This is a genomic window from Gimesia sp., from assembly GCF_040219335.1.
In the GTDB taxonomy this organism is placed as follows: Bacteria; Planctomycetota; Planctomycetia; order Planctomycetales; family Planctomycetaceae; genus Gimesia.
In genome coordinates, this window is record NZ_JAVJSQ010000019.1 from 173015 (window position 1) to 403700 (window position 230686).

The 230686-nt window shown below is 52.2% G+C and carries 176 protein-coding genes and 6 tRNA genes (2 of these 182 cut by a window edge); 95 read left to right on the forward strand and 87 right to left on the reverse strand.

All coding sequences use genetic code 11. From position 1 onward, the window contains the following. Positions 1-409: the start of a polysaccharide pyruvyl transferase family protein gene (locus tag RID21_RS15825; RefSeq protein ID WP_350190455.1), read on the reverse strand. Its footprint begins 929 nt before the window's first position; the window shows 409 of its 1338 coding nt (coding positions 1-409); its start codon is at positions 407-409; its stop codon lies beyond the left edge, outside the window. Between the two features lie 177 nt (positions 410-586). Between RID21_RS15825 and folB the strand changes: the two genes are divergently transcribed. After that, the gene (gene folB, locus RID21_RS15830) at positions 587-955 is read left to right on the forward strand and encodes a dihydroneopterin aldolase (protein WP_350190457.1); all 369 of its coding nucleotides are present in this window, start codon (positions 587-589) and stop codon (positions 953-955) included. Then, entirely contained in the window at positions 952-1464 is a 513-nt protein-coding gene (folK, locus tag RID21_RS15835; protein WP_350190459.1) for a 2-amino-4-hydroxy-6-hydroxymethyldihydropteridine diphosphokinase, read from the forward strand. Before folB ends, folK begins: the two co-directional genes overlap by 4 nt. Here folK and RID21_RS15840 read toward each other — a convergent pair. After that, entirely contained in the window at positions 1461-1703 is a 243-nt protein-coding gene (locus RID21_RS15840) for a hypothetical protein (RefSeq protein WP_228030439.1), read from the reverse strand. The two genes, folK and RID21_RS15840, sit on opposite strands and share 4 nt — an antisense overlap. Before the next feature lie 462 nt (positions 1704-2165). On the opposite strand from RID21_RS15840, the gene RID21_RS15845 reads away from it, so the two are divergent. From RID21_RS15845 to RID21_RS15925, 17 genes are all read left to right on the forward strand, one after another. Continuing rightward, positions 2166-2693, forward strand: a complete 528-nt coding sequence (locus tag RID21_RS15845) for a TadE/TadG family type IV pilus assembly protein (RefSeq protein WP_350190461.1) — start codon at positions 2166-2168, stop codon at positions 2691-2693. A gap of 55 nt (positions 2694-2748) precedes the next feature. Next, positions 2749-3321 (forward strand): TadE/TadG family type IV pilus assembly protein, encoded by a 573-nt coding sequence (locus RID21_RS15850; RefSeq protein ID WP_350190463.1) that lies wholly within the window; start codon positions 2749-2751, stop codon positions 3319-3321. Positions 3322-3393: 72 nt separating this feature from the next. Further along, entirely contained in the window at positions 3394-5190 is a 1797-nt protein-coding gene (locus RID21_RS15855) for a pilus assembly protein TadG-related protein (protein ID WP_350190465.1), read from the forward strand. A 449-nt stretch (positions 5191-5639) separates the two neighbouring features. Beyond that, positions 5640-10805 (forward strand): DUF1549 domain-containing protein, encoded by a 5166-nt coding sequence (locus RID21_RS15860; protein ID WP_350190467.1) that lies wholly within the window; start codon positions 5640-5642, stop codon positions 10803-10805. 86 nt (positions 10806-10891) lie between these two features. Next, complete coding sequence (locus RID21_RS15865) at positions 10892-12364, forward strand: DUF1501 domain-containing protein (protein ID WP_350190469.1); 1473 nt, start codon at positions 10892-10894, stop codon at positions 12362-12364. 400 nt (positions 12365-12764) lie between these two features. Then, entirely contained in the window at positions 12765-14924 is a 2160-nt protein-coding gene (locus RID21_RS15870) for an outer membrane protein assembly factor BamB family protein (protein WP_350190471.1), read from the forward strand. 16 nt (positions 14925-14940) lie between these two features. After that, positions 14941-15798, forward strand: a complete 858-nt coding sequence (locus tag RID21_RS15875) for an SIMPL domain-containing protein (RefSeq protein WP_350190473.1) — start codon at positions 14941-14943, stop codon at positions 15796-15798. 23 nt (positions 15799-15821) lie between these two features. Beyond that, positions 15822-16865, forward strand: coding sequence for a prenyltransferase/squalene oxidase repeat-containing protein (locus tag RID21_RS15880; RefSeq protein WP_350190475.1), 1044 nt, complete (start codon positions 15822-15824; stop codon positions 16863-16865). Between the two features lie 59 nt (positions 16866-16924). Then, positions 16925-17968, forward strand: coding sequence for an AAA family ATPase (locus RID21_RS15885; RefSeq protein ID WP_350190954.1), 1044 nt, complete (start codon positions 16925-16927; stop codon positions 17966-17968). Further along, a complete protein-coding gene (locus RID21_RS15890) occupies positions 17946-18944 on the forward strand; it encodes a DUF58 domain-containing protein (RefSeq protein WP_350190477.1) in 999 nt (332 codons plus the stop codon). The genes RID21_RS15885 and RID21_RS15890 overlap by 23 nt, the downstream gene beginning before the upstream one ends. A gap of 9 nt (positions 18945-18953) precedes the next feature. Further along, complete coding sequence (locus RID21_RS15895; protein WP_350190479.1) at positions 18954-21095, forward strand: BatA domain-containing protein; 2142 nt, start codon at positions 18954-18956, stop codon at positions 21093-21095. 10 nt (positions 21096-21105) lie between these two features. Then, positions 21106-23526: a vWA domain-containing protein gene (locus RID21_RS15900; protein WP_350190481.1), complete on the forward strand. Its 2421-nt coding sequence runs from the start codon at positions 21106-21108 to the stop codon at positions 23524-23526. 32 nt (positions 23527-23558) lie between these two features. After that, positions 23559-25724: a mitotic spindle assembly checkpoint protein MAD1 gene (locus RID21_RS15905; protein WP_350190483.1), complete on the forward strand. Its 2166-nt coding sequence runs from the start codon at positions 23559-23561 to the stop codon at positions 25722-25724. Between the two features lie 52 nt (positions 25725-25776). Beyond that, on the forward strand, positions 25777-27237 hold the full coding sequence (locus tag RID21_RS15910; RefSeq protein WP_350190485.1) for a hypothetical protein: 1461 nt from the start codon (positions 25777-25779) through the stop codon (positions 27235-27237). Further along, the gene (locus tag RID21_RS15915; RefSeq protein WP_350190488.1) at positions 27237-27887 is read left to right on the forward strand and encodes a hypothetical protein; all 651 of its coding nucleotides are present in this window, start codon (positions 27237-27239) and stop codon (positions 27885-27887) included. Before RID21_RS15910 ends, RID21_RS15915 begins: the two co-directional genes overlap by 1 nt. Positions 27888-27891: 4 nt before the next feature. After that, the gene (locus tag RID21_RS15920; RefSeq protein WP_350190491.1) at positions 27892-29706 is read left to right on the forward strand and encodes an NPCBM/NEW2 domain-containing protein; all 1815 of its coding nucleotides are present in this window, start codon (positions 27892-27894) and stop codon (positions 29704-29706) included. 124 nt (positions 29707-29830) lie between these two features. Then, positions 29831-31168, forward strand: a complete 1338-nt coding sequence (locus tag RID21_RS15925) for a hypothetical protein (RefSeq protein ID WP_350190493.1) — start codon at positions 29831-29833, stop codon at positions 31166-31168. Positions 31169-31198: 30 nt separating this feature from the next. Here the strand turns inward: RID21_RS15925 and RID21_RS15930 are convergent, their stop codons facing one another. The 5 genes from RID21_RS15930 to RID21_RS15950 form a co-directional block, all read right to left on the reverse strand. Further along, positions 31199-32200, reverse strand: a complete 1002-nt coding sequence (locus RID21_RS15930; RefSeq protein ID WP_350190495.1) for a site-2 protease family protein — start codon at positions 32198-32200, stop codon at positions 31199-31201. Between the two features lie 156 nt (positions 32201-32356). Further along, entirely contained in the window at positions 32357-32986 is a 630-nt protein-coding gene (gene pgsA / locus RID21_RS15935; RefSeq protein ID WP_350190497.1) for a CDP-diacylglycerol--glycerol-3-phosphate 3-phosphatidyltransferase, read from the reverse strand. Positions 32987-33116: 130 nt separating this feature from the next. Then, positions 33117-34493: a PQQ-binding-like beta-propeller repeat protein gene (locus RID21_RS15940; RefSeq protein WP_350190499.1), complete on the reverse strand. Its 1377-nt coding sequence runs from the start codon at positions 34491-34493 to the stop codon at positions 33117-33119. A 108-nt stretch (positions 34494-34601) separates the two neighbouring features. Further along, entirely contained in the window at positions 34602-36614 is a 2013-nt protein-coding gene (gene asnB / locus RID21_RS15945; protein WP_350190501.1) for an asparagine synthase (glutamine-hydrolyzing), read from the reverse strand. Between the two features lie 55 nt (positions 36615-36669). Next, on the reverse strand, positions 36670-37785 hold the full coding sequence (locus RID21_RS15950) for a glycosyltransferase (protein ID WP_350190503.1): 1116 nt from the start codon (positions 37783-37785) through the stop codon (positions 36670-36672). Between the two features lie 140 nt (positions 37786-37925). Between RID21_RS15950 and RID21_RS15955 the strand changes: the two genes are divergently transcribed. The 3 genes from RID21_RS15955 (at position 37926) to RID21_RS15965 (ending at position 40404) form a co-directional block, all read left to right on the forward strand. Next, positions 37926-38465 carry a macro domain-containing protein gene (locus tag RID21_RS15955; RefSeq protein ID WP_350190505.1) on the forward strand — a complete coding sequence of 180 codons (540 nt, stop codon included), beginning with the start codon at positions 37926-37928 and terminating at the stop codon, positions 38463-38465. 5 nt (positions 38466-38470) lie between these two features. Next, positions 38471-39343, forward strand: coding sequence for an alpha/beta hydrolase (locus RID21_RS15960; RefSeq protein ID WP_350190507.1), 873 nt, complete (start codon positions 38471-38473; stop codon positions 39341-39343). Between the two features lie 101 nt (positions 39344-39444). Beyond that, complete coding sequence (locus RID21_RS15965) at positions 39445-40404, forward strand: YdjY domain-containing protein (protein WP_350190509.1); 960 nt, start codon at positions 39445-39447, stop codon at positions 40402-40404. 7 nt (positions 40405-40411) lie between these two features. Here RID21_RS15965 and RID21_RS15970 read toward each other — a convergent pair whose 3' ends face one another. After that, positions 40412-41227: a sugar phosphate isomerase/epimerase family protein gene (locus tag RID21_RS15970; RefSeq protein ID WP_350190511.1), complete on the reverse strand. Its 816-nt coding sequence runs from the start codon at positions 41225-41227 to the stop codon at positions 40412-40414. Positions 41228-42018: 791 nt separating this feature from the next. Here RID21_RS15970 and RID21_RS15975 point away from each other — a divergent pair. Beyond that, entirely contained in the window at positions 42019-43005 is a 987-nt protein-coding gene (locus tag RID21_RS15975) for a DUF1571 domain-containing protein (protein WP_350190513.1), read from the forward strand. Positions 43006-43059: 54 nt separating this feature from the next. Here the strand turns inward: RID21_RS15975 and hemQ are convergent, their stop codons facing one another. Both hemQ and RID21_RS15985 read right to left on the reverse strand, forming a co-directional pair. Next, positions 43060-43902 (reverse strand): hydrogen peroxide-dependent heme synthase, encoded by an 843-nt coding sequence (gene hemQ, locus RID21_RS15980; protein ID WP_232106831.1) that lies wholly within the window; start codon positions 43900-43902, stop codon positions 43060-43062. 167 nt (positions 43903-44069) lie between these two features. Further along, positions 44070-46172, reverse strand: a complete 2103-nt coding sequence (locus tag RID21_RS15985; protein ID WP_350190515.1) for an alpha/beta hydrolase family protein — start codon at positions 46170-46172, stop codon at positions 44070-44072. Between the two features lie 309 nt (positions 46173-46481). Here RID21_RS15985 and RID21_RS15990 point away from each other — a divergent pair, with 309 nt between their 5' ends. Further along, positions 46482-48347 carry an AAA family ATPase gene (locus RID21_RS15990; RefSeq protein ID WP_350190517.1) on the forward strand — a complete coding sequence of 622 codons (1866 nt, stop codon included), beginning with the start codon at positions 46482-46484 and terminating at the stop codon, positions 48345-48347. A 53-nt stretch (positions 48348-48400) separates the two neighbouring features. Here RID21_RS15990 and RID21_RS15995 read toward each other — a convergent pair whose 3' ends face one another. Then, positions 48401-51238 carry a DEAD/DEAH box helicase gene (locus RID21_RS15995; protein WP_350190519.1) on the reverse strand — a complete coding sequence of 946 codons (2838 nt, stop codon included), beginning with the start codon at positions 51236-51238 and terminating at the stop codon, positions 48401-48403. After that, positions 51238-52236 carry a UDP-glucose 4-epimerase GalE gene (gene galE, locus RID21_RS16000; protein ID WP_350190521.1) on the reverse strand — a complete coding sequence of 333 codons (999 nt, stop codon included), beginning with the start codon at positions 52234-52236 and terminating at the stop codon, positions 51238-51240. Before galE ends, RID21_RS15995 begins: the two co-directional genes overlap by 1 nt. A gap of 155 nt (positions 52237-52391) precedes the next feature. Between galE and RID21_RS16005 the strand changes: the two genes are divergently transcribed. Both RID21_RS16005 and queF read left to right on the forward strand, forming a co-directional pair. After that, positions 52392-53855 (forward strand): acyltransferase family protein, encoded by a 1464-nt coding sequence (locus RID21_RS16005; protein ID WP_350190523.1) that lies wholly within the window; start codon positions 52392-52394, stop codon positions 53853-53855. 115 nt (positions 53856-53970) lie between these two features. Then, positions 53971-54345: a preQ(1) synthase gene (gene queF, locus RID21_RS16010; RefSeq protein WP_145040981.1), complete on the forward strand. Its 375-nt coding sequence runs from the start codon at positions 53971-53973 to the stop codon at positions 54343-54345. 3 nt (positions 54346-54348) lie between these two features. On the opposite strand, the gene RID21_RS16015 is transcribed toward queF, so the two are convergent. Then, on the reverse strand, positions 54349-55212 hold the full coding sequence (locus RID21_RS16015) for a GntR family transcriptional regulator (RefSeq protein WP_350190525.1): 864 nt from the start codon (positions 55210-55212) through the stop codon (positions 54349-54351). Between the two features lie 152 nt (positions 55213-55364). Between RID21_RS16015 and RID21_RS16020 the strand changes: the two genes are divergently transcribed. The 6 genes from RID21_RS16020 (at position 55365) to ybiA (ending at position 58314) form a co-directional block, all read left to right on the forward strand. Then, positions 55365-55610 carry a hypothetical protein gene (locus RID21_RS16020; protein WP_350190527.1) on the forward strand — a complete coding sequence of 82 codons (246 nt, stop codon included), beginning with the start codon at positions 55365-55367 and terminating at the stop codon, positions 55608-55610. 236 nt (positions 55611-55846) lie between these two features. Then, positions 55847-56350 carry a hypothetical protein gene (locus RID21_RS16025; RefSeq protein WP_350190529.1) on the forward strand — a complete coding sequence of 168 codons (504 nt, stop codon included), beginning with the start codon at positions 55847-55849 and terminating at the stop codon, positions 56348-56350. Positions 56351-56411: 61 nt separating this feature from the next. Continuing rightward, positions 56412-56846, forward strand: a complete 435-nt coding sequence (locus tag RID21_RS16030) for a hypothetical protein (RefSeq protein WP_350190531.1) — start codon at positions 56412-56414, stop codon at positions 56844-56846. A 70-nt stretch (positions 56847-56916) separates the two neighbouring features. Further along, positions 56917-57471, forward strand: a complete 555-nt coding sequence (locus RID21_RS16035; protein ID WP_350190533.1) for a hypothetical protein — start codon at positions 56917-56919, stop codon at positions 57469-57471. A 79-nt stretch (positions 57472-57550) separates the two neighbouring features. After that, complete coding sequence (locus tag RID21_RS16040) at positions 57551-57841, forward strand: hypothetical protein (RefSeq protein WP_350190535.1); 291 nt, start codon at positions 57551-57553, stop codon at positions 57839-57841. Between the two features lie 17 nt (positions 57842-57858). Beyond that, entirely contained in the window at positions 57859-58314 is a 456-nt protein-coding gene (ybiA, locus tag RID21_RS16045; protein ID WP_350190537.1) for a riboflavin biosynthesis intermediates N-glycosidase, read from the forward strand. Between the two features lie 20 nt (positions 58315-58334). Here the strand turns inward: ybiA and RID21_RS16050 are convergent, their stop codons facing one another. From RID21_RS16050 to RID21_RS16060, 3 genes are all read right to left on the reverse strand, one after another. Next, positions 58335-59783 (reverse strand): DUF1501 domain-containing protein, encoded by a 1449-nt coding sequence (locus RID21_RS16050; protein WP_350190539.1) that lies wholly within the window; start codon positions 59781-59783, stop codon positions 58335-58337. 16 nt (positions 59784-59799) lie between these two features. Then, positions 59800-62940, reverse strand: a complete 3141-nt coding sequence (locus RID21_RS16055) for a DUF1553 domain-containing protein (RefSeq protein WP_350190541.1) — start codon at positions 62938-62940, stop codon at positions 59800-59802. A gap of 105 nt (positions 62941-63045) precedes the next feature. Beyond that, entirely contained in the window at positions 63046-63504 is a 459-nt protein-coding gene (locus RID21_RS16060; protein WP_350190543.1) for a hypothetical protein, read from the reverse strand. 334 nt (positions 63505-63838) lie between these two features. Here RID21_RS16060 and RID21_RS16065 point away from each other — a divergent pair, with 334 nt between their 5' ends. The 4 genes from RID21_RS16065 (at position 63839) to RID21_RS16080 (ending at position 66641) form a co-directional block, all read left to right on the forward strand. After that, positions 63839-64417: a hypothetical protein gene (locus tag RID21_RS16065; RefSeq protein WP_350190545.1), complete on the forward strand. Its 579-nt coding sequence runs from the start codon at positions 63839-63841 to the stop codon at positions 64415-64417. A 66-nt stretch (positions 64418-64483) separates the two neighbouring features. Next, complete coding sequence (locus tag RID21_RS16070; RefSeq protein ID WP_350190547.1) at positions 64484-64978, forward strand: hypothetical protein; 495 nt, start codon at positions 64484-64486, stop codon at positions 64976-64978. Between the two features lie 83 nt (positions 64979-65061). Next, positions 65062-65787 carry a hypothetical protein gene (locus RID21_RS16075; protein ID WP_350190549.1) on the forward strand — a complete coding sequence of 242 codons (726 nt, stop codon included), beginning with the start codon at positions 65062-65064 and terminating at the stop codon, positions 65785-65787. Beyond that, a complete protein-coding gene (locus tag RID21_RS16080) occupies positions 65784-66641 on the forward strand; it encodes an SGNH/GDSL hydrolase family protein (RefSeq protein ID WP_350190551.1) in 858 nt (285 codons plus the stop codon). Before RID21_RS16075 ends, RID21_RS16080 begins: the two co-directional genes overlap by 4 nt. Positions 66642-66653: 12 nt before the next feature. Here the strand turns inward: RID21_RS16080 and RID21_RS16085 are convergent, their stop codons facing one another. Continuing rightward, on the reverse strand, positions 66654-67784 hold the full coding sequence (locus RID21_RS16085; RefSeq protein WP_350190553.1) for a zinc-dependent alcohol dehydrogenase family protein: 1131 nt from the start codon (positions 67782-67784) through the stop codon (positions 66654-66656). Between the two features lie 29 nt (positions 67785-67813). Continuing rightward, positions 67814-68791: a hypothetical protein gene (locus tag RID21_RS16090; protein ID WP_350190555.1), complete on the reverse strand. Its 978-nt coding sequence runs from the start codon at positions 68789-68791 to the stop codon at positions 67814-67816. 220 nt (positions 68792-69011) lie between these two features. Here RID21_RS16090 and RID21_RS16095 point away from each other — a divergent pair, with 220 nt between their 5' ends. Beyond that, entirely contained in the window at positions 69012-70736 is a 1725-nt protein-coding gene (locus RID21_RS16095; RefSeq protein WP_350190557.1) for an MFS transporter, read from the forward strand. Between the two features lie 38 nt (positions 70737-70774). Here the strand turns inward: RID21_RS16095 and RID21_RS16100 are convergent, their stop codons facing one another. Beyond that, the gene (locus RID21_RS16100; protein WP_350190559.1) at positions 70775-71980 is read right to left on the reverse strand and encodes a sialidase family protein; all 1206 of its coding nucleotides are present in this window, start codon (positions 71978-71980) and stop codon (positions 70775-70777) included. Between the two features lie 394 nt (positions 71981-72374). On the opposite strand from RID21_RS16100, the gene RID21_RS16105 reads away from it, so the two are divergent. The 9 genes from RID21_RS16105 (at position 72375) to RID21_RS16145 (ending at position 79413) form a co-directional block, all read left to right on the forward strand. Continuing rightward, positions 72375-75605, forward strand: a complete 3231-nt coding sequence (locus RID21_RS16105) for a DUF1553 domain-containing protein (RefSeq protein ID WP_350190561.1) — start codon at positions 72375-72377, stop codon at positions 75603-75605. A gap of 56 nt (positions 75606-75661) precedes the next feature. Further along, positions 75662-77053: a DUF1501 domain-containing protein gene (locus RID21_RS16110; protein WP_350190563.1), complete on the forward strand. Its 1392-nt coding sequence runs from the start codon at positions 75662-75664 to the stop codon at positions 77051-77053. A 162-nt stretch (positions 77054-77215) separates the two neighbouring features. Then, positions 77216-77911 carry a GntR family transcriptional regulator gene (locus RID21_RS16115; protein WP_350190565.1) on the forward strand — a complete coding sequence of 232 codons (696 nt, stop codon included), beginning with the start codon at positions 77216-77218 and terminating at the stop codon, positions 77909-77911. Between the two features lie 344 nt (positions 77912-78255). After that, positions 78256-78327 (forward strand) — tRNA-Phe (locus tag RID21_RS16120). A gap of 20 nt (positions 78328-78347) precedes the next feature. Then, positions 78348-78420 (forward strand) — tRNA-Glu (locus RID21_RS16125). 20 nt (positions 78421-78440) lie between these two features. Beyond that, positions 78441-78525: transfer RNA gene (locus tag RID21_RS16130), tRNA-Ser, on the forward strand. Positions 78526-78599: 74 nt separating this feature from the next. After that, positions 78600-78684 (forward strand) — tRNA-Ser (locus RID21_RS16135). Between the two features lie 22 nt (positions 78685-78706). Next, positions 78707-78779, forward strand: a tRNA-His gene (locus tag RID21_RS16140). 34 nt (positions 78780-78813) lie between these two features. Beyond that, entirely contained in the window at positions 78814-79413 is a 600-nt protein-coding gene (locus RID21_RS16145) for an HNH endonuclease (RefSeq protein WP_350190567.1), read from the forward strand. 47 nt (positions 79414-79460) lie between these two features. Here RID21_RS16145 and RID21_RS16150 read toward each other — a convergent pair whose 3' ends face one another. The 4 genes from RID21_RS16150 to RID21_RS16165 all read right to left on the reverse strand — a co-directional run bounded on the left by RID21_RS16150 (position 79461) and on the right by RID21_RS16165 (position 85780). After that, entirely contained in the window at positions 79461-82295 is a 2835-nt protein-coding gene (locus RID21_RS16150) for a hypothetical protein (RefSeq protein ID WP_350190569.1), read from the reverse strand. A 272-nt stretch (positions 82296-82567) separates the two neighbouring features. Continuing rightward, a complete protein-coding gene (locus RID21_RS16155; protein WP_145041039.1) occupies positions 82568-83497 on the reverse strand; it encodes a DNA integrity scanning protein DisA nucleotide-binding domain protein in 930 nt (309 codons plus the stop codon). A 360-nt stretch (positions 83498-83857) separates the two neighbouring features. Next, entirely contained in the window at positions 83858-84799 is a 942-nt protein-coding gene (locus tag RID21_RS16160) for a DUF6263 family protein (protein WP_350190571.1), read from the reverse strand. A gap of 120 nt (positions 84800-84919) precedes the next feature. Further along, positions 84920-85780: an NAD(+)/NADH kinase gene (locus RID21_RS16165; RefSeq protein ID WP_145184982.1), complete on the reverse strand. Its 861-nt coding sequence runs from the start codon at positions 85778-85780 to the stop codon at positions 84920-84922. A gap of 208 nt (positions 85781-85988) precedes the next feature. Between RID21_RS16165 and RID21_RS16170 the strand changes: the two genes are divergently transcribed. Both RID21_RS16170 and RID21_RS16175 read left to right on the forward strand, forming a co-directional pair. After that, the gene (locus RID21_RS16170) at positions 85989-86642 is read left to right on the forward strand and encodes a hypothetical protein (RefSeq protein WP_350190573.1); all 654 of its coding nucleotides are present in this window, start codon (positions 85989-85991) and stop codon (positions 86640-86642) included. Between the two features lie 26 nt (positions 86643-86668). Continuing rightward, positions 86669-87511 (forward strand): sugar phosphate isomerase/epimerase family protein, encoded by an 843-nt coding sequence (locus tag RID21_RS16175; RefSeq protein ID WP_350190575.1) that lies wholly within the window; start codon positions 86669-86671, stop codon positions 87509-87511. A 900-nt stretch (positions 87512-88411) separates the two neighbouring features. Here the strand turns inward: RID21_RS16175 and RID21_RS16180 are convergent. From RID21_RS16180 to RID21_RS16200, 5 genes are all read right to left on the reverse strand, one after another. After that, the gene (locus RID21_RS16180) at positions 88412-92113 is read right to left on the reverse strand and encodes an AlbA family DNA-binding domain-containing protein (protein ID WP_350190577.1); all 3702 of its coding nucleotides are present in this window, start codon (positions 92111-92113) and stop codon (positions 88412-88414) included. Positions 92114-92336: 223 nt separating this feature from the next. After that, positions 92337-93413: a sulfite exporter TauE/SafE family protein gene (locus tag RID21_RS16185; RefSeq protein ID WP_350190579.1), complete on the reverse strand. Its 1077-nt coding sequence runs from the start codon at positions 93411-93413 to the stop codon at positions 92337-92339. Between the two features lie 55 nt (positions 93414-93468). Continuing rightward, positions 93469-93969, reverse strand: a complete 501-nt coding sequence (locus RID21_RS16190; RefSeq protein WP_350190581.1) for a MarR family winged helix-turn-helix transcriptional regulator — start codon at positions 93967-93969, stop codon at positions 93469-93471. 153 nt (positions 93970-94122) lie between these two features. Next, positions 94123-94779 carry a potassium channel family protein gene (locus RID21_RS16195; RefSeq protein WP_145185001.1) on the reverse strand — a complete coding sequence of 219 codons (657 nt, stop codon included), beginning with the start codon at positions 94777-94779 and terminating at the stop codon, positions 94123-94125. 47 nt (positions 94780-94826) lie between these two features. Next, positions 94827-96200 carry a TrkH family potassium uptake protein gene (locus RID21_RS16200; RefSeq protein ID WP_350190583.1) on the reverse strand — a complete coding sequence of 458 codons (1374 nt, stop codon included), beginning with the start codon at positions 96198-96200 and terminating at the stop codon, positions 94827-94829. 364 nt (positions 96201-96564) lie between these two features. On the opposite strand from RID21_RS16200, the gene RID21_RS16205 reads away from it, so the two are divergent. From RID21_RS16205 to RID21_RS16220, 4 genes are all read left to right on the forward strand, one after another. After that, complete coding sequence (locus RID21_RS16205; RefSeq protein WP_350190585.1) at positions 96565-97533, forward strand: calcium/sodium antiporter; 969 nt, start codon at positions 96565-96567, stop codon at positions 97531-97533. 86 nt (positions 97534-97619) lie between these two features. Next, positions 97620-98057 carry a hypothetical protein gene (locus RID21_RS16210; RefSeq protein WP_350190587.1) on the forward strand — a complete coding sequence of 146 codons (438 nt, stop codon included), beginning with the start codon at positions 97620-97622 and terminating at the stop codon, positions 98055-98057. An 87-nt stretch (positions 98058-98144) separates the two neighbouring features. Beyond that, on the forward strand, positions 98145-98981 hold the full coding sequence (gene lpxA / locus RID21_RS16215; protein ID WP_350190589.1) for an acyl-ACP--UDP-N-acetylglucosamine O-acyltransferase: 837 nt from the start codon (positions 98145-98147) through the stop codon (positions 98979-98981). Between the two features lie 285 nt (positions 98982-99266). After that, positions 99267-100379, forward strand: coding sequence for a C45 family autoproteolytic acyltransferase/hydrolase (locus tag RID21_RS16220; protein ID WP_350190591.1), 1113 nt, complete (start codon positions 99267-99269; stop codon positions 100377-100379). On the opposite strand, the gene RID21_RS16225 is transcribed toward RID21_RS16220, so the two are convergent. Next, entirely contained in the window at positions 100372-100758 is a 387-nt protein-coding gene (locus RID21_RS16225) for a potassium channel family protein (RefSeq protein WP_145185014.1), read from the reverse strand. The genes RID21_RS16220 and RID21_RS16225 overlap by 8 nt on opposite strands. 287 nt (positions 100759-101045) lie before the next feature. Between RID21_RS16225 and RID21_RS16230 the strand changes: the two genes are divergently transcribed. Continuing rightward, entirely contained in the window at positions 101046-102146 is a 1101-nt protein-coding gene (locus tag RID21_RS16230) for an alpha/beta hydrolase (protein WP_350190593.1), read from the forward strand. An 86-nt stretch (positions 102147-102232) separates the two neighbouring features. Here RID21_RS16230 and RID21_RS16235 read toward each other — a convergent pair whose 3' ends face one another. Next, entirely contained in the window at positions 102233-103252 is a 1020-nt protein-coding gene (locus RID21_RS16235) for a hypothetical protein (protein ID WP_350190595.1), read from the reverse strand. Positions 103253-103509: 257 nt separating this feature from the next. Between RID21_RS16235 and RID21_RS16240 the strand changes: the two genes are divergently transcribed. Continuing rightward, positions 103510-103914, forward strand: coding sequence for a MerR family DNA-binding protein (locus RID21_RS16240; protein WP_145440030.1), 405 nt, complete (start codon positions 103510-103512; stop codon positions 103912-103914). Between the two features lie 31 nt (positions 103915-103945). Continuing rightward, positions 103946-104731, forward strand: a complete 786-nt coding sequence (locus tag RID21_RS16245) for a heavy-metal-associated domain-containing protein (protein ID WP_350190597.1) — start codon at positions 103946-103948, stop codon at positions 104729-104731. Positions 104732-104815: 84 nt separating this feature from the next. Here RID21_RS16245 and RID21_RS16250 read toward each other — a convergent pair whose 3' ends face one another. The 6 genes from RID21_RS16250 to RID21_RS16275 form a co-directional block, all read right to left on the reverse strand. After that, positions 104816-105886, reverse strand: a complete 1071-nt coding sequence (locus tag RID21_RS16250) for a glycosylasparaginase (protein WP_350190599.1) — start codon at positions 105884-105886, stop codon at positions 104816-104818. An 88-nt stretch (positions 105887-105974) separates the two neighbouring features. Further along, a complete protein-coding gene (locus RID21_RS16255) occupies positions 105975-106517 on the reverse strand; it encodes an SMI1/KNR4 family protein (protein ID WP_145185029.1) in 543 nt (180 codons plus the stop codon). 34 nt (positions 106518-106551) lie between these two features. Further along, entirely contained in the window at positions 106552-107085 is a 534-nt protein-coding gene (locus RID21_RS16260; protein WP_145185032.1) for an SMI1/KNR4 family protein, read from the reverse strand. A gap of 89 nt (positions 107086-107174) precedes the next feature. Beyond that, a complete protein-coding gene (gene glmM, locus RID21_RS16265; protein WP_350190601.1) occupies positions 107175-108524 on the reverse strand; it encodes a phosphoglucosamine mutase in 1350 nt (449 codons plus the stop codon). Positions 108525-108662: 138 nt separating this feature from the next. After that, on the reverse strand, positions 108663-109340 hold the full coding sequence (locus tag RID21_RS16270) for a lysophospholipid acyltransferase family protein (protein WP_145041081.1): 678 nt from the start codon (positions 109338-109340) through the stop codon (positions 108663-108665). Positions 109341-109352: 12 nt separating this feature from the next. Next, positions 109353-110429, reverse strand: a complete 1077-nt coding sequence (locus RID21_RS16275) for a sialidase family protein (protein ID WP_502892620.1) — start codon at positions 110427-110429, stop codon at positions 109353-109355. Positions 110430-110837: 408 nt separating this feature from the next. Between RID21_RS16275 and RID21_RS16280 the strand changes: the two genes are divergently transcribed. Next, positions 110838-112139: an O-acetylhomoserine aminocarboxypropyltransferase/cysteine synthase family protein gene (locus RID21_RS16280; protein ID WP_350190603.1), complete on the forward strand. Its 1302-nt coding sequence runs from the start codon at positions 110838-110840 to the stop codon at positions 112137-112139. A 195-nt stretch (positions 112140-112334) separates the two neighbouring features. After that, positions 112335-112407, forward strand: a tRNA-Lys gene (locus RID21_RS16285). Between the two features lie 16 nt (positions 112408-112423). Here the strand turns inward: RID21_RS16285 and RID21_RS16290 are convergent. Both RID21_RS16290 and RID21_RS16295 read right to left on the reverse strand, forming a co-directional pair. After that, on the reverse strand, positions 112424-112846 hold the full coding sequence (locus RID21_RS16290) for a site-specific integrase (RefSeq protein WP_350190605.1): 423 nt from the start codon (positions 112844-112846) through the stop codon (positions 112424-112426). A 121-nt stretch (positions 112847-112967) separates the two neighbouring features. Further along, positions 112968-113168 carry a hypothetical protein gene (locus RID21_RS16295; protein ID WP_350190607.1) on the reverse strand — a complete coding sequence of 67 codons (201 nt, stop codon included), beginning with the start codon at positions 113166-113168 and terminating at the stop codon, positions 112968-112970. 120 nt (positions 113169-113288) lie between these two features. Between RID21_RS16295 and RID21_RS16300 the strand changes: the two genes are divergently transcribed. The 10 genes from RID21_RS16300 to RID21_RS16345 all read left to right on the forward strand — a co-directional run bounded on the left by RID21_RS16300 (position 113289) and on the right by RID21_RS16345 (position 130103). Beyond that, positions 113289-113528 (forward strand): hypothetical protein, encoded by a 240-nt coding sequence (locus RID21_RS16300; protein WP_350190609.1) that lies wholly within the window; start codon positions 113289-113291, stop codon positions 113526-113528. A 216-nt stretch (positions 113529-113744) separates the two neighbouring features. Beyond that, the gene (locus tag RID21_RS16305) at positions 113745-113942 is read left to right on the forward strand and encodes a cold-shock protein (protein WP_350190611.1); all 198 of its coding nucleotides are present in this window, start codon (positions 113745-113747) and stop codon (positions 113940-113942) included. Positions 113943-114178: 236 nt separating this feature from the next. After that, positions 114179-114823: a polyamine aminopropyltransferase gene (locus RID21_RS16310; RefSeq protein WP_350190613.1), complete on the forward strand. Its 645-nt coding sequence runs from the start codon at positions 114179-114181 to the stop codon at positions 114821-114823. An 85-nt stretch (positions 114824-114908) separates the two neighbouring features. Further along, the gene (locus tag RID21_RS16315; protein WP_350190615.1) at positions 114909-115553 is read left to right on the forward strand and encodes a class I SAM-dependent methyltransferase; all 645 of its coding nucleotides are present in this window, start codon (positions 114909-114911) and stop codon (positions 115551-115553) included. Between the two features lie 383 nt (positions 115554-115936). Next, the gene (locus RID21_RS16320; RefSeq protein WP_350190617.1) at positions 115937-116317 is read left to right on the forward strand and encodes a hypothetical protein; all 381 of its coding nucleotides are present in this window, start codon (positions 115937-115939) and stop codon (positions 116315-116317) included. Positions 116318-116823: 506 nt separating this feature from the next. Beyond that, on the forward strand, positions 116824-117693 hold the full coding sequence (locus RID21_RS16325) for a CBS domain-containing protein (RefSeq protein WP_350190619.1): 870 nt from the start codon (positions 116824-116826) through the stop codon (positions 117691-117693). A 343-nt stretch (positions 117694-118036) separates the two neighbouring features. Next, positions 118037-118453 carry a Na-translocating system protein MpsC family protein gene (locus RID21_RS16330; protein ID WP_350190621.1) on the forward strand — a complete coding sequence of 139 codons (417 nt, stop codon included), beginning with the start codon at positions 118037-118039 and terminating at the stop codon, positions 118451-118453. Further along, positions 118450-119493, forward strand: coding sequence for a flotillin-like protein FloA (gene floA, locus RID21_RS16335; RefSeq protein ID WP_350190623.1), 1044 nt, complete (start codon positions 118450-118452; stop codon positions 119491-119493). The genes RID21_RS16330 and floA overlap by 4 nt, the downstream gene beginning before the upstream one ends. 366 nt (positions 119494-119859) lie before the next feature. Continuing rightward, the gene (locus tag RID21_RS16340; protein ID WP_350190625.1) at positions 119860-121092 is read left to right on the forward strand and encodes a putative sensor domain DACNV-containing protein; all 1233 of its coding nucleotides are present in this window, start codon (positions 119860-119862) and stop codon (positions 121090-121092) included. 215 nt (positions 121093-121307) lie between these two features. Then, positions 121308-130103, forward strand: coding sequence for a glycoside hydrolase family 94 protein (locus tag RID21_RS16345; protein WP_350190627.1), 8796 nt, complete (start codon positions 121308-121310; stop codon positions 130101-130103). A gap of 57 nt (positions 130104-130160) precedes the next feature. On the opposite strand, the gene RID21_RS16350 is transcribed toward RID21_RS16345, so the two are convergent. Then, positions 130161-130472, reverse strand: a complete 312-nt coding sequence (locus RID21_RS16350; RefSeq protein WP_350190629.1) for an ApeA N-terminal domain 1-containing protein — start codon at positions 130470-130472, stop codon at positions 130161-130163. An 89-nt stretch (positions 130473-130561) separates the two neighbouring features. Beyond that, entirely contained in the window at positions 130562-131506 is a 945-nt protein-coding gene (locus RID21_RS16355; protein ID WP_350190631.1) for a restriction endonuclease, read from the reverse strand. Between the two features lie 318 nt (positions 131507-131824). On the opposite strand from RID21_RS16355, the gene RID21_RS16360 reads away from it, so the two are divergent. The 4 genes from RID21_RS16360 to RID21_RS16375 all read left to right on the forward strand — a co-directional run bounded on the left by RID21_RS16360 (position 131825) and on the right by RID21_RS16375 (position 135817). After that, a complete protein-coding gene (locus RID21_RS16360) occupies positions 131825-132331 on the forward strand; it encodes a hypothetical protein (RefSeq protein ID WP_350190633.1) in 507 nt (168 codons plus the stop codon). 117 nt (positions 132332-132448) lie between these two features. Further along, positions 132449-133012 (forward strand): hypothetical protein, encoded by a 564-nt coding sequence (locus tag RID21_RS16365; protein WP_350190635.1) that lies wholly within the window; start codon positions 132449-132451, stop codon positions 133010-133012. A 232-nt stretch (positions 133013-133244) separates the two neighbouring features. Beyond that, the gene (locus tag RID21_RS16370; protein WP_350190637.1) at positions 133245-135488 is read left to right on the forward strand and encodes a bifunctional SulP family inorganic anion transporter/carbonic anhydrase; all 2244 of its coding nucleotides are present in this window, start codon (positions 133245-133247) and stop codon (positions 135486-135488) included. A gap of 104 nt (positions 135489-135592) precedes the next feature. After that, entirely contained in the window at positions 135593-135817 is a 225-nt protein-coding gene (locus RID21_RS16375) for a DUF2905 domain-containing protein (protein WP_350190639.1), read from the forward strand. On the opposite strand, the gene ccoS is transcribed toward RID21_RS16375, so the two are convergent. The 8 genes from ccoS to ccoN are packed head-to-tail and all read right to left on the reverse strand — an operon-like array spanning position 135770 to position 144352. Then, on the reverse strand, positions 135770-135997 hold the full coding sequence (gene ccoS / locus RID21_RS16380) for a cbb3-type cytochrome oxidase assembly protein CcoS (protein WP_350190641.1): 228 nt from the start codon (positions 135995-135997) through the stop codon (positions 135770-135772). The two genes, RID21_RS16375 and ccoS, sit on opposite strands and share 48 nt — an antisense overlap. Beyond that, positions 135994-138498 carry a heavy metal translocating P-type ATPase gene (locus tag RID21_RS16385; RefSeq protein ID WP_350190643.1) on the reverse strand — a complete coding sequence of 835 codons (2505 nt, stop codon included), beginning with the start codon at positions 138496-138498 and terminating at the stop codon, positions 135994-135996. The genes ccoS and RID21_RS16385 overlap by 4 nt, the downstream gene beginning before the upstream one ends. Then, positions 138485-139279, reverse strand: coding sequence for a sulfite exporter TauE/SafE family protein (locus tag RID21_RS16390; RefSeq protein WP_350190645.1), 795 nt, complete (start codon positions 139277-139279; stop codon positions 138485-138487). The genes RID21_RS16385 and RID21_RS16390 overlap by 14 nt, the downstream gene beginning before the upstream one ends. Before the next feature lie 19 nt (positions 139280-139298). Then, positions 139299-139901 (reverse strand): FixH family protein, encoded by a 603-nt coding sequence (locus RID21_RS16395; RefSeq protein ID WP_350190647.1) that lies wholly within the window; start codon positions 139899-139901, stop codon positions 139299-139301. After that, positions 139880-141256 carry a cytochrome c oxidase accessory protein CcoG gene (gene ccoG / locus RID21_RS16400; RefSeq protein ID WP_350190649.1) on the reverse strand — a complete coding sequence of 459 codons (1377 nt, stop codon included), beginning with the start codon at positions 141254-141256 and terminating at the stop codon, positions 139880-139882. Before ccoG ends, RID21_RS16395 begins: the two co-directional genes overlap by 22 nt. A 34-nt stretch (positions 141257-141290) precedes the next feature. Beyond that, the gene (locus RID21_RS16405; protein WP_350190651.1) at positions 141291-141950 is read right to left on the reverse strand and encodes a cbb3-type cytochrome c oxidase N-terminal domain-containing protein; all 660 of its coding nucleotides are present in this window, start codon (positions 141948-141950) and stop codon (positions 141291-141293) included. Between the two features lie 18 nt (positions 141951-141968). Next, positions 141969-142127 (reverse strand): hypothetical protein, encoded by a 159-nt coding sequence (locus tag RID21_RS16410; RefSeq protein ID WP_187781973.1) that lies wholly within the window; start codon positions 142125-142127, stop codon positions 141969-141971. A gap of 5 nt (positions 142128-142132) precedes the next feature. Continuing rightward, the gene (ccoN, locus tag RID21_RS16415) at positions 142133-144352 is read right to left on the reverse strand and encodes a cytochrome-c oxidase, cbb3-type subunit I (protein ID WP_502892621.1); all 2220 of its coding nucleotides are present in this window, start codon (positions 144350-144352) and stop codon (positions 142133-142135) included. A 491-nt stretch (positions 144353-144843) separates the two neighbouring features. Here ccoN and RID21_RS16420 point away from each other — a divergent pair, with 491 nt between their 5' ends. After that, a complete protein-coding gene (locus tag RID21_RS16420; RefSeq protein WP_350190655.1) occupies positions 144844-145968 on the forward strand; it encodes a hypothetical protein in 1125 nt (374 codons plus the stop codon). Between the two features lie 159 nt (positions 145969-146127). Here RID21_RS16420 and RID21_RS16425 read toward each other — a convergent pair whose 3' ends face one another. The 15 genes from RID21_RS16425 to nadA form a co-directional block, all read right to left on the reverse strand. Further along, complete coding sequence (locus RID21_RS16425) at positions 146128-147567, reverse strand: DUF1501 domain-containing protein (RefSeq protein ID WP_350190657.1); 1440 nt, start codon at positions 147565-147567, stop codon at positions 146128-146130. Between the two features lie 18 nt (positions 147568-147585). Then, positions 147586-150396 (reverse strand): DUF1553 domain-containing protein, encoded by a 2811-nt coding sequence (locus RID21_RS16430; protein WP_350190659.1) that lies wholly within the window; start codon positions 150394-150396, stop codon positions 147586-147588. Positions 150397-150705: 309 nt separating this feature from the next. Then, positions 150706-151218, reverse strand: coding sequence for a hypothetical protein (locus RID21_RS16435; RefSeq protein WP_350190661.1), 513 nt, complete (start codon positions 151216-151218; stop codon positions 150706-150708). A gap of 77 nt (positions 151219-151295) precedes the next feature. Continuing rightward, a complete protein-coding gene (locus RID21_RS16440; protein ID WP_145185112.1) occupies positions 151296-152594 on the reverse strand; it encodes a DUF1501 domain-containing protein in 1299 nt (432 codons plus the stop codon). A gap of 93 nt (positions 152595-152687) precedes the next feature. Continuing rightward, positions 152688-155450 (reverse strand): DUF1549 domain-containing protein, encoded by a 2763-nt coding sequence (locus tag RID21_RS16445; protein ID WP_350190663.1) that lies wholly within the window; start codon positions 155448-155450, stop codon positions 152688-152690. Positions 155451-155501: 51 nt separating this feature from the next. Next, positions 155502-156182, reverse strand: coding sequence for a hypothetical protein (locus tag RID21_RS16450; protein WP_350190665.1), 681 nt, complete (start codon positions 156180-156182; stop codon positions 155502-155504). 2 nt (positions 156183-156184) lie between these two features. Beyond that, positions 156185-156757, reverse strand: coding sequence for a hypothetical protein (locus tag RID21_RS16455; protein WP_350190667.1), 573 nt, complete (start codon positions 156755-156757; stop codon positions 156185-156187). 36 nt (positions 156758-156793) lie between these two features. Next, on the reverse strand, positions 156794-157327 hold the full coding sequence (locus tag RID21_RS16460; protein WP_350190669.1) for an RNA polymerase sigma factor: 534 nt from the start codon (positions 157325-157327) through the stop codon (positions 156794-156796). A gap of 321 nt (positions 157328-157648) precedes the next feature. Then, complete coding sequence (locus RID21_RS16465) at positions 157649-158686, reverse strand: hypothetical protein (RefSeq protein ID WP_350190671.1); 1038 nt, start codon at positions 158684-158686, stop codon at positions 157649-157651. A gap of 299 nt (positions 158687-158985) precedes the next feature. Further along, positions 158986-161193, reverse strand: coding sequence for a molybdopterin oxidoreductase family protein (locus RID21_RS16470; protein WP_350190673.1), 2208 nt, complete (start codon positions 161191-161193; stop codon positions 158986-158988). A 27-nt stretch (positions 161194-161220) separates the two neighbouring features. Next, a complete protein-coding gene (locus RID21_RS16475; protein ID WP_350190675.1) occupies positions 161221-162966 on the reverse strand; it encodes a DmsC/YnfH family molybdoenzyme membrane anchor subunit in 1746 nt (581 codons plus the stop codon). Between the two features lie 3 nt (positions 162967-162969). After that, entirely contained in the window at positions 162970-163740 is a 771-nt protein-coding gene (locus RID21_RS16480; RefSeq protein ID WP_350190677.1) for a ferredoxin reductase, read from the reverse strand. Positions 163741-163755: 15 nt separating this feature from the next. Continuing rightward, the gene (nirB, locus tag RID21_RS16485; protein ID WP_350190679.1) at positions 163756-166719 is read right to left on the reverse strand and encodes a nitrite reductase large subunit NirB; all 2964 of its coding nucleotides are present in this window, start codon (positions 166717-166719) and stop codon (positions 163756-163758) included. Positions 166720-166783: 64 nt separating this feature from the next. Beyond that, on the reverse strand, positions 166784-168163 hold the full coding sequence (locus tag RID21_RS16490; protein WP_350190681.1) for an MFS transporter: 1380 nt from the start codon (positions 168161-168163) through the stop codon (positions 166784-166786). 565 nt (positions 168164-168728) lie between these two features. Next, on the reverse strand, positions 168729-169718 hold the full coding sequence (gene nadA, locus RID21_RS16495; protein ID WP_350190683.1) for a quinolinate synthase NadA: 990 nt from the start codon (positions 169716-169718) through the stop codon (positions 168729-168731). A 205-nt stretch (positions 169719-169923) separates the two neighbouring features. On the opposite strand from nadA, the gene RID21_RS16500 reads away from it, so the two are divergent. Both RID21_RS16500 and RID21_RS16505 read left to right on the forward strand, forming a co-directional pair. Continuing rightward, positions 169924-170748, forward strand: a complete 825-nt coding sequence (locus tag RID21_RS16500) for a PIG-L deacetylase family protein (RefSeq protein WP_350190685.1) — start codon at positions 169924-169926, stop codon at positions 170746-170748. Between the two features lie 33 nt (positions 170749-170781). Continuing rightward, on the forward strand, positions 170782-172134 hold the full coding sequence (locus RID21_RS16505) for a c-type cytochrome (protein ID WP_350190687.1): 1353 nt from the start codon (positions 170782-170784) through the stop codon (positions 172132-172134). On the opposite strand, the gene RID21_RS16510 is transcribed toward RID21_RS16505, so the two are convergent. Further along, positions 172121-173425, reverse strand: coding sequence for a CPBP family intramembrane glutamic endopeptidase (locus RID21_RS16510; RefSeq protein ID WP_350190689.1), 1305 nt, complete (start codon positions 173423-173425; stop codon positions 172121-172123). The genes RID21_RS16505 and RID21_RS16510 overlap by 14 nt on opposite strands. Positions 173426-173735: 310 nt before the next feature. On the opposite strand from RID21_RS16510, the gene RID21_RS16515 reads away from it, so the two are divergent. The 3 genes from RID21_RS16515 to rpmA all read left to right on the forward strand — a co-directional run bounded on the left by RID21_RS16515 (position 173736) and on the right by rpmA (position 176925). Further along, positions 173736-175247: a serine/threonine protein kinase gene (locus RID21_RS16515; RefSeq protein ID WP_350190691.1), complete on the forward strand. Its 1512-nt coding sequence runs from the start codon at positions 173736-173738 to the stop codon at positions 175245-175247. A 423-nt stretch (positions 175248-175670) separates the two neighbouring features. Beyond that, positions 175671-176516 carry a hypothetical protein gene (locus tag RID21_RS16520; protein WP_145185149.1) on the forward strand — a complete coding sequence of 282 codons (846 nt, stop codon included), beginning with the start codon at positions 175671-175673 and terminating at the stop codon, positions 176514-176516. A gap of 157 nt (positions 176517-176673) precedes the next feature. Further along, positions 176674-176925: a 50S ribosomal protein L27 gene (gene rpmA / locus RID21_RS16525; RefSeq protein ID WP_145041157.1), complete on the forward strand. Its 252-nt coding sequence runs from the start codon at positions 176674-176676 to the stop codon at positions 176923-176925. Between the two features lie 77 nt (positions 176926-177002). Here the strand turns inward: rpmA and RID21_RS16530 are convergent, their stop codons facing one another. After that, positions 177003-178223, reverse strand: coding sequence for a S1C family serine protease (locus tag RID21_RS16530; protein ID WP_350190693.1), 1221 nt, complete (start codon positions 178221-178223; stop codon positions 177003-177005). A gap of 345 nt (positions 178224-178568) precedes the next feature. Here RID21_RS16530 and RID21_RS16535 point away from each other — a divergent pair, with 345 nt between their 5' ends. Continuing rightward, complete coding sequence (locus RID21_RS16535) at positions 178569-179981, forward strand: 6-phosphofructokinase (RefSeq protein WP_145185153.1); 1413 nt, start codon at positions 178569-178571, stop codon at positions 179979-179981. On the opposite strand, the gene RID21_RS16540 is transcribed toward RID21_RS16535, so the two are convergent. Continuing rightward, a complete protein-coding gene (locus RID21_RS16540; protein WP_350190695.1) occupies positions 179978-181906 on the reverse strand; it encodes a hypothetical protein in 1929 nt (642 codons plus the stop codon). The genes RID21_RS16535 and RID21_RS16540 overlap by 4 nt on opposite strands. A 391-nt stretch (positions 181907-182297) precedes the next feature. On the opposite strand from RID21_RS16540, the gene RID21_RS16545 reads away from it, so the two are divergent. Continuing rightward, positions 182298-186008, forward strand: a complete 3711-nt coding sequence (locus tag RID21_RS16545; RefSeq protein WP_350190697.1) for a family 10 glycosylhydrolase — start codon at positions 182298-182300, stop codon at positions 186006-186008. A 174-nt stretch (positions 186009-186182) separates the two neighbouring features. Beyond that, entirely contained in the window at positions 186183-187913 is a 1731-nt protein-coding gene (locus tag RID21_RS16550; protein ID WP_350190699.1) for an alpha-keto acid decarboxylase family protein, read from the forward strand. 147 nt (positions 187914-188060) lie between these two features. On the opposite strand, the gene RID21_RS16555 is transcribed toward RID21_RS16550, so the two are convergent. The 4 genes from RID21_RS16555 to RID21_RS16570 form a co-directional block, all read right to left on the reverse strand. After that, positions 188061-188237 carry a hypothetical protein gene (locus tag RID21_RS16555; RefSeq protein ID WP_228030422.1) on the reverse strand — a complete coding sequence of 59 codons (177 nt, stop codon included), beginning with the start codon at positions 188235-188237 and terminating at the stop codon, positions 188061-188063. Between the two features lie 876 nt (positions 188238-189113). Further along, the gene (locus RID21_RS16560; RefSeq protein WP_350190701.1) at positions 189114-190418 is read right to left on the reverse strand and encodes a GspE/PulE family protein; all 1305 of its coding nucleotides are present in this window, start codon (positions 190416-190418) and stop codon (positions 189114-189116) included. A 104-nt stretch (positions 190419-190522) separates the two neighbouring features. Then, positions 190523-191410: a 4-hydroxy-tetrahydrodipicolinate synthase gene (gene dapA / locus RID21_RS16565; protein WP_350190703.1), complete on the reverse strand. Its 888-nt coding sequence runs from the start codon at positions 191408-191410 to the stop codon at positions 190523-190525. 78 nt (positions 191411-191488) lie between these two features. Beyond that, the gene (locus RID21_RS16570; RefSeq protein WP_350190705.1) at positions 191489-192409 is read right to left on the reverse strand and encodes an NAD(P)-dependent oxidoreductase; all 921 of its coding nucleotides are present in this window, start codon (positions 192407-192409) and stop codon (positions 191489-191491) included. A gap of 346 nt (positions 192410-192755) precedes the next feature. On the opposite strand from RID21_RS16570, the gene RID21_RS16575 reads away from it, so the two are divergent. From RID21_RS16575 to RID21_RS16585, 3 genes are read left to right on the forward strand one after another with little or no spacing between them, the layout of a single operon-like run. Further along, positions 192756-193217, forward strand: coding sequence for a phospholipase A2 family protein (locus RID21_RS16575; RefSeq protein ID WP_350190966.1), 462 nt, complete (start codon positions 192756-192758; stop codon positions 193215-193217). 59 nt (positions 193218-193276) lie between these two features. After that, positions 193277-194218, forward strand: a complete 942-nt coding sequence (locus RID21_RS16580) for an aminotransferase class IV (protein ID WP_350190707.1) — start codon at positions 193277-193279, stop codon at positions 194216-194218. Positions 194219-194264: 46 nt separating this feature from the next. After that, positions 194265-194945 (forward strand): class I SAM-dependent methyltransferase, encoded by a 681-nt coding sequence (locus tag RID21_RS16585; protein ID WP_350190709.1) that lies wholly within the window; start codon positions 194265-194267, stop codon positions 194943-194945. 8 nt (positions 194946-194953) lie between these two features. Here RID21_RS16585 and RID21_RS16590 read toward each other — a convergent pair whose 3' ends face one another. The 4 genes from RID21_RS16590 to RID21_RS16605 form a co-directional block, all read right to left on the reverse strand. Then, positions 194954-196048 (reverse strand): EF-hand domain-containing protein, encoded by a 1095-nt coding sequence (locus tag RID21_RS16590; RefSeq protein ID WP_350190711.1) that lies wholly within the window; start codon positions 196046-196048, stop codon positions 194954-194956. 179 nt (positions 196049-196227) lie between these two features. After that, a complete protein-coding gene (locus RID21_RS16595) occupies positions 196228-197979 on the reverse strand; it encodes a hypothetical protein (protein ID WP_350190713.1) in 1752 nt (583 codons plus the stop codon). A 234-nt stretch (positions 197980-198213) separates the two neighbouring features. Then, complete coding sequence (locus tag RID21_RS16600) at positions 198214-199176, reverse strand: S1C family serine protease (protein WP_149340415.1); 963 nt, start codon at positions 199174-199176, stop codon at positions 198214-198216. 74 nt (positions 199177-199250) lie between these two features. After that, positions 199251-200360, reverse strand: coding sequence for a hypothetical protein (locus tag RID21_RS16605; RefSeq protein WP_350190715.1), 1110 nt, complete (start codon positions 200358-200360; stop codon positions 199251-199253). A gap of 565 nt (positions 200361-200925) precedes the next feature. On the opposite strand from RID21_RS16605, the gene RID21_RS16610 reads away from it, so the two are divergent. Further along, the gene (locus RID21_RS16610; protein ID WP_350190717.1) at positions 200926-201399 is read left to right on the forward strand and encodes a hypothetical protein; all 474 of its coding nucleotides are present in this window, start codon (positions 200926-200928) and stop codon (positions 201397-201399) included. Positions 201400-201537: 138 nt separating this feature from the next. Here RID21_RS16610 and RID21_RS16615 read toward each other — a convergent pair whose 3' ends face one another. Then, positions 201538-203505 carry a sodium:solute symporter family protein gene (locus RID21_RS16615; RefSeq protein ID WP_350190719.1) on the reverse strand — a complete coding sequence of 656 codons (1968 nt, stop codon included), beginning with the start codon at positions 203503-203505 and terminating at the stop codon, positions 201538-201540. Between the two features lie 169 nt (positions 203506-203674). On the opposite strand from RID21_RS16615, the gene murD reads away from it, so the two are divergent. Next, entirely contained in the window at positions 203675-205096 is a 1422-nt protein-coding gene (gene murD / locus RID21_RS16620; protein WP_350190721.1) for a UDP-N-acetylmuramoyl-L-alanine--D-glutamate ligase, read from the forward strand. Here the strand turns inward: murD and epmB are convergent. Next, complete coding sequence (epmB, locus tag RID21_RS16625; RefSeq protein ID WP_350190723.1) at positions 205093-206100, reverse strand: EF-P beta-lysylation protein EpmB; 1008 nt, start codon at positions 206098-206100, stop codon at positions 205093-205095. The two genes, murD and epmB, sit on opposite strands and share 4 nt — an antisense overlap. A 240-nt stretch (positions 206101-206340) precedes the next feature. Between epmB and efp the strand changes: the two genes are divergently transcribed. From efp to miaB, 3 genes are all read left to right on the forward strand, one after another. After that, entirely contained in the window at positions 206341-206913 is a 573-nt protein-coding gene (efp, locus tag RID21_RS16630; RefSeq protein WP_350190725.1) for an elongation factor P, read from the forward strand. 262 nt (positions 206914-207175) lie between these two features. Next, a complete protein-coding gene (locus tag RID21_RS16635; protein ID WP_145041213.1) occupies positions 207176-207391 on the forward strand; it encodes a hypothetical protein in 216 nt (71 codons plus the stop codon). Positions 207392-207483: 92 nt separating this feature from the next. Further along, positions 207484-209022 carry a tRNA (N6-isopentenyl adenosine(37)-C2)-methylthiotransferase MiaB gene (gene miaB, locus RID21_RS16640; RefSeq protein ID WP_350190727.1) on the forward strand — a complete coding sequence of 513 codons (1539 nt, stop codon included), beginning with the start codon at positions 207484-207486 and terminating at the stop codon, positions 209020-209022. Between the two features lie 6 nt (positions 209023-209028). Here the strand turns inward: miaB and RID21_RS16645 are convergent, their stop codons facing one another. Further along, a complete protein-coding gene (locus tag RID21_RS16645; RefSeq protein ID WP_350190729.1) occupies positions 209029-209928 on the reverse strand; it encodes a TIGR01777 family oxidoreductase in 900 nt (299 codons plus the stop codon). Positions 209929-210034: 106 nt separating this feature from the next. Here RID21_RS16645 and RID21_RS16650 point away from each other — a divergent pair, with 106 nt between their 5' ends. Next, positions 210035-210727: a phospholipase D-like domain-containing protein gene (locus RID21_RS16650; protein WP_350190731.1), complete on the forward strand. Its 693-nt coding sequence runs from the start codon at positions 210035-210037 to the stop codon at positions 210725-210727. Between the two features lie 49 nt (positions 210728-210776). Continuing rightward, positions 210777-212147 (forward strand): sulfatase family protein, encoded by a 1371-nt coding sequence (locus RID21_RS16655; RefSeq protein WP_350190733.1) that lies wholly within the window; start codon positions 210777-210779, stop codon positions 212145-212147. Between the two features lie 11 nt (positions 212148-212158). Here the strand turns inward: RID21_RS16655 and RID21_RS16660 are convergent, their stop codons facing one another. Then, entirely contained in the window at positions 212159-212680 is a 522-nt protein-coding gene (locus tag RID21_RS16660; RefSeq protein WP_350190735.1) for a leucine-rich repeat domain-containing protein, read from the reverse strand. Positions 212681-212856: 176 nt separating this feature from the next. Here RID21_RS16660 and RID21_RS16665 point away from each other — a divergent pair, with 176 nt between their 5' ends. The 3 genes from RID21_RS16665 to RID21_RS16675 all read left to right on the forward strand — a co-directional run bounded on the left by RID21_RS16665 (position 212857) and on the right by RID21_RS16675 (position 217334). Further along, positions 212857-213390 (forward strand): peptide chain release factor family protein, encoded by a 534-nt coding sequence (locus RID21_RS16665; protein ID WP_350190737.1) that lies wholly within the window; start codon positions 212857-212859, stop codon positions 213388-213390. Between the two features lie 154 nt (positions 213391-213544). Then, positions 213545-214957 carry a DUF58 domain-containing protein gene (locus RID21_RS16670; protein ID WP_350190739.1) on the forward strand — a complete coding sequence of 471 codons (1413 nt, stop codon included), beginning with the start codon at positions 213545-213547 and terminating at the stop codon, positions 214955-214957. Positions 214958-215015: 58 nt separating this feature from the next. Then, entirely contained in the window at positions 215016-217334 is a 2319-nt protein-coding gene (locus tag RID21_RS16675; protein ID WP_350190741.1) for a transglutaminase TgpA family protein, read from the forward strand. A gap of 25 nt (positions 217335-217359) precedes the next feature. Here RID21_RS16675 and RID21_RS16680 read toward each other — a convergent pair whose 3' ends face one another. From RID21_RS16680 to RID21_RS16700, 5 genes are all read right to left on the reverse strand, one after another. Beyond that, entirely contained in the window at positions 217360-218469 is a 1110-nt protein-coding gene (locus RID21_RS16680) for an ABC transporter permease (RefSeq protein ID WP_145041226.1), read from the reverse strand. A 65-nt stretch (positions 218470-218534) separates the two neighbouring features. After that, positions 218535-219521 carry an ABC transporter permease gene (locus RID21_RS16685; RefSeq protein ID WP_350190743.1) on the reverse strand — a complete coding sequence of 329 codons (987 nt, stop codon included), beginning with the start codon at positions 219519-219521 and terminating at the stop codon, positions 218535-218537. A gap of 111 nt (positions 219522-219632) precedes the next feature. Next, positions 219633-221543, reverse strand: coding sequence for a peptide-binding protein (locus RID21_RS16690; protein WP_350190745.1), 1911 nt, complete (start codon positions 221541-221543; stop codon positions 219633-219635). 246 nt (positions 221544-221789) lie between these two features. After that, positions 221790-222200 carry a CAP domain-containing protein gene (locus RID21_RS16695; RefSeq protein WP_197997150.1) on the reverse strand — a complete coding sequence of 137 codons (411 nt, stop codon included), beginning with the start codon at positions 222198-222200 and terminating at the stop codon, positions 221790-221792. 208 nt (positions 222201-222408) lie between these two features. Next, positions 222409-224271, reverse strand: coding sequence for an ABC transporter ATP-binding protein (locus tag RID21_RS16700; RefSeq protein ID WP_350190747.1), 1863 nt, complete (start codon positions 224269-224271; stop codon positions 222409-222411). A 174-nt stretch (positions 224272-224445) separates the two neighbouring features. On the opposite strand from RID21_RS16700, the gene RID21_RS16705 reads away from it, so the two are divergent. After that, entirely contained in the window at positions 224446-225393 is a 948-nt protein-coding gene (locus RID21_RS16705) for a glycosylase (protein WP_350190749.1), read from the forward strand. A gap of 16 nt (positions 225394-225409) precedes the next feature. Continuing rightward, on the forward strand, positions 225410-228007 hold the full coding sequence (locus RID21_RS16710) for a DNA internalization-related competence protein ComEC/Rec2 (protein ID WP_350190751.1): 2598 nt from the start codon (positions 225410-225412) through the stop codon (positions 228005-228007). A gap of 16 nt (positions 228008-228023) precedes the next feature. Here the strand turns inward: RID21_RS16710 and RID21_RS16715 are convergent, their stop codons facing one another. The 4 genes from RID21_RS16715 to RID21_RS16730 form a co-directional block, all read right to left on the reverse strand. Next, positions 228024-228974, reverse strand: a complete 951-nt coding sequence (locus RID21_RS16715) for a tetratricopeptide repeat protein (protein WP_350190753.1) — start codon at positions 228972-228974, stop codon at positions 228024-228026. A 112-nt stretch (positions 228975-229086) separates the two neighbouring features. Further along, positions 229087-229314: a winged helix-turn-helix domain-containing protein gene (locus tag RID21_RS16720; protein WP_350190755.1), complete on the reverse strand. Its 228-nt coding sequence runs from the start codon at positions 229312-229314 to the stop codon at positions 229087-229089. Positions 229315-229498: 184 nt separating this feature from the next. Then, positions 229499-229957: a hypothetical protein gene (locus RID21_RS16725; protein WP_350190757.1), complete on the reverse strand. Its 459-nt coding sequence runs from the start codon at positions 229955-229957 to the stop codon at positions 229499-229501. Between the two features lie 150 nt (positions 229958-230107). Beyond that, positions 230108-230686, reverse strand: the 3' portion of a protein-coding gene (locus RID21_RS16730) for an excinuclease ABC subunit UvrA (protein WP_350190759.1). The gene runs 1950 nt beyond the window's last position; 579 of the gene's 2529 nt are visible here — the last part of the coding sequence; its start codon lies beyond the right edge, outside the window — the gene reads right to left on this strand; it ends in the stop codon at positions 230108-230110.

Genomic DNA, 230686 nt, shown 5'->3' on the forward strand with positions numbered 1-230686 from the left:
CATGCAGGAAGAAATCGGCCTGTTCAAAAGCCTCTTCCAATTCGGGAGAATCCAGTTTCCCATCACGGCTGAGGCGACCTTTGACGATCTTTAGATGAGGAAATCGCTTTTGCAGCATTGGTTCGACACCCCGGTCAACACTGTTGGGCCAGAGGATGATCCGAAAATCGGGCGCATAAACTTCGAGCAGTTTCAGAATGCCGGGAGAATGTCCAATATCGCCGATATTAACGGTCTGCCATCCGGATCGGAGCAGCAGTGTTGGGGCATTTTCTGCGGGTTTGCTGTCTGCTGCGCAGGTTGAAGGCAGGGAAATTCCCAGCTGAGAAGCTCCTGCCAGAGCCAGGGAATGTGTCAGAGTCTGTTTGAGCCAGTTACGTCTAGTGTAATTATCGGGAGTCGGTTGCATCAGTTCTCTGTAATCTGTTGAAGGTGTGTCGATTTGTTAATGAGAATCAGGGATTCCCGCGGGAAGGAACTGTTTCCTACCTGTCCAATCCCGTTCTGCGTGACTATAGTAAACTGTAAATGCATTGTAGCTGAGATTTAATTGATGTCTGCCCCATTTTAAACATCGCTAAAAATTATGCCCGACCAGATTCATATTGCCGATCTGTTATTACGAACCATCATTGGTATTAACGAGGAAGAACGCGAAAAAAAACAGGATGTTCTCATTAACATCACGATGGGCGTTGATCTGAAAGCAGCTGGTCAGTCGGATCAGATTGAGGATGCTGTCAATTATCGCACGATTACCAAGGAGATCATTGACCTGGTAGAGCATTCCCAGTTCCAACTGGTCGAGGCGATGGCACATGAGGTGGCACGAATCTGTCTGGAAGATGATCGCGTTGCATGCGCAGAGGTCCGGATTGAAAAACCGGGAGCTCTGCGTTTTGCCCGCTCTGTGGGAGTCAGTGTGGTACGCAGACGCGAGGATTATCAGCAGTGAGCCGGCTCAATCGGGCTTTTCTGGCACTGGGCAGTAATATTGAGCCGGAATGGAATCTGCCTCAGGCAGTCCAATTGCTGGCTGATTATGGGAGCGTTACAGGAAAATCTTCAGTCTGGCAAAGTGCCCCGGTGGGGGACCCAGACCAGCCAGATTTTCTCAACGCTGCAGTTCTGCTGGAGACAGAACATGATGCTGATACAATCTGCGAAAGGGTTGTTCCTGAAATTGAAAACAGGTTGAATCGGGTACGCGATCCTCTGAATAAAAATGGTCCGCGTACCATTGATATTGATCTTGTTCTCTTTAATAGAGATTCCCTGCTGATCGCACATCGGATCATCCCGGACCCCGAGATCGGATCGCGAGTCTTTCTGGCAGTACCTCTGGCGGAGATTGCCCCGGATTACGAAGTACCGGGACTCAACACCACGTTGTCCGAAATCGCAGGCGACTTAAATCGGGTCCCTCAAAATCAGCTGCTGCTCCGGGATGAGATCCAGCTCTAAGCGTCTGCCAGGGTCAGGTCATCCCCGGGGAGACAGGCCATCGTATACAGCAACTGCTGGGCTTCACATTGGGTCTTGTAGGCTTCAGGAATTTTCTTTTCCGTGGCTTCATCCCACTCCAGAATGTAGGTTCGTTCGGAAACTTTCTTACCACGAACTTCGACGACCATTCCGGTCCAGCCTGCGCAACTGATTTCTGGAAACTCAGGCAGACAGACTCCCTCTTTAACCTGAATCATTGAGCCTGCTTTGATAGCTGACGACGCCTTTTTACCCATAATTTATTTCTACCAAAACATTTTTGAGATATTTTTTTCAGGAAACCTGTCGGCACGACTGGCAACAGTGTATCGCTAAAGCAGCATGAATTTCAATTGAAGTCGATCCAGAACCGTCTCGTTGAATCGAGAATTTAACAAAAAAGGGGAATTCCAGCTGAATAACGTCTTTTTTAAGCAACAGAATCCAAAACCACAAAGATCATTTCTGATGTGAATGTTGCCATTTCACAACACGGCTTAGCACGCAGATAAATGGAAAAAACAGGAAAAATATCTGCTTTCCTGTTAACCGTGACCTATGTTTGTAGTGGACCAATCCCTCCCCTCCTCTGGTCTATTCTCCAGGCTTTGTCCAGTCTGTCAGAATCCGAAATTCTGATTTGGGAGACACACTTTATTTCACAGTTAATGAGGCAAGCGATGTTGAAGCGGCACTGCCGTTGGGCATTGAATCAAAAATCGAAGCAAGCGCGTTCCGGAACCACACTCGTGGAACTGGCGTTCGTGGCGCCTGTTTTTCTGGTGTTCGTCTACGCGATCTTCGAGTTTGGCTACGCCTATATGATTTCGAATATCATTCAGGAAGCAACCCAGGAAGGGGCTAAGCTGGGGCGCTGCGAAGATGTCACCACGGCTCAGGTCGAAACACGCGTACGAGATCTGCTTGACACCGTGTTTGACTCAAATCTGGCCACAATTATGGTCAAGAATGCCAGCCAGTTCGACACTCCAGGCGCGGATGTAGAACAGATCAATTTTTCCGAGTTACCTGATCTAGAATTGGCAAATGCGGAGAAAGCACAGCTGTTTATCGTACGAGTGGAAGTGCCTTACAAGGATGTGCGATTGCTCAATTCATTTTTCGTGGACCCGGTAAAAGCAGCTGAGGCAGCTGATAAAGAGAAAAACCTGGTCCTGTCCGGACACAGTGTCAGGCGACATGAGTGATCATCCGGGAAAACATGTCAGCCTGTAGTAAGTCACGGCAGGGGGAAGAGACTTCATGAGAATCAACTATATCCGAACAAACAAAACAAACCGACTGGATTCCGACCGCAGAGGTGTAGCTGCGGTCGAATTTGCCGTTATTGCGCCTGTGTTCCTGGCTCTGGTGCTGGGAATGGTGGCCGTCCGGCGCGCTGTACACACCACGACTGTCATGGAAGCCGCCCTGTCCCAGGCAGGACGTCTGGCATCCATGGATGCTGATCTGGATTTACCCTCGGGTACTTCATTGAACGATAAAATTATCCTGGATGTGCGTAACTTTCTGCGTGCTTCCGGTATCGAAAATGATGAGAGTAATCTGACGATCACTATTACCCGCGCTGATGACGCAGATGGCAATGCTCTGGATCCCATGCCTAATCCTCCCAGTTCTGGAGACACTTTCGATTTGAGTGATCCAGATAACCGCAATCGCCTGTTCCGGATTGGGATTGAGATTCCGGAAGGTGCTATGAATTCTAAACTGACTGAAATAATGAATCTGGAGGGTTCCATGGCGAAACCTATGACGGGGGATGCAGTATGGGATCTGATTTTAAATAACGGCACGACAAAGATTGTCAACTAGTGACAAAACGCATTTGTGATCAGCAGCATTTTGAGAAAACAACTTTATTTTCGGGGAGTCAGAGGGGGTAAAATGAAAATGTTTCAACGAGCCAGAAAAGCGAACGTGAATCTACCCGGCGACCAAAGTCGTCGTGGTGCGTTCATGGTGATGGCGGTACCATTCCTCGTTGCGACCATGGGCTTCATGGCGTTCGGGATTGATATCGCAGTGATTACCATGACCAAAACGAAAATGCGCAATGCAGTGGAGGCAGCTGCCCTGGCTGCGGCGCAACAGATTACCGATGCCGTCCAGACAACGGCAGACGGCATCACAGAAGGTGGTGATGTATCGAGCAGCGTGCAGGACGCGAACTCGATTGCTGTCGAAGCAGCCAAAGCGATGGCCGAGAAAGTCGCCGGGCTGAATGGCGTGTATGTGGATCCGGAGACCGATGTCAAATTCGGTAAACGGTATCAGGACGCCTCTGGTACTTTCCATATGATCTGGGGGGAAACTGCCAAACCATATAACGTGGTGAAAGTCATTGCCCGTCGTGACAATTCAGAAGAAGGAAAGCCAGACTCGCAGCTGCAACTGTTCTTCGCTGGAATTATGGGAGAAAAGACGGCCTCAGTCACCACATCTGCGATCGCCTTCATCGAGGCACGTGATATCGTACTCGTGCTCGACTACTCCGGTTCAATGAGCTACGACAGTGAGTTTGATGCCATGTCCTCTTATCGTCTGGGAAAATCGGCAGTGGAAGACAACCTGGATGATATCTGGAATACACTGGTTGATTCTGGCGCGACTTATTCGAATTCGGATAAACTCAAATTTCCTCCTGAAGGCTACGGAAAAATCGATTCCGCAGTGGGTGAGTATATCAGTTCCAACGACGAAGATTACATCTTCCGGAGATTGGATCTGGATGAAGTCGACTCGAGTGGAAATTTGAAATACCCCTTCCCTCAGGAAGGTAAAAATTATTACGGGAGTCTTAACGGTCAGCCTACAGGCTATACAAACAAAAACTTATGGAAGGGTTACATTCGCTGGGTCCGGACGAATGGTACCGTCAGTAATTATGGCTACCGCAAGAAGTATGGTTATCGCACACTGATGGGCTATCTCATCAGTCAGCGTAAGAAAAATGATCAGTCCGAAGATCTGTGGCGGGCTCCGATCTATCCGTTCCATGCGATGAAAAACGGGGTGACACTGTTTACCCAGTTCCTGGGCGGCCTGGAGTTTGGTGACCACATCGGGCTGGTGACCTATGATGATTCGTCCCGAGTCGAATCGGTCCTGAATGACGATGGCGTTTCGGAAACGGTCAACCTGGGTGATGAACTCATTACTAACAACTACACAGATATTAATGCGATTCAGAGACACAAGCAGGCTTCGCACTATGCTCCCTACACCGGTATGGGTTACGGGATTCGTGATGCCAGAGAATTGCTGAGTTCTCACGGTCGTGCTGGTGCACGTCCGACGATCCTGGTGATGACCGATGGTAACGCGAATCGTTCACCTTCAAACTGGTCTCTCCCGGGAAGCTGGGACTGGGACGATGTGACAGATTTCGATGGCGATGGACAGGCTGATTATCAGACCGGCGATCGTCATAAGCAATATGCTCTCTGGCAGGCTGTGGAAGCGGCCAACCTGGGGTATACCGTGCATACCATGACCGTTGGGGCAGGTGCAGACCGAGACCTGATGCGGGCCATTGCCAAGGCCTGCAACGGGATCAGTATCGATGCTCCCGGTGGTGCGACGATCGAAGAGATGCGATCACAGCTGTTAATCGCCTTTGGTAAGATTGCAGCTAATGTTCCGCCAGCGAAATTGCTGGCAGATCCGGAAAGTGATTTCTAAGTCTCAACTATTGTCGAATCATGCCTGCTTGGGTTGATTTCTACCTGAGTGAGAAAGAGGTGGTCGAAAGTCGGCCACCTCTTTTCTCGTTTTGATGGGTTGTGAAGCCGCGATATTAAAAAGTAATCACTTGCTGGATTTAGCTTCGTTTTATTGAGTGACAGGAAGTGTAGAAATCTCCAGAAATTTATTGAAAAAGCAGAAATTCTTATCGACGAAGAATTAGGATCTATTCATAATGGAATATGTATATCATTGCATGCGAGATTTAAGTTTCCGGTAGTTTTCTGTCGGCTTAACTTATCCTTCCACTACTCTCACCCTGATTGATAACACGCTCTATTTCAGAGAGCCCTTTCAAAACCATTCAGGGGCAATGAGAAGAGATTTGCCTCTTTTCACCACCAGAGTTATTTTAACTTAGGTTTGATAAAAGGGGGTTCTGGTTCATGTCCTTCGACAAGTTCCGCGCTTATTCTTTTTCCGGCTTTGCGCTCTGCTCGGTTTTCTTTACGACACTCATCAATGCGGCTCCTTCTCATGCGGACCAAAAGGTCAGCTTTTACCAGCAGGTCCGACCCATTTTGCAGGCTCACTGTGCCGGCTGTCACCATCCGCGAAATCCGGAAGGTGATTATGTTGTCACTGAATTCGTCGACCTGCTGAAGGGGGGCGAAAGTGAATCGGCTGCCATCGTTCCCGGCAAGCCGGATGAAAGTTACCTGGTAAAATTGATTACACCTGAGGATAACGAAGCCGAAATGCCCAAGGCGAAAACGCCTCTGGCTCAGGAACAGATCACTCTGATCCGTACCTGGATCCAGCAGGGAGCCTTGAATGACTCGCCTGCGAAAGTGGAATATCGCTTCAATAAAGACAATCCGCCGTCCTATTCAGCACCGTCTGTTATTACTTCGCTGGACTATTCTCCCGATGGAAAACTCCTGGCCGTCGCCGGCTTTCATGAGGTCCTTTTGCACAAATCGGAAGGAGACCAGATTGTCGGTCGTCTGATTGGTAAATCACAGCGGATCGAATCGGTCACCTTCTCGCCTGATGGGAAATTCCTGGCTGTCACGGGGGGGACTCCTGCAGAACGGGGCGAAATTCAAATCTGGGACGTGGCGCAGCAGTCGCTCGTCAAGTCGATTCCCCTCACCTACGATACCATTTATGGTGCCAGCTGGTCTCCCGATGGAAAGCTGCTGGCCTTTGGTTGCAGCGATAACACTCTTCGTGCGGTTGAGGTCGCTACCGGTAAAGAAATTCTCTACCAGGGAGCGCACTACGACTGGGTGCTGGATACCGTATTTTCCAAAGATGGAAGTCATGTGATCTCTGTCAGCCGGGACCGCACTACCAAACTGACCGAAGTCAAAACTCAGCGGTTCATCGACAATATTACATCAATTACTCCCAAAGCACTTACGGGTGGGTTAGCAGCCATCGACCGCCATCCCACACAGGATACCGTGCTGGTGGGCGGTGCAGACGGAGTTCCCAAGCTGTATCAGGTCTTCCGTCAGTCCAAACGCGTGATTGGCGATGATGCGAATCTCGTGCGTACCTTCCCTGCCCTCAAAGGCAGGATCTTTGGTGTCGACATTCATCCCAACGGCAAACAACTGGTCGCTGTCAGCAGTCTGAATCATACCGGGGAATTGAAAGTCTTTTCATTCGATATTGCTGAGAAAATTCCCGATAATCTGGTTGCAATCTTAAATAAACGCGTCGCTTCGCGTAGTGCTGCCGAAAAGAAGCAGATTGAAGAGAGCCGCACCCAGAATGTGAAACTGGTCAGTGAAGCCCAGGTCCCTGAATCAGGACTTTACACCGTCTGCTATCATCCTCAGGGGGCCGTGATTGCGACCGCCGGACAGGATGGCCAGGTACGATTGTATGATTCCGCAACTGGAAAACTGAAAAAGTCTTTTGTACCGGTTCCTTTAAAGCAGACGCAGCCTCAAATCGCCGCGAAACCTGAATCAGGCAAGCCAAAAAATCAAGAGACGCAACAGAACGAGCTTGTTGTTGTAGACCTCAATCAGGCGCAGCTGCCGGAGGAAACATTCTCCGGGGCCGATCCAATTGTAAAACTGGAAGTACAGCCTGCTCAGGCCACCATCACTCAGAAATTTGATACAATTCAGTTTCTCGTAACCGGTCATCTGAAATCCGGGGCCAAAGCGGACTTGACTCGACTGGTAACTGTCAGTCAGAAAGGGAAGCCCATTCTGCACATTTCTGAAACCGGACTGGTGCGTGCGCTGCAGCCCGGAACTGTTGAAGTGAATTTCAGTCTGCAGGGTAAGCAGGTCACTTCAAAAATTCACGTGCCCCCCTTCCCCGCCGATTACAGTCCGGATTACTGGCGGGATGTGGCACCTGCGTTTACGAAAATGGGGTGTAACTCCGGGCTCTGTCACGGAGCCAACAAAGGGAAAGACGGCTTCAAACTCTCTCTACGTGGAACTGATGATCTGTTTGACCTGCGTGCCTTCACGGACGACCTGAAATCGCGTCGTGTCAATCTGGCCGCCCCAGAGCAAAGTCTGATTCTGTTGAAAGCGATTGCTGAAGTGCCTCACAAGGGGGGGCAGCTGGCCTTACCCGGGGACGCGCATTACCAGATTGTTTCTTCCTGGATTAATAAGGGGACGCCCCTGAACCGGGAAGCCGCCCGGGTAGAACAAATCAAAGTCGTGCCAGAGAATCCAGTTGTTCCCCGCGCCGGACTGCTACAGCAATTCCGTGTCCTGGCCACCTATTCCAATGGAGAAGAACGGGATGTCACCAGTGATGCCTTCATTGACAGCAGTAACATCGAAGTTGCCAAAATGCATCATGGCGGAATTGCTGAAGTACTGCGTCGAGGTGAAGCGCCACTGCTGGCCCGTTACGAAGGGAAATATGCAGCCACGACTGTTACCGTCATGGGCGATCGCTCTGAATTTGCCTGGAAGCAGCAACCTGTTTATAACTACATTGACAAACTCGTTGATCAAAAACTGAAAAAGACAAAAACCCTGCCCTCTCAATTGTGTACTGATGCAGAATTTATCCGGCGGGTTTACATCGATCTGACTGGTCTGCCTCCCACGATTGAGGATGTGAAAACTTTCCTGGCAGACAAACGCGATTCCCGTCTCAAACGCAATGAACTGATTGATCGTCTGCTCGGTTCCCCGGAATTTGTAGAACACTGGACTAACAAGTGGGCCGATCTGCTGCAGGTTAACCGAAAATATCTGGGGGTTGAAGGGGCAAAAAATTTCCGTGACTGGATTGAAAAATCAGTCTCCGAAAATATGCCCTACGATAAGTTTGCTTACGAAATTCTGTCAGCCAGTGGTTCCAATAAAGCGAATCCCGCTGCATCCTATTTTAAAATCCATCGGACACCTGAAGACACGATGGAAAATACGACTCACCTGTTCCTGGCAATCCGCTTCAATTGCAACAAATGTCATGACCACCCCTTCGAACGCTGGACCCAGGACCAGTATTACGAAACTTCGGCATTCTTCGCTCAATTTGGTTTGAAAGCCGCTCCGGAAAGTAAGGGACGGAATATTGGTGGTACCGCTGTTGAAAGTGGTAAGCCCCTGTTTGAAGTCGTGTACGACAAAAACGAAGGGGAAATGATTCACGAACGAACCGGCTTGAAAACGCCGCCGAAATTTCCCTACCCTGCTGAGTTCAAAGCTGATCCCAAAGCGGATCTTTCGCGCCGTGAAAAACTGGCCCGCTGGATCACCTCGCGAGATAACCAGTACTTCGCCAAAGCATACGCCAACCGGGTCTGGGGATATCTGACCGGAACCGGGCTGATCGAACCCATTGATGACATTCGTGCCGGAAATCCAGCTTCCAATCCAGACCTGCTGGACAAGCTGACCGAGGATTTCCTGTCTCATGATTTTGACGTCCGGCATCTGATGCGGGTGATCTGTCAGTCGCGAACCTACCAGCTGTCCATTGAATCCAATGAATGGAACGAAGACGACAAGATTAATTATTCGCATGCCAAAGCACGTCGCTTGCCAGCAGAGGTGCTTTACGATGCTCTCTGCCGGGTGACGGGCTCTGAATCGAATATCCCCGGTGTTCCTGCGGGGACCCGGGCAGCAGAACTTCCCGATGTGGGATTCAAACTGAAGAGCGACTTCCTGGCCAAGTTCGGTCGTGCTCAGCGAGAAAGTCCCTGTGAGTGCGAACGGTCTTCAAGCGTTGAACTGGGGCCGGTGATGGCTCTGATCAGTGGCCCCACTGTAGGCAACGCGATCAGCGATCCCAATAATGCCTTGAGTAAGCTGGTCCAGCAGGAAAGTAACGACTCTTCTTTAGTCGACTCGATCTTTCTGCGGGTATTGAATCGTCCGGCGACTGCAGAGGAAAAACAGGCTGGTGTCAAACTGATTCAACAACAGATTCAGAATGAACACCAGTCATTGAAGCAGCGTCTGGCAGAATATGAAAAGAGCCTGCCCCCCGAGATTGTTCGGCAGGAAAATCAACGGGTTCAGAATATCAAAGATGCACAAGAGAAAATTGCTTCGTTCCAGCAGGCCATCGCCCCCCGCGAAGCCTGGTTGAACAAAGAGCAACAGGCCAGGACAGCACGGTTGCAACAGGAGTTAACGGAGTATCAGAAATCCTTACAATCTCGGATCGCTGCCTGGGAAAAAGAAGAAACCAAAGGCTCCAATTGGGTCGTCATCAAGCCAGATTCCATATCAGCTACCAACGAAGCGACTCTGGAACTACAGCCGGATCAATCGATCCTGGCTAAAGGCAAAAATGGAAAAGGCGATTATCAGATTGTCGCTCAGACAAATCTGAAAGCGCTCTCTGCGGTACGCCTGGAAGTACTCACTGATGATTCCCTGCCCCAAAAGGGACCGGGACGTTCAGGAGACGGAAATTTCGTACTCAATGAGTTCGAAGTTTATGCGGCTCCAAAATCGAAACCGGATCAGAAACAGAAACTGAAGCTGTTCAACGCCCAGGCTGATTTCAGCCAGAATACGTATTTGATTGCGACCGCCATTGATGGTCAGATCAAGCCATCGGGCGAAGGCTGGGCTGTCTCACCGCAGATTGGGAAGCCTCATAAAGCCAGTTTCGACATTCAGTCTCCGCTACCGTCTGATGATCAGGGAGTCATTTTGACCTTTGTTATGAAGCAGCAGTTTAACAGTAATACGCATTCTATCGGTCGGTTCCGGCTCTCTATCACAAACGGGAAAGGACCAACCACGCTCGATCAGCATCCCCAGGATATCCGTAACATTCTGGCGAAACAGGCTGATAAGCGCAACGCTGCAGAGAAAAAGAAACTGCTTGACTATTACAGTAAATCAGACAGCAGGCTGCAGTCGATGATCAAAGCAGTTGCAGACAGTAAACAGCCGCGGCCAACCGATCCCAAACTCGTCGAATTACAGCAGCATCTAACAAAGGTGCAGAATGTACGCCCCGTCGATCGCAAACTGACCCGCCTGCGTGATGATGTCCAGTTGAGTGCAGAGCAGGTCAAACAGAATCGACTGGTAGCCGCCCAGGACCTCACATGGGCGTTAATCAATAGTCCTGCCTTCCTGTTTAACCACTAAGATTCATCAGGACAGCAGCACAGAATACATGCGGATGGATACAATATTGAAACAGTTTCTCTAACAAAAACTGAGGAGACACAGAAATGCTGATCATTCCAGGTCAATCAGGCAAGGAGCCGTGCGAGTCTCGAAGTCAAATCTCCCGTCGTGATCTGCTGCGAGTCGGCGGTTCCAGTATGATGGGTATGGGACTGGGAACCATGCTCCAGTTACAGGAAGCTGCGGCCAACAGCAATGAAGGCGGTGGCGGCCCCGGCTGGGCGAAAGCCAAAAGTGTTATTCTGATCTTCCTGCAAGGCGGTCCCAGTCATCTGGACCTGTGGGATCCCAAGGAAAACGTTCCCGATAATGTGCGGAGTGTCTTCCAGCCGATCTCTACCAAGCTGCCTGGTGTGCAGTTTACTGAACTCTTGCCGAATCTGGCACAGCAGAACGACAAGTTCACCATGATTCGCTCCATGAGTTATACACCCAAAGGGCTGTTCAATCATACTGCCGCCATCTATCAGATGCTGACCGGCTACACCACAGATAAAGTCAGTCCTTCCGGGCAGTTGGAGCCACCAAGTCCTAAAGACTTCCCGAACTTCGGGTCGAATATTATTCGTCTCCAGCCACCACAGGTCCCCATGCTGCCGTTTGTCATGCTCCCACGACCGTTGCAGGAGAGTAACGTGGTCGGGAAAGCCGGGACAGCCGGTTTCCTGGGACGTGCCTACGATCCGTACTATCTCTATCCACCCGGAGACGATATGGATATGAATAAGATGGATCGGATCAGCGTTGATGATCTAAAGTTGCGTCCGGATGTCTACACTTCCCGGTTGCAGCGTCGTGCCAGCCTGCGGGATACCATCAACCAGGGTATGCCTCAGTTGAACAAGGCTGTCGAAGATTACAAGCTGGATAAGTACTATTCACGGGCCTTGGATCTGGTGATTTCCGGCCGGGCCCGCGATGCCTTTGCCCTTGATCAGGAGTCAGATGCAGTCCGCGACAAGTATGGACGGAACACCTTTGGTCAGAGCCTCCTGCTGGCCCGTCGTCTGGTTGAAGCCGGGACTCGCGTGGTGGAAGTCGTCTGGCCAAAAGTCGCGAATTCGAACAACCATTCCTGGGACGTGCATACCGGATTAACGAATCGATTGAAGAATCAGTCTGCTCCCATGTTTGACCAGGGGCTCGCCAGTCTGATTTCTGACCTGTACGATCGGGGCACGCTGGACGAAACACTGATTGTGGCAGTGGGTGAATTTGGCCGCAGTCCTCAACGTGGGGTCAGTACTTCAGGAAACTCAAACAGCGACGACGGTCGAGATCACTGGCCTTACTGCTACACATCTCTGCTGGCAGGGGCCGGGATGAAACGGGGATATGTTCACGGCGAATCCGATAAGACTGGGTCCAGTCCGCGCAAAGATCCCGTTCATCCACGGGAACTGCTGGCAACGATCTATCATTCGTTCGGAATCAATCCCGAAACCATCGTCTATAATCACCTGAATCAGCCACGCGAACTGGTGAAAGCACAAGCCGTTACCAAACTGATGGGATAAGCGGCTACCATATTTATATTTCGAATCAGGCCCGTCTCTGTATTATCAGAGGCGGGCCTGTTTTCGTAGATGCAGCGAAAATCCACGAGATCTCTCTGCTGCTGACCCGAAATAGAATTCGACTGCAGACCAGGTCACTATCTGAGAAAGATTTTAAAAAGAGAAAAACGGGACAAATTATGCTTGAATTCATGAACCCAATGTGGTGTACAATGATTTAACAACGTCAGGGCTGACTTGGACAGAGTTGCAGGTTTATGAAAAGCCGTGAAATTGATTCATAAACCGGGAACTCATTCCACCCCACATCGATCCTATTTGATGTTCTGACAGATCGCGCCAAATAAAAACTGATTGACTAACCAGACCGTCAGGCCCATTCTCATCTGCAGGATGGATTATGTTGGATAAAGGTGCGCCCATTATCTGTTTACAGTTCAGAAATGATCGATTCACGCTCATCATCGGCTGGCTGATACTGCCATCTCTGCTGCTGATTCCCAGAGAGCTTCCCGGGCAAGTCGCTGTCGAAGTTGACATGGCAGCAGCTGCAGTGCAGACCCCCGAGACGTCGCCTCACAAGATTCCGGGTTTCAGTATTTCCGTCGATGAAAAGAAACTGAATCTGCTGGATGACTTTGAACGTTATGTGCGCCATCAGATGTGGGAAAAAGCACTAACGACGATCAAGGATCTGTCTGCTTCTCAGTCCAGTTCCGCCCTGCTCCCCACGCATGATGGTTTTCTGATCGATGCGAATCAGCGGATCTTTCGAGCCCTGACTTCACTACCACCCGCAGGACGAGAAGCATATCGACTTTTCTATGATGGCAAGGCACGTAAGGAGTTTGCTGAGCTCTCGGAAAAACATCCGCTGCATTCCGCTGATGCCGAAAAGCGGGCAACCGAGATTTATTACCAGTATTTTCTGACCTCCATTGGCGATGAAGTCGCTGACCTGCTGGGAAATCAGGCTTTTGAACGGGGCGATTTTCTTCAGGCGGCCGAATACTGGCGCTCGATTCTGGAGCATCATCCCGATACCAGCCTGCCGGAACTGGATTTGAATGTGAAGCATGCGCTGGCATTGATCCGGGGGGCACAAATCAAACGGGCTGCTGCAGCGATTGAGGTGATCGCGCAACAGTTTCCTGGCCAGAAAGTGACTCTGGGAGGCAATGCCCTTGATCCGGTTCCCTATCTGAAATCTTTACTGCCCGAGCAGAACGTATCTTCTGTTGCTTCTTCGAATTCCAATGAACGAAAGCTGGTCTCTCAGTCATTCCAGTTACCCGATTCTGATTCTCAACCACACTGGCAGTTACATTATCTGGATCAGAGTGTGGAACAGGCGCTGCAGAATTCTCAATCAGATTATTACGGCCGCAGCAAATCGTATGCAACCTACGTGCCTCCCATTGCCGTTGATCAGCAGCATGCCTATGTAAATTATTATGGTGTCTGTTTTGGTCTCGATTTGAAGTCCGGGAAGCTGCTCTGGAGGAACGCGAAATTCAAGGATCTGGGAAATCATTTCAACAACTATAGTTTTCATCAGTCCAGCCATCTCAATCAGTATCATATTGCTGTGAGTGGAGATTATGTCCTGGCCACGCTGATCCCTCAGAAGGAAATGAACCGCTACCGTGCCTGTTATCGGCTGGTTGCCTATCAGAAAAAGACGGGTAAACAACTCTGGCAAACCAGTGTGAATAACGAAAGCTATATCTGTGAGCCTCTGGTAGTTGCAGAGCAGATTTATACGATCTCGCACCAGCAGAACAGTAAACAACTCAATTTGAGTTGCCTGTCGTTGAAGACGGGAAAGAAGGAGTGGGGGATTCCCCTGGGATCTGTCGTGGCAGGCAGTTCTACAAACGGGATGGAAGATATGCCCTCTCCCGTACTCAAGCTGAATGGAGAGTCACTTCTGGTACTCACTAATAATGGGGCTCTGTTTGATGTTTCCTTGCCTGGAAGATCGATCAACTGGGTATTCCGGTATCCCTATCCCGTCAATCAGTCGACCTCCAACAATTACTATGCTGCTGCCAATGAGGAAGTACAACTGCATTCCAGAGGGCAGATGTACTGCGACAATAATTTGCTCTATTTCAAAGAAGAAGGCGCCAGCGAAGTCTATGCGCTGGATCTGGCTACCAAAAAAGTGGTCTGGAAACGTCCCATCAAAGTGGCTGCTCAACTGGTGGGAATTGATCATCAAAATGTCTACCTGCTCTCCAGGGAACTGGAGGCCTTGAGTCGTGAAACAAGCCGATTAAACTGGGCTGTTTCTCTGCCCATCGCGGCGGGAGGCTTGAGTGCCGTCATCGATCCGCAGCACGCCTGGATATTTACCAGTCGGGGTATCTTCGAAATTTCGAAATCAAACGGGGATATTCTTGATATTTATCGCGGGCACGATCTGAGTTCGTTGGGGGGGGCGATCAGTCTGAAACAGGGATTAATGCTTTGTATTTCCAATCAGGCTGTGACCGCATACCCCTCCACTCCCGCTGGAAAACAGAAGTCAAAAGAAACACCAACATCAGAACCTTAATCAGATGGAATGTAATATGTGTGGTAAGTTACTCCTGTCACAAAGTCGAAGCTTGTTTTTACTGGCGCTGGCTCTGCCCTGCTTTGCTCAACTGTCACCGGTCGCTGCTGAAGGTGAAACCGGGATTACCGTTGTAGGGACTGGCATTGTTGAACAGAAACCAACGGTCGTCGAAATGACCGGACTGGTCATCGGTCAGGGCCAACTGGCGGGAGATGCTGTTACCAAGTATCACGGAAATCGACGCCGGGCCGAAGATGCATTTAAAAATCTGAAGATACCAGGACTGGTCATTCAGGGGGATGGGATGTCACTCTACTCGTCCTTAAATGCCAGTCAGATGCAGGCCATGATGCGGGGCATGGCTGTGAATAATACGCAGTCTCAGGAGTTATCGGTCTCAGAAACACTCAAGTTACGTCTGACGGGAGTTGATAAGCTGAGCTCCGAAGAACTGCTGGAAATGATCGTTCGGATTGTTGATGCCGGCAAAGATGCGGGAGTGGTGATTGGTAATGATACGACTCCCATGGTGCCGGGAACATATAACGCTTCTAAAGCACGCAATACGATGGTCGCCTTTAAAATTCAAAACGTGGAAGACTTGAAAAACAAAGCGTATGCGAAGGCCCTGGAAGATGCACGTGCTCAGGCGGAGGCACTCGCAAAGCTGGCGGGGGGCAAACTCGGGAAAGTTGTGGCCATCAATACTGTGGATCCAAACCAAAAGAGCAGCGACAGTTCCAGTCAGATGCTGGCACAGTATCTGGCTGTCCTGGGAATGAGAGTCGGTCAGTCTGAAGAGCAGTCCTCCGCACTGTTGAAAGAGATCCCTGTTTCTGCCGTCGTTCGCGTTACTTATGCTCTCGAATGAATCCTCAATTATACGAGCGTCAAATGAGTATTTCTGTAATCATGAGAATTGTTGCCGGTGGGCTGTTTCTGCTGTGCAGCTTTGCACAGATTCAGGCGCAGGAAATTCTACCCCGGCATGTCACTTCTGCAACCGTCAAGTCAATTCAGCGGGGCCTCGATTATCTGGCGAAGCAGCAGACAACCAGCGGTAGTTTTCAAACAACCCAGGATGGCAGTACCTATCCCGTCTCAATGACTTCGCTGGCGGGAATCGCCTTTCTGGCCAATGGAAATACGCCGACCCGAGGGCCCTATGCCGATCAGGTGCGGAAAGCGACCGAGTACGTATTGAGTCAGGCTCAGCAGAACGGTCTGATCGCAGCCGGTGCAGAAAATGGACGCCCGATGTATGGACATGGATTCTCATTGCTGTTTCTTTCCAGCGTATACGGTATGGAGACAGACGCAAAAGTCCGCGCCCGGATTGCCAAAGTGGTCAAAGATGGTATCCAGTTAACCTCTTCCGGACAGAGCCCTTTAGGAGGCTGGATTTATACCCCGGGCGGAGGAGATGAAGGCAGCGTCACCGTCACCCAGATGCAGGGACTCCGGGCTGCGCACAATGCCGGCTTTACCGTACCCAAGGGAACGATTCAGAATGCTGTCCGCTATCTGGAACTCTGTCAGACACCTGAGGGGGGGATTCGCTACTCATATCATTCCGGCAATGATACCCGCCTGCCGATATCTGCTGCCGCAATTACCTGCCTCTATTCCGCCGGGGAATATGAATCACCGCTGGCTGAAGAATGTATGGAGTATGTTTACGGACAGTTCAAAAACCGAAAAAGTGGATTTCAGTCGGGACATTATTTTTATTTGAACCTGTATGCCTCGCAGGCGTTTTACCAGGCAGGCGATGATTATTGGGATGCCTACTTCCCGGGGCAGCGCGACAGTCTCATCAAATCACAGGCATCCAACGGGAGCTGGAACGGCGATGGAGTCGGTCCCATTTTTGGAACCAGCGTCGCCTTAATCGTTTTACAACTGCCTTATAAGTTTTTGCCAATATATCAACGTTAATCGACATGTATTGTGACCAGCAGACAGGCTGGTAGAACAGGGAGTGAATCTTGTCTGAAATGAAAACAGCACCAGATATGGCAGCTTTGGAGAAGCTCAAAGCCGCCCAGGAACGGATTCGCGAACAGATTCGCAAGGTCGTAGTTGGTCAGGATGATGTCGTCGAGCAGTTGCTGGTCAGTATTCTTGCGGGGGGGCATTGTATTCTGGAAGGAGTCCCGGGCCTGGCGAAGACGTTGCTGGTCTCTACGCTGGCTAAAAGTCTGTCACTGGACTTTGGTCGGATCCAGTTCACTCCCGACCTGATGCCCGCCGATATTACCGGGACCGATGTGATTTACGAAGATCGACAGACTGGAACGCGAGAGTTCCGGTTTATTGAAGGACCGATTTTTACCAATCTGTTGCTGGCAGATGAAATCAACCGGACACCTCCCAAAACACAGGCGGCTCTACTTCAGGGGATGCAGGAAAAGAACATTTCCGCAGGGACGAAACATTACAAACTCCCCCGCCCGTTTTTTGTGCTTGCGACCCAGAACCCGATTGAACAGGAAGGGACCTACCCCCTTCCCGAGGCGCAGCTGGACCGGTTTCTGATGAAGATCATTGTCCAGTATCCCACGCGCGATGAAGAAAGACAGATTTACAAAACAGTAACTGGAGAAGAACAGTCGGAGCCGGAAGCCACCTTAACGGGAGAAGAAGTGCTGGAGCTTCAGCATCTGGTACGCCGGGTTCCCATCAGTGATTTTCTTGTAGATTACACCATGGACCTGATCCGGGCGACACGCCGCGACTGCGAAGATGCTCCGGAGTTCATTAATCGTTGGGTGCTCTGGGGGGCGGGGCCACGTGGTGGGCAGTCTCTGATTCTGGCAGCCAAGGCCCGGGCTGCTCTGTATGGTCGCCCTGAAGTCTCTGTGGAAGATCTCCAGGCGGTTGCTAAGGCCGTTTTGCGCCACCGGATTGTTCTGTCTTACAACGCCGAGTCGGAGGGCCAGACACCGGATTCCGTAATTGAAAAACTGATCGCGGAAACTCCATTATATCAGAGCACTGCCGGAAAGGATGGTCAGTTTGAACACATACTTAAATCCTGAGATCGCAGGCAGTCTGGCCGGGATTGGGTTCAAGGCCCGCCAACCGGTTGAGGGTTCGATAGCTGGCCTGCACCGCAGTCCCCTGCACGGTCTGTCTCCGGAATTTGCCGACTATCGCAGCTACACGCCCGGTGATGATTTGAAGAACCTGGACTGGAAAGCGTATGCCCGTTCGGACCGGTTTTATATTAAACGTTTTGAAGAAGAGTCGAATTTACGTGCCGTCTTTATTGTCGATTCTTCGGCCTCGATGAAGTACGGCGGTCCTGACTTTTCCAAGTATGATTGTGCAGCAACAATCGCCGTCTCGCTGTCGTCTGTTTTATTGAAACAACGTGATGCGGTTGGCCTGGCGATACTCAATGATCGTATTCAGGAAGATCTGCGGACCGGGAGTACTGCCTCCCATCTGGCCAAATTCATGGAAGTGCTGCAGCAGACCGAACTCCAGGGAGAAACCGATATTGGCCCGGCTGTCGCCCAGGTTGCGGATCAGATTCACCGTCGAGGCATCGTTGTTGTTCTGTCTGATCTGCTGACACCGCTGGATCGATTTTACGAGTCGCTGGGCAAGCTGCAATACGCAGGACATGAGGTGATTGTGATGCACGTACTGCACCGTGATGAGGTAGAGCTTCCATTCAAAGATTCTGTGATCTTCAAAGACATCGAGGGCGAAGAAGAGATCTTTGCCGAACCATGGGCCTTTCATAAGGCGTATCAGGCAGCCATGGAAGAGTTTATTCAGGAGACACGCCAACGCTGTCAGTTCTGTGGCATCGACTATCTGCAGATATTTACTGACGCCAATCTGAGCAGGGTTTTGAGCAGCTATTTACACAATCGGCAGTTTGCAGGAGCGAAAACACATCGGGGACGAATGGCGTCGCTCGGTGGATCTGCCGGTTCAGACAATCACACATCAGACTCCCCTGCTCCCGATTCCAGAGCAGGCCAAACATCAGAAAGCGAGTAACCAGTCTCAATGCAGTTTCTGGCTCCCCTACTTTTGACGGGAACGGTTCTGGCAACCGCACCGATCATTATTCACCTGCTAAACCGCAGACGGTTTATCCGCGTGGACTGGGCGCCCATGGAATATCTGAAGTTAACTCTGAAGACAAATCGTCGGCGGTTACGGCTGGAACAGTGGCTTTTGCTTGCGATTCGAACGCTGGCGGTTCTGGCTCTGTTTCTGGCGGTGGCACGCCCCATCAGTTCGGGTACAAATCTGGCGGGGTTCCTGACGGTGGAAGGTCGGGCAAGCCGCGTGATCGTACTGGATGATTCTCTGAGTATGTCTTATCAGACCGGCGAACAGTCTGCTTTCAGCCGGGCACAAAATGCAGTTCGGCAGGTTTTGAACCAGTTGGGACCGCAGGATTCGGTATCGGTGGTACTGGCTTCTCAACCGGAGCAACCACTCGTGCGGATGGCACATCTGACAGAGAAAGAGCGGGACCAGTTGATTGCGCGCATCAATGAGATTAATTCCAGCCAGATGGCCAGTCACTGGATTTCTACCTTAGAGGAAGTAGATCGCCAACTGAAAGAAGCCACATTCCCGATTAAAGAGGTGATTATTGTTACCGATCTCTGGTCGGCCGGTTGGACTTCTGAAGTGCGCGATCTTTGTGACCGTTGGTCGGGCGAACAAGTAACGTTGCGATTTATCGATATCGGAAATGAGCCGACGGGGAACCGTGTACTACGTTCGCTTGATCAGGACAGCCGGATTGCACTGGTCGATCAGGAAGTTAAATTGACTGCCGTCATCGAGAATTCCAGTACAGAACCGCTTAAGTCAGGTCAGGCATTGTTAGACGTGGACGGAAATGTTACTCCAGTGACCCTGCCTGAAATTCCAGCAGAAAAAACGGTGACCGTTCCCGTGAGTGTGCGATTTGATGAACCGGGTCAGCATGTCGTAACTCTATCCATTCCTGCAGATTCCTTGATGGAAGACAACGTTCGCAGCAAACTGATCAATGTTCGTCAGATGGTCGATGTCGTTCTCGTTGATGGCGAACCGGGGCTGAATCCCTTCGAGAGTGAAACTGATTTTCTGGCGCTGGCTCTGTCAGCCGGAAATTCAAACTGGCAGGTGACACAAACGGAAAGTTCAACCTGGAAATCACAGTTATTGACAGCCCCGGATCTGATCGTCCTGGCCAATGTGGATCAGCTGTCAAAGGAGCGCGTCGCCGAACTGGAAGAACTGGTCTCGCTGGGAACCGGTTTAATGATATTTGCCGGCGATCAGTGTGACTTGCAACTCTATAACGAACGACTGTTTAAAGGGGGAAATGGACTCCTTCCGGCAAAAATCAATCAGATTCGGGATTTGCAGGCGCAAGGGCTGGTTATCGAACCAATCGCTGATTCTCCGATTGAGTTACTGAAGAACCTGACTCCGGAACTGTTGAGTCGGGTGCGTCCCCATCGATTTGCGGATGTTGTTCTGGAGCAAGGTGAAGGACAGCGTCAGGTTAACGTGTTGGCACGCTGGAATGATCCCCAGCAGTCTCCTGCAGTATTAGAAAAGCGTTTTGGTGAAGGTCGCGTCCTGTTCTGGACCATTTCAGCAGATAAAAGCTGGAGCGACTGGCCAGCAGAGGCGAGTTTTGTTCTGGCCATGCGGGTAGCGGCACAGGAAATCGCGGCAGAAATTCAACGGGGCGAGAATCTGGTTGCCGGTGAACCGATCCACCTGGAACTGGAGACGATTACCGCGCCTCAGTCTGGTGAACTGGTCTGGCTGGATCGTGACTTGAAACCCCTGGAGGTCCGTTTCGGTATGGAAGGTGAATCGAAGACGATTCTCAGCTCAGATCCGATTCGTTATTCAGGCGTCGTAGAAGCAACGTGGCAAGGCACACAATCTGGCGGGCAGACTCAGAAATTTGCCATCAATGCGAATGTGGAAGATTCATTGCAGGAAAGGCTGAATGAGCAGGAATTGCAGCAGTATCTGGGGCGCATGCCTTTAAAGCTGATTCGTTATCAGGGAAAAGAAATGGACTTATCGACAGCCGGAACTGAATTATGGCGATATCTGGCAGTCGTATTACTGGGTTGTCTGATTTCCGAGAGTATGCTGGCGGCCTGGATTGGTCGTCGTCGCTAAAGAAAGAGTTGTGAACTTGAACCGATTTCTGGAAAAACTGTTTGGTATTCAATCCTCGACCTGGGCCGAAGGTGGTCAGTGGTCCACGCAGTGGGTTGGCTTGCCGTCAGGAGATCGGATGCTCTTTCTGATTCTGGGAGTCGTCGTACTGATAGCTGGCGGCTGGTGGTTGTATCAACGGGATGCAAGGCAGATACCCCTGCTCCGCCGCTGTCTGTTGTACTCAATCCGAATTGCTTTGGTCCTGCTGGTGATTGCCATGCTGCTCGAACCTATTCTGGTATTGAGCAAAGAGGAAAAAATTCCTTCGCATCTGCTGGTCCTGTTGGATACTTCGCAGTCCATGTCGCTGAAGGATTCCTGGCAGGATGAAGAACGGGCCATGGAAGTGGCGCGTAGTCTGGGGATGTCGTCAGACGTGGATGCCCTCCGCAGAATGAACCGCCTGCAACTCGCGCAGAAATTAGTGACACCTTCATTCCTGAAAGACCTGTCTGCTGACGGAAAACGCACGGTCCACCTGCATGGGTTCAGTGATAAGTTCAATCCAGAGGCATTATCAGACTCTGAGGAATGGCACGCCGGTGGAAATGCGACTGCTATCGCCAGTTCTCTTCGCCAGGCACTGCTTTCCTATTCCGGGATGCCACTCTCGGGGGTTTTACTGATCAGCGATGGACAATCGACGGCTGGAGAACCGCCGGAGGAAGTCTTGCAGATGCTGTCTGATGAAGGAATCCCTCTGGTCGCGGTTGGAATGGGGACGACTGATGGACCGCGGAATGTTGCGATTACGGAACTCGAAGTCAGCCCGGTGGTGTTTGTGCAGGATGCGAACCAGCTGACGGTACATATTGAATCACGGGGAATGCAGGCTCAATCCGCGACCCTGCTGATTGAACAGCGACGCAATGGTGGGCCCTGGCAGGAATTCATTCGCGAGGATGTCGTGCTTAACCTCGAGGGTCAGTTACAACCGCGGACGTATCAGTTCACAGAAACAAAAACCGGTAAGGTCGAATTTCGAGCAAATATTATCGATGCGGGGCCGGAAATCTCGCAGGATGATAATCTGGCCTCCACCGAAGTACGCGTGATTCGACAGCGGTTGAATGTCCTGTTTATTGCAGGATCGACTTTTCCCGAAGTTCAGTTTCTGAGAAATACGTTTTTACGGGATCGACAGATTAATCTTTCGACCTGGCTCATGGCGGCTGATAAAACCTATGAACATCCGGGCGATCTGCCAATTCGTCGTCTGCCGGTCACTCAGGAAGAGCTCAACGATTATGACTGTGTGATATTATACGATCCTGATCCCAACGGCTGGCCTGTTAATTTCCCGGAGTTGCTTACGAATTTTGTGACCAAAGCAGGAGGTGGACTGGTCTATATTGCTGGTGAAATGCAGACCGCGAATATGTTCGATCATCAGTCTGATCCTACCCTGGACTGGTTAAACTTATTGCCTGTTATTCGAGAGCCGGGACTCTTTCGCTCTCAAGTTCAGATTCGGTTGAGTGCTCGCTCACCCTGGAAGCTGGATGTGACTACTCAGGGAGTCCAGGATCCCATTTTTAACTTTGCCAGTGATCGTCAGGCAAATGAGCAGCTTCTGAAAAATTTACCCGGCATGTTCTGGCACTTTCCGGTGACCAAAGCGAAACCGGGGGCGACGGTGCTCGCGGTTCATGCGGACCCCCGCATGCGAAATGAATATGGTCAGGAGGTTCTGATCGCCTCGCAACGCGTGGGACCCGGTTGGTCGATTTTTATTGGTTTTGACAGCACCTATCGCTGGCGGTATCTGAATGAGCAGTTGTTTGACGGATTCTGGGCACGAGTCGTGGATCGGGCCGGCAGGAGCAAACAACTGGGAGGAAATTACCCTTTCCGGCTTTCGACACCGCAGGCACAGTACCAGCCCGGAGAACAGGCTAAGGTGGTCGCCCGTTTTCTGGATGAGAGCCAGATCGAGCCTGGTTTACAGCGTTTATACGGTGAAGTAGAGCGTGGTGATGAACAGCCGATTCCACTGACGTTGACAGAAGGAAATCAAAGAGGTGAATTCTCTACGAACTTTCCGGTGCCGTCACCTGGGACGTATTTTGTCCGTGTCTGGATGGGAGATGAAGCAGCCGGGGCGAGCGTGAAGGCGGCTACCATGCCGATTAAAGTCGAATTTCCAAATCAGGAACTGCAAAATCCGACTCTGAACGAAGCATATCTGGAGACCATGTCGAGTTCGACGGGAGGTCGGGTCTATCAGTTGTCAGAAATGAACGACATTGTAAACGCCTTCAAAATTAAAGAGGTCTCTCGATTTCTGGAAGAACGTCAGGAAATCTGGGATGCACCAATTTTCTATTTCTTAATCTTTGGTTTACTGGTTACAGAATGGATTTTGCGAAAGTGGTGCCGTCTGATTTAAAGATGGTATAGCATTACAGGAGTCAGCGGTAGATGTCCAAACTAAAGTCGCATGAATATGCCGAGCTGCAAAACACGATTTCCAGAAAGCTGGATCGTGTAGGACGTGCGCTGCGCCGGCATATTCTGCTGGAAGCGGCGACACGAATCGGCTTGGCTATGCTGTCTCTGGCTGCTTTTTCACTTCTATTTGACTGGTGGCTGGAATTGAGTCTGGCAACCCGTGTCGGATGCATGCTGGCGGGATTTGCGATCATCGGTTATCTGTTGTGGCGGTATATCTACATTCCGTTCCAGGTCTCTCTTTCGCCTATTGAAGTGGCTAATCTGATCGACCGTGCGCGGCGGGTCAATGATCAGCAGGCACTGGCGCCTCAGGTGGCTAGCCTGTTACAGTTGCCTGGCCATCAGCATGAAGCAGATCAGTCTAATGAGATGATCGCGCAGGCGGTACAGGAAAATTATCAGCGTCTCAGCAATTTTCCTTACGAGAAAACAATCAACCAGAAGCACACCCAGGCCTGTCTGCTGGGACTTTTCGCAGCTATTCTGATTCCGGTCTGTTTTCTGATGATTCTGCCAGCAACGGCACAATTATGGGGAGCGCGCTGGTTACTCGGTTCCAGTCAGCCCTGGCCTCGTGATACCCGATTAATTGTCGTTGGTCTGCAAGAAGGACAGTGGGTGCTTCCACGGGGGGAAGCGGCGACCTTACAGATTCAGGTGGAGGATGCAGACAAGCCGACGGAGAGTGTCTGGCTTTCTCTGAAGGATGCAAATGGTGAGAGTGAAACAATTACCATGAATCGCTTTCAGGCAGGAGATTTTCGCTATGAACTGCCCCCTGTTCAACTTCCGCTTCAGGCACAGGCCTGGGGAGGTGATGGCCAGACAGAACTTTTTGAAATCGTTCCCATCGATCGACCCCGGATTACCGATTTATCGATTCGTGCATCGCATCCCCGTCTTTCGGAACCTTTTGTATCTCATTTTTCGGCTTCGGAAGGAAATGTCCGATTACTGCCTCAGTCAAAAGTGACATTAGAGCTGACCACGAATGTGAAGGTCCGCAAGATTGACGTTGATTCTGAGGAGATCTCGTTACAATGGAACAGTACGGATGGAAAGCATTTCCAGACAGAATGGACACATGAGAAACCCGTTAATTTCAGGCTGACGTTACATTCTGCTGAGCACGAAATCAGTTCCCATCCTCGTCCGGTATCCATTGGTGTACAACCAGATCGCAGCCCGCGGCTTAGTTTTCGTTATTCAGGGCTGCGGCAGAGAATTACTCCACAGGCAACGATCCCCTTTTCGATCTTAGCTCGCGATGATTTTGGCATACGCCAGGTGGGGATGACATCAGAAGTTCCTTTGACCGGGATTGCAACTTCAGAAAAATCAGCAATTGAACCCGAGGAAGTAGCGGATTTATCGACTCCGAAAAATATGAATCATGAGCAGAATTATCCTGTTTATGGACCGGAGGATCCTGCGAGAGAGACCGTTGTCGAGCATGAACAACGGGTTTCCATTGCCGAGATGAAACTGAATCCGGGAGCGGTGATTACATTTCAAAGTTTTGCAGAAGACAACTGTTTCACAGGGCGTCAGAAAACCAACTCACGACAGTTAGTGTTTCGAGTGGTCAAGCCTGAGGAACTGTTCCGCGAAATTCTGTTGCGACAGCAGCAATTAAGGGCACGGCTCCGAAAGTCACGCGATCAGGCAGAGCAGTTACGTGATAAATTGAAACTAGCCCGGAATTCGGAAGAAGCAGCGGCCTGGATTCGAGAGCATCAGTTGATCCGCCGGGAAGTCGGACAGGTCAGTCATGCTTTAAACAGTTCTGTGGAAGAGATGAAACTGAACCAGCTGGGAGGTGCGGAGACCTGGCAGTTAATCGAGCAGACGGTGCTCAAACCGTTGCAAGGTCTACACGATCGTGAGATGGAACAGCAACGACAATCTCTGGAGTCACTTCGGAGCCAGTCCCCTGAACCACTTTCACAACTGACCGATCAGCAGGATCAGATTGTAAAGACGATGGACCAGATCTTGAACAATATGGCCCAATGGGACAGTTTCATCGACGTAGTCAATCAATTAAACGCCGTAATTAAACTGGAACAGGTCGTCAAAGATAAAACAGAAGAACTCAAAAAGAAGCAGACTGATTCCATTTTTGATAAGTAAAGGGTGTGACGATCGCGTCACTCTGAATCCCCCTGTGATGGAGGTGTGGGACATGCGAAACAGAGACAAGGCAAGAAAATACGGGATGATCTGGTTGGTCGTACTGACCGTTCAGCTGGGAGCGATTCAGGCGAAAGACAAGTCAGAGACCGTGTCCAATACTGCGGTCAGTTCAAGTGAGAAAGTAACGCCTCGGAAACGGATTCAGTTCGAGCAGGACAAAGCCAAGGCGCACATGCAGGAGTTAGAGGAGCGAATGTTTCGACTCTCCCGACTGATTCAGGAGTCGCAGCCCGAGGACGCCGCCAGACTACTGCTGGGATTACGTAAAGCTCGCGAACAGTTGATTCTGGATCGGATGGGAGAAGCTTCCCGAATGCTGGATGACCTGAAGTTGAATCAAGCCAGCCAGGAGCAGAAGGAAATTCTGGTACTGCTGGAAGAACTGAAAAAACTGCTGCTGACAGCAGATATCGGGCTGGAGCTGAAACTGGAACAGTTGCGTAAATTGATTGATTCTCGAGAAACCTTGAACAAACTCATCAAAAAAGAGGAGCTTCAGCTTTCTCACACACTGGAGCAGCAGAAAAAACAAAAGACCGATTCTGAGAAATTCAAGGCCCTGGAAACCAGTGAACGTCGCAATCAGAAGTCTGCTGAAAATCTGCAGCAACAACTGCGTGAATACGGAGCTGCATCGAAAGGAATCTGTAATTCACTATCGGGAGCCGGTAAATGCATGGGAGGCGCCTGTAAAAAACTGGGAGAGTCTAAACCTAAGCCGGCTTCACAAGACCAGAAAAAAGCAATAGAGCAGTTGAGCCGTGCGGATCAGGAAACACAGAAACTGGAAGAACAACTGCGAAAAGAAGTCGAGTCACTTGTTCGTCAACGTGTAATGGATCAGTTGCAGGATATGATTGTGCAACAGAAACAGATCCGCGAAGTTACGACCAAGCTGCAGGACCGGGTGTCGCAGAAGCAGAAACAGGCACTGGCGGCAGTCAGGAGACTGTCGAATTCCGAAGAGAAGATTATCACTCTCTGTTCAGAGTCAATAGAGCTCTGCGAATTGACCCGTTTCAGCCTGGTTCTGCCTGTTGCGCTGGGCGCGATTCGCGAACAGATGGAATTCGTCAGCGAAGGGCTGGAACAGGGACAGGCCGATCAGGAGATCATCACAGATCAGCAGCAGATCGAGAAAGATCTCCAGGCACTGCTCGATGCGATGCAGGAAGCTTCGCGGCCGGCCAGTAAGAATGGCAGTGGTCAATGTAAGGGGTGCCAGGGGAATCGGAATAAACTGCTGGCGGAAGTCAAAATGCTCCGTTGGATGCAGCAGTTCGTGCACATTCGGACAGAAAGCCTGGATCGACAGATTGCAGATAAAAAGATCACTGGAGATTCGCTGAAAGACCGTATCGAACTGCTGACGGTGCGACAGAAAGAGATCGACACGGTTACCGGTCGCTTACACAGTATGACCTGTCCTCATTGTCTGGGAGGTGAATGATGGCACTCACGCAAATCTGCTTAAAACATTGCTATGTATATCTGTCGGTGACAGTCTGTTGCATGTCGCTCTGGTTGGAGACGGCCCAGGCTGTCGACATTGATCCCCCAGTGAAAACAGAGAAAGCAGTCGAGGCTGCTAAACCAGTCCCTGTCCCGGGAAAAATTGCACCAGGCACTCTTCCTGGTCAGCAGGATGTGATGTCCCTGATGCGCGATGATGCCTGGTTGAAAGATCCGTTTAAGAATATCCAGACCGATGTCAAATCGGTGATTAATGATTTCGATCAAGGCCAGACGGAAAAACCAGCCAGGACAACTCAGCCGCGAATTATTTCCCGTTTGGACACCTTGATTGAGATGCTTGAGAAATCCTGCAAGAAAGGGGGCGGTGGCGCAGGTGCGAATCCATCACGCCCGGCAAATGCTTCGACACTGGGAAAAGGTCCCGGCGGACAGGGAGACCTCAGAGCGCCCGACAAAAAAGGACGCAACTGGGCCGACCTGACGCCCAAACAGCGCGAGAAAATTCTGCAGTCACGAACGGAGGGCTTTCCTCCCGGCTATGAAGACATACTGGCAGATTACTTTCGCCGACTGGCGCGGAACAAGGATCTGAAGAAAAATGAGACGACTGATAAACAAGAGTAAAATCATGAATCGAATGCTGGTTTCAACCGGATGGAGTCTTATCTGGCTGTCTGCGCTGTTGTTCAGCCTGGAGGAGCATGTTCTGGCTGATGAGGTAATGCTTTACGACGGGAAAAAAATCAGCGGTCAGATTCGGAGTATCACCGCTGACTCATTGACTGTAGACGTTGGGAAACAGCAGCAGAGGGTGAACCTGTTTGATGTAACATCATACAAATTTGTCGAGCCTGCCCTGCCACAAAACGTCAGTCAGTTATTAATTGATGGTGAGAAACCCAGCTATACCAGTGGGCCACGCACCGCAAAAATCAAGCTGCGAAAAGGGTATCACCGATTTACTCTGCCCTATTATCATACGCTGGGGGTGGCGAAGCTGGAGATCAAAATGTCGGGGCCTGGGATCAAAAATACAGAAGTACCCCGCGAGATGCTTTCCCGGGTCACGGATCAGGTAAGGAAAATAGCCACGCGTGAGTATCAGGTCGATCAGGCTGGTTTCCGTTTGCCAGTAGAAGTCAAACAGCCGGAACGGTATGTTGCCTACCGACTGATGGAATGGACTGATCCGGCGGCAGTAAAATCGATTCTGGATCTGCGTTACCTGTCTGTGAAAAAATATGGTGCCAGTCCGCGCCTGGCACTGTTAACCAAACGCAGTGCGATTCATTTTGGAATTATTTATGAGGGACTCATCAAGATTCCGCAGGATGGCGAATATACATTTTCGATTGATACAGACAAAAACAGTAAGGCACAGTTTTATCTCGGAGCGTTTCCTCGTGAACTGTATCGCAAATCGCTGGGTAAAAAAGAATCCAGCTGGAAACTGGCCTTTGATCAGGACGGAAAGCTGACGGGTAAACTAAAACAGTGGGATGCTAACGGAGTTGTCATGACCCTGCCACTCGCATCTCAGGATGTTGATGTTAAATTGCAGCCTGATGTGATTCAGGAAGTCTGGCATCAGGCAGAAGGAATCAGTCAACCAGGAAGTTCTGAACGAAAAGGCGAATCGAAGACTGAAGATACCGCTTACATTCGAACCAGTGATGGGAAAGTTCACCGGGTGTCAGGCGAAGTTGTGAGTATGGATAGTCAGAGCCTGCGGTTCCTCTACCAGGGAGAGGAACGTGAAGTCAAACAGGATCGCGTTGTAGGGCTCGTGCTGCACAAAAAACGAACTGAGAAAAAAAACAGCCTTAAGCTAATCAGTCTGATTCGACTGGTCGGTGGTTCTCAACTGCCGGGGGTGGTCTCATCTACCGATCCCTCTCAGCTGACGATTGACCTGCCTGGCGGGGCTAAACTGTCTGTATCCAACGAAGATCTGGAATCTGTAAAAACGATCAATGCCCGCTCTGTCTCATTGACGGAAATCATTCCTGAGACTGTAACAGAGGTGCCATTTTTCAATCAGGTCTTTCCTTATCAAATAAACCGTTCATTTAACGGAAAAGAGCTGCAGATCGGCAAGCAGTTATTTTCAAAAGGCTTGTGTGTACATGCGAAAACGATCCTGGTTTATCGTCTCGATCGCCAGTTCGAGAAATTCACTGTGACCCCGGGACTGCAGCATGCGACCGGCGATTCCGGCAACGTCGCTGTGACTGTATTGGCAGATGGGAAAACCCTGTTTGAGAACCAGGAATTTACCAGTCAGACGCAGCAGGGACCGCTCAACTTAGACGTCAGCGGTTGTCAACAACTGACTCTGACAGTTGATTTTGGCCAACAGCAGAATGTGGGAGACCGATTCGTCTGGGGAGCACCTCAGTTGATCCGGGCGTCTCCCCAGGGCCTGGCTGTCAGTAAGAAATAGATCAGATTTGGATGAAGTAATGGCAGATATCATCATGAATACACAGGATAAATGTATTTCTAAGAGCAGAGCACTGGAGTTTCAGTCTCGCTCTCTTAGTAAACTGTTTTGTGCTGGTTTGCTCATGGCAGTTCTCTTCGAGCCGATACTGGGAACTCACTGTCTGGCAGAAGGTGATCTAACTCAAGGTGGCTCGAAGCTGATTGTCCGTGATGTGGGAGTTTACCTGGTCTCTGCCCACGGAAAAAAAATGAATGATTCTGGTTTGTTCCGATCTACACTGCCGGGCTTCATGCAGTCGCGGCGGTTGAGTGCTGAGAAAGAGGAAAGCGATAAACCGACTCCTCTGGGGTTGATAACATTTGCTGGACCAGAAGTTAAAGATATCGATGTTCTGGTGGAATTCCCCTCAGGGCGATTCCTTTCTCACTGGCCCACGGCGCGGATCCAGTCCCGACGAATTTACTGGCGCTCCTGCCAACTCACGAAATCAGGTTCGACAAGCTTTCAGATCCCGGGTTCTCACTGGCTGAGCCCCCTGCAGCAGGCTGATCGCCTGTTTGTAAATGCGAACAACAAAAGTGAACGCTTCATTCTATATGATGTTGAGGTCAATCATACGCCCCAGGTATCCATGACCCACTCAGCAGACGGGTTTCAGATTCAGGGCCGGGAGCCCGGGGGGCTACAGCATCTGACGGTCATTCAACCGACAGACAATCCAAAGCAATGGAAACTGGCAGCCATTGATCAGGTTCCTGGATTGTCAAAACAGAAGTCGAAACCGCAGTCCGGGACAGGTGATAAAACGAAAGTATCTGAGAACGATCCTCTCTCTGATAAAAAACTCAAAGCCAAGGCGGCAGCAGAAGAAGCAGCGAAGTTGAAAGTTCTGGGGAATCAACTTCGGAACGTAGGTGCGCTACCACAGTTGTTATCTGGTAAAGCTGCTGATTCAAAGAAGCCTGCAACACCCGCGAAGACGGAAGCTAAAGTGGTTCCCGTCAAAGTACCCTATGTAGAAAAGCAGCCGGTTTCGCGTGAACAGATCCTGAGTTTCTGGGGAGACTATCTGAGTAATCGGGGGCTGGGAAAACCTGAGATTGAGTATGTGCAGCGCATTCTGAATGAATATGGTTTTCGAGAAGATCAGGCAACGGTCATTTATTGCATGGATGAAGGAGTTCTCGACAAAAGTGTCCCGCTGGAACTGACCCCCCATCCTGATGTGCTACGTCGGATTGCACTGGTGATTCTGGTTGACGTGGATCCTGCATTGCAGAAGCACATTGATCTGTTAATCGCGCAGCTTGGTGATCCGGTCTGGGCGAAGCGGGAAGAGGCTCAGCAGGAACTGGCGGAATATGGTCGGGCAGCCCAAAAACAGTTGCAGCAGGCCACGAAAAATAAAGATCTGGAGATCGTCTTTCGATCAGAACAACTGTTGGAGAAAATCAAATAATCTGCTGCTTCAGATCTCGCTACCTGGCGATTAATGAATCGTGATCGGGGTCAGAGTAAAGCCGATGATGAAAAACGCGAGAGTTGCCCAGCCGATAAATGTTCGCATGGGGCCCAGCTCAACGGTATCGTCGGCAGTAGGAGGATGTGTGACTCCGAAGAAGATGAGCAGCAGAATCAGCAGCGAATAGGAAAATTCATTGGAATACGCCATATATCCAATCGCACCGAGCAGAACCAACTGAGCGACAACATTGGCTCGTTTGCCGATCAGGGTATACAGGATGTGTCCTCCATCCAACTGTCCAATGGGGATCAGGTTCAGGGCAGTGATGAAGATTCCAACCCAGCCTGCAAACAGCATTGAGTTCATGGCGATTTCCTGGTTTTCAGCCAGGGGGCCGTGTACCAGTGTAATCATCCATTTCAGAATCAGTGGTTCGCCGAAACTGACGACTCCAGAGCCGGGAAGGATCGTTTCCACGGTTGAATTGAGCAGCCCCCAGTAAACGAAGGGAATTGCAAACACCAGCCCTGCCAGAGGACCGGAGACCGCGATATCGAACATTTGCTTGCGATCGGCAACTCCACCACGCTGCAGAATGACTGCTCCCATGGTACCAAAGGGGCTCATCGGCATGGGGATAAAAATCGGACGGGTCGCCGGGATGTGGTAACGTCGCGACTGGAGATAGTGTCCCATTTCATGCGAGAGCAGGATCAACATCACCGGGCCGGCATATGAAAAGCCGTTGCTGAAAAACGTTGCCCAGCCCATGGCCTGGATTTTCGAGTACAACAACTGGAACTGCCCGGGAGTCGGAATAAAAGGGCTATGTGTGCCGCCGACGATCAGCGTGCTCAGACAGGTCAGAATGAAGAGAACCAACGGGACCTTGCTCCGCGTGGGAGCAGATGGCCTGCTGTAGACAGGTTGCCGGGGTGAATAACCCTTGACCTCGGTCTGATAGTCACCGGGCTTAACCTCAATGATCTGGTCAGAAGGAGGCCGCGGCTGGTTTACGTCATTCATACATCTATTCAAATACAAGAGCTGATAAAATTAGTAGTTCAATCCATTTTATACCGCTGACAGCATTAAGATGAGCTGTGATTTTGCTGAATTCTCGAATTTGTTATTCGAATCGACTGATAGAATATTGCGAAGATATGTCTGGAATATCTCAGATTACAGTGGGTTACGTTTCAGCATCCGGGAGGCACGAAGCACGTAATCAATGCCACTGTACAGTGTAATCAGAGCCGTTGCCCAGATAGTAACATCGCGAAACATCAGGAAACCGGGGGTATTAAACGGGGCTTCAGGGCTCAATGAGAGCAGGCTGACCACAACGGCGACACACTGTACGCCCATTTTAATTTTCCCACTCCAGCTGGCAGAAAAATCGCGTCCTCTTTTTTCGAGGAAGCCACGGAGGCTGGTGATAAACATTTCTCGACCGATGATGATCAGGACGAACCAGGCATTGATTCCGGAAGCAGAACCCCTTTCCAGGAGGAAGATAAAAGCACCACAGATGATGAATTTATCCACAAAGGGGTCCATGATCCGGCCCAGCGTTGTGACCTGATTGTATTTTCGAGCGAAATAACCGTCCAGAAAATCTGTAGCTGCTGCCACGATGAACAGGCAGGCAGAGGTTTTCCACCAGCCTTCGAGATAGATTATCACGAACAGGATCAGTGAGAGTACCAGTCGACTGACGGTGATCAGGTTGGGCAGGTTCCAGATTTCAGGCCCCAGCAGCTCCGTACCTGGCCCGGTATTCTCGGATTGAGGTTCCGAAGTCGAATTCATATTGGCTTCAGGATCTTTGAATGAACAATGTGTCAATTATCAGCGCACAACAGCACAGAGCAGTCCCCGGGACTGCTCACAGGCATTCTATCGACTGGACTGGGAAGTTTACAGTGCAGCTCTGTGGCTTTTATGGGGATTCGTCAATCGATTCCAGGACGGGCAGTTCGTAGGCAATAATCTGGGTATTGCTGCGTACAAAAATCCGATTTTCCGCATAAGCGGGATGGGCCCAGGTCTCTCCAATCAGGTTGGTCCGGGCCAGTTCCCTGTAACCGGAAGGATCCAGCTCAGCCAGGATCAGATCTCCGTCAGAGTTGAGGATCAGGGCGCGGGGCTGTTGTTGCTTGAGCCAGATCAGGGTTGCCTGCGGATTTCGAGTATCACCGGGTGTCATCTGGTTTTTGTCGTCCCAGATTTTTTTCCCCGTGGCGAATTCAAAACAGGTCAGACCAAATCTTTTATCGAGTAGATAAGCATAGCCGTCCCGGTAAAGCGGTTGTGACATCAGACCTCTCAGTGTGCGTCGGTCCTCCCATTTCAGCTCTGCTTCTTCTGGCTGAGTGCCCAGCTGGATCGCTTTCGATCCCTCCCAGTAACCTGCCACAAAAACCAGTCCCTCATGCGCAATTGGATTGGCGATCGCGACACCGTAAGTGATTTTGTAAGGGACCGACCAGAAATGTTTCCCTGACTGTGGATCGACACTGTGAATGTGATTGGGAGACCAGATGATCAATTGTGACCGGCCCTTATGTTTGATCAACAAAGGTGTCGCATAGCCGGCAGTATCGGAGAGTGATCGCCACCGTTGGACGCCTGTCTTACGGTCCAGGGCGACGACCGCGGTCCCCTGCTCTTTGCCTCCGGGTAGCAGAATGACCATGTCTCCCAGTACATAAGGAGCAGCGGCATACCCCCACTGTGGTACTTTCCCCCCAAAGTCTTCAACGAGGTGCTTCTTCCAGATCACCTTCCCGGTTTTCGCAGACAGACAGTAAACATCGCCCATCGTTCCCAGCGTGTAGACCAGATCATCCACGATCGTGGGGGCCGCGCGAGGGCCATTGCCATAATCGAGGTCACGGTAATCGCAGGGATAGGTATGCGCCCAGATCTGTTGACCCGTCTGGGCGTCAAAGCAGAGCACTCGTTCAATCTTCTGCCGCGCGACTCGATGGCTGTGGATACCAGCTGCTTTTTGCTGATCTTCAGACGAGGCTACAGGCCGATCCATGACATAGAGTTTTCGATCCGCTACAGAAATGCCCCCGTAGCCTCCTCCCAGGTCGTGGGACCAGAGTTTTTTCAACCCCGATTCCGGCCAGGCTGTTTTGAGTGGCGGACCATTCCAGGTGCCATCACCGTGCGGTCCTCGCCACTGGGGCCATTCGTCCCAGCTCGCTCGTGGGTTTGCTCGGGGTGAATTGGGAGTTTCTGCGAAAGCAGATTCCAGGGAGATCAGGCAGTACAGCATGAACAGTGAGTTTAAAGCGAAAACACGCATGGTCGTCTCGTTTTTGGCGGGAATCAGTTAAGGCAGGTTGAAAGATCAACTGTTCTTAATATTTTCTCTGATTCGCAGATAAAGCTCAAGGGGCCGAGACGAAAACGGTCAGACCAGTGCAGCTTCTGGAAAGTGATCGGGAATGCTTGCCGGATCTATAAAGGTTCGAAACCACATTTCCAGAACCAGCAGCGACCAGAGTCGGGCGCTCTGATCCCATTGCTGATTCTGGTGTTCGTTGATCAGCTGTTCCACAGCCTTCCGGTCAAAGATCTGTCGGTCAATAGCCCGCTGGTCGAGCAGGACATCGTAGAGTAATGGTTTCAACTCATGACGGAACCAGTGATTGAGGGGCACACCGAATCCCATTTTTTTACGTGTCTGGATCGATTCGGGGAGAAGATCAGCAAAGGTGTCGACGAGAATCTGTTTGCCACGGCCTTTGTGCATTTTGAGATTCAGGGGCATGACTGCAGCCAGCTCAGCGACATGATGATCCAGGAACGGGCTGCGGCATTCCAGACTGTGGGCCATGCTGGCAATGTCAACCTTTGTCAGAATGTCACAGGGGAGATACGACAGCACATCGGTTGCAGTCGTGCGGGTCACAAAGTCACGGTCGGGACAGAGTTGATAAGCGTCTAGCAGGAACTGGTCGGCATCGAAGTTCTGGATCTGCTCTCTAAATTCCGGCGTGTACATCTCCAGTCGGCGTTCTGTATCAAAGATGCCGACCCATTTGAGGTAGCGACGTTCCGGTGGAACCGCGAGCCCCGCCAGGAACCGCTTGACGCGGCGGCGAAATGATTTCTGTTCCACAGATGCGGGCAGTTTCTGCCAGATGGAAGCGGTCATCATTTTTTTGACGAACCCCGGCAGTCGATCAAACCACTGTGAAAGTGCGACCGCTCTATAGCGGTCGTAGCCTGCAAACAGTTCGTCTCCCCCGTCTCCGGAGAGAGAAACGGTGACTTCTTGCCTGGTGACTTGTGAAAGGTACATCGTCGGGATAGCACTACTGTCGGCGAAAGGTTCATCGTAGTGCCAGGCCAGACGGGGCAGCATTTCGAGGGCCTCGGGGGCGACCACATACTCGTGATGTTCGGTACCCAGCTTGGCAGCTGCCTCGCGGGCATAGCTCGTCTCGTCAAACTGTTTCACCGGAAAGCCGATCGAAAAGGTATGAACCGGTCGTTCGGACATGCCCTGCATCAGTCCTGCGATGATCGTCGAATCGATTCCTCCGGAGAGAAATGCTCCCAGAGGGACATCACTCCGCATGCGGATTCGAACGGATTCCGTCAATGTCTGGCGAAGTGCCTTTGACCATTCCTGAGGTGTCTGAAACTTCAGGTCTGATTGTAATTCAGGATGCTGATAAGGGGGCGTCCAGTACCGCTCAACGGTGAGTTGTCCGTGTTCGTAGATTGCGCGGTGCGCCGGGGGCAACTTCTGGTAGCCTTTCAGAATTGACCAGGGGTGTGGCACATATTGATAGGCGAGAAACAGATCGATGGCGTGGGGATCAACTTCCCGGCTGGCACCAGGTAGCTGCAGGAGCGATTTGAGCTCACTGGCAAAGCTCAATCGTCCTGGTTCTTCCCGATAAAACAGGGGCTTCTGTCCCATGCGGTCGCGTGCCAGAAAGAGGCGCTGGCGACGTTCATCCCAGATGGCAAACGCAAACATCCCCCTCAGATGTTCCACGCAGGCCGCCCCCTGCTCTTCATAGAGGTGGACAATGACTTCTGTGTCGGATTCGGTTTTGAACTGGTGCCCCTGTCTGACCAGTTCTGTTCTGAGCTCCTGGTAGTTATAGATTTCGCCGTTAAAGACGATCCAGACAGTGCCGTCTTCGTTACAGAGTGGCTGGTGCCCGGTTCCCAGGTCGATGATCGACAGGCGGCGGTGTCCCAGGGCGGCACCGGTTTCAGAGCTTGGAGTGAAGTTGGTCAGCTGGTTTTCATCAGCGAACAGAAATGACCTGGGTTCCAAGTCTGAATGATAGCCTCCCGCATCATCGGGGCCCCGGTGAGAGATGACACTGGTCATGCTGCGGAGCACCAGTGGGGAGATGTTCTTGTCCCGTGTGGTCCACGAGGTTCCGGTGATTCCGCACATGATCTGAATTCTAAAAGCTGGGGGACGGGAGACGTGCTCTGGTCAGCAACTTCGATTACTGGAGGACTTCACGATAGAGTCTGGCATAGCCTTCTACCATTTTATCGACACTGAATTCCTCTTGCATCCTTTTTCGAGCGGCGTTTCCTAAATCTTTCGCGAGTTGCGGGTCAGCCAGGATGCGTTCTGCAAATTGTGCGAAACCCGTACTGTCACCCACTGAAGTCAGAAAGCCGGTCTCGCCATGCACGACCAGTTCCCTGTTGGGGGGAATATCACTGGCGACGACGGGAATGCCGTAGGACATGGCCTCCATAATGCTGTTCGACTGTCCTTCAAAGTCGCTGGCCAGTTGAAAGACTTCGAAGAGTGGAAAAAGCTGGTCGACATCGGTGCGGTGGCCCAGGAACCGTACGTTGGGAGTGACCGTATATTTGTGAGCCAACTGCTCCAGCTTCGCTCGTTCGGGGCCATCACCAATTAACAGCAGAACGATATCCTCATTCATCTGGCGAATCAGCTGTAGTGCCCAGAGCAGATCTTCGACACGTTTCTGGCGGGCCAGACGTCCCACGAAGGCAATCAGGCGCGCATTAGGGGGAATATCATGTTCCTGGTAAAGCTGTGAACGAACTGCTTCATTGACCGTCTTATCCGGCAGAACAATGCCGTTAGGAACGACTCGCAGTAGTGAATCTGGTACACCTTTATCCCTGTAAAAGTCGACAACACCCTGAGAGTTACCAACCAGCAGCGAAGTTTGCGGTAACAGACGCCGATCGACATTATGCTGCCAGTTACTCTTCCAGGAATCCACACAACGCTCGGAGACGATGACCTTGGTTTTTTTTTGTGAAGACGAGAGGCGTTTAACAGCCATTCTGCCATAGGAGTTGGCTGCAAATAGCCAGGTATGCAGAATGTCCGGTTGTTGCTGTTGTAGAGTTTTCTTTAACGCTCGGTATGCCAGCGGGTCGAATTTGAATCGTTTCTTGAGGATCGTCACCGGAATATCATGCTGCTGGAGTACCTCCGCATAAGGGCCTCCCCGGGTCAGCGCAATGACCTGCACATCAAACTCTTCACGGGGTAAAGACGTCGCCAGCAGAGTAAGCTGCTTTTCGGCACCGGACTGATCAAGAGTCGGAATGAGAAGGCTGACTTTTATCACGATGAAAGGGTTCGCATTCGTTGCTGAGAATTGTTTCCGGGTTCGCGCTTTGAAAGACGCCTATCGTATTTTATACTGCAGACGGTGATCAATATCTGATCTGTACCCTGCAGGTTGTCCGTATCATAGAATGAAAGACGATGATCGTACAGTTTGGATCTGCCCGGATTGAGCTGGTTCTGGGAGATATTACGACACAGCGCGTGGATGCGATCGTCAATGCCGCAAATGCGATGCTGGCGGGGGGCGGAGGCGTAGATGGAGCAATCCATGATGCCGCTGGTCCGGAAGTAATGAATGAGCTGAAGCGTCGTTACCCGGATGGATGCCCGACGGGGAGTGCCGTTGAGACGTCCGCTGGAAACCTGCGGGCAAAATACATTTTTCATGCGGTAGGCCCCATCTGGCGGGGAGGTGGAAATCAGGAGAAGGATCTGCTGGAGTCCGCTTATCAGACCTGTCTTTCACTGGGAGAAAAACTGCGGTGTCAGAGCCTGGCGTTTCCTTCGATCAGTACCGGAGTTTATGGCTATCCCGTTGATCTAGCGGCAGAAACGGCGCTACGGACGGTAGCAACGCGTCTGGAAGCGACCAGTCAGCTGGAGCTGGTGAAATTTGTTCTCTTTGATCAGGGGACGTTTGGTGGGTATGCCCGGGTTCTGGAAACAATGCTTGTCTGAGCCTTATGGTAGAACCCTTCATTCAGGAATTTGTTGCCTCTGATAATTACCGGCTGCAGGGGCGTGTCTGGAACCCCGAGGCGGAGGACATCAAAGGGGTTTTAGTCGTACTCCACGGAATTCAGAGTCATTCAGGCTGGTATGAAGCATCCTGTCGACAGCTCTGTGAGAGTGGATTTCAGATCTATTTTTTTGATCGCCGTGGATCGGGGCTGAATCGAGAACAGCGTGGCGATACTCCTCACTGGAAGCGACTGCTCCAGGACACAGTACAAATCCTGTCAGAGGTTCGTTTCCAGCAGTTCTCGTCAGGGAAAGCTGCGCCTGTGATTTTGCAGGCGATGAGCTGGGGAGCAAAACTGGCGGCGGTCGTGGCGACTCGTCGACCTGATCTGATAGACGGACTGGCTTTACTTTATCCGGGGGTTAAAGCACTCGTCCGGCCGAATCCCTTCCAGAAGTTTCAGCTGAATCTGGCTGACAAGATGGGAGTAAGGCAGAAGCCGGTCGCGATTCCGCTTAGTGATCCGGCATTGTTTACGGGAGACGCCGGGTGGCAGAATTTTATTCGTCATGATCCTCTGGCACTGCATGAGGTCACCGTTTCGTTTTTACTGGCTAACCGGGAACTGGATCGACTGGCGGACCAGGCCGCGGAGCAGATTGAATGTCCGGTGTTCTGTCAACTGTCGGGACAGGATCAGATCATCGATAACAAGGCTACGGAAGTCTGGTTGGACCGTGTCGGATCGGTGGAGAAGCGATGCATTTCCTATCCTGCTGCACGTCATACTCTCGAATTTGAGCCGCAGCGCGAGCAGATTGTGGCAGATTACGCTGACTGGCTGGCAGAAATCTGTTCTTCTGGTGAGATCTGAGAATTCCCCTCGAATCGGGGCAGACTTTTGACAATGAGTATCTAAAATAACAGTAGATTTCCGACGGGCCAGTTTATGTCTTCACTTTGTGGAATGATTTAATGAAGTATTCGTTTAAAAAACTCTCCCCTATGTTATTGGTGCTGCCGATTCTCATTGGGAATATTTCTTCACGCGCCGCGGAACCGGTTCAGAAAACAGTGACTGATTCCAAGGCTACCGAACCCGTGAAACAGGATTCAAAGGATTCTGAGGAGAAACTGGTTCCCCTCAACCCCCAGAAGACGGTGTTGCTGGATCTGGAACACAAGAAATTATTCTTGAAAACGCACGTCTGTCTGGTCGAAGGCGTATTGGAGATGCTCTGCTGTAAGAAACAGACCAAAGAACACGAGTCTATTTTATCGATTGATTCTCCTGCAAAAGCGATACACGCCGGCCTGTTGGCGATTGGTGCAAAAGCGGGAACCCCGGTTCAGTTCACGCCCAAGTTTACACCTCCCACGGGACAGAAACTAAATCTGATTCTGGAATGGAAAGACAAAGAGGGTAAAACGCATCGCGAAGAGGCACAGAAGTGGGTACGTACTTCGACTTCCCGTTACTTCACGGCAAAGCTGGATCAATTACCTCCCGGTGTGGTCATCGACAGAAAAACCGAACTACGGTACGACGACAAATACAAAGAATTGATCTGGTTTGGTGAGATGACCAAAGAAGAACGGGACCAGTTCCTGGCGAAATCAGATAACAAGACATATCAGGCAGCGATCAAAGATTTCTATGAAAAGACGCGTCCCCGTCTGATGGAAGCAGACTGGGTTTTCGCAGGCAGCGGTTTCTCCGTCGATGAGATGACTGGTGAAAAATACTATCACGCCGAGAGTGGTGACTTGATCTGTGTCGCTAATTTTCCGACGGCCACCATTGATGTCAGTATTGAAAGCTCTGCCTCTGGTGAAGGAAATTTGTTGTTTGAGGCGAATAAGGCCAAGATCCCACCGCGGGGAACTCCTGTGACAATTGAAATTTCGATTGCCCAGGGAGAAAAAGCCCGCTGAGGATAAATCAGCTGATTAGAGCAAAGGCTTTCTTCATCGCCTTGGCAGTAGTGGCAACCGCCTGATCGTCCGGCATTTCGCGGAGTGCTGCGTTGAACGGTTCTGCCCTCACCGGGCCATCGTAGCGAATTTCGTTCAGCGAATTGAGGAATGTGGCCAGATCGATCACGCCGGTCGCCATGGGCAGTTCGCGTTTCTGGTCAATCTGCTCATCGATTTCGAGTCCTTTCGGTGCGTCGTTCAGGTCAACGGCAACGATCTGGTCATTGGTCAGCGCCAGGATATCATCCTGCGTTTCATGTGCCGTGTACCAGTGCCAGCTGTCCAGAATCAGTCCTACCCCTTTGACGTCGATCGCGGCAATCAGTTCCTGCGTTTCGGGCAGGGAGTGGATGAACGGGTATTTTTTACTGGACCAGAGGGTTTTCGGGCCAACATATTCCAGTCCGAATCGGAGACCATGGTCTGCCAGAATCTGTGTGACCGCTTTCAGACGTTTGGCGTGACGTTTGAAGTTGGCGTTATAGGTCAGTTCTGCATGAGTAGGCATCAGCCAGGTGCCTGTGCGGGTGACACCAGCCCGTTGAAGTGAGGTGGCGTAGGCGGGTAGTGTCTGCAGCCCTTGCTGGAATTTCGCCTCATCGTTGCGAAAATCGACGGGCATTCCCGCGGCACTGAAAACCAGTTTTTTGCTCTTCAGTTCTAAATTTAATTCATCAAGTTGAGTGTCGGTGAGTTTTCCCAGATAACCGGCATCGGGGACGACGGCTTCAAATCCATATTTGTGGGCATAATCAATGGCCTGTCTCTGATCTGCTTTCACTCCAATCCGCCCGCATGAGAGGTCCAGTTTCATTAAACGGGGTTGTGATTTTGAACTAAGTGCACTTGAAGCAATTTGAGAAAAAGCCCCCGTGAACAGAGTGGCAGTAGCTGTCTGGATGAATGAGCGCCGGGAAAATTGCATCTTGTTGCCCCTTTCGAAGACAAAGACAGGGAATCCCTGTGGAGTGTTTTGTGATCTATATGAATATAACTCATTCTAAATGAGCGTCTTAGAAAAATAAAATGTGTTTGATGTTTTTTGGTGCTCTGACGGAATTGCCATCTCTCAGTGGAATTTGATTTAACCTGTTAATCTGGGGGCTTCTGGTTGAAGGTGTCAGTTTGATCTGATCTGAACCCTGAGGCCTGTCAGAACATGCAGGATTCAATACAAGGGGCGAGTTTTGTTAATAATGCCCCGGGAAGGATGTCGATTTTTCTTTTATAACCACCCCCGAAATGATCAATGTCCACCCACAACAGTGAGGTTGTGGCAGATTCAGAGACTATCAGGATCGGGAATACGCAGATTGCGTAATGTTCTCCGGTTTTGAAACAGGGCCGTTTTGTCGATGAACGCTCCGATTTCAAATTGATGAGAGCACATACTTTTATGGGAACAAACATCCGTCAGACGCACAAAGGGAATACCGTGTGCTGGCTAGATCACATCACCACGACGGGCAAGCCCGAGCGACGTCTTTTCACGGATGAGTGGATCCCGGATCAAGGATTCAGTTCAGACAAGACGGTGCCTTGCAGTTTCTTAATGAAAAGGAACGGTACCGCATGATGCGCATGCTTAAACACAGGTCCAAACAACAACTCCCGAACATGCTGGCTTCCGCCATTCTGTCTGCTGCGATTGGTGTGTTGTATTTCAGTTACGATCCATCTCCGGCTGACGCCGATCCCAACGATATGGCTGTGGTCGCTGCCCGACCGGTTCCCGTTCCGGTGATTGCTTATAAACCAACGGAATTTTCTGAATCCAATCAGGAAATTAAACAGGATGGTCAGGCACAGACTCAGCAGCAGCCCGGTACGTTAACCGGACGGATGGCTCTACTGATGAATCAGTTGTTGCTGGAAAAAGGCTGCCGTCTGTTGGATTCCGTATCAGATTACACAACCACTTTCTCAAAGCAGGAATACGTGGGCGGTGCCCTCACCGAGAACCAGGTTATTAACCTGAAATGTCGCCACAAACCCTTCAGCGTTTATATGAAGTGGGTTGTGGGAGACAAAGGCCAGGAACTGCTTTACGTTGATGGTGAAAATGATCAGAAAATGCTGGTCAAGATGGGCGGTCTGAAAGGTCGTCTGATGCCTACGCTGAAACTGGATCCCCACGGATCACTGGCTATGCAGGAATCACGTTATCCTATCACCAAAGCCGGTATCCGAGCATTGGCGGAAGAAATCATTGGCTTTCGTAAGAAAGACCTCGCAGAGAATCTGAATACCGAATGTGTGATGCTCAGTAACCAGAAATTTGATGGTAAAGATTGCTACTGCTTTATCGCTCACTTTGCGAATGCAAAAGAATCACCGACCTATCGGAAGTCCGTGATTTATATTGATCAGGAATCCTGTCTGCCTGTATTCGTTCGCGGATTTGGCTGGCCACGGGAAGAAATAGCTTCTGCCTCTCCCGAAGAATTGGATGAACAGACTCTGATTGAGTCCTATTCATTTACTGATATCAATCTGAAATCAGAGCTGGCTACAGCTGATTTCAGCGAATCCAACTCTGATTATCGTTTCCGCCGCTAAGCGGAACCGTTTCGAATAGATATGTCGAGTATAATCGCCTGTCTTGAGCTCTTGTCAGAGCTTGAGATGGGCGATTGCTTCTTCCGGGGGCATGATATAGCTGAGATAGAAGGGCCCGAACTCTGCATACTTGGCAGAGGCCTTGTCGAACCGCATCGTGTATACGATTTCTTTAATCGGTTCTGGTGCCCTGCCCCACAGCGTGACACCCCATTCCCAGTCGTCAAAGCCGGTTGACGCTGTAATCACCTGGACGACCCGCCCCGCGAACTTCATGCCGCTCAGACCGTGTTCTGCCATCATGTGATAACGGCTGCTGAAGGGCTCCATGTACCAGTTCGCACCGGGAACCCGTGATTTATTCATCGGGTAGAAAGTGCAGACGGGGAAGTCAGGAAATTCGGGGTACACCCGCTGTTGATTCATCGCTGGCAGACGTCCTTCGTAAGCCTTGAGCTTCGCCTGGAATGCCGGGCTGTCAGGATCAGTTCCCTCCTGCTTGAGTTTGTCCGCATACTGTTCCAGTGTGGGAACGTATTCGGAGATCTCCGTGAGCGACACAAAAGAATAGGTGGGAATGAGCGCGGGACCCACCCCACAGGATCGAATGGCATGTTTAATGCCATCGATCTTGATCGGATCCGGATCCATGATCAATACCTGCAGATCAGCTTTATGGCCGGTAACGACAGACGTTTGAATCCGTACAGGAGCGTCTTCCTGATCGGGGTCCAGGATGGCTGCCAGTTCCCGACGACCGCTGTCGCGAGTGGACTGATCAAGCTGATTAAGGATTCCCTGATCGACACGGTAATAAAGATGCAGGCAGTGCCAGCCTTCCGTCATGTTTGCTGTCGGATCAGGAAGTGGAGCAGATGTATGGGGAGGACGATTCACGTCGAAAAACCTTTAAGCTTGGAAACTCTATTTCTGTCTCATTATTGTAGCCTACCAGAAACGTACTTTTTTCGTCTCAGGCAGAGTAAGTTGATTATAACGGCGCGCACGCTCTGAGCAAACGCTGAGCGCGTCTGGTGATTGCCTGTATCCAGAAATCGCGACTTTTATTTTTCGATTCGCAGCTGTTTTTCCTGCCAGCCCATCTGTTTGCCAACCTGAATTGCATATTTCCAGTCCTGTGGATCAACCTGTTTGAGTATGACCGGCGTGCGACTGGCGGCCATGCTCAGAGCCTGTGGCAGGTCCAGGAATCGTAGAATGTTCAGGAGTGCAGGTCCCTGCTGATGCGATGCCGGCATACCGGAGAGTTCCAGCTGACTGATTCCTTGTTCAAACAGTGACGCATACAGACTGAGGGCGGCAGCTTCTCCGCTGGCCTTCAATGTCAGATTTGCCTTTTTGAATTCCGGCTGTGCCTTCAGTTGCTGAATCGTCTGGCGGATATCCCAGATCTGCATCCCTTCGAGTGACTGCCCCAGCAGATAGAAGCGGCGGCGGATCTGAACCTGTTTACGCGGATCCTGATTCCACTGATCCAGTCCCACACCTCGTGGAGTGAAGTAAACCAGGGCCGTCTGATCCTGCTGCACACGCTGCTGCATCTCTTTATAGAGTGAGGAAGCTTTCTCGGGTGACTGCTTTGCGTCCTCTTTTGTAGAAAAGAGGGGAGCGAGTGCAGACTGGAATTGTTCCCACTCTGCCTGATTTAAGACATTCAGAGTGACTTCAGAGACGGTTTTCGAATGGTCCGGCAGAACGATGAACAGTTTCAGGGGGACATGTTTCTGACTCTCAAACGAAATTGTTTTCAGAGTAAGACCATCTCGATGGCTGGTTTCTACCTTGACGTTCGAATCGACCTTATCAGGCCAGGCGCGGAAGGTTTTTTTGAGCAGCAGGTTTTTCCATTTTTCCGTCATCTGGTGCCATTCCGCCGAGTCCTGCGGGACCTCTGGTTTGGCTGTGGCGACGAACGATTCCTGGATTTTTGCATTTTTCTGATCTGCGGGCAGTTTCTTGAAGACACGTAATTCTTCAGGACTGTGAAACTTCGTGGCAGCCATCTCAATCAAGGAGTCATCCCCTTTCAGATAATGGTTGAACCAGCGAAACGCATGAATTCGCAGTTCCTGGGTATCCTTATGAGGTCCTTCTGTGATCTGCAGCCCGAGATGCTCCGGGACACCGTACAGTTCATAAATCTTCATGGTAGAGTTATAGACGTCAACCACGCCATCCAGGGGGAAGATACTGTCTTTGTCGGTGTTGGAAATCAACAGGGGCCGGGGAGCCACCAGGGCGGCGACCTGGGCGTAGTCCCACTGGTAAGTATTGACCATGAACATGCAGTCGCAGTGTCCTTCGACTGCCCCGTCAATGACATAATTCTTTAGATTCGTAATGCCTGCTACCGGAACAGCTGCTTTGATGCGCTCGTCCAGGGCTGCGATCCACCAGCTGTAAGCGCCCCCACCGGAACGTCCAGTGACCCCGAGCTTATCTCCATCAACTTCGGGACGCGATTGCAGGTAGTCCAGAGCGCGAATACAGTTCCAGGCTTCTACTCCAGCGGGCGTGTATCCCCGGGAGAGCCACCACCACATGCCTTCCCTGTAGGTACCATGGTGCAGCCCTTCGATTTCACCCAGTTGCAGAGTGTCAATCGTCAGGCAGGCATAACCATTGCGGGCAAACCACTCGCCATGATGCTGGTAATGCACTTTGTTTCCGTAACTGATGCCATTCTTTTTGACGCCCCCGTGCCCACATACATACAGAATCGCGGGAACCTTACCTTCCTGTTTGAGAGGTCGATAGAGATTGCCGGTAACGTACAACCCGGGACGCGACTGAAACGTGATGTTTTCAACGATGAATCCGTCGCTCTCGATCTTACCTGTGATTTCTGGTTTCAGATCTGTTTTGGGGGGAAGCGGCGAAAGTCCCAGCATTTCGAACAGCTGCTCTCGATATTGCTTTCGCTTCTGTTCCCAGGTCTTGAGGTCTTTAATGTCAGCCAGACTGCGATCAGCGAGACGCACTGCATGAAGCTTGAAGTAGTCGCTCAGGTTTTGATCTGCCTGGGAGGGACCGAGCACTTTACGGCGGTCCTGTACTTTGTCTGCTGCCAGTATCATGGTGGATTGCAGGAAGAGTCCGGCCAGGGTCAAAACGAGAAAAGTTCTTCGGAAGGATGTGTGAGCCATGGTTAATCCTGTCGATGGTTGAGGGCGGGATTGGAGGGAGTCAGGGTTCGTTAATAATGCTTATTATTGTATCAGCGTTCAGACGCTTTGTCAGTGTTGGGCGTCTGATTCTCTGTTATCACAGATATTTCAGGTTTTGTCTGAATAAAAGCAGGTCAGCAGCACTCTTTCATACAGAAACCTCCATGGGGCTGCGAACCCCTGATGGGGCTTGCTGGTCTTCCTGTTAGAGATTCTTCGGCAAACTGGTTTCCGGGCTGAAGAATGCGTTGTTGACCTTTCTGGAAATCAGACTGATGGAATACTCTGATGTCAAAACAGACAAACAATCTGCAAACAGTGCTGAATAAATGGCTCGAGCGTGATCTGACGAAAGAAGCAGACACGGGGAAACTCTCTCCGGTGTTTCTGATGGATGAGCTGGTTTGCGATGTGACCGATATCATCAATGCAGACCGCTTCCCTATTTTGTATGGCGGGAGTGGTGTTGGAAAATCTTCGGTCATCCACAAGCTGGTAGCACTTTCAGCAGTTGGACAGGGGCCGGAAGCATTGCAGGGAACGCGGATTCTCAAACTCTCGTTTCGACGAGCCCTGGCCAGTCTCAAAAAAGAAGATCAGCTGCGCGGTGAATTTCAGAAACTGCTCGATCTGTTACTGGAAACAGATGAGAATATCGTTCCGTTTTTCTCTGACATGGAGATCCTGAACGACTATTATCTGCAGCCGTTATTACAGTCCTACGCTTATCAGACTCAGCGTCCCCTGTTGGCCGAAGGAGATCGGACCAGCGTGGAAGCGATGTTTGAAAACTATCCGGATCTGGAGAGCCACTTTGTCGCTCTGAAAGTTGATGAGCCGGACTTGTCAACGGCCCGACAGATTGTACGTCACTGGTCCGAATATCAACAGCAGACGGATCGGGTTCGGATTACGGAGACCGCGCAGGAAGAAGCATTGCTGTTATCGCACCGTTTTCTCTCCCGATTGAATATGCCTCGGAAGGTGCTGGATCTGTTGAACCAGGTCAAGGTAGTGCGGAAAAAGGCCCGAAAAGTCAATGGACGGGATGTCATTGATCGGTTTCACCAGATACACAAGGTTCCGTTGTCCCTGATTGATCCCGCAATCAAGCTCGAACTGCAACAGGTACGAGCACACTTTGCTGAGTCTGTCCTGGGGCAGGATCAGGCTGTGGATGCGGTTGTGCGGATGATCGGTACGATTAAGGCGGGTTTGAGTGATATACGTCGTCCACTGGGAGCGTTCCTGTTCGCGGGACCGACGGGAGTGGGTAAAACGCATATCGCACAGAAACTGTCTGAATATCTGCTGGGACGGCCGGACAGCATGGTTCGGTTGAATATGGCAGATTTCCAGACGGAAGTATCTGCCTTGACTTTGTTCGGTGATCCGGAGGCGTATGCGTTATCCAAACGCCAGGGACTACTGACCCAGCGTCTGCAGGGGCAGTCATTCACGGTGCTGTTACTGGATGAATTTGAGAAGTGTGCGCCGCCTGTCCTGGACCGCTTTATGCAGTTAATCGATGAAGGCTGTTTCATTAATGGAACGGGCGAGACGGTTTCCTGCCGTTCGACTGTGATTATTGCCACCACGAACGCGGGAGCTGAGCTTTATCGTAAGAGTCTGATCGGTTTTGCAGACGGAGTGTCATCTCAATCAGAGATGGAACAGGCTATGCAGCGGCGGCTGATGGAACATTTCCGTTTCGAATTTTTGAATCGTTTTGACGAAATCGTGTATTTCCACGCGTTGAATGCGGGTCATATACGGGCAATTGCCGCTTGCGAGCTGGGTCTGTTACAGGATCGCATTGGTTTGAAGCGGCACCGGATTTCCATTCAGCCGGATCGGTCAATTCTGGACTGGCTGGCATTGAAAGGGTACGACCCTTACTTCGGTGCCCGTTTTTTAAGACGGACGATTGAGCGTTATGTCACCCCCGTGATTGCGGATGTGATTAACTCTCAATCATTGGAAAAAGGGACTACACTCGAACTCTCATTCGAGGGACAGCAGGTCGTGGTCCGTTTTGCCCAGAAACAGTCTGATGATTCGAACCGGGAGCAGACTGCCACGTTTGCGGGAAAACCCGTGGCTGAAAAGTCTTTGCCTGGTCGCAAGAAGGAACGATCGACTACAGCGGTCTGAATCGAAGGACGCCGGTAGGCCATACTCAAGTGTGGCCTACCGGTTTATTCCTATCAGACGAATAGTTCTTTACGATGGATTTTCGCATGAGGTGACAGTCCACTGCGCTGCGCGTGTTCGAGCAGCTCTGCTCCTTTACCTCGATAAGCGAAGCAGGCCTCGCCCGGACTGACATACTGATTCCAGTGCTTCTCAAATACAGAGACGAGCTGTTTGTTGCGGGCCAGTTCGGAAGGGACCGCATGTACCATCGCCAGTTGTTCCTGACGTTTGCGAAAGTATCGCCCCAGCAGATCAGGCAGCAGACTGGAAATCCAGGTGTCCTCAATCTCGTGCACCACACGGGGGATTACATATCGTGCTCCCTGAAGTGGACCGAATACTTGTTGTACGGCTTCGAGAAAGCGATCGCAGTCGTCTTCGGGGGACTGGTCCAGAAACACACGAATGTAGTTTCCGGAACGTTCCCCGACCTGCATTCGGGAGTTACTGGAGATCAGGTTCGTTTCCTGCAACGCTGCCAGTACTGCCTGGCTGACAGCTTTCGTTAGTGAATGGGACGACCAGGGCTGACGAATTCCGCTGAAAGGGGGGAAGCCACTACTTCCCCCTACTCGGCTACCGTTATTCAATTCAATCGTTTTGAGCGGTAGCCCCTGATAGGGTTCTCCGATTCTCCACAAGGCACGTGAGTCGTCTCGTTTGGAAGCACGTGTCAACATGTCACTATTTAGTAGCTGCACCGAACCTTCGAGACCTTCCGGCTTGATTTCGGTAAAAGCAGCATGGACATGACCGACGCCTTTTTCGATCAGGCCGTCATCGGTAACGCCGAACAGGCGTTTGTGCTTTTTGATAAAGCGTTCGTAGTCGTCGAGTCCTTTGGTGAATTCCGGCGCAATACAGACAATGTCCCAGTTGTTCGCAACTTTAGTGGGCATGTCCGGATCCAGGCGAAAAGAACGGCCTCGAAGCTGGTTGACCGTCATTGATGTCGTCACAGTTGTCAGATCTACCAAAACATTGATTTTATTCGCGTCCCAACCTTCCCCCAACAGCCCCCGGGTTCCCACCAGGCAGCAGGTGAGTCCCTGTTGAAAGAGGTCCGTAATCATCTCTACATACACCCGAGGAGACCACTGTGCACCGCTGCCATTGAGGACATGGAATCCATCGTAAGGCTGCAGGCTGAGCGTGACCTCAATCTTTCGGTCAGCCAGCCATTGTTCAGCCGTCGTCTGCAGGAGCTCTCCGATATCATCATCAACCAGCACGCTGGAACCGGTGAGCAGCACGGGATTTAATTTATCGGTTTCCGGGTCTCTGACCAGTTCTTTGAAAGCAGCAATGGCGCCTCCCGCTTCTTCATCGAGCAGATGCTCCACTTCCGCTGAGGTGGCTGAAGTCTTTTCAAAGTCAGCTATCACCACGGCGCGTATCGTGGCTCCCAGATTCTGCATCTCGGCTCGGAGGACAGGGATCAGTGCCTGGATTTTGCTCCGTGAATACGCAATCACACGTCCTACCGGGGACGCACAGGGCTGTGAACCGGTTTCCGTGATTTGCAGCCCCAACAGCCGCAACTGATCGACGGTTTGTGTTGCCAGCTGTTGATCTTCTGGCGCGGGGGAACGCCGTAGGCGATGACGGATGTAGCGATCCAGGACAGGCCCCCAGTAATTCAGTCGGGGGATCTCTTCATCGATGTTGGTGATGTCCAGCGGTGGTACGTGTGACGGAAGTTCCAGTCCGCGTTGTTGCAGAAACAGACGGGCCGCGTCTGCCAGTGAAGGATCGCGGCGTTCAAAGGTCGTCCAGTCATCCACTTTGCCGGAAGGCAGTTCCAGATTCTGCAGGAGAGATAATAGCCATTCTGGGAGTGGCTCAACCCGCTCCTGTGGCACGAGAGACGTGTCAGTGGGTTCGTCGCCATCAGAGATCAGAGGAGTCGCTTCTTTCTCGCTGCACAGGGTTTCCATGATCTGCTGCAACTGGTCATCGGTATTTGCGATATAAGTCAGTTCTTCCGTCGCAGGACGCACAAAATAAGCCAGGTCCTGATATGGAGACAAATAGCCGTCCTTGACCACCGCGGGAATCGGAACTTCGTAATCAATCGGTCCGAAAAAGCTGTGATAGCGATCAATGTCCTCCTGAAGTTTCCCTTTTTCGTCAGGAGGCGTGGCGGTCAGGCCGATGATGACAGGTTGTTCCAGAAAGTCGTGTGCATCCGCGAGTACGCGCCCCCAATGCCCCATCAGGTGGTGACATTCGTCGAAGATTATCATGCCGACTCCCCTGCTCTTGAGCTGTGTGAGCGTTTCCTGAGAAGATGCATGCAGTAGATCGAGTGCATTCCCGCTCGAGACCAGTTGGTCACGTACCGTTTTACGGTAGGTACGGAACCGCTTCTCGTAATAATCGGGATTGTGCTGTTTGAGATCCGCAATCCAAGTGAACGCTTCCAGAGGATCCTGGGCCTGTTCTCGGGCGATCAGTAATTCGATCCAGTATTCCAACGCTGCTTCTTCAACTTTGGAGTCTCCCTGTCGTGGGAGCGTCACTGACTGGTAGGTCAGTGAAGTCAAAAGTGCATTCTGTTCCGAGTCTGTCGTGACAAGCTGTCGGGTATCGACGGGCGAATGAAACAGATCGGTGCATGCTGCCCACTGGGATTGAATCGCCGAATTGGGAGACAGAACGAGGGCGGGACGTCTGACGTGCTGCGCCCAGAGATAAAGTCCGAGTACCGTTTTGCCGGAGCCGGGAGGTGCGACGATGTGCAGTCGTTTTTTGCCGGAGTTCAACTGCTGTTCAATTACCGAAATCGCCTCAGCCTGCGATGGCCTGAGTGTGCCACGAAAACGGACTTCCGGGAAATCAATCGTCACTATGGATGATCCGTCTGATAACCGGCGGGATGAGTCCGGAACCAGTCCCAGGCTGTCTGAATGATCTCTTCCAGACTCCTGTATTTCGGAGACCAGCCCAGTTCACTCGAAATCCGTTCGTGAGAAGCGGAGAGCATGGGGGGATCACCGGGGCGTCGTGGCTGAATATCAACGGGAATGGGACAGCCTGTCACTTTTTCTGATGTGCTGATCACTTCCTGAACCGAGAAGCCCTGACCCAGACCAACGTTATAAAAACGGCTGGATTTCGTGGTCAATGCATTCAGGGCAAGCAGGTGGGCAGAGCAGATATCTTCCACGTGAATATAGTCGCGAATGCAGGTTCCATCTGGAGTCGGATAATCGTTCCCCAGCACTGTGATATGAGATTGCTGTCCCAGGGCTGTACGCAGACAGTTGGGGACCAGGTGTGTTTCCGGATTGTGATCTTCCCCCACCGCACCATCTTTCGAGCAGCCTGCCACGTTGAAGTATCGCAAGCCGATAAAACCGAAGTTGGGGTAACTGCTGGCGCAGTCTTTCAGGATCTGTTCGACAAACAGTTTGGACCAGCCATAAGGGTTGATGGGGCGTTGAGGGCTATCTTCTGTTATCGGAAGTTGATCCGGGATGCCGTAGGTCGCACAGGATGAACTGAAAACCAGCTGGCTCACACGGGCCTGACGCATGGCTCGTAACAGCGAAAGCGTACCCGCTGTATTGTTGGTATAATAGGGTAACGGATCCGTAACCGATTCCCCAACATAAGCCAGGGCTGCGAAATGAATGACCTTTTCAATCCGCTGGGATTTCATGATTTCTGTGAGTGGCTCGGTCTCCAGCAGATCCAACTGAAAGAAAGAGGCTTCAGCAGGGACTGCTGCACGATGTCCCCGTGATAGATTGTCTATCACGCAGACTTTTTTGCCGGACTGAATTAACTGCCGGACACAATGCGAGCCAATATAGCCGGCACCGCCGGTCACCAGGATGGTCATGAAACTCTGCTTAAAATAAGGAAAGATCGACTTTGTTTGATGTTTTACACTGCCAGCCACACACGGTACGATAAAAGTAGTCTTTCAGCGACTGGCAGAACCAGTTGATTGACTGTAGTCATACCTTAGCTTTTCTTTCTTCATCGGTAAATCAGATGACACAAAATACTCCGAATTCAGAGTCACACGAACCGGAAACCATACCTCTGCAGAAAACTCCGGAAACTGAGTCTGTCACACCACCGGCGATTCCTCCTGAAACCGCTGAAAAAGAACAGCAGGAACAGAAGCAGGGAAAAACACCTCCGGTCAGTCAGCGTCTGACGTCTCTGGATGCGTACCGTGGATTTGTCATGCTGGCGATGGCCTCAGGAGGACTGTACATCGCCAACGCGGTGCGGAACTCACCTGAAATTCTGCAGCAGTATGATGGTACCCAGTGGGAATCCTCGTGGAAGTATCTCTGGCAGACACTCTCCTACCAGTTGAGTCATGTCGAGTGGACCGGTGCCGGATTCTGGGACCTGATTCAGCCCTCTTTCATGTTCATGGTTGGCGTTTCGATGCCCTTTTCGGTACGCAAGCGAAAGCAGAAGGGCGATTCCACGCTCCGCATCTGGGGGCATGCCATTTTTCGATCGGTGCTCCTTGTGGCTCTGGGAGTCTTTCTCTCTTCTCGCTCGGGCCCTCACACCAATTTCACTTTTGCGAATGTTCTCTGCCAGATCGGCCTGGGTTATCTGGTGGTCTTCTTTTATGTAAACCGGTCTTTTGTGACGCAGCTGATTGGCGTCGTCACCATTCTGGGAGGTTTCTGGTTCTTTTTCTATCAATACATGCCTGCAGAGGCAGAGTTGACTGCGGTCAAGAACTACCTGACTGAAGTCAAACATCTGGACGAATCGGAGTGGACTCAGTTTTCCGGCTTTGGAGAACCGTGGAATAAACACACCAATGCCGCTGCGTCCGTGGATCGTCGGTTGCTGAACCAGTTCCCCCGCTACGAAGAGCCCTATCAGGGACAGAAATTCTGGGTAAACCACGGCGGCTATCAGACGCTCAATTTTATTCCGTCCATTGCCACCATGCTGTTCGGCCTGATGGCCGGACAACTGTTGATGTCCAACCGCCTGGATAAAATGAAAGTCAAATGGCTGCTGCAGGCGGGGTTGATCTGTTTCGTGATATCGATGTTGCTGGATACTTCAATCTGGCCGGTTAATATCGAGCAATGGGAGTGGCACCTGGTACCGATCGTCAAACGGATCTGGTCCCCCGGCTGGGCAATATTCAGTGCCGGCTGGGCCTTCTGGTTCCTGGCAGTATTTTATTGGATTATCGATGTCAAAGGTTATAAAAAGTGGGCCTTCCCCTTTGTGGTCGTTGGCATGAATTCAATTGCCATGTACATCATGGCGCAGTTGATTCGTCCCTGGATTCAAAAGTCGCTCGAGATGCATCTGACCACGGTCGATAAAATGACCGGCTGGTCTGTGGCCGGTTCACTGTTCAGCTCAGATTGTCCCTATGCCCCAATCGCCGTATCTGCGACCGTTCTGTTTGTACTGTGGCTGATCTGTCTCTGGATGTATCTGCAGCGGATCTTTATCAAGATTTGAACCGATTTGCGTGAAAATACTTGTGATTTGCTTGCACGCCTCGGAGAATCGCTATAGAACACGATCACATTTGTGATACGTCATCCCGAATCCATCGATAGAGAAACATACGACCATGAGTGAAGCCGATTCTCCACGCAGCCTGCTGGAAACGTTCGAAAACCCCTACCCCAACCGTGACTATGTCATGGAAACGGTCTGTCCCGAATTTACCTCGGTCTGCCCCAAAACCGGTCAGCCTGACTTCGGCACACTGATCATTACTTACATCCCCGATCAGGTCTGTTTCGAACTGAAATCACTCAAGCTTTACCTGCAGAGCTATCGCAACGTAGGTGCCTTCTACGAAGACGTGACCAACCGCATTATGGATGACCTGGTTGCAGTCACCGATCCGCGTTGGCTCGAACTGCGAGCAGAATTTACTCCCCGGGGCGGGATCAGCAGTACCATTACTGTGTCGCACCACAAAGCGGGTAATGAAGAGTAAACGTCAGCGTTTAAGCTGCGAGAGGACCGGGTGATTGCTGCGGAGGTGGAATTCCAGCTCTTCGCGGGCGGTCGTCCAGTCTTCATTGATGAGTGCGGTCAAGATTCGCTGATGTTGCTGGATCTCCTGGATGGCTGCGTCGCGGTCGTTCGATTCCCAGAGAAACAGCAGGTCGAAATAACGACCGTGTCGATCAAAAAAACTGATGATGTAATAGTTGTCCGACTGTTTGATCAGATATTCGTGCAGGCTGTTGTCGATCTGCAGCGGTTCCTCATCAGTCTCGGGAACCTGGTTGCCGTCCAGTATTTTCTGCAGCACGCGTTTATCAAGGTTCTCCTTCGCCAGATCCAGTGCCTTGAGCTCGAGGACCACGCGAACCTCAATGAAGGCATCGAGATCGTGTTGATTGAATGAACGCAGTTTCCAGCCTCTGCGAGGGACATGCTCCAGCATTCCGTCACCGGCCAGCCGATTGAAGATATTCCGCAGACTGGTGCGGCTGATATCATACTTTTTCGCCGACGCCATTTCCCGCAGAAACACGGATTCGCCATTCAGGCTCATCGTGAGCAGGTCATCGGTAATACGTTTGAAATGATCTTCGGGAGGCGCCGGTTGGTGGGACTTCGCCGCGGTCTGGGCATCGCTCATTTTCTCCTGATTGACGCACAGCCGCCGATTCTTTTCCCGATAGAGATACCCTTCTTCAATCAATTCATTGATCGCATGATAGATTGGGGTAACGCTCACCTGATAATGGTCTGAGAGTGCCGCCAGCTTTAGCGCATCGGGGGACAGTTCATCCCGCGACAGCCGGGCGATCAGGTCGGCTTTGATGTATTTGGTGAGAGTCAGAATCTGCATGGGCGCTCCTCAGCTGGTGTCTGTTGAGCGGATTGTAATTGTTATTGGCGACAATGTAAATGTATGGCGTGGGAGAAAAAACTTGTGTTCATGTGATTAGCGGGTAAAATGGAGGCACAATTCATTTCTCAGATATGAAAGGGAGTCGCGTGATGAAAACTACTTCTCCCCCCGTCAGTCCTGCTGTGTTGACTCGGTTTAAATTCCTGGTCTGGATGGGACTGCTCATTTCACTCAGTGATCTGACCTGTATCCTGGTACTCGGAGATCGTTTTCCCAAACTGCTGGCAGGGATTGTGCTGATGCCGGCGCTGTTATTCATGCTGGTGGCTTTTAAGGTGCTCTACAAAGCAGTGCCTCCCAAAGAACGCCGATGGCGCGTCGAGAATAGAAGCTGAGCCAGAGCCAAAACATACACAATCAGAATCTGATTGGATGTGCCACCAGCGGCGGATGGAATACTTGGTAGCAGGTATTTTGCCTGCTACCTGTCCGGATTATCAATCATGAGGTTTTTCAATCTCTATGCTTTTCCGATCACCACCAATCCTGATCTTCGCTTGTGTTCAAGTGAATAGATTGGCATGATAGACCCAAGTAATGTGAGTGCGAGAATTGAGTAAGAGGAAATTCGATGACAGATCTGGACCGACGAGCAGAAAATTATCTGCAGAAAAGTATGCAGGCGTTGGTTGGCTTTGTTGGCTCTTATATTTTTCTCGCCTACGTGTTTATGTTTCTGGGGCTGTTACTGTTTGAAACTGATTTGACCTGGCCTGAAGAGAAGCGGCAGTCATTCATACTCTGGCTCACTTTCGGTCTCGCTTGCGGGTTTGCCGTTTTCACGGTCTTCTATGGAAGCAAAAAACTCTCCCGCTTCTGGCTCTGGTTTTTGTTGATATTCAGTCTGAGTTCCCTGATCCAGGTTGTACCGGAAAAGGGAAGTTTACATGTTGAGTTGAATCAGAACTGGCCTCAATGGACGATCGCTTCTCTATATGTTCGATCGAACTTTCATCCTGTCAAACTGATCGTCTTGGCAATTCATGCTTCCCTGGCGCTGGGATTAGCCTGGCTCCTTCGTTTTTGCTGGTCTCGACTGTTTCAGTCACGAACGGCGCTGCGAAATTCTGATTGAATATACACAGTAAATACATCACTGAAGATTTCTGGAAAGTAAGTTAAAGAGAGAAAATATCATGCGAGTTGTGGCAAAGTTGCTGGTTGTGGTTCTGATTATTGCATTCGTGCGATCCAACCGGAATTCAAAAAACGACAAACCGGCGCCACCAATTGAACCTTCCGCGGTGATCGAAAATAACGGTGTGGAATACAGGCTCTATCGAGGCGTCAAATTACTGGATGTCTTTGAGACGCTCCCGACCAGTGCCATCGATACGCTCGACGCGGATACCCGCTCCAAACAGCACCTGATCGTCGTCATCACGGTACCCCTGGGAAATCATAAGGTCAGCGATCTGCAAACCACCTTCAAACTGAAAAACGGACAATCCTTCGTCAGAAAATGGCTGCCCGTGAATGATAATAAGAACGAAATCGCGACGGGCGTGTTTGCGGTGACTGACAGCGTCGTTTCCTGTTCGACGGAAATCAAACCATCCGCGAGAAAGTGAAACCAGAAAACGCGTGATAAATATGAGAAATGAGTCCAGGCGGTCCGGCTTAACGAAGTGGGAATTCCTGGTGATAGTCAGTATCACCGGCATGCTAACCCTGTTTTTTTTCAAAAAGACTTGGAACCCCAAGGGACCTTCTGGAAAAATGATTCCCGTGACCTCACCGCGGGAGGAAAACCGGATCTTTCATCCGCTGGGCCTCTCATTCATTGCCCCTCCAAACTGGGATTCGAATCTGATAATGAGATATCATCAGGATGTCCCCAGGTTAAGCGTTGCTCCGCGCAATCGACTGATGATTCGTTATCAAAGAGCCAACTTCAACTGCATGCAGATAAACCAACCGGAACAGGAAGAATTGTCGAAGTCACAGCAAGTTCAATTTCAGGGCTTTCCTGCCTTTGAAAGGATGGTCATTGTCCGGAAAGATTCGTTTGATGATCCTGCCAGATCTAATTATGAGCTCTATATCAACAGACATGGTGAGTGGTGGAATGTCCATTTTCTAATTTCGGAAGAAATGACTGAGTTGCCTGCTATGATGCGCAAGTACATAAATATGATTCGCTTTCCGCCAAAAGCAGTTGAGGAAGCAGAACAGTCCATGAAGTCAGAGGAATAGTAAGGAACCTACTCCCCAACTCAGGTGTCTTTAATTAAGAATGTATTCCGCTTCCTCATTTTCAAAGCCAGTGAACGCCATGCAGGAATCTCACGACGCTAGCCGGCGGTTGACAATCGACTTTTACGACATCGATTCCCTCCGTTATCCCACAATCACAAAATCCGTGGTCAGACTGTTTCAATTGGAACCGGCGGGGGAACTGACCATTGGTCTGTATGAAATGTTCCAGGATTATCAGTGTGAGAGACAGATCGTGGGGCTGGAGTGGGATCCCTGGCCGGGGTATATCGTGGTGGCGAAAACGGAGTCAGCGGAAGATCTGGTAAGGGAAATTGGTGCTTTTATTCAATCCAGGTTTTCCCGGTAATAAACAGAGTTGTTCACATGGCGATTTGCTTCTACACCCGCAACGACGAGTATGGTGCGTTTTCGAACTTCTCGCCACATGGGGTCGAGATAGACGGGCTCTGGTGGCCGAGCGTCGAACACTATTTTCAGGCGCAGAAATTCAGTGATCCGGAATACCGGGAACGGATCAGAACAGCCCCTAATTCGAAACAGGCGGCCCTGCTGGGACGCAGTCGCAAGGTCAAACTCCGCGACGACTGGGAAACAGTCAAAGAGGAGATCATGTCGGCAGCCGTACTCAAGAAATTCCAGACGCACCTCGAATTGAAAGCACTTTTGCTCTCCACGGGTGATGAGGCAATTGTGGAAAACGCCCCCGGTGACTATTTCTGGGGTTGCGGACAGGACGGGACCGGTTTGAATCGTCTGGGGGTGATCCTGGAGCAGGTACGCGATGTACTCAGACAGGGACTCAACTCAGATCAGAAATGATCCCGTCCGATCCTTTGTGTTTATGACAGAATTTCATTAATCACCGTCCCATGCACGTCAGTCAGACGGTAATCCCGGCCCTGGTGTTTGTATATCAGGCGTTCGTGATTCAGACCCATGCAATGTAATAGGGTTGCGTTGAGATCGTGTACGTGAACCGGGTTCTCGGCGATGTTGTAACAGAAATCGTCTGTCGCGCCGTAGGATATGCCCGGCTTAATGCCGCCGCCGGCCAGCCACATGGTGAAGCAGCGGCCGTGATGATCTCTGCCGTAATCGGTGCTGGTGAGTGTACCCTGACTGTAAATCGTGCGTCCAAATTCGCCGCCCCAGATGATCAGTGTGTCGTCCAGTAGTCCTCGCTGTTTGAGATCAGTAAGCAGTGCTGCGGTTGGCTGGTCGATGTCGCCGCACTGCAGGCGCAGGTCGCTGGGCAGATTGTAATGCTGGTCCCAGCCCCGGTGATAGAGTTGAATGAACCGCACACCCCGCTCTGCCATCCGTCGGGCCAGCAGGCAGTTGGCGGCGTAGGTTCCCGGTTTACGGGAAGCCTCACCATAGAGGTCGAATGTCTGCTCACTTTCATTCGAAAAGTCGGTCAGGTCAGGAACGGAGGTCTGCATGCGGTAAGCCATCTCGTATTGCGCGATGCGGGTCTGGATTTCCGGATCGCGATAGGTTTCAAACTGCCTTTGATTCAACATCGCAAGGCTGTCCAGCATACTTCGTCTACTGGCGTCGGTGAGACCGGACGGATTGGAGAGATAGAGTACCGGATCGCCGTTCTTCCGGAAGTTGACTCCCTGGTGACTCGAAGGCAGAAATCCGGTGCCCCACAGTCGGGCATACAGGGGATCTGCGGGGCGGGATGCACTGCCGTCGGAGATCAATACCACAAACGCGGGCAGGTTCTGGTTCTCGCTGCCCAGTCCGTAACTGGACCATGCACCAAAGCTGGGACGTCCCGGTTGCTGGTGTCCAGTCTGCATCAGTGTGACTGCCGGGTCGTGATTGATCGCTTCTGTGTGCATCGACTTAATCACGCAGACATCATCGATCACCTTCGCCAGGTGCGGCAGTGCATCGCTGACCCAGGTGCCACTCTCGCCATGCCGTTGGAACTGGAACTGGTTCGGCGCTGCGACCGGGAACGATTTCTGATTTGAAGTCATACCCGTCAGCCGTTGATCACCGCGGACCGAGTCGGGTAGCGGACTCGCATTCAATTCCCTGAGACGCGGTTTATAGTCGAAGAGTTCCATCTGCGAGGGACCGCCGTGCATGAACAGGTAGATCACACGTTTCGCTTTCCCCGGAAAATGGGAGGGTAGCACCGAGTCAGCAGGACCTGCATCGAGATCCGAATTGAGCAGTGATCCCAGTGCAACCGCACCAATGCCTGTGGCATTGCGGCGGAAAAACTGCCGGCGGGTGACTTCCTGTTGGAGCAGGTTGAGTTCGTTCTGCATCGGGGATCCTGTGGAATTAGTGTTTCGTGACGGTCTCATCCATGTTGAGAATCGTGCTGGCGAGCATGCTCCAGGCCGCCAGTTCCGTGTCCGGAATCGTCGCCTCAATGGGGGCTTCACCAACCTGGATCAACTGTCGTGCTGCACTGGGGGCGGAGTGATAGATCTTCTGTTGCTTCTGGAGCAGGCGTGTCAGAATCTGCTGTTCCCGCTTATCGGGACTACGGCTGGTGGCAGAACGGAACAGGAAAGCGATATGTTCCGATTCCGTTCCCTCCTGTTTTAATGTGCGTGTTGCCAGTACTCGGGCCGCTTCGAGGTAAGTCGGATCATTCATCAGTACCAGAGCCTGGAGTGGTGTATTGGTGCGGGGACGACGAACAGTACAGGTTTCGCGAGTCGGAGCATCGAAGGCCATCAGCCCGGGAGGAGGACTCTGTCGTTTCCAGTAAGTATAGAGGCTGCGACGGTACAGCCCGTCTCCCGAATCCTGTTGATAGGTGACATCGCCATCGTAGGAGACCGCTTCCCAGAGTCCTAGCGGCTGATAAGGTTTGACGCTTGGTCCCCCCTGCTTTGCTACGAGCAGACCGCTGATGTGCAGTGCATTGTCCCGGACCGTCTCTGCATCGAGTCGGAAGCGGGGGCCGCGTGAGAGCAGCCGGTTTTCGGGATCGCGCTCATAGAGTTCACTGGTGCCGCGAGAAGACTGCTGATAAGTCGCTGAAAGCGCGATGAGCTTGATCAGGTGTTTGACATCCCAGTCGCTTTCACGAAATTCGACAGCCAGCCAGTCAAGTAGTTCCGGATGACTGGGCCATTCTCCCTGCGAACCGAAGTCTTCGACCGTTTTGACCAGGCCGACGCCAAACATCTGTTGCCAGAGCCGGTTTACATAGACGCGAGCTGTTAATGGGTGTTCAGGACTGGTGAGCCAGCGGGCCAGTCCGAGACGATTCGTCGGAAATTCATCACGGAAGCCTGGCAGGACGGCGGGGACCCTGGCGTTTACTTTTTCACCCGGATGATTGTAAACGCCCCGCTCCAAAATAAAGGTCACTCGTGGTTCCTTGTTTTCCTGCATCACCATCGTTGAGGGGATCTGCTTGCGCAAGCGGGCGAGTTGACTGCGTTTCTTCTCCAGAGCCTGTTCCGTACCACGGAATTCCTCAGGGGCTGCCGTGTTGAGGAAGTAGGTTCGTAGTGCCTCCTGCTGTTGTTGCGTGCGTTTCTCCCTGGGGACCGCGAGAGTGGCGGTCAGGAATTGCGAATCGGCGAGTTGCCTGGCTTCTTCTGCACTTAACGTGCGGCTGTAGATTCGCAGCTCATCGAGGTTGCCCTTATAAAAGGCACTGGTCGAACGGCGGCCGAGGCGAAAGGGTTCATCAGTTGTAATGCTGGAGGTAAGGCTGTCGTAGGGGGCAGAGGTACTTTGCAAAGCACCATTCAGATAGATGCGAATTCCCGCTGCTGTCGACGAGCCGTCGTAGCTGACGAGTAGATGCTGCCAGCGACCGGTACTGATGCTGCCGTCGGTCACCACCTGAATCGCATTGCTGTTCCAGGCGTGGATCAGGTGGACGCAGAGCTTTCCTTTACGGAGCATGATGTCGAAGCCCCGGAGTTGTTGTCGATCGTCATTCTGAGAAAGAATGCAGATCGGGCCCCCCGAAGCGGGTTTGATCCAGGCAGCGATGGAAAAGGGCGTGTGCCGATCGAGGGGGAGTTGCTGATGACTTTCCAGCAAGGCCGTTCCGTCAAACTGCGCACCCGTTCCCAGAAAGCCGGCGTTGTTTTCGACGTTGCCGATGGCCTTGAATGTCTGGTTTTGGTTCAGATCGTCCAGGGGATCGTGGAGAATCAGTTTCTCGGTCGGAGGGGATTTCAGCGTCGCAGCAATCTGTTGTTCCCATTCCGTTTGGAGTCGAGCGAGCTTCGTTTCGTTCTGCTGATGCTGCTGCTCGAGGGTTTGCAATTCGTTCTGCAGTTTCAGTTCTTTGTCCTTATAGTCCGGGGACGGGATCTGCAGAACCGGTTGTGCATTACCTGCAGTGCGGGTGTTGCCGGTCTCGGGGGTATTGTTGAAGAAGGCGAAGAGCTGGTAGAACTCTTTCTGTGAGATCGGATCGTATTTGTGATCGTGACAGCGGGCGCAGCCCATGGTGAGCCCCATCCAAACCGTGGACGTCGTATCGAGGCGGTCGACGATGTATTCCACGCGGTACTCTTCATCGATGATTCCTGTCTCGCGGGTCGTCATATGATTGCGATGAAAACCTGTGGCGATCAGCTGTTTTTGAGTCGGATCGGGGAGCAGGTCACCGGCCAGCTGCTCGATCGTAAACTGATCGAAAGGCAGGTTCCGGTTGAAAGCGTCGATAACCCAGTCCCGCCAGTGCCACATCTCCCACTCTTCATCAGTGAAATAACCGCTGGTATCTGCATAGCGGGCTGCGTCGAGCCAGTAGCGAGCACGATGCTCGCCATAATGCGGCGAGCTGAGCAGGCGGTCGATCAGGTTTTCCAGGGCCTGTGGTGAGTCGTCCTGCAGGAAGGCGTCCAGTTCCTCCAGCGTGGGAGGCAGGCCGATCAGATCCAGTGAGAGCCGCCGACAGAGTGTCGCTTTATCAGCCCGGGGAGACGGCTTGAGACCTTCCTGTTGCAGACGAGCCAGGACAAAACGGTCGATCGGGTTTCGTACCCAGGTTTGATCTTTAACCTCAGGCAGGTCTGGACGTCGGGGCGGAATGAAAGACCAGTGCTGCTGATAGGCGGCTCCCGTTGCGATCCAGCGTTTGAGCAAATCAATTTCCGCTGGCGACAGTTCCTTACCGGAATCAATGGGGGGCATTTTGAGAGAATCATCTGTGGTGATCAGCCGTTTGGCTAACTCACTCTGGTGGGGATGCTGACGATCAATAATGCGGTAGCCATCACGGGGGCGAATTGCGTTTTCCTGGTCATCCAGACGGAGATCGGCTTCGCGGGTCGCCGCATCGGGCCCGTGACAGTGCAGACATTTCTCAGAAAGGATCGGCCGGATGTCACGATTGAACTCGATTTGTCCAGGTTCGCTCTCCTCTGCTCCGTGAAGCAGTGATACTCCCCAGAGAGAGAAGATCAGGGGCATTAAAGCTATCGGTAATGAATTATGCATGGATCGAATATGGGCAATCCTGAAATTAAATGGGGCGGGCAATATATAAACTAAATTAAATATTAGCAGGCTTCACCTGGATTGTCACTTGCGGATCCGGAGAAATCAGGATTCAGAAATGGTGGGATAGCTTGTGATGACGCCGATGGGGAGTTCGGTCTTTCCATTCCGAATCCGTTTCAGTTGATTCAACCGGCTGATGGCTTTTTCTAATTGTTTCAGATCAGAGGCGATGATCTGCCCACCGCCTGGTTGAATCAGTATGACATAGCCTGGCGTCGATGGATTGGGCTTCCATAAACCAACCTCCAGCCAGAGCGCACAGACCGGATTTTGATCCGTCTGGATGACAGCAAGTGGGTTTTTGAGTGCTTTGCTCAATCGATCTGCAGCTGCTTTAATTTCGGGGCTACTGTCTGAGGGGAGTGCGACGGGCCACGGCCAGGCAGCAAATGTCTGTCTGGAATTTTTAAACTGTCCAGTCTGTGAAACAACTATCGATTCGCTAGCGGGGAGAATGAGGAATCCGAAGAGGGAGAGATAGAAAATGAAGAGACGAACCATGTTTCTGCCTGTTTCTGAGAAGAAAATGGAATCGGAGAAGAACCTGTCTCCAATGATTATAGTCCTGCTGCATAGAAAAGTGTGACTTTACTTTCATTGAGTGATCTAAAATTAAACATCCCCTCTTGTGCTCAAACTTGTGAGAGCGAACCTGATGAGATCCGACTTACCGCCGTGGCCCCTCGACGCGATATGCCTTCGTCCTGATAACCTGACGATACCTGAACTTGCACAGATCGTTTATCAAAGGACCTGCCGAACGGATTTCAGCGAGCCTGGCTTCTGTCTGATCAACCTGGGGGCAGACCTAGGTTCGAAGGGCTAGCGTAGTACAATGGTTGCTCTCAAGCAGGAACTGGCGACGGCTCATGAAACTACGCGAGGAGAGACACTGCAGTACGTTTCGCTGGGGCGCTTTGATCAACAAAATTCGACAAAACCTCATCGCGACAATGGGCCGGAGGAGTGTTTCCTCATGCTGGGATATGAGCCAACCGAGGTGGAAAGCACTCTGGAGATATCCGACTATGCACTCTGCGCACATGAACTGGGTCTGACCCCCGCCGCGTTTCTTGCTCAGCACAACCCGATGTTTCAGTCGGGCTATGAAATGCTGCAGCCTTTTGCGACTCAGGTCTCCTGTTTTTCCTGTGCCGAATATCAGATCGTCTGTATCAATAATTCTTCTGTTCCCTACTCCGCAGATCATTCAACCTGGATGGGGACCCTGCATACGGCGACGGTCAAGAATCCGGATACGTCAAAACGCCGCGTGATCAATTCGACTTTAATTGCTTCCGTTCCTCCAGGAATGAAGGATGTCCTTTCTCAGGTAGATGTAGAAGAGTTCTTGCGTACCAATCTGATTCGACGTCGTGATTATGGTGGTCATCAACAGACCGACGTTTTTTGATTCTGTTGTGGGGAACTGGTAAACTAAAGTCAGCATTTTGTATTCAATTATTGTAAAGGCGAGGGTATGTGGGGGCAGCGGCTTGCGAATCTACTTAAGGGAGTGATCGGCGGTGCTTTTACCGGCCTGTTAGTGGGAGTAGTTATCGTGCAGCTCACGATGGCATACGTGATTCAGCGATCTGATTACATCCATCCGACCCTCTTTGAAACTGCTGAAGTGCGCTATCGCTGGACCCTGATCCTCAGTTTTGTCACTGTCTTCATCCTGGTCGGTCCCTTCTTCGCCTTCCATACATTCGGCCCCTGGGTGCGGCAGGCGATGTATGGTCTGCTGGGATGTGTAGCTCTGGTTGTGGGAATTGCTCTGTTGGGAGCCTGGATTGAGGGAGAATTTCCTTTTAATCACTATAAAGGATCGGAACAAAACTGGATCTCTGCGGCACGGGGGTATGGGATTCCGGCTGCGTTTTTGTTCGGACCTGTAACCGGGATTCTGATTGGCAGGTACTGGATTTCTGGGACTGACGATCAGCAGTTATCGGGCAAAATAAGTGCCTGAGCAACTTTTGATGAAGGTGATTTCCCATGAATGACGATCTTATTATCTACTGCGGGTCAGTCTAGAAGAGGGATCATCAATCGATGAATGCATCTCAACCCGTCATCTTTTATCGGCTCCGTCGCTTTTATCTCTATCTGGGAATTGCCGGGACGAGTCTGTTTTCGCTGGTCGGCATCGGTTCTACGCTGGCTGCTTTCTATAATCTGGATGGCTCTTTTCGCTATCCGGTCTTTTCCGCGTTGCTGTTCGGTGGTTTCTTTCTACTCTGCACACTACTGGGTATCTGGTGTATTCTGGCCTGGAGTCGGGAGCGACTGGAAATATCCGGGATTAGGCTGGTGAAGCGGGATGTCTTCCACATCACCGAAATCCTCTTTGAAGAAGTAACCCATCTGCAGTGGTACTCTCTCACGGGGGCGATTGTTGTGGAGGCTCCGGGGAAACGGTTTAAATTTCATATCGATAATTTCCAAAGAGCCGAACAGATTGAAATTACAGAACGCCTCCGACGGGAGATTGATCTTGATCTGCAGGAAGGCTGGGAAAAGTACCAGAAATTTAATGCCGCGATCTTTGAGACGACTGAGCAGCCTCCCCGCCCGGAGAGTGTTGTGTTTATGATCCTTTTGCTGATTTTCGCTTGTGTATTCGGTTATGCCTGGTGGGTTGGACGCGGAGTTCATTTTCTGCTGATCGGTCTGATCAATTTCTTGATTGCCCTATGGTGGCTACTCGATTTCAGAAAGAAACGACAGCACGCGACAACGATCAATCTTTCGGAACAGCGTGCCGGAGTCGATCCGTGAATCCGATTGTCTATCACATTGCCTCCGGTCAGGCATTCTTCACTGGCTGCACACTGATTTTGCTGGCAGCTCTCCTGTCACTGAGTCAATCAAAGCTGGCCCGACGCGGGATGGGCCTTGCGTTTCTGCTGGGAGTGATCGCGGTGGTTGTCTCGTCAACTCCCCTGCCCTGGTGGTTGTATGGCGTATTGGGAATTGTGACCCTGATCTGGCTGCTGGTACAGTTTCGAAAGCCGAATCAGCGGGGACTATCGTATGTGGTAATCGTCGTCTGGCTGGCTGCAGTGGGTTGGGAACTTCCGTTTCACCTGCTGCCGCATGTCGATCCGGTGGACAAGCGGAGTTTAACAGTGATTGGTGATTCGGTCACTGCTGGCCTGGGGGATCCACAGACGACAACCTGGCCGGTACTTCTGAACCACGAACACGGGCTGACTGTGCAGGATCTGTCACGAGTGGGGGCGACTGTCTCCTCGGCGCGAAAGCAAGTCGCGCAGACCCGGATCGAATCACATCTAGTTTTGCTGGAGATCGGTGGAAACGATATTCTGGGCTCGACCACGCCAGCGGAATTCGAAACCGGTCTGGAGCAGCTATTAGCGGAACTGGCTGCACCGGGGCGTCAACTGGTGATGCTGGAACTGCCGCTGCCTCCCTTTTACAACAGCTTTGGACTGATTCAGCGAAAACTCGCTTCAAAATATGGTGTCAAACTGGTGCCGAAAGGGGGCTTTCTGTCCGTCCTGGCAGATGGAGGGGCGACGCTGGACAGTATCCATCTTTCCCAGGCCGGCCAGCAGCAGATGGCGGATGAGGTTTGGGAGATCGTGGGCCCAGCTTATCAGACTGAGTGACCCCGTCATCGCTTACTTCTCAAACGTAATCACCTGCCGGACTGCGGCTCCGGTGGCGAGGTTATCGAAGGCGGAGTTGATTTCATCCAGTTGAATCGTGCGCGAGAGCAGCTTGTCGACGGGGAGCAGGCCCGCCTGATACATGGCGATGAAACGTGGTAGATCCCGCCGCGGAACGGCTGAACCCATGTAGGAACCTTTGATGGTGCGTTCCTCTGCGACCAGACTGACTGCGGGAATGGAAAACATTTTCGCTGGGTGCGGCAGACCGATGGTGACCGTGGTACCTCCCCGTTTTGTGGCAGCATAGGCCTGCTGCAGGACCTGTTCGTTGCCGACGCTTTCGAAAGTGTAATCTACACCCTGCATGAGATCCTTGAGCAGCATGACGGGGTCTTCCTTCCCGGCATTGATCAGATGTGTTGCACCGACCTGGGCTGCCAGTTCGAGTTTCTCGGGGAGCAGATCCACGGCAAAGATCGCTTCGGCACCCGCGGCACGGGCTCCCATGATCGTGCTCAAGCCTACGCCTCCCAGACCGAAGACGGCAACGCTGGAACCCGGTTCCACTTTGGCTGTAATGACGACGGCTCCCACGCCGGTCATGACCGCGCAGCCAAACAGGGTGGCGGTACTCAAGGGGAGTTGTGAATCGATCTTGATCAATGATTCCTGGGCCACGACCGTATATTCAGAAAAGGCTGCGACGCCGAGGTGGTGATAGATCTCCTCTCCCGCAGCGTTGCGAAAAGGACGGTGTCCCGAAAGAAGAGTGCCGGCGGTATTGGCTTTCGCACCAGGTTCACACAACGCGGGACGACCGGTGGCGCAGGGAATACAGTGGCCGCACAACGGGACAAAAGAAAAGACCACGTGATCATCAGGTTGCAGGTCATGTACGCCGGGACCGACTTCGCGAACGATGCCGCTCGCTTCATGCCCCATCACCATCGGCATCACCCGGGGCCGCGAGCCGTCGATAGTCGATAGATCGGAGTGACAGAGACCGGCGCCCGCGAGTTCTACGAGCACTTCCCCCGGACCGGGGTCGTCCAGTTGCAGCTCTTCAATCACCAGCGGTTTCGACTCGGCATACGGAGTCGACTTCTCCATTTCATACAACACAGCGGCGCGAGTGTGCATGTCCCGGGTATCCTTTTGCTATTCGATTTTTATTCTGAATCCTCTTGGACGATATAATTCAGTTCGCCTCCCTGAGGATTGGGTTTGCGTAGATCAGAGACGTGTGCTCCCGGGGGGAGTTTTATCTTAAACTGCTCAATGGGTATCGTAACATCGGATTGAATGGAGTCGACCTTGAACCTCGAGGCGTATGTCAAATAGTTTTGGTTCTCATAAAATTGATACTGCTTTACTTCCCAGGTTGTGGGCAGAGGTCCTGATTCCCTATTGTTGGAATATTGGAACTGATACGTAAAGCATTTTCTACCAGATTTTATGCGATCATATTGCATGACGACGCATTCGTAATCACGGGGAGCAACCCACAGACGGCTGACGCCTGATTTGTCTGTTTTTTCCAGAACGGTGCAATCGATACCCTGGATCTGTTTGATTTGGTTTTGGGGGAAGAAGCCATCCAGCGACGTTTCCGTGCAGGGATCACCCGCCAGCAGAGACCAGTACAAAGGGCTCAGGTTGATACAGTTTAAGATCCTGGGCTCTACAGGTTCTTTATAAATCGTGATATTGGTTGTTTCTCTGAATTGATAGGAGAGTGCTGCAGTCTGGCCATCGGTCGTCACAGTCATATCATGATTGTACATCTCTTTTAACTGCAAGTAGGGATGACGGCCCCAAGAGCGGAAGCGAAATCGTGGAGAATCCAGCAGGAGCGAGTACTGCGTGTTGTATTCAACCTGCTCATGCAGGTAGCGACGGGTTTCTTCAGCTGTAAGTGGCACATCTTCATCATCGATATTTGACTTCATATATCGGAGCTTACTGGAAGTCGTTTCCTGAGACAGTTCGACCCGCATGGCCTGCAGACGTTCGCGACGCTGTTGCCAGGTCTGGTTGATCTCCTTGATCGTGAGAGGCTCTGTTTCTGCAGCATCGGTCGTGGAACTGGTGCCCATACAGAAAATGAGTTGGCTCAGTATGAGAAGTGTGAGACAGCAGCGATCCATGCCGGGGGCCTTTCTGTTCGAGTGACAAAAGTCCATTTCGTCGCGAGCTTACTATAGAACATCTTCCGGTGAGAGACCAGAGTGGATTGATTGCAGGCGGAGAGACTGCCGGGATGCTGGTTTCACCATGTTTGACAGAACATGCTCGTTTTGATCAAAGTATGCTGTTATACTGCTGCAACTTCTTTGCTCACCAACCCTGATGGAAAGCTGAAACAACATGTCCAGTGTGGAATCGTCCCGATCGTATGTCCGTTATCGTGTGATCTTTGCCTGCATGCTGATGGCGGTGTTGTTGTACCTGGACCGATTCTGTATTTCCTTTGCAGAGGTGTTCATCAAGGACGAACTGGGGCTGACCGATCATCAGATCGGGATTCTGCTGGGCTCGTTTTTCGTTTCCTATGCGTTATGCCAGGTTCCTTCCGGATGGTTCAGTGACCGGTTTGGCGCCAGGAAAATGCTGACGCTTTATATCCTCATGTGGTCTCTGTTTACAGCACTGACAGGCTTTGCGACCGGTTTCATCATGTTGTTGATTTTCCGGTTGGGATTCGGCCTGAGCCAGGCGGGCGCTTATCCCACCAGCGCGAATATCGTCAGCAAATGGATGCCTTTAACAGAACGGGGTTTTGCCAGCAGTATGGTGACCGTGGGGGGACGGATCGGCGGCGCTTTAGCTCCAGTGCTGACTGCCTTTCTGATTATCCTGTTCGTGCCTATCTCGGAATCTTCTGATTTGAAACCGGGGGCCCTCCTGCAACCGCATCAGTTGGCCAGTACGTTTCTGAAGCGAGTTGATGAGAAACAGACTTTTGAATCCGAAGTCTATGCCCAGCTTCCCCCCGCCGATCAGGAGTTTCTGAAATCGGCGGCCGCTGATCCTAAGATGCCGCCGGGATCGGCAGAGGAAGATAAATTCATTAACGATCTGAATCAGGTTCTGCAGAACGCGTCCCTGTATAATCCGCAGGAGTACGCAGGGATGAAACTGAATCAGCAGGCCGAACAACTGCTGACGATCAACTCCGCCGACATGACTCCGGAAGAGAAATCACGTTTAAATCGACTGCTGTTTGAAGCCCGCTATTATAACGACGTTCGCAAGGTACAGGGACAGGGCTGGCGAAAAATGATGATGACCTACGGTGTCATCGGCATTTTCATCGCTGCAATATTCTGGTGGATCATTCGCGATTATCCGAGGGCCCACCCCTCCTGTTCCGAGCAGGAACTGGAGCTGATCGAACACGGACGACTGGAGGAAGACAAGGATCATTCTAAACAGATCGGCGGGATTCCATTTAAAGCCATCGCGATGAACAAGAGTCTCTGGTTGCTTTCGCTGTCGCAATTTTGTACGAACGTGGGCTGGTTGTTCCTGGTCACCTGGCTGCCACGATACCTGGATGAAACCTACCGGGTCCCACTGGAGACAAGAGGCAAAATGGTGACGTTTGCACTGGCGGTCGGCTGGTTTGGAACCTTATCGGGTGGTAAAGTGACCGACTGGTTGATGCGCCGCATCAGTCTCCGCTGGAGCCGCGTGCTGCCGATCGCACTCTCGCGTTTTACCGCGATGGCTGCTTACCTGGTCTGCATGCTGGATATCTCCCCCTGGACGGCAGTAGCCATGTTTTCGATTGTTGCCTTCTCTACCGACTTTGGTTCTCCTGCCATGTGGGCCTTTAACCAGGACATTGCAGGAAAACACGTGGGGTCAGTGCTGGGATGGGGCAATATGTGGGGGAACCTGGGAGCAGCTGTCGCTCCCGTGCTGATGATTGCTGTGATCGGTTTAGACCATCACTGGAACAATGCCTTCATTACCTGTGCGTTCGCATTTCTGATCGCCGGCGTGGCTTCGCTTTGGGTTGATCCAGCACAGACACTGGTTGTGGAGACCAGTGAAGAAGAAACGGAGACCGAGACACCTGAGTCATAGGAAATCGTCAGTGTGGCGGGCGGTGAGATCTGCCTGGCTTATTTGTTTTGGGAATTGCTGTCGGCGAGCGCATCCAACTCAGCCAGTTTGAGTCGTACGCTGAGGATGTAGGGGGCTTTCCCTTTCTCCCAATGGCCGTAGGTCGTCAGCACATAGGTCCCGTCGGGGAGCACTTCCACTCCTGGATAGGCACAATCTGCACCGCGGGTATTGTCTTTGAGACGCACGTGATACTGTCCCTCACTCCCTTTAACCAGATCCTCGTAGGTACCGACCCAGGCCACCCAGTCACCTTCGGTGGGCGCCTTGTGTCCGCGGGGTGTGTTGCTGCGGAAGGAGATCAGCAGGCGTCCGCTGACCGGATCATATTTCCCGGTGTGACGATCTCCATTCAGTGCGCCGGGGAGGTCCCGGGGTTCGGTCCAGGTTTTGCCTTCGTCATTGGAAAAGATGATCTGAGAATTATGACGGCGGCTGTTTTCCCGCAGTAAGACCGCCAGTTGTTTTCCATCGGGAGAGCGAATGATGCCGGGTTCGCAGATGTGGTAATCGGAAGACTTGTGAATGGCCATCGGGGCTGACCAGGTCTGACCGCCATCGGTAGAGAGACTTTTAAACAGCGTGAACGCGATGGGCGATTCCTGCTTTGAATCCCGGGCAATGAAGCGGCCGTCATCGTGGAACAGCGCCATGTAATGGCCTTTTCCGGTCTTAAGTGGTTCGACACACCCCATGACGACGATGCCACCCCAGTCACCTACCTGCCGCAGCTCACTCCAGGTCTGGCCATCATCTTCGGTAATTGCCATGCGGGTGGGGTAGAGACCGGAGAACATGATGATGCGTTTTTTGCCCGCTGCATCGATCACGCGGTGCAGCGTCGGAACTTCGCGTGAGTTGGCCCAGGAAGCGGGAGTGGGCAGTCGCTCGCTCCAGGTTTTGCCTCCATCAAGCGAGCGTTTGTAAACGATGCCCCCCTTGCCGTGCCCCTTGGGATAGACACAGAGCATGGTTTGATTGTCTTCCAGCAGAACTGTTGTGGGGTGTCCCAGGTATTGTCCTTCTTCGCGATCGACGACAATCTGGCGATCGCTGTCCGCGGTGAGATCCAGATAGGGAATCGTGAAGCCCGGCTGCTGTTTAGTTGGCTCTGGTTCCTGCGCCTGACTGAAACCGCTGACGTAGTTGAGTAGCAGCACGGAGGAGAGAATCCATTTCAGGACGTCGCGAGACTTCAGTAACATGTGAGAATTCCTGCTGCTCAAGAATGGTGGGAGCGGTTGACTCAATGAGGATAACCGACCAGGGCTGACTGTTTAACAACTGTTCAGACTAACCGGGACGGATCGGGACTGCAACTTTTTGTGGGACGGGATGGCTGTTTAAGCAATTTCAGTGGTCGAAGATGGGGGAAATCACAGCTTGAAAATACGAAAAATCGGGTCTATTCCCCAGAGGAGCAGGCGAAAACGGAGGATTCAGCAGGCTTTTTTAAATATTATATTGTTATTCCCGGTTTTTCCCGATACGATATAAAGCACGCTTGATGTATCTGATTGCGCCTCAACGAGATACACAAGTGACATCCTCAGCCAACTGGCTTAATCCCACCTGCCTCTAAACATCGTAGACATGACTATGAAAACTTTGCGAAAAGTGACAGTCGTCATCGTATTCACGAACCTGTTTCTCGCTCTGACTCTTGCTCTTTCCGCCGCTGATACCAATACCGATCAGGCCGGCCTGGATTTCTTCGAGAAAAAGATTCGTCCCGTGCTGATCAAACACTGTTACGAGTGTCATTCAGCCGAGTCTAAGAACCTCAAAGGCAGTCTGTTGCTGGACACTCGCGAGGGATTAATTACCGGCGGAGATTCAGGGACGGCCCTGGTGCCTGGAAAACCCGACGAAAGTCTGGTGCTGGAGACATTGCACTATAGTGAAGACAGTTACCAGATGCCTCCCAAGGGCAAACTGCCTGACGCTGTGATCGCCGATTTTAAAAAATGGATCAAAATGGGGGCGCCGGATCCACGCAAGGGAGACGCCACATCGGCCAAGCATGCCGGGATTGATTTTGACAAGGCCCGCGAGTTCTGGTCGTTTCAGCCGCCGAAACACTACCCTGCTCCCCAGGTAAAGCAGGCGGATTGGCCACGCAACAAAATCGATCACTTCATTCTCGCGGCTCAGGAAGCTAAAGGCTTTTCACCAGCCCCAAAAGCTGATAAACGGACATTGATCCGCCGGGTCTACTTTGATCTGATCGGTCTACCTCCGACACCGCAGGAAGTGGAACAGTTCGTCAAAGACGAATCACCCGAAGCGTATTCCCGCCTGATTGACCGTTTATTACAGTCTCCGCACTATGGCGAACGCTGGGGACGTCACTGGCTGGATGTCGCCCGTTATGCAGAAGACAATACAAACATGGGGCCTCACAATGGTCCCTATCCTCACGCGTATCGCTATCGTGACTGGGTCATCAAGGCGTTTAACGAAGATATGCCATACAACGAGTTCGTGATCCGTCAGCTGGCAACTGATTTCCTGCCTGAAACCGGTCCTGAAGATTACCCTGCTCTCGGCTATATGGGACTGGGACCCTCTTATCACAAAGAGGTCGCGTTATCACAGGTCACGCTGGAAAACCGCTATGCTGACGACTGGGAAGACCGGGTCGACAGCCTCTGTCGTGGGTTATTGGGGCTGACGATGGCCTGTGCCCGTTGTCACGATCACAAATACGATCCGCTGACCGTGGAAGACTATTACGGGATCGCAGGGGTCTTTGCTTCGGTTCGACAGACAACGCGTCCGATCATTCCCGAAAAGGAAGTTGCGAAAACACAGCCAGCCCGCGATCAGGTAGATAAGCTGACTGAAGAGAATAAGAGCCTGACCGACAAGGTTCGTGACTTAAATAAACGGAATGCCCTGCTCAAGGAACAGATCAAAAAAGCCGGTAAAACGGAATTTGCACTGATCGCACCCCGTCCCGATGTGAAGCAACAGACGACCGTGAAATTTCCCATTCCGCCGGTCGAATTAAAGCAGAATACGGAACTGGTCACACAGCACAACCAGTCCATCAAAGCGAACAAAGCAAAGATCGAAGAGATCAAAAAGAACACGCCTGGCTTTGATTTGCCGCTGGCAGATGCCCTGACTGAAGAGCAGGTACGGGTTGAAGAAATCTCCAAAGACCGGATGAAGATTGTTTACTATCCCGAAAAACCTCGGGACCTGAATGTATTCATTCGTGGCAACGCGGCCAATCTCGGGAAGCTGGTCCCTCGACGCTTCGTTCGGGTTCTGTCGGACGGGAAACCGGAACCTTTCCAGAACGGCAGTGGCCGACTGGAACTGGCACAGCAGATCGCCAGTCGTGATAATCCCCTGACGGCACGGGTCATGGTGAATCGGGTCTGGCAGCATCACTTCGGTGAAGGCCTCGTCGATACGCCGAGCAACTTTGGCAGTACCGGTTCCCGGCCCAGTCATCCGGAACTGCTGGACGATCTGGCCGTCTGGTTCATGGATCAGGGCTGGTCGATTAAGAAACTGCATCGGCTGATCATGCTCTCTGCAACCTATCAGCAGGCTTCAAATGTGGAGCCAACAGAGGCACAGAAAAAGGATGATCCGAACAATCGTCTGCTGACGCACTTCAATCGCAGACGACTGGAAGCGGAAGTCTACCGGGACTCCCTGCTGGCTGCCGGCAATAACCTTGACCCTGCCCAGGCGGGGCCCTCGGGGGATATTGATGATGCAAGTTTCCAGCGCCGTGGAGTCTATGCAACAGTCTCCCGGCATAAGCTGAGCACATTTCTGCAGTCATACGATTTTCCGGATCCCGCGATCCATGCGGCCCGGCGTTCGAAAACCACTACGCCTCTGCAGCAGTTGTTTGTTTTAAACTCCCCCTTCGTCAGACAGCAGGCCCAACTGCTGGCGAAACGGTACGAAGGGGAATCCTCCGAGCAGCGAATTGACGCGGTTTACCGGACGCTCTTTTCACGGGCTCCGACTCCGAATGAGGTACAGATCGGCCTGCAGTTTATTGAACAGGCTGCGGATGGGACCACACCGTCACCAGCACAGGAACAGATTCCAACGTTCGCCGGGAAGCGAATGAAAGCCGATGTGAAACAACTCGGCGATCAATATTCTGTTTCGCTCTGGCTGAAGAATCAGGTTCCTAACGAAAAGCGGATTATCACCGGTTACTTCTTCTCACGAGGTAAAGATGGCGCAGTCAAAGCACCCGGCGACCACCTGGGAATCGCCGGCAAGTATCGCCCGAACAAAGCGGGACGCCTGTTCTTCTATAATGGCGACCAGAAACGCCAGTCATTGTTCGGGACGACAGTCATTCAGCCGGGAACCTGGAACCATGTGGTCCTGTGCCGTGATCAGAACCAGATTCGGGTTTATCTGAACGGGAATCCTGAACCGGAGATTATCGGCGAGGCTGCTCCCGGTTATGACAAAGGGGTTTCTGAAATCATCCTGGCGGGACGCAATGACAATTTCTCGAATTTTGAAGGTCAACTCGGAGCGGTCGCTTTATTTGACCGGGTTTTGAAACCGGAAGAAGTCAAGACTCATTTTGAGGCGGCGCAACTCAAACAGGACAAGCTGGCCCATGCGGAATATGTCGCCTCGCTGCTGGAGTCGGATCCCCTCTCCTGCTGGCCATTACGGACCGATAACCCCAACCTGGCCCAGGCCGCTGATATTACCGGACACAAAAACAATGGCACCTATGAAGGCCGTGATGACCTGGATCCTGCTCAGTTGACTCCCTGGCAACGGTACTGTCAGGCCCTGCTCTGCAGCAACGAGATGATGTACGTCGACTGAGCCTTGGTTTCCAACAAAACAGAGTGATCAACACAACTGTCTGAGAGATTGAAGATATGATTCCTTCCGATAATCTGAACCATATGTCCCGCCGCGATATCCTCCAGAAAGTGGGAGGCGGGTTCGGGATGCTGAGTCTGGCTGGAATGCTCTCTGCTGCCGATGCGGCTCCTTCCAGTGTGCTGACACAGACGCCCCACTTCAAGCCAAAGGCCAAACGGGTTATCTTTCTGTTTATGAGCGGCGGTCCTTCGCAGGTCGATACCTTTGACCCCAAGCCAATGCTGCAGAAGTTTGCGGGGCAGCGACCTAAAGAGGCCGACATCAGAACGGCTTCGAAAACCATGGGACTATTGCCCTCTCCCGTGAAATTCTTCAAGGCCGGTAAGTCGGGTATTCCGGTTGCCGAACATCTTTCCAAGACGGCAGAACACATCGACGATATGGCGATTATCCGCTCGATGCATACAGACTTCCCCAACCATGCGCCGGCTCTCTGTATGATGAATCTGGGAACATTGACCCCGACGCGTCCCAGTCTTGGATCCTGGCTGACTTATGGACTCGGATCTGAAAATCAAAACCTGCCGGGATTCATCGCTCTCTGCCCGGGTAAACCGGTGGTCGGCCCCAAACTGTGGGGAAGCGCGTTTCTGCCGGGTAAGCACCAGGCGACACACATCAACAATAAAGATCTGACTCCGGAGAAGATGATTCCGTTTCTGAAGAACGATGTCCTCTCATCCGATGAGCAGAAACGCCAGCTTGATCTGGTCCAGGCAATCAACAAACAGCATCTACAACCACGGGCCGGCGATAATGAACTGGAAACACGCATCAAATCAATGGAGATGGCGTACCGGATGCAGTTTGCAGCCACCGATGCCTTTGATATTTCCCGGGAACCGGAAAAACTGCAGGAAGCTTACGGGAAGAGTGAATTCTCCAAAGCCTGTCTGCTGGCACGGCGTTTGAGTGAACGCGGCGTTCGGTTCGTGCAGGTCTATTATGGAAATCGGCAGCCCTGGGACACGCACAGCAATCACGACAAGAGCAACGAGCGGCTCTGTAAGGACATTGACCAGCCGGTCGCTCAGCTCATGACCGATTTGAAACAGCGTGGTCTGCTCGATGAAACTCTTATCGTCTGGGGCGGCGAATTCGGTCGAACTCCAACCGCCCAGGGTGGCATCAACGGTCGCGATCATAATCCGTACGGCTTCTGCATGTGGCTGGCGGGAGGCGGGATCAAAGGGGGCACCATTCATGGTGAATCTGATGACTTCGGATTCCGCGCGATGCAGGACAAAGTCCATGTGCACGACCTGCATGCCACGATTCTGCATCTGATGGGCATCGACCATGAGCGGCTGACCTATCACTATTCCGGTCGTAACTTCCGCCTGACCGATGTTGCTGGTGAAGTGGTACAGAATATCATCGCCTGATCCAGCTGATTCCTGGATCAACGTCTGTAAATGTATGCACGATATCTATTTCCGTAGATAGCGCGGCTGCCGCTTTTCTCTCCTGTCACAATCATATATAATATTTCATCACGTCTTTGGTTCTCATTTTCCAGTCTGTGACAGGCTGCTCAAGGATTTATTATGTCGACGTCCAATCTGCCGGGTTCCTTTTCCATGGTGCCTCGGGGTAATATTCGCGAAGTGGTCGTCCAGAGGATTCTGGCTGCCGTCATTCGAGGCGAATTCCCTGTCGGTCACCGGATGGTAATCCAGAGTTTGGCAGAACAGTTTGGCGTCAGTGCAACTCCCGTCCGGGAAGCACTCGTTGAGCTCGCTTCGATCGGTATCGTGGAAAATCTTCCCAACCGGGGTGCCGTGATGCGGGAATTTGGCGTTACGCAGATCCGGGAAATCTATCAGTTGCGTCGTATTCTGGAAGTCGAAGCCGTTCGGACCGCCTGCGGGAATATTGAACCCAGACAGCTCGCTGAACTGGCAGAACAGTTCGCTGCGATCGCGAAGGAGAAGCGGGACAATAACTGGTCTCAGAAAGCGATGTCGCTGGATATACGTCTGCATTCCCTGATTGCACAACGCTGTGGCAGTACCCGCTTGCAGGATGAACTGCGCCGTTATAACACGTTGGTCCAGGCGATCCGTGAGGTGGTCGATAATGAGAGCCAGGCGCAGGAAATTGCCTTAACCGATCACGAAGAAATCATCGCCGCACTGCAGGCCAACGATTGTGATCTGGCGGCGGAAAAAATGGAACTGCATATTCGCCAGACCGCCTCCCTGGTAGAAACGCTGGTGCAGGAACGCGAAGCGGCTAAGTAGCTTCCATCTCGACTCTCTGTTTGCCAGCCTGCCCTGATAGGAAGCAGACTCTCTTTTCAATTCTTCAAAATTCTCTCTGAAATAAGCGAACTTTTCTGCTGATCAGACGTCTTTGTAGTTAGTAGAACACAACAGTAGGACATTCCTTAAAACATGACTACAGGTATCGATGTGAATTTTTCAGAACAGACCTCACTTACAGAACGGAAAGACCATCATGGGATTTCGGGAAGTGATTCCGAAACCAGTCTCCCGTTACGTACCTGACACCAGAGGATCTGTCTGTATCGATTTACAATCATCTAAGACCTGGTGTTCAACAGAACTCAGGTCTTTTTTTACAGGGATCGGTAGCTGAGATGGTTTAGCGGCGATCTGAAGAATCGCAGACGAGGATTCGAGCACCTCCCGATCCACTTAACAGAGTTACAAATACGCCCCGTTCGTCTAATGGCCAGGATACCGATCTCTCATGTCGGAGACGCTGGGTTCAATTCCCGCACGGGGTATTTCAAAAACAGAATAACCAGGAAGTCATCCGGCTGGATGAGGGCTCTGTCTTGAAAACAGGTGGTGTCTTGTGGCATTTGTGGGTTCGAGTCCCACGGCTTCCGCTCGAAATTTAGGTGATGCCGAACGTCTCCGCCGAGTCGGTAAAACGTTCGTGCATCGACACAAACTGGAAAACGGAAGGTAGCCGGATACGGTTAGCCGGACCGCACTGCTAATGCGTGTGCCTGCCAGGCGTGTGGGTTCGAATCCCATGCCTTCCGCTTTGGACTGAAATCCGATATGGTGTTCGTAGTGTAATGGTTTGCACGTAACACTGTGACTGTTAAGGTGGCGGGTTCGACTCCCCCCGAACACCCTTCTCACGACTGTTTAATGCAGGAATTAGAATCATGGTGTCTTCTTCAACGCTGCAGCGGCCTACGCTGATCCTGAACCGAAACTGGCAGCCTGTCGGCATTACGACGGTAGCCCGGGCTGTGGTTAAAATCTGGAATGAGACAGCCCGCGTGGTTGACCCTGCAGATTACCAGACGTATTCCTGGGCTGATTGGGCAGCGCTCCGACCAGCTGAGGATGAACTGGTAATTCACAGCAGTCACGATCGATTCCGCGTTCCTGAAGTGATTACGCTGCTGAAGTATGACCGTGTTCCCCGGAACGTGGTGACCTTCAGTCGGCGGAATGTCTTCAAGCGTGACCGGTTTACCTGTCAGTATTGCGGTTGTCAGCCCGGGAGCGAAGAGCTGACGATCGACCACGTTCTGCCACGCTCTCAGGGGGGCGAAACGTCCTGGGAGAACTGCGTGCTGGCCTGTGTTGAGTGCAACTCACACAAAGCGGCTCGTACTCCAGGGCAGGCGAACATGCAACTGCTGAAAGAACCGGTTCGTCCCAAGTGGAAGCCGTTCTATGCCCTGCAGAATATTCAGGTCGACAGCTGGTCTCGCTTTATCAGCGAGAATTACTGGAATGTCGAGCTGGAACGATAGCTTGTTAAATGAGTGCTCCTGATCTGGAATCAGGAGCACTTTTTTTATTACTGTAGCTTATCCAGAATCGGAATCGCTTCTTCCTGGTTCAGCGGTTTTTCCATCTGCTGAGACTGAACGGTCACCAGTACACGGGCATCCCCTTTATTCCTGGCTGCCAGTGTCAGTTCGAAATCAAGTGACTGCTGCGGTGCGAGTACCTGGGCACTTTCGAAGATCACGAAAGAACCAGCCTGCTTGTATCGGGCAGGACCTTTTGCAGATACAAAAACCATCTCTCGCGGGATTTTCACGCGGAATTCAACGTTGTTGGCCGGGGCACTGCCCTGATTGACGAGTTGCACCTTTAGCGACATTTTCTCGCCGACTTCCAGGGGGCCTTTCAGTTCGCTCGTTTCCACTTTGAGCAGAGGCTGACCAATCACATTCACTTCGGATTGCAGATTCGCCGAGAACTTACTGTTGTTTCCGGTTACGACCTGCACGGTACTGACTTTCTTACCAACCTCGGTCGGCTCGAGTTCGATGTTCAGAACCTGCTGCATGCCCCCTGCCAGCTCAGCAATGTCCCACTGCACGACTCTGCGGACAGGATCAAACTGACCATTGCCGGACGCGGAGACAAATTTCATTCCCGGAGGAATTGATTCGAAGATCGAAATGTTCTTGATCGTCTGCTCGGTATTATTGGTAATGGCGTTTTCATAGGCGCCGGAACGTCCGAGATAGCGGTTTTTCGGACCCTTACGGGTAATCAGAAACTCTTCGCTGGTTCCGATCACTTTGAGGGGAACCGCTGTCTCCGCCTTGAGATTGCCGTCGCCGACGACACTCGAGATGCTCTTCCCGGCTCCAGGTTTAATCGCTTTCAGTTGCAACTGGACTTCCCTGGTCTCGCCAGCGGGAATCAATCCTACATGATATTCCAGGTCGTCGCCTCCCGGATGGGAGAACTGAGGAGGAATGATGCTGCGTACATACACATTCTTGGCATCTCCCGAACCGGAATTCGTAATCGTGTAATTGACAACGGTGATTTCACCCGGTTTGACTGCCGAGGGTTGATCAGATTTGATGCTCAGCTGGGGAGAAGTGATCTTGGTTTCCGAAGCGACTTCGGTGACGAAATTCACGGTCGCCACACTGCCGATCTGTCCGGGCTGCTCGGGAATAACACGGATTGAGATTTTTTTCTCTTCACCAGGGCCCATTGCCCCCAGTCGCCAGATAATACGATCATTGATCTGCTCAGCCCGGGGAATGGTCCCAGTCAGTTTTGCTCCCGCAGGAATCTTATCTTCGACAACAACTTCACGGGCGGAAGTCGTGCCGCTGTTTTTGACCAGCACATGGTAGATGAACGGTTGCCCCAGAACAGCCTCTGGAGGAGCGACCTTTTGAATCGTCATTTTGGGAGACTGAATCTTCTGCTGCATGTTCAGCTTGGCCGGTTCCTCTGGCTCCGGCTGACTGCCTTCGACCAGGTTGAGTGGCTTGGCACCTGATGCAGGAGCGATTTCAATCGGCTGCGGATTGGCAGCTTCCATTTTCTCCGTCGGTTTTCCTTCAGGAGCAAACAGTGATGGTTCCTGTGGATTATCTTCCGGCTGACGTTTTTTGATGACAACGACATCGGGCTCAGTTGGTTCCTGAACAGCGGGACTCGCTGGTTCCTCGAGTGCCTTCGGCTTCATCTGCGGAGACGGGTTGATACTGAATGCCGGCTCGGCGGGAGCAGGCTCGGGTTCTTTGACCGGTTGCAGTTCAAATTCTGGTTTGGTGGGCTCCTCTCCGGCCGATTTCAGTTCCGGCAGAGGCTCGGGATCTTTCATTTGAGGTTCGTTACCGAATGGATTGAAATCCGTCTCTACTTTGGGAGTTTCCGGAATGGCAGCAGGTTCAGCCGGCTGTGGTGCGGGCTCATTGGCCTGCTTAGCCTCGGAAGTAGCCATAAATGGATTAGAATCGACGGCGGGAGTTTCCGGAGCCGGCTCTGTTTTCAATTCGAATGGAGACGCATTGGTTTCCAGTTTCATTGCCGGCGATTCGTCTGCGGGCAGTGGTTTCTGCTGTGCGGCTGGTTCCGGAACGGGGCCCAGATCAAATGGTTCGGGTTCCGGTTCTACTGTTGCCGGTTTGGGTGTCTTCTCTGGCTTAGATTCAGTGGGAACGGCATCAAAAGGATTAGAAGAGTCTAACTCAGTCACGAGTGTTTCACGCGGGGGCACTTCGGTTTTGGGAGCTTTCTCTTCCGCAGGTGCGGGGCTGGGCATCGCGGGGCCGAATTGAGGACCAGCGTTGAAATCGAGCTCCGCCACAGGTTCCGGTGTTGGTTGCTTTTCAACTGACGCAGCTGGTTCGGGCTGGGGAGTTCGGGAAAATGGATTCAAGCCTGGTTCAGGCGTCGCTTCTGCGGGCGTTTCGCGGAAGTCCAGTCCCTTGCTGGCAGGCATCAACGCTGCCTGATTGTCCGGTTCGAATTCACTGGGAGTCGCATTCTGAGCCTCGAAAACTGCGTTTTCATTTTCCCCTGTATCGCTACCTGCGGTTTCGTTACCCGCAGTCAGTTTAATTTTGGGGCGCGGTGTTTTGATGTTGGGAGCAAAGGGTAGCTCCGGCTGTTTCTTTTCATCCACCTTCAGCGGTTGTGCATTACGAGCTGCCAGTTCGGAAAGTTCTGCGGGGACCTGACCTGAAGGAATGGTTCCAGACTCCGGTTCTGCCTCGGTGACAGAAACCGTTTCCCCTTCCAGCAACGCATGTTGCTCGATCTGGTTCTCGTTGCTGGTGGATTGAATGCCTTTTTGAGCCTGAAGAAACATCAGTACCCCGAGACCAACAACTCCGGTCACGGCGACGAGTTTGATCGCTACATTCGACATGGGACTCCCTTCCCGCTGAAGAAGCTCTTAAATAAAACAGATTAAACCAATCACGATCGTCAGATTAAGTGAATCTGTCCTCTCCGCAGAGACTCAATTTCTCTGCCGGGCAACACGGTTTTGTGGCTGTAAAAACACCTTGCACCACATGTTGCGTGGGTTTCATAGCAAAAATTACAATTTGAGGGAAGAGAATATTCGAAAAAATTTACGTATCTGCTTGTAAAAAGCCACGATACAGCAGCGATACCAGACCGCGAAAATTTTGAATATTACTCGGACTGCGGTGGTTCGGTATCAAAATCGAACCATTTCATGGCACTACTCATCGGTTCAATTCTCAAAACGACATAGCCGTCCTGGAAAATGCGTACAGTACCGGTAGACTCAGAAACCGCGATGGCAATCGCGCCGGTTTCCTTGGAAATCGCAGCGGCAGCCCAATGCCGGGATCCCAGTCCCTTAGAGAGCGTCAGGCCTTCCGCAGATGCATTCAGAATCCGCCCTGCCGACTGGACGACTCCGTCTGAGCTGATAATAAAGGCACCGTCGATCTGGGCCAGTTCCTTCATGCTCTCCTTGACACGCGGATTGTTGACCATGCGGTCCTTCTGGGAGTAGCCTTTGAACGGGTCGTGAACCTGTTCGTGTGAAAGCGACAGGACTTTACGATGGTTCCCCACAACAAATAAAGCACCGACCGGCTTCCCTTCGCGTCCTTCACGGCCGATCTCCACTGCCAGGTCCACCACGGCTCGCAGAGTCTGCAGAGGAACCTTGGTCTCCAGGCGCTGCAGATCGCGTGAGGTCAGCTTGGCCAGGTGATCTGCCAGGCTGACGATGCTCAGTGAATCCGCGTGCTCCCGTTCAAAGCCGGCATACAGCGCGATAATCCGGTCGCCCGATGCGAGAATCTCGTCGGCAATTGCTTCCAGAATGGCCTGGCTGATCTGTACCTGACGCGTCTGGGGTTCGTGGATCAGCGGAACCAGGGCAATCCCGTCTTCCTGGGCGGCGCGTTGAACGTCAGGTTTATCGGAAGAGACTACCAGCCTTAATTTCCCGAGAGATTTGCTGATCTCCAGGAAGTCATAAGGAATATCTGCTAACAGGAAGACGACATCAATCTCACAATCACTGGCTAATCGTTTAGCTGCTTTTAATAAGCTCGTTAATTGTGGGGATAAGTCAACCCGTTTCATTTCCGGTCTCGATAGAAGCAGTGGCAGTGAATACTCAGTGTGGATCGCGATCGTGCCAGTTCAGGTAGACAGCCATGAGCTCAACGAAGACTGCAGCATCGACGACACGAAGAGAGCAGGAAATCGAGGGTGTTCAGTTTCTGTTCACATCGGTGTGGTGTGGCCAGTTGGCTACGCGAAATGGATGACTGCAGGGGCTTGCGTACCTTAGCGGCGAATTCTAAGTGTAAAATAATTGCTGTCAGCGTCAACACATAAGTGCTTGTCTCCCCTTAAAAAAAGTGAGACAAGCACTGACTTTTGAATGTTGTTGACAAATCGTCCGCTGGGCAGGCCGATATATCAGCTTGTGCTGATCAATTACTGGGCTTCGGTGGTCTGTTCTTTCTGAGCGACTTCGGTGGGATCGACCAGCGTTTCCAATCGAGTCGAGACCGCCCGCATCGCTCCTTTTCCGTCAAATACGCCTACCTGGGCTTTATCCAGTGAGACATCCTGGGAAATAATCACACCCCGGTTAATATCCAGCTTGATGGTTCCGGAAGGTGTTTTCTGAATCAGCTGCATGCTCAACTTCGGGTCGTTGAGCCGGGTCATGATTTTGGTTTTGAAGGTGATTACAGCCAGGCCATCTTCTACCGATTCCAGCGTAAAAGTACGCCGTACAGGCACTTTTTTACGCAGAGTCTTGCTGAGGGCCACTTCCACATCCAGTTCGTCTTCCCAGGTGCCCCTGACTTTGACCTCTTCTTCAGGCAACGGGATCAGGAAGCCCAGACGACGCGTTTTTTCCTGGTCCAGCTTGCCTGGCGCCTGGGCTTCTTCAAATTTCGCCCCTTCGCCATCGACTTTCAGTTCCTGGATGGAAATCACTTTACCCAGCGGTGAATAGACAATGCGTGATGGCTTGCTGATATTCGCCCGGATCGGTTTAAACTGTTCCAGATCTTTCTCGGGATTTTGTTCACTGTCGAATGTTGCGGGAGTCGCATCGTCGAACTGAACCTTCATTTTGACGCGGTCGATGCGGGTTTCCAGGGTCCCATTGCCTTCTTCATTCACGGAAATCACACGATAATGCTTTAACGTGTTCGAAGAGTTCGCGGAGGTCTGCGTATCCTGGTTGAGCTGAACCGTAATCTTGTTCTCGGTTTCAACCCGGTAATGGACAAACTCGTTCGGAGTGAATTTATAGCGGAGCGAATAGCTCTTCGCGTCTTCATCCGCAGCAGAGGTGACAGACAGTGGTGCTGAAAACTGGCTCAGCATGAGGGTCAGTAGACAGAACACAGTAGACCGCATCAGGGACTCCTTCCCGGAAAAGTTGGTGGTTTCTCCATAAACTGCGGTGAAAATAGCAGATCTGAATCTGCGTGGGGAGATCAATTTAGGACCGGAAGCGCAGTTTTTTCAGGTATTTAACTATTCTGCTCCATATTTCGGCTGGCCTCCCCAGCCCAGCTTGCGATTCAGACGCGTATAGTAGTTGAATCCCGGAATCCGGGCCAGTTTGAATGCCACCGGAGCCCGCTTCAGTTCCAGGCGGTCACCAGAGGCATAGGGAACCTTGATCTGCCCGTCAATCACCAGCATCGCTCCTTCCGGTGCATTCGGGGAAGACAGCGAGTACAGGGCGTTTGCATTGTCAACCAGTGGTCGGTTGGTTGGCGTATGTGGACAGATCGGAGTGATCACAAACGCCTGCAGGTCCTGTTTCAAAATCGGGCCACCTGCCGAAAGACTATGCGCGGTCGAACCCACGGGCGTACTGATGATCAGCCCGTCGCCACTGTAAGTCGTCACCAGCTCGTTATTCACCGTCAATTCGACATCGATCATCGACATCGCCCCGGCAGAACTGATTACCACCTCGTTGAGTCCCAGGTAGGTATTCACCGATCCGTCCGCCAGATAGTGCTTGCATTCGAACATCAGGTGCTCGACGATCCGATACTTGCGCTCCACGATCTGGGCAAAGTTCTTGCAGAACCCGTCCGGAGTCAGGTCTGCCAGAAATCCCAGCCGACCCAGGTTCACACCAATCATCGGCAGCTGATTCAGTCCCATCTGGCGACAGGCACGCAGGATCGCGCCGTCGCCCCCCAGTACTACCACCAGATCGGCTTCGGAATCATCGGGTGTAAAATCTTCGATCACGGAGACTGCTGAGACATAGACCGAAGACTGGGATTGCAGGTATGCATGGATCTGATCCCAGGCCGTCTGAATGTGTGCGCTTTGATCCCGCAGGAGGAACATCAAATTTAAAGGAGACTCAGACATAGTTTACTTTCGGCACAAATTCAGCGTTGGTTAAACTCAGCGAAGTGTCAGGCATTATACGCTCCTGACAGCTCGTATCCAATGTCACACCTCCCTTCCCGGGACAGGTTCCCCTAAATCCCCTTGTGGCAACTGTGAATCTTCCGGCCAATCCGCTACGATTGAGCATTCGAACCGAACAGAGACCGTTAGCAAAATTCAGAGTATCATGAACTACTTTGCCCATGGAATGCGATTCGTCGATCGCCCCTATTTCCTGGCAGGAACCGCCCTGCCCGACCTCCTCTCCGTGGTAGATCGACGCGTCCGTCTGCGGATGAAAAACGTCGCCCCGTTTGTCGAAGAGACTGACAGCATCCAGGCCGAACTCGCCTGTGGCATCAAGCAGCATCTCGACGACGACCACTGGTTTCACTCCACGCAGGGCTTCCTCGAAATCACCACCGATCTCTCGCTGCTGTTCCGCGAACTCTTTCAGAATGACGACTCCGCTCGCGTCGGCTTCCTCGGTCACATCACCACCGAACTTCTGCTCGATGCCGTCCTCATCGATCAGAACCCCGGACTGATCGACCGCTACTACGATGCGTTCCGGGAGATCGATCCCTTCGTGACACAACAGGCCACGAATCGCATGACAACCCGCGAAACCGATCAACTCAGGGCCTGGCTGGTGCTGTTCCATAAAGAAGCTTTCTTAAGAGATTACCCGGATCCACAAAGAATGCACTTACGCTTGAATCAGGTCATGAAACGGGTCAAACTACAACCGTTACCGGAAGGTACGATCTCAGTTCTCAAAACAGGTCGGGAAATCGTAGAAAAGCGTCTCGACGATTTATTGCCGCCTGAGCATTTTTAATCTCCAGTGATTGAAAGATAACAACAATGAAGTACGGCTTAAACATGCTGCTGTGGACCTCCGATGTGAATGAGTCCCATTTCGGACTGCTCGAGCAGATCAAAGGCTGGGGCTATGATGGCGTCGAGCTGCCTGTCTTTGAGGCGGATGAGAAAAAATTCGCTCAGGTCGGAAACAAACTGGAAGAACTCGGTCTGGGTCGCACCGCTGTCACTGTCTGCACGCCGGATGAGAACCCGATCTCCAGCGATCCCGCCATCCGCGAAGCTGGCCTGAATCGTCTTAAACGCATGATCGATATGTGTGCCGCCTCTGGAGCCACTCACCTCTGTGGCCCCATTCACTCCGCACTCGGCGAATTCTCCGGCTCTGGTCGCACCGCTGACGAATGGAAGTACGGCCAGGAAATCCTCGCCCAGGCCGCTGACCACGCCCAGGCCAACAACGTGATTCTGGTCTGTGAATACCTCAACCGCTTTGAATGCTACTTCCTCAATACGGCGGAAGACTGTTCTCAGTTCACCCGAGAAGTCAATCATCCGAACCTGAAGATGATGTACGACTCCTTCCATGCCAACATCGAAGAGAAAAGTATCACCGAAGCTGTCAAAGTCTGTGCCGATCAGATGGTCCACGTGCACATCTCCGAAAACGATCGCTCCACCCCCGGCGAGGGGGGCGTCAACTGGGACGAAACCTTCGCTGCGCTCAAAGAAATCAACTACGACGGCTGGTTCACCATCGAAGCCTTCGGTCTGGCCCTGCCCGACCTGGCCGCTGCCACCCGCATCTGGCGGAAGATGTTCCCCACCGAAGAGCATCTGGCAACCAAGGGCCTCGAATTCATGAAGACCCGCTGGGAAGGCTGAGCCCGCCCCGACAATATGCTCACAGAGAGTGGACCGTATCTCAGGTTCACTCTCTTTTTTGATGCGCTTCATCATTACCTCCCATTCCAGTTGTTTCCCTGTGGAAAATATCTCTACTTCCCCGTGTTTATCTGACTCGTTCAGTGCACAGGACTGCATAGACTGACCTTGATCCCCGCTTTCCGAATCGTAAAGTATTGCAATTGTGCTTCGCGCGCGAGGCGGACGATGCGTGCACTGAAAAACCGGAACATGCGACTCATCAGCACCTGAATCACCGTCGATTTTCACCCCTTCTACACCGGAACATCCGCCACCGGTTCCCGTTGTCTCGTCAAATTTCAAATCATTTCGGAGCATATTCAAACCAACTCGCGGCACACTCACTGCACATTCAGCAGGTCTGAAAGTCATTTCAAAAGTCAAAACCCCTTGACCTCCCCATGCCCTTCCACAAAATACGAAGCAATGCAAAACAACAACTCAAATCATTAGAAATTCGATCTACGAATCTGCCAGCAGCATCCCACACAAATCATCGGGTAACCCCGAATGCAATTCGGGGCGAGCAACGCGAGCAGGAAACGGTCAGGAGAAACCTGCCGTCCAGAAAACCACCGCGCAGCAAGGTGCCATGACAGCAACAATGAATCGTAAGCAGCGGCGCGAGCTACACCAGATAAAAACCAGGCAGCACTGAACTGTCACGAGTCTCCTGTAAGTGAATACTGATAAAGCGAGCGAAATCTTGCCCTGGAGGACCCGTAAAAACAGTAATAAATGCAGCAAAGTGAGATGAACTTCAGATCATGAACAAAAAGAAATGACCATTTATTTCGGAGGGAGATGAGAATTGTGGGGATATAACCTTACAGTCATTCTGGTTGTTAGTAACGGATGTTAAATTTGGTCTTTTACTGACCAAGCTCGTAAACCATCGTAACTAAATCCTATGAAACATGTTATACGTCGGTTTTCAGATTCACCTTTGTAGTGCCCAGATCGAGCGGGAACGAAAAAAGCTCTCAATCCTGAATCTATTTCTAATTCTCCAGACTCTGGCCCTTGGATGCGTCGTATGATTCCATTTACTCGTTCTAGTTTAGAAGGGTCAGTCCAAAACTGTTTATCGCTATCCCAATCACCCAGAGAATCCTGATGTATTAGACGTTTGAGCCCATCCCCAATACCTAGCCACTCAAAACTTTTTGAGCGATTCCGTCGATAACGCGAGCGAATACTACATTCCTCAAGACATTTAAGAGCGTTATCTTTGGCTAAGGATGACCCTTCAATTGCTTTTAGGCTATAGGCAACAAAGAGATAGAAAACAGGTTCTAGCGTGTCACTGTTTGCTCTCCAATATGCAAGCTTTTCTATTACAGTATCCAGGCTTGGAGGATGAAGACTCATTCTGATTGCTTGTAACCACAGCCGCAGGTTGCGTTCGTTATTTGGCTCTTCGTCAAGGTTATCGTTCAGAAGTTTTAAGGATCTTTCTATCTCACTATTTTTTAATGATGTCCATTTTCTGTCACCACGCGAGAGGTAAGCCCAAATGATTTGTCGACGTATTGGTGGACTATACACGTCTTGTCTTGTGAGCATTGAATCCCATCTCTGAAGAGCTGTGCTGTGGTCCCCATAAATAAAAGAAAGATCTGCTCTACATTTTTCTTCAAAGCGGCTCGGCTTTTCGCCTTCTCTGTTTTGCCTTACTTGTAGTAAGAGATCCTCAATGTATTCTACTCTTTCCCTGACCCATTTCGGCGTAGATGGATTAGTTGCGGCAATGATGGGCTTACTTTTCTGTGTTTCTCCACAATAGTCAAGGATTTTTAGACACATTTGTACGTCGCTTATATAGCCGTGTTCATCGTCTGGTTCGAGATCTCTAGCTTGCAAAAATGAATTTGCGGCATTTGCAGCATGATCAACAACATCTTCAATAGGTTTTTTTTCAGAAATTAGTTGGTAGACATATGCTCGAATTACCATCCCCTTCATATGATGTAGAATATGATCGTTTGGCTGTAAGGAGATCGCATGTTCTACGGATTCAAGGGCAGAATTGTGCTCTTTGAGAACAGTACTTAGAAAACGCCCGAGATGAGCCCAGAAATGAGCTTCTTCCGGAAAAGACTGGGTTAAGTATTTTAATACTTCAAGTCTTCCCTCTGGAGATGGTATTTTTTCTAATGACTCGGAGAAGTACACAGTCCCAGCGCGCTCAGATCCGAGTATTTCTGAATTATCTCTAAATACAAAGACTTGCCTGACAATATCTAATGATTCATCCGAGACTAGCGGATTAGTTCCCCTACAGAAGTCGATGAATTGAATAGACCATTTTGATAAATATTGCCCCCAAGCTTCTTGGTCTGCGTTGTTGGGAGTAAAAATCTGTCGCATACATTCTTCAGCGACTAAAGGGTGGACAGTCCTCCAATAGTTGGGTTTTACCTCAACTAGAAGCTCTAAGGTTGACGATGGGAATAGACTATTCATTTTGATGGGGCGGTTGGATGGGACGCCAAATTCTTCGGCGAAGAATAGTATCGGTATAGCTCTTTGTCCAAAAAAATGTGCAAGAGCCATGTAGCATATACATTTTTTTTGATTTTCTGATAAAGCTTCAATTCTGATGGATATATAATCAGAAAGTCGTACAAAATTGCGTCCAAAGGCTACCAGGGCTAAGTAGAAAGGGGTAACAGTTTCTGGTGTGGCTTCTTGAATTACATGCCGTAACTCAGTTCCTCTAGAAGGTTCTTCTCTTTCTAGAAAATGCACAAATTTGTCAGCTTCTGATGGCGAGAGTTCACTCTCAAGATAGAGTGCTCTTTTTTGCTCTTTTGGTTTTCCAAATCGGCGGGTTACTTGCAAGAGAACTATAGGCAGGTGATTGGCTGCTATTGCTTCGTAAAGAGCATCTGCTTCACGGTCAGATATTGCGCCGGCGTCTACAACTAGTAGCATTGCTTTGTTGGTTAATGACCCAATGTATTTTAGTCTTTCAGAAGTCTCATTAGGAGTAGTTCGTAACAATTGCATACATGGATATTCTGTGTGAAGATCCCACATAATCCGTCTTGCAATTGTAGTACCACCAGCACCAGGAGCATGGTAGAGGTTGATTCTGATTGATCCTCGACTTCCTAGGTCTGAGCGAACAGTACGAATCACTTTATTTGTTAGGTCTCTAGTAACGTCATAATTTAATCCGATTTCATACCATGAGATTTCATTACCTCTTAAAAACTCAGCACCTGTTTCGTGAACACCTTGTGAGCGTTGTCCTTCAGCTAGGTGTAGGATTTGAAGCTCCTCAGAGAGCCAGGCAAGCTTATTGTTTGGTATTGGGATGGGAGCGCCAGACGAAGAAGGTAATGAAACCTCTACACTTGAGGTGTTGTCTGGCTTACTCATTAAATGTTTAATTCCAAAACATAATTGTGATGTAGGAATAATAAAATTAGAAAAATGAAAATTGTCTGCGATGGCTTGTAATTGGGAAGAAGGAGACTCAAGTATCATTGCTCCATTGAGTGATTCACCAAATGTAGCACTGATGTTAGTCATGATTGAATTCAGAGATTCTGTTGGTTTATTTGAATCCCATAAAACTAAGATAGAAATTGGCCGCGAAGTAGCGACGCGAGCCAATGAATGAAAAAAATGTTGGAGATCAAAGCCATACATTTTGTTCCATTCATAAAATTTTTCAGATGCAGGAATTGTTTCTGATCTTCCAGATATACCATTAGCACAATACCAGTAAGTTCCATTTTCTATGTTTATAGATGGAGTATCGCCCTTAGTCACAAGATGAACAGACCTACGGCTGTTTATTACTGGTTGGACAAGTGATAGAAGCCCCGAAGAATCAGTTTCATTGTCAAAGTCGATTACGAAAGCCCAGTCGATGAGGCCTAACGCTTTTGGCAACTCGTCTAGCTTATCTTTTAGTTTAGTTACTATTAGACCATAGTAATACTTGGGGCTAAAATCTCCCATTTCGTCTATGAGATCATCCCAATGTGCTCCCTCTGGTATAGCTTTGCTAGGTTGTTCGTTACTAAACCATGAAAATATGAGTTTTTGGTCATCAGCAGTAGCAATATCATTCATCGAATTTCGACGAAAGTAAATCTGATGTTGACGTAAAGTTTGATGTTGGTAGCTCGGTAAATCTTTTGAGGGTAGACAAGGTCCAATATTTTTATCTGGTGGAATTATTATTAGACCTATCTGTTTACCACAGTACTCATAGGGTAGATAGTAAAATCGTGGTATGGGATGGATCCAATCCGTAAACTTACTCTGAAGTTCAGCATCATCTATGTGAGATGATATTCCAGTGATTTCATAGGAATTGTCCAGTTTTTTATTTACTCCAAGGATGATGTAAGAATTCTCATCTCGAGGAGTGTTGTACATTGAAATGATATCTTTAACAAACTCAGCCCTTTTACGTTTTTGATCTTTTGTATCTGAAGCTGTGAAGTCATATTGAGCCTGTTTGAAGTCAATTGTATTGCCTTCCATACGAGAGAGAAGCTCTTCTACTTTGTTGTTGTCAAGTTGCAAATTATCACTCATAGAACTGTTTTTCTCGCTCATCATTTTAAAGAACGGGAATATGTGGTTAGAGGTTTCCGAATGAAATTGAAGGGGTTTTACGTAGGGTTAGATCATTTTTACATGATATCGATACAAGGTGTACATGTCATGTAAATATGAACCAAAATACCGACAAATTCTGCTCGTTTTGTTGCGTAGTATTTGAGCGTCAAATTTAATTTGATGTCGATTTCCAACCAGTTCACTCCACCCGCTCATCCCCCACCAGTTCCACTGGCGGCAATCCCGCAGCCAGGCCCGGACGATCCAGGGGCGCCTCCCCGCGACCGCACCGGTACAGAACATGAAACAGGGCATTCATCGCCAGCACGCTCCCCAGTGCCGCCAGCAGGGCCACTCCGGTCACCCGTTCATGCATGATCGTCCACGCGAACTGCACGATACACAGCAGCGACACCAGTAGCAGCGTCGGCGTGCGGGAAATCAGGTTCACCACCAGTGCACCAAAGGGCGCTCCCAGGGCGACAATCGGAGCCGCGGCCAGCCAGTTGGCATACACTTCCGGATCCATGTGATACAGACCGGGGTCGAACCGTGACAGCAGCAGGTTCGAAAAGATACCCAGAACCGACGTAAACGCCATGAGCAGCACCGAGGTCGGAATCGCCACCTTCAGATCGGCCCGGTACAGCAGCACCAGCGTCGCATAGACCATCATGTCAATCCCCACGCCGGTAATCGAAGCCACGATGCCGCCTGTAAGACCGACGGCCAGCCCTAGTTGCGTATCGTAGCGCCGCCAGCGGTCACTGACTCCCTCGGCGGCCACCAGTTCTTTGAGCTTCACCAGGTGCATGATACCGAAACTGCACCAGACCACCGCGAACGTCAGCTTGACCCACAGGTCCGGAACAAAAGGGGCGATCAGAGCAGCACCCAGTGGTGTTCCCACCAGGGCACCCGCCAGCGCCGGCTTTAGCAATCCCCAGTCGAGCGGGCGTCTAGCCGAGAGAATATAAATGCTGGCCGAAACCATCCCTACCGACTGGACAGCCAGACCAAAGTTCCGTCCCAGGGAACCGGGCATATCAAAAAACAGGACCAGTACCGGAAAACCGACCGTGCCGCCCCCCATCGGGGTCGAACCGGCGATATAAGAACCCAGTGCCATCGATACGGCGATCGGCCAGTGAGCACGCAGCGTATCCCAGCCATCAGTCAGCAGAACCACCGTCAGCCAGACTGCATAAAACAGGACCAGCCACAAACAGAACGGCCACAGTGGGCGTAACGGAGAAGCGGAACTCTGACCTTTCATCTGGCTGTCTCATCAAAACTTGATCTGGCTGGCAGGCCCCAGCCGGCAGGTAATACTACAGCGAATCCAGCCAGTCACAACTGGCATCCTCATGCGGCGCACGTGCTTTCTGAAGCAGCCGAATCAGCCGTTGCTGTTCGCTGTCACTCAAATGCCCCAGCTGTTGCCCGTGCATCTGCACCACCGCTTTCTCCATTCGTTTGAGCAGGGTCTGCCCCTCCTCCGTAATGGTCACCTCCACCACGCGGCGGTTTTCGGGTAACCGACTCCGTTGCACCAGGCCCCGTTTCTCAAGGCGGTCCAGCATGCGGGTGGTATCCGGACAGCGGGAAATCAGCCGGCGGCCCAGCTCCATGGTCTGTACCGTTTCGGGGGCTGCCATCTGTAACAGCCGCAAAACGTTGTACTGTTGCGGAGAAAGTTCAAATTGGACAAACAGCGACTCTTCCAGCACCTTCAGGCAGTCATACGTCCGCCAGAGCTGCAGGAAGACCTCTTGTTCCGGTGAGTCAAAGCTCACACGCTGCGATTCGGTTTGGCTGGCTCGTGGATTCATAATCTCAATTAATGCGCGTTTCAACAATAGTTGTCAAGACAAATGTTGTCGCGACAGGGTTTCCGGGGGGCTCTCAGGAGGCAGCCGTACCTGCGCACAACGATCGCTACGTGGTTTCCGGTATTCCGACCCATCAGGGGAATAGGCCACGGATCAGGAAATATTAGCGATCTGATCCAGAATCTTGTCTTCGCCGGCGACCAGCAGCGTATCCGTGTCATTCAACAGCTTGTCCGGGTCGGGCGAGGCGATGATCTTATCCGTCAGAATATCGTGGACGGCGACGATGGTAATATCGTATTCCTGCCGCAGTTTCAGCTCGCGGATCGATTTCCCCATCCAGTCGTTGGGCACACCCATCTCCTGCAGGCTGAAGCCTTTCCCCAGTTTGACGTAGTTCAGAAGTGCGGAACCGGTCATGCGGGTTGCCAGGCTGATCGCGGAATCACGTTCGGGAAAGACGATATCGGTCACGCCGATGCGGTCCATCACGCGGGCATGATCATTCGACACAACTTTGACATAAATGTCCTTGATTTTCAGATCGTGCAGCGCCATCGTGGCCAGGATGCTGGCGGTGATGTCATCTCCGGTCGACACGATCGCCGCGTCCGCCTCTTTGGCACTGATGCGCACCAGCGTATCGAAGTCGGTTCCGTCGCCGACCACGGCATGCGAAATCAGCGACGCCAGCCGGTCGACCAGCGTTTCATTGAGATCGATGGCGATCACGTCGTGTCCCCCTTCATAGAGGGTGCGTGCCACGGAGAATCCGAAGTTACCCAGTCCGATGACCACAAAACGTTTCATGGCAATGCCCTGCTCTTTATATTCAGTTCACAATTAAGATACGATCACTAACCCACGATGACATCTTCGTAGGCCAGTCGGAATTTACTGCGATGTGCCAGGCGCACAATCAACGCGGATGCGATCACCAGAGGCCCGGTCCGCCCCGCAAACATCAAAAATATCAGCACCCACCGCGAAGGTAACGACAGCGAATCGGTCAGGCCCATCGAAAGCCCCACGGTATTAAACGCACTGATCGTTTCAAACAGCCGCACCAGGAACCGCTGCTCGTATCCATGGAAATCTCCAATCGACGACATCAGGAAGACTCCCGTCACGACCACCGATGTGGAGATCACAAATAAGCCGGTGCCCCGCTGAATGGTTTCATCCGGAATCGAGCGGCTGGCGAAAGTGGTCGTGGTCTGCGAACGCAGTTTGGACCAGGCCAGCAGTCCCAGCAGCGCGAAGGTGGTCGTTTTCAACCCACCGGCCGTCGAACTGGGGGAGCCGCCGATCATCATCAGGATCATCGTCAACAGGTTTGTACTATCGGTCGCCTGCTCGTAGTCGATCGAGTTGAACCCCGCTGTCCGGGGTGTGACGCTCAAAAACAGCGAGTTAGTCAGCTTATCTGTCAGAGACATCTCAGCCAGCAGATCGTTCCATTCAAAGCCGGCAAACAACAGCCAGCCGCCGAGGATCAGAATGAAGGAGGTCCACAACACCAGCTGACTGTGCACGGACAGGCGCTTGATCCGGGGCAGCGACTGCTGACGTTGGGCAAACCGCAGGTTCAGTTCCTGCATCGTTACGAAGCCGAGCCCACCCAGCATGATCAGGACCGAAATCACCAGCAGTGTCCCGGGAGAATCCTGATAGTTCATCAGCGAATTGCTGTTCGTCGAGAAGCCCGCATTACAGAAGGCACTCACGGAATGGAACACTGCAGGCCAGGCAGCCCCCTTCCAGCCCAGGCGGGGCACCCACAAACAATACAGAAAGAATGCTCCGGCAGCTTCAATCAGAAAAGTAAATTTCAGAATGTTAGTGATCAGCAGCCGCGCCGAAACCTGCGGGATCAGTTTGCGGGAATCCGCAGTCACGGATTCCAGGTTCAGCGAGATTTTTCGCCCCAGTGCAGTGATGATCACACTGGTCAGAATCAGCATCCCCAGACCACCCAGCTGAATCAGCAGCAGGATCAGCGCCTGGCCCCGCAGAGTGAAGTACGTAGCCGTATCGACGACAATCAGTCCGGTCACACAGACGGCACTGGTGGACGTAAAGATCGCATCGGTCCAGTTCAGGGGCTCTCCCTGGTAGATGCCCGGCAGGAATTTCAGCCCGAGGGATCCCAGGATGATGAGTGCGATGAAGGAACTGAGAAAGAGTTCCGCGGGGGCCAGCCACCGATTGGGAGTCAGCGCGTGACGCACGCCTGGCCCTTGATACCGAGAGACTGAAGAACCGTCCGGCCGGGTTGATTTTTTTGTGATCACTGTCGATACACCCGAGGGGTGTCCTGGACTTTCGCAGCAGATAAACTCAAAGTTGATTGCACATGCTGTTTTTCACACTCTCTGAGCACTTGTTGAAAAACATTCCATCTATTGTCCGTTTCCCGCATGCTTTCGCAAATGTGCCCCGCGCGATCCTCACATATTTTCCATTATTTTTTTCTGAACGCCACGTCCTCTGGAAAATCCACGGCGGATTGGTTAGAACCAGACTCCCGACCCCTCTAATACCACAGTCAAGTAATACCACATTCAAGAGCTAAGGATTTATACAGGCCCGATCATGTTGCTTGCCTTTATCGCGATCATCGCCGGACTCGCATTATTGATCTGGAGTACAGACCGCTTCATCGATGGTGCTGCAGTGACGTCACGCTATTTCGGTATGTCACCCCTGTTGATCGGCATGGTTGTCGTCGGCTTTGGTACCTCACTGCCGGAAATGGTGGTCTCGGTCATCTCCGCCTCCGAAGGGAACGCCGGCGTTGCGCTCGGGAATGCTTACGGATCGAATATTACCAATATCGCCCTGATCCTTGGTCTGACAGCGCTCATTAATCCACTGACGGTGCAGTCCAAGATCCTCCGCAAGGAATTACCCGTTCTGGGCGGTTGCACCCTGCTCTCTGCCTGGCAGATCTGGGATGGACACATCAGCCGTCTGGATGCGATTGTCCTCTTATCGGTCTTTGCCTTCCTGATGGGCTGGACCATCTGGCAGTCCGTCCGCAATCCGACCGACGAACTCGAAGCCGAAATGGAACGCGAACTCTCCAGTCATACCATGCCCATTAAACGCGCCGTAATCTGGCTGCTCGTCGGTCTGGTACTGCTGGTCGTCAGTTCCCGCATGCTGGTCTGGGGCGCTGTCTTCCTGGCCCGCTACTTTGGCGTGAGCGATCTGGTTATCGGCCTGACCATCGTCGCCGCAGGCACTTCGCTTCCCGAACTGGCATCCTCGATCATCGCCACCCGCAAAGGGGAATTTGATATCGCCGTCGGCAATGTCATCGGCTCCAACATGTTCAACACGCTGGCTGTGGTCGGCCTGGCCGGGGTGATTCACCCGATTTCCGTGAATGGAGAAGTCTTTTCCCGCGATGTGATGGTCATGCTGGCGCTGACCTTTTCCCTGTTCATTCTGGGACGTGGCTGGGGAGGCCCGGGACGCATCAACCGTTACGAAGGTGCTCTGCTCCTGGCCTGCTACATCGGCTACACCTGGTGGCTCATCCGTAGTGCCCTGCTCTGAAACAGGTCGCTTTCAGGCATCCAGGCTTGACAAAGGGAACTCCCTCCAAGATAGTTCATGCTGTTTCTCGGAAGGAATCTATCTCAATGAACTGGCTACAGAAAATCGCAATCATCTGGATGGTGGCAACCACGGTGCACGCCCCGTTCCCGGTCTGCGATGGTGACAATCTTCCCAGTGGCCAGACCGCTTCCCTCCGTTTTGCCGTGCTGGACCATTCTTTCGACCTCGATTTCATCCTGCTCGGCTGCGATCTGCCAGATGATTACGACGATGGTCCCCTCGATGTGGATCCGGAAGAGGGCTCCAGTTCGGTCTTTGGCTCGCCCTACACTTCCCCGGGACAACCGCTCAAGCTGTGTCTCTGGAATGCGGTCGATACCTGGGGCACGCTGTTCTGTATTCCCCCGGAACGCAGCATTGCCTGCCTGGCACGTACCGCGGATCGTTCCTCCTGCCTCCCCTTTCAGAATTTCTCATTTGGAAAACTGAGCCAGTTCGGAATCGCGCATGTTCATTGTTAAGCAGTGAACCGCATTTCGTGTTTAGCTCAATACCGTTTTCCCTGACAGCCCGATGTGGTGCGCTGTCAGCCTGTAATGAGGATTCCAATGCGCGTCCATCCTACTGCTTACATCCATCCCGATGCCATCGTCCACCCTACGTGTGACATCGGCCCCCACGTCGTCATTGAGGGCCCGGTGCGCATCGGTGCTAACTGTCACCTGGGACCGTCCGTGGTTGTCATGGGGAATACCGACATCGGCTCCGATTGTGAAATTCATGCACACGCCGTTATTGGCGATACGCCCCAGGACCGAAAATATACCGGGGCGATCAGCTACTGTCGCATTGGCCAGCGCTGCGTGATCCGCGAATCGGTCACCATCCACCGGGCCAGCATCGAACAGGCGACGACAATCATCGGCAACGATTGCCATCTGATGACCTGTTCCCACGTGGCCCACGACTGCATCCTCGCGGATGAAGTCACACTCGTCAGCGGCGCCCTGCTCGGCGGTCACGTGCAGATCGGATCTCAGGCAATCATTTCGGGCAATGTCGGCATCCATCAGTTCGTACGCGTCGGGCAACTCGCCATGCTGGGAGGTGTCGCCATGATCAGCCGCGATGTTCCCCCTTTCACGATGACGGACCACCAGGGCGAAATCATCGGCCTGAATGCAGTCGGTCTGGCTCGGCGGGGGATCTCAGACGCAGAGCAGCAGGACTTGAAAAACCTGTTTCGAGTTATCTGTCGTTCAGGAATGTCTCACTCACGCTCTCTTGAATTGGCTGAAGAACTGGCCCTGACCGACATCGGACGCCAGTTCGTGGAATTCTTCCAGGTGGACACACAGCGGGGGTTCGCTCGATTTCGAGGCAAAAAATCACGCTCCCGGAAAAACCTGGTCCCCCCGGTACCGCAACCACCGCTTTCTGAGTAATCCCTCTTCGAATTTCGTAAGTCTCTTTTCTGCGTTACTCATACGGGCATGTCAGGCAGCAGCAGCAGTTAAAAGTCAATGTGCGGTAGCGGGATACCGCCCCGGACCCTCTTTCAGGTGAGAGATTAGGACGAACCTGGAATGTTCCGGGGCGGTACATTTTTGACCCGCGCAGCCAGACAATGCTGGCATCACTGCCGACAGCGATTACAATAAACGGGACGACGTGCTTCTACGTCAGCTGATCCCTTTTGCATCGACACTTCTTACACGGGGAACTTTATTATGCGCCGCTGCTTCCTGGTTTTGATCGTGCTGGCTCTCGCCTGCTTTACTCGTGCTGGTCACCTGCAGGCAGAAGGCTATCGGACCTCCATCGGAACCGGCGCCGATCGCATTCCCGTCATCGTGGTCTCAGGCACTCCCTATGAAATGGGTCTGCAACAGGGAAAACTGATCCGGGAAGAAGCCACGCAGATGATCAATTCGCTGCTGCAAAAGGTACAGGCCGCCGGACCAGAGCGTGCCTCCGATGCCCATCTGGATGCCGCCTGGAACGCCATCGCACCGCATACCGATGTCCGCTTCAAAGAAGAACTCCGCGGCTTCGCTGAAGGGACAGGCCTACCGCTGAAAACGTTGCAGCGGGCACACGCGTTACCTGTCGTCATGGATTATTCCTGCAGTGGTATCGCTGCCTGGGGCGCAGCGACGAAAGACGGTCACCTTTACCAGACACGCAATCTCGACTGGACAATGGAACTGGGCGCGCAGGACTATCCCTGCATCACGGTTTACATTCCCAAACAGGGAATTCCCCACGTGAATATCACCTTCGCCGGATTCCTCGGCGCCAACACGGGGATCAATGCCAAAGGCATCGTGCTCTCGGAAATGGGCGATTCCCCGGGCAAGGACTATCCTTTCGATATGAACGGCGTCCATTTTACGACACTGTTTCGCCAGGTGATGTACGACGCCAATAATCTGGACGAGGCCATCGATCTCTTCAAGCAGGCGAAGCGGATCAAGAAATATCACTATGTTGTCGGAGACGGCACCAGCCGCCAGGCCGTTAAAATGCTGGCGCATGCTCCCGACCTGGTGATCTGGCGAGACAACGACCCAGCCGACGAACTCGCGCCGGCGGTCATGAAAAACCTGGTCTATCAGGATGAAGGCCGCGGCGCGTTTCAACCGTTACAGAAAGTCTATGGCAAAATCGGTGCGGAGGAAATGAGAGACATCGCCTGTCAGATTCCCATCAAGGGGGGCAATATTCTGGATGTCGTCTACGACGCCACCGCGCTGGAGTTCTGGGTTTCCTATGCTGAGAAACAGGAAGAAGCCTATCAGCGGCCCTTCGTGCACTTCAAACTCAAAGACTACCTCAAGTAGTTTTGTGATGTTCTGAGCGCGACGCTTCGTGTTCCAGATCCATGTGACGTTTCGCAGTCTCATGCAGGGACCGCGTCGCGATAGCTATAACTAAACCGACGACAATCATCCCAACCAGGCCAATCCCCACGCTGATGATTTTCCCCATCGGCGTCTCGGGCGTTATATCACCATAGCCGATGGTCAGACCGGTAATCATCGAAAAATAGACGGCGTCCCCGAAGCTCAGGTTCTCAAACCGCCAGATCAGGAAAGCCCCCAGCAGCAGAATCAACAGCAGGGCCACAATGACCTCGCGGACATAGGAAGCGTAGCGCATAAACGAACTGAAGAATTCAACAAACAAAGGCAGTCGTTTCTCGATGATGTGCTTCAGCATGGGGCTTGTCTCGAATTGCGAATTAGTGAAAAGTAAAATCGGATATGAAGGATTTCATCAGAAAACCAAGTTTATCCGTTTGATCACACACTGCCCAGAGAGTTTCCCTCGTCTTTCGTACTGCCAATTGTGATTGGAAACTTGAGAATGGACCTGACCGGGCAACAAACGGCGCTCTGCTCACGTTCAATCCGCTTGATTCACCTGCCCCCAGACGTTACTTTTGTTAAATAACAAACGCGTCTCTCCTGCCACTTAAGATCGCCTGCCCTCCCAAGGAGTCATCCATGCTCTCTGCCCTCAAGAAAACTTTCTTCACCGCCCTGCTGCTGCCCGTCCTCTGCTCGGTTTCCGTCCACGCACAAACACCGCGGCTCAATCCTGATGACCTGCTCCTGTACCGCGATGGATCCGGAAAAGTTCAGAAGGTCACCACACCGGACGACTGGAAACAACGCAGGCAGGAAATCATTCGCGGCATGGAAACGGTCATGGGCCCCTTCCCGGGTGACGATCAACGGGTTCCGCTGGACATCGAAGTCCTCGAAGAGGTCAAGCTCGACAACTACACGCGCAAGCTGATCACCTACCAGTCCGGCCCCGATTCCCGTACGCCCGCCTATCTCTGTATTCCTCACACCGCCAGCAAGGATCACAAGGTCCCCGCGGTTCTCTGTCTGCATCCCACCGATAACAAGGTCGGCCATAAGGTCGCCCTCGGACTGGGAGGCCGCGCCGGTCGTAATTACGCCGCCGAACTCGCGGAACGTGGCTATGTCACCATCGCCCCCGCCTACCCGCATCTCGCGAATTACTGGCCCAACCTGGGTAAACTCGGTTTCGTGAGTGGCACGATGAAAGCCATCTGGGACAACTCCCGCGCCATCGACCTGCTGACATCCCTGGACACGGTCGATATGAGCCAGGGTGTCGGTGCGATTGGACATTCCCTGGGCGGCCACAACGCGATCTACACCGCCGTCTTCGATCCACGTGTTACCGCCATCGTCAGCAGCTGTGGCTTCGATTCCTATCGCGACTATTACGACGCCGCCGAACGCGTCTGGTATTTCGGCAAAGGCTGGTGCCAGATCCGCTACATGCCCCGCATGTCAGACTACCGCGGTAGACTCGACGAAATCCCCTTCGATTTCACCGAACTGCTCGGCGTCATGGCCCCCCGCCCGGTCTACGTCAACGCGCCCCTGCACGATTCCAACTTCCGCTGGAAAAGCGTCGACAAATGCGCGAGCGCAGCCCGGCCCATCTATGAACTGCTGGACGCCAAAGGCAAACTCGTCATCGACCACCCGGACTGCGATCACAACTTCCCGGAAGAACAACGACAGAAAGCCTATCAACTGTTCGATACGGTACTGAAGAAGTAAACGGATTCCCGCAGTTCCAACTGAGAGATAACAAGGTTCAGCCCGAATACAATTCGAACCGAGCGTAGGGTACTGGAAACCGTAAGCTAACGTTTCAACTCTGCTGGAATCTCGTAATCGCCCACCTTCATTCCCTGATTACGCAAGGCATCCATGATCGCCTTGTAAATATAAGGGTTGTTTTCCAGAGCCCTGCGGTTTTCTTCGGTCCACTTTTCCAGTTTCAGATCTTTGAATGCAACATCATCCATTTTTCCGAGCTCAACGATGATGTCTCGCATAACCTTCCCCCCTTGCAGAAATCGGTCCCTCAGCACAGGAGTTCCATCGGCATAGGTGAGACTGGCCAGTTTTTGTCCCAGCATTTGTGTAGTGAGAGAACCGTCGCGGTCGGTACCGGCTGCAATCGGATTCCACAAAACGTGCTCGGACTCAGATTTCATTTTCGCCAGCTGAGCCAGATGCGCCGGTATTTGCGGCCAGGGACCTTTGGGAGAGTACTTGATTTCTCCGATGCCCTCCTTCCCGGTCCCATGTTCGGCCCAGCGTGCCATCCCTTCCAGAAACCAGGTGTTTTTGAACTGCGTTGCGCCATATTGCACCAGGTGAAATGTCTCATGGGTGGGTGTGACATTCTTCGTGGGATCGAGTTGACTGGAAATCGCCATCACAATACAGCGGTCCTTGGGGCTCCCCTCGGGAATCTTGCGCGCCCGCTGGGCACTCGAGTAAGCGATCCCGTTCAGGCCCCCCATTTCCTTGCGATCCCTGATGCTGACCTGAATACAGTTCACACCTTGAAACCGGTCACTTTCGAATGGATCAGGAAACTCCAGCGCACTGCAGAAGAGTTGATGCGCCGCCCACACCTGCTTGGCAACGTTTTCCACCTGATCTGACACACCATTCTGGTTCACATCGATGGGAGAGACCGCCCCCGTTCCTTCTTTAGTGTAGAAGACCCGCACAAATTCAAAGACGTAGTGTTCCTTGAGCTCCGCCTTTTTGCTCTGCTGGGCAGACGCCAGCTCAGGAGAGAGAAACACACCCGCAAGAACTGCGAGCGTAATGAGCCGACGCGGTATAAAACCAGGAATGCCTCGCATCGGAGTTAACCTTTCGGCTGACGGCCAGACTGGTCGGGTTGACGGACCGATAGAGCTGTGACTGACACGTGAAGATATGTACCCAATCAATCATAACTGAAGGCAATGCAGTGTCAATCAGATTCCCGTACCTGGCAGCATGTTGACAATTTCTCAGCGAGCCCCCGCCGGTCAATTGATTTTTTCCCTGAAGAGTGCGTTTTACCGCTTGACCCCGTACCATGGTACAGAGTCTATAATGCCTCAGGAGGTGAAACATGAATCAATTAACAATCGGTCGTGTCGCTCAGGCCGCTGGCGTGGGAGTCGAAACAGTACGCTTTTACGAACGCAAAGGTCTGGTCGATCAGCCACGCATCAAAGCCCCCTTCCGGGAATATCCGCCGGAGACCATCGATCGCATTCGGTTCATCAAACGGGCTCAGGAACTGGGGTTCACGCTGGCTGAGGTCGACCAATTATTGAGCATTGCAGACAACCCTGGCTCTTCCAAGCGTGAGGTCAAGCAGCTGGCGGGACAGAAGCTGTCCGAGATCCGTCAGAAAATCGACGATCTGAAAAGACTGGCAGACACGCTCGACTCACTCTATGAACAGTGTTCGGGACATGGCGCACTGGAAGACTGCCCCATCATTTTGTCGATTCTTCCCTCTGAAAAATAAACAATCATCAATCCGATACGGAGATAATAGAATGCAGACTCTTGAACAGACAGAACAGTTTCAGGAAGTGACGGTAGCAACCAATCTCAAGTGCCAGTCCTGTTTGAGCAAATTACAACCCTCCCTGGACCAGGCTCCCGAAATCCTCGAGTGGAAAGCCGATCTCACGAGCGCCGCAAAGACGGTCACCGCGAAAGTCAGCGGAGCCCGGCCTGCCGAAAAGCTGGTCGAAGTGGTCACGAACGCCGGCTACGAAGCGGCCATCGTAGAGAATCCCCAGCCCGGTCTGGAAATCCTGCAGAGTCAACCAGCGCCTGTTAGAGAAGAGAAACCGAAATTCTGCCTGGCAACCTACAAGCCGCTGCTGCTGGTTGTGTTCTATGTGGCGGGTGCCGCCGCAATTTTAACTTCGATGCAAAATACAGGCGCGACGCTCGAAAACTTCATGCGTTACTTTATGGGCTGCTTCTTCCTGGGCTTCGCCTTCTTCAAACTGCTCGATGTCAGCAAATTTGCAGACGCCTTCGCGACCTACGACATCGTGGCCAGGCGATCGCGTCTCTATGCCGTGCTCTATCCCTTTCTGGAATTCTCGCTCGGCGTCGCCTTCATTCTGGGCGTCTTTCCGACCATCGTGAATCTCGTCACCGCCACTGTCATGGGGGTCGGCTTAATCGGAGTCCTGCAGGCAGTCCGCAAACGTCAGGCAATTCAATGTGCCTGCCTGGGAACGGTCTTCAACCTACCGATGTCCGCAGTGACGATCATCGAAAACACAGCCATGATCCTGATGGCCCTGTTTATGTTGTGGCCCTAGAGTGAAGAGAGTGATGTGAAAGAAAATTCGTGTATTTCGTGCGAGCCGTGGTTTTTAAAAAACTCGGCTGAAGCACGAAATACTCTACCCCACCTCAATCAGATAGCCACCCTCAACAATCTGAATCCCCGCTTCAGTAATCACCGCTGCCTTGGGGGGCTTGTCTTTCCGACCCTGAATGGCAAAGCAGCCCGCTTCACCATTCTTATTGATCGCCACGATCTTGTCGGTGAAGTTCACCTTCTCCGGGCCGCCGTTGATCTTCACGATGCGGTGACATAACGCTTCGCACGCTTCACGCGGACTCTTCCCGGCCCGCATCTGTTCCACGACGAAAAAGCTCCCGCAGGTCCGCAGGATCTCTTCACCCCGGCCCGTCGCACCCGCGGCTCCCACTTCGTTGTCCACATACAGACCCGCGCCAATAATCGGCGAATCCCCAATCCGGCCCGGCAGCTTCCCGAACAGTCCCGAGGTCGTTGTGCAGCCGGCAAGATCCCCTTGGCTGTCCAGCGCCAGAATGTTGATCGTCCCGGTCGGCCGTTTCTCCAGATCGTAATTGCCGTCTTTCGGCGGGAACCAGTCGTCCTTGTCGCTCAGGTTCTCCTTCCAGCGGAGCCACATCTTACGCGATTTGTCCGTCAGCAGGTTCTCTTCCTTGAAGCCATGCGCCCGCGCAAACTTGCGGGCCCCCTCACCCACCAGGTGAATGTGATCGGTCCGCTCCATCACCAGTCGGGCCACCGAGGACGGCGTCTTAATCATCTCCAGTGCTGCTACCGAACCACAGTTATGCGTCCGGCCATCCATGAAGCAGGCATCGAGCTGCACTACCCCTTCCTCGTTCGGCAAACCACCATAGCCTACCGACTGATCTTCGGGATCCAGTTCCGTTACCCGCGCGGACGCTTCCACCGCGTCGAGAATATCGCCCCCCTTCTCGAACACGTTCCACCCGGGACGCAGGACCTTCTCGGCCCACTCCTCACCCCGACTGCACAGGATCAAAGGTCGGCGGGGAGCGGGTCCCTCCTGCGCGCGTACCTTCAGGCTCGTAAACAGGGAAAGCGAAGCACCCAGCCCCGCTGCCGTCTTGATGAAATGTCTGCGATCTGTCATGCCCCGATTATACGAAGCCACAGATTCAAAGATCAAACACTTCCTCGGCAGATCACCAACTTTCGTGTCGTTCGTGCTGACCGTGGTAGAAAACCCGTTAGGACGGGCCTTAAACAGATCACGCTCATTGTGTGAATTGATAGGGTTCATCAACCGTCGGGAGCTGATATTGATTGTACTGCCGTTTCAGTACCTTCAGCAGGAAATCAGTAAACGAATCTCCTTCCAGGTGGATAAACTCGTTCCCATCGAAAAACCAGTAAACGCAGTCCCAGTCATCGGCCGGACCTGCCGTTCTCCAGTTCAAATAATCTATTTCGAAAGCAGTACAGAACGGTAAAAGTCCTCCCGGTTCCGGAAACATAGTCCACGATCCGGCTGTCAATATGTTATACTCTTCGTTTACCTTCTGATAAAAACTGATAATGCCTTCAGGTCCACAAATCACCTCTTGCAAAGGTGAAGGAAAGAGCGATTTATCTCGCAAATTCCAGACATCAATCCATTCACAAATCTGACCTGATCCATACTGGTCGATGAATTCCTTATAGTCAGCGGGAAGCGCACATCCCAGGTCTTTCTCAACCTCCTCCCACGACCGATCCAGTCCCTGCGGTTCAGCGGGCGGCGGAAGAAGTTCCATAATCTCGGTCAGTGATGTCGTCATTTCCAGCGTTACCTGTCAGTAGAAGAATCAGAATTCAGGGACGATATGTGATTGGCGGCGAAAACGAATCGACATTACAGAACGCATTTCCGAACGGGTTTTCCTGTTGCACCAGCCTGCACAGACACGCCACCATCCCCACACTCTCTGCACAAATCAGTTGGCCAGATCCACAGTCATAAGCCACCACACTCCAGTCGTCCGGTGCACCTGCGGTCCGCCAGTTGAGATAGTTTCCATCGTCCGTACTGGCAAAGGGAATCAGGCCACCCGGCTCCGGGTAAGCCACGAAATCAATCTCGTACCCCGCTGCCTGATCGTACTCATACTCAGCCGTAATCTGCTGAATGATCTCTTTCGGATCTTGCTCAGCAGGCAGGGTGAGATAATTCCAGATGTGCAGAAACGACTGCAACGAACCGGAACCATAATCGGCAATGAACCGCTTGTAGTCACCCGGAAATTCAATCCCCAGCTGTGCTTCAATCGCCCGCCAGTCGCCATCCGGACAGACAGGCTCTTCAGGCGGCGGAACCAGTTGCTTGAGTATTTCTAATTCCCCGGCCATCCTGCTGGCTCCACTCTGAATGAAATAAGCCGATCGAAACTTTCGTGTCGTTCGTGCTTTTCGTGGTAGAAAATCCGTGGTGAATAAACTTAAGCCACAGCCGAACCCACGATCTCCATCGCCGCTTCACACAACTGTTGTGCCTCGTCGTTTTGTGGTGCTTCCGCAATGACCCGTATGATCGGCTCCGTGTTGCTCGCTCGCACCTGCACCCAGCGGTCGTCCCAGTCCAGACGCAGGCCATCGCCCGACGAGGCCGTTGCCGAGTCGAAATGTTTCTCCAGCGCCGCACATGCCTCGGCTACTTTTTCACGCGGACAGGTGATTTTGTTCTTCACAATGCTGTATTGCGGCAGCGAATCGGCCCAGGCGGACAGCGTCTGTTTTGATGCCGCCAGCCCCGCCAGCACATAGGCCATACTCACAAAGCTGTCCCGCACATAACCGACTTTGGGATCAATCACCCCGCCGTTTCCTTCGCCGCCAATGATCGCCTTTTCCTGCTTCATCTTCGCACAGACATGGGCTTCGCCCACATAAGAGCGAAAGAAGGGGCAATCGTACTTCGCTGCGATATCCGCCGTCACCCGGCTGGTGGAACCATTCACCACAATCGGACCGGGAGTCCGTGCCAGTACGTAGTCTGCTCCCAGGGCCAGCGTCAGCTCTTCGCCGATGTACCGTCCCGTCTCATCCACGATCGCCAGTCGATCTGCATCGGGATCCTGCGCAAAGCCCGCATCCGCGCCCTGCTTGACCACTTCTTCACAGAGTGAGGTCAGGTTCTCCTTCAGCGGCTCGGGAGTATGCGCGAAATTGCCGTCCGGCATACCGCCCAGCACAATCACTTCACAGCCCAGCGCTTCCAGCAGTTGAGGCGTCGCCACGCCACCCGATCCATGGTTACAGTCCAGCACCACTTTGAACTTCCGCTGCTGAATCGCCGCCTGGTCAATTAAAGCCAGCACCCGTTCGATATGGGGACCGGCAGCGTTTTCGTAGCGTTCCACCTCTCCCAGCTGATCCCAGGAGACAAAGTTGAACTTCTCATTGTTGAGTACATCCAGCAGCCGCTCTCCCTGCTCCTGGTTGTAAACCGAACCTTCAGGCGAGAACGGCTTGAGTCCGTTCCAGGGGATCGGATTATGACTGGCGGTGATTTGGATTCCCCCCGCAGCTTTCAGATGTGTCACCAGCACGCCACAGGTCGGCGTTGTCGAGATGTCGGCGTCAATCACCTTGCAACCCGTCGCCAGCAGGCCGGAAATGACCGCATGCCGCACCATCCGCCCACTGCCTCGTCCATCGCGCGAGAGTACCACGGTTCCCTGGTCGGCAATCGTTCCCACCGCGGCTGCAAAGCGGGTCAGATAATCGGGAGTCAAACCGTTCCCCACAACACCCCGTAAACCAGAAATACTCAGAATCCGTTCCGACATAATCAGCCCCTGCTGTTAAAAATCGATGTGCTGTCAACGAGAAGAGAAGACGTCCATTCCGTAGCGCAAACCATAGTGGACTCTGACTGAATTGACAATCCCGACTCCCCCGGAAATCAGGCCGAAATCGGGTCAAAATCAGTCCTGTGACTCGGGATCCAGCCAGATTGCCGCCTCACGCTGACAGGCGATCACCCGCTCTTGTGTCAGGGCCAGCAGATCTTTCTCGGCTCCCCGCGCACAGTAATCCTTGACCGTCGCCGCCGGGATCGGCTCACCATAGACCACGCGCACCGCCCGCGGATGCAGAAACCACGCTCCACGCGGCAGTGCCTGGTAGGCCCCCGCTATCCCAATCGGATAAATGGCGGCATCGGTCCGCTTCAGCAGTGCCAGAAACCCCGGTTTGAAACGCTGAACCTCCCCGTCCTCGGAACGGGTCCCCTCGGGGAAGATCCCCACCAGGTTTCCATTCTCGATATTCTCGATCGCGGCCCGAAAACTGGTCGAACTTGCCGACCGGCGGCTGATGGGAATCACGTACGTGTACCGCAGAAAAGGGCCCAACAGTGGAATCCGAAACAGGGAATCCCGCGCCATGAAGCTGATCGGTCGACTCAAGGGCAGACCGATTAGCAGCGGATCGAGAAAACTCTGGTGATTACTGACCAGCACCCCGCCCCCCTGGGCAGGCAGACGCTCTTCATGGCGCGCCCGGTACCGCAACCAGATTCCAAAGATGACCTGGAGAATCCATTGCAGCACCAGCCAGATCAGCATCCTGCGGTGGGGGGGAACTCGTTTTTCTTCAGCCAACGCTCACGCCTCTCAGTCGATCGCCTTGAGTTTGAGCTGGCTGGGGTCCAGCACCACATGCTTGACCAGATCCCGCTTCCAGGTGTAGGTGATGTGCACCTTCCCGTCATCGGTCTGAATCACAGCCGGGTAGGAGTATTCCCCCTTCTGATCTTCCAGCACCAGGGCCGTCGACCAGTGTTTGCCGTCTTCCGAAACCGCGACATGCAGCGGGCTGCGGCCTTTCTTCGTCGGGTTATAAACCAGCAGCGCGCGGCCATCTTTCAGCGTGACCGCGTCGGTGCCACTGTTCGGGTTGGGCAGCGAGGTCATCGTGACTTCACCCCATGAACGGCCATTGTCGTCCGACCAGGCTTCGACGATTTTCCCCTGGCGGCTGCGGCAGAGAATCTGCAGCTTGTCGCCATATTTGAGGACGGAGGGCTGAATCGCACCGATTTTGTGCCCGTCGTTCAACGGACCGGTCCGGTGCCAGGTCTTACCGAGATCGGGAGTCCACTCCATCTGCAACTGCCAGCCGTTGTGTTCGGTACTTGCGGGACAGAGCAAAGTGCCGTCGGCCAGCAGGAACGGTTTGTTTTTAACAGGACCGACAAAGCCGTCCGGCAGCCGTTTCGCAGGCCCCCAGGTTTTGCCTTTGTCGTGGGAGACTTTCAGCATGCCCCACCATTCACTCGGATTAGGACCGACCTTGTAGAACAGCAGCAGCGTACCCGGTTTTGTCTGAAACAGCACCGGATTCCAGCAGGGATACCGCTTCGATTCACTCTCGACGCCATCCGCGACACTCACGGGAGCGGTCCAGCCATCGCCCTCGTTGCGGCATACCCAGATCTCGACATCCGGGTTCTTCTCATGCGTACCGCCGAAGAAAGCACACACCAGGCCTTTGGGTGTTTCCACAATCGTCGAGGCATGGCAGGAAGGGAACGACGCATCGGTATACACGAACTCTTGTTTCACCAGGCCGGGCTGGTCGGCGGTGGTATTTTCGGGTGGGTTGGCGTGGGCGGATGCAGTCATGCCGAAACAGACGAGAAACAGAGGCAACACGTTGCGGAATACGTTCACAGGTCGTAACTCTCTCATAAGTCGTACTTTCTTCACCACAGAGTATCAACGGGAAATGAGAATCGAATGGTCAGTACTCAGGATATCATCCCCCCACCCAAAGGGGAATTGGCAATAATTCGCTTCTCCCGTTTTTCACCAGATTTGATTTTCTTAACTCTATTTCGTTGAATTTCACTCCTTTTCCGGGAATGGCACATTCAAACACAAGAACGCCGCGGGCGAATTGTTTTTTACTTTCAACATCGATAGGATGGCGGATACTCCGAGGGGCTGTTTTCCTCTGCAAAATTCGCCTCAATTGAAGCTCATCCCGGCACATTCTGCTCTCTTCAGCCAATGTCGTTATCGTGGATCGAGTTCTCTGAATTACTTTGGTGCTTGAGAACAAGCCAGATCACACCCTTATAAGAAGGTTATTAGACAATGGATGCCGAAGCATTGAAATTAGCGACTCTCTGTCTGCATGGCGGTCAGGAACCCGACAGCGCCACCAATTCCCGCGCCGTTCCTATCTACCAGACGACCTCCTACACCTTTAATGATACTGATCACGCGGCCAGACTGTTCGGCCTGCAGGAATTCGGGAACATCTACACCCGCCTGATGAACCCCACCACCGACGTACTCGAAAAACGCCTCGCACTGCTCGAAGGGGGCGCTGGTGCCCTGGCGGTCGCTTCCGGACAGGCTGCTGAATCGCTGGCGATTATGAACATCGTCGAGAGCGGTCAGAATATCGTCTCTTCTTCCAGCCTGTATGGCGGAACCTACAACCTGTTCCACTACACGTTCCCCAAGTACGGCATCCAGGCCAAATTCGTCGATCAGAGCGATCCCGAAAACTTCCGCAAAGCCATCGACGACGACACCCGCGCCATCTACCTCGAAGCCCTGGGTAACCCGCGGTGTGACGTGGCCGACTTCGAAGCCATCGCCGCCATCGCCCACGAAGCCGGCATCCCCGTAATCGTCGACACCACCCTGGCCTCCCCTTACCTGTTCCGGCCCTTCGAACACGGAGCCGACATCGTCGTCGCTTCCTGTACCAAGTTCATCGGCGGTCACGGTACCTCGATCGGCGGGATCATCGTCGAAAAGGGTGACTTCCCCTGGGACAACGGAAAATTCCCCGGTTTGACCGAACCCGATCCCAGTTATCATGGTCTTAAATTCTATGAGACGTTTGGTCCCATGAACCTGGCCTACATCCTCAAAATTCGGGTCCAGCTCCTCCGCGATCTGGGACCGGCAATGAGCCCCTTCAACGCCTTCCAGCTGTTGCAGGGACTGGAAACGCTGCACCTGCGCATGGAGCGGCACTGTCAGAATGCTCTGGCCGTCGCGAAGTTCCTGGAAAGCCATCCCAAGGTCTCCTGGGTGAACTACAGCGGACTCGAATCGCATCCGGATTACAAGCTGGCGCAGAAATATCTGCCGAACGGCTCCGGTGCGGTCTTCGGATTCGGCATCCAGGGTGATACCCCGGAACAGCAGCAGGCCAATGGCATCAAACTGATCAACAGCGTCAAACTGTTCTCGCATCTCGCCAATGTGGGCGACAGCAAGTCGCTGATCATCCATCCGTCCAGCACGACACACCAGCAGCTGACTCCCGAAGAGCAGCTCAGCTCGGGCGTCACCCCGGACTTCATCCGGTTGTCGGTCGGTACGGAAGATCAGGAAGACATCATCAATGACCTGAAACAGGCCCTGGAACAGATCTGATCCCCGGCACGTTTCAGCCAACGAGACAATCTCAGGAACCGGCGCGGGATTTCCCCCCGGTTCCTGATTTTTCAAACAACTTTTATCGAGGTTTTGAAGCAGAGCGGACGATAATTCTTATTATCGACCACCAGAACGCCCGCCGCATCTCTTGTCGCCGGCCAGAGCGTTCATTAAAATGCCGACAATTCATTCGCCCTTGTAGCTCAATTGGCAGAGCAACTGACTCTTAATCAGTAGGTTCTAGGTTCGATTCCTAGCGGGGGCACTTGGAAGACCATAGCCTATAACAGGTTATGGTCTTCTTTTTTTGGGGCTTCTGGCTCATTTTCAGAACTCTTACGTGGATTCTCACGTAACCGCGCCTCTGCTGCCTGATAAAGTGTATCGGCTACCTTCTCGGCGTTACGTCCTACGTAGAATTTCAGTGTGGTTTCCATACTCTCATGTCTCATCAGTTGCATCAATGTCTGAGGCATCACATCGAGAGACCATCGCTCACCAAAGGAACGCCGCAGGTCATGAGCTGATGCAAATTTGTTCTCACCGACAACCACGTGAGCCTTCTTTCCGATCTCGGCAACCTTCTTTGATACAGCAAGGGAGGTCATCCGCCTGCCGTTGCTGCGTTCTGGCAATGGATTGAACACCGGCCCGAATCGGTCCTCTTTGGGCACGCGCTGGAGAAACTCGGCAAACTCTGGCACGATCGGCAACAGACAACAATTCGAATTGTGCTATCAGTGCCCCTTCAAGACCAGCCCGGGCCGTAGCAGCTTCGCCGCCTTGAATGTCCTGAATGTTCGCCACATCACCCAACGCCATAAATTAGCGTTGCATCCGGCTTGTACGGGTAACAGATTTGACTTTGGCGACTGTCTCGTTGTATTTTCGCTGTGCGTCAGTCTGACCGCCAACCAGCTTGATTCCTTCAGGAGCGAAATTGATTGCTGCCCTGGTACCTGCAAAGGCTTCTTCGGCCTGTGCTTTATTGGTCGCACCACGCGCGGAGAGAGTTGAGCTAAGCACCTCTGAAATATTGACCGGCTTAACTCCCGTAGAGTAATTGACTACATTGGGAAGTTAATTTTTATTTGAGTTGAAACAAGTAAGTCACAGAACACGACTACCTGTCCCAAGCCCAGCCTCATGTCCACCCAGCCTCCCCCCGAACCACGAATTCGCTTTCTCACACTCGTCCCCATCCTGGCGGTGCTGATCGCGCTGGGCTTTGTCTGGTACGCGCAGAACAAGGCACCCCGCGTCGCCGCCGGTCAGCTCATTCGTGAGACCGGCGGCTATGCCGCACCCGGGGGGACCGCCGCTCATGTATTGAAACTACAATTATCCGCTTTTCTGGTACAGGCACATTTAACGTTTCGGGACTAGTAAGAACTTCCGTTTCTCGCACTCACCCCCGGATTTTTTCGAAACTCTCAGTTCAGAAACTCTGTTTTAATCTTAGAACTCAGAACAAACACGGTCCCAGCCTGTTGACCTGACAACTTCCGGTCAGTTACGATTCGCCTACGCGGCGAAATGGTCTCTCCAATGTAGTGTCAGGCAGCTCCGCATAGTATCTCTTTTAGAGGAACAGGAATTAACATGGCTGAAGGCACAATCAAGGTAGTAATGCAGAAGGGTTTTGGATTTATCGACACCGGAACTGGCCAGGACCTGTTCTTCCACTCGTCGAATCTCGAAGGAGTATCATTCGACCAGCTCCAGACCGGACAGCGAGTGTCTTACACTGAAGGACGTGGTCCCAAAGGGCCGTGTGCTGAGAACGTAAGACCAATCTGACGGAACAGAGCGAAACTTCATTCAAATCACAGCAAAACGAATATGAGCGAACAGGGCCTTCATCTTGAAGGTCCTGCTGAATCCAAGGTTAGCCCGGATTTCGGAAATAAGAATTCGAGAACAGACTGATAAACGTTCTTGCCTGTCAGGCGGCTAACATCTTCCGTATCGAAAGCCGCTCTATAATGAAACCGCCGTTCTTCGAGATACTCGCCTATGAACCCACGGATCTCGGTATGTTGTGTTTGCGGCGGCGCGAGCTGTTATGTGAACCGGGAACGATCGTCACCGAAGTCACGCTCAACCATGAATTTCTGATGAGCAGTTACCTGACAGCTTCCGAGAAGGCCCTGTCGGAAATCGCGCTGCAGATGCACTCTGGATCCAGCCTGCGCGTACTGATTGGTGGACTCGGGCTGGGGTATACTTCCTGGACAGCGCTGGAATCTGATCGCGTATCACAATGCGAGGTGCTCGAGTTTCTACCACAGGTGATCAACTGGCTGAAGCAAGATATGATTCCGCTGTCAGGCAAGCTGAACGCAGACAATCGTCTCACCATCACTCAGAGTGATATCTACCAGCAACTCGCCAGCCCGCCGGGCAAGAGGTATGACCTGATTCTCATCGACGTGGATCATTCACCAGATGAGAAACTCGATGATGGGAATGGCCATTTTTATACAGCCGCAGGATTGCAGCGTGCAAAGCTCCACCTGGAAGAAAACGGGGTGCTCGGCATCTGGTCTTACGCAGAGAGTCCCCGGTTTGCCGACGCGTTGCACGAGGTGTTCCGCGAAGTTCGGATTGAGCCCGTGACCGTTTTCAACAATCTGATCAACGAACAGCAGACCGACTGGCTTTTTTTTGCTCGTGACTAAGTCTGCTGCAACCAGTTTGATCAACTGTTTCTGAACAAGACGGGGCTCCCTGCTCTTAAATGAAAATCTAACAGGATTACATATCGTGCCTCTGGTGGAAATTGAAATCTCAAATCAGACTGCGGTCTTGCCCGACGCGATCATTGATTTTCTTAATGAAGCTGAAGCAAGAATCCGTCATTATCTTGAGAACAGTCCGTGCACCGCTTTGGGTTTTGTGCCAAGCCATTTCAAAAAAGTTTATAACGCCTTGCAGATAATCACTGACAGAAATCTTGCCTGTGGATCGTCCTTGTGTGAATGGGGGAGTGGTTTCGGGGTGGTATCGTCGCTGGCAGCGATGCTTGGATTTATGGCTTGTGGCATTGAGATTGAACAGGACCTGGTTGAGGCATCCCGCAAACTGGCGGATGACTTTGGCCTGCCCGTGGAGTTCGTTCAAGGCAGCTTTATTCCCACGGGCGCCGAAGCCCTTGCCCAGGAAGCCTATGTCGATAACAATTCCGTCTTTCCCTGGCTTATTAATGACGCGGAGGAGGGATACAAAAAACTCCAGCGCGGCCTCAATGAGTTTGACATTGTTTTTGCCTATCCCTGGCCCGGCGAAGATTATCTATTTAAGAGTTTGTTTGAGGAATATGCCGCCGAGGGGGCACTGTTGATGACGTACGACTACCCGCAAACAATACGCCTGCTAAGGAAACAGAGTGAATTGGCAGCGGATTCGTAAGCCACGTAGACTCCCTGTACAAACCCGGAGAACAGACTCAAGTCCAGACGATTGGATTCCCGTAGAAACGGATCCTCCTGATCAGCGCCGGACCGTTAAGCTGACGAATCTCTGATTCTGTCTTACTTATTATTCCCTGTTTATTGCTATTGCCTTCCTGCATGTTGGAGGTACAATATATGCAGGTGCCAATAGTGCGCCTGCAAAAACAGCTGTGCAAAACCTTAAAACAGAGGATCTGACTGATGCCGAAAGTAAAAATTACAAGGAAGAAATTTCTGGAAGACAGTCAGGGCCGAACTTTCTCAGATGTGTTTAATGAATCTGATGCGCCGTTTGAAGCAGTCCTGAGATTTTTTGATTCTCCGGATCGGCAACGCAGGATGGAAGAATCCGAACTGCATCATGATCGGTCTCCCCTGGCTGGCGTCGTTCGGGAACTTGAAGCCTTGCCGGAAGTCGATCAGTTTCTTTCCGGTGTGCATATCCAGCGAAGTATGCGATTCCGCCAGGCCATTGGAGTTCTGGTACGAATCATCATGGAAGCCCATGGCTGGGAGAAGACTGGCCGCAAAGGTTCACTGGGAGTCAGATCCCCCAGGAAAACCAGAACCCCCAGGCACAATACGGGAGGGCTGGCATTCTGGTTTAACCGAGGTGAACGCTATCGCAAAACAGATGGTATGCCGTTTCTGTCTGTGAAAGAACGCTGTGAGCAGTTTGAAAACTGTGTTGATTCACAAAACATGTCTATGGAAACATAGGCAATTCTTCAAAAGAACAATGTCGCTAGAGTACCAAAACGGTGAAACGAATCACATGATTCAGAGTGACAGTTGTGTCCAGAAGAAGTTACATTGCCTGCTTGAAACTGTTGTTAAGCAATAATTCTTTCTCTTCAACAGCAGTCATCTGCATCGGAATACAGGTGCGTACAGGGAGGGAATATTCCACGATGTGTATTTAATTGACACATTCCGATAAGTGGGTTCCTCTCAGTTCTCAGGCACTTGAATCGCTGCTCTCCGGGGCAGGATTCTGTCTCAACGGAACGATGATTTTCTTTTTGATCTTGCAGATCAAGAAAATGATGTGGTTGTGAAAAGACTGCATCAGGCTGAATATTACCTGCTGTTCTGGTCCATCAAATTGCTTCTTGAGTTTTCAAACTTGCCTGTTTTGATGCCCTGTCTTAATCAATTCAATTTCGAAAGCCGGCAAAATGAAACTCCATGATACTTCGACTGAATTGGTACATGCGCGAGATATTATGTCGCTGCAGATCCATTCCCTGTTACCTGCGACCCCCATTCCTGAGGGGATACATCAGTTACTGGCCGGGCAGTATTCTGAAATGCCGATCGTGAACAAGTCGGGTGAGTACTGCGGAATGTTCTCTGAAAAATGTTGTATGAAAATCCTCTCAAACCTGGCGGATCTGATCGAAGACAATCAGCATACTTCTTTTCGGGCTGCTGATGTGATGATTCCCCGTCACAAACTGTTCATGCTGAATCCGGAAGACGATGTCATATCAGCAATTTCAGCATTGCTCGAGAAAAAATATACAGGAGCACCAGTAGTTGATTCACAGGGACGCTGCCTGGGTGTGTTCTCTGAGAGAACCTGCCTCGGGTACGTGATTGAAGCGATCTACAGCAGAGTACCGTCTGCGCAGGTGCAGGAATTTACTGACTCGGACAGTAATCGACTGATTGATCTGGAGACCGGTCTCCATCAGATTTTTAGCATCTTTGATGAGACTTTCTACGGTCGTCTGCCTGTCATACAGAATAATGAAATCGCCGGACAGGTTACCAGACGAGACGTGCTCAAGCACTCCACAATTCTTTCCAACATCATGCAATCTCGGCTGAATGCACCTCATGTCGATGCCGGAATACCTGAGGCAAGGACTGCGGCCTATTCGAAAGCGCATGACACATTCCTGAATCATCCTGTCTCGGTATTCACCGAAGAGAATTCTTATACGATCGACCCTGAAATGAGTCTGCTCTCGGTCGCACAACTGTTTTTTGATTCTCCACATCGTCGCTTCCCGGTTGTTGAAGCAGGAAATCTCATTGGACTGGTAGATCGATGTGATGTATTGCGTTTTGCAATCAAACTTTTCAAGTAATGCACCTTTTAATAAGCGGACTTACGGTTCCGCTGGAATGATATCAGGCTCTAGACGACATGCTCTCTCCCAATACTAATCCGATCGATCGACTGAGCTTGAGTGATCATTCAATTCTGCAGATCAGTTCGTGTGTGCAAAGCCGTTTAGGATATTTAATTGATGGTTTTCGGATCGACGGCTGTACGACTGGCGTGACTCTCTGGGGCCGTGTCAGTACGTATTACAGTAAACAACTGGTCCAGGAATATGTTAAGGAACAATGTGGTATCGCCATTGTTATCAATAACATTGAAGTTGAGCTGCCAGATACTGGCTGCGTTCGCTGCACGGAGAGCTTGAGATGAACTCTTTCCCACTCAGCATTACAGCTCAAGTGGCTCATACGGTACGCGACTTTCAACAACAGCGCACTGGCCATACTCCCAAATCCGTAACAGTAGTTCTCAGTGAAGGTGTGATGGTGGTCACATTACATGAGGCACTGACTCCGGCAGAGATCATTCTCTGTCAGACTGACAAAGGCTTGACCCGCTTACGGGACTTTCATCGTGATTTGATCCGGGGCTCGCTTGGCCCTCTGGGAATAGAAATCGAACGAATCGCCGGCGTTGCCCTGCAAGAAGTTGTAGGGGACATTGAACCGGCAACGGGCGATATCGTCCATATTTTTACTACAGGAACTCTGTTGCAGGTGTTTAAGCTCACAGGTTGCTTATCCGCAGAAACATGGGTTGGAAGTGAAAGAGATCCGGCATGAATAATTTCTGGTTTCTGGTGATCGCAATCACTATCGCAAGTGTTCTGTTTTTCGCTGGAATGAGATATTTCTCATTGTGGCTGCAAGCCTATGTCACGGGAACTCGTATTCATCTGTTGTCTCTGATCATGATGTCCCTGAGAAAAGTCGACCCACAAGTCATTGTCCAGGTCAAAATTATGGCCGTTCAGGCGGGACTCTCCGATATCTCGACCGACGCACTGGAAGCACAGTACCTGGCTGGGGGAGACGTCCGTCGCATTACACTTGCCTTGATTGCAGCCCAACGCGCTCAGATTGAGCTTGACTGGGATACCGCCGCTGCCATCGATCTGGCGGGGCGCGATATCCTGGAGGCGGTCCAGGTCAGCGTAAATCCCAAAGTGATTTACTGTCCCCAGGAGAAAGCTGGAGTCCGCAGTACGCTGGATGGTGTTTCCAAAGACGGCATTCAATTGAAGGTACGAGCGCTGGTGTCTGTCCGCACCAATCTCAACCAGCTCATCGGTGGTGCCGCGGAATCGACTGTGATTGCAAGGGTTGGTGAAGGAATCGTTTCCGCAATCGGAGCGTGTGAGAGTTACCAGGAAGCGCTGGCCGATCCAACGTTGATTTCCCGCAAGGTAATCAATAAAGGCCTGGATTCGCAGACATCTTTCAGTATTATCTCCATTGATATCGCTTCCATAGAGGTAGGCAGGAATATTGGAGCCCAGCTGCGAATTACACAGGCAAATGCTGATGTTAATGTCGCTCGTGCAGAAGCGGAAGGACGACGGGCAATGGCAGTGGCCCTGGAACAGGAAATGCTGGCCCAGACTCAAGAGAACCAGGCCATGGTTGTTCTGGCAGAAGCGCAAATTCCACTCGCCATGGCTGATACGTTCCGGGCAGGTCTCCTGTATTCAAAACCATTTCAGGAGCGAGACAGGACACAGGACATGGATCTAAAAAGAAACCCCCGACAGGGCATCAGACCATCATCTGCCCCGGATCTCAAGCATTATTCGTGGAACCCAAAACTGGGAAACAGAGGCTAGAACAAAGTCTTTCTTTTTCCAGGCAAATAGATTTACCCCCGACTATCATAAAATATGAACGATTTCTCACCCGTCGGGATTATACATATTCAGATTATGCGAGTCTCTGCTTTCCTCTACACACGATAACTGCAGAAGGAATTACTGAGTGCAGGAGTGGGACAGTCAAGCTTTCATCTGGAATCTATGCTTGTGGTTCAACCAAGGATTTAACAGGTCGCATCTTGTTAAATTTTAAGAGATCGTCATGATGAAAGAGGAGCCAGAACAGGCAAAGTTGCATATTTGCAAAATACGATTTCAGGACCGGATCAGGAACTGCTGGGGTCGCGACAGCAAGCGACCGGTTCTATCAGGGGGCAAACCATGAGTGAATACTCCTTTCCCGGGGATTTGCTGGATCGCATTAAGACACGCTGGCAACAAATTCCCGATGAGCAATTCGCATTGCCTGAAGACACGATTCTCAGGCGGCTCCTGGAGACTTGTTATCATGCTTCGTTTCGTACCAGTGAGCAGAGACTTGTCCAATGTGTCGTGGCATATGTTTCGCCTGGCGACATTCCTCAAGAAGCTTTACTTTTGACAGATTTTGTGCAAATGACGGATGCTGAACTTGTCCGCCTGTCACCGGTAACGCAACATCGCCAGACCGTCATTGGCTGTTATCAGGTGGATGAATGGCTTGATATCTGGGGATTCTTCGAACATGGCCAGGCGTGGGTACAACACTCAGCAGGTGACCCGCCAGCGGTACCAATGCAACCAGGTGATTATCCACCTGACTGTTTGATGATCACAATAGAAGGGCCGGGGGCATTGACGGTATCTCAGGGACGAACGGGGCTGGTGCGTTTACGTAACGGCAGAGTGATATTTCCGCAGGTGAATCTGCTCCAGACCACAGAAAATCCACTGGGTGATTTCTTTATTCAATTAGTGAATCGTCTTTTGACTCGAGATCAGTATCAGGAATTAGCGGGGAACGACGATGAGACTGAGGGACAATTCTCATTCCAGAATATTTATACGACTTCAATTCTGGCGATACTGGAACGAATCCGCTTAAAACGACACGGAGGGAGTGTTGTCATCGCTCCAGTCTCATTCAACCAGCAACTTGCTCATATCACTTATACCGCCTTTGAACATGCTGGTTTATTCGGTGAGATTGTAGCCTATAAGCGACTTGTAAATCAGTTATGTGATCTTAATTCAAATTCAGAATCTCCTGTTGAGTTTGAAAGCAGTCAAGCTGAACTCGCTCTCCGACGGGCGAGCCAGCAGCTAATTCGAGGCATCAGTCAGATCAGTCTGTTAGCGGCTGTCGATGGTGCGGTCCTGCTTGATGATCTCCTGCGCATTCAAGGCTTTGGGGTACGGTTTCCTGTATTACTACCACCAGGTTCGAGAATAGTAGATGCACTTTCCGGTCGAAAGTACTTGTGTGACCAATGGGGATTACGTCATCAGTCAGTATTTTCATTCTGTCATAAATGTGAACAGGCCATTGGATTAATTGTATCCCAGGACGGCGAAGTCAAAGCGGTAAAAGCAGAGCAAGGTCAGCTTTATTTCTGGGATGGGATTCTCAATTGAATTTGCAGGTGGATCATTAACGAGTCCCCTTACCTGTAATCTGTTTCTGCTGGTGTTCTGTCGAGAGTCTGCCAGAAGCATCTCTGAATAGTTCAGAATCGTTCTCATTCATAGATTCATAGACTGCGTACCTGATTGCTTATTAGCTGGTGCTGCTCTATAATCGAAAGATTCCCCCTTGCTCCAGGAGATGGAGCTGGGCTTTAGGAGGCTTAATGCATGTTCCAGATCTCTGGCAAAAACTGTATCGGTTGATTTTCTTCTGGCAGTTTCGCCAGCAGGAACCTCCACTTTTTCATCCCATCGACGAAACGCCGCTTCGCGCCGAACTCTTCAGTATTGACCAGCTCGAACGTCATGCGAAACTCATTGCCGGATTACACACGCTGGCATCCGGCAGGGCACGGGACGAGCTGCTGCCACGGCTTGATGAGAATCATCGTATCTTAAATGAAACGTACGATCTGGTTACAGCCGCCGCCGATCAAAATCGCCGGATCGAACCAGCGGCTGAATGGCTCCTTGATAATTTCTATCTGATCGAAGAGCAGATTCGTGCCATCCGACGTCTGTTGCCCCCCTCTTACAGCCGGGAATTGCCGCGTCTATCCAGTGGCACCGCTGTCAGCATTCCCCGGATTTATGCGATCGCCCTTGAATTGATTTCTCACGTCGATGGTCGAATTGACGCCGACAGTCTTACCAGCTTCATTGAGTCGTATCAATCAGTCGAGACACTCAAGCTTGGTGAATTATGGGCATTACCTTTGATGCTGCGACTGGCTCTGATCGAAAATCTTCGACGCGTTTCTGTACGGATTGCTTCTGCCCGGCGTGACCGGGATCTGGCAAATGACTGGGCGGACCGAATGGTGAAAGTTGTGGAGCAAAAACCGACGGACCTGGTCCTGGTTTTAGCAGATATGGCACGCACCAACCCGCCTCTCTCTGGAGCATTCCTGGCAGAGTTAACGCGGCACCTGCAGGGACAGAATCCGAATTTTGCTTTCGCCAACAGCTGGCTCGAACATCGTCTGGCCGATCAATTGTTAACGATCGAGCAAGTCGTGCATGCCGAGGGACAGGCTCAGGCAGCCGACCAGGTCTCAATCGGTAACAGTATTAACAGCTTACGATTTCTCAACTCAAACGACTGGCGCCGGTTTGTTGAAAAAAACAGCCTGGTGGAGCAGGCACTGGCCAGTGACCCGTCTCATATTTATTCAAACATGAATTTTGCGACGCGCGATCGTTACAGACGAACAGTTGAAGAGATCGCCCGTCGCAGTCGGTTAACGGAATGCGATGTTGCCCGCCAGGCAGTTCGACTGGCAGAGAAGCATGCACTCGCGCAATCCGAAGAACGGGCAGCCCACGTCGGTTATTATCTGATCGATCACGGCCGCCCGATTTTAGAATCTTTAGTCGAAATGCGTCTGACACCTGCAGCGATGTGGGGCAAATTACATCGAAAAGCACCACTGATCAGTTACCTGTCAATAACGAGCCTGGTCACCCTTTCTCTCTCATTACTTTACATGTTGAAGGCTGATCAACTCAAGGTGAGCTGGCAGTGGCTGCTGGTACTGACGATCCCCGTCCTGATCTGCGCCTCCCAGTTAGGGGTGAGCCTGGTCAACTGGTTGTCGATGCAACTGCTCCGCCCACAATCGTTACCTCGCATGGACTTTGAACGGGGAATTCCCCCCGAGCAGCGCACGCTGGTAGCCGTGCCCACAATGCTGACGAGTGTAGCGAGTGTGGAACATTTACTGGAGGGGCTGGAATTACGCTATCTGGCCAACCGCGATCCCTCCTTGCACTATGCTCTGGTCACCGATTTCGTTGACGCTGATCTGGAATCTCTGCCTGCTGATGCACACCTTATCAATCAGATGAGAGAAGGTATGCAGCGTCTGCAGGAAAGGTACGCACATGATCGTTCCGATATCTTTTATCTCTTTCACCGTTCACGAAAGTGGAATGCCCAGGAAGGGGTCTGGATGGGGCAGGAACGTAAACGCGGTAAGCTGGCTGACTTGAATGCGGCGTTGCGCGGTGGTGAAAACCGTTTTTCTGAAGTCGTCGGCAATATTGAAATTCTGCAAACCGTGCAGTACGTCATTACGCTTGATACCGATACGCAGCTGCCTCGCGATGCCGCACGCTTGATGATTGGCACACTGGCGCATCGGCTGAATCATCCTGTGTATGACGTCCAGAAATCGCGTGTGGTTGACGGGCATACGATTCTTCAACCACGGGTTGGGGTGAGCCTGAATAGATCGCAACAGTCTCGATTCGTCCAGTGGTATGCCGGTGAAGCGGGAATTGATCCCTACACGCGGGTCGTATCGGATGTTTATCAGGATCTGTTTGGGGAAGGTTCATTTATCGGGAAAGGAATATACGAGGTTGATTCCTTTGAGCGGTGTTGCAGTAACTTTCCGGAAAATGCGATCCTGAGTCATGATCTGATTGAGGGAGCTTACTGTCGTTCCGCGCTGGTCAGCGATGTAACTTTATATGAAGAGTATCCCTCGCGTTATCTATCGGACATCGGACGCCGGCACCGTTGGATTCGTGGTGACTGGCAGATCGCCGGCTGGCTGCTTCCCCGGGTTCGAAATCGTGCAGGTCAGTCTGTAAGGAATCCGATCTCTGCTCTTTCCTGGTGGAAGATCTTTGATAATCTGCGTCGCAGCCTGATTTCGCTGACCATGTTGAGTTTATTACTCTTGACCTGGTTCATACTACCTGCGATGGCGGCAAGTACAATACTGTTCATCTTCTGTGTTGTTTTCCTGCCCACAATGCTGGACTTTGTCACTACGCTGTTTCACAAACCGGTCGACTTACCGTTTCGCATGCATGCGCGAGAGACACTTCAGGCGACGGGGCGACCGTTGGGACAGAATATTCTGACTCTCGTGTTTTTACCCTTTGAAGCATATATTTGCGTTGACGCTATCACTCGTACGCTGGTACGCATCAACTGGACAAAACGACGGCTTCTCGAATGGAAAACGGCCAGTGACTCTGAACGAGGAAATACGGGCAGTCTGAGCAACACCATTTACCAGATGCTGGTCGCCCCCGGCATAGCCGCCAGCACGGCATTGCTACTGTATATCAAAGATCCGGTTATTTTCCCCTGGGCAGCCCCCTGGCTGGCGGCCTGGTTTGCATCACCAGTTGTTGCCTGGTGGCTCAGTCGACCGATAATCAGGCGAGAAATTCATTTTTCAGAATCAGAACAACACTTTCTGGAAAAACTATCCCGAAAAACCTGGCGCTACTTTGAGGAATATGTCACTAAAGAAGACCACTGGCTGCCACCAGACAATATTCAGCAGAATCCTGATCTGGTAATTGCAACGCGTACCAGCCCAACGAATATTGGTATGGCATTACTCTCTAACCTGTCCGCCTATGACTTTGGCTATTGTTCTGCAGCTCAGTTTCTCACTCGCACCAGAAATCCCCTTAAGACTCTTGATGAGTTGGAACGACATCACGGGCATTTTTATAACTGGTATGACACACGATCGCTGAAACCACTGCATCCGCAATATATCTCCATGGTCGACAGCGGTAATTTAGCAGCGAATCTGCTGATACTCGGGAGTGGATGCCAGGAATTGAGCGAGGCGAGTATCCTGCCCCGGCGTATGTTCGCGGGGTTGAGTGACACACTTCGCGTTTTATGCGATGTAGCACGTCGTCTCGACGGAAAGCTCGTTGATGCCGTCTTTCATCGCAAAATTGAGAGGCAGCTTGAAATACTGGATCAGGCACCTGTCACACTACAGGCGGCACATGAACTGCTGGCTGATCTGGAAATGGAAGCAGCCGAACTGTCTGAAGCTGCAGACTGTGATGAGGAACTTGCCTGGTGGGCGCGTGCATATGAGCGATCGTGTCAGGATCATCGAGCTGACCTGTTGCATCTGGCAGTCTGGCTCACTCTCCCCGAGGCTCCTGACGGATTGTTCCAGTCCCAGTCTGATGATCAAAGTGTGGAAATCGATCCATTAGCTTCTGCGCTGCAGCACCTCGACAACATGATTGGACTGCGCGACGTAGCTAAACTGCAATCCACGGTCGTCCCTCTGATCCAGGCCGCGATTAAAAAGTCAACTCCCGAGTACACCGACTGGCTTATCCAGTTAGGTGCATCATTAAGCATTGCTGCCGGGCGTTCTGCTGCCAGAATCAGGGGTTTTGAGGAACTGGCGCTACAAAGTCACGACCTCGCCGATATGGATTTTGGCTTACTGTATGATAAGTCGCGTGACTTATTTGCTATTGGCTATAACGTCAGTGAACGACGACTTGATCCCGGTTTCTATGATCTGCTCGCCTCGGAAGCGCGTCTGGCCAGTTTTATCGTCATCGCTCAAGGGCATTTCGGCCAGGAACACTGGTTTGCGTTGGGGCGTCTGCTGACCAGTGCAGGAAGTCAGCCTGCGCTCCTGAGCTGGAGCGGCTCGATGTTCGAATATCTGATGCCGTTACTGGTCATGCCCAATTATGAGAACACCCTGCTCGATCGTACCTATCATGCCGTTGTGCGCCGACAAATCGAATATGGACGCAAGCTGAAAGTTCCCTGGGGAATATCCGAGTCTGGTTATAACACATTGGACCAGCATCGAATCTATCAGTATCGGGCGTTTGGTGTTCCCGGATTAGGATTGAAGCGTGGTCTGGCTGAAGATCTCGTGATTGCCCCCTATGCCAGTGTGCTGGCTCTGATGGTCGATGCTAAAGCGGCTTGTGCTAATCTACAACAGTTGGAAGCAGATGGTCAGCTGGGAGATTGTGGATTCTACGAGGCCATCGATTATACGCCATCAAGGCTACCTCCCGGCACAACAAGCGCCACTGTAAGACAATTCATGTCTCATCATGAAGGTATGAGCCTGCTGGCACTGGCGTATGTTCTGCTTGATAAACCAATGCAGCGTCGTTTTCTGTCTGACCCCATGTTACGGGCTGCAGATCAGCTGTTACAGGAACGGGTTCCCCGGGCCATCGCGCCGGTGTTGCCACATAAAAGTGAAACACGGGACGCACCGCTTGCTTCACCCGAAGAAACGGGTAGCATGCGCGTGATTACCAACCCAGCCAGCGCAACCGTTGAAGCCCATTTGCTCTCCAACGGCAGTTATCACGTTACCGTCACAAGTGCAGGAGGAGGTTTCAGCAGATGGCATGATCTGGCAGTGACTCGCTGGCGCGAAGACGCAACTCGGGACAACTACGGGAGCTTCTGTTACCTGCGCGACGTAAGCAGTGGTTCGATCTGGTCTAATACCTGGCAGCCGATAACCAGTCCGGCCAAAGGATATGAAGCCATCTTTACACAGGCACGAGCTGAATTTCGCCGTTCTGATGAAAAGATCGAAACGTATACCCAAATCAGCGTATCGCCAGAGGATGACATCGAACTGCGGCGTATTACATTGACCAATCGTTCTGAGAAGCCGCGTAAGATCGAAGTGACCAGCTATACGGAAGTCGTATTGGCCACTCAACTCCAGGATGAGGCCCATCCGGCATTCAGCAATCTGTTTGTGCAGACGGAAATCGTTCAGCGCCACCAGGCCATTTATTGCACGCGACGTCCTCGTTCCCTTGAGGAACATCCCCCCTGGATGACACATATGATGACCGTCAGAGGTGTCACCACCGGAACGCCTACGTACGAAACAGATCGGATGAAATTCATCGGTCGTCAGCGGACGCTTGCATCGCCAGCCGCTTTAGATGACTTCTCTCCGCTTTCGAATAGTGCCGGACCGGTTCTTGATCCGATTGTGAGTATCCGGCAAACAGTATTATTAGCGCCCGGCGAAACGGTGCGCATCGATATTATAACTGGTGTCTCTGAGTCGCGGACAGGCGTTGAGGCCCTTTCCGAAAAGTACTCCGATCATAGTCTGGCCGACCGCGTGTTTGACCTTGCCTGGACCCATGGGCACATTCTACTGCAACAGCTGAGCGCTTCGGAAATGGATGCGCAGGTTTATGGCCGACTGGCCAGTTCAATCCTATATGCTTCCTCTCTCCGGCGTGCCCAAAAGAGCATTCTCAGTCTTAATCGGCAGGGGCAATCCGGTCTCTGGGCATACGGGATCTCGGGGGACCTGCCCATTGTTCTGGTTCGTATTCGCGCTCATGAAAAGATCGAGCTTGTCAGGCAGGCTGTAAAGGCACACGCTTACTGGCGACTGAAAGGACTGGCCGTCGATCTGGTCATCTGGAACGAAGATGATTCGGTATATCGACAAAGTCTGCAAGACGAAATCGCCGACCTGATTGCGGCCAGCCCGGAAGCAGGGTTTTGTGATAAACCGGGAGGCATCTTTATCCGCAGAGTCGAACAAATGCCAGAGGAAGACCGCATCTTACTGCAGTCAGTAGCGCGCATTATTTTGTCAGACGACAGAGGCACTCTTCAGGATCAGGCCGAACGCTTCGTGCGAAATGAAGTCCCGATTCCCGATCTGGTTCCCGTTCGGAATTCGACAACACCACTGATTCCTGGAAACCATCCGCAATATAATCTGGCATATTTTAATGGCCTGGGTGGGTTCAGCCAGGACGGTCGCGAGTATGTAACCATTCTACCCGCTGGAAAAACAACGCCTGCTCCCTGGGCGAACGTGATTGCGAATTCGCAGTTGGGGACCGTTGTCTCGGAAGGGGGCAGTGCCTATACCTGGGCTGAAAACAGTCATGGATTCCGCCTGACTCCCTGGCATAATGACCCTGTGTCCGATCTCAGTGGCGAAGCCATTTATATCCGGGATGAGGAAACTGGGCATTTCTGGTCTCCTTCTCCCCTTCCGGCGCGGGGACAGCATACTTATATAGCACGCCATGGTTTTGGTTACAGTATTTTTGATTATACCGAAGACGGATTGACAACAGAGCTGTGTGTTTATGTGGCAACCGATGCACCAGTCAAATTCTGTAAGCTTAAAATCACGAATCGCTCCGGACGCCCAAGAAAACTCTCCGTGACAAGTTTCTGGGAACTGGTCCTGGGCGATTCACGCAGCAAAACGGCAATGCATATCGCGACAGAAAAAGATCCAATGAGCGATGCGATTCTGGCACGGAATGTCTATAGTCCGGAATTCAGTGACCGGGTTGCTTTTTTCAGTTGCAGCGAAACGAATCATTCCTTTACCGGTGATCGTACTGAATTCCTGGGCCGTAATGGAAATCTCAAGAAACCTCTTGCCATGCAGCGTGTGCGTCTCTCTGGTCGCGTAGGAGCAGGCTTTGATCCCTGTGCAGCAATTCAGGCTCCGTTGCAGCTGGCGGATGGTCAGGAGCGGATTATCACATTCACAAGTGGTGCTGCTTGTGGAACCGCAGAGACGAAGACGCTGGCACAGAGGTACCGGACTGTGGAAAGTGCCCATCAGGCGATTGAAGGCGTGTGGGATTACTGGAGTCGAACACTGGGCGTCATCCACCTGGAAACCCCCGATCCGTCAGTCAATTTTCTGACAAATGGCTGGCTCGTTTATCAGACCCTGGCCTGTCGCATGTGGGCCCGCTCTGGATTTTATCAATCGGGAGGCGCTTTCGGCTTTCGAGATCAACTGCAAGACGCGATGGCCCTGGTCTATTCCCAGCCACAACTCCTCAGAGAGCATCTGCTACGTGCCGCGGCACATCAGTTTCAGGAAGGAGATGTGCAACACTGGTGGCATCCTCCGGTGGGCCGAGGCGTGCGCACTCATTTCTCCGACGACTATCTATGGTTGCCCCTGGCAATCTGTCGCTACGTGAAAATCACAGGGGATACTGGAATTCTCACTGAAAGCGTACCATTCCTTACTTCACGTCCCTTACGTGAGGATGAGGAGTCGAACTACGATTTGCCAGAAATCAGTGATGAGATCGGGACTCTATTTGAACACGGATCTCGTGCCATCGAGAACGGCTTGCGTTTCGGTGAGCATGGCTTGCCGCTGATGGGCTGTGGTGACTGGAACGATGGCATGAATCTGGTCGGCGCAGCAGGACAGGGAGAAAGTGTCTGGCTGGGCTTCTTTCTGTATCATGTTCTTATCCAGTTTTCAGAGTTGGCACGAAAACAGGGAGAGGAAGCACTTGCAGAGCGCTACACACAGGAAGCAGGCCGTCTGCAAGACAATATCGAGCTGCACGGCTGGGATGGCAAATGGTACCGCCGCGCCTATTTTGATGATGGCACGCCACTGGGATCGTCTTCAAATAAAGAATGCCAGATCGATGCCATCGCACAGAGCTGGTCGATCCTGTCTGGTGCCGGTCCGGAAAATCGAACGACGGTCGCCATGCAAAGCGTTGATCGCCGACTGATTGACGACAACGATCGATTGATCCGGTTACTGGATCCTCCCTTTGACAAGTCAGATCTCAACCCGGGATATATCAAAGGTTATGTTCCCGGCGTACGGGAAAATGGGGGGCAATACACGCACAGTGCCATCTGGACTGTCATGGCGACAGCTGCAATGGGAGACAGCAGGCGTGCCTGGGAACTTTTTTCACTCATCAATCCAGTATCCCATGGATCGACACCGGAAGAAATTTCAGTCTATCGCGTTGAACCGTACGTCGTAGCTGCAGACGTATATGGAGTGGAACCCCATACCGGACGAGGCGGCTGGACGTGGTATACCGGGTCAGCCGGCTGGATGTACCGCCTGATTGTGGAATCTCTGTTGGGGCTGGAACTGGAAGTGGATCAGTTGTGTATCACACCTTGCCTGCCTGCTGACTGGACCACTTTTAAAATGCATTATCGCTATCGCGAAACCTTCTATCATATCACCATTCACAACAACGGCTCCGACGCAGAAGCCAGCCTGATGACTCTGGATGGTACCGAGTTGCCAGACCTGATCATTCCCCTTGTCGACGACCATGAAGACCATGAAGTTGTTATTACGGCCATTGCAGGCAAGTTTGACAGCAGTATTTATCTGAGTAAGTTCCACTAAAAATTCACAAAAGAGGGACTCTCTCTTCAGAAATTGATGGATCTTTCCCGAGTCTAATCAGGCACTTGAATTCAAGGTCTTTTTTATTTCTGAATGGCGAGTAAAAGATGTCTTTCTTTGGGCACTCAAGCAAAAATAATTGAGGAGTGTGTATCTCTCGCCTGTTCTTGACTCTCCTATGATTGCATCAATTATGCGAATATCTTCTTGCTCTTGGAGAAATGCTCCTTGTAAATTCAAAATGAAACCATTTTTCACACTACCAGACAATGTGCCACGAAATTTATGGTTAGGTGCTGAGGGAATCCACCATTCGGCATCAAGAATGATTTGATCATGAACTGAACTTGCATTTTTAAAGCCTGACATACGAGAAACTTTCAACAACAATAATTGGGCTTTAGTTTCGCAGGAGATTTAACTTACCACATATAAAGATCAAACCAACACTTCAAACTTCACACAAATTCAATTTCCCCAAACACGAACTCTCGAAAGTTGTCTTCATGGATCAAAACACAGTTCGTGCTTTCCGCCAGCTCAATGGCGCTCGCCGTGAATTTACTGTTGGTAACCACGGCACAGGCATGGCAGTTGTAATGCCGCATGCCGGTAAAGGCTTGCTGGATGGCGGAGTTGCTGACGCTGTGAAAGTAGCCTTTGACCTGCACCGCAATTCTGCGGCCTGCTTTTTCCACAATTAAGTCGACTCCCTGGTCACCCGTGGTATTGGTAGTCTGCGTCTGGTAACCCAGCAGCTGAAAAACACGCTCCAGGTACTGCTCGAATTCAACGCTTCGCATCGCACGCCAGTTCTCGTTGAATAACTGCTGGCACTGATATCTGGCTGAGGAAATTCGTTCCCGTTCTTTATTTTGCGCGACTAAATTCGCATTTAGTACCAATTCCTGTTCCAGCCCCTGTTGCAACTCCCCGATGCGGGTTTCTGTCTGAGTCGCTTTCCTGGTGAGTTGAGCCAGCTCGTTTTTCGTCTGCTCCATGAACTGCGGAAGCTCAGCGTCGGAAGGATACTTTGACAGCGCCAGGAGAGCCACGCAAGAAACAACAATCATCAGAACGGCAACCACCACACTCACGGGGCGAGAACCCGTCACCACATCAATCAAGATAAGTGTCACCAGTCCCAGTACAGGCGGAACGACGACCCAGGCGCCAGGCTCCCAGATGTGATACTGTTTCAGGCTGGCTCGATAGGTGCGGGCGGAATTGAAGTACGAAGTCTTCAGTCGGAGCGATTTCACTTTTGAAGTGAGTTCCTTAAGCCGAGTTCGCTCCTGTTTGAGTTCATGATGAAAAAAGCGTAATCGCTCTTCAGATTGTTCCAATGCTTCCTTGAGGGGGATACGTTCTGACTGAGCAGGAGGTGAGGTTGTATTATGCATGTGCGACTGAGCCCGAGATCAAAAAGTAAGTTATTGGCGAGCGTAATAACGCAGGGCGCATCACCGCAGAATCGGTTTCACACATTCTTCACAATCACGGTAAATGGCCCGGTATTACCTTAAATATAGTAGAGATTGTGTCCAAATGTGATCTTGTTTGCAAGTGTATAACACAATCGCAGTTTCCAGTTGAAATCAGCCCTTTCTTGATCGTTTTAACTGGCCAGGAACACGACTTCATACCGGCAACCCGCCTCTCGCGGACATACAGTAGAGTAAAGCACTGAAACGAGCACTCAAACCCACAGGACCAGCCTCATGTCCACCCAGCCACCCCCCGAACCACGGGTTCGCTTTCTCACACTCGTCCCCATCCTGGCGGTGCTGATCGCGCTGGGCTTTGTCTGGTACACGCGGAACAAGGCACCCCGCGTCGCCGCCGGTCAGCTCATTCGTGAGACCGGCGTCTATGCCGCACCCGGGGGGACCGCCGTGCTGACACTCCGTAAGTTGGAAGGTAACGATCGGATCAGCGTAGATGTCTCCGCCCAACCCGGCACCCTCGACGCCACGAGTGCCAGCTGGGAGATTGACGGCACACAGCCCTGGCTGTTTACTTTCGATGCAGACGACAAACTCTGGGGCTATTCTCTCGACCAGGGACCACACAGCGTGGGAACGACGCCGGCAGCGAACGCGTTTACCAGTATCGGCATTCACGGCGGCTGGGCCGACATTCCCGAACCCTTCCTGCAGGCACTGCCAACCGAATCACGCGACGTCTATAACGAATGGCGCGCCGGTCAGGCTACCACTGCCCCGTGACCGGTTGCTGACGCTTCCCTGGATTGCCCGTCAATCGTCATTGCTCTCCATGACTCCACCGTATACTATGAGTGGAAACTCTCTATCGGGCAGCAGACGCCGTCCGCAAGGAACAACATGATTTCAGAAAGTGATAAACCGGGCAGCGGTTGCGGTACAATGCTTCTCGGCTGTGCTGGCCTGTGTGTCGTCGGCCTGGTGCTGGTGATGTTCTTACTCAACTTGAGCAGTGATGAGAACGCCAACAGTAAACAGGGCCCCGGAAGTATTGAAGAGGAGTTTCCCGCGGGCACCGAGGAACGACTCCGGTTTGAAGTACAACAGGCGCTGAGTAGCGTCAAGGCGGCCAGGGTTACGCTTGAGAATGGTGAACTGAAGATTGTCATTACTGGAAAAGATGCCTCGCGAGCCGCCCCAACCGAAGCCGATTTCCAGATTGAAAATACCCGCATCCTGAAGGGGATCCATGAATCAGGCTTTAATGACTTTTCGACCATTGAGCTCATTTCATTTGTCCCGATATTAGATAAGTTCGGCAATGAGAAACTGTTAAACGTTTCAACGATGGTTTTTGACCGGCCCACACTCGACCAGATTAATTGGGAGAACTTCCGGCATGTCGATCTCACCTCAATTGCCGCTGATTTCTCATTTCATGAGGTCGTCAATCGGTCTGAGTGATCAAACTGAGTATGCCCGGCCTGTCAGATCTGCCAGACGAATCACGCGACGTCTATAAAGAGTGGCGCGCCGGTCAGGATACCGCTACCCCGTAACCCATCACCGGCGATTGATAAGTCAATCCTGTCCCGCTTTCGCCGTCGGCAGGCTTGGGTCTCTCCCCGCGGATCGAGTACAATGCCCCTTGCCACTTTTGAATTCTGATGACCGCCAACACAGAATAGCGCCGCGTATGTATGAGACTGCTACACTGGGATATCGCCTGCGACGCGATATGACCGCCAGCCTGGTGATTTTCCTCGCCGCCCTGCCCCTCTGTCTGGGTATTGCCCTCGCCTCGAATGCCCCCCTGATTTCCGGTTTGATCTCGGGCATCATCGGCGGAATCGTCGTCGGCTCACTGAGCCATTCGCAGACCAGCGTCAGTGGACCGGCGGCGGGACTGACAGCAGTCGTCGCTACACAGATCGCCCTGCTCGGCTCCTTCGAAGCCTTTCTGCTGGCGGTTGCCCTGGGAGGATTGTTGCAGGTGATCGCGGGCCTTTGTCGTGCCGGCTTCATCTCGATGTTCATTCCCTCCGGCGTCGTGAAAGGCATGCTGACCGGGATCGGCCTGCTGCTGATCCTCAAACAGTTGCCTTACCTGATCGGTCACGACGGTCTGGAGGCAAGCGGCTCACTGAGCGCTGCACCACAAAATCTGGGTCTCTATCAGAGCCTGGTCTCGCTCTCCGACCTCGACTGGCACGCGGGCGCGACTGTGATTGGGCTCCTCTCAGTGCTGCAACTGATCCTCTGGGATCGCATTCCCGTCCTCAAACGGTCCTCCATCCCTGGGCCGCTGATTTCCGTCGTCCTGGGAGTCGCCATCAGTCAGCTCTGGTTCAGTGGACTGGGCGCCGCCTGGCGGATTCCCAATCCGCAACTGGTTCAGGTGCCGGTCTTCAACAGCACCGCGGAATACGGGGCCATCCTCGTCTTTCCCGACTTTTCGCTGCTCACCGAGAGCAAGGTCTACATCGCGGCACTCACGATCGCGATTGTCGCCTCACTGGAGACGCTGCTCAATCTGGAAGCCGTGGACCGCCTCGATCCCCAGCAGCGGCACTCCCCCCGCAGCCGGGAACTGTTTGCCCAGGGGGTCGGCAATATCACCGCGGGACTGACCGGTGGGCTCCCCGTGACCTCGGTCATCGTCCGCAGTTCGTTGAACATCAACTCGGGTGGCCAGACGAAACTCTCGGCGATCCTGAACGGCGGCCTGCTGCTGGGTTGTTTCCTGCTGATCCCCCAGGTGTTGAATCTGATTCCGCTCGCCTGCCTGGCTGGAATTCTACTGGTCACCGGATACAAGCTGGCCAGCCCGGCCCTGATCCGACAGATGTACCAGGCCGGCCGCTATCAGTTCATCCCCTATTCTTGCACCGCCTTCTTCATCGTGGCAACCGATATTCTCACCGGTATCCTGCTGGGTCTGGCAACCAGCATCAGCTTCATTCTTTACAGCAACATGCGCTGCCCGCTGCATCGTGTCCTCGAAAAGCATGTCGGCGGCGATGTGTTACGCATCGAACTCGCGAACCAGGTCAGCTTTTTCAATCGGGCCGCCATCGAACGCGCCCTGCTCGAAGTCCCTCGCGACGGCTTCGTTGTCATCGATGGTCGTAAAACCGACTTTATCGACCCGGACGTCCTCAGCCTGTTACGCGACTTCCAGAACATCACCGCCCCCGCGCGGGGTATCCGGGTGAGTCTCCAGGGATTCCGCGAACGCTACGAACCGGCCGGTGAAATTCAGACGATCGATTATTCCCAGACGGAACTCCGCGGACAACTCTCTCCCGATGATGTCTTACGCCTGCTGATGGAAGGCAATCAGCGATTCCGCGCCGGTGTGCTCACCCGCGGAGAATCGCGACATAATTCCGCGGGGGAACCTTACGCTCAGAATTCTTTCGTGACGATTCTGAGTTGTATCGACTGCTATATGCCGGTGGAGTCGATCTTCGATTTGAGGCCCGATAACGTCTGCAGCGTGCAGGTTGCCGGCAACGTAATTGATATCGAAGTCGTCAATAACCTTGAATACGGCTGCATCCTTTCCGGTACCCCGCTGCTGCTGGTTCTGGGACACACCCGCTGTGGTGCTATCCGGGCCTCACTGGAACAGCAACAACCCGGACTCCCGGAAGACAGAGGCAATAACCCGCACCTGAACCAGGTCGTCAATCTGATATCACAGTCGATTCATGACGAGCCAGACAGCGGAGCATCTGCAGATTCCCCGGAGCAGAATGCGCTCTCCTCAACGCAGGTCAGTCACCGGAATGCCTTGCGCGCCGTCGCAGCCATCCTGTCCTCCAGCGACCAGATCCGCGAACGCGTCCAGGCCGGCACACTGGGAGTCGTCGGAGCCGTCTACCACGACGACACCGGCGTTGTCGAACTCCTGAAGGAAGAACTACCGCAGGGCTGATATTACCAGTATCGTTCAGCAGGCAAAGTATTTGACCGCGAATCCTTCCCCTCTGTTATACTGGAGGAAACAAACCCGATAAATTCTGTTTATGACGTATGACCATGAGTAATCACCCCGCGTGGATATTAATCGGAGCTGGACTCTTCATCGCCGCCATTGGTCTGTTCTGGCTGCTCGGACCCTCGCTGCCCTGGATCGGAAAACTGCCCGGCGATATTGCGGTTGAACGGGAAAACGTCCGCTTCTATTTTCCCCTGACGACCTGCATCCTGCTCAGTTTATTGCTCACGGGAATCGTCTGGGTGATCCGCTTCTTCACGAAGTGATGTTTCACTCTCGGAAGCAGGCCTGTGACGCGGACGGCGTCGCTCGTCGTCTTCCAGCATGCGGAACGCCGGCGTGTCGAGGTCATCGTATTGACCACGTGACACCGTCCACACGAACGCAATGACAGCGGCCAGCGCAAGCAGAATGGCAACCGGGAGTGCGATATACAATACGCTCATGCATGCGTCTCCCGGAAAGAACGGTTCATGAACGATAGAACCAGCACCGTCAACGAACTGATGGGCATCAGCACCGCCGCGATCAGCGGATTGATCAACCCATCCAGCGCCAAGCCCGCGGCCAGTAGATTGTAGGCCAGCGAGATCAAGAGGTTCCGTATGATAACCTGGTTCGTCATCCGAGCCCCGTCGATCAACTCCCGCAGCGGACTCAAGCCGGGACGATTGAGATAAACGTCAGCGACCTGCAGGCTGGCTTCGGCTCCTCCATGGACGGCAATTCCGACCGAAGCAGCTGCCAGGGCAGCGCTATCGTTGACGCCATCTCCCACCATGACGGTCAATTCGTGGGGCGTGGATTGATGAATGATCTGCAGCTTCTCTTCCGGCAGAACGCCTGCATGTACAAACTCAGGATCGATGTCGAGCTGCCGGGCGATCGGATTCACAATCTCCTCATGGTCGCCCGAGAGAATCCCGATCGACCAACCGGCCGCCTTCAGGTGATCCAGCGTGGCACGCGAATCGGGGCGCAAGCTGTCGCCGATGCCACAGACCGCCTCCAGTTCGCCATCGACGGCAATCAGAACCGTCGTCAGTCCCTGGGCACGACAGTCAGCAATGCTCTGCTGATACGTTGCAGGAATGCGACAACCTTCCAAAGTCAGTAACGCCTCGGTGCCGATCAGCAACTGATGCCCGCTAACAGTACCGTTGATCCCCTGGCCTGGTCTGGCCTGCACATCTTCAGGCGCCGGTAGATCAGGCAACGCACCTCCGGTCTGCTGTTCAATGTAGCCCAGTATCGCCGACGCAATCGGATGGACAACCTGCTGTTCGAGGGCTGCGATCTCGCGGAACTGACTCTGCTCTCCCTGCCAGACCTGCACCTGCATTTTACCGGTAGTCAGAGTCCCCGTTTTATCCAGCCACAGAAACCCGGGTCGGGCCAGTTTTTCGACCGCGTCTCCGGAATTGATCAGAATCGCTCGTTTCGCTGCTTTGCCCTGCGCGACGGCCAGTGCGAGCGGAGTCGCCAGACCCAGGGCACAGGGACAGGTGACGATCAGCAGGGAGATCGCGTTCGCAACCGCGACATTCGCCCCGCTCGACCACCAGAGCCCCAGGCAGAGGAGCGACAACAGGATGACCGTGATCACGAACACGCCGGCAATCCGGTTGGCAAGTTCGATCAGCGGGAGTTTGGAACTGACACCCAGTTCCACCAGGTTCATCAGACGTCCAATCCGAGTCTGTTCGCCTACGGACTGCACCTGCATCCGCAAGGGAGAAGTCAGGTTGAGCGTGCCCGCGGTTACCTCTCCGCCGGTCAGCACTCTGCGGGGCCGCGACTCCCCGGTCAGGATCGATTCATCAACTGACGAGTCGCCGGAGAGAATGACACCGTCTGCAGGAATTACGTCACCAGCGCGAACCTCCACCTCGTCTTCCACCTGCAGCACCTCAATCGGTACAGTCAGCACCTCAGTTCCGGTGACGAGACGTGCATGGCGGGGCGTGAGGTTTTTCAGGAGCGAGAGCTGGCTCAACGCATGGTGTTGCTGTCGGAACTGAATGTAGCGGCCAACCAGCAGCAGAAAGATCAACACGGTCAGCGAGTCAAAATAGATCTCTCCACTACCCCGAATCGAATTAACCAGCCCCGCGATCCCACCGATGGTAATGCCCAGAGCGACCGGCAGATCAATATGTGGAATCCGCGTCTTCAGCGCGAGCAAAGCGCCTTTGAAAAAGATCTGACCGGGCCAGAAGATCGAGACCAGTGCCAGCCCGGCGCTCGTCCAGCGAAACAGATTCAAGTGTTCGGCAGACATGCCGGTAAACATACCTGCGTATAGGGCAAATGCGATCAGCATAACATTCCCGGCACAGGCACCAGCGATCCCCAGGCGAATCAGGTGTTTCCGGTTTTCCAGGCGATAGAGTCGCTCGGTTTCGTTGGGTTGAGCCGGGTGCGGTCGGTAGCCAAGCCGATCCAGCGTGCGGGCGATTTCGGACAGCGCGACGGCGTCCGGATTCCAGAAACAGTCCAGTGTCGCGGTGGTGAGATTCACCCGTGCATTGATCACACCGGGCAGGAACTCGGGGAGTTTTTCAATTACAAACACGCAGGAGGCACAATGAATGCCTTCCAGGTGCAGCCGAATCCGATTCAGACCGGAATCCAACTGGTGGGCGTAAAGCTCCAGGAACCGGGGGTGGTTCATCTCCTCGTAGGTCAGTTCCGATGGGCCCGCTGTTTTAGCTTCCGCAATTTCCTCCAGCAGACGCGGGTCCATGTCCTGCAGTATCGCATAGGCGACTTCGCATCCCGCGCAGCAGAATTCCGGTCCGGAGCTGTGCTGACGCGATATAGGAATCGGCAGGTCACAGTGAATGCAGGTCCCCTGCCCACTTGACTGAGCTGTTTCGCTTCCGTCGATCTCATCGATCACCGGCGTGCGTTCAGGTTGGGAACGGGGACTGTTAATCGGAATCACCTCGACGGCAACAGGGGAACGGTTGCTCTTTGAGCTGCTCTAATTGTTCTGTCTGGGAAGGCGATTCCAACTGTTGGTGCAGAGCCCCCATATCTGCCTGCGCCCGCACGCCCATCGTAAAGATACCACTGATAATTAACAGGCTGGCAATGAGCGTGTTACCCAGAGTGTTCCATTTCCTTGGAAACCAGCGACTGGCCAGACTGGCGAGTGACAGCGCTGGTATTGTTCCCAGCCAGAAGGCGACCATCGTCAGTCCGCCGAGCAACGGTGTGCGAGCACTGACCGCCAGCAGCAGAAACGCGTATAACCAGCCACAGGGGAGGCAGGCCGTCATCAGACCGATGGACAGTGGTCGTAATACGTGCGGCAGTTGATGCACGCGTTTCACGAACTTCGTAAACACCCGGCCTACACGCGCTGTACCAAAATGGGGAATACTCCCGGTACGATAAATGGTCACCAGTGAGAACAGGCCAAACAGAATCATGCCGGCACCGGTTACCAGTGCCGCCGCCTGTTGCAGACCAGCCAGTTGACCACCCGATTCCATCAGCCAGCCCAGGCTGCCTGCCACGAGGCCCAGTAGTGCATATCCCAGCAGACGGCCACAATGATAGCAGCTTTCGTAAATCAGGGAAGAATGCGCGCCTGATTCAGGGGAGCGATTCGTCGCCAGCAGCATCAATGGTCCACACATGCCGACACAATGTCCGCTGCCGGCTATGCTGGCGACGAAGATGGTCGCCAGGAGTGGAATGATCGTCTGCAGGTCTGACATACTTTGTCCCGCACTTCGGTTAAAGTTGGTGATTTCTTGAGTTGTTGGCAGGTGTAGTCGCTACGGCCTGAAATTCTCCCGAATCTTTCAGACGAAACTGTTTCTTCTCCTGGAAATGACGGGGGTCCCCGGCGGTCTTCAATGAGAGTTCCCACAGTCCGGAACGCTGCAGCGGCGCGACGGCCGTGTAGTTGCCGGGCCCCTGTTCTTTAAAACGGAGCTTGAAGACATCGCCGCCTCGTGCGTGGTGAAAAATCTCTCCACTCAACTGACAGCCGCTGACGGGCTTGCCGTCTGGTCCTGCCAACTGGATGGTCAGCAGCCGTTCGCCCATCAGTCCCTGCGGTTTGCCCAGGTCAAGACGCGTCGTCCACCCCAGGGCATCACTGGCTGCCTGGCGCTCCCGCTGTTGATCCCAGGAGATGGCTTGTTCGTAGTAGCCTTCGACAATCACATTCGAAGGATCGCTGGTCGCCAGGAACACAGCAACGCCCGAGAGCACGATCTGCAGACCGAGGAAACCCAAGATAACGCCGCCCCACTTCCAGCGGGCCAGGGTTTCTGCGGACTCGTCATTCTCAATGTTTTCGGGTTCGTTGGTTACGGGCCGAGAATCTGACATGTGACCCTCCTTTCATCTGCCTGGTTTTGTGACTGAATCGAGAGCTCAACTTCCCGCAAGCCTGCGACAAACGATTTGCGCGGCGCCGATACCAGCATGGGGATAGTCTTGGTATCCCGTGCTTTGAGCTGGGGAGAACCGATCAGTTCCATGGTAACATCGGGGGCGTCGAGTACTTTGATTGTGTATTCATCCGGTTGATCCGTGCGGTTGACCAGCTTCAACTGCAGGTTGTTCTCAACCTGGTCGTCTTCGGTCACGATAAAGGGATTGCCATAATTACGCATGATGGTGATATCGAACGATTTCTTGTTCAGCAGTGTGATGGTAAAGGCAGAGACCGACAACAGCAGCAGTAAAGGATAGATAATCACGCGTGGCCGCAGTTTCTTCGTCGGCTGACCATCGATTTCATCCTGGCAGGAATAGCGGACCAGACCCAGCGGACGATCGACTTTGACCATGATTTCGTCACAGGCATCCATACACTGCGTGCAGTGCAGACACTCCATCTGCAGACCATCGCGAATGTCAATGCCGGTAGGACAGGCCTGCACGCACTGGCCACAGTCGATACAGTCCCCCTTGGGAGTCGGATCCGTTTTACTGATCTTACCTCGCGGTTCGCCCCGCTGGGGATCATAACTGACAATCAGCGACCGTCTATCCAGCAGTACCGATTGAAAACGACCATAGGGACAGGCAATCGTACAGAGCTGCTCGCGGAAAAACGAGAAGTTAAACATCATCAGAACGACCGTAGAGGTCATCACCAGGAACCCGGTAGGATGCGTAAACGGCGACTGACGTACCCAGTGCTGCAGCTCACTCACGCTGACGAAGTAAGCCAGGAACGTATGCGCTAATATCATGGAGATAATCAGGTACGCACCATACATCATGACCCGTCGAATCAGCGGGACCGGTTTTCGGGGCTTACCGCCATGACCGGTGGTGCCACAGAACAGGCGTTCGATGGGACGGTAAACGAATTCCAGATAAATCGTCTGGGGACAGGCCCAGCCACACCACACCCGGCCAAACAGTGCCGTCAGCAGGAAGATTGACAGGAAGACCGAGATCATGAAAAAGGCAAGCAACAACGTATCGGTCGGCAGGAACGTAAACCCGAAAATTGTAAATTCCCGTCGGGTGATATTCAGAAAGATCGCCGGCCGCGAATTGACCTGCAGATGAGGCAGGACAATGAACAGCACAATCAGGAAGTAGCCGACAATCCGCCGGCGATTCCAGAATTTCCCCTTGAACAGCCGGGGATACATCCAGCGACGTGAACCGTCTTTTTCCAGTGTGGATAAAACGTGCTCTTCGGGTTCCAGGACTTGGTCACTCATCAGGGTTCACCATATCACATTCTTTTAAAACTTCTCAAGACTCCGGCTGTTTTGTGGCAGCGTCCTGCTCCGCCTTAGGGGCAGATTCAGTATCAGACTTCCCCTCCGCGGCAGCGGGCGCTTGCCAGGGGCCGATTTTTTTGGCATTCGGTTCAGGTGGCTTCCCGGTTCCTTCCGGTAGAGACCCCTGCAGACTGGCTACATAGGATGCGACCAGCACGATTTCGTTGGGATGCAGTCGGTTTCCCCAGGCGGGCATTGCCTGACCGTTGGCCCCCTTTTCGACCACCGTGGCGATGTCACCGATCTCTTTGACGTGAATCCAGTAATCATCGGTCAGATTCGGGCCGACTTTTCCTTCAGCTTTCTCTGCATGGCAGGCCACGCAGTGCATCTGAAACACACTTTCACCCACCTTGAGCCATTTCGGGTCATCCTTGTATTTATAGACTGTCGCTGAATTCAGCTGCAGTTCACCGATTTCTGCGAACTGCAGCCGCAGGTTGTCGGCGACTTCTTCTTTGTACTGATCGTAGATCGACCGACCGGGAACGCCGGATTCATAGTAGAGCCAGTAGGGAAACGCAAAAAAGATGCATCCCCAGAACAGCATGATCCACCAGCCCGGCATCGGGTTATCGTATTCCTGAATTCCGTCGTAGTTATGTGTAGTTAACTGGTCTTTTTCAGACATCATTGTCTCCGAATCTGGTTAGTCGTCCGAAAGCGGAATTTCTGATTGATGTTTAATCTCTGCTTTGCTGGTCAGTGCGACCTTGATACCCACCAGGGCGAACGCTACCAGGAACAGCACGAGTGCGATTTCGGCACAGAAATCATAATTTAACAGACGCATGACTTCTTTGATCATGATAATTACCTCGTTGACGCTGGTTCTGCCTGCGCGGTCTTATTATCGGCCGCAGGCGCGGGTTCAGCGGATGGATTCGGGGATTTCGGAGTCTTGAACAGGTCCGTTCCCAGACGCTGCAGGTAGGCGATCAGCGCGACGACCTGTTTGTCTTCCAGGCCCGAGGGCCCTTTCTGACGTTCAATGTCATCAGCGATTGCTTTCGCCTGTTTCTTCGCGAGTGCGATGGAATCGCTCAAGGCGGCTTTGTCATAAGGTGCTCCCAGGTAGGAAGCAGCCCAGACGCGGTCCGGAATCGTCTTGAAGTTCAACTTGCGTTTTTCCAGCCATGGATAGGGTGGCATGATCGAACCTTTGGTCATCTTTTCCGGATCGCGGAAATGAATCAGATGCCAGAGGTTGGACTGCTTGCCCCCTTCGCGTGCCAGGTCGGGACCAATACGACGCGAACCCCACTGGAATGGATGGTCATAAACGAATTCACCCGGTTTGGAATATTCACCATATCGCTTGGTCTCTGCCAGCATGGGACGAATCATCTGCGAATGACAGTTGTAACAACCTTCCGCGACGTAGATATCCCGTCCGGCTAACTCCAGTGGTGTGTAAGGTGTCACCGTCGCGATGGTCGGTACGTTGGACCGGATCAGGAAGGTCGGAATGATTTCGAACAGCGATGCAGCCACCACAGCGATGATCACCCAGATGGTCATCAGGCGGGGGAGCCGTTCCCAGCGACGGTGCCACGCGAGTTGCTCGAACACATCCAGCTTCTTGGCGACTTCCAGCACGCCCGACAGGCGAGACTTGGGAGCCGGGTCGTCATCGTAATGCGGTTCCAGCGCGGGAGCGTAATGTTCAACTTCTTCGTAGTTCGCAGGACGTCTTTTCCAGGTCTGGAAGAAGTTGTAGCTCAGCAGCAGTGCCCCGGAGAGATAAACCACCCCGCCGACTGCGCGGATCAGGTATAACGGAATCAGCACGCGAACCGTTTCTACGAAGTTGGGATAAGCCAGCTGACCGGTATCGGTAATGGCCCGCCACATCAGTCCCTGCGTCAGCCCCGCAACGTAGATCGGGAAGATATACAGCAGGATCCCCACGGTTCCCAGCCAGAAATGCAGGTTTGCCAACCGCGTGCTGTAGAGTTCGGTCTGGAACAGACGTGGCAGCAGCCAGTACATCATGCCGAAAGTCATGAACCCGTTCCAGCCCAGTGCGCCCGCATGTACGTGGGCGATGGTCCAGTCGGTGTAGTGTGACAGAGCATTCACAGATTTGATCGACAGCACGGGACCTTCAAAAGTCGACATCCCGTAAAAGGTGATCCCGACCACGAAGAATTTGAGCACCGGATCGGAAGTCACTTTCTGCCAGGCCCCGCGCAGGGTCAGCAGTCCGTTGATCATCCCGCCCCAGGAAGGCATCCAGAGCATGATCGAAAACAGCATGCCGAGGGTCGAAGCCCATTGAGGCAGCGCCGTGTAGTGCAGGTGATGCGGACCTGCCCAGATATAAATGAAGACCAGCGACCAGAAGTGCAGAATACTTAACTTGTATGAGAAGATCGGTCGGTTTGCCGCCTTGGGCAGGAAGTAATACATCAGCCCCAGGAACGGCGTTGTCAGGAAGAAGGCCACCGCGTTATGCCCGTACCACCACTGCATAAAAGCATCCTGCACTCCGGCATAGACGGAATAGCTCTTGAACAGGCCAATCGGTACGACCAGGTTGTTGAACACATGCAGTAGCGCGACAGTCACAATCGTGGCGATGTAGAACCAGAGGGCTACATACATGTGCCGTTCGCGTCGACGGGCCAGTGTCATAAAGAAGTTCACACCAAAGAAACCGACCCAGACCACGGCGATCGCCAGGTCGATAGGCCATTCCAGCTCGGCGTATTCCTTACTCTGCGTGATGCCCAAAGGCAGAGTAAGTGCGGCTGCCAGGATGATCAACTGCCAGCCCCAGAAATGCAGACGCGACAACATGTCGCTCCACATGCGGGCCCTGCACAGACGCTGCGTCGAATAATAGACGGCGGTGAAGATGGCGTTGCCGGCAAAGGCAAAGATGGCTGCGTTCGTATGCAGCGGTCGCAGGCGGCCAAAAGTGATGAAGTCTAGCCCCAGGTTCACGGAAGGAAACGCGAGTTCGGTCGCAATAACGATCCCCACCAGAAAGGCGACTACTCCCCACACCAGTGTCGCCAGGGCAAACATCCGGGAAATCTGGTCATCGTAAACAAACTTTTCCAGATTACTGTCCTGAGTGGCGTTTTCTAAAGTCGTTTCAGCCGACACGGTTGCTCCTCTGCTCCTGAAAACAATGCGAACGCTTGATTATAATTGATAGATGTCTATGAGAACTACATATCTGAAACATGGGCAAAAAAATAACTGCCCTGAAACAGGCGTCTCTGTGCTTTAGTTTAGATGTTTGACCTAAGTCCTTTGAGGGGAATGCCTCACATCTGTTCGTGGCAAACAGCACAACCCCGTCAGTGTGAAACCTTGCGGTTGTCGATTTTACTTTTTTATGAAATTCGTTCCAGAATATTTTTCGACCTCACGCGCGAATTCTATGAGTGGCGAAATAGAAATAACAGATATAAATGTCGTATTTGGTGTCGAAGTCTCACGAAAAAGAAAAATCGCATTCGACAGATTCGGTTTTTCTCATAATCGATAATCAAGGATTCAAGGAAATAGAAATGGATATCAAGCTGATGTGTGGTGCCGGGGTGGCACTGCTCTTCAATCTGCTGACTGTATCGACTCAAGCTGACGAGCCGACACTCTTCGATTCACCCGATATTGAGCTGGTAAGTGCATCTGCAGAACCTGCTGAATTACAGCTGTCGGGGGCAGAAACGGAAGTTGGCGTGACACCGGATGCCGTCTTTACCGCGTATGAAGTCATTCCAGAGGCAGCCCCCTGCCAGACCTGCCAGTCAGATTGTGGCTGTCAGCAGTTCTGCCAGTGCGATTCCTGCCAGGGCTGCACACTCTGCGACCGCATTCCCCTGCTCAACCGTTTTCCCAGTGATCCCTGCTTCAAACACTGGGTGATGCCCGTCAGTAACCCTGTCTGGTCAATCGACCCACGTTCCCTGACCTACGTCCGTGGTGTGTTCGTCAATCAGATGATCGACTCGCAGACCCCCGTACTGGGAGCCGGCGACCTGCAGGTTTATGCTCTGCAGCTGGGAATCGCCTTAAATGAGCGTCTCTCGATCATCGCTGTCAAAGATGGATTCAATACGTTACAGACACGCGGCGTCGGTAATGCACACGGCTGGGCTGATATTGCCGCTGGTGTGAAATATGTGCTGATCCGGGATGTCGATAATCAGTTCCTGCTCTCCACCGGGATTATCTACGAAGCCCACAACGGCAGCACCCGTGTCTTTCAGGGGAACGGCCAGGGCATCTGGAACCCCTTCCTGACCGGGGGTAAGGAACTGTGCAACGGCGGACACTTCATTGCCAACGCCGGTTTCCATCTCCCTGCAGATGACTTCGATAATTCCACCTCATTCTGGTACAGCCTGCACTATGATCATCCGCTGACCGAAAAACTCTCCGCTCTGGCCGAAATGAACGGCATCGTCTACACGAAAAGTGGTGGTGCTCTGCCGGTCAACTTCGAAGGGGGCGACTGGATCAACCTGGGCTCATCAAACGTAGCGGGTAACGATGTGATCACCATGGCCTTTGGTGCTGACTACAAAATCAACGAGTGTCTCTCGTTTGCCGGTGTCTGGGAATTCCCTGTGACCGAACGCAAAGATCTGCTCGACAGCCGTACCACGGTTACACTCACACTCACCTTCTAATTACGATAACAGTGATTACATAAGCGCCAGATATACCGGGAAAGGAGGTCCTGTATCGCATTAACGGACAATAGACTAGTTTAAACGACAGCAGGTTCGCAAATGGGGGGTCATTTGCGAACCTGTTTGTTTGCGCTTGTCAGTATTGTCTCTGTGAAATCAGGCGAACAGATCGTGGACGATGCGACCTTCCACATCGGTCAGGCGGAAGTCGCGACCCGCGTGTCGGTAGGTCAGCTTTTCATGATTGATTCCCAGCAGGTGCAGCAGCGTGGCGTGCATATCGTGCATGTGGACCTTGTTCTCAACCGCTTCATGCCCGAATTCATCGGTCGCCCCAAAGGAAAAACCAGGTTTGACACCGCCGCCACACAGGAAGTGAGTAAAGCCTTTCGGGTTGTGATCGCGACCATCGGCCCCCTGTTTGAATGGGTTACGACCGAATTCGCCTCCCCACCAGATCAGAGTGTCTTCCAGTAGCCCGCGCTGTTTCATATCAGCGATCAACCCCGCGACCGGCTTGTCGGTTGCCCGGGCGTGGATCTCGTGCTTCTGAATTTTGCTGTGCTGGTCCCAGCGGGGTGTATTCGCATTGTCGGAATAGTTGACCTGAATATAGCGGGTCCCCGCCTCAGCCATTCGACGTGCCAGCAGGCACTGACGTCCAAAGTCGTCGGTCGCTTCATCACCAATGCCGTACATTTTGAGCGTCGCCGGAGATTCCTCAGACAGATCGGTCAGTCCCGGAGCATGTTGCTGCATGCGGAACGCGAGTTCGAACGAATTGACAACCGCCGCCAGTTCATCATCTTCCCGATAGGACTGTAGCTGGTCGCGGTTCAGAGACTGCAGTAATGCCAGTTGCTGACGCTGCTTCCTCAGGGGAACCTGACCATTGGTGATATTGTTAAAGCGGGCCTCACTGGCGGGCTGCCCTGCTCTCCCCAGTGCCGTTCCCTGGTAATGCGAAGGCAGAAAAGCATTGGAGTAATTGCGCGGTCCACCGTTCCCATAAGAGGGAGATATTGTAATGAAGCCGGGAATGTTTTCGTTTTCCGTTCCCAGACCATAGGTGATCCAGGAGCCGATCGAAGGCATGATCAGATTCGTCGTCCCGGTGTGCAGAAACAGTGTACTCGGACCATGGGCGACTCCATTCGTGTGCATACTGTGAATGAAACAGAGGTCATCCACGTGACGTCCGATTTCCGGAAACAGATCGGATACCCAGTGCCCGCTCTCCCCGTACTGACGGAATTTCCAGGGGGACTGCATGATCTGTTCTTTGCCGTAGGTCCCTGTCTTGGCGATGCTGCGGGAATTCTTGAATTCCATTTTCTCGCCGTTTTTCTCTTCGAGCAGCGGTTTGTAATCGAAAGTATCGACCTGACTGGGGCCCCCCTGCATAAAGATAAAGATGATCCGCTTGGCCCGGGCCGGGAACATCGGCTGCCGGGGTGCCAGTGGATTACCTGTAATGGGACTGGGCGTATTCCCCCGTGCCTGGGAAAGCATTCCGTTCAGGGCCAGCGCTCCGAAACCGCAGGCGGAAGAACGCAGCAGTTGACGTCGTGTCACAGGGTTATATTGAACTGACATGGAATCACTCCAGGTTCGTTATTGAATGTAGCGAAAATCAATACAGGCAATCATGGTCTGGCAGAAGGCGGTCCAGGCTTCGATCTGTTCCGAAGCAGTTTCTGTCTGCGACAGTTCCAGGAATCGCTCTGCATTTGCCTTCTCTGTTGCGTATGGCAGACGTCCCAGCATGATCCTGAATAAGGCGTCAATGCGGGCTGACTGATCGGCGGGATAGTCGTGATTCACGCGCCGAGCGATCTGCTCGGCCTGCTGCATCACGAAGGGGTTATTCATCAGATACAGCGCCTGTGTGGACAGAGTACTCGTATTCCGGCGTCCTACGGACAGATTGGGATCGGGGAAATCAAACACTGCCAGCAGTTCGTGTAGACGATTGCGGAATACCGGGATATAGACACTGCGGTAATTATTTTTGAACTCGTAACCGTATTCTGATTTCGTACCGGGGCGGACCGTCTGATCGTGCTGCTTAAGGTCGAGGTCACCACTGACAAACAGGATCGTGTCGCGAATCGCTTCGGCATCCAGGCGACGGTGGTTTTGATGAGTGAGCAGGCGATTGTCCGGATCGGCAGCACGCTGTGCAGCCGTGGAATGACTCGAGAGCCGATAGGTTCGCGACAGAACGATTTCACGAATCAGGGCTTTGGTTGACCAGCCATTTTCGATCAGACGCTGTGCCAGGTAGTCGAGCAGTTCGGGGTGCGAGGGTGTTTCTCCCCGTATTCCAAAGTTATCCACGGTTCGCACCAGTCCGGCACCGAACAGATGCTGCCAGACGCGATTCGCATACACGCGGGCGGTCAGTGGATTCTCCGGGCTGGCAACCCATTCCGCCAGTTGCAGACGCCCACTGGCATCAGCGGGAATCACCGGGGCCGACTCAGTCTGGGCGACTGTGAGAAATCCACGAGGGACCTTCTTACCCAGTTGATGCACATTCCCGCGAATCAGCAGATGATAATCACCTGGTTCCTCCCCTTCATAGACCGACATGATTTCCGGTACTTCCGGAGGCGCGTTCTGCTTGCGTTCTGCAATCTCATCTCGAATGGATTTGATTTTACGCTGCGTGGCTTTGATCTTACTTAAGGTCTGCTCGTATTGGGGATTGATTTCCGGTTCTGTTTCGCTGGCAGAGGCGCTGACGGGAATCGACACGAAACGGATGGCATCGACAATCACGTAGCCATCGGTGCCTTCATTCGAGACAACAATTTCTTCTTCCTCTGTTCCCCGGAAGTCAAATTTACCCAGAGAGGCGAATGTGCCGTCCGTCGGTTGTACCCGCTGGTTGACATACACTGTCTGCTGACCGGTTGCGGTCTTAATGGTGACGGGCACACGCGAAGCGCGGGACTCCGCCGAGTTGTAAGCCAGCTGCACATCGTAACGCCCTGACTTGAGCTGTCGTGGCGTGAATGTGACCAGCTTTTTGCCTTTGGCCTGTTGCTGGTCGTGGATATAGCCTTTGCCGATGAAGTCTTTATAGAACGTGGATTGCTTCCAGTCTCCCACCAGGGTCGCGGAGGAATCATCGAGTGTGATCGTATTCAGTTCCGCCTTCAGTTGTTTCAATTCTTTCTGGCTGGCCTTCTGCGCGGACGTGAGTTGTGCCAGGGCTTTCTCATACTCGATTCGCGCCTGTTCCTGCTGTCCCGGTAGTGGTAACGGACGCTTCGTCCAGCCGGAAACATTACCGGGGGTCAGCACCTTGGTACTGCGGAGAATGCCGGCCAGGGCGTAATAATCGGAAGCGGGAATGGGATCGAACTTGTGATCGTGGCAGCGGGCACAGCCGAGTGTCATCCCAAGGAACGATCGACCGATGGTCTGAATCTGCTCATCGATCACGTCCATCCGCAGTTGTTCTTTATCCTGCTGTTCGTAATTGGTCGGTCCCAGCAGCAGAAAGGCGGTCGCGATGAGTTGGTCCTGGCGTTCGCGGAAGTCGTCTGAGTCCAGCAGGTCGCCTGCGATCTGTTCCTTGATGAACTGATGAAACGGCTTGTCTTCATTGAAAGAGTCGATTACATAGTTGCGATATCGCCAGGCGGAATTGTAGAGCAGAGAACGACCACCGCCCGTCGACTGTGAGAAGCGCGCCACGTCCAGCCAGTAGCGACCCCAGCGTTCGCCAAAGTGGGGGGAATCCAGCAGTTGGTCGACCAGGCGGGCCGTTGCATCCTCGCTGGTATCGTTCAGGTATTCATCGATCTGTGTGGGAGTCGGTGGCAGACCGGTTAAGTCATAATACAGGCGGCGTACCAGAGTCGTCCGATCGGCGAGTTTCGACGGTTGCAAAGCTTGCTGCCTGGAACGAATGAACGCATCGATGGGACTCTGCTTCCAGGCCGGTTCTGTGACCTGGGGAGGATTCGGCTGCTTCACCGGCTGGAAGGACCAGAACTGCCGACCCTGTTCGAGATCGATCTGCTGACTGACGACTTTGCTTTCGCCTTTGCGTGGATCGGGAGCCCCCATTTTGATCCAGGTTTCGAAATCCTGAATGATTTCATCGGAGAGCTTTCCCGACGGAGGCATTTCATAACTCTCGAACCGCAGTGATTCGAGCAGCATGCTCTCTTCAGGTTTTCCGGGGACTACAGAAGGGCCGGAATCACCCCCCTGCAAGGTTCCCGCGCGGGTGTCTAGCAACAGTCCGCCGCGAATCGATTTCGCATCTGCTGCGTGACATTCATAGCAGTGTTTGATCAGCACCGGTCGAATTTTCGTTTCGAAGAATTCAACCTCATGATCCTTGAGCGGGGCTTCTTCTGCGGAGAGATCCTGCAGGTTCGTGAATGTTAATGCTGCAGTAGCCATTAGAAGCATTAACCAGGATTGTCGCGCGTGCCGCCGCATTGCCAGTACTCCTCACCTCTGAAACAGAGAGATGGATCTGTCGATCTTCAGAAACAGACGTATTTAATCAACTTATGTTTATATCAAGATTTACGAGTGGAAACAACTCTTTTTTGCCTGTCAGACCCGTTCACATTCATACATATCGGGGATTTCTGGTGCGAAGATACAAAAAAAATCCCCCGACTCGGTTTACGGAATCGGGGGAGCGAATAGTGACAGGCTTGCCTGTTCCTTCAGCACGTTGGAACAGGCACCATATCAACAGAACTAGCTGTTTTTCTTTTTCTTCTTGCCAGCTTTACCCGGTTTTTTGATTTTGGCGAGTTGCTCTGAAGTCAGAACTGATTCCAGCTTGCCACGGACTTCTCCGTTCAGTTTGCGGGTAGCAGCAGTCACTTCTTTCATCTGCTTTTGCTGCTCGTCAGTCAGTTTGACGGCTTCGTTCACAGAATCACGAAGTTCTTTTCCTTTTTTGCCGGCATCTTTCGCTGCTTTCATGGCTTCCCGACGGGCTTTCAGCTGATCGGGAGTCATAATTTCGCGATTTTTCTTCTGCAGGGCGACAAATTGCGGCGTGTATTCTTTCTTCAGTGCGGCAACTTTTTCTTTCTGCTCTGCATTCAGTTCGATGGAGTCAGGCAGGTTCAGGGCCTGGATCCGAACTGCGGGCTGCTTCTTGTTGCCTTTTTTCTTTTTTGCACCTTTTTCAGCTGCATCTACAGTCGCGACACAGGCCAGGATCAGAGCAAAGGTCAGAAGCGCTTTCGATACTTTCAACATTCGTATTCCCCCTCAGGAAATTATATAAAATGCCAGAGAACACCATTGCACCTGGCGGTTGAAGCCAATGCTCAGTTTCAGCTGAACAGTTCGTTAATCACGGAACCATCGCGTACGATTGTGATCGGACGACCGGTGTTCGTGTGGTATTCCCGGGTAAAGTCAATCCCCAGGTTGTGGTAGAAGGAGGCAGCGACATCGTCGGGAGACCGGCCGGCGTCAGCAGGCTCAGTACCATTGGCGGTACTCTTACCGATGACCTGGCCTCCTTTGACCATGCCACCTGCCATCAGCATGAACATACAACGGGGGTAGTGATCCCGTCCGCCACGCTGCGTATTGATCTTGGGAGTACGTCCGAATTCCCCGGTGACATAGACCGCCGTGGTTTCCAGCAGTCCCTTTTCAGCCAGTCCGTTGAACAGAGCAGACAGCCCTTCATCGAACGGAGGCAGCAGTCGGTTTTCCAGGCTTTCCCAGTTGTTGCGGTGTGTATCCCAGCCCCCCATGGAGACCGTGACGAATCGCACGCCAGATTCCACCAGCCGCGATGCCAGCAGACAGCTCTGACCAAAACTTGATTCGCCGAACTGTTTCGTGAATGCCGGCGATTCTTTCGAAATGTCGAAGGCATCACGGGCACGCTTGGAAGTGATGATGGCATGCGCCTGCTGTCCGAAACGATCCAGACCTTCGATCAACTGCGAATTCTTTTCCAGGCTGTTGAAAGTCTGGTCGATGTCCCGCAGCAGTGTCTCGCGGCGTTCGATGTTTTCGACGGTCAATCCCGAACGCAGCGAAATGCCACGCACGTTGAACGGCTGACCGGGACGCGGAGTCGCACCGGTATTCAGCGGAGCGTACTTCACTCCCAGGAAGCCTGGTTTCTGAGTGGAGTTCGGAATCGAAACATAAGGCGGCAGGTTAGCCGGTCCTGGATATTCCTTGGTGAAGACCGCACCGTATCCCGGGTATTCCAGTGAAGGCAGCGGACGGCTGCCAGTATTGACATATTCGCGACCCAAAGCATGCGCGGCAACGGAGTGCGAGACACCCCGCAGCAGAGCGTATTTATCCATGCAGGAAGCCAGTTTAGGCAGATGCTCGGAGATCTCGATGCCACTCACATTCGTTTTGATCTGCTTGAATTCGCCCCGGTATTCACTGGATGATTCCGGTTTGAGGTCGAAGGTATCCATGTGGGAAGGACCGCCGGAAAGCTCGATGAAGATGGCGGAAGTCGCCTGCTTCGGTTTTGCTTCGCCGGCATCCACCATCCGCAGATAAGAGGAGAGTGTCAGCCCGGTGAAACCGAGCGTCCCGATTTTCAAAAAGTCGCGGCGCTTCACTCCATCGCATGTCATAGATACGGCCATTAGAGTTCCTTTCAGAATGAGGTGCCTGAATCACGGCGTTCAGGCTGTGTGTGGATGTAATTGTTTGAATAGGTTCTTGTCTGCCGAAGCGGTTTAGTGATTCAGCATGAATTCTTTGGTATTCAGTACGGCCCAGATCAGGTCGTAAATACCAGCCATTTTGTCTTTCGATTCTTCGATGTACTTCTTCGCAGACTCGGTTTCCTGTTCCGTGGGATAACGGCTCAGGCTCCGCAAGTATGTCCGGGTGATGATCTCTTCGGTTTTCTCTGCGGAGATCGGTTCTTCCAGGGTTTGTACCTTGGCCGGACTGTTCTGGGCACGACCTGCATTCTGTCGTACTTTCTTCAATTCTGCAGTCAGAGTTCGCAGACGCTTCTGTGCCTGTTGCAGCTGCTTTTTCTTATCTTCCTGCTTCTTGAGCTGGGCGACCCGCTGTTTCAACTGCTGTGCCTGCTCTTTGAGCTGATCGGCACGATCGTTCATGCGAGTTTTCTGAGCATTCTTAGCTTCGACGGCTCCCAGTTGCTGTCCCACCTGGAACAACCAGCTGCTGTTGGAGCGGTTGATAGCGGAATACACATCGTTGTCGTTCTTAATGTACATGGTCTGCAGCAGGCTGGGATCAACAGAGCGATCGCAGTCACAGTTGCTTTCCCGGGTCGAGCGTCCGAAGATCGTCAACGCGTATTGCTTGTCGCGGAGAGCCCGGTTCCGGACTCCCGAAGCAGCGATGCCGATGGCCCGTTCGTCGACACTGTTTTTCATACTGTCGATGGCATCGTCCGAAGCGGTTGCCTGGTGAATCGCATCGTAGAGCACTTCGGCCGGCATCCGGTGAGGAATATAGTGGCTGAAGTTGACTTCATCGAGTTCATTAGTCGGGTTGGTTTTCCAGCTGCGCTGGTAGGTGTCGCTGTTGGCGATTTCCCGGTGCAGCCATTTCATGTCGTAATCGTGTTTCACGAATTCACGAGAAAGGTAATCCAGCAGCGGAGCATTGCTCGGAGGATTGGCCAGGTTCAGGTCATCAGCCGGTTCAATAATGCCCCGGTTGAAGTAGGCAGACCAGACACGGTTCACGAATGCTTTCGCGAAGAACGGGTTGTTTTCCCGACGTAACCATTCCATCAACGCAGCGCGGGGGTCATCCATTTCGTTGATCTCGACGACTTCAGCTCCCAGAAGCTTGGCGGTTGCCGGGCTCTGGTTGCGTCCCTGTCGACGCTGCTTTTTGTTTTTGTTCTTATTTTGATTCTTGTTCGCAGGACGGGCCTTGGGAACATACACTTCCATGAAAGGTACGGTTTCCCCTTTGTTGACCTGCTTATTCAGCTCGCGGAGTAATTGGTTACCGCGGAGCTTGTCTGCACCCAGCTCTTCGACCATCGCCGCATATTCCTGGCGCGACTCGGGATTGACTCCGAAGTTGACGCGGGTAAAGAAGCCGCGGAATTCTTTGAAGTCGTTCTGGGTCCACTGGTCAAAGGGGTGCTTGTGGCACTGGGCACATTGAATGCGAATCCCCAGGAAGGTATAGGCGAAGCCGAGTACCCGATCGTCTGGGTTACGGAAATTCCGCCGGGCCCAGTAGTAAGGCATATGCTCGCGATCAGCAAAATCCTGCCCTGGTTTGTCCTGGTAAATGGCGTTCATGTTCTTGGTGAACTGATCGAAGTCTTCCCCTTTTTCACGGCTGGTGGCCAGCAGGATGCCTTCGACAATGTCGTCATAGCCAGCGTTGTCCGTGACGCGTTTTTTAATCCAGTCGTACCATTCCTGGCTCGGTTTGTCGCGAACGGGAGCGACGTTGATCAGATCATCATAGTTATTCTGGGTGAAGTCACAGAGCTTGGTGGTCCACCAGGCAGCGTAGCCGGGGCTTTCCAGCAACTCGTCGATTTTCTCAGCACGCTTGTTGGGGGAGGTGTTCTTGAGGAAGGCTTCAACTTCATGCGGTGCGGGTAATGTTCCGGACAGATCCAGGCTGACGCGGCGGAGGAACTCGGTGTCATCACAGAGATCTGCGGGGACCACACCCAGTTTCTGCAGTTTGTTGACGACCAGCTTGTCGACCTTGGTAGAAGCAGCGACCTGTGGATACTTGTCGCCATATTGATCGGAAACGGGCTGCAGTACGGGAACGGGAATCACGCCGGCATCGTAGAACACAACCACGTGCGTATCGCCTGGTTTGTTGGAAGTGACCAGACCTTCTTCATTGATGGTCGCGATCTGCTCGTTGTTCGTCTGGAAGCGGCAGATGGGGGTTACGTTTTCACGAGTACCATCAGACCAGACGGCAACCGCTTTCAGCTGAACGGTCTCACCTTCTTTGCTGAACTGAATCGCATTCGGAGTGACTTCCAGGCGATCGAACTTGGGTGCGTCTTTGGGTACTCCCTGTGCGCCGCCGGCAATCCAGCGGGTCAGCAGGCGATGCTGCCAGCTGTTGAGCTCGAAACGTTTGCCCCCTTCGTGTTCAATTTCATTCAAAGGCTTCTGAATGATCAGGCTTTTGCCGGGCTCTTTCATGTTGACCCGGTCAGCTTCGGCGTTGGTCAACTCTTTGTGGTCCATGACGAAGTCGTAACCGAACAGAGACAGACGGAAATCGCCTTTGCCCTGGAACGAACCGTGACAGGCGCGGCCGTTACAGCCCTGTTTTCCCAACAAAGGCACGACGTGCTGCTGGAACTGGGGAACTTCCTGAGTGGATTCATCAGCATACCGCTGATCGACCGGCTGTTTGACCTGATCGGATTCTGCGGCGGTCGCTGTCAGGGAAAACAGCGCCAGTGCCAGCATACCTGCTGTGAGAGAGTAAACACTACGATAGAGTTTGAGTGATTTCATACCACACCTTGCAATAAGGAAGACAACTGTGTCTGTCAAAAGGTAATCCGGTTACTTTTTGTCGCTTGTTTTGGACTTGGTTTTCTTGAGATTTCGCTTAATACGGTTCAGCTCGGCATCGACGAGCTGGTCCCGGTTCTGTTCCATCTCGGAGATGGACTTCTCCAGTTTCTGTAGACGCTTCTCTGCGGATTTCTTTTCGTGCTGTAACAGTTCCAGCTGCAGATCCACGCGCTGCTTTAAAAGTGATTTGAGTTCCGCCTGGTCTGCATCGCTCCCCTTGATCGAAACCCGGGCCGCCAGCAGACGAATGCGGGAATCGACTTCCCAGCGTTCGAGTGTCAGGCGATAGCGTTCGCCGTCCCGATGTTTGAACCGTTCGAGACGGGTCAGCGTTGTATCCAGGTCACGGACGGCCCGACGGTATTCGCGGGGACGATGTTTTTTGAGTCGTTCGATCAGTTCGGCCAGTTCGGGGTGATGCGAGCGGGCAAACTCCAGCGCCTGTTTTTCACGCTCCGGGGAGAGTGCACCAGCGTTCTTGGGTTCTTTCCGGGCACCGTCTGCTTTGTCCCCTGCTTTCTTCGATGCTTCTTTCGAAACATTGACGGTGGCAGAGGCCCGGGGATCTGCCGCGGAGAGCGTACTGCCGGTGATCAGGGTCAGACAAAACAGACAGACCCAGGTCAGGAGCGGACATTGATCGGCGGTGAAACGGTTCAGACTTCGCATGCTCAATTAACGCTTTCTTCCGGAAGTGATACAGCCGTGTAGAGCCAGTCTGGAACTTCCAGGGACTGGTTGTCAGCGAGCACATTCTGTTGATCGCTGAATTCGACCGTTTCCGTATTCATGTTCGAGGTGAGCGCGACGTTGCTTTCCTGGGAAGACTCAGCCCAGAGGCTCAGTAAATATTCGGCATCTTCAGTAGAAGGTTCGGTCTGAGCGGTGGAGATCGTGGGGTTGTCCGTAGTGCCAGTCGATTTGAACAGACTGGGAACCAGCAGCACTACAGCGGCGGCGGTGGTCAGCAGTCCCCAGAAGGCCCAACGGGTGGTAAAGGTCGCTACCGGCTGTTGAAAAGCAGCGATTGTCTCCTGCCCGGCAGGTTGGGCCGCGATGGACTTCAGACCGGCAACGAGCTGAGTGGCATGAGCCAGTGCTTCGCGGGCAGACTGCTTTTCGGCCAGCAGGGATTCGAACTGCAGGCACTCCTGCTCCGAAAGCTCATTGGCCACGTATTGAAACGCCAGCCATTCCAGGTCGCCGGTTTGATCTGCATCCAAATTGTCAGGTGAATTATTCATAGCGGTCATCTTACAACAGTGGCGGACAAGTGAGCCTCAGGAATCATCTGAAGGTGAGTTCAATTGCCGGGACAGTGTTTGAATCGCGAGCCTCATTCTGGTGAGCACAGTTCCCAAAGGGATCTCCTGTTCTTTCGAGATCTCTTTGAAGGTCTTGTTATCGTAAATCCGGGCGATGATGATCACCCGCTGGTTGTCTGGCAGGCTTTCAAGGGCCTGTCGGATCTGTTCCTGGTTTTCATGATCCAGAAGTCGCTGATCTGGTGCTTCATCCCAGAACTGGCTGGTCATCTGACTGAGATCGCTCAGTGACTTCCTGTGGATTTTATCGCGACGGATAAGGGCCATCGCTTCATGGTAGGCGACACGAAACAACCAGCCCTTGCGGGTCTCTTCCCGAGACTGACCTCCTGACTGGAGTGCTTTGGAAAAGGTAAGCTGGAATGCTTCATCTGCCAGATCATGGTTGCGGAGCATACCCGTCAAAAAAGCGCGCAATTCGCCTGCATGAGTCTCAAACAGTTGATGGACGATCTCGGGGGCGAGCTTGCCATCGTTACCGGTGGCCAATATCTACTCCCGTTTACATAACAAAACCACGGCTTTTAGTAACAACGATGCACGAGCAGGCGGATTTATTTTCAGAATCTCGAATAATTCTGAAAGATCCACAAAGAATACTGGGGAGACATAAGTCCCAACGTGGCAGGAGGATAAGGGTGCTTTGTCTGTCCCAAGGCGGATTAATTATCCGTCAGAATACTCCGCTTTCACGAGAGATGCAAAATAAATTCGCGGTTTCTGACGGCATGTGAGAGGGACAGCATCGAGTATCACTCAGGGCGTGACAGCAGACAGTGAAGTATGGCAGGTAGGAAATGTGCAGTATATTCAGTTGCTGAAATAGATGGCCGGCACAATGGCTTCCGCAATTTGCGGGTGGCTGTAGTAGTTAGGGAACATGTGGCCTCCCCCAACACATTGTGAGACGTCGATATCGTGGACGCGGTTGACGTCATCTCCCAGTTTACGACGGTCCAGCCAGGTAAAGCCGGTCTTGGCAAGCGCCCGTCGCGAGATCGGCGCGAGTACAGGATAGAACCGCAGGATCCGGTCCTTATGGTTTCTCAGGTTGACCAGGCAGTCAGTACAGTGCAATCCGCAGCCATAACGATCACCTGGGTTTAGCCAGTTGTGATTGATCGCCGCAGCGGCAAAGACGATGCGGAAGTGCCGACAATGGCAGCAGATCTCTAGTCCACAATCCTGCAGGGAAACTCCCTGAATCGATCCCCCGCCAATCAGGTGCATTGTAGAAGCGACCACCCGGGCACCGTGGCTGTGACCCAGCAGGCTGATCGGATGGTGGGGCGGCAGTTCGGCGATCAGTCGTGAAACATAGAAGCCGTTATACTCAGCCCGTTTTCCCAGGATATTGACATCGACGGGAACAATCTTCGTCGGTGTATCATCGCTGGGCCAGGTAAAGAAGATCACGTTTAAAGGCAGGTGCGGGGCCGCATTCCTCAGCCAGAGATACGTATTATACGAATCGAGGAGTATACTCTCCCATTTGACGAAACTCCCATGCACCATAATGCAGATAGGGGCATTCGGATCCAGGGACTGCAGCAGACTCTCCATCGACTGAGTAGAAACCCTCCCGGCTTCGTCTGAGTGATAGACTTCAAAATCGCAGCAGGGACAGCAGCACTTGCTCTTCTGCATACAGCAACGCGAACTGACGACCCAGTAATTGATCTCTGGAACGCAGGAGGTGCAATCCGGGGTATTCACGCATTGTCCCGGCTCCTGGTCGCAGCCCGGTGCAGGCGGTACTCCCTGACCAAAGACAGGAGCAACAATCAGCAGTAGACAACAGAAGATACCCGCCTTGAGATGCATGGATTGAGTTTGCAGTAAATTCATGGGCCCGGTTTATGAAATTCAATGGATGAGGGGGTGTCATCGTCTCACATGCAGCGCGCACTGTCTGAGGTAAATTCCCGCAAGTGCTTATAGAGGGGTATCGGTAATCGCCGGGACTCTTTAGCGCGATTTAATACAAACTCCGGTTCTACCGACGCAGGGAGGATATTTTGCGGAAATGAAGCCGGAGGGATGGATTGTGCTCAAGTACTGGTGTTCGGATGCTTGACCGGATCGGTCACGTTAGGGGGAAATGTTCCTGATTCCTGGAAAGAAATCGGGGTAGTATTCCGGGGACATTACTCATTAATAATCCGCACAGCACAACATTTATAGGAAGGCTGACTGGAGTGCGGGTCGAAGACGGCATCGGTCAACTGGTTGGTCTCTTCATAATGCATGGGAATGAAAAGCTGTCCCGGTTGGACCGACTGGGTAATGAACGCGCGGGCTTTCAGGCGTCCGCGTTGTGACTCCACAAAGATCAGGTCATTGGGTTGAACGGAGTGTTTTTGCGCATCCTCCGGATTGATCTCGACATAAATCCGATTGGGATACAGCTTCCGCAATACATCAGAATTCCGCGTGCGGGTCTGTGTGTGCCACTGGGAAGCAGTGCCCCGTCCTGTGAGTAAGACGAAGGGATACTGTTCGCTGGGCGCTTCCGGCATCCTGGTCGGTTCAGAAAAGACAAACCGCGCCCGAGCATTCTCGTGAAAGTAACGACCATCCTCGAACAGTCTGCGTTGCTGCTGCGGTGGTTCCGTTTCGCTGGCTGCAAACGGCCACTGGATTCCCCCCTGCTCTTCTATGGCGGTATAGTCTTCGATCCCGGAGAAATCACAGGCCTGGCCGGCACTCAGTTTTTTCATCAACTGGAAAACTTCCGCGGGAGAACTCCACTGCGAGAACATTTCACCACAGCCCCAGTACTGGGCGATCAGTTTAAAGATAGAAAAATCAGATAACGCCTGTCCTGGTGCCCGTTTGATGCGTTTGACCCGACCGATACGACGTTCTGCGTTAATGAAGGTCCCCTCTTTCTCGCCCCAGCCTGCTGCGGGCAGGATCAGATCGGCATGGCGCGCCGTTTCAGTGTTGTGATACATGTCCTGTACCACCAGGAAATCGAGCCGGTCCAGAATGTCGCGGGCCTGTCCCTGGTTGATCCAGGAATGCGCGGGGTTCGTGCAGATGACCCACAGACCTTTGATTTTACCCGCCAGAATCCCTTCCATGATCTTATGGTAAGGCAGACTGTTCTCAGCGGGAATCCGATCTATGGGAATGTCGAGAATGTCGGCGACCTTCGCCCGATGGCGGTCATTCAGGAAATCGTGTCCCCCCAGCAGGTTGGTTGTATTACTGAAAAGACGCGATCCCATCGCATTACACTGACCGGTAATCGAATTCGGACCAGTGCCGGGCCGACCGATGTTCCCCGTCATCAATGCCAGGTTGATAATCGCCTGGGCGGTGCGTACTCCCTGGTAGCTCTGATTAACCCCCATGGTCCACCAGAACGATACCCGTTTGCCTGTGTGAATCAGATCGACCAGTTGTTCAATCTTTTCCTGGCTGACGCCAGTCTCAGCGGTGATACGTTCCAGTGGATAATCGCGCACATGAGCTTTGAAATCATCGAAGTCTTCCGTATGTGCACGTACGTAGTCCGCGTCGACATAGCCCTTCTGGATCAGTAACTGGGCAATCCCGTAAAACAGCGGCAGGTCTGACTTTGGTGCGATCTGGAGATGCAATGTCGACTGCATCGCGGTTTCCGTCTTCCGCGGGTCGACAACAACGATCTGCGGCGAATGGGGGTTCCGCATCACGCGTTCCCACATGATCGGATGCGCGATACAGGGATTCGCGCCCACAAAAACCAGTACGTCTGATTCTTCGAGGTCCTGGTAAGTGAATGGTGGTGCATCGAAGCCGAAGGACTGCTTGTAAGCGGTCACCGCTGAAGCCATGCACTGACGCGTGTTGCCGTCTCCATGTACCATGCCCATCCCGAATTTGGCCAGCGCGCCCAGGAAAGCCATCTCCTCGGTGACCATCTGACCGGTACTCAGGAACGCGACCGATTCATCGCCATGCTTTTCCTGAATGACTTTGAATTTACTGGTAAACAGGCTCAGTGCGGAATCCCAGTCGACCGGTTCCCAGTGATTAGGGGATTTTTTCACCAAAGGGCTGACGGCCCGATCCGGCGAATCGAGTACCGACAGTGCTTCCCAGCCTTTGGGACAGGCCATGCCCAGGTTGACAGGATATTCGGTCGTGGGACTGATACAGACCCCTTCGCCGTTTTTCAGATGAATATTCAGATTGCATCCGGTCCCGCAGAATCCACAGACCATTTGAGTGGTCGCATCGGGTAAATTTTTCTCAGGGACTTTGCCCAGACCGAAGCCGCCGGGCGAGAGCAGTAATTCCCGGGTGAGATGGCCCTCTTTCTGATGAATCAGAGAGCTTAATTTTGATTGATCGATAATCGACATCGAAACACCGAGTCCTGTCCGAGTAATTTAGTGGATCACACCAGGCATGCGGGGAGCGGCGACCGCAGAGAAGAACAGATAACGTTCCAGGAGTTCACCAGCTAAACAGGCTATGAATAAAATACTAACAGTAAAAAACAGAGTCAGGTTCTGAACCGGTTGTGTCTGTTGGTTCAGCAGAAACAGAGGCATCAGGATGCCTCCCAAAATACCGCAGGCAAAACGGGCCAGCGTCACGCTGGAAAGTTCACCACTCATCAGTAACGCAGAACGTTTCAAAGGCGAGTTCTGACGCCGCAGCAGATAGCGGAAGATGGAAGCTTCAAACCCCAGTTTGAGCACGGTCGTCACGATCAGCGCTTTGGAGAGGATTGGTCCTGCTTGCGCGAGCAGCAGATTGGTCGCGGCAGAGTTGACTGTCAGATTCAAGGTGAAAATGACCACCCATGTGGAGGCAATCCCCAAAAGTGCTGCGGTGAGCACAAATTTGGTCGTCGTTGCTTCAAAACTCCAGAATTCGCGCTTGGTAAAGACATAGATCATGATCGAGCAGAAGATCCCTACCGCCCCGATCAGGCCCACCATCCGGCCGGCCAGAGGTTGCCATTCCTGCCAGTCAGGTAGCAACGATCCGGTGAACCAGGTCAAAGCAGCATAACTGAATGCGGCACCTGCAAAGACACCGAAGGCCAGGATCTCCCGGCTCAACCAGGAATGCCTGAGCCCCAGGATGCCTCGAAACGCATACAGGGGACGCCCCAGATGCAAGGTGCTGGCTCCCAGCGCGAGCAACCCGAAGATCAGTGCCGTCGTGGCGGAGAGTCGCGTCATGACGGAGGTGGTCTCAACGCTCAGGAAGTATTCAAGTACCGAGCCCGTCAGAAACGCGCCGACTGACAGTTGTGTCAGAACCAGCATGATGACCAGAGGCAGATGCGCGTGCTGAGGGCTGGCAGAATAATAGTCGGCAGGCAGTGTATTACGCGGGAACGGCTTGCGTGATTTATAAGTGGTTGTGGGATACGTGTGCTGGGGATCGGGAGCAGCGGGAAGAAACGTATTGACTTCCGAGTCGGCCAGGACCTGTTCTTTATTGACGATATCAATCGAAATCGCCTGGTGCGGACAGGCCTGCACACAGGCCGGAGCTTCGCCGTCTGTCAACCGCTGGCTGCACATGTCGCATTTGCGGACAATCCCCTTCCGGCTGTGATACTTTGGCACATCGTAAGGACAGGCCAACGTACAGTATTGGCAGCCGAAGCACTGATCGTCGAGATGTTTCACAATTCCCGTGATGGGATCTTTTTCATACGCATTCACCGGACAGGCCTGCATGCAGCCTGGATCCAGGCAGTGATGGCAGGCGGTAGTGACGTGCTGGTAAATCGGGTCCTGGCTCGTTCCGCCGATCAAAAGCCCCACGTCGCGCCAGGTTTCATTTTCATCCAGCCCATTCATTGAGTGGCAGGCGGTGACACAGGCTTTGCATCCCGAACAGCGATCCAGATCGACCTGAAATGCATACTGTTCGCCGGACTGGGGTGATTTGGAAGGGATCAGATCCGCATAATAACGCGACTGGGCCGGTAATCCTTCTGCTTCACACTGACGGGCAAATTCGTCGACGGCGGTCAGAGTCTGCTGCTCTTCCAGCAGCAGTGAAATCAGGTCAAATTCCTGATGACAGGTGGCTGCTCCCTGTGAAGCCGAGTTGTTCCCATCCAGAGGCGCGTCTGAACCGGTGTTTTGTTCGCCGAAGTTGAAGCTCATGAGTTAACTGTTTTTTCGTTTTTTATGGAATTGCTCGCTGTGAATCAGCTCCGCCGGGGCTCCCATTTCCTGGAGGCGGTCGCGAAAATCCTGATTGAAATCCCGGGGCCCACACAAAAAGAAACGGCAGCTGGGTATCTGAGGAATCCGGGAACTGATGAAATCGAAGTTGAGATGACCACAGTATCCCATCCAGTGGGGGACCGGCTGAGAAAGTGTCAGGAAGTAATGAAACCCCGGTAACTGGGTGATGAGTTGACGTGTTTCCTGGTCGAAGATGACATCCCGATGTGTACGCGCACCGTAAAACAGGTAGCAGGACCTGTTCTCTTTTAAATCATTCAGATAGCGGACGATGCTCATCATGGGAGTGATTCCGATCCCGGCACAGAGCAATATCAATGGCTCGATGTGGTGTTCCGGATCATAGTAGAACTGGCCCAGCGGTCCTTTCAGACGAAGCTGACTGCCGCGCTGCACCTGTTCAAAAAAGTAATTGCTGGCCTCCCCTTCCCGATTGCGTTTGATCGTCAGGTCAATCCGTTCCGGACGTAAAGGCGAAGAGCTGATGGAAAAACTCCGCCAGACTTCTTTGCCCCGGATATCCAGGCAGACCTTGATAAACATTCCCGGTTTGTGAACCGGCAGTTGGCCTTGCAGGTTGTCCAGACGAAAGGTGCAGACATCCTCGGCTTCCTGAATCACATCACAGACAGAAAGGGTTACCAGTGTTTCGTTTTGTTTTCGTTCGTCTTCCGGCTTCGATAGGATCATTTCTTAAACCTGTGCTTAGTGAGCGCCAGCACATACTGTTTGGTTAATTAATTCATCGAGTATCTCGGGAGCAGGCAACTCGAGATAAACGTTTTCCTCTTCATCCACTTTAACATTGAACACCTTGACTGCATATTCTTCATCCCCACTCAGGCAGGAACCGTTTTCCAGGGAAAAGGTCTTCTTATGCAGCGGACAGGCGACTTTGGGGATCCCATGGGCGTCTCCCAAAATACCTCGTGAAAGGATCATCGACTGCTTGTGGGGGCATATCTGCTGACAGGCAAACCATTCCCCGCGGCTTTCGAAATTGAAGACAGCCAGCTGAGCTTGACCATATTTGATGGTCGAGCCGGATTCCGCAGGGAAATCGCTGACTTGACCCACCTTGACCCACTTACGCGGCGGTTCATCCGTTGTGGGGGCCGGTGGTTCAGCAGCCTGCAGACTTTCGAGCGGAACAAAGTCCGGTGCCCAGTCAACGGGACGTTTCTGGCCACGTTGTGGAATCAGTTCGATCGATGGTTCGTGTTCCTCGGTATTGACGAACTGCTCAAACAGCCGTCGCTTGTCAGGATTATCAACGACCGCTTTCCATTCACAGTGATAGCTGTCGACCAGCGACTGCATCATGGCTTCGAGTTCGTCGCAGATTCCCAGCTTGTCTTCAATCACCACTTCCCGCAGATGGTCGATTCCCCCTTCCAGCTTATCCAGCCAGGTGGCGGTGCGCGTCAGTTTGTCTGCGGTCTGAATGTAATACATCAGGAAGCGGTCCAGGTATTTGATACAGGTTTCTTCATCCAGGTCCGAAGCAAACAGGTCGGCGTGGCGTGGCTTGGCTCCGCCATTTCCACAAATGTAGAGATTGTATCCATTCTCAGTCGCGATCAGACCGAAGTCTTTACTCTGCGCTTCCGCACATTCCCGGACACAGCCCGAAACGCCCCCTTTGATTTTATGAGGTGCACGGATTCCGCGGTAGCGCTCTTCGAGACGAATTGCAAAACCGACCGAATCTCCCACCCCGTAACGGCACCAGGTGGTACCTACACAGCTCTTTACCGTTCGCAGGGCTTTGCCGTAAGCGTGTCCGCTCTCGAAACCGGCATCAATCAGCTTTTCCCAGATTCGGGGCAGGTCATGCACTTCGGCTCCGAACAGGTCGACCCGCTGACCGCCGGTGATTTTCGTATAAAGTCCGAAATCCCGGGCGACTTCACCGAGCACGATCAGTTTTTCAGGGGTGATTTCACCACCGGGAACACGCGGAACAACGGAATACAGACCACCCCGCTGCATATTTGCGAGGAACCTGTCATTGGTATCCTGCAGCGATGCATGCTCGACAATATGCTCGTTCCACAGACTGGCCAGAATTGAAGCCACGGTCGGCTTACAGACCTCGCAACCATTGCCGGCCCCACAATCTGCAAGCACTTCAGCAAACGACTTCAGCTTTTTGATTTTGATGATATTGAACAACTCGGTGCGTGAGAACTCGAAGTGCTCGCAGAGATGGTTATTGACTGTAATCCCCGCTGCTGCCATCTCGGCTTTGAACACGTCGGTTACCAGGGGCATACAACCGCCACAGCCACCGCCGGCCTTTGTGCAGGCTTTGACTTCGTCGACCGATGTCAGCTCCTGATCCTGAATCGCCGCGCAGATCTGTCCCTTCGTGACATTGTTGCACGAGCAGATTTGTGCTTCGTCAGGCATGTCCGCAGCACTGCCGCCGGGAATCCCCCCTCCGTTGCCCACGACCAGTTCGTGTGGACTGCAGGGGAGTTTGTCTTCTGACTTGGCCAGCAGGGACAGGCTCCCGTAATCGGAAGCATCTCCAATCAGGATGCCTCCCAGCAGGTGCGTCCCTTCGGTGTTGAATACCAGTTTTTTATAGACGCCGTTAAACGGGTCTTCGAAGGTCAGGCTTTTGGAAACGTCTGGCCCCGCTTCGTAATCACCGAAGCTGGCAACATCGACGCCCATCAGTTTGAGCTTGGTTGAAAGATCGCTACCCGTAAATTCCGCTTCACCGTGACACAGATGCGTCGCAGCCACTTCAGCCATCTGATAGCCGGGGGCGACCAGACCGTAGACCATACCGGAATGCAGGGCGACTTCGCCAACTGCATAGATGTCAGGATCGGAGGTCTGTAGAAAGTCATTCACCAGGATCCCGCCACGCGGTCCGACTTCGAGATCACATTGCCGGGCCAGTTCATCACGGGGACGGATGCCGGCAGAGACGATGATCATATCCAGATCCAAAGTATCGCCATCCTGGAAGAGAATTCCCTCGACCCGGGATTCCCCCAGAACCTTGTCGGTGGCTTTATTCAGATGAACCTGGACGCCCAGTTCTTCAATCTTCTGTACCAGGACTTTCGAACCCGCGTCATCGATCTGACGGGGCATGAGCCGCGGGGCAAATTCCAGCACATGTGTCTGGAGCCCGAGGTCGAGAGCCGCCTTGGCTGCTTCGAGTCCGAGCAGACCGCCACCGATGACTGCGGCCGTCTTGGACTGTTTCGCGTAAGCGATGATCTGTTCTAGGTCGTTGATCGTACGATAGACGAACACGCCCCGGTTTTTAATTCCCGGCACGTCCGGCACAAAGGGGTAAGAACCGGTGGCGATTACGACTTTGTCGTAAGGGATTTCCACCCCTTTCTGGGAGCGGATGATCTTGTTTTCACGGTCGATACTCACGGCCCGATCGGAGAGATGCAAATCGATCTGGTTTTCCGCATACCATTCTCTACGGGCCAGCATCAGCTTTTCCGCGTCATTGTGGGCAAAAAACTGAGTCAGACCCACCCGGTCATAAGCGGCCCGGGGCTCTTCACAAAACGTGGTGATTTTATATTCCTGTTGTTCGTCCTTCTCTACGAGCTGCTCGCAAAATCGCAAGCCGACCATTCCGTTGCCGATGACGACGACATTCTGCTTGTTGTCGAAGTTCTGCTGAATCACGTTATCCTACCTTTTTATTGAGCACTTGAAGTTTGATATTTAAGTTGCTTTCCTGTTCAGTCGCTTATTGTCCCATGGAAGGGGCAAGTTCCTGTTCACCCGGCTGAGGGGCGAGCGCTGATTCATGAGCCAGGCGGGCTTCTTCTTCCATCTCTTCACTGAACCGCACGAGGAAGGTCAGAAACGCACAACAGGTGACGATCGCTCCCAGAATGAACAGAGCGGTTGGCCAGTTGAGGGCCTGGGTTTTAAACAGAAAGCCCGCTGTCACAGCCCCGGCATTTCCACCGGCGCCCACGATACCTGAGACGGCTCCCAGCGCTTTTTTGTTGATGAACGGTACAACAGAGTAAGTCGCCCCTTCCGACATCTGCACAAACAGGCTGAAGACGATCAGTGAGGGTAGAGCCATGGCGAGAATGCTCATCTGTGAAAAGACCATCAGAGCGATGCCTTCACAGAAGACGGCGATAAACAGCCATTTGACGCGGCCGCTCAGCCCCCACTTCTGTCCGAAGCGGTCACCGAAGATTCCCCCCAGTGTGCGAGCGAAAATATTCATCAGGCCGAATAGACCCGCAAACAGACCGGCCATTTTCACGGCCCTGGTTGTATCCATGCTCTTGAAATAGTCGAAGTAATCGAGGAAGTAGAGAGCCGCCACATTGTTAATGGTCAGTTCGATTCCGAAACAGGCACCATAAATCACGAATAGCGCCCAGACACGATGGTCTTTACAGACATTCAGGAATTGCCCTTTCTGCTGGGCTTTCTGAGGCATCTTGCCTGCTTCCCGAAGTTCTTTGAAGTTCCCGTCGGGAGCGTCCTGGGTCAGAAAGTAATAGGCGATTCCGGTCAAGGCACACACCAGGCCGGCGAGAAACATCGATGCCCGCCAGCCGATGGAATCGCTGAATCCGAGGATGCCGACGAACAGTCCGAAAATCAGTGGCATCACCATCTGTGTCACACCCCCCCCCAGGTTTCCCCAACCGGCGGTGGTTGCATTGGCAGTTCCCACACAATTCGGTGCGAACATTAAAGAGGTGTGATACTGCGTGATCACAAAAGCGGCCCCAATCGCCCCGATCGCAATCCGAAAGATCAGGAACGTGGTGTAATCATGTGCGAAGCCGATCCCCATCACCGGAATGGCTCCCAGAACCAGCAACCAGGTATAGGCCAGGCGAGGACCAATCTGATCACAGAGCCAGCCGATGAACAGTCGCGCGATTACCGTAATCGCTACCGACCCGATGATACACCAGCCAATCTGCTCCCTGGTCAGGCTCATTTCCTCGCGGACAATATTCATCAAGGGGGCGATGCCAAACCAGGCAAAGAAACACAAAAAGAAAGCAAACCAGGACATATGAAATGCCCGCATTTGGGGCGTTGAGAAGTTAAACAGGTTGATCCGGGTTGCTTTGTTTTGGAGTTCCATTTTCTGAGAGCTTTCTTGTGGATTCGAGGTGAACTCGAGACTGCTTCCACTCTCTTCAGTAAAATGTCGTGGCGGATCGACTGTCAGCGCAGAGAGTCCCTGCGTAAGAATGAGAGAGGAGTTAGACTGTGTCTGTCGGGATCAGTCAGTCTCTGCTGCAAGCATTGGAGGGAGCGCGGCACTAATGGCTTGCAGGCGAATTTGAGATACCAATTGTCGAATGAGTCGGCTTTAATTCATATTCAATCAGATATTCAGTGATGACTGCGACTCCACTAGCGCAACAGAGCCCGCAGAAGGATTTACCGACAGGATGTGAGGCAAGCCGGTATTAATTCTGAATGAAAACTAGGCAAAGCGTGTGCCTAAAAAATAAGACAATGATCTTAATAAAATCGGTGCGTTCAGTAGAATCTTGAAAACCCCTGCAATGAGAGTCTCAATCCGGATTTCAAGTACTCAAAAAAATTCGCGCAGACGCATGAGGCTTCTGTTATGTGTGCAGCTAATGCGCGTAAGTGCCCGGTATATAAGCAGGAAGAAGTATCGGAGAGAGCAGGTTCGACTACTGCAGCAGGCTGCGTTCGAGAACGTCGCGGGCTTTGTCGAAGTACGGCTGCCATTCGATTTCCGGCTTACCATATTTCAGGCAGTCACGGACTTTCTGCAGCGTATTGAGGGCCATATGCGGGCAGCGGTTGCAGGCACATGTTTCTCCTGAAGATGCCATGATGCCCGGCACGGGTAGATAAGTGTGCTGGGGAGCCGATTTCTCCAGGGGATGAATCATGTTGGCTTCGGTTGCAATCAGAAACGTCCCCGGTTCTTTGATCGACATTACATGCTGACGCAGTTTCTCTGTCCCTCCGATGAAGTCAGAGACTTCCAGAATCGAATGGGGACATTCGGGGTGTGCCAGCACGATCGAACCGGGATTATTCTTCCTGGCACGCAGCAGATCCTGCACGCTGAAGATCTCGTGTACCATACAGGACCCGGGCCAGAGAATCATCTGCCGACCGGTGACTTCCTGCAGGTAACGTCCCAGATGCTGGTCCGGCACGAACAGGATTTCTTTATCAGCGGGTACCCGGTCAATGATTTCCCGGGCATTTCCGCTGGTGACGATCCAGTCACAGAGGCTTTTAACTTTCGCACTGGTATTGATGTAAGCCACCGTTTCAAAATCACGCCCTTCAGCTCGGAGCTTTTCCTGGAACTGGAGCAGGTCTTCATACTGGCAACTGTCTGCCAGGGAGCACCCGGCATGCAGATCGGGCAGCAGCACGGTTTTTTCGGGACTGAGAATCTTGGTCGATTCCGCCATGAAGTGCACGCCGGAAAAGACGATGGTCGATGTTTCTACTTTGACGGCATCACGGGCCAGTTTCAGGCTGTCCCCCGTAAAATCTGCGACATCCTGGATGTCTCCATCAATATAGAAGTGAGCCAGCAGAGTTGCATCTTTTTCTTTTTTCAGCGCATCGATCTCATCCATCAGATCAAGGGGATCTTCATAGACACCTTCACCGGGATCGACTGTAGGCAACGACATTGACTCACATCCTTTGAAATTCGAGAGCAGAAACAGGTGTGTCGAGGGGACACCATCGCGTTGTTCCAGGTTCAACAGTTCAGCATGATAAACTTGCTGGAGAATCTGAAACCTTTGCTGTACAACATTAGTAATATTGTTTAAGGAATTACCTCCTCGTCAAGCACCCAATATTCTATATAATTCCGTGAAGGTTTAGAACTCTATGGCTGATCAAACATTGCGAATCCTGGTATTTGGCGCTCACCCCGATGATTGCGACATCAAAGCGGGGGGCACGGCCGCCCTGTACCAGCAGGCCGGTCATACCGTGAAATTCGTCAGTGTGACCAATGGGGAATCGGGGCATCACCGGATTTCCGGAGAGGAACTGGCCGGAATTCGTCGGTCTGAAGCTGCTGCCGCCGGGCGTGCGCTGGGGATCGAATACGAAGTTCTGAACAATCGAGACGGTTACCTGCAGCCCACAATCGAAGCCCGTTTCGAAATCATCCGGCTGATTCGTACTTTCCAGCCCGACCTGATCCTGACACACCGCCCCAACGACTATCACCCTGATCATCGATATACTTCACAACTGGTCTGTGACGCCGCCTACATGGTTACGGTGCCTCCCATCGTACCAGACGTCCCTGCCCTGCGGGAAAATCCGGTCATCGCGTATCTGTCAGATCACTTTACCCGGCCTTACCCGTTTTCGCCGACGGTAGTCATTGATATCGAACCGGTCTGGGATCGCGTGATCGATGCCCTCGACTGTCACAGCAGCCAGTTCTATGACTGGCTGGCTTATAACCATTTTTATGAAGATGAGGTTCCGCAGGATACCGCGGAACGCAAAGTCTGGCTTAGTGGCAAGATGAAAGACCGTATCGGTCCGCTGGCGGATCGATATCGGGATCTGGTAATCGAAACATACGGGCCTGAACGCGGCAAGGAAATTCAACTGATCGATGCGTTTGAGCCCTGTGAATATGGCTCTCCCCTGAACTCTGACAATGTTAAAACCCTGTTTCCGTTTCTTCCCTGACCAGTTTTCTTCCTGAGATTGATTTGAAATAACATGCGAACGCTCTGTTTCTGCTTCTTGATGCTTGTGCAGCTCACCATCGCTGTCAGTCCCTTGATGGCGGAAGAAGAACCGTCGGCTGCACGCGGATACCAGCTGCTGACCGAAAAAACGTATCTGCCTCCCGACTTCGATCAGGCTGTGTTTGATGATCTCTGGAAAGTCTGGCCGGAAGACCAGCGCAAGCAGGCTGAAGCAGCGACTCAGGCAGAACGGCGACAGATGATTTTTGACTATTACGGGATCATGCAGAAACCCGAGTCGGAGTCATCCCCGCTGGGCTATGTGGTCACGAACGAACAGAAGTGGGTCATGAACTGCTTTGCCTGTCATAGTGGTAAGGTAGCCGGTCAGGTGATTCCCGGTGCTCCCAACAGTCACATCGGCCTGCATACTCTGACCGAAGATGTGAGCAAAATCAAACTGCAACAGTTAAAGAAGCTGAGCCACCTGGATCTGGCGGCAGTAGGGATGCCTCTGGGGACGACGCACGGCACAACCAACGCTGTTATTTTTGGTGTCGTACTCGATTCCCTGCGTGATGGAGAAATGAATTTCGATAAGACCCGACCGATCCCCGAACTGCTGCATCACGATATGGATCCTCCGGCCTGGTGGAACGTGAAACGCAAATCGAAGATCTATTCCGATGCCTTCATGACCAAAAATCACCGGGTGCTGATGCAGTTCATCCTGATCCCGCGCAACAATGCCCGGCAGGTCAAACAGTGGGAGGCGGATTTCGCGAACATTCTGGCTTACATCGAATCACTCGAACCGCCCCGCTATCGCTGGTCCGTTGATGAACAACTGGCCGCGCGGGGGCGTGTCATCTTCGATCAGAATTGTGCCCGTTGTCACGGAACTTATGGAGAGAACCCCAGTTATCCTGAGAAGGTCATCTCGTTGGCTGAACTGAAGACAGACCCCGTACGTCATCAATCCCTGCCTCCCGCTTACCGGGCAGCCCTGAATAAGAGCTGGCTCTCCCGCTACGGCAAGGACCCGGTCGTCGAAGCCCCAGCCGGCTACGTGGCTCCACCGCTCGATGGAATCTGGGCATCAGCGCCTTATTTACATAACGGATCGGTGCCCACACTCTGGCATGTGTTACATCCCGAAGCACGGCCTCAAGTCTGGAAACGGACCGTAGATGGTTATGATGTGAATCGCGTGGGACTGGAGATCGAAAGCTTGCCTGAGCTGCCCGCGAAACTGTCGACCGTCGAACGCAGACGCTACTTCGACACAACAAAGTTTGGTAAATCAGCCGCGGGACACGATTATCCCAATGACCTGAATGAAGCAGAGAAACAGGCCGTGCTCGAGTATCTTAAAACGTTATGAGCTGCATCGCCTCGGGTTGTGCAGTGATGGCATCCTGCTGAGGGCTGAATGCCGCCATGGTCACTAGGAATATCAGAAACAGGAACACACCTGCCGCGTAAAGCAGCGGATGCGCTTTCTCACGTAACATGGTCACCGGGCTGTTTGCCGGAGGTTGTTCGTTGGAAGGATAGCCGGGAGTCCACTCCTCGCCCTGTGGCGTCATGTATTTCACCCGTGTCTTCCAGAGTTGGACACAGACTGCGGCCAGGAACAGTGCCGCGGATGCCACGATCAACGGATGTACTGGCTGAGTTTCGTCTCCCAGGCTGGCTGCACTTTCGGGAAGTTCGGTCGCCATTTTCGCCATCGAGACGGCAAACGCATTGTTCATGAAATGCACCAGCATCGGTGCCCAGAAACTGCGGGTCACGTAATACACATAATGCATGAACATCCCGAGCGGAATGACGGCAATTACATGCGCGGGGTGTGCATGCACGATACCGAACATGATCGACGTAATCACAATTCCCGGCACCAGTCCCCAGCGTGCGATCAGACCGCGGCCAATCATGCCGCGAAAGATGAGCTCTTCTCCAATAGCGGGGAAAACGGCTATCACCAGAATCAGAGACCAGAGCGAGTTGTTCGCCGCCATATCCTTTACGATTTCCATCGTCTGCATTTCGTTGAAACGTTCGAGGATGGGAATCTGTTTCGCGACGAGACTCCAGGCGTCAAAGGCAATTCGATACAATTCTCCCGACAGGAGCGCGAGGGGCAGCACGCAGATAAACAGCAATAAGCCTGTTGAAATCGCAAACGGCTGCAGATTGAGTTTCTGCAGGGGACGTTTCCCCAGGCGCAAGCAGACCGCAATCAGTCCGATAAAGACAAACACGGCCTGTTCGACCCCCGCTGCCTCCAGCGGATGGCCTTCCACGAGCTGGGCGATTTCTTTGCGGAACGTGTCAGGATCCTGGCTGATATTCGATGTGGCAATCAGATAAATCACCCCACAGACCAGAAACAGCATGATTCCCAGGAAATGGGCACCAAAAACGCCGAACATCCAGCAGATCGACTCAATCAGACCGGGCCCCGGCGGAGCCGCGTTTCCGGAACTTCCATCATGCGGACGAGGTGCGTCTTCCCCTCTGGCAGTTTGCAACGCTTGATCCAGAAACTGATCCAGTTCCTGGGCAGACTCTTGATCCTCTGACTCAAAAATCGGGGAATCAGCTGCGGTGTGTGCAGCGAGTCTCTCGGGATTTGTATCTTCCGAAGGAGAATTTTCAGGAGCGACCATGGAGATATTCTAAATCTGAGGGAGGAACGCCGGCCAAACTCGGTGCATTAACCGGACGCACGCCGTTGTAAATGATGAAATAGTTCCGACTTATGCCGTAATTCTGTGTGCGGGATGTCGTCTGTTTAATAAGTCTATGTCTTAATAGTCGGATTTACGAAGCAGGAATTTGTATTTTTTGGGGAAATCCACGAATCCTGTCAAATAATTGGCCGTGCGGAACGAATCCTCACCTGACGCCCGGCATTGTGCAGGAACTGGTTGTCGCATTTCGTTCAAATCCCGATATGATAGAAATACTGTCTCAAGCATGAACAGATTACCTTCTGTAGAGATCCCCCTGATCGAGCGCAATTCAGCAATGGCCCCCAATTCATCCTCAGATTCCGGCACCCCGCAGCAAGATCGACAGTTGCAGTACTGCGCGAACTGCAATTCCACTTACTTTCAGCAGTCCGGTTCTGATAATTGCCCCGTCTGCGGTGCACGCGTGGATGACATTTCGTTGATGGATCTCCAGGAAACAATCGTTGTGCAGGAGATCGACGGATTGGTTGAGAATGCGGACTCCACCTCCATTGTTGTGGAGGATCCGATTGCAGGTACCGATCTTCACGTTTATCAGTGTCAGTCGCTCCTGGGCCGGGGAGGCATGGGCATGGTTTACCTGGCGACCCATCGCGATCTGGGACGCCAGTGTGCCTTGAAGATTCTGCTGCCGCATCTTTCGGAACGCGACCCCGCCTACGTGCAGCGTTTCATTCATGAAGGTCGCGCCGTCGCCACATTGAATCATCCGAATATTGTAACCGCCCATGCGATTGGCGAGGAGCGCGGTTATCGGTTTCTGGAAATGGAACTGATCACCGGACGTGCGTTGAGTCATGTCATCCGCGAAGATGGCCCCCTCTCTGCCCTGCACGCGACATCATTGATCGCACAGGTAGCGTCAGGTCTGGGAACCGCGCACGCCAAAGGCATCATTCACCAGGATCTGAAGCTGGAAAACATTTTGTTGACCGGTGCGGGAGTCCCGAAAATCGCTGATTTCGGCCTGGCGAAGCGCATCTCTGCCGAAGAGGGAGGCGCGCATCAGCACAATCTGGCCGGTACTCCAAATTACATGGCGCCGGAACTCTTTCAGGGGGGCATGGCCAGCGCCACCTCGGACGTCTATTCGCTGGGCGTCTGCTTCTTTGTGTTGCTCACAGGCCATCTGCCGCACCGTGCGGAAAACTTCAATTCCCTGATACAGGATGTGGTTTCCAAACCGGCGCCGAGCGTTCGTGATCTCTGTCCCGAGATCCCGCTGGAGATCGCCGAGTGTGTCTCTCTGATGCTGGATAAGAGTCCCGTGAACCGGTTTCAAAACGGTTACATGGCCTCTCTGTTTCTGAATGCAATTCTCGGCCAGGTACAGAATATCGAGTCGATGCTGCACGAGGCGTTTGGGAATAACCGCAACGTTTCCTGGAAACGCAACGGTCACCAGTACATCCTCGAAGTCAAACAGAGTGAACGACGCAAGCAGACTGTCATCATCGAACCCAGCGAACATCAGCTGCATGAACGGCTGCTGTTAATCTACAGCACCTGCTGTGATGCCCAGCCCGAATATTACGAGGAAGCACTGCGTCTGAATTCCGAAATATCGCATGGGGGAATCTCGATTCGGGACGTGAATGGCCAGGCAAAGTTCGTCATGGTGGATACCTTCCCCCGCTCTTCAGTTGATGCAGAGGATATTCGCAAAAGTGTGATCGCCGTGGCCCAGCACGCCGATGAAATCGAAGAGAAACTGACCGGTCACGATTTTCACTAGGTCGCCTCCCTCTCTCTGCATCTGATCAGAGGGGTTGCAGGGATTATAAAGGCCAGGTCAGCCTGTCAGCCGGTGCCGTTTTGCTGCGAGCAACTGACATAATCAGGCGGATTTACTGTGAAATCCCCCCGAACCGAAAGCAGGCGCTTGACCCTGCTTTCCAGGCAGGGATATATTGAAATCGGAGACTTTACGGGAAACAGACGCGCAGCTCCGGCTGCGACAACGCATTCCCGTCTCTCAAAACCGCTCTTCCTGAGTGTACATGTTTATGCTGGCCTGTCTGAAAGCTACCTGATAACAAGGTGATTTTGCAGCGAATTGGTAAAGACTCTATGGGATTTTCCCGGGTTACGTCGATATACTGTAACAGACAGCCAATTGCTCATTTCCGTGCATCGTGAGAAACTTCGGGGTTATTACATGCGTCAATTACTGAAACGTTCTGCTCTGACAACATTTATCTGCAGCTGTCTGGCACTGCTGACAGGTGGTATGCCAGCGCAGGCTCAGGAAAATAAACTGACTCGTGGATTTACCATTAAACCCGATTTGACCGCGACCGGTGAAGAACGGGCGACTCAGAAATCTCTCTGGGTTCTGGATGCGACTTTCAAGCCGATGCGTATGATCCGCATGGATCTGACGAATCCCAAAACGGGGAAAAAAGAGAAGACTCTCGTCTGGTACCTGGTCTATAAATGCGTGTTACGACCGCTGGAACGTCCGGGCTCATCAAATGACCTCACGCCACAGAATGTAGAAGTTCCACCTCTGGGGCCTTCCCTGTTCGTGCCGGAAGTCGTCTTGATCACCAACGATAACGGCCAGCAGACCAGCTACCCCAACCAGATCGTTCCCGAAGCGGAAGTGATCATCAATAAGCGGGAGCGTCGTCAGTTCAAAAATGCCGTCGATATCATCGGAGAGTTGCCCCCCGAGACCGCAGCTGATGCAAAATCGGAAAACGCCATCTATGGTGTCTGTGTCTGGACAGGCGTGGACCCCAATACTGACTATTTCACGATTCTCTTCTATGGTCTCTCAAATGGCTATAAAAAGGTCGAAGGACCCGACGGGAAAGAAATGACCCTACGCAAGGTCCTGGTTCAGCAATACTGGCGACCGGGAGACCAGTTTGGACAGCAGGAACAGGAGTTCCGTCCGAAAGGGAGTCCCTTCTGGCAATACCTGCCCGATGATCCTGAGCAGGCTGCCGAGATGGAAAAGAAGCTCAATCTGAATGCGGCTGAGCAAAAACAGCCCTGATTTCTCCCTGACTGCTGAAAAACAGTGGGAAATTGTCCAGAAAAGGGTTTATCTCTTGCAAGTTCAGGCCTGATTCGCCAATATACGGCCTCGATTAACCAATATTTTAGGAAAAGCCCCTGTCAGGGGCGACTTTTGCTACCTGAGGAAAAGAGTAATGGCACATAAGAAAGGTCAAGGTTCCAGCCGTAACGGTCGCGATTCAGAAGCACAGCGCCGTGGAATCAAGAAATTCGGCGGTGAAAGCGTTCTGGCAGGAAACATCATCGCCCGTCAGTGCGGTACCAAATGGCATCCTGGTAAAAACGTGGGAATGGGCAAAGACTACACCATCTTCTCACTGGTTGAAGGCACTGTCTTCTTCGATAAGGATGGTCGACGGATCAACGTAGAGCCTGCTTTGAACTAAGCATGCTCCCCTGGTGCACTCAGTTGCATCATGAGAATATAAAAACTCCCCGATGAAACTTTCACCGGGGAGTTTTTTTATGGTCGGTTGGACTGACTGGCGGTCAGGGTGACCGAGACTTTGGTCGGCGTCTGTTCCTTCCCCCGCAGCACGGTCACCACGACGGTGTCACCAGGCTTTTTGCTCTCGATATAATCCAGGAAGTCCGCCGCCGATTTGATCTGCTTCTGGTCTACGGCGACGATCAGATCCGCTGCCCCCCGGTCGACCCGTTCGATGACGATCAGTCCCCTTCTCTGTCGCACGATCTTTGGACCGCGCAAACCTGCCTTCTCAGCGGGTCCCCCCGGTGTCAGTTTCGCAATCAATAAACCCTGCTCGGTCTCATAGACACGCTGAATACCAATTTCCGGATGAATCATATGTCCGTGGGTCAGCAATTGGGGAACGACGCGGGCAACGAGGTTTGAAGGAATCGCAAAGCCCACGCCGGAACTTTGACCAGTGTTACTGGCGATCGCGGTATTGATCCCGATTAACTGCCCATGCGAATTCAGCAGGGGGCCACCTGAGTTCCCCGGGTTCACTGCGGCATCAATCTGAATGATGGATTTGATCGTGCGGTTCCCCCGCAGTTTCAGCGACCGGTTCAGACTGGAGATAATGCCGCAGGTCATCGTCCGTTCCAGGCCGAACGGGTTGCCAATTGCAAAGACACGCTGTCCTACTTTCAACTTACTGGAATCGGCCATGCTGACCGGAAACAACACTTCCGGAGCTTCATCAATTTTGATCACGGCAATATCATTGATGGCATCAGCGCCGACAAAGGTGGCCTGGTATGATTTCCCGTTAAACAGGGTGACATTCACCTGCTGGGCATCTTCGATCACATGGTAGTTGGTCAGAATGTGCCCTGCTTTGTCGATGATGGCTCCCGATCCTGCGCCTTCTGTATCATATTCGAGCATGAAAAAACCATCGCTCTTCGTGCCTTTGGTCGTGATGTGGACCACGCTCTTATTCAGCTTTTCATACACGCTGACATTAATCTCCTCTTCGGGAGACAGCCCGCGTTGATTGAATAATTCGGTGATATGTTCCGGCGTCGTCTTGTTGGCATTAACCTCGGGGGGCGCGGGTTTCAGTGGCGTAGGAGGAATGATTCGGGGGCCGGTTAAATTCGGTTGTACCTGTGCCTCTGAAGAGGCAATCAGACCTGCAGACGGGGCATTCATCGCAGAAACGACCAGACCGCCAATCACGGCAGAGAAAAAACAACCAATGACATATTTCACGGTAGACCTCACATGACTCTGAAATCAAAGAGATTGGATAAAACAGGTAGCGCAGGGGCCTGGCTGAGAGCCGGTGGGCATGCGATTTTTCAGGAAACATAAAAAAACACATGCAATCTCTAAGAAACTACATCATAATTCGCAACCGGGTTCGCGAAGAAAACGGGATTCTTGCGATAATAGACAGTAGTGTAAGCGGCTGAAATCTTATCGAATCAACCCTGATACCGTAAATAGGAAATCAAAGATCCGGCTGGATTACACTCATTTTCTGTCTGACAGAAATGGCGAATACATCGATGTATTCCCAACCAGCTACCCGCAGTTCAGCATGAAAGGACCGCTATGCGTCGGATTGCTCTTTTAACGGCAGGTGGTGACACGCCCGCATTGAATGCCACAATCTTCGGAGCTGTGGAGCGTGCAAACGAACTACGGCTGGAAGTCGTGGGGATTATCAAAGGCTTTGGCGGACTGCTCGACCCCGCCGTACCTCACATCAGGTTGAATCCACTCTATTCAACTCTTCCTGAACTCGATCCCCGCTGCGGTGGTACGATTCTGGGTTCATCCCGCACCTATATTGATGAGTCCCATGCCGGTGAACTGCAGGTGGTTAAGAAACGCCTGGATCAGCTCGGGATCGAAGGCTTGATCTGTATCGGCGGCGACGGAACTTTGAATGGCATGCAGCCGATCTCGCAGTTCATGCCTTGTGTGCTGGCTCCCAAAACCATCGATAACGATCTCGGGTTGAATTACCTCGATGAACCAAATGAATGGGTGAAGGAAACGAACCCGGAGACCGGGAAAGAGAAGCTTCGCAAGCTGCCGGCCAAGCAGGATCTGGAGCTGGATGACATGGTCAACTACGCGACACCCGGCTATGCGACCGCGGTCTACGTCTGTGTGCAGGGCGTGCAGCGTATTCGAACCACCGCCGAAAGCCACCGACGGATCGCGATTATCGAAGTCATGGGACGGGAATCGGGATATCTTGCATTAGGGGCCGCCTATGGACAACCCGATATCGTCCTGATTCCGGAAGTCCCCCTGGATTACGATCGATTCGAACGCCGGGTCCGCGAACTCTACGACACACAGAAAAATGTGGTGATCGTCATCGGCGAAGGACTCCGGGATCAGAATGGGAAACGACTGGGGGACATTTCGCAAAGTGTCGACCCTGCCGGAAACGTGATCTTCAGTGGGGCTGCCGAGATTCTGCAGAACATGTTGATCGAGTCACTGGGGGATCATTACTTTGTCTCAAGGAAGCGACATGAAATGGCCAAGTCGGCAACCTTCACCCGTAAAATTGGTCACACACAACGCGGCGGACGTCCCATCCGCTTTGACCGGTTTTATGCCGCCCAGCTCGGGGGAAAAGCGGTCGACCTGCTGGTCCAGCGGCAGAACAACTATGTAGCCATCCTGCAGTGGAATGAGCAGCAGGGATTCCACGTCAGCTCAATCAGTGGCAATGCACTGCGGGATGCCTGGCGGGGAATCCACCCTCGTACCCTGCACCCCTCGTTCTATGATGAGCATCGCTACCAGCCTTCGAAACTGGGCGTGCAATACCTGTCAAAAATCTTTACGAACGCGGTTGGGTCTGATGACCTGGAGCTGCTTAAAGATGACCTGTTTGATACCGGCCACCTTAAAACCCGGTATCAAAGTATCAATGTAAGTGTTCACAAACACATCCGCTATCTCAGTACTCCCCAGGATCAGGGCCCCGTTGACCAGTTCTAGGGCTCTTCCTGTGGAACTTCAAAGCCAGCCGGCTCTACTTCTGGAATCGAGATGGTAGAACGTTCTTCGGAGGGAGTTTTGTTTGAGATGGTGTATGTCGCCTGTACCGCCTGATTGTTTCGCAGCAGTCCGGAGTCCGCTGCCATTGCCAGGCGGAGCTCCTTCTTGGTGGAGACATAGCGGGAAGCCACTTTGTCCGAGTGAATCATGATATCATCAATCACATACTCATCGTGCTGACGCTTGATTATCACTGTGGCACCCTGCTGGTCATCACCCAGTTTGAGGCGAGCATAACCCTGGTTTTCATTCAGTTCCATTGTCGTTAATCGTGACATCAGCAGTTCCGGGATAGAGAAGGCGATCTGAGGAACCCGATCAACCTGTCTCCAGACCAGTTCATTGAAGTCACGAGTCGAGTGACGCTGTAGATTGCGAATATTGTTTTCGTGCATGTCGTAGGCGTAGTTCTGTACCTGAACCAGCAGCTCCAGGGTGGCTTTCACAGACGATGGTCTGCCCTGCAGGTCGAGTTCGATATCATCGACCAGCAGTTGTCCCAGGTGATCACGCAGGATGTAAGTTAACGGCAGGTTCCCCTGTCGGGCATGGACCTTCGTAACAGAACCATTGAAGTCGATGTCCAGGATCTCAAAGCCTGGCTGTGCGATTTCGTCAACAGGCAGTTGGGCGACCAGGTTGGGATTGACCTTCTCCCAGACGCGCCGGTTTAAATCGGGAGTCGAACTGAAACCCAGAATCTTGACATCCCGTTTAGTCAAAGCTTCATTGAACAACAATGTGATCGCGCGGGAAGAGAACAGTGAGGTCAGAGTGACCTGCTGATTCCCATGATCCTGGAACAGTGTCACTTCTTCAACCAGGTACTGATCGGGGATATCCATTTCATCAGACTCAATCTTGAGCAGGGAGAGGTTGACCATCTTCCCGTCTTTCTGAGTGATGAAATTGGCCAGTTTGTCTTCCACTTTCAGTTCGTAATCTGCTGCAGCCATCTGCGATTCCGGAAGGGGAGCTACCTTGAGGTCTCCAAAGTTCAGGCTGCCCTGGTAGAACTTGTCGGCCGAGAATTTTTTCAGGGCGACTTTGTCATCCTGGTTGTAAGCATCCAGGAAGTTGCTGACTGCCAGCAGCATCTTGGCTTCTTTTTTCGCTGACTTCACATGATTCCCGTCCTCGCGGGATTCGACGGCGACGTCAGTCGCTTTCCATTTGCCTTCGTTGAGTTTCATCGTGATGATCATCTGCCCTGACCGTCGCGAAATACGAATAATGGCGATGTCTTTATCCATCTGGGCGTCGGGGCGTTTACGTTTTGTGTTGGAAGATTCGCCGGCGATTCGCTGGGAAAGCTTGGCCAGGAACGCGGGGTGTAACTGCTCCAGGGTTTCTTTGAATTCGCCGTCTGTGGATGCCAGAATGTCATCACGGTTACCGTCTTCCCAGGCATCGACAAATTCGCGGATGGTCACTAACAGATCCATCTGCTCGGTGACCGACTTCATCACGTTCAGGTTTTTCGATTTCTGGTTGATATAAATGTCATCAACAACCCACTCTCCGGTCTTGGTGACTTTCTTCAACTCGTAGAGCAGTTTCTTTTTGTTTTTACCGACTTCAACAACCACTTTTTTGTGGTTCTCGGAAACATCCTTGATTTCTACAATCGTGGCTTCACCGGTCGGAATATTGAGAACCTTCAGGTCATCCAGCGACGACTTGTCTCTGAATGCCACCTTGGAAAACTTCATGGTGGTGTGATGTTTCAGTTTTCGGATGTCTTCTTTTTCCATTGCCTGTGCAAACTGCTCAATGGTCTTCATTTCGACCATGGAAGCACAACCTGTTACCGATACAAGTAGAAGCAGGCCACTGACCAGAGAGAAACCGTTTTTTAACATCATGATTAGTCCAGGCAGGTATTGGGGTTTTGAGAGGTATGAGGATTTGGTGTTTCAATTCCGAAAGCGGAGACGTTTACAACAAGATATGCTTTCGAGATTCAAACGAATGACAACTGCTTGTGGATTGAGAGTCTTAAAGACAGTTGCGAGAGAGGAGACGTTTTTTTGCAGGTTTGCGGATTTTCGTCAAGAGGGTTCCTGGGAAAAACGGTACGTTTCGTGCAGATGCAGGAAAATATTAATTGGGGTTGGCCTGAATTCCGAAATTAATATAATGCATGCCCCTCGCCTGTTATTCATTTCTAAAGTGATTCCCCTCTTCGTCTGTTTTCCGTTCAGGCTAAATGCATTTCCTGGGCCTTTCGCTACTGTCTGTGTTAGTGGAAAATCTGTGACACATATTCGGAAACGAATTCTATTGATCTGTGGTTTCATCTGCCTGCTTGCCAGTTCGGCGCTCGCAGACGGCGATACTGCTGTCTCCACCCGACTGCGGGTTGAATGGGGGGAGCAGACTCCTCGACTCTGGAATGCACGCTTCGAACTGACTGAGGGCGAAATTACTGCGGTTCGCTCGCTGGGAGTCGATGCCGACGAAATTTCTGTCATCACCCGGGATCAGGGGGCCGTACTGTATCAGCCTCGGACCAGTCGGGTATTCAACAGTATTGAATTTGATGTCCAGGGGACTCCTGCTGCTAAGCTGCAGGTCTTTCTCCAGGATCGCAATGACTCCTCGATCACTTTGAAACAGCAGTTTTCGCTGAACGAACTGATGCAGCAGAAAGAGATCCTGCCGATCTCCCAGACCGGTGCTCAGTTGATTGTGCAGCAGGCCCCTGGGAAAAAGCTGGCTCTGCAGGTCGACCGCCCCCATTTGGTGTATGAGCCGGCAGAATCAGTTCGGTTTCAGGTTGTTCCCGCCTTTTTGCACGGAAAAGAAATCTCCTCAGACGATGTTCTCAGCTGGCAAGTCACTCGGGCCCGCAGCACGGAAGCGGTGTTGGAAGGCCAAATCAAACTTTCCGAGGTGTCACAAGAGAACCTTACCAAAACAGGTATCTCTCTGGAGTTCAAGGCACCCGCAGAAGGAGTTTATCTGCTGCAGGTCAACGCGGACTCGGGGCAGGAATCCCTGGCGCAGTTTGTTGTCCTGGACCAGGGCGTGACGACTTCACTGGCTGAAAGTGAATCATCCGTGCTGGTCGACAGTCTTTCGCTGGATGGAAAACAGGATCAGAACGATCTGGTCGCCCGGCGGGCGCGCAACCGGCTCCGCAATTCGTTTCGCTCATTGTTTAAATCTGGCAAGGAATTACCTGCGGACACTTCGGCAGCAGCACCCTGGTCTGCTTACCACTTGAAAATCAGGCATCCGCACCTGCCACATAAGCTGGTGATCACCTATCCTGAGTCAACAGATACCCATCTGGGGTTCAGTCTGCTGGAACCAGACGCCGCAGGGCAACTGGTTCCGGTTGGCATTGATGGGGGCGTCTACCACGCTGCAGCATCCCCTGCCTCGAACCTGCAGAAACGGGAGACAGAATCACGGGCCGAACTGCTGTTCTGGCCTAAAGTCACCAATCCCGTGTTGCTATTCCATAGTCTGGGACATCCTGGAGCCGCAGAAGTGGCTGAGGTCTCGGTTTATGAATTGGCGAGTAATAAAAATGAGGAGTCGACAGAGCTTTCGCAACCCACAGAGAAAAAACGACTCGTGGGACCCTATCTGCAAAAGCCGCTGCTCCCCGAAATATTTGGCGCTGCACAGGTCCTGGACATCAACAGTCATCGCAGTCTGGATGACTGGCAGACCTTTTATGAGGCGGGAGGCCGGTTGGCACAGTATCTGAAATACCAGAGCTTTAACAGTGTCCTCCTGGGTGTCGCAGCCGATGGCAGTGCGATCTATCCTTCCCGGCACTTACAGCCAACTCCACGTTATGACTCGGGAGTGTACCATTCTTCCGGGCAGGATCTTCAGCGGAAAGACGTGCTGGAAATGCTGTTCCGGATTTTTGACCGGGAGCAGTTAACCCTGGTGCCTGAATTGCAGTTCTCGTCAGTCAATGCGGCTCTGGAAAAACTGATTGAGGAGCAGTCTGAGCAGGCAGTGGGTGTCGAACTCGTTAACCTGCACGGCCAGACCTGGAAAAAATCACAGGTGGCCGCTCGCGGGCAGGCCCCCTTCTACAATCCCCTGCATCCCCGGGTTCAGGAAGAAATTGTCAACATCTTTACTGAGCTGGTCCAGCGTTATCAGGCACATCCTTCGTTTCAGGGAGTGGCGGTACAGCTCAGTCTGAATGGTTATCTACAACTCCCGGGACTGGATTGGGGCTATGATGATGCGACTGTGGCCACTTTCTCTCGGGAGACAGGTGTGCGAATTCCCCGGTTCGCTGAATCACAACGGTTTGAAAAACGATATCAGTACCTGACCACGACGGCTCTACCTCAATGGACCGACTGGCGCTGTCAGAAAATCCGGGCTCTGCATGAGCAGCTTGCAACAGTTTTGTCGAAAGCGAAACCCGACGCACAACTGGTGTTTTCTGCCCGCGAATTGATTCCGACGCAAAGTCGGCAGGGTAATGTGATTTCTGCTTTGAAAACCGGTGCTCCGTTTCGACCGGTATTGATGGAGATGGGGCTCGATTTTTCCCGCTATGATCAGATCACGAACGCCGTCGTAATCCGGCCTCAGCGTTTCATTTGGGGGCAACAGGCCGAGTACGATCTTCAGTTTCTGAACACTCACTCCAACATTGATGACAGTTTCAAGTCGCGCGTTAATGGCGTTGTCTATTATCACCAACCACTGGAAATCCGGATTCCTGAATTCGACCGGATGTCTCCCTGGCAGCCGGCCTTTACCTGGCTGGCCACTCAGGCTTCGCCCTCAGCAGCAGCCAATCGGATTCGCTATGTGCATTCCATCGCGGCGCTGGATCCCTATATGACATTTGATGGCGGCTGGACGATTCCCTTTGGCCAGGAAGAGGCAACACGTTCCCTGCGATCACAACTAATTCAATTACCGGCCCGTCCATTCCAGACAATCGACTCCTCAGAGCAACCGGTGATTACCCGTTTTTCCAGAGGGAAAGACAAGTCTGTCTTCTATCTGGTCAACGACTTCCCTTACTGCTGCGAAGCGACCGTATCATTGATGATGACATCAAAAGCGTCCGTGGCCCGGCTCGGAAACGGCGAATCGGTGCAGTTCACTCGTACGACAGAAGGTGTCTGCAGCTATAAGATCTCCCTGGAAGCCTACGATCTGCAGGCGTTTGAGATCGACGACGCCCAGGCGAGACTGATCTCCGTCAAAACCACCATTGATCAGGATGATCTGCAGGAACTACAGGCGCGTATCGATCAAAAGAAAAAAATGCTGGTGCAACTGCATCGATCACTGGATGATGCATCGGCTGTCGTCTTCAAGGCGGATTTTGAAGCCAAAAACTCACGGGATTATATCCTCGCAGGCTGGGAGTCTAAAACGGATCAGCGGGTTTCCTGGAATCTCGATACCTCAGAAGCGCATTCGGGCCGCACCTCACTCGTGCTGGATACCCGCCCGGGAAATAACTTCCTGCGTACGAATCCCATTCCTCTGGAGAATTGCCGCTATCTGAATATGGGTGTCTGGATGAAATCAAAGTCACCCAATATGCAGGTGCGGATTTCTCTGGAAGCCGAGCAGAATGGAAAGCTCAAGGCGCAGTCAGCCATCATCGGTGTGGACCAGAACTGGCGGAAGTACGTCTTCCGTGTGAAAGACATTCCCTCCTCACAGATTCAGAATGCCCAGATCGTGATCGAGAAATTGGGGAATGAAAAATTATGGATCGATGATGTCGATCTGCAAATCCATCAAATTTCTCCCGAAGATGACCGTCAGCTGACCAAGCTGATCTCAACGCTGGCTCTGGCCTGGGACTCACAACGCTACCTGGACTGCTATCGCCTGCTGGAAAGTTACTGGGGCCAGTTCGGGGAAACCATCGCCCCACAGTCTCAGCCGACCCAGGAGGAAGCTGAGCCCGTCAAACACGTTGAGCGGCGGGGCCTCCGCAAGCTGATTCAGCGCTGAAAGTCAGAGCGCAGTGCGCGAGTTAGTGCTGTCGGACTCGCTTTTTCATCAGTCGTATTAAGGGAATATGCGAATTCCCCTGATTTGAGACTGTGGAAGTGCTATAATGGATGATGAACACTTCATTCATTGACATTCTCATGCAACCACTCATCTTGCAAGGAAGGGTTTGTGATGGCAGCTCGCAAAACTGGCACCAGAACAGATGGAACCAAGTCCCGGTTACCCGCAAAAAAAACAACCACAAAACGTTCGGCAAACAAGCAGAACGGAAAAGTACATACGATTGGAAGTTATCTGATTCAGCGTCTGCAGAACTACGGGATTACCGATCTGTTCGGAATCCCGGGCGATTTTGTGCTGCAGTTCTACGGGATGCTGGAAGAGAGTCCGATTCGTGTGATCGGAACGACACGCGAAGATAACGCGGGCTACGCTGCCGACGGATATGCCCGCGTGCATGGCTTGGGAGCAGTCTGCGTCACCTACTGTGTGGGTGGCTTGTCGCTGTGTAACTCGATAGCTGGGGCCTACGCTGAAAAATCTCCCGTGATCGTCATCAGTGGCTCACCGGGTATGACAGAACGTGCCAGCGATCCCCTGTTGCATCACCGTGTCAAAGATTTTCACACCCAGCGGGATGTCTTCGAGAAAATCACGGTCGCTTCTGCAGTTCTCAATGACCCGATGACCGCCTTTCATGAAATTGATCGCTGCCTGGAGGCCTGTGTGCGTTTCAAGAGGCCCGTTTACCTGGAAATCCCCCGAGATTGCGTCCATACCAAGGCGATTGTCCCCCATGTTCCGGACGACAGCCAGCCGGAGAGCGATGTAAATGCACTCCGCGAGTCACTGGAAGAAGCTACCGAACTGCTTGAAGCCAGCAAGAAGCCCGTCATTGTGGCTGGTGTTGAACTGCATCGCTTCGGGTTGCGGGAAGAAGTGCTGAAATTCGCGGAGAAGCACCAGATCCCCATGTGTGCGACTATACTGGGGAAATCAGTCGTCAGCGAATTACACCCTTTATACCTGGGCGTCTATGAAGGGGCCATGGGGCGCAACGAAGTGCAGAAATACGTCGAAGAGAGTGATTGTGTAATTCTCCTCGGTACCTTCATGACAGATATTAATCTGGGTATCTACACCGCGCACCTCGATCCCGGCAAATGCATCTACGCCACCAGCGAGAAGTTGCGGATCAGCTACCACCATTTTCACGATGTCGTCTTCTCGGATTTTGTGAAAGCACTGCGTAAGCAGAAAATGAAGGTAGTGAAGCGCAAAATTCCGGATCAGGTCCGTCCACCGCAGATTGAGTTCAAAGTGAATCCAACTGCGCCTGTGACCACAAAACACCTGTTCCAAAGCATCAATCAGATTCTGAGTGACGATACGGTCGTGGTGACGGATGTCGGGGACTGCCTGTTTGGGGCCGTCGATTTGACTATCAGCACCCATACCAAGTTCCTGAGTCCCGCTTACTATACTTCCATGGGGTTTGCGATCCCGGCTTCGATCGGAGCCCAGGTCGCTAATCAGGAACTCAGGCCGATTGTTCTGGTGGGAGATGGTGCGTTTCAGATGACCTGTCTGGAGCTCTCAACGGCCCTCAAGCTGGGGTACAATCCAATCGTGATTGTGCTGAATAATAAGGGATATACGACCGAACGTTTCCTGCAGGAGGGACCGTTCAATGATATTCCCGACTGGAAATATCATAACATTACGGATCTGATCGGCGGAGGCTGGGGCTTTGAAGTCAGCACGGAAGGCGATCTGGAGAAGGCGCTCAAAGCGGCGCTGGCCAATACGGACAGCTTGAGCGTGATTAATGTCCATCTGAAACCGATGGATGTCAGCCCTGCTTTGACGCGGCTGGCTGAGAAGATGTCCAAAACACTTTGATTTGATGAGCTTAAAACGTAAAAAAGCCGGGCGAGAGTCCCGTTCTCATCGTCCGGCTTGAGTCCTTTCGCATGCAGATTCCGGCACAAGGCGCGAAATCTGTGTAAGTTACTACGAAAGGGTCCCCCCTGTTGTAACTGGCAGCGATTATTGCTGCTGCTGAGCTTCGTGCTCAAGCTTGTATTGTTCCAGTACTTCCCGCTGGTTGTACAACTGCTCTTCGGGGCCGGCCGGGAAGAACTGCACGTCATCATTCAGGTAGTAGGCTGAAGGCAATGTCTGGCCTCCCAGGCTGGTCTGGCATCCAGAGTTCGCTAATCCCATCAGTGCTAAACCCAGTACTCCAACAGTTGACCAATTTTTAAGCTGGCGAATCACCATGATTGTCCTCGGAAAGTAAAGTTGTCGAATGGCACCTGTCGGGGAGAAACGGAAACAGGTTAAAACAAGTGCCGGTAATACCTTGGGATCAGTCTGTCCATAAACGCAATCCATCATTTCAACGGGAAATGACTGGCAAGGTCACGCATTACTATCATGTGTGTACTTCTATTATCGACAATCACGACTGGAATCTTCGGTATAATCTGCGTAATCGGACAATATTTTGTATCAAGCACAACTGGCGGACATAGATATGGCGTTGCCGGAGTGTATGTTCAGTTGGTCGACATGGCGTTGTCTGAACTCTGCACCGACTTCCGCTCCCGCTGATACTGTTCCAGAACTTTCCGCTGATCATTCAGCTGGTCTTCAGCACTGATTGGAAACATCTGCACAACGTCCATGCTGTAAAACTCATAATGGTGTGGGACAGCCCTTTCGTGAGGCTGACGCACCATCTGGTTCTGGATGCTGGTAAACGTGATGACTGTGAAGAAAAGCAAACCTGTACTGAAGAGAACGAGTTTCTGGCGAGCCTGCATCATAACCTCGAACTGCGAATGAGAGAGAACAGCCACCCTGCTGCTGTGAGAGGTGACCTGGATTGGATAGGACCGAAGTATTACTCCCGAAAAGATCAATGCTTTAAATCGAGAGTGAAGTGGAGCATCGATAAAATACATCGGCTCCATCAGCAGAGTATCGGTCGCCTCAATCGAAATCTTTAGCGCAGTCCCCCTGTTGTGCCAGTTGACGAGCAGGCGCACCGAGACCGCAGAACTCTCATTTATCAGTTGGATCACATCCGCAAGACTATCAGCCCTGCTTGAATGCCCGTTGCAGTTCTTCCAGCGAAGTCTTGCCTTCCGCGACCAGACGGATACCGTCTTTCTGCATTGAAGGCATATCCTGCTTTTTTGCCAAGGCTTTGATTTTGGCGGGATCGCCGCCACCGATGATCAGTTGCTTCATCTCATCGGTCATTTCGATAAACTCCAGAAGCAAGGTCTGTCCATAGTAACCGAGCCCGTCGCATTTTTCACAGGGTTCGATTTCGTTGCCATCTTCATCCACGGTTTCACGCGGCGGACGATACAGCATCTTGGTCGTTTTGGGTAAACCCATCTTGGCAATCAGTTTAGGGTTGGGCCGGAATGCTTCTTTACACTTGTCACAAAGTGTACGAATCAGGCGATAGCCTACAACACACTTCAGAGTATCCACGCCCTTCTCGACGCTGCCTGCCAGCTTGCAGAACTTCATCATCCCGGTAACAGCGTCTTTGGCCGAAATCTCAGCGATCATGGTGATCTCGTCTTTGACCCCCATGATGCTGCGGACATAGTCTTCATCCGTGATGGGCTTCAGATAAATGATATCTGCTTCCATACGGATGATTCGCCGCAACTCGTCGTCAAACGTATCTCCCTCTTTTTCATCCAGGGTTGCGATGTGGCTGAACTCGCGATGCTCCGGTTCTGCCAGAGCGAAGATCGTATACTGGTAGGCGTCAACAGATCGCACCACACCAAAGGTGGTGGTGGTCAGTCCCGAGTTCGGGGGGCCACTGACCAGAATCAATCCGTTGCGACCGGTGCTCAGCGAACGAATGCGTTCTTTCAGCTCCTCGGTAATCCCGATATCGTCTGCGCGATCCAGGGGATGTTTCACGTCGATGGCTTTGATTGTCAACCGTTCGCCCGCAGGTGTTGGAGCAGTGGCGACCCGCAACTGGTAATTCACCTCTTCCAGTTCCGCATTCACGCCCCCCTGCTGGGGACGTTTCCGTTCCTGGATGTTCAAGCCGGAGAGCAGTTTAATGATCTGCACCACGGCCATTCCCTGTTGTTTGGAAAGCTTGGGGCCCGGGTTAGGTACGCCATCCACATAAAAGGCCACCTGATACCGTTCGCCCTTTGGTTCAAATCGAATCATCTGTGCCCGCAGAGCCAGCCCGTCGGTGATGATATTCTTAGCGGGCATCAATCCCGCTTTGACCAGACGTGCATTATCTTTCAGATTCGCGGGCTGTCCATTTAACGCCCCCTGGAACGAGACTGGTTCGATCTCTTCTTCGAGTTCTTCCTCTTCATCCCGGGACTTTCCAAAACCAAAGATCACAGGCGTTACCTCTTATATCAATCGGAGTAAATATCTGACGGGCGATCGTAAATCAGACGATTTCGACCAGTCTCTCAGCACTGGTACCCATTTTAACAGAAACCTTACAGCAGGCCATAATCCTGCAGAGTTTTCTCGAGCACCTTCATTGAATCGGCATCCAGTTGTGTCATGGGGAGACGGACTTCACCGTTATCGCGCCCCAGTAACTGCATGGCTGCTTTGATCGGGATCGGGTTCGTCGCCAGTCCCAGCAGGTTACGGCAGAGCGTGAACAGCCGGTAGTGCCATTCGCGGGCCTTGGCGAGATCGCCGGCATTGAATGCCGCCAGCATCGCTTTGACATCGGCAGGAACAATATTACCAACGACCGACACAACCCCCTTGCCTCCCAGCGCCATCAGTGGCAGAGTCAAGCTGTCATCGCCTGAGAGAACTGCCAGATCACAGCAGGAAAGAATATGCGAAGCCTGATCCATCGAACCGGTAGACTCTTTCACGGCAACAATATTCGGGATTTCGGCGAGGCGAATAATTGTTTCCGGCTCAATATTCTTCGCAGTCCGACCAGGGATGTTATACACGACAATCGGCAGTTGAACAGACTCAGCAATCGCTTTGTAGTGCTGATAAAAGCCTTCCTGGGTCGGCTTGTTGTAGTATGGGGCCACGTGCAGAGCACCGTCGGCGCCTGCCTGTTCAGCGTACTTGGTCAGCTCGACTGCCTCACGTGTACTGTTGGAACCGGTGCCTGCCATGACTTTGATCCGGCCGGCAGCCTGTTTACAGACGATGGAAATGACCTGTTTGTGTTCATCGTGTGAGAGTGTGGGAGATTCTCCGGTTGTTCCCACCGGACACAAGGTGTCGGTTCCCTGCTCGACATGGTAATCGATCAGCGCCTGTAAGCCGCTTTCGTCGATTTCGCCATTCTTGAACGGGGTGATCATTGCCACCGAAAGACCTGCAAACAGGTCACTTTGATTCGCCATGCTTATCTTACCTTATTTGAATTTTACTGTCCGGTATGATTCTGTCCGACCAGTTCGATTTCATTTAATTGCTTGAGACTAGGAGCGGTTTTCCCAGTCTACATTCGACAGGGATGCCAGTGCCAGCTGCAGGGCGTGTGTGCCGTCGCGGCCATGTCCCTGTGCCTGGACAGCCATGTAAAGCTGATGTCCCAGGGCCAGCCCGGGGAGGCTCAGGTTCATCTTTTTAGCTTCTGCCAGTGCGATCCCCATATCTTTGATAAAGTGCTCTACGAAAAAGCCCGGATCAAAATTATTGTCCATGATCCGCGGTCCCAGGTTGGAGAGCGACCAGCTGCCGGCAGCACCACTGCCCACCGACTGCAGAACCGTAGGCAGGTCCAGACCCGCTTTGTAACCATAGAGCAGCGCTTCGCAGACGCCGATCATGTTGGTGGCGATGAGAATCTGGTTCACCATTTTCGTATGCTGGCCTGATCCTGCTTCTCCCTGGTAGACAATCGTTTTGCCCATGGCATCCCAGCAGGGTTTCAATGCGTCGACCACGGCTTCGTCACCACCGATCATGATGGACAGCGTGCCGTTTTTCGCTCCCACATCCCCACCGGAGACGGGGGCATCCACGCTGTACACACCTTTGGCCTGAGCAGCTTCTGCGATTTCGACCGCCAGGGAAGGATCGCTGGTGGTCATATCGACCAGGATCTTGCCTTCGGAAGCACCAGCGAGTGCTCCTTCTTCACCGAGAATGACTTCCTGGACGTCAGCCGGGAAACCGACGATGGAGAAGATGACATCGGCTGCTTCTGCGACCGCTTTGGGAGAGTCAGCCCAGGAGGCCCCTTTCTGAATCAGCGGTTCTGCTTTGGATTTACTGCGATTATAAACCGTGGCTGAGAACCCCGCATCCATCAGGTGTCCCACCATGCTGGCTCCCATGACTCCGGTTCCAATCCAGCCAATTTTTGTTGTTCCCGGTTGAATGGTCGGTATCGCCATAAAATCAATCCCTTTGTCTTTTAAATCAAATTCGTCAGTATGCTTACAATCATTCACTCGATTTCCAACTGGAGATCGTAAAAAAATGATTGCCATATCTCAAGTTAGCACGATATTTCCCACTGGCAGTATATCGAGCTGAGACTCAGATGTCATATGACTGGTTCATTTTTTTGCGAACAATTGGCGCCGGCCTTCGAGTTTCTGAGCTGTTTTACAGGGGGAATGTAAAAGAAACTTGCATCACAGTCTGGAGCGAGGGAGAATTTGACAGATGAATCGCTCCCTGCCCTCCCCACGCAGTTCAGGTCGACTAATTTTCAGATAGAGAGACAGGTTTGTGATGATGATCCAGAATGTGGCATCAGGGCTGGTGGTTTTGGCAGCGTTGATCATGCTGCAGCCCTCCGCAGCCCGGGCCCAGTGTAGCAACTACCCTTGTGGTCCCGACGGGGCACCACTGCTGCAGAGACTGACGCCGCAGGGATTTATGGGCGCCGATTTTCGAGGTAGCTGTGCCCAGCACGATCAGTGTTACCAGATTCCGGGAATTAACAGGCGTTATTGCGATTTGCAGTTGAAGCAGGAACTGCATCGCCGCTGTGAGTGTTCAGCCTTTCCACTCGGCTGCCGGATGGTGGCCAATATGATGTATTTGCAGGTCCGATTGTTTGGCAGACGGCCTTACTTGAACTCACAGTACCAGTCGCCTTATCATGGCCCATCGCCTTACTACGCACCGCCTCCGGTTTATTCGGCTCCGGCACCGGTTGTTTATCCAGCACCTGTCGTCTATTTCGGATATTAGCGGAAACAGTAGGGCTGACTTACTCTCTATTTCCCTCTCGTATAGTACGAAGTCAAACGATGTCCGAGCCCCACGCTTATCTGAACGGCGAAATAATCCCCCAGTCTGAAGCCCGGCTGGCGGTTTCGGATCTGGGAATTGTCTATGGTGCGGCCGTAACCGAAATGGTACGCACATTTCAGCAGCGTCCTTTCATGCTGGATGAGCATCTGAAACGCCTCGAATCTGCATTGGACTATGCCTGCATCGATCCTCCCCTGCCTCGATCTGAGCTCAAACAGATCTGTCTGTCACTGGTTGAACAGAACGCTTCTCTGCTCTCAGCGGAACAGGACCTGGGTTTGACGATCTTTTTTACCGCAGGTCAGAATCTGCCTTACCTGGGGCTGGCAGCACTGGAAGAGTGCCGCACTCCCACAGTTTGTGCCCACACCTTTCCTCTCGCATTTGAACTGTGGGATCAGAAATATACCAGCGGTCAGTACCTGATCCGCTCGGAAGTGGAGCAGCTCAATCCCCGGGTCTTTGATCCGCGAGTGAAGTCCCGCAGCCGGATCCATCTGTTTCGCGCCGATAAACTGATTCGCAAACAGGTTCCCGCAGCGAGTGCCCTGCTGTTTGACGAACAGGGATATGTTGCGGAAACCACCATCGGTAATTTCTTCCTGGTCCAGGACCGGACGATCCTCACCCCCCGTCCGGAGTATGTTCTGCAGGGAATCAGCCAGATGATGGTAGCCCGATTAGCGAAGCAACTTGGACTGGACTATGTGGAAACAGATATTTCCGAAGAAATGCTGCTTCAGGCAGATGAAGCATTGACGTCCTCCAGTGGCTATTGTCTGATGCCCGTTACGCGTTACAATGATCATTTCCTTTCAGAAGGAAAGCCGGGCCCCGTGTATCAGCAGATGATCGCCGCCTGGAGCCAGGAAGTCGGAGTCGATATTGTCACGCAGGCGCAGCAGATTGGCGCAGCCCGCCGTGATAAACTTTCCTGAGCTGTTATTTATTTCTGTCGTTTGATTGAATCCCGGGAACCTGGACGTGTCGCATTATCTGGAATTTTTTAAACAGTTTCGAACGACATTTGAAACGACCGGGGCAATCGCTCCCAGCAGCCGGTTTCTGGCCAGCAACATGGCCGAGCCGATGAAACGCCATCAGGGCCCCAAGAAGGTTCTGGAGATCGGTCCGGGTACCGGCGCGGTGACCCGCGAGATCGTCAAACAGATTCGCCCGGAAGATTCACTGGACCTGGTTGAACTGAATGAGAAGTTCGTCGAAATTCTGTATAATCGGTTCGATGCCGAACGTGCTTTTCAGGAAATCAAACATCTGACATCGATTCACAACTGCCCACTGCAGGAGTACGGCGTTGGTGAGGAGTACGATTACATTGTCTCGGGACTCCCGTTGAACAATTTTCCGACCGATCTGGTGAGCGAAATCTTTCAGGCCTACTTCCGGTTGCTGAAACCGGGGGGGGTGCTCTCGTATTTCGAGTACATGTATGTCCGACCGGTTCGCAAAGTCGTATCCCGTGGTCCCGAGAACGAGCGGATTTGTCAGATCGACCAGATCATGCGGAGCTACACCAGCCAGTACCGGATTCGTACGAACTGGATCTGGTTCAACCTGCCTCCCGCCTGGGTACAACACCTGCAGAAAACAGACAGCCCGCCACCGTTGATTGAACAGGCGGCGCCTCAGGAACAAAGCTCCTGAGTTCAGGGTCAGTCTGCTTTTTTATTAGTGTCTTCGGTTTTGGATTTATTCTCTGGTTGATCTGCTGCAGGCCGTTTTAGTTCCTGGAGGGAAAGCGGATTTCGGGTGCGCTGTCGGCTCCGTGATTCCCCACCTGCAATCTCGCTCCGATCCAGGAAACCGTCCCGGTTACGATCGACTTCATCGAACCAGCGGTTAACCTGCTGCAGTTCTTCTTTGCTCAGTTTTCCGTCACCGTTCTGATCAACGGAACGTATGAAGGCCGGCCCAGAGCGCGGAAAGTTTGTCCCAAACCGTGGGCGGGAGCGTTCCTGCATCTGCATTTCGGGACGCTTCATTTCACCATCCTCTTCAGCTGGTTTTCGGCTCCGCTCCCTGCTCTGACGTTCGGGACGTTGTGCAGGACGGAATTCCGCCATCACTTTCATGAATTCTTCACGGGTCAGTTCCGCATCCCCGTCCTTGCCGGCTCGCTCGTAGAGCCGTTTAAGGAGGGGACGAATTCGCTCGGGGGCTTCGTCCAGTGTCAGTTTATCATCACCGTTGGTATCCAGGGACTTAAAGAAACGTCCGGCCCGTTCCTGGGAGTTCATGTTCGCGCCTTCGGGTCGAGGCGGACGTCCGTTTCCGAACATGCGTCCCATGCGCTGCAGTTGTTCGAGTGAGATTTCGTCGGTATTTAATCGTTGGAACAGCGGTTCCATTCGCTCGCGCATCGGTTCGGGTAATTCATCTTTCGAGATTATTTTATCGCCGTTGCGATCCAGCTGACTCAGGAAGCGGTTGTAGAAACGGGGGCCTTGATTGAATCGGCGTTCAGCGCCGGGCTCGAATTTCTGATCTTCTTTTTTCAGACCGCCTGTAAACTCGTCCTTCGTGAGTTGACCATCCTTGTTTTTGTCGCCAGAACGCAGCAGAAACTCAAAGAAACGCTGCTTTCCTTCAGGAACTTCATCTGCCGAGATCGTGCCATCAGCGTTTTTATCCAGTTGCTGGAATACCTTTTCTTGCGCTGATGATTCTTCTTCAGGTGCTGCCGAGAGGGGGCTGAGCGAGAAGCCGGTCAGACCAACGAGAGCCAGTACGGGAAATAAGCGTTGCATGGTCGTCACTTTCCTCAAAACAACGGTAGATTTACAGACGAGAACAGGCACTTAGCTGCCATTATACGATTAAACCCGTCGCGTGTCGAAAAGTATTGCAGGAACTCAAATATTCGTTTGCGCATGAAAAAACCCGGTGAGTTGCCTCACCGGGTCAAGCGGTTGTTCAGCCGTCGACTTCAGTTCGCCCGTTTCTTGGAAAAGTTAGAACTGAAGAATCCCTGGTCATCGGGGATGGTGTATCCGCCTGTGACAGGCAGGTACTTCTGGAAGAATGAGAACGGTGGCAGCTTGGAAAGATCGAGCCCTTCCACCTGAATCTGATCCTGGTTTTTCTTGATCAGGTCATACAGGGCGTGCAGCTGTGCGTCTGCATTCTGGTAGTTGATGATCGAGGTTTTTTCGGGGAAGTTTTCCGCGATCTGCTTGTAGTTTGGATTGTTGATCAGCGAACCGACTCCCCGATCCTTCCGCAGAATGCTTTCAATCTGCTTGACATCGTTGGAGATGAACAGCTGGTTTTCTGCGATGCAGAAAGCAGCATCAGCGGGAGACTTCAGAACAGCAGCAGGCAACTGATACAGGGTCGTGCCCTGAAATTCGCGTGCCTGTCCCGGGAAATCATCCCGCGTGGTCACCGATGCGATGATTTTCTGGAATGCATCAGAGTTTTTGAGCCCCAGAGCAACGACAAACTGCCCGGACATCTGAGTCAGGTCAATCTGCTCACCTTCTTTGATTTCAGTCGCGATCTGAATTCGACCGCTCAGGTTATCAACGATGTCCTTTTTGATGTGAATCTTGGGACCATCGGGATTGTCGGCCATCTGATCAATGATGGCAGCCAAGGCACCGGGACGCCCCTGGAATCCATCGAAGAGGGTTTCGATAGAATCGTAAGCACCAGTGATGCTCCAGTTGATCGAATAGTAAGAAGAAACCTTGTCTGAGACCCAGACCGGAGGCTGCTGAGCAATCGCCGGGCATTTGAAGATATCAATGATGCCGGAGGTAGGCTGATCGACATAGGTAAACGTTTTCGAGATCGCATCAAAATTCCTGGTAGCGACATAGCTGGATCCGCCAACGGCCTTCAACTGTGTGATCCCCAGTGCGGGCAGGAATCCCTGAACCATACCGATTTGAGGATTCACACGGCTGGCAACTCCCAGGATCGACTGCAGAGCGCCAATCGGGTTCATGTACCAGTGCATGACAGCAGGAGCATCTGCATCAGAACATTTATTGATGATGTACTGATACTCTTTCTTGCTGGACAGTGTTCCCTGTGCCTGGCCATCCCAGCGGCCGAGAACTCCTTCGAGGATTTTGTCGTCATTAGAAGCGACAAATGTTTTATCCTTCAGGAAGTATGCGAATTTTTTCGCCAGGGGAACTTTGACAGGACCTTCATCATCACCTTCTTTTTCGAAGGAAAAAATGGTGATCTTGGTGCCGTCGACACTGCGAACCGTTCGTTCTGCACCTTCCTTGTCGAGCCCCTCAGCGGTTTTTTCCAGGATCTTCTCGACGCTTTCGCCGCTTTCGCCATACTCGACGAAAGCCAGACCACCGAATTTGCCTTCATCGCTTTTGACGAACGCAATCGCGAATTCACCTGAGGGGATGCTGAGAACATTACTCAGGCCCAGGTCGGTTTCTGCCTCAAACATTTTGGAGTATTTTTCCACAATCTGGACGAGGTCTTTTTTCATGTCAGCGAAGGCGGGATCGCGAACCATTTCCGCCATCGAGCTCTGTGCCCACTTTTCTTCCAGCAGTTCTACATCCGGAATGGAGAAGTAGAGCATGGAATCATCGGGGATCCGCTGCACGGCAGTGACCCGGTTTTGAGCAGACGTGTCTTGCGCGGAGAACAGGAACATCGCCTGCATCAACATGAAAGTGAAAAACAAAAGTGGCTTTCTCATGGGAGCCTTCATTCTTTCTCTACCTGAGGGGATTTAAGATTTTTCGCGCTGGATCAACTCTTCCAATCTGTCGAACCACCAGAGCGCAACAATGTCGGTAACTGTTAATTTGTAGCAAGTCTGAAATATCTGACAAGATCAACCTGCAATCAGACTTTCAACGTTGGCCCGGAAGTCTGCATAGCAGCAGGCAGGGACATTACCTGCCTGAATGAGCGCGGGTTGCAGGAATTTTTATTTACTTTCATTTTCAGCAGATTTTCTGCGCGGTGCGTCAAAGTAACGATAACCGGTATTGGGACTGGTTTTATCGAACGCAAACGCATCACGGTTATCCAGAAAATGTTTGACGTAGGAAATCGGAATTGCAAAGCCCAGGCCTTCTCCCAGGATCAGCTTCATATTGGTGACGCCGATCACTTCACCGCGAGAGTTGAACAATGGTCCGCCGCTGTTCCCCGGGTTGATTTGCGTTGTCGTCTGAATATAGACGATCCCCTGCATGTTCCGGTTACGCGTACTGATAATGCCGCGCGAGACGGAGCGTTCCAGTCCCAGCGGATTTCCAATTGCAAATACCTCTTCCCCTTCGCGCTGGGAATCATCCTCAGCCAGGTACACCTGTCGGAATGGAAAGTCTTTCTGAAGGGGAATTCTCAGCAACGCCAGATCGAAAAATGGATTCAGAGCGATGATCTCAACATCCTTGATCTGTCGTCTCTGGAATTCACCACTTTTCGTCCGATGAAAAATCGTGACGGCGATTCGCGTCTCTTTTTCAACCACGTGATAATTGGTGACACAGTAACCACGGTCATTGATAATGAAACCGGAGCCGAGTCCACTGGGAGTCTGCACCAGCGTGACCGCCTCGCCGTAGATGCGAGCCAGTTCTTTGATGCTTTTCGCGGGCAGTTCCGCGACGGAATAGAATTTGTCTTTACTCTGGGAAACACTGGTTTTATTGGAAGAGAGTGATTCGGACTTGGTGCGGGAGCGGACCTGATCGCTGGGAATCCGCAACACTTCAATGCCGATATCAACCAGCAGATAGTCTGAGCCCTGCTTAAGCACATCCCCCTGCACTTTGTGACCGTTGACCAGTTCGATGACATCCGCCTGCGCCGGAATGGAAAGACAGAGAATCGTAATCAGCAGGCAGGTAATTCTTTTCGGGCAGCACCAGTTGTCAATCATTCCGTCGATTTCCTCTCTTCTTAGCAGCTGTCAGACCAGAAACGCGGCGAGTCGTTTCGCCTTGAGGGATGTTCTTACTCTTTATATTCGCTATGGCATTCCGTGCAGGATTTGTAGACCCGGGACATTCCCTGATCAAACTCCTGGAAATTGTCATTCTTGGCAGCTTCGACCATTTTCAGGCAGGCTTCCTGCATCGGATTAGCATGCCCCAGAAAGCCTTTGTCATCGACGTAGCCGTAACCTTCCAGGGTAATGATTTTGGAGATCGCTGCGAGCAGGTGTGCTTCCTCGATGACCTTCTCTTTCTCTGCTTTCAGGGCATCTGCACTACCGACATTCGATTTGAGCCATTTGTAGGCAATGTCAGCGCGTTTCATCAGGTCACCCATCGAGGCGACTTCGGCGATGGGTTTCTTATCGTCAGCTTCAGGCAGTCCCGCAGGGGCACTGCCGTTTAGAATCACGATGATCTGTTCGTAGGGAATTTGCATGGCGCGATAGGATTTGGCACCACGCATCAGCGGCTCTGCTGTAAAAGCAGCCGCCAGCTCACGCAGATACTTGGCATTCTTTTTCCAGCCGACATCTTCCGAATGCTGATTCGCAACTTCAGCCAGTGCCGCCAGGGTTGCGGTAAATGTGGGTATCTCAAGATAGCTTGTATTATAGGTGCCGACCGACTGCATATTCTTTGTCAGACGATTACGGATGTCTTTGACCTGAGATTCCAGAATCGGCATGGGGATAATTGTTTTCCAGTCCGTGCCGGAACCGCCACCGGCACTCGCCTGTGCAGGCTCTGTTTTCATTTCTCCCGCGGGAGCAGGAGTGGTATTAGCTGCGACATTGTTTCCAGGTAGAGCAACGGGTTGGACTGACTGATTGTTGCCCGCGACAGCCAGCGGATTGTCAAACCAGACATCGTAGGGAATCCCATCAATCATTTTCCGATCGTCATTCTCCGCGGCAGGTGTTGGCTTGGATTCATCAGGCGTGGATTGTGTAACCTGAGGAGTTGCGGGAGCCGGGGCGGGCGTTGGGGCCTGTTGTTGTGCTGGCGCGGGGGCAGAAGTGTCGTTTCCACCACATCCAGTGAACAGAAACAATGTGAGTAACGTACCTGTTGCCAGTGAGAAGTTGCGAATTGGTTTTCGATACCGGTGCCGAGATGGCTTGTTCATGGATGACTCCCTCAAGTCCTTGAAATAAAACCAATTAGATTATGTGTGATCTTCGCAGGAGATGCAACTCCAGCTTGCCCAGTTTATGAAATTGGTTTTACAGGTCTGAATGGACCAGAAGTCGCTTCACAATCAGTTTATCAAGGAAACCATGTGTCTAATGCAGCAGGCCACGCTTCCCGACCTGGGATTGCCCGACTGAAACCATCCTTAGTTGTAAAAATATTCCGATCAGGATAAGCGGGTGTGTTTGGTTGTTTGCGCAGAAATATGCCGGACGGCCCTTGTCAACTCAAACTCCACTTATTATTTGTGACCATTATCAGGTGCGTAACTGGTACCGGTTTTTCACACACAAGGTTGAAAAAGTCGAGACATCCCTCTTGCGGAAGTTATACTTGAGTGGTGGACAACCGAAAAATAATTCGTTTCCTGACTATTCAATAGCCTGTCATTGACTTCTGGAGAATAAACACAGGCGCGTTGTTGGGGACACACAACATTGATTTTATCAATCAGCTGCCATCATGGAGTTCACCCTGGTAGCAAAAGGAGTAAATGAGAGATGAACAAGATTGTTTGTTACACGTTGGGCATGATTGCCCTCACCCTTACAACAGCTCAGGCTCAGGGCCCTTCCCTTAACTTCGGTCAGGGATTCCTGCTGAGTCAGACAACAGCTCCGCCTCCGGCACCTCCTGCTGTTCTGCCTGAACCAATGCCCGAGTTGACCCCTCAACCTTACGAACACCACGTTGCTTCCCCTGCGATTCCCATGTTTGACTGTGTCAAATACAGAAAAACCAGGAATATCGCTCCCTGCTCAAATCCGAAGATTGTCACCATTGTCGATCCCTGTGCTCCCAAGAAAAGCTGTTGTGAGCCAGGCTGTGTTGCGGTCGAAATCTGTGCTCCCGAATGTGCCTGCGAGTGCGTTCGTTGCAGAAAAGATGGACGCAAGAAGATTTTTGACTACGGGAAATATAAAGTGGTCGTTGAATCTCATCGTGGTAAAGTTGTTGTGACTTACCGCGACTAAATAGAGCTGAAACAGCTTCATCACAATTTCGAACAGCCAGAAACGTTTTTGTTTCTGGCTGTTTTTTTGCGCACTTACGAACTCAGATACTTGTCAACATGAAGTCCGTGTACTCTTGAGGAGTACACGACCGCAGGGTCAGGCTAATTTGGATAGCAGATTGGTCAGGAAGATAATCGCAGCCACACCACACCAGGCCAGAATGAAGCCTCCCAGATCCTGGAATGTAGGTTTGGGGATTTCGATGTCTTTGGAATTCGGGAACATCTTTTGTCCCATCGGCTCTGGTTCCGCCGGCAGCGTACAGGGCGCATCGATTTGCTCATCCAGTTTCACCGGGGTATGCATCAGCTTGTAGAAATGATCCAGTTTTTCCTGTGGCTGACGCGGAGTAATAAAGCTGACAAGCACCCCACTCAGGATCGCCAGGCTCATGAAGAAGAACATCTGCCAGACATCCCGCATTTCAGTGGGAGATTTAAACATATCCTCAGGCAGAATTCCGGAGTTATAGAGTACGTCTGCATGGAAAGCGACGCCGATCCAGACCAGAATGCCGGTCAGAGTCGAAACCCAGACGGAAGTTACATTCCAGCGGCGCCAGACAATGCCGATCCAGAGGCTGATTCCAATACAGGCCGGCGTTTTGACGATGATTTTCAGCGCATGAATGATGTCGGTAAATGTGGTCTGGAGAATTAGAGCAAGAATCACGATCACCAGGCCGGCAATACGACCGACCCAGAGATAATGCCGCTGCGACTTATTCTTCACAATACATTTGCGGTAAATGTTCTCAGTAAACAGGCCACTGGAAATAATCATCTGGGCATCACTGGTACTCATCACCGCCGCCAATAGTGAGGCCAGCAGCAGACCAATTAATCCCGGCGCGATTCGTGGCAGGATATCGTGGGCAGCCATCCCGAACAGTTTATCTGCGAAATCACGGTCTGCACTGTCGACTTTTTCTTTTTCCTCAGGGGAAAGCGCGTTGTATTCGGGACTGGCACGCATCACGAGTGACTGGTAAACCGCCTGATCTGCCGGATCGGGTGAGTCTTTCAACGGACTGTTGTCACCCATGTACCAGACGATGCAGGCCAGTCCGGTGAACGTCCAGGCGACTGTGCAGAACCGTTTGAGGAAGTTCCCCACCGTGAAGCCGAAACGGCCTTCGTATTCTGTCTTCCCTGCACCACAGACGCCCATAATATGGGGCTGGATTACGATCCCGGCCAGTGCGGTGACGGACAGCATAAACACATAGAAGGGGGTAATCGGTTCGCCCATCGTGGCAGCCAGTTCCGGACTGACGGTTAAGTCCAGCATTCCTTTTTTAAGGTCGGCATTCTGGTTTAGTTCACCGAATCCGCCTATTTCGTAGAACACGAATGGCAGCAGGAGAAACGAAAAGATGATCGTCAGAATCCCCTGGATAAAGTCAGTGATAATCGCTGCTCCCAGACCACCGGCCATCCCATAGATTACGAACATGACAGTGACTGCCAGAATCGCGTATTCATACCCCTGCAGACGTCGTTCGGTTATCTGAAACGACTTGGTTTCCGTATTCCATTCCGCTGCCGGTACCATGAAGTTCGCTTCGACCGCGATGCGGTCCAATTCATTTCCCGTCAAGGCATCCACCATTTTTCCGGTACCAAACAGCCCCCCCGCAATAAAGGTGATCGAGATGGCGATACCGTAAAAGGAATACAGCACCGCGGTGGGGCCATTAAAGCGGGTTTCGAAGAAGTCGGCGGTCGTCAGGGCCCGCATACGGCGCATAATCGGAGCGACGATCCAGTAGAAAGGCGTTGCCCAGAGCCAGAGAAACTGCCACCAGATCCCCGCGAGTCCAGCCCGCCAGGTACCCGCAACCACACTGATGGCCTGCTCACTGCTGGTTCCCGACCCGAAGGCGAAGAACATCATGAAGACTTTGCCGAACCGGCGGCCCCCCATGAAGAAGTCGGCCATATCTTTTACTTTTTTCACCGACCACAGGCCAATGGCGAGAATGACGACGAAATAGATACCCAGTACAATCCAGTCTGCAGTATGGAGCCCGAGCCAGGAGTTCGATTCGGCGGCGAGTAACATAGGCCTGTCCTCTTAATCAGGAGCCTTTGGTAAATTTTGTTTCGAAATCAGCCTACCGCGGATTTATGAAATATGCAAACCTACTGATACAAGGTCACTTTGAATATCCAGCGAATGCCGACACGACAGACCATCGTCTGTCAGCAACTTAACAGATGAAACCGCGCACATGTCCCTGATCCCCTTTCACATTCAGAACCAAAGCCTGCAGGACCGACGGGTTACCGTTCTGGGGTTGGGACGGTTCGGGGGAGGCATCGCCGTCACTCGATTTCTGGCAGAACGAGGAGCACAGATCACCGTCCTCGATAAACTGAGCGCGAGTGAGCTGGAGGAGTCACTACAGCAGTTAGCGGACATTCAAGGGATTCGTTATATCCTCGCCGAGAAAACCCTGGAATTACCAGCCACGGATTTGCTGGTGCTGAATCCCGCGATTCCCCCGCAGCATCCTCTGCTCGCTCAGGCGGAGCGGGAACAGATTCCCGTGACCAGCGAAATCGAACTGTTCTGGCAGTTGAATCCTGCCCCGATAGTCGGGGTCACGGGCAGCAATGGAAAGTCGACCACGACCGCGATGATTCATTCCGTCATTTCCGAGTCCGGCAGCACGTGCTGGCTGGGTGGCAATATTGGCGTCAGCCTGTTGCCGCAGGTTGAACAGATTCAACCGACAGACTGGGTCATCCTGGAATTGAGCAGCTTCCAGTTACACGGCCTGGATCGTTTACAGGTGAGTCCCCAACTGGCGGTGGTGACCAACTTCAGCGCGAATCATCTCGACTGGCATCAGTCCCTCGAGCATTATCGGCACGCGAAACAGACCATCTCACGCTGGCAGACAGCGGAAGAAACAACCATCGTCAACGGCGATGATCCTGACCTGAGAAACTGGGACTATCCGGGAAACGTGTTTACGTTTGGCAGTGATACAGCTCTGAACCCCGATGTACTGGTGCAGGACCAGGGGTTTCAAGTTGACCAGTTCGAGGGAATATTTCAGCCACTGATTCCAGTTCCAGGCTGGCATAATCGTTTGAATGCTGCCGCTGCCGTCACAGTAGGACTCTGTATTGACCTGGATCCAGCAATAATCCAACGGGGACTGGAACGCTTTCAGGGCCTGCCACATCGCCTGCAGTTTATCGGGGAACATGCCGGTCGGCGGTTTTATAATGACTCACTGGCGACCACACCCGAGTCGGCTATCTGCGCACTGGAAGCCTTTGAGTCGGGAAAGATCGTTGCCCTGGCGGGGGGCTATGATAAACAGGTCGACCTGACCCCGTTTTCCCGGGAACTGCTCGCGCGAACGAAAGCGACGGCCCTGATGGGAGATACCGGAGTCAAACTTGCAGGGCTCATCTCCGGACTGCGGTCTGAGACACAGTCGTCATCAACGTCAGTGATTTCAGAACCACAGGATTCATTTGAGAACGCATTTGACTGGGCCTGGCAGCGGTCTACTCCCGGCGATGTGATTCTGCTCTCGCCGGGCTGTGCCAGTTATGGGTGGTTTGCCAATTTCCAGGAGCGCGGGGCACGCTTTGATGCGTTATTTCAGAATCTTGCAAACGCCGCGAATACTTAATCTGTCAGCGGAGTTTTGTGCGGCTCTCCACTCATCTCGCGCACATACTGCGGGACCGCGTAGCCTGGCAGACGGGTACGCAGTTCGCGAATCAGCGCCCTGCCCTGTTCTTCCGGGACTTCAAAGTGGGCCACACCGCTGACGCGATCCAGTTGATGTAAGTAATAAGGCAGCACTCCCAGATTGATCAGCTTCTCGCACAAGGCTTCCAGCGTATCCACATCATCATTGATCCCTTTGAGCAGCACCGCCTGATTCAGAACTGGGATACCAGATTGCATCAGTTGCTGAATCGCCTGTTCAACGTCACCTGAAATCTCCCGGGGATGATTGGCATGGATCACCATCCACACAGTGGTCCCGGCAGATTTGACCTGTTCCAGGATCTCGATCAGCCCCGGATGGATACGATCCGGCAACACAACAGGGAGACGGCTATGAATTCGCAATCGTTTGACGTGCGGTATCGCAGCAATCCGTTCACAAAACACGCGCAAGCGGGCGTCGGTCAACATCAGCGGATCACCGCCACTGAGAATGACCTCATGCAGGGATTTGTCCTGCTCCAGGGCCTGCCAGACCGACTCCCATTCCGCGAGGGTCCGTGGCTCCTCTCCATAAGGGTAGTGTCTGCGGAAACAATAACGACAGTGTATCGCACAGGCCCCACTGGCGATGAGCAATGCCCGACCCTGATATTTCTGCAGCAGACCGGGAGTCGACCTGACCTGTAAATCGCCAACCGCGTCGAGACTGAAGCCAGGGACCTGTTCCTGTTCGTTCAGATGCGGAAGCACCTGTCGCAACAAAGGATCCTGGAGATTTCCCGGTTCCATCCGTGCCAGAAAACTGGGGGGAACCATCAATGGGAACAAAAGGGCACTTTTTTCCGCAGCAGGTAACAGCGCCTCTGGCAGATCCAGACGCGCCAGTAATTCACGTGGATCGCGAATGGACTGCGCCAGTGATTGCTGCCAGGTGGTTTCCGGGAGTGTAGAAGACATTAACGCCAGTATTTCCAGTGGTTTAAACGAAAATCCATGCCCTGCCTACCGAAGTAATGGTAAGGGATCATTCCCGTTCGCTAACGAGGGGCTGTAGAGGGATGCCAGGGGGACAAGAATTGCCTTACAATTCGCCTGCTCTCCGTTTGCAACGGCTGAAAGATATGTTATTCTCTCGCCCTTGGAAATAAAACTCAAACGTATTTTTTACCACTCCATCATTGTCAGAGAAATCAAGTAATGCCACAAATCAGCACAGGCGATTTTCGCAAGGGTATTAAAGTTATTGTCGAAGGTGATCCATACGAAATGATCGAGGTCAATTTCGTCAAGCCGGGTAAAGGACAGGCCCTGTATCGCACCAGATTGCGTAATCTGCTGAAGGGCACCATTCTCGACCGCACTTATAAGAGTGGTGGTGAAAGCCTGGAACAGGCTGATATTCGCAAGGGAGACGGTCAGTTTCTTTATAAAGATGCCAACGGTCTGCACTTCATGGACAACGACACATATGAACAATACGCCATTGATGAAGCCGTCTGTGGTAACGCCGCTGATTACCTTCTGGATGGAGCCATCTGCAGTCTGCTGTTCTGGAACGATCAGCTGATCGGCATGGATCCCCCACAGCAGGTAATCGTGGAAGTCACTTATACCGAACCTGCTGCAAAAGGTAACACCGCAACCAACGTTACCAAGCCAGCGATTGTTGAGACAGGTGCTACGGTAAACGTCCCTGCTTTCATTAACGTGGGTGAAAAAATCAAAGTTGATACCGCCACCGGTTCCTATGTGGAACGCGTCCGTGAGTAATTCCGAACCTGCCCTGCCTGAGGCGGGTCTGTTTCAGGCAGGAATTCAGGGCTGATTTGCCATAAATGCTTGGTTTTTATGATTCTTTTGCGTAGGTTTCATGAAACTGGGCAAACTGATATTGAATTATTAACAGGTGTTGCCAAAAATACCTGAACGATCTTCGTATCAATAGATATACGAAGCGTTTAAAGGAGTACACCGCCGGGTCGTCACTGATAATTCGCTGCAAACGCCACCATGGATCTCAAGGAGGATTGACATGGATGTCTGGAATCTGTTTTTGTATGTCGTTGCATCACTGTTAGCGTTGAAATCGCTTGCCTCGCTGATGTCTCACCATAAAAAAGTCGTCGTCCAGCAACTGGCAATCGAGTATACGCAGGAACTCGCCCCCAAAGGGAAGAAATCCCAGGGTCAGACATCCGACCAGCACTCAGAGCTGTCTCCCGCGGACCAGAACGCTTCAGCAGCCTGAGACTCATCTGCTCTGTTTCTGCCCTGATTTTCGTGGGAACTTCGAGGCTGTCTGGATTGGCCTTTTTCTCAATTGAATAAGTATTACAGTTCATGTCTCAATCAGAAGAAATCACGCAGGAAGTTCCACCAGCAGTCCAAACGAATTCCGCTCCGGATGAGGTGGTGACAGACCACAACCATAAGCTCTACATCGAAACCGTCGGCTGTCAGATGAATATGCTGGACAGCGAGCTCGTGGTAGCCGATCTGCGAAAGCGGGGATATGAACTGACCCAGAACGTCAAAGAAGCTGAGACCGTTCTGTTCAACACCTGCAGTGTCCGCGAACATGCAGAGCATAAGATTTACAGTTCTCTAGGGCGGCTCCGCTACGGTGCCCGTAAGAACCCGAAAAAAGTGATCGGCGTGATGGGCTGTATGGCTCAGAAAGACCAGAAGCTGATCTTCCAGAAAGCCCCCCAGGTCGATTTCGTAGTGGGCACCGGACAACTGGCACAGGTCGCCGACCTCATCGACAAGGCACGCGTGAATCACAGTCAGAATAAACGCAGCCGGGAACTGGCTGTCGGACTGGGACGAAAAGACGGCAAGCGGGATGAGATCACCAACAGTTTCCAGAGTTACGATCCGCTGCGTGATCCGGAGATGCGACCTTCGCCTTACCAGGCATTCGTCCGCATTATGATCGGCTGCGATAAGTTCTGTTCCTACTGTGTAGTCCCCTCGACGCGCGGTCCCGAACAGAGCCGTTCGCCACGCGAAATTCTGTCCGAAGTCAAAGTACTCGCCGATCAGGGAGTCAAAGAGGTCACACTGCTGGGACAGACCGTCAACAGCTACAAGCATACGCAGGACGGAAAACTCTTCCGCCTGTCTGACCTGCTCTACCTGATCCACGATGTCGCAGGCATTGATCGTATCAAATTCGTTACCAGTTACCCCAAAGACATGACCAACGACCTGCTGGAAGCAATCCGGGACCTGCCCAAGGCAACCCGCTACCTGCATGTCCCGCTGCAGCATGGCTGCGACGAAGTTCTCAAGCACATGAAGCGGGGATACACGGTCGAAGATTACCGGGACATGATGCAACGCATCAACGAGATTCTGCCCGGCTGCTCGGTCTCCAGCGACTTCATCGTAGGTCATCCGGGCGAAACCGAAGAATCACACCAGAAGAGCCTGGAATCAATTCGCGAGTTCCGTTTTAAAAACAGCTTCATCTTCAAGTACAGTGAGCGTCCCGGCACCAAGGCGGCCGAGCGATTTGCTGACGACATTCCCGAGGATGTCAAAAAACGCCGTAATAACGAAATGCTTGACCTGCAAAACGAAATCAGCGAAGAAGACAACGCGGAATTCATTGGCAAACAGGTTGAAGTGCTTGTCGAAGGTCCAAGTAAGTCCGCCCTCAAGGCCAGTGATAACGTATCCAAAGAATCGCTGGCGGAACAGTTGATGGGACGTTCCAAGTGTGACCGGATTGTGGTCTTCGATGGAAATCCTCGACTGGCTGGTTCGCTGGCTGATGTCGAGGTGATCGACGTGACCCCCACGACGCTGATCGGGAATATCATTACCCGCGAATACCAGCATCAGACCGGCGCTTCGCTTCCCATCCTGCAGTAATCTGAACTACAGAACGCTGCGGAATGCATCTTCCAGTTGCGGATACTGGAACTGAAAGCCCGCTTCTGTCAGCTTTTTCGGGACCACCCGGGCACTGGTCAGCATCAGTTCCTGTCCCATCTCGCCAAACGCGGTTTTGACGCCCCACGCGGGGACGGGCAGACAGGTCGGACGTGACAGCACCTTCCCCAGGGTCTTGGTGAATTCCAGATTGGTAACTTCATCCGGGGCGACAAAGTTGACCGGTCCTGCCAGCTCGCTGTGGTTCAGGCAGAACTGCAATGCATTGATCACATCCGGCAGCGCGATCCAACTCCAGTATTGTTTTCCCGAGCCGAGTCTGCCTCCAACACCCATTTTGAAAGGCGTCAGCATCTGTCCCAGTGCCCCGCCCTTGCGGTCGAGAATCATGCCGAATCGCATGTTGACGACACGGATGCCCGCATCCTGGGCCGGTTGGGTGGCCTGCTCCCATGCGTGACAGACATCAGCCAGAAACCCTTCACCCCGAGGACTGGACTCATCGAGTCGTTCCTCACCACGATCTCCGTAGAAGCCAACTGCAGAGGCGCAGAGAAAGACGGACGGTTTCTGCTCCAGTGACGCCAGCTGACTGGCCAGAAGCGAAGTCGATTGAAAGCGGCTGTTGAAGATTTTCTGTTTCACTTCCGGCGACCAACGCTTACCGGCAATATTGACGCCCCCCAGATGAATCACCGCGTCAACGCCGTCAAATGCCTGGGGCTCCAGTTGGCCCTCTGCAGGATTCCACACGACCGATGTCTGTTGTGTATCGGGTGACTGCTTGCGGACCAGGAGGACGATTTCACAGTCGGGTTCTGCTTCGAGTCGTTGACATAACGCCGAACCGACCAGTCCGGAACTTCCTGAAATGAGAACTTTCATGAGAGTGTCTTTTCCAATCCCTGGGGAAACGCTACTATAAAATACTGAGTGCGCAAAGCTTGCACTGCCTGTCTTCATTGTAGCCTGCCCCCGGTAAGAGACCATCATGGATCGTTCACAAATTCGAAAGATGCTGTTGCAGACCTTTGAAGATTTTCAGATGTCCCGCAGTGAACGTTCCGCTTTGAATCAGATTATTGATCATTTGAACCTCTCAGACCACCATCTGGCTCTCATCCGTGCTGAGGCGTTTCAGATCTTCAAAGATCAGCAGCCGGTCCCCGGCATGCGTGAAAAATGCCTCGGTTGGCTGGAAGACGTGATGAAGATCCTTTCGCGGCCGGCCAGTGATGACTCTGCCATGAAGTCGGAAGCCTGGTTCAGTCCACACGATGAATGTGCCCATCGCATCTGCAGAATGATTGGCTCAGCAAATCGTCAGATCGATATCTGTGTCTTCACGATTACCGATGACCGTGTTTCCGAGGCGATCCAGGAAGCGCACCGCCGCAGTGTCTCGGTGCGTATTGTCTCCGATGATGATAAATCCTTTGATCCCGGTTCTGATATTGACCGTCTCTCGCGTGCCGGGATTCCGGTTCGCATTGACCGCAGCCAGTATCATATGCATCATAAGTTTGCACTCTTTGATTCGAAATACGTACTGACCGGCAGCTACAACTGGACCCGAAGTGCGTCTGAAAAAAACGAAGAGAATTTTATCATCACCAGCGATCCAGCGTTGCTGTTTCGTTTTGAATCCGAGTTTGAAAAGTTATGGAACCGATACGAAAACTGAAGATGTTTACGCCCTGAATAGTGTCTACGATCAGAGAGAAAGCTCAACCATGAACGTGCTCAACCTGCTCCGCCATCTGTTTCCGGTTTTTCTGGTTCTGATTATTGGAAACCATTCCCTTCAGGCTGAAAAGAGTCAGGCACGTCCCAATGTGCTGGTTATCCTGGTAGACGATCTGGGATATGGCGATCTCAGCAGCTATGGTGCTACAGATCTCAAATCCCCTCACATCGATGCGCTGCTGAAACGGGGCATGAAATTCAATAATTTCTACGCCAACTGTCCGGTCTGCTCCCCTACCCGCGCAGCATTGCTCACGGGGCGCTACCAGGACATGGTGGGGGTGCCCGGCGTCATCCGAACCCATTCGCAAAACAGCTGGGGTTATCTCGTCCCCTCGGCTGTTACCCTGGCCGATGTCTTTCAAGAGGCCGGTTATCACACAGGGATTGTGGGTAAATGGCATCTGGGGCTGGAAGCGCCCAATGTCCCGAATCAACGTGGGTTTGAGTTCTTTCGCGGTTTCCTGGGCGACATGATGGACGATTATTATCACCATCGACGCCACGATGTGAATTACATGCGATTTAATGAAAATCAGGTGGATCCGGAAGGGCACGCTACAGATCTGTTTACAGAATGGACCTGTGATTTCCTCAAGCAACAGGCACAAACGGAGCAACCCTTCTTTCTGTATCTGGCTTATAATGCCCCGCATACTCCCATCCAACCGCCGGCTGACTGGCTCGAGAAAGTCAAACAGCGCGAAGCTGGTATCGACCCAGCCCGGGCTAAGCTGGTGGCACTAATCGAGCACTTGGATGCGGGTATCGGCGAGGTGGTGAAAACCCTGGATGAAACCGGATTAAGCGAGAATACCCTGGTCATCTTCAGTTCCGACAACGGAGGCCAGTTGAGCGTGGGAGCGAATAACGGCGATCTGCGTGATGGTAAACAAAGTATGTATGAAGGGGGCCTGAAAGTTCCCACAGGCGTTGTCTGGAAAGGTCACATCTCACCGAATGTGGAAACCGATTTCATGGCGATGTCGATGGATCTGTTTCCTACCGTCTGTGAAGCCGCAGGCATCAAAGTTCCTGCAGGTTTGGACTCGGTCAGCATTCTGCCGACACTGGAGGGTAAGGCACAAACACCATTGCGAAAGCACTGGTTCTTCCGTCGACGTGAAGGGGGCAACCGTTATGGTGGAAAAACCATCGAAGCCGTTCGCAGTGGTGACTGGAAACTGCTGCAGAACAGTCCCTTCGCTCCGCTGGAACTTTACAATCTGAAAGCAGATCCCCTCGAGAAAGAGAATCTGGCAGAAAAGAACCGCAAGAAGTTCAATGAGCTTTCGACACTCTTACGTGCAGAAATTCAGCGATACGGCAGTGTTCCCTGGCAGAAACCACTTAAGTAAGCTGGACGATCTTATTTATAAACCGTCGCGCCACCCAGATTGGATTTGAGATCATCGATGGTCTGGGGCTTAATCACGGTTCCGTAGAGGAAGAGTTTCTTCAGCTTGGGAAAACGGGTCAGTTTGCTGACTTCATCATCGCTTACGCGTGTGTAAGATAGCTCCAGTGATTTCAGCCGGGGGAGATCCTGAATCAATACGAGTCCCTTGTCCGTGAGGTTGGTGCCGTGCAGGTTCAATGTTTCCAGATAAGGCAGATCTGACAGTTTCTGTAAGTCGATATTCTTCAGCTTGGCATTCGTCAGATCGATTTCCCGAACGGCAAAACCCGATTCGGGGATATCGGCGGCTGTCTCAATGGGGAGATCGCTATGGACTGGTACCACTTTCCCTCCGAGTTTCAGTACAAATTCTGTGGCAGCTTTGCTGTTGGAATCGGTTTTATTTCCACAGCCGGTGACGAACAGGATTGTCAGACTGAATGCCAGTCCCCACACTAATTTGCTCGTGAATGTTTCTTGTGACCAGTTCATGGCGTTTTTCCGTTTTTGACTAAGATGTGGTTTCTGTCAAAAAATTCTAGAGAATTCTTTTCCGGCCCATCTATAATATATCATAAGACCGTGCATCATAATCGGTTGCAACCGATCTGTGAAGCTGGTCAGAGAAAACTCTCGACATCCCCTGACTCGAAAAGTGACCTATCAGAATGACATCTTCTTCCCCTGAACTGCTGGCGGATGAGATCCACCCCGCCTCGTTGGATCAGGATCTCTTATTGAAAGATTGCCAGATTCAAAATGTGCGACGCTCCGGTCCGGGAGGCCAGCATCGCAACAAGGTTGAAACCGGAGTGGTAATCAAGCATGTGCCCACGGGAGTCACCGCCGAAGCTTCGGAGAAGCGGCAACAGGGGCGGAACCGCTCGGTCGCCCTCTTCCGACTCCGCATCAATCTGGCGATTGAGTGCCGGTTAAAGCACTTAGGAGAGGCCCCATCCAAACTCTGGCAACGCCGGATTCTTAACGGGACTGTGAAAGTCAATTCCGAACATGATGAATTCCCGGCTTTGCTGGCAGAGTCCCTTGATGTTCTGACGCACTTCCAGTTTGATCCCAGGGAAGCCAGTCAGTTCCTGGGCTGCACCTCTTCACAATTAATCAAGTTTCTAAAGAAGGAACCCCGAGCATTTGCCTGGTTGAATTACAAACGTCAGGCAGCGGGAATGCACGCCTTAAAATAGAGTACAGACCATCGATACATTTTGAGAACGCTTAGAACGCCCCGCTTCACTTGCATAGAACTTTGAATTCTGGCTGATAGAATGGAGACTGTTCCCGGATTCACCAGGACACGGTAGCAAGACAAACCGACCCCAAAATAGCAACTGGTATTTTATGAAGCATTTTTTTCAGCATGTATGGCAAAAACGGTCGCAAGTGGGGCCCTGGCTGTTTCTGATGCTGCTTGCGGGCATCATCTTCAAGTACACCTATGACGCTCCCCTGACCCTGGGGCAGTTCCACCATAATCTGCCTCTGCTGCTCCGCGTGGTCTCGGTGGCCCTCTGTCTGTGGAGTATCTACCAGATCCTGATGGTCTTTTTTCCAGGCCTGCAGAAATATCAGATCAAACGGATCGGACGAAATCGGGTCTCCCTGCCCCGGGATGGGATCGTCTATCTGTTGATGATGACAGTCCTGTTTGTGGGCTCCGTGCTCTCCCGGGAAAATATGCTGATGCTGGTCTTCGCGATGATGACCGGGCCATTCGTCTTGAACGGCTGGATCACCTACAGCATGCTGAAACAGATTCAGCTCAAACGCTTGATTCCCCAGCGGGTCATGGTCGGGGAAACTTTCACCGCAGAAATCATACTGGAAAACAATAAAAAGATACTCGCAGCACATCTGATGGAAGTGACAGACGAAGTCATCAATGGAGATGATCAGTTAAGCCCATCGGTTGTATTTCGCAGAGTCGGTCCTCGGCAGCAGGTATCTGCACATTATTCTGCCAAACTCATGCGTCGGGGAATTTATGAATTTGGCCCTCTACAGGTATCCACCCGCTATCCGCTCGGGCTCGTCAAGCGGGGGGCGGTCTTTTCCGAATTCAGTGAGTTGATTGTCCATCCGCAGATTGGTCGTCTGAGTTCACAATGGGCGGACGATTTTTTCTCGATTGCGGAAGTCGCCCAGCAGAGCCGCAGTCGAAAAGGTGTGTTCGATGACGAATTCAATCATATCCGTGAATATCGAACCGGCGACAGCCAGCGTGCTATTCACTGGAGAAGTTCCGCGCGCCTGGGTGAGTTGATGGTTCAGGAATACCACCAGAACCGCAATTACGACCTGATTATCGGCTTTGATCTGTGGTTGCCCGCGTATCCGAGTGAGCAGCAGTCCGAACGCATGGAGTGGGCGATCAGTTTCATCGGCACCTTATGCCGCGAACATTTACGCTACAGCCGCGACACGAAACTGACTCTGGTATCGCAAGGGAAAACCCTGGAAACGCTGGAAGTCGGCATCGGTTCGCAAGGGCTGGAATATCTGCTGGACTTCCTGGCGACGGTGCAACCGGGAAAATCGACCGTCAAAAAAGAGTTCCCCAGACTGGTGGCTGAAGCCAGCACACCTCGCTCCCGCACTGTGCTGATTACGACACGCAACGAACAGGACGTCCCCAAACGGGAACGTCTGCAGACCTGCTTTGAAGAGCCGGGGAACGAACTCAGTGGTCAATGGAGACTGCTCGAGGCTGACCCCGAGATTCTTTCCCGCTGGTTGATTTTGGAAAGCAGTTAACGAATTGATGGGTTGGTTGCAATAATGTTCCGCCATTTCAGATAGAGAAGAATTACTGGTGAATTTAACTCTCATTTTTCAGATCAGTGTCTACTGCCTCATCGCGTTGTCCAGCTTCATGTTTATGCTGGCCGAAGGGGGCCTGTTTCCACAGCTGTTCACAATTCCTCTTGGGTTAATCACCCTGTTTTTTACTGATCGCTGGAACAAATTCAGCATGAGTCCGCTCTGGGCGAACATTCTGGGGCTCCTGGCGTTTTTGCTGGTGTGTGGCGAATTCTTTTCTGATATCGAAGGCCGTCTGCTGGCGGGGGCGCATTTCCTGGTCTACCTGACCTGGATCATCCTGCTGCAGAAAAAAGGGGACACCCAGTACTGGTGGCTGTTTGCACTGGGATTTCTGCAGATCGCCGTCGGGGCGGTGTTGACCGAATCCGGTTACTATGGAATTCTGCTGGTCGTCTATCTGTTTCTTGCTTTCTGGACGCTCACCGTCTTCTCGATTTATCGCACTGATAAAACCTTTTCCAGTCAGCAGGCACCGACTCCCCTGCCGCGTACCGCGGTCGCTACGAGTACGACCTCCCCGTTTCACCGGCAAAGTCACGTACAGGACGGCATTCAGTCAGATCAGACACGTAAATGGATCACGGCAGAATTTATCTGGTCGTCCATAGGCTGCTCCATCAGTGCACTGATCATTTCCATGTGTTTCTTCCTGTTGATTCCGCGACTGTGGGTCAATCGTTCCTTCTTTAACAATGAGACTCTCGAAGCCGAAAAGCGTCCACTGGTGGGATTCGCTGAGAAAGTACAGCTCGGTGAAATGGGAGAAATCCTGGAAAGCTCTGAGCGGGTACTGGAACTGACGGTTTACGACAACCAGACCGAGGAGCCGATTCCCGTTATGGAATTCGTCAGAATTCTGGGTATGGACGAGCCGCTGTTTCGCGGTGCGGTTCTTTCGACCTACGACAACGGCAGCTGGAGTCGGCTGCGCCGTCACTCCAACTGGCGGTTACTGAATTCGCAGGAACTGGAAATCAAAGACCTTTACCGGCAGGAAATGGTAATGGAGTCGATCGGGACCAATGTTCTGTTCGTACTGCAACCGATCGTGGGCATGGACATGCTCAGTAAAACCGAAAATACATTGAATCTTGATACGCTGGAGATCCGTCAGACCCACCCCCCTGAGGTGGATGGGAATACCAAATACAATGTCTTCACCGCCAAGGATCTGGATCAGAACATCCTGATGAACCAGCTCGATAATGAAGAGGTCTACCTGAACTTGCCCCGCAAAGATTTAAGGCGGCTGATTCAGTACACAAAAAAACTGATCGCCGATCATCCCGAGCTGAAGACGAATCTGGCTAAGGCAAAGTTTCTGGAATCCCATTTACGCGATTCCGGAGAATTCAGCTATACACTCAACATGTCGATCGTGGATCCGGAAATCGATCCCGTGGAAGACTTCCTGTTTAATCGCAAATCAGGACATTGTGAATATTACGCATCAACACTGGCACTGATGCTACGTGCGATTGATATTCCCACGCGAGTAATCAGTGGTTTCAAAGGGGGAGATTCCAGTTATCTCTCAAACCAGTTTGAGGTGCAACAGCGTTACGCCCATTCGTGGGTCGAAGCGTTTCTGGACGGGAAATGGATCACCATGGACGCCACTCCCAGCCTGGAACGGGCAGAGATGGTTGCCCAAAGTGCGCCCTCCCTGGGAAGCTGGAAGGGGATGTCGAAGTTCTTCAGCCAGTTCTGGTCTGATTATGTGATTGGAGTCTCTTTTCAACGGCAGAAAGCGACCTTCTACGACCCCCTGCTTCGGGCTGGTAAGAAAATCGGAAACCGTCTGCTCGATATCCGGACGACGACCGTCAGTATGTTTCAGTCCGTCAAGAAGTTCCTCTCCTCCCCCCGTCGCTGGTTCAGCTGGGAAGGTGCGGCCGCCGTATTCATTATCGCCGGTCTGTTCTTTGCTCTGAAATGGTTCTGCCAGGTCATGATTCGTCTGATCCGTAAATTACTGGCCAGGAACCAGGACCAGGAAAGTAAAATGCGTTCTGCCCAGATTGCATTTTACGAACGGTTCCAGAAACTGCTGGCCAGTAAAGGCTTGATTCGTAAACAGACAGAGACTCAGCAGGAATTCTCTCATCACGTGAAAGTAGACCTGAAGCAGGAACTGACTCAGGCGCAACTCAGCGAATATCCGGAAGAAATCTCCCGACTCTATTACCAGGTCCGCTACGGAAATCATCCCCTGGAACCGGAGCAGTCAGCGGAGATCGACCAGAAGCTGACGACACTCGAATCAGCATTGCTGGAACAGAAAGAGGGGTCCACCGTTCCGAAGTAGTGTGTTCCCGACGATTCTCCCACGTTCAGGCATCCCGCAGTCGGGGATCTGAAGCTTCCTGCAATCCTTCGCCGATCAGGTTATATGCCAGCACGGCCATAAAGATCGCCATCCCCGGGAAGAAGATTAACCACCACATCTGCAGGTTCTGCCGCCCCATATTCAGCAGTGTTCCCCAGCTGGGATTTGGGGGAGGTGCTCCGAAGCCCAGGAAGCTCAATCCGCTTTCAATCAAAATGGCGGCGGCAATTCCAAAGGTGATGGGAACCAGAACCGGTGCCAGCGAGTTGGGCAGAATGTAGCGAAAGATGATGCGAAACTGTCCAACCCCGGTGGTCTTCGCGGCCAGAACGAAATCGCTTTCTCGCAGCTTCATGAATTCAGCGCGTGCCAGACGGGCGATACCAGTCCAGCCGGTACAGCCAATAATGGCCATCATATGCCAGATAGTGGGCGCATCGATGATAGCAATGATCGCCAGAATCAGGATCAATGTCGGAATGCACATCACAACCTCGATGACCCGGCTGAGCACCATGTCGATGCCTTTTCCATAAAAACCAGCCAGTGCGCCGACAATGATTCCTATGACTCCCGCAATACCCATCGAGACGAACCCCACCGACAAAGCGATTGTGGTTCCGTGTACCATCTGCGCGAAGACATCCACACCCCGTTGGTCGGTACCAAACCAGTTACGCAAACTGGGTTTTCCGTTGTCCTGGGTTGGATTTCCCGGCATTCCCTTCCATTCGTCGTCATACACGCGGCGATAAGGATCCTGATAGACCAGTGGCCAGATCGCCCAGCTGTCAGGATCTTTCGCTTTCAGGTTTTCAGGGTAGCGGTTGCGAAAGCGGTCTTTGTAGAAGATCGGGTTTTCCCATTCGCGGCGGAAATAGCCCATCGCGGGAAAGTAAATGTGACCTTTGTATTTACAGATGATTGGTTTGGTCCCGGCAATCGCAGGCGCAAAGACAGCCACCATGCAGAGAAAGCCGATGTAGATCAGAGCGATCATCGCCATTTTGCGATGCTTGAAACGCTGCCAGGTCTCAGCCCAGAAACTGGGTGACTTTTTGACCTTCTTCGGTGCGGTGACATTATTCTGGTCAGTGTCAGATTTCTGTTGCATGATGAGTAATGACTTTAAGAGAAATCAGTTTCAGATATAAACCATGGTTGAGTACAGAAGCCGCATCAGTGATCAGAGATTTTGACCCGGGGGTCAGCCATCGCGTAGAAGATGTCGGCCATAAGTTGTCCTGCCAGAGTCAGGATCGAAAACATCAGTGTCAAACCCATGATTGTCGGGTAATCCCGTTCCAGAATGGATTCAAAATAAAGCTGTCCCATGCCGGGCCAGCTGAAGATCCGCTCGATAATTACTGAGCCTCCCAGCAGCGAGGGAAGTGTCAGTCCAATGAGAGTCACCAGCGGAATAAATGTATTACGGAAAGCATGTCTGACGAGAACATTCACGGGCCCCAGGCCCTTGGCTCGAGCCGTGCGGATGTAGTCCTGTCTCAGCACTTCGTGCATATTCGCCCGAATGAACCGGCTGTAATACGCCAGGCTACCATAGGTGTAGCAGATAATCGGCATGATGGCGTGCAGGAAGATATCCCAGACCTGCTGGATCGTCGACATCGAGCTGTAGTTATCGCTCTTCATGCCATACAGAGGCAGCCAGCCCAGTTTATTGGCCAGATAGATCTGCAGGAACAGAGCCGCTACGAAACTGGGGAACGAATACAGCATGTACAGAATCGTGCCGATGCTTCGTTCGTCAAGATAACCCTGACGCGCCGAGGAATACAGGCCCATCGGAATGGCCAGCAGATAGGTTAACAGCAGTGAACTTACCGAGAGAATCAGTGTCGGCCCGATCCGTTCGCTGATGAGACGGGTCACAGGCTGCTTGCGGGAAATGGAACGCCCCAGATCGAGACGGCAGACATTACTCACCCACAAGACATACGCCTGCGGCCAGGGCTTATCCAGCCCGTAGGCTTTTTCCATTCGCTCACGGTCTGCCTCACTCAATTCCTTGCCAGGGTCGATCATCGCCATGGCAGTTGAGAGCGGCGTTCCCGGCATGTTACGAATCAGACCGAAGATGATAAATGTAATCAGCGTGAGTGTGACTAACCCGATGAGGAGCCTTCGCACGAGGTAACTGAACATGCTATTGAATCAATCCATTATCAGAATCAACAAAAACAGTAGCATTCGTTCCGCCACAGGCTGAGTAGATCTTCAGCCCGTGATGAATCGAATCAGAGCAGCGTACGATGACTATTTCTCGACCGGTTTCCAGAGACTGCCGAAACCGGGACCGTACCCATAAGGACCACGGGGGCTGAAGACATAGCCTCTCAGGTCTTTATTGAAGCCGTAGAAGGAGTTGCGGTAGTAGAGCCAGGTGTAAGGCTGATCTTCGTAGAGAATCTTATGGATTTCTCCATAGATTTTTGCACGCTTGTCCTTATCAAATTCCCGACGCCCCTCTTCGAACAGTTTGTCGACTTTCGGATTAGAATACTGTCCGTAGTTACGGCCTTCTCCTGTTTTCCAGAGGTTCATGCCGGTATCAGGGTCGGTGCCGGTTCCCCAGCCGCCAAACATGGCCTGGAACTGATGTTTGCGGGCTTTATCCTGCATCACAGTGAATTCCGTCGCTTTGACCTCGCAGATAATCCCGATCTGGTCGAGGTTCTCCTTGAGGAGCGTACAGATGGAAAGTGACAGCGGTCGGTTGGCCGTCATAATACTGAAGCGGAACGGAATCGTTTTTCCGTCGAATTCTTTATCGCGGATTCCGTCGCCGTCATGGTCGATCCAGCCAGCTTCATCCAGTAATTGTTCTGCCTTCTTCAGGTCCTGGTGGAACGGTTTCGTCATCGGCTTGGGCGACATCCAGGCCGTTTCATGAAAAATACCGGTACAGGGCTGATAGAGTCCGTAGCAGAGTTCATCCAGCATTTCCTGATGATTGAACGCATAGGACATCGCGGTTCGGACTTTCTTATCTTGGAAGAACAGTGTTTCGCAGTTCCAGCCAAAATAGAAGTAGACCCATTCCAGTCCACTGGCTTTGGTGCAGACATCATAGAAATCTTTCCCATCCGTCTGGGTTTTCCAGAGTTCGGGATTCAGAGCCATTTCGTCGATTTCGCCATTCTTCAGAGCGAGCAGTGCCGTATTGGGGTCTTCAATAATTCGCAGGCGAACCCGTTCGAAGTAAGGCCGACTGCGAACCTGTTTGCCATCCTGCATGTACCAGCCTTCCCGGCGTTTGAGCAGGATCTCCTGGCCGCGAACCCGTTTTTCGTATTCGTAAGGACCGCCAGTGACCGGGCTGTTCTCGTATTTGACGTGGTATTCGCTGTCCTGCAGCGTGGGATCGCTATCCAGTTCTTTGGAATAGATATGTTTCGGAATAATCGGGAAGTTCAGATTCCAGACGTTGGTCGGCAGTGCTTCTTTGTGAAAGAAGACCAATGTCTGATCGTCGTAAGCTTCGATCCAGCGGATCTGGTCAGTCCCCGAACGAACGGCAGGCACCGGCACATCCGGATTCATGATTGTCTTGAAGGAAAAGACGATGTCGTGCGCGGTAATCGGTTCGCCGTCTGACCAGGTCAGGTCGTCCCGCATGACGACTTTGTCGTACTTTTTATCTTTACTGGTCTGCCAGGAGACGACAGTGTCAGCTACAGCAAAGGGGCGAAAGTTCCAGTCGAAACTAAACAGGCCAAACCCGGTTAAGGAGCCCACTTCGAATTCAACCGCAGAGCTGCCCATGATGGGGTTGGTGCTTTTCATGTCTGCGCCCACGTGGCGATTGATGGTCGCTCCCCAGTCAACCTGTTCGTCATTTTCGGGCAGGCGTCCCAGGGCCCTCAGAATCTTTTCATTGTTTTCCTGGGTGTCATTTTTCAGTTTCAGAGCTTCTTCTACTGAGACCAGAGGTTTTTCCTTACTCTGTCGCTCACGCATCAGCTCGAGACTGTCCAGCACCGGCTGATCTTCCCATTCTACTTTTTCATCCAGTTCCGCCAGTGACGGGGCATCGAATGGCTCGAGCAGAGGCTCTGATTTCACAGCTTCTTCTGGGGTTTCGGGAGCAGGTCCGGGGCAACCCGTCAGGAAGAAGCTGAGTAAAATAGTCAAAAGCAATCGATTCAGCGTGGATGAGTAGTACATGGATATTCCTTCAATTACTCCATTGGATCGTCGGGAAAATCTCGGGTGGATTCAATCGGGGTTCAGATCACTGCGAAACAGGTTCTGCGAGCTATTTGTAGTAGATTGTGGCAGACTCTGTCAAATAGAACAAGGCTGATTCTGGTTTTAAAGGCAAGTTGCGTTTAGACTTACCATCAACCAAAATCAGCCTGATTCAGTGAAAATTCAACTTGTCATCCCGGAAACGGGATCAGGGGGTGAATCCTATTTGAAAACTCCCACCCAGTAGTGTTGTCCATTGCGGATCATATATCCGAAACCCACCTGCGATCCGGTCAGCATGATCGAATGATGTGCAGGCGATGCAATCCAGCCATTGACGGCAGCTGCTGCTGAGGTCGGTCCCTGGAAGATGATTTCCGGCCAGGGAAGGTTGCTGTGCTGATAGTATCCGGTATCAGCCATCCAGGTGGCATGTTCCTGAGCTTGCAGGCACATTTTGGTATTCAGTGTCAGGGCAGGCATACCGTTACGGGCACGTTCCTGGTTGTGAAGTTCGAGCAGTCGCTGAATGGTAGGATGTTTGATCAACCAGTCATGCTCTCCCTCTTTCTTTTCTTTCTCCTCAGAAAAAGCCGGCTGAATCAACAGCAGGCACATTAGACTTGCAAACACGACTCTCCATAATGGTCTTATAGTCATAATCCCTTTTCCTAGTCCTTCCCTATAGGATGTTAAGATGTGGGGCCGGCGAAAACTTTGACGGTCCCGTAACCTGAAGGGCAAGGTTAGCAACGGTAAAACGACCGGTCTACTGTTCGGAAAGGGGAAAATTCAGAACTCGGATCATATTGAAGAATCCACATATCATTGAGCGTTGGCGCTACGAATTCTGCTTTTTTCTATGTTCAACTCGGAGCCGGATTTGCGCCAAGTCATCAGTAGGCACTGATTCGATGAGACGTTTTGTATAGTCCTGCTGCGGGGCCTGATAAATCAGTTCTGAGGGGCCCAGTTCGACGAGTTTTCCCTGATTCATCACTGCCATCATGTCTGACATGAATTTCACCACACTCAAATCGTGGCTGATAAAAATGTAAGTCAGGTGATGCTGTTCCTGTAGATCTTTGAGCAGATTCAGCACCTGCGCCTGCACGGAAACATCGAGAGCCGAAACAGATTCATCACAGATAATGAACTCTGGCTCGACCGCCAATGCCCGGGCAATCGAGATGCGCTGACGCTGACCGCCGGAGAATTCATGCGGATAGCGATCCAGATAATCAACCGTTAACCCGACCTCTTCCAGCAGTGCAGCAGCACGATCGCGCCGGTCCTGTTTGGAGCTTCCCAGATTGTGCGCGATCATCGATTCGGTAATGATCGTCGAGATCATCATGCGGGGGTTGAGTGAACTGTAGGGGTCCTGAAAAATGATCTGCACTTTACGTCGAAACGGTTTTCTGCCCGAACGACTCATGTGCGCCAGATCATTCCCCTCGAGCAGAATTTTCCCATGCGAAACAGGTGCCAGGCCGACAATGGCTTTGCCTGTTGTCGTTTTTCCACAACCGGACTCGCCTACCAGTCCCAGTGTCTGCCCACGATAGATATTCAATGAGATGCCATCGACGGCACGCACATGGTCGACTGTGCGACGCAGGACACCGCTTTTGATCGGGTAATGCACGTGCAAATCATCGAGACTTAAAATCGGTTTCTCGCCGTCCTGGACATATTCTGATTCGGGAAGATTCTGCACCGTGTCCCACTGGTAACCCATCGATTCCAGTTCGCTCCGCGGATGCAGCAGGCGGGGACGACCGTGAGTCGTCAACTCGAGAAAGCGGCTTTCATCGAACTTTTTTTCCTCAATCCGGTATTCGCCGGGTGAGGTTTCTTCGAAATCCATAAAGTCAGAAACGGTAGGCAACCGCTTAAAGGAAGTATCGAGTGCCGGACGACAGGCAAGCAACCCTTTGGTATAGGGATGCTCTGCATTTTCAAAGATCTCCATCACCGGTTTGTATTCCACCAGTTTCCCACGAAACATGACGGCCACATCGTCGGCGATTTCCGCGATCACTCCCAGATCGTGGGTGATGAACAGTACCGACATGCCCCGCTCATCCCGCAGTTTACGAATCAAATTCAGAATCTGTGCCTGAATCGTCACGTCGAGGGCGGTCGTGGGTTCGTCGGCAATCAACAGTTCCGGGTTACAACTCAAGGCCATCGCGATCATCACGCGTTGTTTCTGACCGCCTGACATTTCGTGTGGATAACTCGAAAAACGTCGCTCCGGTTCCAGGATTCCGACTTCGTGAAACAGTTCGATGGTCCGCTGTTTTGCCTCAGCCTGACTGACCTTCTGGTGCAACATGATGGCTTCCATCACCTGCTTGCCAACCCGGAAAACCGGATTCAAAGAAGTGCCCGGTTCCTGGAAAATCATGCTGATTTCACGGCCGCGAATCTTGCGCATCTCGGGATCGGGGAGCTTGACCAGATCTTTTCCCAGGAAGGAAATTGAACCGCCATCAATTTTCGCAGCGGTATCGGGGAGCAGTTTCATGATCGACAGCGAAGTCACCGACTTGCCGGACCCCGATTCTCCCACCAGCCCCAGTGTTTTCCCCTTTTCAATATGAATGGTCAGATCTTCGACAGCTTTGACTACGCCACGATTGGTGTGAAAGTAGGTCTTAAGCCCCTGGATATCGAGCAAAGCGGTTGACTCTGTCATGGGATTTCCTCTTGAAATCTATGGCATCATATGGGGAATCATCTGGCGGATCCGATTTCCGCAACCACGCTTTTGTAATTTCAAAAGCGATCTGCGTATAATAGCGAAACTCCGAGGAGTTGGCAGTGGAAACACAAGAAACCTGACGATTGTAGGAAAATGAATCGAATCACAATGAAACGCACTCTGACTGTAATCTTTTCTGTCCTGTTCTTTCAAGCCCTGATCGTTTCTCTGCGGGTGCAGACACTCAGTGCAGAAGAGATCACATTTCCCGATGAACTCACAAAATTCGTCCCTTATCAGCACAATCCAATCTTCGAGGCCCAGGGGCCGGGACACTGGGATGTCAAAATTCGTGAACGTGGGTGGATCATGCCGGAGGGGGATCTGTATCACCTCTGGTTTACGGGTTATGACGGCAGCCGCGAGGGGCTGAAAAAGCTGGGCTATGCCTGGTCCTATGATGGAATCCACTGGACCCGCTCCCCCTGTAATCCGCTTTACGAGAAACATTGGGTTGAAGATATGATGGTCCTCAAATATGACGGGACCTATCACATGTTCGCGGAAGGCAAGAACGACATTGCCCAGCACCTGGTATCTACTGACGCTGTGAACTGGAAGCGGGTCGGCGCTCTGGACGTTCGACTGAGTAACGGAAAACCGATTCCGGAGGGGCCCTATGGAACCCCTGTTGTCTGGCATGAAAACGCTCAATGGTACCTGTTTTATGAGCGACGGGACGCCGGCATCTGGCTGGCGATTTCTCCCGACATGAAAGTCTGGACCAATGTGAACAACGATCAGCCGGTGATGGTGCCTGGCCCGGCCAAATACGATCAGAAAATGATCGCCATGAATCAGTTGATTAAGCATCGTGGCACCTATTACATGGTGTTCCACGGGACAGCGGCGGCCAGAAAACCCTCTCTCTGGACGACAAATCTGGCGGCTTCCAAAGATCTGCTACACTGGGTCAAATATCCGGGGAATCCCCTCACTAAGCCGGAAGCGAATCAGTCCAGTGGACTCTTAATTCCGGACGGAGAGCGTTTTCGCTTCTACACGATGCATGGTCAGGTTGATCTGCACCTGCCCGAAAATTCAAAATCGGACTGAGTCAGGAAAACAGCACATGAGCAATACTTCTCTGGAAAGACCGCCGGTCACTGCAGAGAAGGATCGTGAAGTGAGCCGCTTTCCCCGTTCGCCTGCTCTGACAGTACTACTGGTGTTTGCAGCTGGGATTATAACGGATGCCTTTTACCCGCTCCCGCTGGGCGACTGGATCTGGTTCAGTGGACTGGCGGCACTGTTCTGGTGTGTGGCCTGTTACCAGCGGCGATTTGCCATTTCGGGGTGTCTGTTACTCATCATGCTTTTATGTATGGGAGGACTGCGGCATCATGTTTTCTGGTACAGTCATGCACCGGATCACATCAGCCGGATATTTGATGACGGACTGACCGCAGACGAAACAAGCAAGCTGGTACGTGTGACAGGCATTGTCAGTACCATGCCCCAAACAGCAATCGCTGATGCGGATGAGCAGTATAATCCTGACGCCCCTCAGCAAAGGACAATGCTGGTACTCGCGTGCCGGGAGATTGACACAGGGCAAAATCAGTTTCCGGTCTCTGGGAAAATACAGGTCTCTATCTATGAACCTGCCACGCCAGGAAGATCTGTTCCCTTTTCACTGGGCGATACTGTTACCGTCTGTGGGAAATTAACCCCTATCAGTGGTAAACTGAATCCACTGGATTTTGACTTCAGCCAATATTACCGCAAACGGCAGATCGAAGCCCGTTTGTCGGTTAAATTTTCAGATGCGGTGAGCGTCATCTCTCCCAGTGCTCGCTGGTCATGGAGTTCTTTTCGTCAAACACTGCGCCAAAAAGTCAGAGACAATATCATCCAGCAGACGTCAGGCGAGACACAAGGGATCGCCCTAGCATTGCTGCTGGGAGACCGATCGGAATTGCGTCCCGAAACCCAGCAGAAGTTCAGTCGATCCGGGTTGGTGCATTTCCTCGCGATCTCTGGGCTCCATATTGGTTTTTTCAGCCTGTTTGTCTGGAGCTTCTGCCATGTGTTAAATCTGCCTCGCAAGGTGGCCTTTGGGCTTCTGGTGCTGGCGATTGGCTTTTATCTTTCCATTATTGAAATCCGACCTCCGGTTTTGCGTGCGGCTTTCTTTTGCATCCTGGCCGTCCTGGGACTGATTAACTGGCGCACGATTACGACAGGGAATCTGGTCTGTATTACTGCATTGGTGATTCTCATCATCAATCCCACAGATCTGTTTGACCCGGGTACGCAATTGTCTTTCCTCGCCGTTGCCGCCATTCTGTGGACCGTACAACAGGACTTCTACAGCAAGCCATTCGCACAATCCTGGATTCCGTTACGCTGGCGTATTCTGGCAGAGGACCCGGTCCTGCAGACCCCGTTGCACAAGGTCCTGATCCGACTGTTCCGCATGTTTTACAGCGTTTTTCTGGTTACGTTGATGATCTGGCTGCTGACGGCTCCGCTGGTCATGTATTATTTCAACCTGCTGGCTCCGGTCGGATTGTTGATCAACACCCTGGTATTTCCATTCCTGTTTCTGGTCTTACTGTTGGGATACCTGCTGATTTTCGCGGGACCGATTCTGCCCTGGGGAACGAACCTGTTCGGTTACTGCTTTAACAGCAGCTTGCAACTGTTATTGTCGCTGGTTGATTTCGCATCACAGATTCCCGGCGGCCATTACGAGTTACCGTCTCCCCCAGCCTGGTGGCTGATCTGTTATTATTCGTTAATTCTCCTGGCTGTTCTTCCGGTAAGAGTGACAACTGATCTATTTTCGCCCGCGTGGTTACGAAAAATCCGACTGTCACTCGTCCCCTGCTGGATACTGGGGGGGCTGATTATCCCCACTGTCAACCACGCTGAACCTGCATTAAAATGTACGATCATCGCCGTTCATCACGGTGCGGCAATCCTGATTGAATCCCCGGCTGGCCCGACCGTACTCTACGATGCCGGTTCGCTGGCGCCGGTCGACGGAACCAGTGAGATTATCCGCAAAACGCTGCTGGCGCACGGCATCCGTCGAGTAGACCTGCTCTTGCTCTCGCATGCAGACAAGGATCATTACAACGCGGCATCCCGTCTACTTGAGCGGGGATATGTCAGGGAACTGGCCTTCCCGAAGTCATTTCTGGACCACCGTCAAGCTGGTACGATTGAATTAAGCGAACTGGCAGAGGACGAAGGCTTACCGATGACGCTGGTCAGCAGGGGCGATCAGCTGGATCTTGGAGCAGGCGCTACAATCCAGTTTCTGCATCCAGGCAACGCGCAGACGTTCGCAGAAGATAATGCCGCCAGCCTGACGGTGCTGGTATCCTATCAAGGCAGAAGGATTTTGTTGACTGGTGATCTGGAAGGAGATGGATTACAGGCACTGCTTGCGCAGGAGTCACCCGGGACAATTGAAGTACTCCTCTCGCCGCATCACGGCAGCCTGACAGCGAACACACGGGAATTGGCAGAATGGGCCCATCCGGACTATGTGATTGTAAGTGGGGGCAAACCACAGACGATTGGCCAGCTACAGCAGGTCTATGCACCACAAACCAGAGTTTATACCACTGCATCCGACGGTGCCCTGACCTGCACCATCAGCCAGGACGAGAAAGTGACAGTCACTCCCTATCGAACGTATCGTCGCTTGTTGCGGTAAAGCCGGGATCAGGAGTTTACTGCATGTCGATCGTATTCATCAGCTCTTCATGAGCACGGATTTCCAGCATGCGATGTTTGAGCAGTTTTCGCATATCGTTCATCGTTTTGAGTTTTCTCTGGAAGTCCTCATTCACCTGGGCCAGTTCAGAGTAATGTTTTGCTCCCTGTGAGATACAGCGGTTGAGGTTCAGAATCGAAGGAGTGACCCCCGTTTTCAAATCGCGGATAATACTCTCCGCCACAACCTGCACTTCTTCACAGAGTTTGTGCAGTTCCCTGCGATCGACTGCGCGTTCTTCTTCAGTGATGGCTCGCGTTGCGATCGAAACGTTCTTTTTTCGTAGCGTTGATTCATCGACGAGTCTACCGAAGGGATTAAAACCGGCTTTCTCTTTGGTTGATTCAGCATCGAGAAGCTTGAGTGCATTGACTGCTTTTTTGAAAGAAGGCGTGATTTCCAGGGCGCGGCTGAAACTCATATGCGCCTGGGTAAGGTTTTTCATTTCGAGATAAACATTACCCAGGTTAAAGTGCGCATCGACCATATCCGGGTCGAAAGTAATCGCCTGCTTATAAGCAGTCACCGCCATGCTGAACTGATTCAGGCCTTTGTGAGCGATGCCCATATTGTAAAACGCGTCTGCCGATTTCTTATCTTTCTGCACCGCTTTGCGGAGCACATCCAGGGCCTGCCGATATTCTCCCATGCGATTATAGATGGCTCCCATATTAATGTAGGGAGAGGCATCAGCGGGGGAAAGCCTGGAGAGTGTTTTGAAGTGCTCGATTGCTTCCGGGTATCTTTTGAGCTGAAAGAAAACCGTAGCCAGTCCGGTATGGGCTTTCTTTTCCGTCGGTTTAGTGCCAATGATCCGCTGGTAGATCTCAACAGCCTCATTGACCTTGCGTTCTTTCAGTAACTGACGAGCCTGCTGGTAGAGTTCTGTCAGATTTGAGCCTTTCATCAGTAAAGATTCTCCCACAGGGCAATACCGAAACGACTCTGATTCCAGTCTGTCCGCAGTGATGTGCCCAGATCGCTGCGGGCAGTCAGAAATCAATCTGCAGAACTGTCTGCTATTCTTCCTTCAGAGAAATGAGTTTGCTGCGAGAGCCTTTGTGAAAGCAAATTTTTCCTTCACGGCCCAACCAGCCTACGGCCTGCATTACCAGATCGCGGGGAGCATCTATTTCACGAGACAGTTTGCTTAATGTAACCGGCTCATTCTCGCTCAAATATTGCCAGACGAGGCCGGCAACGATTCCGATGCTCTCGACCTGATGCGACTCAATTTCCACTGACATCAGCCTGCTCCTGAACTGTAAACGTGTCGATTACGGTTATAGAACGTCAGTCACATTATCCAGATTCGGAGTTCGATCTACAATACCTCATCAGAAAAAACGTAAATTCGACGGGGATTCCACCGGGATTCGTGAATAATTCTGATAATATCGCACGGAGAGTCGGAGCGGATTTCGGTGATCCCTAGACGATGTCCAGATAGCCCTCATAGCCGCTGTCAAACACATCCAGGCTGGCTGAAATTGCTTCCAGATCTTTCCGCGTATTGGCGAGTTCCTGATCGGTCCCCTGGTAGAGTACGAATGCCGTAAACAGATCCGTCTCGAATACGCGGAGAAAGGCGCTGTTTATCAGTTCAGAACAGACAAATTCCAGATCGCGTGCCAGGCAGGTTTTCCCTGCCAGCTTGACGTCGGTTTTATAGACATCGACTTCTTCGTATTCTTCCCGAAAGACTTCCAGTGAACGGTTGAGTAATTCCTCAGGGGGGATATCGACCATGTAGAGTGAGATCAACCAGAAGGATGATTCCTCACTACTGACACTGATCTGGATTTCTCCGTGTTCTTCATCGACCTGTTTGGTGAGTTCCCAGTCATCGGGATATTCAAAGGAGATACCGTATTCGTTAAATAATTTCATGACGTTTCTGTAACTGTGCTTAAGAGCCGGGAATTTCGTTCTTACAGCGCGATCTGTCTGTACGGTACGCTGCGGGAGAGGATTATAGTTTCCTGCCGCGATGATTTCAGGACTGTACTACCAACTTTTTCCAAAACAGACCGAACCCGTTTATCGCAACAGAAGCTCAGACAGCATTTCACCGGTCGCCCCTGCTTTGCGCCGGGTCACATCCCGGGGAGTGCCGGCATCGAGCAGGTAACCACCGGCTTCGCCTCCCGTCGGTCCCAGTTCAATCATCCAGTCAGACTGGATGATTGCCTGTGCCTGATGTTCGATAAACAGGACCGAATGACCTGTTCCAACCAGTCGTCGTAATACGTGCATTAATTGGTCAATGTCATGCACGTGCAGCCCGCGTGTCGGTTCATCGAGTACAAACAACGTTTGTCCCGGCGTGCGGGTGATGAGTTCTTTCGCCAGTTTCAATCGCTGAGCTTCACCGCCAGAAAGCATGTTGGCCGGCTGCCCCAGTGCCAGATAACCCAGTCCCAGTTCAACCAGAACTTTAAGCACATCACTGACCTTGGGGATCGCCTCCAGAAACTGTGCCGCCTCTACAATGGACATGTCCAGCAGATCGCTCACACTTTTATCACGATACTTGACGGCCAGTGTCTGTCGGTTAAAACGCCGTGTGTCACACAACTCACAGGGCAGATACAGGGAAGGCAGGAACTGCAGATCAAT

Coding starts and splice junctions, on each gene's coding strand:
- folB (WP_350190457.1), top strand. CDS start 587: ATGCCCGACCAGATTCATATTGCCGATCTGTTATTACGAACCATCATT.
- RID21_RS15840 (WP_228030439.1), bottom strand. CDS start 1,703: ATGATTCAGGTTAAAGAGGGAGTCTGTCTGCCTGAGTTTCCAGAAATC.
- RID21_RS15845 (WP_350190461.1), top strand. CDS start 2,166: ATGTTGAAGCGGCACTGCCGTTGGGCATTGAATCAAAAATCGAAGCAA.
- RID21_RS15850 (WP_350190463.1), top strand. CDS start 2,749: ATGAGAATCAACTATATCCGAACAAACAAAACAAACCGACTGGATTCC.
- RID21_RS15855 (WP_350190465.1), top strand. CDS start 3,394: ATGAAAATGTTTCAACGAGCCAGAAAAGCGAACGTGAATCTACCCGGC.
- RID21_RS15860 (WP_350190467.1), top strand. CDS start 5,640: ATGTCCTTCGACAAGTTCCGCGCTTATTCTTTTTCCGGCTTTGCGCTC.
- RID21_RS15865 (WP_350190469.1), top strand. CDS start 10,892: ATGCTGATCATTCCAGGTCAATCAGGCAAGGAGCCGTGCGAGTCTCGA.
- RID21_RS15870 (WP_350190471.1), top strand. CDS start 12,765: ATGTTGGATAAAGGTGCGCCCATTATCTGTTTACAGTTCAGAAATGAT.
- RID21_RS15875 (WP_350190473.1), top strand. CDS start 14,941: ATGTGTGGTAAGTTACTCCTGTCACAAAGTCGAAGCTTGTTTTTACTG.
- RID21_RS15880 (WP_350190475.1), top strand. CDS start 15,822: ATGAGTATTTCTGTAATCATGAGAATTGTTGCCGGTGGGCTGTTTCTG.
- RID21_RS15885 (WP_350190954.1), top strand. CDS start 16,925: ATGAAAACAGCACCAGATATGGCAGCTTTGGAGAAGCTCAAAGCCGCC.
- RID21_RS15895 (WP_350190479.1), top strand. CDS start 18,954: ATGCAGTTTCTGGCTCCCCTACTTTTGACGGGAACGGTTCTGGCAACC.
- RID21_RS15905 (WP_350190483.1), top strand. CDS start 23,559: ATGTCCAAACTAAAGTCGCATGAATATGCCGAGCTGCAAAACACGATT.
- RID21_RS15910 (WP_350190485.1), top strand. CDS start 25,777: ATGCGAAACAGAGACAAGGCAAGAAAATACGGGATGATCTGGTTGGTC.
- RID21_RS15915 (WP_350190488.1), top strand. CDS start 27,237: ATGGCACTCACGCAAATCTGCTTAAAACATTGCTATGTATATCTGTCG.
- RID21_RS15920 (WP_350190491.1), top strand. CDS start 27,892: ATGAATCGAATGCTGGTTTCAACCGGATGGAGTCTTATCTGGCTGTCT.
- RID21_RS15925 (WP_350190493.1), top strand. CDS start 29,831: ATGGCAGTTCTCTTCGAGCCGATACTGGGAACTCACTGTCTGGCAGAA.
- RID21_RS15930 (WP_350190495.1), bottom strand. CDS start 32,200: ATGAATGACGTAAACCAGCCGCGGCCTCCTTCTGACCAGATCATTGAG.
- pgsA (WP_350190497.1), bottom strand. CDS start 32,986: ATGAATTCGACTTCGGAACCTCAATCCGAGAATACCGGGCCAGGTACG.
- RID21_RS15940 (WP_350190499.1), bottom strand. CDS start 34,493: ATGCGTGTTTTCGCTTTAAACTCACTGTTCATGCTGTACTGCCTGATC.
- asnB (WP_350190501.1), bottom strand. CDS start 36,614: ATGTGCGGAATCACCGGAACCTCGTGGACCACACGGGACAAGAACATC.
- RID21_RS15955 (WP_350190505.1), top strand. CDS start 37,926: ATGATCGTACAGTTTGGATCTGCCCGGATTGAGCTGGTTCTGGGAGAT.
- RID21_RS15960 (WP_350190507.1), top strand. CDS start 38,471: ATGGTAGAACCCTTCATTCAGGAATTTGTTGCCTCTGATAATTACCGG.
- RID21_RS15965 (WP_350190509.1), top strand. CDS start 39,445: ATGAAGTATTCGTTTAAAAAACTCTCCCCTATGTTATTGGTGCTGCCG.
- RID21_RS15975 (WP_350190513.1), top strand. CDS start 42,019: ATGATGCGCATGCTTAAACACAGGTCCAAACAACAACTCCCGAACATG.
- RID21_RS15985 (WP_350190515.1), bottom strand. CDS start 46,172: ATGGCTCACACATCCTTCCGAAGAACTTTTCTCGTTTTGACCCTGGCC.
- RID21_RS15990 (WP_350190517.1), top strand. CDS start 46,482: ATGTCAAAACAGACAAACAATCTGCAAACAGTGCTGAATAAATGGCTC.
- galE (WP_350190521.1), bottom strand. CDS start 52,236: ATGACCATCCTGGTGACCGGCGGTGCCGGCTATATTGGCTCGCATTGT.
- RID21_RS16005 (WP_350190523.1), top strand. CDS start 52,392: ATGACACAAAATACTCCGAATTCAGAGTCACACGAACCGGAAACCATA.
- queF (WP_145040981.1), top strand. CDS start 53,971: ATGAGTGAAGCCGATTCTCCACGCAGCCTGCTGGAAACGTTCGAAAAC.
- RID21_RS16015 (WP_350190525.1), bottom strand. CDS start 55,212: ATGCAGATTCTGACTCTCACCAAATACATCAAAGCCGACCTGATCGCC.
- RID21_RS16020 (WP_350190527.1), top strand. CDS start 55,365: ATGAAAACTACTTCTCCCCCCGTCAGTCCTGCTGTGTTGACTCGGTTT.
- RID21_RS16025 (WP_350190529.1), top strand. CDS start 55,847: ATGACAGATCTGGACCGACGAGCAGAAAATTATCTGCAGAAAAGTATG.
- RID21_RS16030 (WP_350190531.1), top strand. CDS start 56,412: ATGCGAGTTGTGGCAAAGTTGCTGGTTGTGGTTCTGATTATTGCATTC.
- RID21_RS16040 (WP_350190535.1), top strand. CDS start 57,551: ATGCAGGAATCTCACGACGCTAGCCGGCGGTTGACAATCGACTTTTAC.
- ybiA (WP_350190537.1), top strand. CDS start 57,859: ATGGCGATTTGCTTCTACACCCGCAACGACGAGTATGGTGCGTTTTCG.
- RID21_RS16050 (WP_350190539.1), bottom strand. CDS start 59,783: ATGCAGAACGAACTCAACCTGCTCCAACAGGAAGTCACCCGCCGGCAG.
- RID21_RS16055 (WP_350190541.1), bottom strand. CDS start 62,940: ATGCATAATTCATTACCGATAGCTTTAATGCCCCTGATCTTCTCTCTC.
- RID21_RS16060 (WP_350190543.1), bottom strand. CDS start 63,504: ATGGTTCGTCTCTTCATTTTCTATCTCTCCCTCTTCGGATTCCTCATT.
- RID21_RS16065 (WP_350190545.1), top strand. CDS start 63,839: ATGGTTGCTCTCAAGCAGGAACTGGCGACGGCTCATGAAACTACGCGA.
- RID21_RS16070 (WP_350190547.1), top strand. CDS start 64,484: ATGTGGGGGCAGCGGCTTGCGAATCTACTTAAGGGAGTGATCGGCGGT.
- RID21_RS16075 (WP_350190549.1), top strand. CDS start 65,062: ATGAATGCATCTCAACCCGTCATCTTTTATCGGCTCCGTCGCTTTTAT.
- RID21_RS16085 (WP_350190553.1), bottom strand. CDS start 67,784: ATGCACACTCGCGCCGCTGTGTTGTATGAAATGGAGAAGTCGACTCCG.
- RID21_RS16090 (WP_350190555.1), bottom strand. CDS start 68,791: ATGGATCGCTGCTGTCTCACACTTCTCATACTGAGCCAACTCATTTTC.
- RID21_RS16095 (WP_350190557.1), top strand. CDS start 69,012: ATGTCCAGTGTGGAATCGTCCCGATCGTATGTCCGTTATCGTGTGATC.
- RID21_RS16100 (WP_350190559.1), bottom strand. CDS start 71,980: ATGTTACTGAAGTCTCGCGACGTCCTGAAATGGATTCTCTCCTCCGTG.
- RID21_RS16105 (WP_350190561.1), top strand. CDS start 72,375: ATGAAAACTTTGCGAAAAGTGACAGTCGTCATCGTATTCACGAACCTG.
- RID21_RS16110 (WP_350190563.1), top strand. CDS start 75,662: ATGATTCCTTCCGATAATCTGAACCATATGTCCCGCCGCGATATCCTC.
- RID21_RS16115 (WP_350190565.1), top strand. CDS start 77,216: ATGTCGACGTCCAATCTGCCGGGTTCCTTTTCCATGGTGCCTCGGGGT.
- RID21_RS16145 (WP_350190567.1), top strand. CDS start 78,814: ATGGTGTCTTCTTCAACGCTGCAGCGGCCTACGCTGATCCTGAACCGA.
- RID21_RS16150 (WP_350190569.1), bottom strand. CDS start 82,295: ATGTCGAATGTAGCGATCAAACTCGTCGCCGTGACCGGAGTTGTTGGT.
- RID21_RS16155 (WP_145041039.1), bottom strand. CDS start 83,497: ATGAAACGGGTTGACTTATCCCCACAATTAACGAGCTTATTAAAAGCA.
- RID21_RS16160 (WP_350190571.1), bottom strand. CDS start 84,799: ATGCGGTCTACTGTGTTCTGTCTACTGACCCTCATGCTGAGCCAGTTT.
- RID21_RS16165 (WP_145184982.1), bottom strand. CDS start 85,780: ATGTCTGAGTCTCCTTTAAATTTGATGTTCCTCCTGCGGGATCAAAGC.
- RID21_RS16170 (WP_350190573.1), top strand. CDS start 85,989: ATGAACTACTTTGCCCATGGAATGCGATTCGTCGATCGCCCCTATTTC.
- RID21_RS16175 (WP_350190575.1), top strand. CDS start 86,669: ATGAAGTACGGCTTAAACATGCTGCTGTGGACCTCCGATGTGAATGAG.
- RID21_RS16180 (WP_350190577.1), bottom strand. CDS start 92,113: ATGAGTGATAATTTGCAACTTGACAACAACAAAGTAGAAGAGCTTCTC.
- RID21_RS16185 (WP_350190579.1), bottom strand. CDS start 93,413: ATGAAAGGTCAGAGTTCCGCTTCTCCGTTACGCCCACTGTGGCCGTTC.
- RID21_RS16190 (WP_350190581.1), bottom strand. CDS start 93,969: ATGAATCCACGAGCCAGCCAAACCGAATCGCAGCGTGTGAGCTTTGAC.
- RID21_RS16195 (WP_145185001.1), bottom strand. CDS start 94,779: ATGAAACGTTTTGTGGTCATCGGACTGGGTAACTTCGGATTCTCCGTG.
- RID21_RS16205 (WP_350190585.1), top strand. CDS start 96,565: ATGTTGCTTGCCTTTATCGCGATCATCGCCGGACTCGCATTATTGATC.
- RID21_RS16210 (WP_350190587.1), top strand. CDS start 97,620: ATGAACTGGCTACAGAAAATCGCAATCATCTGGATGGTGGCAACCACG.
- lpxA (WP_350190589.1), top strand. CDS start 98,145: ATGCGCGTCCATCCTACTGCTTACATCCATCCCGATGCCATCGTCCAC.
- RID21_RS16220 (WP_350190591.1), top strand. CDS start 99,267: ATGCGCCGCTGCTTCCTGGTTTTGATCGTGCTGGCTCTCGCCTGCTTT.
- RID21_RS16225 (WP_145185014.1), bottom strand. CDS start 100,758: ATGCTGAAGCACATCATCGAGAAACGACTGCCTTTGTTTGTTGAATTC.
- RID21_RS16230 (WP_350190593.1), top strand. CDS start 101,046: ATGCTCTCTGCCCTCAAGAAAACTTTCTTCACCGCCCTGCTGCTGCCC.
- RID21_RS16235 (WP_350190595.1), bottom strand. CDS start 103,252: ATGCGAGGCATTCCTGGTTTTATACCGCGTCGGCTCATTACGCTCGCA.
- RID21_RS16240 (WP_145440030.1), top strand. CDS start 103,510: ATGAATCAATTAACAATCGGTCGTGTCGCTCAGGCCGCTGGCGTGGGA.
- RID21_RS16245 (WP_350190597.1), top strand. CDS start 103,946: ATGCAGACTCTTGAACAGACAGAACAGTTTCAGGAAGTGACGGTAGCA.
- RID21_RS16255 (WP_145185029.1), bottom strand. CDS start 106,517: ATGACGACATCACTGACCGAGATTATGGAACTTCTTCCGCCGCCCGCT.
- RID21_RS16260 (WP_145185032.1), bottom strand. CDS start 107,085: ATGGCCGGGGAATTAGAAATACTCAAGCAACTGGTTCCGCCGCCTGAA.
- glmM (WP_350190601.1), bottom strand. CDS start 108,524: ATGTCGGAACGGATTCTGAGTATTTCTGGTTTACGGGGTGTTGTGGGG.
- RID21_RS16275 (WP_502892620.1), bottom strand. CDS start 110,429: ATGAGAGAGTTACGACCTGTGAACGTATTCCGCAACGTGTTGCCTCTG.
- RID21_RS16280 (WP_350190603.1), top strand. CDS start 110,838: ATGGATGCCGAAGCATTGAAATTAGCGACTCTCTGTCTGCATGGCGGT.
- RID21_RS16300 (WP_350190609.1), top strand. CDS start 113,289: ATGTCCACCCAGCCTCCCCCCGAACCACGAATTCGCTTTCTCACACTC.
- RID21_RS16305 (WP_350190611.1), top strand. CDS start 113,745: ATGGCTGAAGGCACAATCAAGGTAGTAATGCAGAAGGGTTTTGGATTT.
- RID21_RS16310 (WP_350190613.1), top strand. CDS start 114,179: ATGTTGTGTTTGCGGCGGCGCGAGCTGTTATGTGAACCGGGAACGATC.
- RID21_RS16320 (WP_350190617.1), top strand. CDS start 115,937: ATGGAAGAATCCGAACTGCATCATGATCGGTCTCCCCTGGCTGGCGTC.
- RID21_RS16325 (WP_350190619.1), top strand. CDS start 116,824: ATGTCGCTGCAGATCCATTCCCTGTTACCTGCGACCCCCATTCCTGAG.
- RID21_RS16330 (WP_350190621.1), top strand. CDS start 118,037: ATGAACTCTTTCCCACTCAGCATTACAGCTCAAGTGGCTCATACGGTA.
- floA (WP_350190623.1), top strand. CDS start 118,450: ATGAATAATTTCTGGTTTCTGGTGATCGCAATCACTATCGCAAGTGTT.
- RID21_RS16340 (WP_350190625.1), top strand. CDS start 119,860: ATGAGTGAATACTCCTTTCCCGGGGATTTGCTGGATCGCATTAAGACA.
- RID21_RS16345 (WP_350190627.1), top strand. CDS start 121,308: ATGCATGTTCCAGATCTCTGGCAAAAACTGTATCGGTTGATTTTCTTC.
- RID21_RS16350 (WP_350190629.1), bottom strand. CDS start 130,472: ATGTCAGGCTTTAAAAATGCAAGTTCAGTTCATGATCAAATCATTCTT.
- RID21_RS16355 (WP_350190631.1), bottom strand. CDS start 131,506: ATGCATAATACAACCTCACCTCCTGCTCAGTCAGAACGTATCCCCCTC.
- RID21_RS16360 (WP_350190633.1), top strand. CDS start 131,825: ATGTCCACCCAGCCACCCCCCGAACCACGGGTTCGCTTTCTCACACTC.
- RID21_RS16365 (WP_350190635.1), top strand. CDS start 132,449: ATGATTTCAGAAAGTGATAAACCGGGCAGCGGTTGCGGTACAATGCTT.
- RID21_RS16370 (WP_350190637.1), top strand. CDS start 133,245: ATGTATGAGACTGCTACACTGGGATATCGCCTGCGACGCGATATGACC.
- RID21_RS16375 (WP_350190639.1), top strand. CDS start 135,593: ATGAGTAATCACCCCGCGTGGATATTAATCGGAGCTGGACTCTTCATC.
- ccoS (WP_350190641.1), bottom strand. CDS start 135,997: ATGAGCGTATTGTATATCGCACTCCCGGTTGCCATTCTGCTTGCGCTG.
- RID21_RS16390 (WP_350190645.1), bottom strand. CDS start 139,279: ATGTCAGACCTGCAGACGATCATTCCACTCCTGGCGACCATCTTCGTC.
- RID21_RS16395 (WP_350190647.1), bottom strand. CDS start 139,901: ATGTCAGATTCTCGGCCCGTAACCAACGAACCCGAAAACATTGAGAAT.
- ccoG (WP_350190649.1), bottom strand. CDS start 141,256: ATGAGTGACCAAGTCCTGGAACCCGAAGAGCACGTTTTATCCACACTG.
- RID21_RS16405 (WP_350190651.1), bottom strand. CDS start 141,950: ATGTCTGAAAAAGACCAGTTAACTACACATAACTACGACGGAATTCAG.
- RID21_RS16410 (WP_187781973.1), bottom strand. CDS start 142,127: ATGATCAAAGAAGTCATGCGTCTGTTAAATTATGATTTCTGTGCCGAA.
- ccoN (WP_502892621.1), bottom strand. CDS start 144,352: ATGTTTGCCCTGGCGACACTGGTGTGGGGAGTAGTCGCCTTTCTGGTG.
- RID21_RS16420 (WP_350190655.1), top strand. CDS start 144,844: ATGGATATCAAGCTGATGTGTGGTGCCGGGGTGGCACTGCTCTTCAAT.
- RID21_RS16425 (WP_350190657.1), bottom strand. CDS start 147,567: ATGTCAGTTCAATATAACCCTGTGACACGACGTCAACTGCTGCGTTCT.
- RID21_RS16430 (WP_350190659.1), bottom strand. CDS start 150,396: ATGGCTACTGCAGCATTAACATTCACGAACCTGCAGGATCTCTCCGCA.
- RID21_RS16435 (WP_350190661.1), bottom strand. CDS start 151,218: ATGTTGAAAGTATCGAAAGCGCTTCTGACCTTTGCTCTGATCCTGGCC.
- RID21_RS16440 (WP_145185112.1), bottom strand. CDS start 152,594: ATGGCCGTATCTATGACATGCGATGGAGTGAAGCGCCGCGACTTTTTG.
- RID21_RS16445 (WP_350190663.1), bottom strand. CDS start 155,450: ATGAAATCACTCAAACTCTATCGTAGTGTTTACTCTCTCACAGCAGGT.
- RID21_RS16450 (WP_350190665.1), bottom strand. CDS start 156,182: ATGCGAAGTCTGAACCGTTTCACCGCCGATCAATGTCCGCTCCTGACC.
- RID21_RS16455 (WP_350190667.1), bottom strand. CDS start 156,757: ATGAATAATTCACCTGACAATTTGGATGCAGATCAAACCGGCGACCTG.
- RID21_RS16465 (WP_350190671.1), bottom strand. CDS start 158,686: ATGAATTTACTGCAAACTCAATCCATGCATCTCAAGGCGGGTATCTTC.
- RID21_RS16470 (WP_350190673.1), bottom strand. CDS start 161,193: ATGTCGATTATCGATCAATCAAAATTAAGCTCTCTGATTCATCAGAAA.
- RID21_RS16475 (WP_350190675.1), bottom strand. CDS start 162,966: ATGAGCTTCAACTTCGGCGAACAAAACACCGGTTCAGACGCGCCTCTG.
- RID21_RS16480 (WP_350190677.1), bottom strand. CDS start 163,740: ATGATCCTATCGAAGCCGGAAGACGAACGAAAACAAAACGAAACACTG.
- RID21_RS16490 (WP_350190681.1), bottom strand. CDS start 168,163: ATGGAACTCCAAAACAAAGCAACCCGGATCAACCTGTTTAACTTCTCA.
- nadA (WP_350190683.1), bottom strand. CDS start 169,718: ATGTCGTTGCCTACAGTCGATCCCGGTGAAGGTGTCTATGAAGATCCC.
- RID21_RS16500 (WP_350190685.1), top strand. CDS start 169,924: ATGGCTGATCAAACATTGCGAATCCTGGTATTTGGCGCTCACCCCGAT.
- RID21_RS16505 (WP_350190687.1), top strand. CDS start 170,782: ATGCGAACGCTCTGTTTCTGCTTCTTGATGCTTGTGCAGCTCACCATC.
- RID21_RS16510 (WP_350190689.1), bottom strand. CDS start 173,425: ATGGTCGCTCCTGAAAATTCTCCTTCGGAAGATACAAATCCCGAGAGA.
- RID21_RS16515 (WP_350190691.1), top strand. CDS start 173,736: ATGAACAGATTACCTTCTGTAGAGATCCCCCTGATCGAGCGCAATTCA.
- RID21_RS16520 (WP_145185149.1), top strand. CDS start 175,671: ATGCGTCAATTACTGAAACGTTCTGCTCTGACAACATTTATCTGCAGC.
- rpmA (WP_145041157.1), top strand. CDS start 176,674: ATGGCACATAAGAAAGGTCAAGGTTCCAGCCGTAACGGTCGCGATTCA.
- RID21_RS16535 (WP_145185153.1), top strand. CDS start 178,569: ATGCGTCGGATTGCTCTTTTAACGGCAGGTGGTGACACGCCCGCATTG.
- RID21_RS16540 (WP_350190695.1), bottom strand. CDS start 181,906: ATGATGTTAAAAAACGGTTTCTCTCTGGTCAGTGGCCTGCTTCTACTT.
- RID21_RS16550 (WP_350190699.1), top strand. CDS start 186,183: ATGGCAGCTCGCAAAACTGGCACCAGAACAGATGGAACCAAGTCCCGG.
- RID21_RS16555 (WP_228030422.1), bottom strand. CDS start 188,237: ATGGGATTAGCGAACTCTGGATGCCAGACCAGCCTGGGAGGCCAGACA.
- dapA (WP_350190703.1), bottom strand. CDS start 191,410: ATGGCGAATCAAAGTGACCTGTTTGCAGGTCTTTCGGTGGCAATGATC.
- RID21_RS16570 (WP_350190705.1), bottom strand. CDS start 192,409: ATGGCGATACCGACCATTCAACCGGGAACAACAAAAATTGGCTGGATT.
- RID21_RS16575 (WP_350190966.1), top strand. CDS start 192,756: ATGATCCAGAATGTGGCATCAGGGCTGGTGGTTTTGGCAGCGTTGATC.
- RID21_RS16580 (WP_350190707.1), top strand. CDS start 193,277: ATGTCCGAGCCCCACGCTTATCTGAACGGCGAAATAATCCCCCAGTCT.
- RID21_RS16590 (WP_350190711.1), bottom strand. CDS start 196,048: ATGCAACGCTTATTTCCCGTACTGGCTCTCGTTGGTCTGACCGGCTTC.
- RID21_RS16595 (WP_350190713.1), bottom strand. CDS start 197,979: ATGAGAAAGCCACTTTTGTTTTTCACTTTCATGTTGATGCAGGCGATG.
- RID21_RS16600 (WP_149340415.1), bottom strand. CDS start 199,176: ATGATTGACAACTGGTGCTGCCCGAAAAGAATTACCTGCCTGCTGATT.
- RID21_RS16605 (WP_350190715.1), bottom strand. CDS start 200,360: ATGAACAAGCCATCTCGGCACCGGTATCGAAAACCAATTCGCAACTTC.
- RID21_RS16610 (WP_350190717.1), top strand. CDS start 200,926: ATGAACAAGATTGTTTGTTACACGTTGGGCATGATTGCCCTCACCCTT.
- RID21_RS16615 (WP_350190719.1), bottom strand. CDS start 203,505: ATGTTACTCGCCGCCGAATCGAACTCCTGGCTCGGGCTCCATACTGCA.
- murD (WP_350190721.1), top strand. CDS start 203,675: ATGTCCCTGATCCCCTTTCACATTCAGAACCAAAGCCTGCAGGACCGA.
- epmB (WP_350190723.1), bottom strand. CDS start 206,100: ATGTCTTCTACACTCCCGGAAACCACCTGGCAGCAATCACTGGCGCAG.
- efp (WP_350190725.1), top strand. CDS start 206,341: ATGCCACAAATCAGCACAGGCGATTTTCGCAAGGGTATTAAAGTTATT.
- RID21_RS16635 (WP_145041213.1), top strand. CDS start 207,176: ATGGATGTCTGGAATCTGTTTTTGTATGTCGTTGCATCACTGTTAGCG.
- miaB (WP_350190727.1), top strand. CDS start 207,484: ATGTCTCAATCAGAAGAAATCACGCAGGAAGTTCCACCAGCAGTCCAA.
- RID21_RS16645 (WP_350190729.1), bottom strand. CDS start 209,928: ATGAAAGTTCTCATTTCAGGAAGTTCCGGACTGGTCGGTTCGGCGTTA.
- RID21_RS16650 (WP_350190731.1), top strand. CDS start 210,035: ATGGATCGTTCACAAATTCGAAAGATGCTGTTGCAGACCTTTGAAGAT.
- RID21_RS16655 (WP_350190733.1), top strand. CDS start 210,777: ATGAACGTGCTCAACCTGCTCCGCCATCTGTTTCCGGTTTTTCTGGTT.
- RID21_RS16660 (WP_350190735.1), bottom strand. CDS start 212,680: ATGAACTGGTCACAAGAAACATTCACGAGCAAATTAGTGTGGGGACTG.
- RID21_RS16665 (WP_350190737.1), top strand. CDS start 212,857: ATGACATCTTCTTCCCCTGAACTGCTGGCGGATGAGATCCACCCCGCC.
- RID21_RS16670 (WP_350190739.1), top strand. CDS start 213,545: ATGAAGCATTTTTTTCAGCATGTATGGCAAAAACGGTCGCAAGTGGGG.
- RID21_RS16680 (WP_145041226.1), bottom strand. CDS start 218,469: ATGCAACAGAAATCTGACACTGACCAGAATAATGTCACCGCACCGAAG.
- RID21_RS16685 (WP_350190743.1), bottom strand. CDS start 219,521: ATGTTCAGTTACCTCGTGCGAAGGCTCCTCATCGGGTTAGTCACACTC.
- RID21_RS16690 (WP_350190745.1), bottom strand. CDS start 221,543: ATGTACTACTCATCCACGCTGAATCGATTGCTTTTGACTATTTTACTC.
- RID21_RS16700 (WP_350190747.1), bottom strand. CDS start 224,271: ATGACAGAGTCAACCGCTTTGCTCGATATCCAGGGGCTTAAGACCTAC.
- RID21_RS16705 (WP_350190749.1), top strand. CDS start 224,446: ATGAAACGCACTCTGACTGTAATCTTTTCTGTCCTGTTCTTTCAAGCC.
- RID21_RS16710 (WP_350190751.1), top strand. CDS start 225,410: ATGAGCAATACTTCTCTGGAAAGACCGCCGGTCACTGCAGAGAAGGAT.
- RID21_RS16715 (WP_350190753.1), bottom strand. CDS start 228,974: ATGAAAGGCTCAAATCTGACAGAACTCTACCAGCAGGCTCGTCAGTTA.
- RID21_RS16720 (WP_350190755.1), bottom strand. CDS start 229,314: ATGTCAGTGGAAATTGAGTCGCATCAGGTCGAGAGCATCGGAATCGTT.
- RID21_RS16725 (WP_350190757.1), bottom strand. CDS start 229,957: ATGAAATTATTTAACGAATACGGTATCTCCTTTGAATATCCCGATGAC.